Genomic DNA, 227,545 nt, shown 5'->3' with positions numbered 1-227,545 from the left:
CATCTATCGCAAGGCCGGAGATGCGCCGAAAGCGCTGGTGCTCTATTTCCATGGCGGCGGCTTCATCCTTGGCGGATTGGATAGTCATGACGACGTCTGCGCCGAACTGTGCGGCCGGACCGGCTATGAGGTCGTCTCGGTCGATTATCGTCTGGCGCCGGAACATCGCCATCCGGCCGCCTTCGACGACGCGACCGCCGCTTTCCACTGGGCAGCCTCGCGCTACACGCTGCCGATCCTGCTGGTCGGTGACAGCGCCGGCGGCAACCTCGCCGCTGCAGTCGCGCACGCAACGCGCACGCATCCACGCCGGGCTGTCGGTCAGCTGTTGATCTATCCCGGTCTCGGCGGCGATCAGTCGAAGGGCTCTTATGTCACGCATGCCGAAGCGCCCATGCTGACGATGCGCGACCTGATCTTCTACAAGAATGTCCGCACCGGCGGGGAGGGGCGGATCGGTGACCCGACCATCGCGCCGCTGCTCGACCGCGATTTCGCGAACCTGCCACCCACCGTCATCATCACCGCCGAATGCGACCCGCTGTCCTCCGACGGCGAGGCCTATCGCGACCGCATCCTGGCCGCCGGGGGCAAAGCCGTCTGGCGGGAGGAAGAGGGCCTTGTGCACGGCTATCTGCGCGCCCGTCACACCGTGAAGCGTGCGCGTGAAAGCTTTGCGCGCATCGCAGAGGCCGTCGGGCAACTGGGCAGGAGTGAATGGGCTTATTGAACAGCGGCTATTCCGTGACGGCCTGTAGCATAATGTTAGAAATTTAGCGGGTCGTCATATGGGGAGGTGGATGCTAGCGTAAACAAGGGTGGCTTTTAACGAGGATAGGAGATCTCCATGGCCACCGTGCGCAACGCCAAGGGCGTGCTGCTCCCCTATAGTGAGCCCCCCGTCAGCCATTTTTCGGCGACCAATTCTGGTCCTGATCTCTACGGCAGCGTCCGGAATGATTCGCTGTGGGGCGACAGCAAGGTGAATGTCACCATGCATGGCGGGCTGGGTGACGATACCTACCATCTCTATTCGGCCATCAACCGCGCAGCGGAAGAACCGGGCGGCGGCATCGACACCGTCGACACCTGGATGAGCTACACTCTGCCCGACAACATCGAGAACCTGACCGTTACCGGCAATGGGCGCCATGCCATCGGCAATGATCTCGACAACATCATCAGCGGCGGTTCAGGCAAGCAGACGATCGATGGCGGTTTGGGCGACGACGTGTTGACGGGTGGCGGCGGCGCTGATGTCTTCCTGTTCGAGAAGGGCAATGGCAGCGACCTGATCACGGATTTCGGCAGCGACGACAATGTTCGCCTGACTGGCTACGACTTCAGCTCGTTCGCCGAGGTGAAGACCAATATGGTCCAGTCGGGCAGCGATGTGCAGCTGAATCTCGGATCGGACGAGATCCTGGTCTTTGCCAACACGACCGTCGATCAATTGAAGGCGAACCAGTTTGAGTTGAGTCTCGACCGGTCTCAGTTGAATCTGTCCTTCTCGGATGATTTCGATACGCTGAGCCTGCGCAACGGCACCAGTGGCACTTGGGACACCAACTTCTGGTGGGGCGGCGAAAACGGCAGCACGCTGACTTCGAATGGCGAAAAGCAGTGGTATATCGACCACGACTATGCGCCGACGGGCTCGGTCAATCCGTTCGATGTGGAGAACGGCGTGCTGACCATCACAGCTGCCAAGGCAGAGGATTCGATCAAGCCTTACATCAACGACTATGACTACACGTCGGGGCTGCTCAATACCTACGGGTCATTCACCCAGACTTACGGTTATTTTGAAGTCCGCGCCGATATGCCCGACAACCAGGGTGTCTGGCCGGCCTTCTGGCTGCTGCCGGCGGACGGGTCCTGGCCGCCGGAACTCGATGTGGTGGAAATGCGTGGGCAGGATCCGAATACGGTCAACGTCGCCGCGCATTCGAATGAAACCGGTAGCCGCACGACAGTTGGGTCGGCGGTGAGCGTGCCCGACACCGAAGGCTTCCACAATTATGGCCTGCTTTGGACCGAGGACGAACTGGTCTGGTATTTCGACGATACTGAAATCTTTCGCGCTGAGACCCCGTCGGACATGCACAAGCCAATGTATATGCTGGTCAATCTGGCCGTGGGTGGTGCCGCCGGAACACCGGCCGACGGGCTGGCGACGCCAGCAGAGATGCAGGTCGACTATATCCGCGCCTATGAGCTGAACGACGCCAACGCGCAGGTGGATGTCGGCCAGACCGCCACCTCGCCGGCTCACGTGGATGACTGGTGGCACTAAGCCACCGTCTTCAGCGCCATGCGGCTATCCCTTCCTGCCGCATGGCGCTGTATTCCTGATTTTCAGGCCTTCAGCCAGCAGGCGCCCAAGGCATAACCATCCATCATCTCGCCTTGCGGATTGGCGACCCAGCCGTCGACCTTGCTGGTCGCGGCGGCGTCGATGAACTGGTTGAAGAATGGCACCGCCGTGCCGCCCTCGTCGCGCACCAGCATCGCCATATCCTGAAACAGCGTCTTACGCTTGTCCTGGTCGAGTTCGCCACGCGCCTTCATCAGCAACTGGTCGAACTCAGGCCGCTTGAAGCGTGTGTCGTTCCAGTCCGCGGTGGAGGCGAGCGCCGTCGCATACATCTGGGCCTGTGTGGCCCGGCCGCCCCAATAGGAAAGCGAGAATGGCTTCTTGTTCCAGACTTCCGACCAGTAGCCGTCGCCGGGCTCGCGCTTGATCTCGATCTTGATGCCTGCCTTGGCGCAGCTCTGCTGGTAAAGCTGGGCGGCATCGACTGCGCCGGGGAAGGCGACATCTGAGGTACGCAGCAGGATCGAACCCGAATGGCCGGACTTCTTGTAGAGTTCGGCTGCCTTTTCAGGATCGAACTTGCGTTGTTCGATGCCCTCCGGAAACAACGGATAGGCAGCATTGATCGGGAAGTCGTTGCCGAGCGAGCCGTAGCCGAACAAGATCTTGGACAGCAGCTCCTCGCGGTCCATCGCGAGCTTGAGTGCCATGCGCAGGTCGGCATTGTCGAAAGGTGCGGTGTCGCAGAACATGTTGAAGGGATAGAAGCCTCGGCCGGAGGTCGACTCCACCGAAACGCCCGGCACGCGCTTGACGAGATTCACCACCTTGGGCTCGACCCGGTTGATGAAGTGCACCTGACCGCCCTGCAGCGCTGCGAGCCGCGCGGTCGCGTCGTTGATCACGACGATCTCGACCTGGTCGGCATGGCCAAGCTTGTCGCCACCCCAGTAGTTGGCGAAGCGTTCGCCGCCATGGCGCACGCCCGGCTCGTTGACCTCGACCTTGTAAGGGCCTGCGCTGATGCCGGCATTTGGATCATCCTTGCCGCCATTCGGCTGGATGACGAGGTGATAGTCGGCCATCAGATAGGGGAAGTCGGCGTCGGGCTCGGCCAGCGAGACGATCACGTCCTTGCCCTCGGCCTTCATCGCCTTGATGTTCTTCAACACACCAAGCGCGCCCGACTTGGACTTCTCGTCAGCATGGCGCTCCAGTGTAGCGAGCACGTCCTCCGCCTTGACGGTCTTGCCGTTGTGGAACTCGATGCCGTCGCGGACCTTGATCGTCCAGGTCCTGGCGTCGTCGGACGAACCGATCTCTTCCGCGATCATGTTCTCCAGGCTGCCGTCCGGCTTCAGCCGGTTGAGGAACTCGCCCCACTGTTTGCAGAAATTGAAGGTGACCTGGCTGAGGTTCGTGGCTGGATCGAGGCTGTTGGTGGACTCGCCTCCTTGCAGGCCGGCCTTGAGCACGCCGCCTCTGGCCGGGGTCTGGGCAAAGGCGCGATCGGCAAGCGTTCCGGCCATGGCCGCGGTGACACCAAGCGCGGCAGCCCGACCGAGAAAATCGCGGCGGGTGATGCCGCCTGTGCCGGCGAGTTTTGCGAGATGATCGAGTTCTGTTGTCATGGTCTGCTCCCTCCCTGTTTCGGGCCCATCCGTCCCCAAGATGGTCACAGTGACGGCCGCTCGTTGCGGCCGGATGACAACCTACCCTTAATTTCCAGCGCTCTCCATGCGCCGGCCCTGGATAGCAGTTTCCAGCCAGCCCTGTTCCATCTCCGGCACGGACGAGAGCAGCAGATCGGTGTAGGCATCGAAGGGAGGTTCCAGCACCTGGCTCTTCGGCCCATAGCGCACCACCTCGCCGCGGTACATGACCGCGATCGCGTCTGCGATCGATTTCACCGTGGCAAGGTCATGCGTGATGAAGAGGTAAGCCACCTTTTCTTCCTGCTGCAGGTCGAGCAGCAGTTTCAGGATGCCGTTGGCCACCAGCGGGTCGAGCGCGGACGTGACTTCGTCGCAGATGATCAGCTTCGGTTTCGCCGCCAACGAACGGGCAATGCAGACGCGCTGCTTCTGGCCGCCGGAAAGTTCGGCCGGATAGCGATCGGCGAAGCCAGTGCCCATCTCGATCTTGTCGAGCAGTTCGGCAACACGCTGATCGCGCTCCTTGCCGCGCATGCCGAAATAGAACTCGAGCGGCCGGCCGATGATGGTGCGCACGGTCTGGCGCGGGTTCATGGCCACGTCGGCCATCTGGTAGATCATCTGCAATTGGCGCAGATCTTCCTTTGGCCTGTCGGCAAGCCGGTTGGAAAGAGTGCGGCCATCGAAGCTGATCGACCCTTGCTCCGGCGGCAGAAGACCGGTGATGGCGCGGGCCAGCGTCGACTTGCCGGAACCGGATTCGCCGACCACTGCCAGTGTCTGGCCGGGATGCAGATCGACCGAGACATTCTTCAGCACTTTGACGACGCCGCCGCCATAGGCGGCGGTCACGTTCTTCACCGACAGCATCGGTGAAGGGCTCGGCTGTTTTTCGGTGTGGTCGATCTCGTGTACCGCGACCAGCGCACGGGTGTAGTCCTGCTGCGGCAGCTTGATGATCTGATGCGTGTCGCCGCGCTCGACCAGCCGGCCGTTACGCAGCACTACGATTTCGTCGGCCACCTGTGCAACCACGGCAAGGTCATGGCTGATGTAGAGCGCCGCGACATGGGTATCGCGGATGGCGTCCTTGATTGCAGCCAGAACGTCGATCTGGGTGGTCACGTCCAGCGCCGTCGTCGGCTCATCGAAGACGATCAGGTCGGGCTCCGAGCACAATGCCGTCGCCGTCATCACACGTTGCAGCTGGCCACCCGAGACCTGATGCGGATAGCGGTTGCCGATGGTTTCGGGATTGGGCAGGCTGAGCTTCTTGAACAGTGCGACGGCGCGTTTTTCCGCCTCGGCGCGCGTGGCAATGCCATGCAGCAAGGCAGCTTCCACCACCTGATCCATCAGCTTGTGTGCGGGATTGAAGGCCGCAGCGGCCGACTGCGCCACATAGCACACCTCGCGACCGCGCACCTTGCGCACGCCCGCCGGACCAAGTGTCAGGATATCACGGCCGTTGAGCAGAACCTGGCCGCCGCTGATCTTCACGCCGCCGCGGCCAAAGGCCATCGAGGACAGGCCGATGGTCGACTTGCCGGCACCGGATTCGCCGATGAGACCCAGCACCTTGCCGCGTTTCAGCGTCAACGAGACATCATGCACAAGCGTTATCGTCTTGGGCGCCTCATCGGGCGGATACACCCGCGCCTCGATCCTGAGGTCGCGGATATCGAGCAGCATTTCCGGCTTGTGCGTTGCCGCCTGTGCCTTAGCCATTGCCGCGTCCTCCCTTCAGGTCCGAGGTGCGGTTCAGCACCCAGTCGGCAACGAGGTTGACCGAAATAGCGAGCAAGGCGATCGCCCCCGCCGGGATGAGGGCTGCCGGGATGCCGAAGACGATGCCGTCCTTGTTTTCTTTCACCATGCCGCCCCAATCGGCGTCCGGCGGTTGTACGCCGAGACCGAGGAAGGACAGCGCCGACAGGAACAGCACCGCATAGATGAAGCGCAGGCCGAGTTCCGAAACCAGCGGCGAGAGTGCGTTGGGCAGGATTTCGCGGAAGATGATCCAGCCCATGCCTTCGCCGCGCAGTTTGGCGGCTTCGACGAAATCCATGACGTTGATATCGACCGCGACCGCGCGCGACAGGCGATAGACGCGGGTGGCATCGAGAATGCCCATCACCAGGATCAGCGTCACCACCGTGGTGGGCAGCACCGACAAAACCACCAATGCGAAGATCAGCGTCGGGATCGCCATCAAAAGATCGACGAAGCGCGACAGCAGCATGTCGAATTTGCCTCCGACCGTTGCCGCCGTGAAACCGAGGATGGAGCCTAGGCAGAAGGCGAGTGCGGTCGCCAGCACCGCGATGAAGATGGTGATGCGGGCCCCGTAGATCATGCGCGAAAGCAGATCACGGCCGAGATTGTCGGTGCCCAGCACATTGGCCGAAGACATCGGTGCCCAGACGTCGCCGACGATCTCGCCATTGCCGTAGGGCGCGATCCAGGGCGCGAAGATCGCGCAGATCAGGAACAGTCCGGTGAGGATCAGGCCGATCCAGGCAGTGAAGGGAATCTGTCTCATGCCGCCCTCACTTCGGATGCCGCAGACGCGGATTGGCGAGGATCGCGGCAATGTCCGCGATTATGTTCAAGGTGATGTAGACGGCGGCGAAGATCAGGCCGACAGCTTGCACCACAGGTACGTCGCGCTTGGCGACATGGTCGACCAGATATTGTCCCATGCCCGGATAGACGAAGATGACTTCGACCACGACGACGCCCACGATCAGATAGGCGAGGTTCAGCATCACCACATTGACCACCGGCGCGATCGCATTGGGGAAAGCGTGCTTGCGGATGATCTCGAAGGGCGACAAGCCCTTGAGCTCGGCCGTCTCGATGTAGGCCGACTGCATAACGTTGAGGATCGCCGCGCGCGTCATGCGCATCATGTGCGCCAGCACGACCAGCGTCAGCGCGGTGGCCGGCAACGCGATCGCCTTCATGCGTTCCAGGAACGGCATGCCGTCATAGACCGTCGAGATGCCCGGGAAGATCTGCCACTGAACGGCGAAGAAATAGACGAGCAGATAGCCGATGAAGAATTCCGGCAGCGACGTGGAAGCCAGCGCCAGCCCCGAGATCAGCTTGTCGACGAAGCCGTTGCGATAACGTACGGCGAGCAGGCCGAGGCCGATCGCCAGCGGCACCGAGACGACGGCAGCCCAGAAGGCGAGGAAAAGCGTGTTCCACAACCGGCCGCCGATGGCGGAGGCGATGTCCTGGCCCGACGACAGCGCCGTGCCGAGATTGCCGGTCAAAATGCCGCCCAGCCACTTGAAGTAGCGGATATAGGCGGGATCGTTGAGGCCAAGTGCCTCGCGCAGATTGGCGAGCGACTCTGCCGTCGCCGACTGGCCGAGAATGGACTGGGCAACGTCCCCAGGAAGGATCTGCGTGCCGACGAAGATCAGCACGGAGACGGCGAACAGGAGCAGAAGGCCCAACGCGATGCGTTGGGCGATCAGTTTCAGGATGGGCGAGCTCACCGGGCGGCCTGGATCAGGCCGCCAGCCAGCAGATCGACAGGGCGTAGCCGCCGCACATCTCCTGCGCCGGGTTGCTTACCCAACCCTCCACGCCCTTGCCGGATGCGTCGATGTACTGGTTGAAGAACGGAACGATCAGGCCGCCCTCGTCGCGCATCACCATGGCGATGTCGCCGTACATCTTCTTGCGCTTGTCCTGTTCGAGCTCGCCACGTGCGGCCAGCACCATCTTGTCGAATTCCGGCCGCTTGAAGCGCGTGTCATTCCAGTCCGCGCTGGAAATGTAGGCGGTGGAGTACATCTGGTCCTGTGTCGGCCGCCCGCCCCAGTAGGAGAGCGAGAATGGCTGCTTGTTCCATACTTCCGACCAGTAGCCGTCGCCCGGCTCGCGCTTGATCTCGATCTTGATGCCGGCCTTGGCGCAGCTCTGCTGGTAGAGCTGGGCAGCGTCCACTGCGCCGGGGAAGGCGACGTCCGAGGTTCTCAGCAGGATGGAGCCGGAATGGCCTGACTTCTTGTAGAATTCGGCCGCCTTCTCAGGATCGAACTTGCGCTGCTCGAGGTCGGTGGGAAACAGCGGATAGGCTTCGTTGACCGGGATGTCGTTGCCGACCTTGCCGTAGCCGCGAAGGATCTTCTCCAGCATCTCGTCGCGGTCCATGGCGAGCTTGAGCGCCATCCTGAGGTCGTTGCTGTCAAAGGGGGCGGTATCGCAGAACATGTTGAACGGGTAGAAGCCCTTGCCCGAGACCGCCTGGATGGTGACGCCTGGGACGCGCTTGACGAGGTCTACGATCTTCGGCTCGACGCGGTTGATCATGTTGACCTGGCCACCCTGGAGTGCGGCGGTGCGCGCTGTCGCATCGTTGATGACGATGATCTCGACCTGGGCGGCATGGCCGATCTTGTCGCCCTGCCAGTAATTGGCGAATTTTTCGCCGCCGTACCGCACGCCCGGTTCGTTGACCGTCACCTTGTAGGGGCCGGCGCTGATGCCGGCATTCGGATCATCCTTGCCGCCGTTCGGCTGGATGACGAGATGATAGTCGGCCATCAGATAGGGGAAATCGGCATTCGGATCCTTGAGGGTGATGACGACCTCGTCGCCGTTCACCGCCATCTTGTCGATGCCCTGCAGGATGCCGAGCGCGGCCGATTTCGACTTTGCGTCGCTGTGGCGTTCGAGCGTGGCGACAACGTCCTGAGGCGAAACGGTCTTGCCGTTGTGGAACTCGATGCCCTTGCGAATCTTCATCGTCCAGGTCTTGGCGTCATCGGATGACCCGACCGACTCGGCGATGCGGTTCTCGAGGGTGCCGTCGGGGTTCAGTTCGACCAGCATCTCGCCCCAGCACTTGCCGAAGTTGAAGTTCACCTGGCTGAGGTTCAGCGCCGGGTCGAGCACGTTGGAGGATTCGCCGCCTTGCAGGCCGGCTTTCAGCACGCCGCCTTTGACTGGGCCTTCCGCCTTCGCTGCGCCCGCAAGCAGCGTGTTGGCGAAGGCCGCGCTAACGCCGAGAGCTGCCGCACGGCCGAGAAAATCGCGGCGGTTCAGCTTGCCGGCGGCAACGCGACGGCTGAGGTATTCGAGTTCGTTCGACATTCTTGTTCCTCACTCTTTTGGCTCGGCCATTTTGGCCGATTTCTTGTTTTTGTCAGGAGAATAATGAACGTAAGGGAAACTTTAGCCAAGACCGGATGCGACATCGACTGCCGCATATGGCATGTCGCTTTTGAGCTGTCCGTGCGTGTACGGTTTTGGGTGCTTTTGAAAACAGCGACCAGATTACCCCGGAAACCCGCCTTCTCCCGGTAAAAATGTGGTTTCCTGGAAGCGCAACACGGTTTGCAGGCCTGCGGGCGGCCAAGTTTTGAGTGGCCACCGTTAGGCTATTCTGTTTGCGACACCGTGTCGCGCAGGCATGCCGAGCGCTTCGCAACCCATGGATGCAATCGACACGCCCCGCGTCGGCCTGAAGCTTCTCCCGTTCTCCAGCGCCCCCTTCACGCTCGGCCGAGCATGATCATGCCAGCAGCCAGCACTTGGTCAGCGCATGGCCGTTCATCAATTCGCTGTTCACGTCGTCCACCCAGCCTCCGACATTGGCGCTGGTTGCGTCGATATAGTCGTTGAACATCGGTACGATGACACCGCCCTCGTCACGCTGCATGACGCCGGCCTGCCGATAGAGCGTCTTGCGCTTGGCCGAATCCAGTTCCGAACGCGCCTGCAGGATAAGCTTGTCGAAATCGTCGCGGAAGAAGCGGGTGTCATTCCATTCCGCATTCTTGAGATAGGCGATGGAATAGACCTGGTCCTGCGTTGGGCGACCTGTCCAGTACGACATGGAGAAGGGCTGCTTGTTCCAGACTTCGGACCAGTAGCCGTCGCCGGGCTCGCGTTTGACCTCGATCTGGATGCCGGCCTTGGCGGCGCTCTGCTGGTAGAGCTGGGCGGCATCGACCGCGCCGGGGAAGGCGACGTCCGAGGTACGCAGCAGCACCGGTCCGGAATGGCCTGACTTCTTGAAGTGGAATTGTGCCTTGTCGGGATCGTATTTGCGCTGCTCGATATCGTCGGAGAACAGCGCATAGGCCTTGCTCACGGGCATGTCGTTGCCGACGGTGCCATAGCCGCCGAGAATCTTCTGCACCATCTCCTCGCGGTCGATCGCGTATTTCAGCGCCAGCCTGAGATCATTGTTGTCGAAGGGCGCCGTGTTGCAGTGGGCGATGAAGACGTAATGGCCCTTGCCGGCGACGTTGCGGATGGTGACACCCGGCACGCGTTTGACGAGCGAAACGATCTTCGGCTCGACACGGTTGATCATATGCACCTGGCCACCCTGCAGCGCGGAGGTGCGTGCCGTGGCATCGTTGATGACGATGATCTCGACCTGGTCGGCATGGCCACGCCGGGCCTTGTCCCAATGGCCTTCGTGGCGGGCGCCGACATGACGTACGCCCGGTTCATTGGTCACCATCTTGTAGGGGCCGGTGCCGATGCCGGCGGTCGGATTGTCCTTGCCGCCATTGGGCTGGATCATCAGGTGATAGTCGGCCACCACATAGGGCAGGTCGGCATTGGGTTCCTTCAGCTTGATGACGACGTTGCCGCCATCGGCCTTGACGCTGTCGAACTCGGAGATGAAGGCGAGGGCAGCGGATTTCGAGTTCTTGTCACCATGGCGTTCCAGGGTCGCCACGATATCCTCGGGCGTCATCTCCTTGCCGTTGTGGAAGGTGACGCCCTTTCGGATCTTGAAGGTCCAGGTCTTGGCATCGTCGGATGCCTCGTAGGATTCGGCGAGCTTGGGTTCGATGCCGCCCGTGGGTGTCACCTCCAGCATCTGTTCGCCCCAGCAGCGGCCGAATGTGTAGGGGACCTGGCTGGCCCACAAGGCAGGGTCGAGACTGTCGGTGGCGGCACCCCCTTGCATGCCGGCTTTCAGCACGCCGCCCTTGACCGGGCCTTCAGCCTTCGCGGCATCTGCGAGCAGCGTGTTGGCGAAGGCTGCGCCGACGCCAAGGGCTGCCGCGCGACCGAGAAAATCGCGACGATTCAGCCTGCCGGCGGCGATGCAACGGCTGAGGTATTCGAGTTCATTCGACATTGGTTCCCTCACTCCTTGGGTCGACCACTCTGGTCGATTTCTTGTTCTTGTCGGGAGGAGAATGGACGTAAGGGAAACTTTGGCGCAAGGCCGGATGCGACATTGATTGCCGCATATGGCATGTCGGCCCTGGGCTCTGGTGGGGGCTTTTGAAAAAGAGTGCCCCGTTGCAAACCGCAGTGTGCCTGTGGAAATGCGGTTTGCAACGGTCGGAATAGACGTGCAGTCCCGAAGAGCGGACCCGGGGTTAATTCAGAGGGATGTCGTTGTCGGCCTTGCCATCCTGATAGTCGGCGGAAAGCGCGTCGTATTTGTCGGCGATGGTCTTGATGCGGGATTCCAGCCGATTGCGCTCCGTCTCGGGCAAGTCGCGCACAAGGCGGCGCAGTGAATAGCTTTTCCAGTAGGCGTTCTCGGCATTGTAGCCGCCGGGCTCGAGCGTGAAGACCTCCTTGAGGATCTTCAGATCGTGCGGGATGGCGAAGCTGTCACGAGAATCCTCATGGCTGAACAGGTAGTAGAAATTGTCGAAGCCGGTCCAGGTGATCGCCGACAGGCAAAGCGAACATGGTTCGTGCGTGGCGAGAAAGATGGCATCCTTGGTATCGACACGCTCGGCCTTGGGCATCTCGTAGAAGCGCTTCAGGCAATGCACTTCGCCGTGCCAGAGCGGGTTCTCGGTTTCGTTGTTGGTTTCGGCCAGAACCAGCGAGCGGTCGCTCTTGCGCAGGATGGCGGCGCCGAACAGCTTGTTGCCTTCATCCACGCCGCTTTCGGTCTTCGGCACGATGTCGTGCTCGATGACGTCGAGCAGTCGGTCGATCAGCGAAACGTCGGTCATGGCTGGAACCCTTCGGGCAAACGGATTTCGTATGGGTGCGAGAAGTGGAATTCCTCGACGTTGGAACCGTCGCCGCCGCGGTCGACGACGACGAAGTCCTGTGGTTCGCCGATCGGGGTAAGCACGCCGTGCCACAGATTGCGCGGGTAGTTCACGCCCTGACCAGGCTTGGTGATGAAGGCATGCGGTTTGGCGGGGCCATCCGGCCCATCGTGGCAAACCACGACCACGAAGGGGCGAGGCGACAGCGGCACGAAAGCCTGGCTGCCGAACGGATGCCGCTCCACCATCGATAGCTTCAGGGGGAACTCGTAAGGCGTGCCCTTGAAGAGGTTGATCAGCACGTGGCCGTTCGGATCGATCGCTTCCGCGCGTGCCAGCGCATGATAGCGCTCGCACTTGCCGCCATTGATCGGGTAGTGGCCATCGGTCTCGGTGTCGATGACCTCGCCGAATTCGGCGAAATTGGCGCGCGTCAGAGGCTTGGCGGTGATGATTCTGCCGGTCATCGAGTTCCCTCCAACCTGCTATCGCTATCGTCCGAAACCGCCGAGTTTGGCGTGGCGGTTGACGTCCTTGTAGAGCAGGTAGCGGAACTTGCCCGGTCCGCCTGCGTAGCAGGCCTGTGGGCAGAAAGCGCGCAGCCACATATAGTCGCCGGCTTGCACCTCCACCCAATCCTGGTTGAGGCGGTAAACCGCCTTGCCTTCCAGCACGTAGAGCCCGTGCTCCATCACATGCGTCTCGGGAAAGGGGATGATGCCGCCCGGCTCGAAAGTCACGATGGTGACATGCATATCGTGGCGCAGGTCCAGGGGATCGACGAAACGGGTCGTCGCCCAGCGCCCTTCGGTATCGGGCATCGGGTTGGGAGCGACGTCGTTTTCGTTGGTGAAGATCGGCTCGGGCATATCGACGCCGTCGGCTTTTTCGTAGGCCTTGCGGATCCAGTGGAAACGCGCGGTCGCCTTGCCGTCGTTGCGCAATGTCCAACCACTCGACGGCGGCAGGAAGGCGTAGCCGCCCGGCTTCATCACATGGTTCTTGCCGGCGAGCGTGACGGTGATCTCGCCTTCGACCACGAAAAGCACGCCTTCCGCGTCGGCATCTGGCTCAGGTTTGTCGCTGCCGCCACCAGGCTGCACTTCCATGATGTATTGCGAGAAGGTCTCGGCGAAACCCGACAGCGGGCGGGCGATGATCCACAATCGCGTCTTGTCCCAGCCCGGCAGGTAGGAGGTGACGATATCGCTGAACTCGCGTTTGGGGATGACCGCGTAGGCTTCCGTGAACACCGCGCGATCGGTGATCAGATCGGTCTGTGGCGGCAGTCCGCCTTTTGGCGCGTAGTAGGTGCGATCGGCCATCTTCATCATATCCATCAGTAGACCTATGCGGGCAAAATATCCTTGAGGCGCAGCAGCGCGATGCGTTCGACCTGCTTGCAGGCCGTCTCGAACTCCTCGCCGCGGCTGTTGCCGATGCGGGTCTCGAACGCCGCCAGGATTTCTTCCTTGGTCTTGCCCTTCACGGCGATGATGAACGGGAAGCCGAAGGTGGTGACGTAGGCGGCGTTGAGCTTGGAAAACAGTTCGCGCTCCTTGTCGGTCAGCGCGTCGAGCCCGGCCGAGGCCTGTTCCTTCGTCGAATCTTCGGTCAGCCGCCTGGCCTGCGCCAGCTTGCCGGCGAGATCCGGGTGCGCGGTGAGCACGCCGAGACGTTCGGTCTCGGAAGCCGAGCGGAAAGCACGGCAGAGTGCGTTGTGCAGGCCGCCGGCGCTGTCATGCGCGGGACCGAGCTCCAGTTCGAAAGCGCGCTCGGCAATCCAGGGCGAGTGTTCGAAGATGCCACCGAAGCGCTGCACGAATTCCTGGCTGTCCATGCGGGATGGGCGGAGCGCCGCCGGCTCGTAAGGATGATGTTCGCGCCAGTGGTTGGCGATATCGATGCGTCGCGGCAGCCAGACCTTGTCGTGGCTCTTCACGTAGTCGATGAAGCGCTTCAGCGCCGCCGCGCGGCCCGGCCGGCCGATCAGGCGGCAATGCAGGCCGATGCTCATCATGCCGCTGCGTCCGGCCTTGCCCTCGGCATAGAGCGTGTCGAACGCGTCCTTGAGATAGGCGAAGAACTGATCGCCCGAATTGAAGCCCTGCGGGGTGGCGAAACGCATGTCGTTGGCGTCGAGGGTGTAAGGAATGACGAGTTGCGGCGGAATGGCCTTGCCGTGGCCGTCATGGTCGAGCCAGTAGGGCAGGTCGTCATCATAGGTGTCGGAAATCCAGGCAAAGCCGCCTTCGGCAGCAGCCAGTTTCACCGAATTCACTGAGGTGCGGCCAAGATAGAGCCCAGCCGGGCGTTCGCCGACCACTTCCTTGTGCAGGCGGATCGCTTCGTCCAGGTCGCGCTTTTCGTCGGCCTCGTCGTGATCGCGATAGTCGATCCACTTCAGCCCGTGGGAGGCGATCTCCCAGCCCGCGGCGGCCATGGCCGCGACATGATCGGGTGAACGCGCGAGCGCCGAAGCAACGCCGTAGACAGTCACCGGCACGCCAGCCTCGGTGAACATGCGGTGCAGCCGCCAGAAACCGGCCCGGGCGCCATATTCGTAGATGGATTCCATGTTCCAGTGGCGCTTGCCCGGCCAGGGGGCTGCGCCCACCACTTCCGACAGGAACGCTTCCGAGGCCGCATCGCCATGCAGGACGCAGTTCTCACCGCCTTCTTCGTAGTTGACCACGAATTGCACGGCGACATGAGCGCCACCCGGCCATTTCGGGTCTGGCGGATTGGCTCCGTAGCCACGCATGTCCCGTACGTAACGCATCATTCCTCCCTGCCGGTTGTTCCGGAAGTGGCCCCAGGATATCCAAAGGTTTGGGCCGCCATTACCACGAAATTTTTGAAAGTGCTTTTTGGTGCCGTCCGCTCGACCAGGGCTTATGCATCGCCTTTAATTGGCGCACAATTCATCACTATGTTCGATTGTACCGGAATGGGAGGCGGCAATTGGCGGAAACGTCGCACAACAATGGCGGGCGTCTGACGACGCATGTGCTTGATACGGCGACCGGCAAGCCGGCAGCCGGTCTGCTCGTCGATCTGTTCCGTCTCGACGACGGCAAGCGCACGCATCTGAAGAGTGTGGCCACCAACAGCGACGGCCGTTGCGATGCGCCGCTTCTGGCTGGTGACGAGTTCAAGCTTGGCGAATACGAGCTGGTCTTCTCTGCTGGCGATTATCTGCGCCGCTCCGGCGCCAAGCTGGCCGAACCGCCTTTCCTCGACATCGTGCCGATCCGTTTCGGTATGGCCGAGGCCAAGCATTATCACGTGCCGCTGTTGATCTCGCCCTACAGCTATTCGACGTATCGGGGAAGCTGAGCAATGGCCAAACTCAAGATCCGCTCCGAGCTGCGCTTCATCCTCAACGGCCGCGATGTCGCGTTGAGCGATGTCGCGCCCGACCAGACGCTGCTCGACTGGCTCCGCCTTTCCCGTTCGCTCAAGGGCTCAAAGGAAGGCTGCGCCGAGGGTGATTGCGGCGCCTGCACGGTTCTGGTCGGCAAGCTGGTCGCCGGCAAGCTGGTCTATGAGAGTGTCAACGCGTGCATCCGCTTCATGGGTTCGCTCGACGCCACCCATGTCGTGACGATCGAACATCTCGCCGGAGCGAGCGACACGCTGCATCCCGTGCAGCAGGCGATGGTCGATTTCCACGGCTCGCAATGCGGCTTCTGCACGCCTGGCTTCGTCATGTCGCTCTATGCGCTTTGGATGAAGTCGCCCGAGCCATCCGACGCCGAGATCGAAAAGGCGCTGCAGGGCAATCTTTGCCGCTGCACGGGCTATGAAGCGATCATGCGCGCCGCACGGGCCATCTCCAGCTATGGCAAGGCCGCGAAGGATCCGCTGCAGGCGGAGCGCAAGGCTGTGATCGCGCGCCTGACCGAGCTTCAGGACGGCACCCGCGTCGAGGTTGGTGCCGGCAAGGATCGTTTCATTGTGCCTGCCGATGTCGACGACTTCGCCAAGGTGCTGGAAGCCGAGCCGCAGGCCACCATCGTGGCGGGGTCGACCGATGTCGGCCTGTGGGTGACCAAGCATATGCGCGACATCTCGCCGGTGGTCTTCATCGCGGGGATCGAGGGCTTGCGCACGATCTCCGAGGACAAGGGAGTCATCTCGATCGGCGCGGGCGTCACCTACACCGAAGCATTCTCCTTGCTCGCCAAGCGCATTCCGGCGCTCGGGCCGCTCATTGACCGCATCGGCGGCGAGCAGGTGCGCAACATGGGCACGATCGGCGGCAACATCGCCAATGGCTCGCCGATCGGTGACACGCCGCCGCCGTTGATCGCGCTCGACGCCAAGCTCACCTTGCGCAAGGGCAAGAAGCGCCGCACCATCTCGCTCGAGAAATTCTTCATCGCCTATGGCAAGCAGGATCGCCAGCCAGGCGAGTTCGTCGAGGCCGTGCATGTGCCGATCCCGGAAAAGGGCGAAAAGTTCGCGGTCTACAAGATCACCAAGCGCCGCGACGAGGACATCACCGCGACGCTCGGCGCCTTCAGCCTGAAGCTCGCCAAGGACGGCACGGTGGCATCGATCCGCATCGCCTATGGCGGCATGGCGGCGACGCCGAAGCGGGCGACCGCAGTGGAAAAGGCGCTGCTCGGCAAGCCATGGACCGAGGCGACGGTGGAGGCGGCCATGGCGAAATACGCCGAAGACTTCGCGCCGCTCACCGACATGCGCGCGACAGCCGAATATCGGGCGCTGGCGGCAAGGAACCTTCTGCTGCGTTTCCATACCGAGACCACCGGCACCAGGGCGCCATTCCAGGTGTCACGTTACGAGGCGGCGTGAGATGACCAAGCACACCCCAAATCTCAAGGCGCAGAAGATCGTCGGCGGCGTCCATACCGACCAGCGCCACGATTCCGCCCACAAGCACGTCGCCGGCACCGCGGTCTATATCGACGACCTGCCGGAACCGGCGGGCACGCTGCATGTCGGCCTCGGTCTGTCGACTGTCACCCATGCCAAGCTGAAAACAGTCGACCTGACGGCCGTGCGTACCGCACCGGGAGTGGTCGATGTGCTGACCTACAAGGATGTGCCCGGCGAAAACGACGTGTCGCCCAGCGGCATGCATGACGATCCGGTCTTTGCCGAAGGCAAGGTGGAGTTTCACGGCCAGCCGATCTTCGCGGTCATCGCCGAGACACGCGAAGCGGCACGCAGCGCCGCGCGCCTGGCCAGGATCGAATATGAAGAACTGCCGGCGATCCTCAACATCTGGGACCTTGATCCGCTGAAGGACAGGCAGGTGGTGACGCCGCTGACCCTGAAGCGTGGCGATCCCGACGCGGCGATCGCGGCAGCACCGCGCCGCATCAAGAACCGCATGAAGCTGGGCGGGCAGGACCATTTCTATCTGGAGGGCCAGGTTTCCCTCGCGGTGCCTGGGGAGGATGACGAGGTCATCGTCCATTGTTCCACGCAGGGGCCGAGCGAAACGCAGCACCTTGTCGCGCATGCGCTCGGCGTGCCGAGCCATGCCGTCACCGTGGAAGTGCGCCGCATGGGCGGCGGTTTCGGCGGCAAGGAGACGCAGGCCAACCAGTGTGCGGCCATTGCCGCCATCGCCGCCAAGAAACACAAGCGTGCGGTGAAGGTGCGCCTCGACCGCGACGAGGACATGACGGCCACCGGCAAGCGGCACGACTTCGTTATCGACTACGATGTCGGCTTCGACGACGAGGGCAACATCCTCGGTGTCGATTTTATGTTCGCGCTCAATGCCGGCTTCTCGGCCGACCTGTCCGGCCCGGTCGGCGATCGCGCGCTGTTCCACTGCGACAACGCCTATTTCTATCCGAACGTGCACGCCAAATCGGCGCCGCTCTACACCAACACCGTGTCCAACACCGCCTTCCGTGGCTTCGGTGGCCCGCAGGGCATGGTCGGCGCCGAGCGTGTCATCGAAGAGGTGGCGTTTGCCGTTGGCAAGGATCCGCTCGAGATCCGCAAACTGAATTTCTACGACGCCATGGGCACGACGGGCGAACGCAACGTCACGCCCTATCACCAGAAGGTCGAGGACAACATCATCCACCGCGTCGTGGCGGAACTGGAAGCAAGCGCCGACTATGCCGGCCGCCGTCGCGAGATCGCGGCGTTCAATGCCAACAGCCGCTTCATCAAGCGCGGCATTGCGCTCACCCCGGTCAAATTCGGCATTTCCTTCACCAAGACCGAGTCCAACCAAGCCGGCGCGCTGGTGCACATCTACAATGACGGTTCGGTGCACATGAACCACGGCGGCACCGAGATGGGGCAGGGCTTGCATCTCAAAGTGGCGCAGGTGGTGGCCGAAGAGTTCCAGATCGATCTTGAGCGGGTGAAGATCACCGCGACCACCACCGCCAAGGTGCCCAACACCGCGCCGACGGCTGCCTCCTCCGGCGCCGATCTCAATGGCATGGCTGCCCAGAACGCGGCACGCCAGATCAAGGAGCGGCTGATCGACTTCGCTGCGGAAAAATACTCGGTGCCGGCCGATCAGGTGGTGTTCCTGCCCAACCGGGTCCGCATCGGCAATCAGGAGATTTCCTTCAACGACCTCGTCAAGCAGGCCTATCTCAACCGGATCCAGCTTTCGGCGGCAGGGCACTACAAGACGCCGAAGATCCATTGGGATCGCGCCAAGGGCCGAGGGCACGCCTTCTATTATTACGCCTATGGCGCCGCCTGTTCGGAAGTCTCGATCGACACCTTGACCGGCGAATACGTTGTCGAGCGCACCGACATCCTGCATGACACCGGCCGCTCGCTGAACCGGGCGATCGATATCGGCCAGGTCGAGGGTGGCTTCGTCCAGGGCATGGGCTGGCTGACCACCGAGGAATTGTGGTGGGACGGCAAGGGCCGGCTGCGCACGCACGCGCCATCGACCTACAAGATCCCGCTGGCGTCCGACCGGCCGAAGATCTTCAACGTCGCCTTGACCGACTGGTCGCAGGCCTATGAGCCGACGATCCACCGCTCCAAGGCTGTCGGTGAGCCGCCATTGCCACTCGGCATTTCGGTGCTGCAGGCGCTCTCGGACGCGGTCGCCAGCGTGGCCGATCACAAGATCAGCCCGCGCCTCGATGCACCGGCAACGCCTGAGCGTGTGCTGATGGCAGTCGAGCGGCTCAAGAAGGAAGTGCGCGGCAAGGCGTGAGCCTGCCATACGGGCAATCCGACGCGACAAGTGTTATATTCCCAGGACGGGAATGCGATGATGACCTCGAAAGTGCAGGACCTGAAAGAATTCCTTGCCGGCACCGGTCCGGTCGCGCTGGTTGAAGTGGCCGGCACGAGAGGGTCGACGCCGCGCGAGAAGGGCGCCTACATGCTGGTGTCGCCCATAGCGACCTACGGCACGATCGGTGGCGGCCAGCTCGAATATATGGCGATCGACAAGGCCAGGCAGATGTCGGGGGTGCTGCCGTCGCGCAAGGGCATGGAGCCTGCTACGGTTCATCGCATCGATGTCCAGGAAGCCTGCGCGACGCTCGATGTGCCGCTGGGGCCGGAGATCGGCCAATGCTGCGGCGGTCGCGTCGAGGTGCTCATCAGGTTGGTGGATGGCGTCATGGCCGCGGAATTGATCGCGACGGCACAAGCCGAAGAAGAGCATTTGCCGCATCTCTATATTTTCGGCGGCGGCCATGTCGGCAAGGCGCTTGCTGCCTCCGTGTCGCTGCTGCCCCTCCATGTGGTCGTCGTGGAAACACGCGCCGAGGAACTGGAGGGCATCACCGAGGCGGTCGAGACAAGGCTGACCGCGATGCCTGAGGAAATGGTGCGGCAAGCGCCGGCGGGTTCTGCGTTCGCTGTGCTCACCCACGACCATGCGCTGGATTTCCTGATCGCCGCCGAAGCCTTGAAGCGCAACGACACCGCCTATGTCGGCATGATCGGCTCCAAGACCAAGAAGGCGACCTTCAGGAACTGGTTCCTGAAGACTGCCAACGGCTCGGAAGCCGAATTCGAACGGCTGGTCTCACCGATCGGCGGCGATGCCGTGAAGGACAAGCGTCCGCCGGTGATCGCGGCCCTTGCCGCTTCCGAGATGATGACGGCGCTGGTCCGGCACCAGGTCAAGGCCGGTGCGGAAGCTGCCTGAGGCGTTACGCCCCTTATTCTTTTTCCTGCGTGTGGGCTTCCAGGAACCACAGCGACTTGTCGAGCGCACGTGAATAGGCAGTGAAGATGTCGGCCGTGTCGGCATCGCCCGCCTCGTCTGATTCATCTATCGCGGCACGGGCGGACTTCGCCACGGCAGCGTAGCGTTCGATCAGCGCGGCCAGATGATCCTTGGTCTTGTGGATGTCGGTCGGATAGGGCTTCAGCGTGGTCGTCTTGGTGACATCCTGCGACGTGCCATGGGCTGTGCCGCCAAGCTGCACGGCGCGTTCGGCGATGGTGTCGACATGGTCGTCCAGCTCGGTGCGGAAACCGTCGAGCATCTCGTGAATGGCGATGAACTGCGGACCTTTGACATTCCAGTGCGCCTGTTTGGTGATGAGCGCGAGATCGATCGCCTCGGCAAGGCGTGCGTTCAAGATGGCGATCGCAGTCGTTCTTGTGTTGGATTTCAGGTCGTTCTTGGTCTGGAAGTCGGCCATAGGAGATCTCCTGTTTTCGTGGGAGCTTGCAGGATTGGCTGGCGAAACGGAAGCGAGAGTGTCGCTTTCACGTCACCCGCGCAAGCCGCAACGAACAGCGTGGCCCTATGGTTCCGCCTATTTCCCGGCCAGGATGTCGCGGATCAGTTTCTGGCAACGGTCGGCCATGAAATCGAGCAGGAGCCGTACTTTCGGATCCTGCAATTTCTTGTGCGGATAGACGGCGGCAAACTGCACGGGTGTCGGTGGCGTCTTGGTCAGGATCACCTGCAGGCGCTTGTCACGGATATACGGCTCGACCTCGAAGCGCGGCTTGTTGATGATACCGCGACCTGCCAGCGCCCATTCCGTCAATACGTCGCCGTCGTCGCTGTCGAAGGGTCCGTGGACCTCGAATTTCACCACGCCTTCGGGCATCTGCAGCATCCAGAAGAACTCCCGGCTGCCGGGGTACCGCAGCATCAGGCAGTCATGTTTCCTGCCGATGAGCTCGCTGGGATCGGAGGGCTCGCCGCGCGCTTCGAGATATTTCGGGGAGGCGACCAGCACGCGCTCGCATTCCATGATGCCGCGCATCCTCAAGGATGAATCCTCGATCACGCCGAGTCGGAAAGCAACGTCGATGCCTTCCTTAAGGATATCGACATTGTGGTCGGACAGGCGCAGGCGTACCTCGATATCAGGATATGTGTCGTGGAAATCCGGAATGCCGGAGGCGATCAGCCTGCGTCCGAGCCCGAGCGGGGCGGTAACGCGAATAGTGCCGCGTGGCTGGCCCGACAATGCGGCGACGGCAGCCTCGGCTTCGACGATGGCATCCAGAACCTGCTTGGCACCGGTGTAGAACACGGTTCCGTGCTCGGTTGGCATCAGTTGCCGCGTCGTGCGGTTGAACAGGCGCACGCCGAGATGTTTTTCGAGTTCCTTGATACGGTTCGATGCGACAGCCGGCGAAATGCGCATGTCGCGCCCGGCGGCAGACAGGTTGCCAAGTTCGACGACGCGAACGAACACGGCGATGTTGTCGAGATAAGCCATTGTCCAGGGCGTTCCCTCTGCGCCTGATTTTGATACCAAGCTACTATTTTCCATTTTTTTTTGAAAGTCATCGTGTCGCTCGCCTCTTTCGATTTGTGCGCCAGTCCGTAATGTCGCCTGATCGGCACGAAGGGGTGGAGCATGCTCGACTATGTGATTTTCTGGGATTGGGTGGCATTCGCGGTGCGCTGGCTGCACGTGATCACCGGTATCGCCTGGATCGGCTCGTCCTTCTATTTCGTCGCGCTTGACCTCGGTCTGCGGCAGCGGCCCGGCCTGCCGGCTGGCGCCCATGGCGAGGAGTGGCAGGTCCACGGTGGCGGCTTCTACCACATCCAGAAATACCTCGTGGCGCCGGCCGAGATGCCGGAGCACCTGACCTGGTTCAAATGGGAATCCTATGCCACCTGGTTGTCCGGCTTCGCCATGCTGGCGATCGTCTACTATGCCGGCGCGGATCTGTTCCTGATCGACCGCAACGTGCTGGACGTATCAGCACCGGTCGCTATCCTGATTTCGCTCGCCTGCCTGGCTTCCGGCTGGATCGTCTACGATCTCCTGTGCCGTTCGCCGCTCCGCAACCACGACACGCTGCTGATGCTGGTGCTCTATGTGATCCTGGTGTTCATGGCCTGGGGCCTGACGCACCTCTTCACCGGACGCGCCGCCTTCCTGCATCTCGGCGCCATCACCGCTACGATCATGTCGGCCAACGTCTTCATGGTCATCATTCCGAACCAGAAGATCGTGGTCGCCGACCTCATCGCCGGCCGCAAGCCCGATCCCAAATACGGCAAGATCGCCAAGACCCGCTCGACGCACAACAACTACCTGACACTGCCGGTATTGTTCCTCATGCTGTCGAACCACTATCCGCTGGCGTTCGGCACGCAATTCAACTGGATCATCGCTTCGCTGGTGTTCCTGATCGGTGTGCTGATCCGCCACTTCTTCAACACGCAGCATGCCCGCAAGGGCAATCCGACCTGGACCTGGCTGGCTGCCGCGATCCTGTTCATCATCATCATGTGGCTGTCGACGGTGCCAAAGGTGCTGACCGGGGAACAGAAAGTCTCGTCGACGGCAGAGGTCTACACCGCCTCCACGCATTTTCCGGCAGCGCGCGATGCTGTTCTCGGCCGCTGCTCCATGTGCCACACGCAGGAGCCGGTCTATGAGGGCATCTATCACGCACCCAAGGGCGTGATATTGGACAGCGACGCGACGATTGCGGAACACGCGCGCGAGATCTATCTGCAGGCCGGCCGCAGCCACGCGATGCCGCCAGGCAACGTCACCCAGATCACCGACCAGGAACGCGCGCTGCTAGTGACGTGGTTCGAAGAGGCCGGGAAGAAGCAGTAGGCGTCACCGGCAACCCGAACGGGTGGCGTCAATCCGTTTCGCTGACACCTCTGTCCCGGATAACCGGTGGGTGAGGCTCGGGCAGCAAGTATCATCTCCTCGTTCGCGATGGAGGTGTCTGCAAAGCGGATGGCGAAGTGAAATTTGATACGGAAGCAAGAGCGAAATGACCACAACACTCCTGCGCGGCCGCACCCTGTCCTTCTTGCGCTGGCCGGAATCGATCGATGATCGCGCCGCCTATGTCTATGAGGAGGACGGTGCTGTTCTCGTTGCTAACGGCAAGATCGTCGCTTCCGGCTCCTACACCGAGGTTTCAGCGCGCGCCGGTTCCGGCGCACGGGTGATCGATCATCGTCCGCATCTGCTGTTGCCCGGCTTCATCGACGCGCACGTGCACATGCCGCAGATGCAGATCATCGCCAGTTATGGCGCCGAATTGCTCGACTGGCTGAACACCTACACATTCCCGGAAGAGTCGAAATTCGAGAATGCGCAACATGGCCGCCGTATTTCCCGGCTGTTCCTGGATGAGATGATCCGCAATGGCACCACGACGGTCGCCGCCTATTGCTCGGTGCACAAGCAGTCGGCGGAAGCCTTTTTCGCCGAGGCCTATGACCGCGACATGCTGGTGATCGCCGGCAAGGTGATGATGGATCGCAATGCGTTGGAGTCCGTGCACGACACCCCGCAGTCGAGCTACGACGATACAAAGGCGCTGATCGCGGCCTGGCACGGCAAGGGCCGCGGCCTCTATGCCATCACGCCACGCTTTGCCATCACTTCGACGCCAGAACAGATGGAAATGGCGCAGGCGCTTGCTCGCGAGCATCCGGACCTGCATATCCAGACACACCTGTCGGAAAACCATGCCGAGATCGCCTTCACTCAGGAACTCTACCCCTGGTCGAAGGACTACACCCATATCTACGAACATTATGGCCTGATGGGCTCGAAGACCCTGCTCGGCCATTGCATCCATCTCTCCGAACGCGAGGCAGATGCCCTGTCCGACACCGGCGCGGTGGCTGTCTTCTGCCCGACCTCGAACCTTTTCCTCGGTTCCGGCCTGTTCGACTACCAGCGCTATCGCAGCCGCGAGAAGCCGTTGCGCATTTCGACGGCGACCGATGTCGGCGGCGGCACCAACTATTCGATGCTGCGCACCATGGACGAAGCCTACAAGGTGATCGCGCTGCAGGGCGAAAAGCTCAATCCGTTCCAGTCCTTCTGGCAACTCACCCGCGGAAATGCCGAGGCACTGTCGGTGGTCGACCGTGTCGGCACGCTGGAAGCAGGAACCGACGCCGATATCGTCGTGCTCGACAGCCAGGCGACGCCGCTGCTGCAGGTGCGTTCGGAACGTATCAACTCGTTGGCCGAGGAGCTGTTCCTGCTGCAGACGGTCGGCGACGACCGCGTTGTGCGCGAAGTTTATGTCGCGGGAAAGCCGGCCAAGAGCGATCTGATGGTGGCGAATTCCTGATCTGCCCTTGACCCAAGGGCAGTTTGCCGTAAACGCGGATGGACATTTCGTGTCTTCTGGGAGGAAGCATGGCCGCGAGCGAAGATATCGAGACGATCAGGCGTCAGGAGGCGGCGCTCGTCCTTGAAAGGTTCGATGAGGCCGTCGCCTTCGAGATCGGCAGTGCGATCCGCGCGCGGGCGCTGAAGGAACAGCTGCCGATCATCGTTGACATCCGCACCTTTGACCGACCGCTGTTTTACGCCGCCATGCCAGGCTCCAACGCGTCCAATCCCGATTGGGCGCGGCGCAAGATCAATGTCGTGAAGCGCTATCTGCGCAGTACGTACCGCATGGTGTTGGAACAACAACGCCCGGACCGCACCTTCAAGGTGGGCGAGGGGCTGGATATCGCCGAATATGTACTTGCCGGCGGCGGCTTTCCCGTCACCGTCAAGGGCGCCGGTGTGATCGGTGTGATCGCTGTTTCCGGGCTCCCGGAACGCGAAGACCACAACGTCGTGGTGGACGCGTTGTGTGCATACCTTGGGGTCGATCGCGCCAAGCTCGCTTTGCCGCCCTCCGTTGATTGACGTCTTTTCCCGCCGTAAATAACAAGGTTCCGCCATGACCCTCGATCCGAAGGCCTTCCTCACCTCGATCTTTGAGGCTGCCGTGGCCGCTGCGGACCCTGAGCTCACAATCCGCAGGCATCTCCCGGCGAAGCCCAAGGGGCGCACGATCGTCATCGGCGCGGGCAAGGGTTCGGCTCAGATGGCCGCGGCCTTCGAAAAGGTGTGGGACGGGCCGATCGAGGGGCTGATCGTTACGCGTTACGGTTATGGCGCACAGACCAAACACCTGGAAGTGGTGGAAGCCGCGCATCCCGTTCCCGACGCTGCCGGTCTTGCTGCAGCCAAACGCCTGCAGGAAATCGTCTCAGGTCTTAGCGCGGACGATCTGGTCGTTGCGTTGGTCTGTGGCGGTGGTTCCGCGCTGCTGCCGGCGCCGGCAGGCAATCTGACGCTTGCTGACGAAATCGCCGTCAACGAGGCGCTGCTTGCCTCAGGCGCACCGATCTCGGCAATGAATACCATCCGCAAGCATGTCTCCACCATCAAGGGCGGGCGCCTGGCCGCCGCCGCATGGCCGGCCAGGGTGGTGTCGCTGATCGTTTCCGACATCCCCGGTGACAATCCGGCGCTTGTTGCTTCCGGGCCAACCGTTCCAGACGCGGCCAGCCGCGCCGATGCGCTCGCCGCCATCGCCGCCTACGGCATGAAGCTGCCGGATGCGGTGATGGCGCACATCAATTCGCCGGCCTCTGAAGCGCCGCGTCCGGATGATCCGAAATTTGCCCGCAACGAGGTGCATGTCATCGCTTCGGCCGCGGTCTCGCTCGAAGCGGCCGCGAAAGAGGCCAGGCGCCAGGGTGTCGAGGCCGTCATCCTCTCCGATGCGCTGGAGGGCGAGGCGCGTGAAGTCGGTTCGGTGCATGCTGCGATCGCCCGCGAAGTTGCCACGCGCGACCGGCCTTTCAAGAAACCGGTACTGATCCTGTCTGGCGGTGAAACCACGGTGACGCTGCGCACCAAGGGCAAGGGCGGGCGCAATTCGGAATTCCTGCTGGCCTTTGCGATCGGCATCGATAGTGTCGAGGGCATCGATGCCCTCGCCGCCGACACCGATGGTATCGACGGCTCGGAAGACAATGCCGGCGCATTCTGCAATGCCTCCACCGTGACGCGCATGCGGGCAGCCGACGTTGATGCCAAGGCGATGCTGGCCGGCAACAATGCCTGGACGGCCTTCAACGCGGTGAGCGATCTGTTCGTGCCGGGTCCGACCGGCACGAATGTCAACGACCTCAGGGCAATCCTGGTGCGCTAGCTTAGCCCGATCCGGGGCAGGCGGGCTACACCTCATGCAAATAGAGGTGGTAATCCAGCTCGCTGATCGTGCGGGCGACGCGCAGATATTCGGCCCATTTGATCTCGACGAAGGTCTTGTGCAGGTCCGGTCCAAGCGCGGTCTTCAGGAACGATGAGCTACGGGCGGCCTCGATCGCTGCACGCCAGTCGATCGGCATTTTGGTCTTCGTCTCGCCGGCCGCCTCATAACCATTGCCGGTGACTTCGGGGCCTGGGTCGATCTTTTCCTCAAGTCCTTTGGCAACGCCCGCCAGAATGGTCGCAGCCACGAGGTAGGGGTTCGCGTCGACACCGGAGGGACGGTGCTCGATACGACGGTTCTTGGCGTCGCCGGCCGGCACGCGTAGGGCCACCGAACGGTTGTTGACCCCCCAGGTCGGGGCAACCGGTGCATAGGATTGCGAAACGAACCGGCGCCAGGAATTGGCGTGTGGGGCAAACACCAGCATGGATTCAGCCATCGTCTCAGCAAGCCCGCCGAGCGCATTGAGCAGCAGGGGCGACCAGGTACCGGGTGTTGTCTCGGTAAAGACGTTCTTGCCGGCACCATCCAGCAGCGACACATGGAAATGCATGCCGGAACCCGCATATTTTTCGATCGGCTTGGCCATGAAACAGGCCGTCACGCCGTGGCGCCGGGCCTGCATGCGCACCACCCGCTTCAGCATGATGAGGTCATCAGCGGCACGCATCACATCCTTGCGGTAGTTCAGCGTCAGCTCGTATTGGCCGGGCGCATATTCCGAGATCACCGTTTCGGCCGGAATGCCTTGCGCCTTGGCGGCCGCATAGATGTCGGAAAACAGCGGCTCCATGCCATGCAGATGATCGACGGAATAGACTTCCGTCTTGCCGCTGCGGCGTCCATCCAGCACTGCATTGGCTGGCTGCACCTTGCCATCGGCATCACGCTCGTTGCCGAGCAGGAAGAATTCCAGCTCGAAGGCGCCGGCCGGATGAAGCCCCTTGGCGGCCAGTGCCTCGACCTGGCGGGCCAAGGCATGGCGCGGGTCCGACGTCATCGGCTCGCCGTCGAGATGATACATCGCCATCAAGACCTGGCCACGCGGCGGGTTGGTGCCGTGCAGCGGCACCAGCGTGCCGGGGATCGGCCAGGCGCGCAGGTCGCCGTCGCCGGAGTCCCAGATCAGGCCGGTTTCGTGGACGTCCTCGCCGGTGATGTCGAGCCCGAGGATCGAGATCGGCATATGGCGGCCGTTTTCATAGACGCCAGCGAGTTCGTGGCGCCGCAGGATCTTGCCGCGGCCGACGCCGTTGGCGTCCGTCAGCACGATGTCGAAGGCTTCGATTTCAGGATGGGCTTCCAGGAATGCCGAGGCTTCGGCGGGCGTCGAGCCGGAAGGTGAGGTCATGATTTTACTCTGAAGGATGATTGTCTGGCTTCTCTCATGCCGCGAGCTTGGCGGCAACTTCGGTAAAGGCGGCAACCAGTCGTTTCACCTGTGCCGCCGTGGTGACCGGCGAGATAAGCATCATGTTGTGGAATGGCGCGATCAGCACGCCGCGATTGACCAGGGCGACGTGGACGGCCGCTTCCAGTTCCGGTGCATGCGCGCCTTCGGCCTCGGCGCCATTGCCAAGCGGGCCGGGCGCGCAAATGAACTCGACGCGGGCACCGACGCGCATCACATGCCAGGGCAGGCGATGGCGTTTTATCGCGGCCGCCAGGCCGGCTGCGAGCACGCCCGCCAGCCTTTCCATATGGGCGTAGTTTTTCGCCGTCATCACCTCTTCCAGCGTGGCGCGCATGGTGGCGAACTGCAGCGGATTGCCTGACAACGTCGTGCCCATGCCGGAATAGCCGGGCTCCTTGCTACGGTTGTAGGCGGTATAGCGCGAGGCAGTCTCTTCACTCATGCCCCATACGCTGGCCGGCACGCCGCCGGCGACCGGCTTGCCCAGGACGAAAAGGTCCGGCTCGAGGCTATGGGTTTTCGTATAGCCGCCACGACCGGTCGAAATCGTGTGCGTTTCATCGATCAGAAGCAGCGTGCCTGTTTCGCGGGTAAGGCGTCTGAGTGCATCGTGGAAGCCAGGTTCCGGCAGGACCATGCAGGAATTGGTCAGCACCGGCTCGGTGATGACGCAAGCCACGTCCCTTGCTCTCAGTGACGCCTCCAGTGCGGGCAGATCGTTGAACTCGACGATCTTGGTGCGTTCGGTCAAATCCCGGAACTCGCCGGCCAGTCCTTGCCGGTTGATCGGCTTGCCATCCTTCATGCGCACCATCGTCTCGTCGACCGAGCCGTGGTAGGCGCCATTGAAGACAAGGATCTTGTCGCGGCCGGTCACCGCGCGTGCAACGCGCAACGCGAAACGGTTGGCGTCCGTGGCGGTGGTGGCGATCTGCCAGTAAGGCAGGCCGAAAACCTCCTGCAGCAGCGTGCCGACGGCAAGCGCATCATCGGACGGCAGCATATAGGTGAGCCCACGGCTGGCCTGCCTGCGGATAGCGCGCGCGACCGGCGCCGGCGAATGGCCGAACATCGAGCCGGTGTCGCCGAGGCAGAAATCGTCAAGCTGGTTGCCGTCGACATCGGTGATGGTGGCGCGTCTGGCGCTTTCGACCAGGATCGGGAAGGGCGTCGGCCAGTCGGTCATCCAGTGCATCGGCACACCGTCGAAATAGCCGGCGATGCCGTTGCCCGTGCGGGCGTGCGATTTCGGACGGGCTTCTCGGAAAATCTCCGCCTCTGCTGCCCGCAACTGCGCGATGCGCTTGGCGTCAATGCCACCGATGGTGCCGTTGGAACCCCTGCTTACGCTCATTCACTCCCCCTGTTGGCGCGGATGTACTCTAATCAAATGCGATCGACGACCGCAATTGGCTGAGCGGTAAACGTGTGTTGATTCAGCGCTTTTGTTGCAAATTCGGCCAGAAAAACTGTGATGATGCCGGCTGCCTATTCATCGTGCATGGCTGCGATGGCGCGGCGCATCAATGCCAGGAACATCTCTTTCTCCTGATCGTTGAAATCAGCCAGAGCGGCTGCGTTCTGCGCACGGGCAGCATCGGTGGCAGGGGCGCAGAGACCTTTTGCTTTCTGCGTCATGTAAATGGATTGCGAGCGACCATCGGTGGGGTTGGAGCGTCGTTCGATCAGTCCGTCGCGCTCCATGCGAGTCAACGTGTTGGCCATCGTCGCTTGTTCGACATCGAGACGGCGCACCAATTCGCTTTGGGTCAGCCCGTCCTCATCCCATAATGCCAACAGGGTCATGAATTGTGCGGGTGCCAGACCCAGCGAACGGATTCTTTGCTGCAGTCCCTTGGCGAACAGGCGCGCCATCTGGTTGGCGAGGAAACCGGCGGAGCGTTCTTTCTGAAATGCCATCGCTCAGCAATAGCTATTGAATAGCATGCTATGCAATGATATATAGCATGCTATTCAAATTGTGGGAGGTCGCGATGAAAGCGAAGGTCCACGCGGCGGCCGGTGCCGTCGCGCTGCTCGCTGTTGTCTGCTTCTGGCTGTCAACAGCCGCGGCTGAATTGTCGGGCAATGTGGAAACGATCGCGGCGGTGAAATCAGCCATCCTCACCGGCATGGTTGTGCTCATTCCGGCCATGGCTGTCGCCGGGGCTTCCGGTTTTTCCCTCGGCAAAGGCTGGAAGAGTTCGATCGTTCAGCGCAAGAAACGGCGCATGCGGTTCATCGCCATCAATGGTCTGCTCATACTGCTGCCCTCGGCTTATATGCTGGCGGGCTGGGCGGGGCAGGGTCGTTTCGATGCAGCCTTCGTCGTTGTGCAGGCGCTCGAGCTCGCGGCAGGGGCGGCAAACATCATCCTGCTGTCACTCAACATGCGCGACGGGCTGGCGCTGCGGCGCAAGCCGTCAGCACAAAGTGTCGGATGAGGATCAGGCGGTGATGTCGATGATGCCGCAATCGCCTGTGGCGCTGCCGAAGGCGAGGCGACGTTCGGCCTTGTCCCAGGTCAAGGCCGTGATGGCACCCTTGCCGGGACGGCGCAGCATGACTTCCTTGGCGTCATGGAAGCGCGCTGCAATGACCATGCCGTCTTCGTAGCCGATCGCGACGACCTCTTCGCTGGGATGGCAGGCGACGGCAGTGACCATCGTGTTGCCGCGCGTGCCGAGTTCCAGCGGCGCCTTGCCCATCGGACCATCCTTGGCCTGGAAAGGCCAGACGATCGCCGCAGGTGCGCCTGAACTGGCCAGCCATTTGCCGCGTGCGCTCCAGGAGAGGCTCTTCACCTTGGCCGGATAGCCAGACATCCGCATATGCTTGCCATCGGCCAGCTTCCAGCCATGCAGCGCGTTCTCCTGCATGGTGGTGACCAGGAAGTGGCCGTCCGGCGAGAAGGTGACGCCGGTATGCGCACCGGCCCACTCCAGCTCTGCCGGTTTGCCGTCGGTGGCCGGGAAATGCAGCGTGGCGCCATTGTAGCGGGCAACGGCGATGCGCATGCCGCGCGGTGCGAAGGCCACACCCTCCACCGTGCGGGGATGCTGGAATTCCTTGATCTTGCCATCCTTGAAGCGGACGAAAGCGCTCTTACCTGCACCACAGGCGACCGCTTCCTGCGGGCCGGCGGCAACGCTGCTGATCCATTTGCGGCCCGCTGCGGCCAGTTCCTCGACAACGCCTTCCGGCTTGACGGAAAACACCTTGCCGTCCTCGCCGCCGGTGATCAGCCGACCATTGGCCTCGTCGTAGGCGGCGGCAAGCAACCCGTCATTGGCCTGCACCGTCTTGTGGCCATTATCCAACCGGTGCACCGCGCCGTCGGCAAATGCGAAATGCGGCACGTCGTTGAGGAAAACGGCAGCTATACAATGGCCGTCGATATCAAGCGGGGCGACTGTGGGCATAGGGCAGAAATTCCATGCGATATTTTGGATGGGCCATCAAAAAGCAGCCCCTCATCAGCTGAAAGCCGGTGAGGGGCTTACTCGACCTTGCCGGTCCAGGCAAGAAAAGTGCGACGGCGAAGAGCTTACGCCGCCTGGCAGGCGTCGAAGCTGGACTTCAGCCGCTCGGCATCGAGCTTGCGGCCGATGAACACCAGCCGGCTTTCGTGTTTCTCGCCGTCCTTCCAGGCGCGCTGGTGGTCGCCTTCGATGATCATGTGCACACCCTGCAGCACATAGCGGTCCGGATCGTCCTTCAGCGCGATGATGCCTTTCAGGCGCAGGATGTTCGGTCCTTCCATCTGGGTGATCTTCTCGATCCAGGGGAAGAATTTCTTCGGATCCATCTCGCCGCCACGCAGCGACACCGACTGCACCGTCACGTCGTGGATCGGTGAGGCATGGTGATGATGGTCATGATCGTGATCATGGTGGTGATGATCATGGTCGTGGTGATGATGGTGGTGATCGTGATCGCAATCCGGACCGCATTCATGATCGTGGTCGTGATCATGCGCTTCCAGGAAGTGCGGATCGTTTTCCAGCGCGCGATTGAGGTCGAAGGCGCCGCGGTCGAGCACTTCGGTCAGCGCCACACCCGAACGCTGAGTGCGATGAATGCGAGCGGACGGGTTGATGGCGCGGATGGTCGCTTCGACCGTTGCGAGTTCTTCCGGCGTCACCAGATCGGTCTTGTTCAGTACCACCACGTCGGCGAAGGCGATTTGATCCTCGGCCTCTTTGGAGTCTTTCAGGCGCAGCGGCAGGTGCTTGGCGTCGACCAGCGCCACCACCGCGTCCAGCTTGGTCTTGGAGCGCACGTCGTCGTCCATGAAGAAGGTCTGGGCAACCGGTGCCGGGTCGGCAAGGCCGGTGGTCTCGACCAGGATGGCGTCGAAGCGGCCGGGGCGGCGCATCAGGCCTTCCACCGTACGGATCAGGTCGCCGCGCACCGTGCAGCAGACGCAGCCATTGTTCATCTCGTAGATTTCCTCGTCGGATTCCACGATCAGATCATTGTCGATGCCGATCTCGCCGAATTCGTTGACGATTACGGCATAACGCTTGCCATGATTCTCGGAGAGGATGCGGTTGAGCAGCGTCGTCTTGCCCGCGCCGAGATAGCCGGTCAGCACGGTTACGGGGATCTGCGTCTGTGTCTCGCTCATATCGGGCCTCGAAAGGGAAATTTCCCTCCATATAGGACGTCACTTCGGCTTTTGCACCTGTCAAACCGCTGATCCAGACGGGTCTGCTGTCATTGGAGCGTTTCCGTTTTTCACGGAAACGCGGAAATGCTCCAACGCTCTATTTTTACGCAATTCCGGAGGCAAAACCGCTGCGCACTTTTGCTGGAGTTGCTCTAGCCGCTGCAAGCATCTTGCGCTGCAATAATGCTTTGTCATCTAACTGAAATAATCATCTGTCATTAGCCACGGCGAATGTTGCGTGTCTTGCCGGCAAAGCGGTTCATTCGCCGGCCTCTTTGAACACTCATTGCCAATCCAGGCGCCGCGGCTATTGTGCCGATTTAGGCGCGGTCCAGGAGACTGACCATGGCCAAGGCTGACAAAAGTGCAACGATGAGCCGGCTGCATTCCGCAGCCAGATTGGCAAGAACGGCACTCGCCGCCCGATTGCTGGCTCATGGCTTTTATGCCGGGCAGGACCAGATCATGCTGGCGTTGAGCCGGGAGGACGGCCAGACACCGGGTACGCTGGCCGACCGGCTGGGCGTTCGCCCGCCTACCATCACCAAGACCATCAACAGGCTGCAGGCACAGGGTTTCCTGGAGAAGCGCGCTTCCAACGCAGATGCCCGCCAGGCGCATATCTTCCTGACCGATTCGGGCCGCGAGACCATCCACGCCATCGAGAAGTCGGTGAAGAAGACCGAAAAGCAGGCATTGCGCGGTCTGGACAAGAAGGATCAGAAGACGCTGTTCAAGCTCCTGGCTCGCGTCGAGGCGAACCTGTCGGACGAAGAGATCGTGCTCGCCGATGAGGACGAGGACGAACAGGAGATCCGTCCCGCGGTTGCGGTTTAAGCGGCTGTCAGGATTTCGACCGGCCCTTCGCCGCGGATGAGCGCCGACCAGCGCCCCGGTGTCAGGCCGAACGCCTTCTTGAACTGACGATTGAAATGGCTCTGGTCGCTGAAGCCGGCATCGGCGGCGATTTCAGCCAGCGGGGTGCCGAGCGACATCATCCTCTTTGCCTGTTCCAGCCGTCGCATCACCAGGAAGCGATGTGGACTGGTGGAAAAGGCTGCGCGGAAATGACGTGACAGCGCATAGCGGTCGAGACCGGTGATGGCTTCCAGCTCTGCCGATCGCACCAGATCCAACGCGTTGTCCTTCAGGTAATCGCGGGCAAGGTTCGCCGCGCGCCAGGCTGTCTTGCCCAGGGGCTTGGCCGGGCGGCTCGCATGGCGCAGCATGAAGCCTGCGAGCTCAGCGACGAAATCATCGACGAACAGCTCATCCAGTCGCTGGTCCAGCTCACCGAGCGCACTGGCAAGCATGGCGCGGAAGCCGGCGTCGTTGACGATCCCTTCCGGCACGAAGGGTAGTGGCGCGCCGCCCATGGCGCCCGCAAGCAGGGCCGGTTCCAGATAGAGCATCCGGTAGCGCAGACCGTTCTCCGTGCCGGCGCCTCCGTCATGCACCTCGTCGGGATGCAGCACGATCAACTGGCCGGGAAGGCTATGCCGCACCGCGCCGCGATAGCGAAAGCTCTGCACGCCCGAAAGCGTGACGCCGATCGCATAGGTGTCATGGCGATGCGGATCGAAAACCGGACCATGGAACCAGGCTTCGATGCGTTCCAGGCCCGTTGTGCCCGGCGCCTGCACGATGCGGTCGCCGCTGTCGTTTGCGCACAAACGTCCAAGACCCTGGAAGGCCTCGGCAGCTAGATCGGTGGACATCATCTCATTCATCGGAACCCAATATAGGAAGCTGGCATGTTCGATACGAAATTTACAGTGGTGCTGAGGGAAGACCTCGCCGTCTGGCAAAAGCTCAACGTCACCGCATTTTTGAGCACCGGCGTCGCCGCGCAGTTCCCGGACATGATCGGCGAGCCTTATCGTGATCGCAGCGGCAATCTCTACAATGCGCTGTCCATCCAGCCGGTCATCGTCCTGTCAGCCGATCAGGCAACCCTGTCCACGATCCATCGCCGCTCCCTGGAGCGGGACGTGAAGGTCTCGCTTTATGTCGAGGAGATGTTCTCGACCGGCTTCGATGCGCTTAATCGCGAAACCTTCGCCAAATTCGCGCCGGACGATGCCAAGGTGGTTGGTCTCGCCTTGAGGGCGGACAAGAAGATCGTCGACAAGATCACCAAGGGTGCGCGCATGCACGCCTGAGGGAGGCGGGCGGCGGAGACCGTCCGAGCGTAAAATTCCAGGACTGACGGCATCTTTTGTGTTGCCGCTAGGCGCCACTTCCCGCACAAGCGGGTAAGATTATTTTCGTGACGCCTTGCCGCAGTGAGCCAGCCAGACAGACAGGATGAAAGTGCGACGCCTCCGGCGGCGATCGCCTACATGCTGTCCGTCTATGTGGTTTTCTCCTTCCTCGACACCTCGATCAAATATCTGGTCCTTGCCGGCCTGGCGCCGCTGTTCATTGCCTGGGTGCGCTTCAGCGTCCATGTCGTGCTGGTGATCGGCCTGTTTCGGGGCTGGCAAGGCATCGGGCGTTTCCGGACTGGGAATCTCAAGGCTCACATCCTGCGCGGTATGCTCCTGGCGGGATCGACGCTCTGCAACATCGTCGCGTTGCGTACGCTGCAACTGGCCGAGACGACGTCGATCTATTTCTTCGGTCCGATGGTGATTACAGCGCTTGCGGGCCCGCTGCTTGGCGAATGGGCCGGCTGGCGGCGCTGGCTGGCAATCCTGGCCGGTTTCATCGGCGTGCTGGTGATTACGCGACCGGGTGTCGGCGTGTTCGGCATCGGCCATCTGTTCGCGCTCGGCTCGATGCTCTCCAACTCGCTTTACGTGATCATGACGCGGCGTATGGCTGCGGCCGAGACACCGGAAAGCCTGATCTTCTATTCGGCACTGGCACCGGCGGTCATCCTCTCGCCGACATTGTTCTTTTCCGCCACTTTGCCGGCGGATGCCTGGCATTGGCTGATCCTGCTTCTGCTTGGCGTGTTCGGAGGAGGTGGTCATTGGCTGCTGATCCGTGCCTATAAGCTGGCGACCGCCACCGCATTGGCGCCCTATCCCTATTCGCAAATGATCTGGATGATCGGTTTCGGCTACTTCATCTTCGGCCAGTTTCCCGATGGCTGGACGCTCGCCGGTGCAGCCATCATCGTCGCCAGCGGGCTCTACATCCTGCACCGTGAACACCGGCTGCGCGTGCGCAACAAGGCGGCTCTGGACGCCGAAACCGGCGAGCTGGCAAAAAAGCTTTGATTTGCCGTCGTTCGATGGCATAAGCCGCTTTTAAACAGTTTAAATCGTGAGCGGGAGCCCAGAGCGCTGGCACAGAAGATCAAGCTTTCGACCATTGCCGATGCGCTCGGCGTTTCCACGGCCACTGTTTCCCTGGCGCTGCGCGACAGCCCGCTGGTCGCGGGCTCGACCCGCGAGAAGATCAAGGAACATGCCCGCGAGATCGGGTATATCTACAACCGCCGTGCGGCCTCGCTGCGCACCTCCCGTTCCGGCATCGTCGGGGTCGTCGTGCACGACATCATGAACCCGTTCTACGCTGAGATCCTGCGTTCCATCGAGCACGAACTGGACCGCAGCCGGCAGACCTTCCTGCTCTCCAATCATTACGACCAGCTCGACAAGCAGCGCACCTTCATCGATACGCTGCTGCAGCTTGGTGCCGATGGCGTGATCATGTCGCCGGCAATCGACACGCCGGCTTCGGATATCATCATGGCCGAAGAAAACGGCCTGCCGGCGGTGCTGATCGCGCGCGATGTCGAAGATGCGCATGTGCCGGTGTTCCGCGGGGATGACGCCTATGGCACTGCCCTTGCCACCAATCATCTCATCTCGCTCGGCCACAAGCGCATCGCCATGGTCGGCGGCACCGATCAGACTTCCACCGGCCGCGACCGCTATCAGGGTTACGTCAACGCCATGGAAGCGGCCGGGCTCGAAGTGATGCCGTCCTGGCGTGTTCCCGGACCGCGCACCAAGCAGGGTGGCTTCGAAGCGGCGGCGCAATTCCTGGCGCTGAAGGACAAACCGACCGCGGCCTGCTGCTGGAACGATCTCGTCGCCATCGGTCTGATGAACGGCATCGCTCGCGCCGGCCTGGTGCCGGGCGTCGATATTTCCGTGACGGGCTACGACGACCTCGAGGAAGCTCAGATCGCCACGCCGGCACTGACCACCGTTTGGAACGGCCAGCGCGAGGTCGGTCGCCGAGCGGCCAGCGCCCTGCTGGACAAGCTGAACGGCCAGACGGTGCGCCCCTCGCAGGAGCTCATCAAGCCAGAGCTTCACGTCCGCCAGTCGACCGGGCGTCCGGTGGAGCGCAGCTGACCGGCCCGATCGCCGGAAGGCATTCTCCAAACACAGAGCTTGGTGTGGCTTTTGTTGAGGCCACGCGACGGCGATGGCTGCCGGCATCAACCAGACGAAATTCCTCGCTGCATGCCACATTATGTGGCACTGCAACATCATCCTGCAAAAACTTGACTGTTTTTGTAATCTTCAAACTTGACTCGTTTGGTTAAGTTATTTAGGCGCCCTTCAGGGAGCCGCGAGAGGGCATTGCTGGCTCCGCAATTTTGTGAGGGGCATAAATGCAGAAGCTTGTCGTGGTGTCGTTGCTGTCTTCCTCGATCCTGGCCGGGCCGGCCCTTGCGCAGAATGCGCAGAAACCGGTGCTTGCGCAGGACGCGCAAAAACCTGCGGACAACAACGCGACGATGCTCGACAAGATCATCATTACCGGGCGCGACGATCGCTCGATTTCCAGCGTTGCGCAGTCGGTGCAGGTGATCGACCAGAATGCCATCGGCACGGCGGTCGGGCAGGGCGAAAATGCCTCCGACCTGATCGCACGTCTGGTTCCGGGCTACGCGCCGCGCAACGAGACGATTTCGGGGGCTTCCGAGACCTTCCGCGGCCGCAGCGTCCTGATCATGGTCGACGGCGTGCCGCGCAACACGCCACTGCGCGACGTGTCGCGTATCCTCGCCACCATCGACCTCGACACGGTCGAGCGTGTTGAGATCATCAATGGCGCCTCCAGCCTTTACGGCGCCGGCGCCACGGGCGGCACGATCAACTTCATCACCAAGCGCGGCACCAGCGACACGCCGAAAGTCACGGTGCGCACCGGTGTCACCACCTTCACCGAAAACTTTGGCAAGTCGGCGGCACCCAGCGGCAATGTCCAGGTCGAGGGCCGCAGCGGTGACGTCGATTATTTTGCTTCCGCCTCGGGCAATTTCAGCCGTCGCACTTATGACGGCCATGGCAACGAGATGGCCTCCGACGCCATGCTTGGGCAGGGCGGCGGCGATCGCACAGGCTGGGGCGATCTGTCTGGCGTGATCGGCTATGAAAACGGTTCCAAGCGCATCGAACTCAGCGCCGACTGGACCTATGCGCGCCAGAAGGCCGACTGGTTCACGGACTACCTGAGCAATCCGGTCAAGCCGAATTTCTCCGATGCCTACACCGGCGAGCCGCTCATCGAGGATTCCAAATATCTGACGGCCAAATACACCGACAGCGATTTCGCGCTCGGCAAGCTCGAACTGAAGGCGTTCTACAACGACATCTTCAAGCAGTCGCCCTTCACCAAGTTCTCCAGGGTGAACTCCCAGGTCTATCTTCCGACCAACCCGGCGCGGCCGACGCTGCTGCCGATCAATCGGGACCCGACCGCTTCTTTCAATCAGACGGCGCTGGAGGTGCAGCGCTCGGGCATCAACGCCACCGTCAATACGCCGGTCGACTTCATCACCCAAGGCAGCACGCTGACCTGGGGTTTCGATTTTACCCACGATCAGACCGGGCAGACACTTTTGAACGGCCAGGACGCCATTTCACCATCGGCGCAGAATTCCATAGCCGCCTTCGCGCAGGCCGAGGTGCCTGTCACTGAACGTTTCCGCCTGCAGGGCGGGGTGCGCTTCGACCAGTTCTATCTCGATGTCGACAACTTCAAGCGTCCAGCCGCCGCGGTGCTGGTCGGGTCGAATCTCGTCGGACTGCCGGCGATCGACGTCGTCGGCGGATCCTTTGACTACAACGCCACCACCTTCAACGCCGGCGCGGTCTTCGACATCACTCCGGAGTTGCAGGCGTTCGGCAACTTCTCGCAGGGTTTCAGTCTTACCGACATCGGCGGTTTCACCCGCCGTGCCGGTCTCAACACCAACGCCGAAACCTGTGACGCCTACGGCACCAGCATCCGGCCGCTTCTGCCCTGCACCAATGCGCCCGACTACCGCATCAGCTATGCCGACATCGCGCCCGAGCCGCAGGTGGTCAACACTTGGGAGGGTGGCCTGCGCGGCGACTGGGGCAATGTACGTGGCGGTGCCAGTGCCTACCTGTCGACCTCCGACAATGGCGTCAATTACGACATCGCCGCCAACCGGGTGTCGCAGCAGAAGGAGCGCATCTGGGGCTTCGAGGCCAACGCCGAATACGACATCAACGAGATGTTCACTCTGGGCGGCTCGGTCGGCTACGTCGAAGGCAAGTACGACGCCAACCGGGACGGCAAGATCGGCTCGAACGAATATCTGCCCAACAACCGCATCCCCACCACCTACAAGGGGCTGGCTTATGTCGTCACGCATTTCGAGAACAACCTGACGCTGCGCACCGAACTGGAGATGTTCTCCGGCCGCGATCGCATCGCCAGCCAGGAGCTGGATGGTGCGATCCTCGCCAATATCGGTGTGACGAAGAAATTCGCCGGCGGTCAGGAGCTCAATTTCGCCGTCCGCAATCTCTTCGACACCTACTATGTCAACCCGACCGCATCCGCGACCCGTGGGGCTGACGTGCCAGGGCTTGGCCGCACCATTGCGGCATCCTTCAAGGTCACTTTCTGAGGGGCGACGGCATGAGCGCGGCGGAATTCCCAAAAATCCAGGAAAACCGCCCGCGGCTCAGGCTCTTCGCCGTGCTCGGCGGCCTCTATCTGGCGCAGGGCATCCCATCCTACCTGTTCGCGGCGGCGATTCCGCCGATCCTGCGCGAACAGGGTGTTTCCCGCACCGCCATCGGCATGCTGTCGCTGCTGATGCTGCCGCTGGTGCTCAAATTCCTGTGGGCGCCGCTGATCGACAGGTATCGTCCCTTCGCACGCGCTCACCGAGCCGGCTGGGTCATCATCACCCAGCTCGGCATCATCGCTGCGTTGTTCGGCATGCTTGCCGTCGAACCGACCGATGTCCGGGCGATCTTTGCGATCGGCTTCTTCGTCGCCATGCTTCTGTCGACACAGGACATCGCGACCGACGGCTATGCCGCGAAATATCTCGATCCTGCCGACCGGCCGATCGGCAACGCCATCCAGGGCGGTTCAGTGGCGCTCGGCGTCGTCATCGGCGGCACGCTGGGGCTTATTCTTTATCATCGCTACGGCTGGGACATTACGATCGTCACGATCGCCGTGCTTTCTTTCATTCCGCTGGTGGCCGCGCTCGCTATGCGCGAGACCGACCCTGCCGCTGACAGCCAAGCGGCTCTGACCAGGCCTTCGATCCGCAGCTTCCTGGCAAGGCCAGAGGCGCGGCGGATCCTGTGGATCGCCTTGGTCTACCGCGCCAGCGAAGGCCTGGTGAAATCCATGGAAGGCGCCTATCTCGTCGATGCCGGCGTGCCGCTCGACTGGATCGGTTATCTTTCCGGCGGTGCGGCCGTCACCGTTGGCCTCGGCGGTTCCTTCATCGCGGCGCTGCTCCTGCGCAGATATGGCTCGGCGTCTGTCCTGGCGCTGCTCGGCGGCCTGCGCACCATCTGCTTCGCCATTTTCATGCTGCACGCCTTCGCGCTGTTCACCGGCGCCGCGCCGATCTTCGGCGCGTCCTTCCTGCAGACGATGGTGCGCTACATGGAAATCGTTGCGCTCTACAGCCTGTTCATGTCGGTGACCTCATCGGAGCAGCCGGGCACCGATTTCACCATTCTCTCCTGCGCCCAGCTCATCGTCTATCTGGTCGGTTCCATGCTTGCTGGCCGGCTGGCTGACATGTTGGGCTACGGCCCGCTATTCGCGTTGGCGACCGCGATTTCCGGTATCGCCGTGATCATGACCTACGGCATGCTGCGCAGCGCTGCTGCGGCTGAACGCCCGGCGGAGGCCGTCTCATGATGGCGCGCGGGTCGATGGCTTCATCGCTGCATACCGCCACGCCTGTCGAGCATCGCGGCAATTGCGGCGGCAGCAAAAGCCAGGCCCGCGCAGCCCAACAGCGGCAGCTCCGGTGCCAACTGGAAGGCAAAACCGCCCATCAGGGCACCGGCCGTCTGGCCGACGATATGGGCGCTCGACAGCCAGCCGGCGGCGGCGCCTTGTTCGTGGTTGTCCACGCGCCGTGCAAGCCAGGCCGTGTAGGCCGGCGTTGCCAGCGCGGTGCCGAAGCCCGTTGCCACCAGCGCCAGGGCGCCTGCGCCATAATTGTTGGCGATCGTGAGGCCGGCCATTCCGGCTGCGACCAGACCAGTGCCGGCGAGGATGCCGTTGCGCTCGCTCCAGTGCAACCTGGGCAGCACAAGCGCCTGCACCGCGATCATCGTTACAGCCACCAGCGCGAGCGCGGCGCCGGTCATGGCCGTCGCCTGCGCGGCGTCGAGACCGAGCTTCCACTGCAGCAATGGCCCGAGCATGATCTGCACCTGTCCAAAGCCGGCGGTCATGCAGGTGCCGATCAGCAGGAAAGGCAGGATCCGCCTGTCGAATGGCGAGAGCTTAGGCGAACCGACCTTCGCATCAGCCTGAGGTGCTGTACCCTTCGGGGCCAGCCACAGCAGGAGCGGAGCCAGCGCAAACAGGGCGACGGTAAGCTGCGTGGTGATCGCGGCAGCGGCGCCGGCTACCGAACCCGCGAGCCTGCCGAAATTGAGGCCGGCACTCAGCAGTCCGAAGGCTGCCTGCCGGCGACTGGCATCGACGGTGCCCGCGAGCCAGCCCTGAGCAGTGGGCGTCACACCTGCAGCGGCAAAGCCATAGAGCAGGCGCGAAACGATCAGTCCGGCGACAGCGATACCGTAGGCAGTTGGTCCGGCCAGCAGCTGGATCACCAGCAGTGCCTGTGCGGCCAGCATCGCCAGCCCAAGCAGACGGATCATGCGGCCATGGCCGATACGGCCGCCTACGCTGCCCCACAAGGGTGCGCCGATCAGGAAGGCGAATGTGCCCGCGGCCACAGCCAAGCCGAGGTCGAAGGTCGTCAGCCCCAGTTGAGCCATCACCAGGGGCACCAAGACGACAAAGGCCGATTGGCCGAAGCCGATCGACATGGCGCCGAGCGCCAGGCGCCGCGTCAGGTTTGTTTCTTCGAGAGAGGAAATGGAGGTCATCACAAGTGGAGGAAGGGTTTTTTAGAGTTGCCTGTGTTCAATTCCACAATAAATATATAATTGCAACTGCTGTGAGTTAAAACAAATGGACGCCATTACTTACCTAGAAGATAGAAGTAATATTGCTCCATCTGTCGATAGATTATTGAATTCTCTTGTCCGGGAATGGAAAGGATGCCGTTTCGATCGCGCCGAATGCTACGGTATCTCCGCTGGAGCCAAAGAGGTTCTTGTTCTTGATCTGCCAGCCACCGGCGCGGTCGTTGTCGCGCCACTGCGTCATCGGTCATGCGTCGGCTATCACGGTTTCGACGGCCGGATCTGGCTTCTGACCGACGGCAAGCCGGATCCCGTTGAAATCGAACTCTTCGATGTTCTCGCCATGCTGTTGCGCGAGGAAGACATCCGCGGCCGTTCCAGCAGCGCCGGCAGGCTGAACTTGCAGAGGCGGGCGGCTGCCAGTGTCGCCGCGATCGCGCAGACCGCCGCAATACGAGGTTCTGCACGACCGTTTGCTGGCGGCGTGTCGGACTTCATCGAGGCGGAAAGCGCGCTGCGCTTCGGTCATGCCGTCCATCCCACACCGATGAGCCGCGATGAGTTTTCCGAAGAAGACTCGCGCCGCTTCGGCCATGAATATGGCAGCGCTTTCCAGCTGCGCTGGTGGGCCGTGCATCCGGATGTTTTTGCCTGTGGCAGTGTCGAAGCGCACGACGTCAGGGAGATGGTGCAGGGACTCACGGGAGAGGACGCTGTCTCGCTCGTTCGGAAAGCCGAAGGCTCACAGCTCTTCCCGATGCATCCCTGGCAGGCTTCGCGGCTGATGCTGGTGCCGGCCATGCAGGGGCTCTTCGCGGCGGGTCTGGTGCGCGATCTAGGGCTCGGCGGACCTTCATGGCGCGCGACGACGTCGCTGCGCACGATCCATTCTGCCGACAGCGCCTGGATGCTGAAATTCTCGCTCGACCTCAAGCTCACCAATTCGCGCCGGGTCATCGAACGGCGCGAATGCGACCGGGGGCTTTCTGTGCACCGCCTGGTCAAGGGCACGTTGAGCGGGAAACTGAGAGACGTCTGCCCGACATTGACGGTACTCGGCGAGCCGGCGTGGATGGCATTGCGCGATGGACCCGGCGGCGCGGTGCTCACCAGCACCATCGTGTCCTTCCGCGAGAACCCGTTTGTGCGCGATAGCCCGCCCAAGGCAGCTGTGTTGGGTGCCTTATGCGAGCGTCACCCGGGCAAGGCGGAAAGCCATCTTTCCGACCTCGTCCGGTTTGTTGCGAAGCAGGAAGGTCTGGAACTGTCCGTGGTCGCGGAGTGCTGGTTCGAACGTTTCCTCGATACGGTGATCGAACCTTTCTTTCTTGCCTTCTCGGAGTTCGGACTGCTGTTTGGTGCGCATCAGCAGAACGTCGTCGTCGGGCTGAATGACGGCTGGCCCAGCCATCTCTATTTCCGCGACTGCCAGGGCACCGGCTATGTCCGGGAGTTCCTGCCGATGCTGCGTGAGCACCTGCCTTCCGCAGGTGGCAAGGGCGATCACGTCTTCGATGCGGACGCCGCTGCCCGTTTGTTCGGCTACTACCTCGTCATCAACGGGGTCTTTGCCGTCATTTCGGCACTCGCCGATGCCGGATTGTCCAGCGAGGAGGCATTGCTTGCCCGCTTCCGCTTGCTGCTGGAACGGCTCGCCGCGCGGACACCCGCTAACCCGGCCTGCCTCGACTATCTGCTCAATTCGCCCACGCTCGGCAGCAAGGGCAATTTCCTGTTTTCGTTGAAGAACACCAATGAGAACACCGAGGTGACCGATCCGCTTGCCGGTTACGTCCCGATGTCAAATCCGCTTTTCACGAGGAAGCCCGCATGAACATCCAACTGAGAGAAAAGCCCGACCAAACCGATGGTATTCTTGCCGTGACCAAACACTACCTAGGCTCGGACGACGGCGCGTTCGAAGTCCGGTTCGACGGTAGCAAATTGAGCCTGGTGTCTCCTGCCGGTATCCGCATCGCGCAGGCGGTACTGATCCGGCACCAAGCCAATCTGCTCCTCGATGACGTTGTCTTCGAGGTAGGCCGTCACGACCAGCCGCAGATGCTGGCCGCACTTGCCGATGCGGTCTTCTGCCGCTTTCCCGACGCTGGGCAGCTGCTGTTGCCGCCGGTCGAGGAGGCCTGGCCGGTCATCGCGCTGGCGACAGCACGCACTGCAGACCCTGTCGCCGACAAGTTGCGCACGGTTCTCAAGCGTTCCGTGCTGCGGCAGCTGCCTCTGCTCTGGCGCAAGCAGGCTTCGCACCTGACCTATCCTGCCGTCGAAACATCGATCGGCCCGGCCGATCGGCTGCCGCCGCTGCGTTCACCACGCCCTAATGGCGTCATGTATGAGCGGTGGCTGCCCGAGATCGACCTCACCTTGTCGTTCCGGCCGATCGATCGGCGTCATGACCTCGACCTGTTCCACGAATGGATGAATGACGGCCGCGTCTCCTTCTTCTGGGAGCTGGCGCAGAGTCGTGAGGACCTCGACGGCTATCTCGCCGCGCAGGAACAGGACCCGCATATCTTCGGTGTCATCGCCAGCTTGGACGGCGAGCCGAGCGGCTATCTCGAATTCTACTGGGGCAAGGAAGATCGCCTCGGGCCTTACTATGAGCCGACCGATTACGATCGCGGCTGGCACGGTCTGATCGGCAACAAGCGGCATCTCGGCAGGCCGAAGACGATGGCGCTGTTCCGTTCGGTGACCCACTATCTGTTTCTTGACGACCCGCGCACGCAGCTCATCGTCGGCGAACCGCGCGCAACGAACCATAAGATGCTGAGCTACTGCGCGCATGCTGCCTACGACAAGGTCAAGGAATTCGACTTCCCGCACAAGCGGGCCATGTTCGTCTGCTGCCAGCGCGAGCGCTTCTTCAGCGAGGTGCCCCTGTGAGCGGGCACTTCATATCACTCGGTCCTTTGCCCAAAGGGCGGGCCGTCACCGGCGAGCTCTGGAGTCGCGCCAACCAGGCCATTCTGGCGCGCGCCATCCCGGAATTGATCTACGAGGAAGTGTTGCCCGTTCGGTCGATGAACGCGGCCGGCAGACATTGGGAAGTGCCGCTCGGCGTAGTTGCCTATCGCTTCGAAGCCGAGCGTCGCATCTGGGGTCAGTTGTCAATCAATCCGGAAACGCTGGTACGGGTCGCAAATGGCGATGAGACGCTAGTGGATGATGCCGTTGCTTTCTTCGTCGATGCGCGTGCCGTGCTCGAGATTTCGGCGCCCACCCTCAGCACCTACGCCAAGGAACTCTACAGCACGCTGATGGCGGATGTGCGCATCCTTGCCGAGCGTCAGGCCTTCACCGCCTTCGACCTCGCCAGATTGCCGGACCTCGACCTGCAGCGTCTGCTCGACGGCCATCCGAAGGCGCCGGCGAACAAAGGCCGCATCGGCTGGGGGCTCGAGGCTTTCGAGGCCTATTCGCCCGAATTCGTGTCCGAGTTCCAGCTGTTCTGGATTGCCGCGCAACGCACGCATCTGCGCTTTTCGGTCGATCCCGACATCACCGAAGACGCTTTGCTCGACGCAGCCCTCAATCGGACCGAACGGGTGCGGCTTGAGGCTGCCCGCGACGCAGCAGGCGCGTCTGCCGACACGCATCTGCTGGTGCCTGTCCATCCCTGGCAATGGCAGGCCATGCTTGCCGCAAGCTATGCCGGTGAGGTCGCTGCCGGGCGCATCGTGCCGCTCGGACAGTTCGGCGACTATTTTGCCGCCCAGCAATCGCTGCGCACGCTGGCCAACGTCTCGCGGCCGGAGGCGTTGCACGTGAAGCTGCCGCTCACCGTGCTCAACACCTCGGCATGGCGTGGCGTGCCCGGCAAATACATGGACATAGGCCCGCTCCTGTCACGCTGGCTGGCCGATGTGGCGGCCGCCGATCCCGTGCTGGAACCGGCTCATGTCCTCGGCGAAGTGGCGGGCGCCTTTTATCCGCACCCTCAGTTCGAACGCATCGAGGCCGCGCCTTACCAGCACCTGGAAATGCTGGGCGCGATCTGGCGCGAGAGCCCGCTCCAGAACCTGCCGAAAGGCAGGCGACCGATGATGATGGGCGCACTTGCGCAAACCGATGCGCAAGGCCGCCCCGTCATCAGCGCCTTGATCGAGCTTTCGGGGCTTGGCCACGAGGTCTGGCTGGAGCGTCTGTTCTCCAGCGTCTTCGTGCCGCTCTATCATTTCCTGTGCCGCTACGGTGTCGGTTTCATCGCCCATGGCCAGAACATCACCATCCTCCTCGAGGGGGATGTGCCGGTCGGCGTTGCGGTCAAGGATTTCCAGGGCGATCTGGACCTGGTCGATGCCGATTTCCCGGAACTTGCGACACTCGACCCGGCGGTTCGCGCCACGTTGAAGCGACGCCCGCCGGCGCATCTGCTGCAGCATCTGCAGACTGGCCATATTGCCAGCGTGCTGCGCTTCGTCTCGGCTGCGCTAGCCGATTTCGACGGGCTGGATGAGGCGGTCTTCTATCGTGTGCTCGCCGACTGCGTCGTCTCCTATCAGGCAAAGCACCCCGAACTTGCGGAGCGTTTCCGTCTGTTCGATCTGCTCCAACCGAAAATGCCGCGCATCGCCATCAACAAGGTGCGCTTTGCCATCGGCTATGGTGACGCCGGCGAGCGACCTGTCCCCGCCCTCGGCACCGAACTCGACAACCCATTGTACCTCGGCCTGACCATCGGCCGGGGCAAAGCGGCCTGATCAACAACGGAGCTGTCCATGACATCCCCAGTCCTAGACCTCGCAGGTATCGGCATCGGTCCCTTCCACCTGAGCCTCGCGGCGCATCTCGATGCAATCCCTTCCGCCGATGTGTGTTTCTTCGACGACAAACCGGCCTTCGACTGGCATCCGGGCATGATGCTGGAAGGCGTTGAACTGCAGACATCCTTCATGAAGGATCTGGTGACGGCTACGCTGCCGACCAGCCCCTGGAGTTTCGCCAGCTACCTGGTTTCGCAGAAGCGGTTCTACGAATTCCTCAACGCCGATTTTGACGCGATCCCACGTCGTGAATTCGCACGCTATCTTTCCTGGGTCGCCTCCGGTCTCGATAATCTCCGCTTCGGGCGATCCGTGCGCGAGGTCCGTTTCGAAGAAGGAGTTTTCCATGTTCGCTTCGATGCCGAAACGCGCCTGGCGCGCAATCTGTCGCTCGGCGTCGGGCTGAAGCCGAACATTCCCGATTGGGGGCAGGCAGCGCTGGGTAGCACCTGTTTCCACACCAGCCAGGCGGCCTACCGGCTGGGTGGCTTGAAAGGGCGGCGTATCGTTGTCATCGGCGGCGGCCAAAGCGGTGCCGAAATCATGCAGCATCTGCTGTCGCAACCGGAGGCGGCGGACCAGTCCATTGCCTGGATCAGCCGTCGGCAGAATTTCCAGACTTTGGACGATTCTCCCTTCACCGACGAGTTTTTCACCCCGCAATATGTCGAACGGTTCCATGCGTTGCCGCGCTCGCGCAAGCAACCAACCGTTGCCCAGCAGAAACTGGCCGGCGACGGCATTTCGGCTTCGACGCTACGGGCGATCTACCAGAAGAGCTATGCGCTGCGTCACCTCTCCGGCAAGGAACACGATCTCGCCTTCCTGCCGCATCGCGAGGTTCTCGACCTGCGCCATGAGGGCGGTGAGTTCCGCCTCGTCATGCGCAATGGTTTCGACGGCAGTGTGGAGATGGTGAGCGCCGATGCCGTCGTACTCGCCACCGGTTATGTTTTCACAGTGCCGGAATTCCTGGCGCCGCTGGGCGAGCGGCTGGATCTCGACGAACGTGGCCTTTATCAGCTGCGTGAGGATTTTTCGGTGGAATGGGACGGACCTGAGGCCGCGCGCATCTTTGCGCTCAATGCCGGCCGTCACAGCCACGGCATCGCCGAACCACAGCTCAGTCTGATGGCATGGCGCAGCGCCGTCATCGTCAATGCCTTGCTGGGGCACGAGCATTTCGATCTCGATCTTCGGCCATCGGCAGTGAAATGGGTAAACGATTCTGCGGAAGCGCTGTCGCAGATGGCGCAGGGGGCCACCCTCTAGAACATGGCAACTGCTGAAGGGTCGCCGCATTAGGCGATATGTGACGATTGAACAAGCGCTTGCCTCGCAAGCGCTTGTTTTGTTTTGATTTTATCGACGGGCGCCCAGGGCGGAAAGGCGCGGACCTTCCGCTAGTGCATGTGTGCTAATGGCCGCCACAACCCTCAAAAGGCTAGATCGCGCCGTTGCGGTTTCAAGTGTGGTCGTCGGGCGGGCGGGCTTCGACGGTCATGTTTCATTGTTCGGCGACGAACGCTTTGCACTTAATGAGGGACGTGTATTGATCGGAAATACGATCGGAAAATCAGGCGCAGCGCGCTGGACCAAAATTCTCCTGGCTTCCACGGTATTGGGCAGCGGCGGAGTAGGTATTGCCTCAATTGCTCTGTCTGCCGCATTGGGAGTGGGGCTGACCACAACCTTGGCCTTTGCCGCAGATTTTACCCTCGACGATGGTGCGTCTCATTCCTGGAACCTGGATCAGGCTTTCGATGAAGACTTGATCATCGGCTTGAACAACAAAGGGACAACCGTCACGATTGGCGATGGTGCGGAGACCCTTGTTGCAGGTCGTGCGATCATCGCTGGCATTGGCGGCTCTCAAGCCACCGTTACCGTGAGTGGCCTTGGATCCCGACTGGATGTCGCGCGTACCAACAACATCCTGGGCAACACACTTACGGTTGGCGGTGGTTGTAACGGCTATTCTGCTATGTGTGTCACGGGTGGCGATGGCACCCTCATCGTCGAAGCTGGGGGCGGTGTAGACGCCAAGTATACCTATGTCGGGGATGGGCAGGAATCCAAGGGGACACTGACGGTCACGGGCCCGGGATCGCTGCTGAACACTGACAAGCTCACTCTCATCACAGGTCTCAGCAGCACGAGCAGTTCTACGGTTACCATCAAGGACGGAGGTTCCATTACCTCCATCGATGTAGAGACCGCGGGTGATTTCAGCGATACCCCCGGTACGAAGGTGCTTGTCACCGGCGAGGGCTCGAAATGGGTCAATGCCGGCAACTTCAAGCTGGGCGGCGACATGACCATCGAGAGTGGTGGCGTTGTTACAACCTCGACCGCAGAAATTGGTAATTCAATCGTCGCGGAGAACATGCTTTTTCTTACCGGCGAAAAATCGTCGTTCAACGTCACCGACAAATTGACCATTGAAGACGGCAATCTTTCAGTTGCGAACGGCGCCAAGCTGAACGTCGCCAACGGCATTAAGCTGACCGGCGAAAATGGTTACCTGACCATTGGCGGCAAGATCGACATGTCGGACGTCTTCGATGAGCCGAAGGCGCTTGCCGCCGAGGCGGCAGGCAGCATCAACAAGGAAGCTGTCATAACGTTCGGGTCGACGCAGAATGAGGGGCATTTGAGCTTCAACCATACGGGTTCTGGCAGCACCGCCTATACGCTTGAGAATGCCCTGGTCGGTGACGGCATCATCACCGCATTGGCTGGCGAGACCATCCTGTCGGGTGACCTGACGAAGTTCTATTCCACCGCCGGCAGCTTGGGTGGCGGTGTTGTGGTCGATGGCGATGGCGCAAAGCTGGTCTTGAAGGGCGACCTGGGCACGGCCGCGTCCGATCCGGACACGCTCTCTCCAACCCGAACGAGCTTCAGGGTCAACAACGGTACGCTGGTTCTTGGCGGTGCGACCGGCCAGCTCGTTGCGAACAACAGCTATTATTCCAGCGTGGTTGATGTGAACGCCAAGGGCCGGCTTGAAGGCTGGGGTACAGTCGGCTCGACCGATATCAATGGTGGCGTGATCACGCCCGGAACATCCGATAATCGCATCGGCACCATTACGGTCAAGGGCGACCTGACCTTCTATCCCGGTTCGATCTACAACGTGGACATCGCAGGCAACGGCGCGAGCGACAAGATTGTCGTCGAAGCCGTGAACCAAAACGGGATTGTCGGAATCGGGGACAACGTCAACGTCAACGTGACCGCGTTGGACGCTGCAGCGAACTATCAGACCGGGCAGGCCTACACGATCCTGACGGCGGCGGGCGGCATCACTGGTCAGTTTGCGCAGGCGATTTCGCAGTCGGCATTCCTCGATGTTTCTTTGGACCAGCAGACCAATCAGGTCGACCTGAAGATCAAGGTAAAGGACACCGGCAATCCGGGCGAACCAGGAAATCCGGGTGAGCCGGGTAACCCCGGTGAACCGGGCAACCCTGGAAATCCGGGTAACCCAGGTAATCCCGGCACGCCTTCGCGCCCTGGCCCGAATGTGAGTGGTCCGTTCGACGACGTGACTGAGACACATAATCAGTACGAAACCGCGGTCGCGTTGAACTCGCTGCCGCAGGACGGTGGCGCGGGGCATGCACTCTACAATGCGCTGCTGCCGCTCAATGCTGCTGACGGGCGTGCGGCCTTCGAACAACTGTCGGGCGAGGTGCATGCTTCCGGTTCGACTGCACTGATCAACTCATCGCAATACGTGCGCAATCTTGCCAACGATCGCGTTCGTGCGGCCTTCGGTGATGTCGCGGCAGCGCCCCTGCCGGTGATGGCTTATGGCCCTGACGGCAAGGACATCGAAGCCGCCACCACCGCCAAAACTGCGGCCTGGGGACAGGTGTTCGGTGCCTGGAGCAGCCTCGACGGTGACGGCAACGCGTCTCGAATGAAGCAGTCAACCGGCGGCTTCGTTACCGGTATCGATACCGAGTTCGCGGAAGCCTGGCGCGTTGGTGTGCTGGCCGGCTACAGCCGCACCTCCTTCGATGCCAAGGACCGCTCGTCGTCCGGCGACAGCGATAACTATCACCTTGGTCTCTACGGCGGTACACGCTGGGGTGCCCTGGCGCTGCGCACCGGGCTGTCCTACACCTGGAGCAACATCGAGACCGGCCGCACCGTCTCCTTCCGCGGCTTTAACGACGGCCTGTCGGCTGACTACGATGCCGGCGCCTTTCAGGCCTTCGGTGAACTGGGCTATCGCCTCGATGCGGCAGGTGCCGCCTTCGAGCCTTTCGTGAACCTCGCCCATGTCAGCCTGCACACGGACGGCTTCACCGAAAAGGGCGGTGCTGCGGCGCTCAGCGCCGAGGCGCAGACGACCAACACCACCTTCACCACGCTCGGTCTTCGTGCCTCGACCGACTTCATGCTGGGCTCGGTCGCTGCATCGGCCAACGGCACGGTCGGCTGGAAGCATGCCTTCGGCGACACCACGCCGTTCACCAAGGTCGGCTTTGCCGGCTCCAGCCTGTTCACGGTGGCCGGTGTGCCGATCGCCAAGAACACCTTTGTGCTGCAGACCGGTCTCGACATGAAGGTGACCGACAACGCCACGATCGGTATCTCCTATAATGGCGAGTTCGGCTCGGGGTCGTCGACCAATGGCGTCGACGCAAGGCTTGGCATTCGCTTCTGATGCCAGCAATGAGACTGCTTTTCGGCGCGGCGGCCTTACTGGCTGCCGCGTCTGGTGCTTCTGCACAGGAACAGCAATCAGCCGCCGGCGCTGCCGGCGGTCCGTCGTCGCTGTCGGAAACCTATGACGACTGGCGGGTCGCCTGCGTGGCGGCGGCCGAAAACAAGAAGCAGTGCGCCTTCTCGCAGGGACAGGTCAGCCAGAACGGCCAGCGTGTGCTCACCGTCGAGCTTTCGCCGGCCGACGACGGCGGCCTGAAGGGCGTCCTTGTGATGCCGTTCGGACTCAATCTCGACAAGGGCGTGACGTTCTCGGTCGACGACACACCACCTGGCAAGCCGTCGCGTTTCCGCACCTGCCTGCCGGGCGGCTGCATCGTCAGGCTCACCTTCACGCCAGCGACCACCGCCGCGCTGAAGACCGGCACCGCGCTCAGGCTTGGTGCCTTTGCTTCCGACACGGAAAAGGACGTCGCCTTCTCGATCTCGCTCAAGGGCTTCAACCAGGCCCTCGAAAGAACAATGCAATTGGGGAAATAACCAAGGGAGGCTGGCGCGACTCCAGGAAAAGCGTGTAACGATTTTTTTCGTCTGGAATTGCGTAAAAACAAAGAGTTAGGGCAATGCCGCGTTCCGCGAAGAACGCAAATGCCCTGACCCTGCCTTTCGCATACAGGAATGTCGCTGGTTCAGTGGCGGCATTCGAAATGCCCTGATTGTCGAGCCCCAGGCGATCAGCTTCTGCTCCTGATCGGGAAGCACATCATGCCTGGTGGCTTGCGCACAAAATTCGCTGACCTTTTCGTTACTCGGAACGATAGGCCGACTGATGCTGAACGGGCGCAGGCGACCTTTCGTCTCGGTGCCGCGACGCTGTTCACGGTCGGTATGCTGAGTGTCTTCTCGTCGAGAGGCGATACGGCGTTCAGCACGACCCAGACGATCCTGTCATTCTCGTCCTACATCCTTGTCTCGGCGTCGATCCTGTTCTGGATCGTGAAGCGGCCTGGGGAGAACCTGCTTCGGCGGGCGATTTCGATGGTCAGCGACTACATCGCTGTCGGCGGCATCATGACCTTTGGCGGGGCTGCGCTGCTGCCCGCTTACGCTCCCTTGTTGTGGGTGACCGTGGGCTACGGCCTGCGCTTCGGCTCGCGTTACCTGATCGCTTCCACCTGCATGGCGCTCCTGAGCATTCTGGTAACCGCCTATCTCAACCCGTTCTGGCGCGAGAACCCTTATGTGACGATCACCCTTCTCCTCACCACGCTTCTCGTTCCTGCCTATGCCTACAACCTGCTCGAGCGTGTCTACGCAGCTTTCAATACCGCGCGTGAGGCCAATGTCGCGAAGTCGCGTTTCCTGGCGCAGGCAAGCCACGATCTACGCCAGCCGATCCACGCCATCAGCCTGTTCACGGCCTGCCTCAAGGATACCAGGCTCGACCGCGAGCAACGCCAGATGGTCGAGAATGTCGATCGCTCGCTGCAGAGCGTATCGCGCCTGTTCCGTTCCCTGCTCGACATCTCCACTCTGGACAGCGGCAAGGTGACGCCGGTTTTCGAGCCGGTTGCGGTGAAGGATCTTTTCGAGGACATCGTCCGGCAGAATTCCGAAGCTGCGCAATGGGCTGGTGTCGAATTGCGGGCGGTTCCGACGCGAGCCCATGTCATCATCGATGCCACGTTGATGACGACCATCCTGCAGAACGTCATCTCCAATGTCCTGAAATATGCACCGGGTCACCCCGTTCTGATCGGTTGTCGTCGTCGCCAGGGACAGCTGGCCATTGAGGTCTATGATCGCGGCAACGGCATTGCCGCGCATCACCTGCCGAAAGTGTTCGACGAGTTCTACCAGGTTCGCGAGCGAGGCGACCGCGACGTCGATGGGGTCGGTCTCGGACTGCCGATCGTCAAGCGGCTGACGCGGCTGATGGGCCTGTCGGCCTATCTACGCTCCGTGCCGGGCCGGGGTACGGCAGTCATCATCGAGGGTCTGCAGGTCGCATCGCAGGCGACTACGGTGAAATCGAAAAAGGAGGGACCGAGACCGGCGATCGAAGGCCTTCGTGTCCTGCTGGTCGAGGACGACGAGGATGTTTTGCAGGCCACCGCCACCTTGTTACGGCGGTGGGGCTGCGTTGTCGAGATTCAGCTGACGATCCCCGACCAAGTGGCCGAGTGTGACCTGATCGTGACCGACTTCGATCTTGGCGCGAAAGCAACGGGCGTCGATTGTATAGCTCGCGTCCGGAGCCTGTTGAAACGCAAGGTGCCGGCGATCGTCATGACCGGTCACGACGAGAACAGGGTGAAAGATGATCTCGGCGATCCCGAGATCGCGATCCTGGCGAAACCGATCCGCCCAGCCGAGCTTCGTTCGATGATGACGGCGGAGAAACTAAAGATCGATCGACTGGTCAGGCAGGCCGGTGCGAGTTTGCACTGACTGCGGATGTCGGCGAGTTCACAGGAGGACGGCGTCGGTGTAGGGGGAATGCCGATGCCACACACGGCCCATGGAGGGGGCGATGTTCAAGCGACGCGATCGTCCTAGGTTTTTTCCCGTTAAGATGGCAGGCACTTTCGAAGCCAGGGAACACGAGAATTACGAGGCCGAGCGCTCCCAGGCGATCGTGCGGATAGTGCTTGTTCCGATCCTGGCGATCTACATCTGGATTGTCGCCTGGCTCGACAATGCGGCAACATCCTATGCCAATGGCTTCGCCGCCTATTATTTCGCCTATGTTCCGTTTTCGTGGCTGTTGCTGTGGTGGGTGGTTGCCAAGTCGGTGGTCTATAAGCCACGGCGACTGGTTTCGATGGCTTGTGACTACCTCGCATTCTGCTCGGCGATGTCGATCGGCGGCGCAGCCTTGCTTCCGCTCTACGCGGCATTGCTTTGGGTTACGGTCGGAAACGGGCTCCGTTTCGGACCGCGCTACCTGCTCCTTGCCACGGCGATGGCGTTGGTGACGATCGCTCTGTCGTGCTATCTCAACGTCTACTGGCGCGAGAACCCATATGTCGCGCTGACGCTGGTAATGACCACCATCCTGGTGCCGGCCTATATCTACGCACTGCTGCAGAGGGTCTACGAGGCCTACGACGCCGCGCATGAGGCGAACCTCGCCAAGTCGCGTTTCCTGGCGCAGGCCAGCCATGATCTGCGCCAGCCGATCCACGCCATCAGCCTGTTCACAGCCTGCCTGCGTGATACCGGGCTCGATCGCGAGCAGAAGCAGATGGTCGAAAACATCGACCGCTCCCTGCATTCGGTGTCAGGCCTGTTCCGCTCGCTGCTCGACATTTCGACGCTGGACAGCGGCAAGGTGACGCCGCATTTCGAAGTGGTTTCGGTGCAGGATGTCATCGACGAAGTGCTGACCCAGAACGCCAGCCGGGCACAGTGGTCGCAGACGACCTTCAAAGTGGTGCGCACCAAACATCATGTGCGCATCGATGCCGCCCTTCTCACCACCATCCTGCAGAACATCGTGTCCAATGCGCTGAAATACGCGCCGGGCAGCGAGGTGCTGATCGGCTGTCGCCGCCATCGCTACGGCCTGTCGATCGAGATCCACGATCGCGGCGAAGGCATCGCCGAGGAGCATCTGCCGAAGCTGTTCGACGAATTCTACCAGGTGCGCGAGCGCGGCGACAGGGATGTCGAAGGTGTCGGCCTCGGTCTCTCGATCGTCAAGCGGCTGGCCCATCTGATGTCGCTGCGGGTTTCGATCCGTTCTGTCCGGGGCCGCGGCACCAGCGTGCGCATCGCCGGCCTGCCTGCGGTATCGGCACCGGGGCGGACAAAAAAGATCGCGCCGGAGCGTTTCTCCTCGCCGCTCGAAGGCCTGCGGGTGCTGCTGGTCGAGGACGACGAGGACGTGCTACTGGCGACCGCCTCGCTTCTGGAGAAATGGGGCTGCATGGTGCAGGCCGAAGCGGGTACGGAACTGTCGGTCGCGCCATGCGATCTCGTCGTCACTGACTTCGATCTCGGCGGCGGCATCGTCGGTGCGGATTTCATCGCGGAGGTCCGCCGGCAGGCTGGCCGCGACATCCCAGCCATCGTCATGACCGGCCATGACGAGAACCGAGTGCGCGAGGAACTGGGACAGCAGGATATTCCGATCCTGTCCAAGCCTGTCCGCCCCTCGGAACTGCGCTCGACGATGATCGCGCTCGCATTGGGACGTACCACGCAACGAACCATGGCTCCGCAGCAACGCGCCTGAGCGGCTGCTCAGATCCGGTCGACCCAGCCTGCGTTGAGCGCCTTGACCGCTGCCGCCGAGCGCGAGCCGACATTGAGCACACGCAACAGCGCCGAGACATGGATGCGCACGGTGTAGTGCGAAATGTCGAGCGTACGCCCGATTTCCTTGTTGGATTTGCCGTCGGCGAGCAGTCGCAGCACTTCACGCTGGCGCGTCGTCAGGCTGTTCAGGATGTCGGCGTCTTCGGTGGGGTAGGATACCCGGTCTGATGATTTGAGCTTGATCACATAGTCGCCGTCGCGCACGGCCACGATTGCTTCCATCAACTCGCTCGGCGGAACGGATTTGGAGACGAAACCGTCGACCCCGCCGGCCATCACCATGTCGACAGTGCGGCGATCATCGACCATCGATACCACCATGATCGATGAACGCTGGAACTCCTGGCGCAGCTCGGCAAGCGAGCGTTCTGCGACGAGACCGGGAAACAGCAAATCCATGATGAAGAGTTTGGGCTGGCGTCCCGAGCGTGCGGCGGCCAGAACCTCTTCCATCGTCTCCGCTTCGACGATGTCCGCATCTGTCTCGACCGTCTGCACCACACGGCGCAGGCCTTCCCGGAAAACGGGATGGTCGTCGGCAACGATGATCAGGTCTTTTTGCATGCTTCCCCCTTGTTGCAGGTCGGCTTTCGGGGGCAAATCAAGCTCGGTTTTGCATCGGCGCTATTTAGCATTGACCAAATGGTCAAACAACATGGGTTACCCCTAGGATACCCCCTCTTGGGCTAGTGCATTTGCACTAGGGTGATGCCAGACGGTTCGATTGGAACATGTCGAGAGCTGATTATCGCAGGCCTCTCTGGACAGAATCTCAACGCAACCTTGGCGAAGCAGTCGTCTCCCTCACCACGAGCGGCCCGTCGATCTTGACCGTCATCGGACGGAATTGCTTTCTGTGCAGCACCATATCGATAAGCATCTCGGTTGCTCGTTGTCCCATCTCGTAGTTAGCCAGGACAAGCGTCGAAAGGCGCGGATGGGTGTAGCGGGCGAGTTCCTGGTCGTCATAACCCATGATGCTGAGTTCGTCGGGAACCTTGATCCCCATCTCGTTGGCGGCCTCCAAGGCGCCCAACGCCATCAGGTCGTTGCCACAGAAGATGGCCGTCGGCGGATTGTCGATCGACAGCAGGTCGCGCGTATGATGGTAGCCGGTCAGCGGCAGCCAGTCGCCGCTGCGAACCAATGTTTCGTCGAACGCAACATCGGCGGTGGCGAGCGCCTGCCGGTATCCTTTGAGGCGATCGATGGAAGCATCCATCCACGGTTCGCCATTGATGAAGCCGATGCGGCGATGCCCGAGACCGGTTAAGTGGGCGGTGGCGGCAAAACCGCCGGCGACTTCCCCCGGCAGGATCGAGATGTGGCGCCGCGCTTCGCCGTAGCAGTTCAGCAAGACGGTGGGAATTCCGTGAAGGGCAGGGGGCACAGTGACACGCCTGGTGAAGATCGAGGAGTAGATGACGCCGACAATCGACTTGTCGCGCTTGATCGCCTCGATGGTCGCTGCCTCCAGTTGAGGGTTGGAGCGCGTTACATAGGCGGCAACGAGAAAGTCCTGCTCGAAGGCGAAGTCACGCGCGCCGTCGAAACTGACCACGGGGTGCGGGCTGGTTGAAATCTCGTCGACGATGTAGGCAATCGTCCTTCCTTCGACATCGGGCGAAATCTCCCCTCGGATGCCAGGCAACTGGTAGCTTACCTGCCTCGCCGCCTCGAGAACACGTTGTCTCGTCTCCGGGGAGATGCGCGCGCCCGTCATCTGATTGAGCACGAGCGACACGCTCGACTGCGACACGCCCGCAATGCGGGCGACGTCTGTCATCGTCGGCCGTCCCTGGCGTTTCTCGCCGCCGTTGCTTTGGCTCACAGCGCTGGTCCTCGCCTCGAATTCACGATTGTCCCCGCATATGCCGGCCCGATCCGCCGGGTCATCATAGTCATTTGATCATAAAATTATCAAGCGATCCTCAAAATTTCGGATAGCGATTTCTGGTATGGCTGACCTTGCACAAGTTTTCCATCGAGAATCGAGCATAACTCACTGATATTTGTATGAAATGATGGGATTTTACCGGGGTGGAGGTATTTTGTTCCGCTCGTTTGATGCGCAATCCCCATGACGTCATTCTGCTAATATCGCGCATTGACTGCTAATAAAATTATCGTAGGATCGATTGGTGATCAGCAGACGCATGTCTGCCCGGCTGGAGGAGCCGGTTGTCCACGTGGAGGAACCCCGATGTCACTGACCCGCCGTACCTTATTGATGACCGCAAGCGCCTTCGGCGTGCTGAGCCTGGTGTCCAGTGTGGCCATGGCCGCAGATCTCCCGCCGCTGGCCAAGAAGGACACCTACAAGGTTGGCTTCGCCCAGACCGAGTCCAACAACCCATGGCGCATCGCCCAGACCGAAAGCATGAAGGCCGAGGCCGCCAAGCTCGGCTATCAGTTCGTCTACACGGATGCGGCCGGCTCCGCGGCCAAGCAGGTCGCCGACGTCAATTCCATGATCGCGCAGGGCGTCGACCTGATCTTCCTGGCGCCGCGCGAGGAAAAGCCGCTGATCCCGGCAGTCATGGCTGCGAAGAAGGCTGGCATTCCGGTCATCCTTCTGGACCGCAGCGTCGACCCGAAATTGGCCGTAGCCGGCAAGGACTACGTGACCTTCATAGGGTCGGACTTCGTCGAGGAAGGCAAACGTGTCGCCGAATGGCTGGTGAAGAACGCCAACGGCAAGACCAAGATCATCGAACTTGAAGGCACCACCGGCTCCTCGCCGGCAAACGACCGTAAGAAGGGCTTCGACGAGGCCATCAAGGCAGCCGGCGGCTTTGAGATCGTTGCCTCGCAATCGGGCGATTTCGCGCGCGACAAGGGGCGGCAGGTTGCGGAAGCGCTGCTTCAGGCCCATCCCGACGCCAATGTCATCTATGCCCACAACGACGAGATGGCGCTCGGCGCGATTGCCGCGCTTGAGGCCGCCGGCAAGAAGCCGGGCACCGATGTGCTGGTCCTGTCGATCGACGGTGGCAAGGAAGCCGTCCAGGCGATCGCCGACGGCAAGATCGGCGCGGTGGTCGAATGCAACCCGCGTTTCGGACCGATCGCCTATGAAACGCTGAAGCGCTACGCCGGCGGCGAAAAGATCGACGCCTGGGTGAAGAACAAGGACAAGTTCTACGATACGTCCAACGCCGCGGCGGAGGTTTCCGGCGCCTATTGATTGTCTTCCCCACCTGCGGTCGGAGCGTCGCGAGGAACGTTTCGGCCGCTTTCTTTTGCGGCCTCCCGGGGTGTAGAAATCATCGCCGATAGGGCGCTGCGCGTCGGGGGCATGCGCCAGGAGGATCTGCGATGCTGTTGTCGATGACGGGCATCAACAAAAGCTTTGGCGATGTCCGGGTTCTCACCGACGCTTCGCTTCAGGTGGGGCCAGGCGAGGTCATGGCGCTGATCGGCCAGAACGGCGCCGGCAAATCCACACTGATCAAGATCCTGACCGGTGCCTATTCGCATGATGCTGGTAGCATAGAATTTCAGGGCGCAGATGTCCGGTTCGGCTCGACCGCCGCAAGCCAAGCGGCCGGCATCGCCACGATCTATCAGGAGATCAACCTCGCTCCCAATAGGACTGTGGCGGAAAACATCTTTCTCGGCCGCGAACCGCGCCGTTTCGGCCTGGTGGATCGCGCAAGAATGCAGGCCGATGCCAGAACAGTGTTGCGACGTTTCAAGCTCGACATCGACGTGAACCGGCCGTTGCAGGATTTCGAAGCCGCGACCCGGCAGATGGTCGCGATTGCGCGCGGCGTCACCCAGAATGCCAGGCTGCTCATTCTCGATGAGCCGACATCCTCGCTCGACGAGCGCGAAGTCGCCGTGCTGTTCGAAACCATCCGTACGCTGAAAGCCGACGGGGTCGCGGCGATCTTCATCAGCCATCGGCTCGACGAGCTGTTCGCCATTTGCGACCGGGTCACGATCATGCGTGACGGCCGCACCGTGGCGGTCAGCCCGATGAAGGACATTTCCAAGGTCGAATTGGTCAGGACCATGCTCGGCAAGGAACTGGCTGCGTTCACGGCCAAGAAGCGCGCGCATGGCGACGGCGAGGGGGCCGCGCTCGTCGGTGTCGAGAACCTGGGTGCCGGCGTAAGGGTGCGGGATGTCTCGCTCACCATCGGCAAGGGCGAGATCGCCGGCCTCGCCGGATTGCTCGGCGCCGGCCGCACGGAAACGGCGCGATTGATCTACGCTGCCGACCGCAAGGAGCGCGGTGCCATAACCGTCGATGGACGTGAGACGAACTATGTCGCTCCCGCCGATGCCATCGCCGATGGGATGGGTTTCGTTTCAGAAGACCGCAAGATCGAAGGCATCGTGCCGGAGATGAGCGTGCGCGAAAACATGACGCTCGCCATCCTGCCCAAGCTGCAGAAGGCCGGCATCGTCGACAAGGCCGCCCAGCGCGCGATCGTCGAGAAATACATCGCCGCGCTCGGCATCAAATGTTCCTCGCCGGAGCAGCCGATCCGCGAACTTTCGGGCGGCAACCAGCAGAAGGTCCTGCTGGCGCGCTGGCTCTGCATGAATCCGCGTCTGCTGATCGTCGACGAACCGACGCGGGGCATCGATGTCGGCGCCAAGGCCGAGATACTGAAACTGCTGCGCAGCCTGGCCGATGAGGGCTTGAGCGTGCTGATGATCTCCTCCGAACTCGAGGAACTGATCGCCGCGGCCGATCACGTCACGGTTCTGAGCGACGGCCTCTCGGTTCGCCGGCTGGCTTCCGAGGACATCACCGAGGCCAATCTCCTGTCCGCCATGGCCTATCAGGAGGTGCCGGCATGACCGCTGCAGAAGACACCGCCGGCCCAACCCCGCGCTTCAACTTCGCAGCATGGCTGAGCCGCTACGGCACCTTGCTGGCGTTTCTGCTGTTGATCGCCTTCAACGTCATCGCGACGCCGAACTTCCTGTCGCTGCAGACCTTGAATGTGAACCTGACCCAGGTGGCCACCATCGTCATCGTCGCGGTCGGCATGACACTGGTGATCGCGACCGGTGGCATCGATCTATCGGTCGGCTCGCTGATGGCGATTGCCGGCGCGATCGCGCCGATGATCCTGCTGGGGGCGATCGCGCCCACCACCGATCCGCTCGTGGTCCTGCCGCTGGCATTCATCGTGCCGCTCGTCGTCGCCGGCCTGCTTGGCTGGTTCAACGGTTTCCTTGTCACCCACTATTCGATCCAGCCGATCGTGGCGACCTTGGTTTTGTTCACCGCGGGACGCGGCATCGCCCAGGTGATGACCAACGGCAATCTGCAGGTGTTCAAGAACCCGCCTTTCCAGTTCGTGGCGCTCGGTCATGTGTTCGGCATTCCGACGCAGGTGCTGATCATGATCGTGGTGGTGGCCGCGGCTGCCTTTCTGATCAAAGGAACAGCACTGGGGCGGCAGATCCTGGCTGTCGGCGGCAATGAAAAGGCAGCGCGCCTTTCGGGCATCCCGGCCAAGCGCGTGAAGCGTTTTGTCTATGTCATCAGCGGTGTCCTGGCAGGCCTTGCCGGGCTCATCGTCGTGGCCAGGAATTCGGCCAGCGACGCCAACCTGGTCGGGCTCGGAATGGAGCTCGATGCCATCGCAGCGGTTGCTGTCGGCGGCACGCTGCTGACCGGCGGCAGGGCAAACATCATCGGCACGCTGCTTGGCGCCTGCGTCATTCAGCTCGTCCGCTATACGCTTCTCGCCAATGGCGTTCCGGATGCCGCCGCTCTCGTCGTCAAGGCCGCGCTGATCGTGGTCGCTGTCTACATCCAGCAAAGCGCGGACCGGACATGATGCAGGAAAATTCGCGCTCGAATGTCGTTGCGGCCTTGATACCGCGCTCCAATCTTCAGCTCGCGCGGCTTTGCGTGATCACGGTCGTGTTCGGCTTGCTGATCTTCGGCGCGTTGCGCTACGACAACTTCCTGTCGAGCTACAACATCCTCTCGTTCCTGCGCTACAATTCCATGTTCATGCTGATCGCGCTCGGCATGGCGCTGGTGATCATGACAGGCGGCATCGACCTGTCGGTCGGGGGCACCGCGGCGATGACCAGCGTGGTCGCGGCAACATTGTCGCCCTATGGCTGGGTAGCCGGACTGGCGGGTGGAATGGCCGCGGGTCTCATCGTCGGCATCGTCAACGGGCTGGTCGTCACACGGCTGCGTATCCAGCCCTTCATCGCCACCCTCGCAGCCATGCTTGCCACTTACGGCACCGCCCTGCTGCTTTCAGGCAACCAGTCGGTCTCGGTGTCCTACGACACCGCTTTCATCTCTATTGGCCAGGACGATTTCCTCGGCTTTCCAATCCCTGCCTGGATCGCGATCGTTTGCTATATCGTCGGCTGGATCGCGCTGGAGCGGCATCCGGTCGGCAGGCGCATCCTGGCCGTTGGTGACGGCGAGGCGACAGCGAAACTGATGGGGCTGAAGGTCGGGCGCACCTTGCTTGGCGTCTATGCGACCTCGGGCCTGCTTGCCGGACTGGCCGGCGTCATCCTCGCTGCACAGTTCGGAGCAGGCCAGCCGACTGAAGGTGTGGGTTGGGAGCTGTTTGCGATCTCGTCCGTCGTTGTCGGCGGCACGCTGCTGTCCGGTGGGGTCGGCTCCATCGGCGCGACCCTGGCGGGGGCCATCCTGCTTGCCATGGTCTTCAACATTCTCAACTTTGAGAATGGCCTTGGCGTCATTTCACTGTCCGCCTACTGGCAGTCGGTCATCCGCGGCGCCTTCCTGCTGGTCGTCGTCATCCTGCAGGCAAAGCTGATGAACGGGCGGTCGCAGCGTTAAGGTAGCTCAGCGCCAGCCGAGCGCAGGCGCGACATGCTTGACGATCGACTCGATGACGTGGGCGTTGTAGTCGACGCCGAGCTGATTGGGCACGGTCAGCAGCAGCGTGTCGGCTTCCGTAATGGCGTCGTCCTGCTTCAGCTGCTCGATGAGGACATCCGGTTCTGCGGCATAGGTCCGGCCGAAGACGGCGCGTGTATCCGCTTCGATATAGCCGAAATGATCCTGGCTGTCGCTGCCGCCGAAATAGGCGCGGTCACGGTCGTCGACCAGGGCGAAGATGCTGCGGCTGACCGAGACGCGCGGCTCGCGCGTATGGCCGGCCTCCTTCCACGCGGCGCGGTAGGCACGGATCTGTTCGGCCTGCTGGATGTGCAGCGGTTTTCCACTCTCGTCGAATTTCAGCGTCGAGCTCTGCAGGTTCATGCCGAGCTTGGCCGCCCATTCCGCGGTGGCGTTGGTGGCTGCGCCCCACCAGATCCTGTCCCGCAGCCCCTCGGAGAACGGCTCCAGGCGCAACATGCCGGGCGGATTGGGGAACATCGGTCGTGGATTGGGCTGCGCGAAACCCTGGCCCTTGATCACGTCCAGGAATACTTCCGCGTGGTGCCTCGCCATGTCGGCATCGCTCTGGCCCTCAGGCGGTGCGTAGCCGAAATAGCGCCATCCATCGATCACCTGCTCCGGCGAGCCGCGGCTGATGCCGAGCTGCAGGCGACCGCCAGCTATGAGGTCAGCCGCGCCGGCGTCCTCGGCCATGTAGAGCGGGTTCTCGTAGCGCATGTCGATGACGGCCGTGCCGATCTCGATACGGCTCGTCCTGGCCCCGGCCGCTGCGAGCAACGGAAACGGCGAGCCCAGCTGCCGGGCGAAATGATGCACGCGGAAATAGGCACCGTCCGCGCCGAGTTCCTCGGCGGCGACAGCAAGGTCGATCGATTGCAGGAGTGCATCCGACGCCGAGCGTGTCTGCGACTGCGGCGAGGGCGACCAATGGCCGAAAGAGAGAAAGCCGATGTTTTTCATGATCAAGGATGTAGCACATCGACTTCAGGCTTCAATGCAAGGCAACGCAACGGACTGTCGCTACCGCGGAGACGATCGAACCACTTCCTGCAAAGTGGAGCTTGCGGACAGCGAGGCCGATCGGTTCCTTCGCGCTGCCAACATGCAGGAGGAAAACCTTGGCTGAAGACCACAAGATCGTTGTCGCGAACAACAAGGGCGAGTTCTGGACCGACGAGCGCTGCTACATCACCGAGCTGCACAACACGGAAGCATCACCGGAAGCCTCGTTGGCTGTGGCACGTGTCGAAGTTGGCGTGACGACGCAACTGCACAGCCTTACCGGCGTGATCGAGCGCTATATCGTTCGCCAGGGCGAGGGGATACTCGAAGTCAACGGCGTCAAACGCAAGCTGATGGTGGGCGATCAGGCGGTCATTCCGGCGCAGGCACCGCAGCGCATCGAGAATACCGGTTCGGTGGACTTGGAATTCTATTGCCTGTGCACGCCACGCTTCTTTCCTGAGTCCTACGTCAATCTTGAACAATAGGTGACGCGCATCAGGCTGCCGTCCTTCTCTCCGCCAGTTCGGAGATCGTTTCGATCGCGAATTGCATCGTCTCGGCGGGGCGCACGAATGGCAGGCGGATGAAGTCTCCGAAGTTCTCCTGCGCGGAATAGCCCGGACCCGCTGACAGCAGAAGCCGGTGTCGTTGTGCCTCCTGGCACAGCGACACCGTGTCGACGCCGGGCATATGAATCCACATGGCGGTGCCGCCGGCTGGTTGCGACCAATGCCAACGCCCCGCAGCGCGTTCGGAAATGAGGTCTTCGGCGATCTTGAGGTGGCGGGTGATTTCCCCATGCCGATACGCCCGTGCCTCCTGGATGTTTTCGAGCAGGCCGACGGCAAGGTGCTGGTCGAACATCGAACAGCCGAGGTCGTTGACCGCCTTGAAGCTTGCCAGCCGTTTTATCGTCGGCGGGCCTGCCCGAATCCACCCGATCCGGATGCCGCCCCAGAACAGCTTGGAGAGCGTGCCGATGGTGGCAACGCGGTCGGGCTGTGTCTGGCCGGCAATCGGCCGGGGTGTCGCTCCGGCGATCGTGGAAAGTTCATTCTGCGCGCCATCCTCGACGAGGAACGTCGGATAGCGGTCGAGCAGCTCGACCAGATCGCGCCGACTTGCGTCGTCCAGCGATCGTCCTGTCGGGTTGTGCACCTCCGGGAAAAGGTAGAGCAGTTTCGGCCGGTTCCTGAGGGCTCTTTCAAGCTGGTCCATGTCCAGGCCGTGGGCGCTGATGCCGACCGGAACGATCCTGGCGTTGCGCCGGCGGAAGACCTCGAGCGAGCCGCGATAGGCAGGGTCTTCCACGACCACCGCATCGGATGCATCGACAAGAGCGTTCGCCAGCAGCCAGACGGCCTGTTGCGCACCGCTGGTGATGAGGATGTTGTCGGAATGCGTGGGAAGACCGAGATCCGTGTAATAGCGGGCGACGGCCCAGCGCAGCGCCGGCAAGCCGGAGGCATCGTAACCCAGACCTGCCGCCATGCTCGCGAAATCGGCACCCCGCAATGCTGCCAGCGCCTCGGTGAGGATGGGCGAGGGCGGCAGCGCGCCGCTGGTCATGTCGATGTCTTCCGGCAGCGCCTGCATCTCACCGGCAAGGCGCGTGTGCGCAACGCCGGGCGCATTCGCCGACGCGATGATGCGGTGACCACTGCCGTGGCGGCTGTCGAGCACGCCGGCATCGCGCAGTGACGCGTAGGCCGCAACGACGGACCCGCGACTGACCGCGAGCGCCGTTGCAAGCGTCCGCTCCGATGGCATCAAGGCGCCTGCCGGCAACTCCCTCGCCGTGATCAACCTGCCGATCGCCAGGCTGAGCTGCTGGGTGACTTTGCCATCCGTCGTTTGCCAGCCACCGATGAGCCGGCTGATGCGTGCGGGTGAAATCCTGTTCATACGTGGTCCACTTCTCGACAAGTGGACTTTGCCAGATGCAGCTCAGTAGAGCAATTTCACTTTCGGGAAAACGGATAAGAGACCTCCACACTTGGAGGTCCAAGGGGAGGAGATATGGGTTCTTTTGCCACCAGGGGCGAACATCGCCCGCTGGCCGTGCGGCAGGTTCCGCCGACACGGTCGCATGCCAACAAACGCTATCTTGTCCTCGGTGGTGCGGGTGGTGCCGGCAAGGCGTCAGCTGCATTGCTGGTGGCGGAGGGCGCCTCGGTCATCATCGGCGACGTGCGAGAACAGGCGCTGAACGAAGCGATTGCGGATCTCAATAAGGGTGGCGGCAAAACAAGCGCCGTCGTGGTCGATCTCGGCAATGCCGCTTCGATCGCAGCAGCAGTCGAACAGGCCGAGCAGCGCCTTGGCGGTATCGACGGTCTGGTCAACTGCGCGGCCATCGTCCGGCACGTCGATCCTCTTGAAACGCCCTGGACCGACTGGGAGCGTGTCTTTGCGATCAACGTTTTCGGCGCGTTCGAAGCATCGCGCATCGTTGCCAAGAGGATGATCGCCGGCGGCATCAAGGGCGCGATCGTCAATGTCGCTTCCGAAGCCGGCAAGAAGGGCCATACCCAGTCGCTCGCCTATAGCGCGAGCAAGGCGGCGATGATCAATTTTACCCGCGTGCTATCGGAAGTGCTCGCCCCCAACGACATCAATGTGAACTGTGTCTGCCCCGGCGGAATGGCGACCGACATGCTTCGCGAAGTTGCCGTTGCTTATGGCGACTTGGTCAAGCAGGCACCAGACGATGTCTTCGAGCAGCTCGTCAGCTCGCAGCTGCGCCGGCATATCGATCCGGTCGAGGTGGCCCGGACGATTTCGTTCCTGCTGAGCGACGATGCCATGATCATCCGTGGCCAATCCATCAACACCGATGGCGGCGATACGCCGTATTGAGGCTATCTCCCTCGCTGAGTACGCGGCGCCATCCGCGTAGTCGGTTGCAACCAATCATGCTTGCCTGTGGGGTTCAACAATGACGACTGCCAGCAAATTCCTGCATCTCTGCCTGGGTTCGGTTCTCGCCCTTTCCGCAGCTTCCGTTCCGGTCCGCGCCGAAGACAACACGTTTGTCCTGGTCACGCCCAGCCGCATCGGTGTGAACAAGTTCCTCGGTCTCGGGAAGACCGGCATTGAAAAGGCCGCGGCCGATCAAGGCGCCACGGCCAAGGTGTTCGAGGGCACCGATCCGTCCACGCGCCGGCAGCATGTACAGGCGGCGATCGACCTGAAGGCTTCGATCGTAGCGGTCATGGGCTTTGAATTCGGCGACATCATCGCCGACCTGGCGCCGGAAAACCCGGACACCAATTTCGTCATCGTCGACACCTGCATCCCCGAAGCGCCGAAGAACGTCTATTGCGCCGTTTTCCGTGAACAGGAGGCTGCCTATCTCGCCGGAGCGGAAGCCGCGTTGACCTCGACCAGCAAGACGGTCGGTGTGATCGGTGCGCTCGATATCCCGTTCCTGCACCGCTACACGGATTCCTTCGCGCTCGGTGCCAAGACCACCCGTCCTGATATCAATGTGCTGCCCACCTCGTGGATCGGCGGCGACAATCCGTTCCAGGATCCGGTGCGGGCGCAGACCCAGGCAAGCCTGCAATTGTCGAACGGCGCCGACCGCATCTATGCGGTTGCCGCCGGCAGCAATGGCGGCGTCTTCAAGGCCGTGGCCGACAAATCAGGCGCGATGGCGATTGGGCTGGATGTCAATCAATGCGGTGATGCGCCGGGTGCGATACTCGACAGCACCTTGAAGAAGGTGGACGTCATTCTGCCCGCCACAATCGACAGCATCCTGAAGGGGGCGGCCAAGCCCGTGGTGAGCTTCGGTCTTGCCGAAGGCGGCCTGGAACTCGTCGCCACCACGGACGCGGTCGCCTCGTCCGGATGCAAGATCGCGGATAAGCCGGACGTCATCGGCCAGCTCAAGGACATCCAGGCGAAGATCGTTTCGGGCGCGATCACCGTGCCTGATCCGATGGTGCAATAACACGACCTCGGTGCGCGACGATGACCTTGCTCCAGATGAAGGGCATCACCAAGCGCTTTGACGGCGTCGTCGCCAATGACGGGATCAGCCTTTCCGTCAACAGCGGCGAGATCCACGCGCTGATGGGGGAGAACGGGGCAGGCAAATCCACCCTGATGAACATCCTCTACGGTCTGCTGAAACCCGACGCCGGCGAAATCCTTGTCGACGGCAAGGCGATGGATTTCGCCAGCCCGCTTGGGGCGATCGCCGCAGGCATCGGTATGGTCCACCAGACCTTCAGGCAGTTTCCCGACTTGACGGTCTGGGAGAACCTGGTGTTCCAGAACGAGCCCAGGCAAGGACCGTTCGTTTCAGCTGACGCCGCGCGCGATTTCGTCCGGCGTCTCGGTTCCAGGCACGGCCTGGAGATCGACCCGGACAGCCGGGTTCGCGACTTGGCGGTGGGCATACGCCAGCGCCTGGAAATCCTGAAGGCGCTGTCGCGAGAGGCCAGGATCCTTATCTTGGATGAGCCGACGGCCGTTCTCACGCCGCAGGAGCGCGATGGCCTGTTCGCCGCCATGCGCGAACTGGCCAGTAAGGGCATGGCCCTCATCCTCGTCACCCACAAGATCCCGGAAGTGATTGCCATCACGGACCAGATCACCGTCATGCGTGACGGTCGCGTTTCCGGTACTCTGGTGACCCGTGAAACGAACGAGGCCGAGATCATCCGGGCAATGGTCGGCCGCAACGTGCCGCCCACGGTCGCTTCCAAGGTGACATCCGATGCCAGGCCGATGCTTTCGGTCAAGGATCTGTCGGTCCGCAAGGGCGCTGTCACGGTCGTGGACAACGTCTCCTTCGATGTCCGTCCGGGCGAGATCGTCGGTATTGCCGGCGTCTCGGGAAACGGGCAGCCGCAGCTGATCTCGGCGGTCATGGGCCTTGAGTCGGCGACGGGTGTCGTGAGCCTCGATGGTCATGACGTTTCCAGCTTTTCGATCGCGCGTCGGCGTGCGGCGGGCGTCTCCTACGTGCCGGAAGATCGCCATTTGACAGGAACGGCTCCCGCTGCCTCGATCGCCGAAAACATCGTTTTCGGCACGCATCGCAATGCCGTGGCCTCCAACAAAGGGTTTCTGCGCAAGGACGCCATCCGCGCCCAGGCGCGCAAGTTGATCGAACGTTTCAGGGTCAAGGCTGCTTCCGAGCAATTGCCGATCGGCTCGTTGTCGGGCGGCAACATGCAGAAGGTCGTTATCGCGCGCGAGGTGGAACATGGCTCGCCGCTGATCATCGTCGAGGAGCCGACCCGCGGCGTCGACGTCGGCGCCATCGAATTCATCCACCAGACCTTGATTGCCGAGCGCGACAAGGGCCGAGCGATCCTGGTCGTGTCGTCCGACCTGACCGAACTGCTCGCGCTTTCCGACCGGATTCTCGTGATGTTCGAAGGGCGCATCAACGCCAGTCTCACCGGAAGCGACATGAATGAGGACACCGTCGGCCGCTGGATGATGGGGGGAGCGGAAACCAGATGATTGCAGCGGCTCTCGATACGAAATCCCGCCTGGCGGCGATCCTGTTCTCCATCGTGGCCGCGGTCGTGCTCGGAGGACTTGTCGTCGGCCTGACCGGCGCCAATCCCATTTCGGTCTACCTGGAGATCGCCAAGGGCGCGGTTCTGGGACGCGGGCTGGATGAGACGCTGGCCCGCTCCGTGCCGCTGGTCGGCATGGCGCTGGCGGCTGCGATCGCCTTGCGGGCAGGGCTGGTCAATCTGGGTGGTGACGGGCAGATGCTGATCGGTGGTCTCGCCGCGGCATTGGTCGCGCTTTATTTGCCTGTTCCGGGTGTTGCCCGGGCGGTTCTCGCATTGGCCGCCGCAATCTGTGCCGGTGGGCTCTACGCCTGGCTTGCCGCCATCCTGCAGCTCAGCCTCGGCATCCCGTTCCTGATCGCAAGCCTGCTGTTCAGCTACATTGCGCGCGGCCTGACGTCCTATCTCGTGCGCTATCCGCTGCGCGATCCGTCCACCGGCATGCCGGAGACCTATCGTGTCGCGTCGGGCGCCCGACTTCCCGCCCACATACTCGATCTCCCGGTCAGCATGGCCATGGTCATCATGGCTGTCGTCGCTGTCGTCATCGTGGTCAACGACAGGAGCGGCGTGAACGGCTTCGAGTGGCGCATGACCGGCCTCAACGCCCGCTTCGCTCAGTACTCGGGCGTGGACCTGTCGCGGCAGACGCAGCGGGTGGCATTCCTCAGCGGCGCGCTGGCAGGCCTGGTCGGCGCCCTGCTGATCCTGGGACAGCAGTATCGTTTCACCGACGGTGCCTTGCTCGCTCCCGGCTACACATGGTCCGGGCTGATGGCGGCCGTTCTGGCCATGGCCAGCCCGATCGCGACGATCGTCACGTCGGTGTTCTTCGCCGCGCTCCAGGTCGGCGGCTTTTCCATGGAGCGAGCGCTCGGGCTGCCGGCGGTCCTGACTTGGGTGCTGCAGGCGCTGATCATCCTCTGCCTCGCCGCGCGGCCGATCTTCTTCAGGAAGCGATAGGCCATGCTCAACATGCTGCTTTCGCAAGTGCTCGACCTGATGACGCCGGTGCTGCTGGCCGCGATGGCCGGCGCATTGTGCGGGCGCGCCGGCGTGTTCAACATCGCGCTCGAAGGCAAGATGCTGGTCGGCGCCTTTGTCGCCGTCGCGACCAGCATCGCCTTCGGGTCTCCGGTTCTGGCGGTTGTTTCAGCCGTCCTCTGCACGGCGATCTTTGCTTCGCCGCTGGCGCTCGGCGGCGCGCGTCTCGGCGGCGATCCGATCGTCATCGGCATCGGGCTGAACCTACTCGCGTCCGGCCTGACCACCTATCTGCTGGGCGCGATATTCGGTGTGACCGGCACGCTGGTTGACCCGGCGGTCACTGCGCTGCCGAAGCTGGTCGTTCCCGTATTGGCGGACGTGCCGGTGCTTGGAGCGATCCTCGGGCACAACGCACTCGTCTATCTGTCCTGGCTGCTGATATTCGTCTTCAACATCTACCTGTTCCGGACGCCCTGGGGGCTGCGCCTGCGCGGCATCGGCGAAGTGCCGTCGGCAGCGGCAGCGATGGGCGCGAATGTCAGCCGCTACCAGACGGCGGTCGTGATCGTGGCCGGTGGCCTGTGCGGCCTGGCCGGAGCGCAACTGGCACTGGGTTCCGTCGCGCTCTTCGCCGAAAACATGACCGCCGGACGTGGCTGGATCGCCGTGGTCGCGGTCATGCTGGGCCGTGCTCATCCCCTGGGGATCGCCCTGGCCTGTCTCGGTTTCGGGCTCGCCGACGCCGTTGGGTTGCGGCTGCAGGGGCAGGGACTGCCCAATCAGATCACCGACATTGCGCCTTATGCCATCACGCTGCTTGCGATGATCGGTCTTGGCCTGCGTAGCATGAAGAAAAGAAGTGTTTGAGGAGGAAGAGATGACCGTTCCGAAAACCGTCTATGTGGCGGGATCATGCGACACCAAGGGGGACGAACTCCGCTATGTGACCGGGATCATCCAGGCACAGGGCGTCTCGGCTGTCCTCGTCGATCTTTCCACCGACAAGCCCGCGGCCAATGCCGATATCGATGCCAGGACGGTCGCGGGTTTCCATCCCGGCGGCGTCGCGGCGGTCTTCACGGGAGATCGCGGTTCGGCGGTTTCGGCGATGGGCCTTGCCTTCGAACACTTCATCCTGTCGCGGGATGATGTCGGCGGCGTCATCGGCCTCGGTGGCTCCGGTGGCACGGCCATGGTGACACAGGCCATGCGTGTTCTTCCCGTCGGCACTCCCAGGGTGATGGTTTCGACGGTGGCTGCCGGCAATGTGAGCGCTTATGTCGGCCCGAACGACATCGCCATGGTCAACTCGATCACTGACATCGCCGGCCTCAACCGCATATCGAGAACCGTCCTGTCCAATGCCGCCAATTCGATTGCCGGCATGGTGCGCAATCGCCAGGAACTGGAGCAGGAAGACAAGCCGGCGCTCGGCCTGACCATGTTTGGCGTCACCACGCCTTGCGTCACCCAGGTGGTGGAGCGGTTGCACGATCGCTTCGAATGCCTGGTTTTCCACGCCACCGGCATCGGCGGCCAGTCCATGGAAAAGCTGGCTTCTTCCGGCTTCCTCGCCGGCGTTCTCGACATCACCACCACGGAAGTTTGCGACCTGCTGTTCGGCGGCATCCTGCCGGCCACGGAAGACAGGTTCTCTTTCCTGGCGCAGTCGCCCTTGCCTTATGTGGGCTCGTGCGGCGCGCTCGACATGGTCAATTTCGCTGGCATCGACACGGTTCCGGAGAAGTATCGCAACCGCAATCTCTACATCCATAACCCCCAGATCACGCTGATGCGCACGACGCTGGAGGAAAACGTGGCGATGGGCAAATGGATCGGCGAACGCCTGAACCGCAGCATCGGTCCGGTGCGTTTCCTGCTGCCGCTGGGCGGGGTGTCGCTCCTCGACGCTCCTGGCCAGCCATTCTACGATCCGGAAGCCGACGAAGCCTTGTTCGCGGCGATCGAAAGCACAGTCCAGCAGACCGCCGAGCGCCAGGTACTCAGGGTTCCGTATGCGATCAACGCGCCGGAATTCAGTTCCGAAGTCGTTCGCCACTTCAATGAAATCAGCAAAGGTCGGTAGCATGAGATTTGAACGAAGCCAGTTGCTGGGCAAGTTTCGCGAGCAGATCAAGGCGAAGATCCCCATCATAGGCGGTGGCGCCGGCACCGGTCTTTCGGCCAAGTGCGAGGAAGCCGGCGGCATCGACCTGATCGTGATCTATAATTCCGGCCGTTACCGCATGGCCGGCCGCGGTTCGCTGGCGGGCCTGCTCGCCTATGGCAATGCCAACGAGATCGTCGTCGACATGGCGCGCGAGGTGCTGCCCGTGGTCAAGCACACGCCCGTGCTTGCCGGCGTGAACGGCACCGACCCATTCTGCCAATTCGATCCATTCCTGGATCAGCTGAAAGAGCTCGGCTTTGCCGGCATCCAGAACTTTCCGACCGTCGGCCTGATCGACGGCAAGTTCCGGGCGAACCTGGAAGAAACCGGCATGGGCTATGCGATGGAGGTCGACCTTGTTCGCCTGGCGCGCAGCAAGGACATGCTCACCACGCCCTATGTCTTCTCGGTCGACGATGCAAAGGCGATGACGGAGGCCGGCGCCGACATCATCGTGGCGCATATGGGCCTGACGACCGGCGGCACGATCGGCGCCGATACGGCACTGACGCTGCAGGACTGCGTCGGCGAAATCAACGCCATCGCCGCAGCCGCCCGTGCGATCAATCCCGACATCATCATCCTGTGCCATGGCGGCCCAATCGCCGAGCCCGAGGATGCCCGCTACATCCTGCAGCAATGCCCCGGCTGCCACGGCTTCTATGGCGCGTCGAGCATGGAGCGCCTGCCGGTGGAAAAGGCCCTCGTTGCACAGACGCAGGCTTTCAAGAACCTAGTCGTCCAACAATAGGAGAGGAATGTGGCCAAGGCTTATGCAAGCGCGGTGATCGACGCGCCGATCGAAACCGTGTGGAAGACCGTGCGCGACTTCAACGGGTTGCCGACCTGGCATCCCGCGATCGCCAAAAGCGAGATCGAGGGCGGAGCGAGTAGCGATTCCGTCGGCTCCATCCGTTCGTTCTATCTCCAGGACGGCGCGCATGTGCGGGAGCAACTGCTCGCCCTCAGCGACAGCGAGCATTCGCTGTCCTACAGCTTCGTGAAGCCGGCATTCCCGGTGAAGAACTATGTCGCCTCCATCCGGCTGCTTCCGATCACGGACGGCAACCGCACCTTCGCGGAATGGGTGGCGACTTTTGACGAGGAACCGGAAGACGCGGGAAAATACGTGGAGATCGTTTCCGACCATGTGTTCGCGGCTGGCTGGAAAGCGCTGCAGGAACATCTGGCCAAATAGCCAAATGTGTCCCTGACGCGCGCTCCCGAGCGGTACGTTGGTCGCTCGGGAGCGATCCCCTGACTAGGATTGAAGGATCATATCCGCCGCGCGCTGGCCGATCATCATGGTCGGCGCGTTGGTGTTGCCGGCGATCAACTTCGGCATGATGGAAGCGTCGGCGACCCGAAGCCCTTCCAGGCCACGCACTTTCAGCGTTCGTGGATCAGCCACAGCCATGGCGTCGTCGCCCATCTTGCAGGTGCCGACTGGGTGATAGACGGTGAGCGCCTCGGCGCGCAGATAGGCAAGGATCTCGTCGTCGGAGCGAACGTCCTTTCCTGGCAGCATCTCGACACCGCGCACCGTATCGAAGACTGACGATGCAAAGATCGCACGCGCGACCTTGATGCCTTCGACAAGAACCTGGGCGTCCCGTTCATCCGAAAAGAAACGATGATCGATCCGAGTGGTTGTCGATGAGCCGTCGCGCGAAAGCGTGATCTCGCCGACGCTTTTCGGCCGCAGCACGCAAGTGTGGATGGCGTAGCCGTGGCCATATTCGACCAATCTGCCGCGATGGCTGCGATAGCCCGGCACGAAGTGGAACTGGATGTCGGGCTCTGCGCCCGCGTAACGGGTTCGTGCGAAGCCTCCGGCCTCGACATAGTTGGTCGTCAGCATCCCTTTGCGATGCGCGAAATACCGGTAGGGCGCGGCGAGGATCCGGGGGAGGTTGGCAACCGAAAGGCCAAGCGTGCGCACACTCGACGAGCGCACCGTGATCATGCCATCGACATGGTCCTGCAGGTTCTTGCCGACACCGGGCAGTTCATGGACCGGCGTGACGCCGACACGCCGAAGCTCCTCGACCGGGCCGATCCCGGATTCGAGCAAGATCTGCGGCGAGTTGATGGCTCCTGCCGAAAGCACCACTTCGCGTGTCGCCGTCAGCTTTGTGTCTACGCCTTTGTGCCGGACCTGCACGCCCGTCGCCCGCTTGCCCGAGACGACAACGCTTTTGACCGAGCATTCGCTCAATACGGTTAGGTTCGGACGGTCGAGCACCGGGCGGACGAAAGCGGTGAAAGCGCTGAAGCGTTGCCCCCGGTCCTGCGTCACGTTGTAGATGCCGACACCGAATTGCGACCCGGCATTGAAATCGGTGTTCTCTGGCAAGCCGGCGTCCTTGCCTGCCTGAACGAACATGCGTGAGAGCTCGTTGGGATCGCGCGGGTTGTCGACCAAAAGGTCGCCGTCCGTGCCGTGATAGCGCCTGTCCTGATCGAGCAGATTGCGCTCCAGCCTTTTGAAAACAGGCAGCACGTCGTCGTAGGCCCAGCCGGCACAGCCAAGGCTTGCCCACTCGTCGTAGTCTGCAGCCGCGCCGCGGATGTAGACCATGGAATTGATCGAGGTCGAGCCACCCAGCGCCTTGCCGCGGTTGACCGGAATCCGGCGGCCGTTCAGCTGCGGTTGCGGCACACCGACATAGCAATAGTCGTAGTTCGGGTTGCCATAGAGCGACAGGATTCCGGCTGGAACTTTCACCCGCAGGTTTTGGTCGCTACCACCGGCTTCGATCAGGCAGACCTTCATTGCCGGGTTGTCACTGAGACGGTTCGCCAGCACGCAACCGGCGGAGCCGGAGCCGACGACGATGTAGTCGTATGTGTCATTCATGATTTATGCCGGGATAGCGGGGGAGCTTCCCGCCCACGGATTGGGGCGGGAGCGACATGCGGATGGGAGCTACGCTGCTACTGCAGAAGCTGCGTCCAGACCTTGGTGACCAGTTCCTGCGCGGCCGGCGAGCAGGCCTGGCTCATCTTTACGGGCGCGGTCGGGAAAAGCTCCGGCGCGTTCTCCTTGTTATAGAGCGCCTTGCTCGCGTCCACCTTCACTGGCGAGGAATGGCCGTAGTAGTTGTACTCGATGGTGGCGTTTTCCTGCTCCGCCATGAAGTTGATGAACTTCTTGGCATTCTCGAGATTGGCCGCGCCCTTGGGCACCACGTAGGAATCCAGCCAACCGACGAGGCCTTCCTTCGGCATCGCATATTCGACATTGGCCTTGTCGTTGCGACGCACCCGCATGGTGTTGCCATCCCACCAGAAATGCATGGCCACTTCGCCACCGCCGATACGGTTTTCGATGTTGTCGCTCGAATAAGCCGCGACGAACGGCTTCTGCGCCTGCAGGAGGTCGAGCACGCGCTTCATTTCCTTCGGATCCTCGCTGCAATAGGGGATGCCGAGATAGTTCTGCGCGGCTGGGATGACTTCGTCCGGCTGGGCGAGGCTGGCGATCTTGCCCTTCAGTTCCTCGGAAGGTTCGAAGTAGACTTTCCAGCTGTCGACCGGGCCCTTGTAGAGGTTGCGGTTGACCGTAAAGCCCGCATTGCCATAGGCGAGCGGCACCGAGTAATCGCCGGTTGGATCCCACCATTGCTTCTGCCATTCGGGCAGGATCTGCTGGAAGGCCGGCATCGAGCTTGCGCCGATATCCTCGAGCAGGCCGCTGTCGATCATGATCTTCACGAAGTGCTGGGACGGTGTGACGATGTCGTAGCCTGATGAACCGGCCTGCAGTTTGGTCAGCAGGTCTTCATTCGAGGAGAAGGCGTCGACAGTGACCTTGATCCCGGTCTCCTTCTCGAATTTCGCCACCGCGTCGGGAGCGATCGAGTCAGCCCAGGCGTAGATTGAAAGCGAGCCTTCCGCCCATGCGGAAGCACTGGCGAGAAGGCTGAATGCGCCGGCCGCGGCCAGCGTCGAGAAACGTGTTTTTACAGACATGGAGCTCCCCTTATCATTGTGTTTCGGGGGACGATAACAAACGGGCTCCAGTGATAAATTTCATTTGCCCGACGTGGTGCTTAGGAAAAAGCTCGCTCTGCGTACAGGCATGATCCCGAACCGAAGCCGGACAAGATCATGAGCCGAAACAAGGGGATAGAGCAGGATGCTGATTCATCTTGTTCACGCTCCGCTCTACTGCCGGCGCTGCAGCAGGAACGCGACGGTAGCGAGCACCACGGAAACGATCATGATCAAGGTGGAGATCGCGTTGAGCTGCGGCGAGACACCCTGCTTGATCAGCGAAAAGATGTAGACCGGCAGGGTCGTGGCGCCGCCCGAATTCAGCAGATTGCTGGTGATGAAATCGTCCATGGAGATGACGAAGGCGAGCATCGCACCCGCGAACACACCGGGCAGGATCAGCGGCAACGTCACACGGCGAAAGGCAACCCAGGCCGAAGCGTAGAGATCGCGCGCGGCTTCCTCCAGGTCGGCGTCCATGCCTTGCAGTCTCGCCCGTATCGGCAGGAAGGCGAAGGGGATGCAGAATGTCGTGTGCGCGATGGTGAGCTTGAGCAGGCCGTTGGTCAGGCCCACTTCGGAAAACAGGATGAGCACAGCCACCGCAACGACGATCTCGGGCAGCAGCAGCGGCAGATTGACAACCGTCTCGGAGACGCGCCGGAAACGTACGTTTCTTCCGCGCACCAGCACGAGCGCTGCCATCAGCGCGACGATGGTGGAAAGCACCGTGGCGATGGTGGCGACGAACAGGGACGTCTTCACCGCCCCTACAAGCGCGGCATTCGACAGCGCCGTCGTATACCAGTGCAGCGAGAACCCGCCCCAATTGGAGACGATGCGGTTGGCGTTGAAGGAATAGAAAACCACAACGGCAATCGGCAGATAGAGGTAGACGAAGAAGATCAGGCTGAACAGGCCGAAGCCGGGATAGCGCCGAACGTTACTGGTCATGCGCTGGCCTCCCTGCCTTCCTTGCGCATCGCCTGGACGCCGCGCCACAGCAGGAAGACCATCACGGCGCACATCAGCACGATGGAAATGGCTGCCCCCAGCGGCCAGTTGCGGGCGGCGCCGAACTGCAGCTGGATCAGGTTACCCATCATCATCGTCTTGCCTCCGCCGAGCAGGACGGGTTCCAGAACGGCGCCAAGACAAGGAACGAAAACCAGGATGGCGCCCGCGGCCATGCCTGGACGGCAGAGCGGCAGGATCACGCGGCGAAGCGTCGTCAGGCGGCTGCCGTAGAGATCGTGCGAGGCTTCCACCAGGGCCGGGTCGAGCTTTTCGATCGAGGCAAAGACCGGCAGGATCATCAGCGGGATGTAGCTGTAGACGAGACCGATCAGCATTGCCGTATCGGTGAAGAGCAGGCTGCCCATGTTTTCGTTGATCCCGAGCGCACGCAGCGCCTTGGCGATTACCCCGTCATTGCCGAGGATGATGATCCACGAATAGACGCGCACGATCATTGAGACCCAGAACGGCAGCGTCACCAGATAGATCAGCAGCATCTTGGCCGACGTCTTCTGCAGCGAGATGAAATACGCGACCGGGAAGCTCAGAGCCAGGCAGATGATCGTGGTGGCCAGCGACAGGATGACGGTCCTGGCGACGACGATCAGATATTGCGGATTGAATTCGAGTTCTCCGCTCCAGCCTTCGTTGAACAGGATCTGCTTGTAGGGTGCGGTGGTGAACACATAGTCGAAGCCGCCATAGGGGCCTCGGGTCGAAAACGACACCAGGGCGATGATGCCGACCGGAATGATCAGCGTCATCAGCATGATCAGGTGCGCCGGCAGGAGCCCCAGCACATTCCAGTCAGACAATTTTGGCCAACCGGGTAATTTGGGGCGCTGGTTCATGCGCCCAGGATCCGCGCCGATTCCGCTGCGAAGCTCAGTTTTACGGATTGGCCCACTTCGAGCGTGCGGTCGCGGCTTTGGCTGTTGCGTTTGGAAACGCGCAGCAAGGTGCCGTTGGCGTCCACCACATAGTGTGTGTAACCGCCGAGATAGTTCGCGCCGATGATCGTGCCTTCGGTGGCGATCTGGCCATCCTGCGAGGGCAGGCTGATCTTTTCCGGGCGTATGGACATGACAGCCCTGTCGCCCACTGCTGCCTGTTTCTGTGGTGCGTTCAGCGTGACGCCGAGGGGGATCGAAACCGTCGCGCGATCGCCGTCGAGGGAGATCACCTCGGCGTCGAGGAAATTGGTCTCGCCGATGAAGTCGGCGACGAAGCGGTTGGACGGCTCTTCATAGATGTCGGCGGGCGTTCCGAGCTGCTGGATCTCGCCGTCGCCGAGCACGCAGATGCGATCCGACATGTCGAGAGCTTCTTCCTGGTCGTGGGTGACAAAGACGAAGGTGATGCCGGTCTGACGCTGCAGTGTGCGCAATTCGTCGCGCATAGCCTGTCTGAGCTTGAGGTCGAGCGCCGAAAGCGGCTCGTCGAGCAACAGCACCTCGGGCTCCGGCGCGAGCGCTCGGGCGAGCGCGATACGCTGCCGCTGACCGCCCGAAAGCTGCTGCGGTTTGCGGGTGGCGAACTTCTCCATGTGCACGAGACGCAGCATGTCGGCCACGCGCGCCATACGGCGCTCCTTCGGCCAACCCAGGTTTTCGAGGCCGAAGGCGATGTTCTGCTCCAGCGTCATGTGCGGGAACAGCGCATAGCTCTGGAACACGGTGTTCACCCGTCGCTTGTGCGGCGGCAGGGCCTGGATGTTGGTACCACGCAGCGCGATCTCACCGGTCGATGGCTGCTCGAAACCAGCGATCATGCGCAGCAAGGTGGTCTTGCCGCAGCCCGAGGGGCCAAGCAGCGTGAAGAACTCGTTTTCGTAGATATCGAAGCTGACCGGCTTCAACGCCTGGAAGTTGCCGAAGGCCTTGGAGACATCCTTGATCTCCACGGCCTTCTTGTGCTGCGCGGGGCGGCTCATATCCATATGGACGATCTCGACAGGAGGGCGTGGCTTATCGCAATGTGATCGATCCGCCGGCATTGCGCTAGACGCGGCAATGCCGGCGGATCGATCACATCTTGACCCACTTGCCGTCGTGCACCATGAAGCGGTCAATCTCGACAGGCATCTGCGTCTGGCCATCCTGGTCGAACGAAACCGTTCCCAGGATTCCCTCGTGCTTGATCGCGCGAATGGCTTGGCTCAGCGCCTCCTTATCCTCGATGCCTTTTTCCTTGATCACCTCGAGCAGGATCTGCGTCGCTTCATAGGCGTATTTCGCATAGGAGCCGGCCGGATCGGGATAGGCCTTGGCTTCGTATGCCTTGTAGAAGGCCTCCAGCTTCGGATTGGTCTGCACGGCGGGTGTACCGACGATCGTGCCTTCGGCCGCCGCACCGGCGATCTCGATGAACTTCGGATCATAGATGCCGGAGATGCCGTACATCGGCAGCGAACCCATGCCGAGGTCGCCCATCTGGCTGCGCACGAGCGCTGCTTCTGTCACCACGCCGCCGAAATAGACCGCATCCGGAGCCGCGGCCTTCGCTGTCGTCAGCATGGCGCGGAAGTCGGTGGTGCCGACCGCCGCCGCATCCGAGAACACGATCTCACCACCGGCCGCCTTGAAGAAATCGCCGAACCATTTGGTGTTGGCTGCGCCATAGTCGGTGGTGTCGGAGATGATGGCGATCTTCTTGACCTTGCCTTCCTTGGCGATGGCCTCGGCAAGCGGCTTGTTCTCATTGACCAGCGTCGGCGTGACGCGCGTGACGTTGGGCAGATTCTGTTCCGTGATCTTCGGGCTGACCGCACCCCAGACGATGAATGGCATCTGCGCGCGGTTGAAGACCGGGATGGTGGCCAGCGCCACCGAGCTGTTCCAGTGGCCGGTGGCGCCGACGACGGCCGGATCGTTGATCAGCTTCTGGGCCGCGGAAACGCCGACAGCAGGATCGGACGCATCATCCAGGACGACGCCCTCCACCTGATGCGGGTAGCCATTGGCATTGGCCTCGTCGATGGCCTGCAGGAAGCCGTTGCGGGCGCCAAGGCCCTGCTGGGCGTTGCCGCCGGAGAGGGGGCCGATGAACCCAAGTTTGATCTGGTCGGCACGGGCTTCGGCCATCCCGAGGGAAAGCGCGAATACGGATCCGGCCAGCAAAGAAGATACGCGCGTAAGCGCACTGCGCCTGTTAAGCATGGTTCCACCTCTTTTATCGTTTTCTGACGCGATGGCCGCGTTCCGTTGGTTCGTGGACCACCATCCGAACGCAACTATATTGCGCTGCCGCCTGCCCGCGAAATTCGGAAATTGCTATCCGCTACATCGGAGATTCATTATGTGCTCATGCGGGAGGCGCTGCTAATCGTTCGCCTCCAATCGAGAGACGGGCGGCATGGCGGAGCTATTTGTCCAGCAACTGGTGAACTGGATAACCCTCGGGTGCATCTACGCTTTGCTGGCTATCGGCTTCAGCCTGATCTTCGGCGTCCTCAACGTCATCCATTTCTCGCATGGTGATGTCGCGATGACGTCACCTTTCATCGCATTGGCCGCGGCTCAGGCATTGGCCATCGCGATCGGCGTATCCGGCCCGGTCTGGCTGATCGTTGCCGCCTGCTTCGCCGTGTTCGCCGTCGGCCTCATCGGCGTCGTCCTGGACAAGGTGGTGATCCGGCGCTTCAGGGACGCGCCGGCGATGATGGCGCTGGTGGCCACTGTCGCGCTCGGTATCGTCATTCGCGAACTGATCCGTCATCTCTATCCGCAAGGCTCCAATCCCCATGCGTTCCCGCGCCTTGCCTCCGGCGTTGCGCTGGAAATCGCCGGTGTTCAGGTCGGCTGGTTCACGCTGCTGGTGGTGGCGCTGACGCTTGTGCTGGTGGTTCTGCTCTTTGCCTTCCTGCGCCTGACACCGTTGGGCCTGCGGATACGGGCGGCGTCCGAAGATCGCATCGTGGCGCGCATGATGGGCATTCGTGATACACGCGTTTTTCGCGCAACGTTCTTCGTCGCCTCGGCCATCGGCGCCATCGCCGGACTGCTCTTCGCGAGCTACGCTGGCGTGACGCGCTTCGACTTCGGCGTCATGGCCGGACTGCTCGGGTTTTCCGCGGCGGTCATCGGTGGCCTGGGTTCGATGCCTGGCGCCATTCTTGGTGGGCTCATCATCGCCGGCATCGAGGTGTTGGCCCAGACCTTCGTGCCGGACGGAGCCTCCTACCGGCTCGTCTTCGTCTTCCTGCTGGTCATCGGCGTTCTGCTTTTCCGCCCGGAAGGGCTGCTCGGCCGCCCCGTCATGGTGAAGGTGTAGCATGAGCACGCGTGCATCTTCCGAAATGCCGGGCCTTGGCCAGGCCGCTGCCGTAGTCGTTGGCATCCAGCTGCTGGGTGCCGCCTTCCTCTATCTGATCCTGAAGGCCGAAGGCGGCCTGGAGGTCGTGGGTCTGCTCGCGCTGCTGGCTGCCGGCTTCTATCTTCTCGAAAAGCGTCCGCAGATCACCGACTTCGTCATGGCAAGCTTTTCGCGCACGCCTGTCGTCGCTTTAGTGACGGCCGTTGTCGTCGTGGTGCTGTTTCCGTTCGCTGTCGGCAACAACACCTATGTGCTGCATCTGCTCATCGTCGCGCAGCTCTATGCGGTGCTGGCGCTGGCGCTCAACTTCCAGCTCGGCAGTGCCAACATCCCCAATTTCGCAACCGGTGCTTCATACGGTATCGGCGCCTATGTCTCGGCGCTGCTGGCCATCAATTTCGGCCTGAGCTTCTGGCTGACCCTGCCGGCCGCCGCCATCGCAGCCACGCTGTTCGGCTTCCTCATCGGCATTCCGTCGATGCGCACACGCGATACCTATCTCGCGCTGGTCACCATCGCCTTCGGCGTGGTCGTGCAGCAGCTCCTGAACAATTTCGACTGGACCGGCGGTCCGAACGGATTGGTCGGCATTCCGGCGCCGTCATTGTTCGGCCATTCTTTCGCCAGCCCGCTGGTCGTGTTCGGCTGGAAGCTGCCGAGCCAGGCCAATTTCTACTATCTCTCCGCCTTGCTTGTGGTGGTGGCCATCGTCACGGCGCATCGCCTGCATTCCTCCCGCATCGGCCTCGCCTGGAACGCACTGCGCGCCGACGAGATCGCGGCGCGGGCGCAAGGCATCAACGTTGCCTGGTTCAAGGTTCTGGCCTTCGCGGTTGATGCATTCCTCGCCGCTTTCGCCGGCACCATCTATGCCTTCTACGTTTCCTATATCTCGCCCGACAATTTCACCTTCCTGGTCTCTGTCACCATCATGACGATGGTGATCGTCGGTGGCATGGACAACATCTTCGGCGTCATCGTCGGTGCGTTCTTGCTGACCATCCTGCCCGAAAAGCTCCGCGCTTTTTCCGACTACCGGCTGCTCTTCTTCGGCATCGTCATCATCGGCTTCCTGATGATCCGCCCGCAGGGTCTCTTCCCGCAGCGCATTCGCAGCTACGGAGAGAGCCGGTGAACGCACTGCTGGAAGTCAATGACGCGACGATGCGTTTCGGCGGGCTGGTCGCGCTGAATGCCGTCAGCTTCTCCATCGGCCGCGGTGAAGTGCTGGCCGTGATAGGGCCGAACGGTGCAGGCAAGTCCACGCTGTTCAACGTCGTCACCGGCGTCTATCGGCCAACCGCGGGTCACGTGCGCTTCGACGGCGTCGACATCACCGGCCACCCGTCGCACGAGGTGGTGGCGCGCGGCATCGGCCGCACGTTCCAGACGTCGCGGCTGTTTTCCGACCTGAGCGTTCTCGACAATGTCATCATCGGCATGCACACGCGCACCAAAACGGGGGTGCTGGGCGCGCTGTTCCTGCCTGGCGCGTCGCGGCGCGAAATGGCGGCCTGCGTGGAAAAGGCCGAAGTGCTGTTGAAGGCCAGTTCCGGCGATCTCTTCGAACAGCGCCATCGGCCAGCCGGCACGCTGGCGCAGGCCGACCGGCGCCGGCTTGAAATCGCCCGCGCGCTCGCCTCCGAGCCGAAACTGCTGCTGCTCGACGAACCATCCGTCGGCATGGACGAGGTGGAGACGGATGCGCTGATAGCCGATATCAGTCGCTTGCGGACGGAGAGGCCTGAGCTTTCGGTGATCCTGATCGAGCACGACATGCGCGTGGTCGAGGCGTTTCCGGACCATGTCATGTGCGTGGATTACGGCAGCAGGATCGCAGAGGGGGATTTTGCGAAAGTGAAATCCGATCCGCGTGTGCAGGAAGCCTATCTCGGAAAGGCCGCCGTCCATGCTTGAGCTGAAGGATGTCGACACCGCCTACGGCCCGGTGCCGATGCTGCGCGGTTTGAGCATCAAGGTGCAGTCCGGCGAACTGGTATGCCTGCTCGGCCCGAATGGCGCCGGCAAGACAACCACCTTCATGACAGTCTGTGGTGTCGTGCGCGCCCTGCGCGGCAAAGTCGATGTCATGGGCTGCGACATGGCTTCGCTCGGTACCGAGAATCTGGCCGCGCTCGGTGTTGGGCTGGTGCCGGAGGGCAGGCGGCTTTTCCCGAGCCTGACCGTGCAGGAGAACTTGCGCCTCGGCTATGACGCCGTTTCCGGGCGCGGGCCGAATTTCCAGCCGCAGCTCGACAAAATGTGTGACCTGTTTCCACGCATCCGCGAAAGACTGCGCCAGGCGGCCGGCACCTTGTCGGGCGGAGAGCAGGCGATGGTGGCGCTGGCGCGTGCCCTTATCGGCGAGCCGAAGCTGGTCATCATGGACGAGCCGTCGCTTGGGTTGTCGCCGAAGCTGATCGACGAATATTTCGAGATCACCAGCGAAGTGCACCGGCGCGGCACGACCATCTTGCTCATCGAGCAGAATGCCGAGATGGGTCTCGGCATCGCCGATCGCGGTTATGTGCTGGTCAAAGGCCGCGTTGCACAGGAAGGTCCCGCTCGCGAGCTGCTGTCGTCGAAAGCAGCCAAGAGCCTCTATCTCTGATTCCAGGCCGAGGGTTTCAAGGTTTGCCTGTCCTTTCAGGCCGCGGTCGCTCGCTTCGATCCGGTATTTAGGGACAGGCTAACCACTGCCACGTGAAATCGTAATTTTCGTGATCCGACCCCTCCAGTAAACCGGCAATCAGACCTCCGCTGCGGTTGCAGGAATCCCGGGGGGCCAGAGAAGGGCGCTGAAATGTCGGTCGAAAAAATAGACACGCTTGTCGTCGGCGCTGGCCAGGCAGGGGTGGCCATGAGCGAAAACCTGAGCAAATGCGGCGTGCCCCATCTCGTTCTCGAGCGGCATCGTATCGCCGAACGTTGGCGCTCCGAACGCTGGGATTCGCTGGTCGCCAACGGACCGGCATGGCATGACCGTTTCCCAGGCATGGAGTTCCCGGATATCGACCCGGACGGCTTTGTCGGCAAGGAGCAGGTCGCAGACTATTTCGTCGCCTATGCCAAGATGATCGGTGCGCCGATCCGCTGCGGCGTCGAGGTCAAGGAGGTGCGGCGGCTGATCGGGCGCCCCGGTTTTCGCGTCGAGACCTCGGCCGGCGTCATCGAGGCCAACAGCGTGGTTGCCGCCACCGGGGCTTTCCAGCATCCGATCATCCCGAAGATCGTTCCGGACAATGCCGGTTTGATGCAGATGCATTCCAATACTTACCACAACCCGGAACAGCTGCCCGAGGGCGCTGTGCTGGTGGTTGGCGCCGGCTCATCGGGCGTGCAGATCGCCGATGAACTGGTGCGCACGGGAAAGCAGGTCTATCTTTCGGTCGGGCCGCATGACCGCCCGTTCCGCAGCTACCGCGGCTACGACTTCTGCTGGTGGCTGGGGGTTCTCAACAAATGGGACGCTGAAACCCCGGGCCCAGGAACCGAGCATGTCACGATCGCGGTGAGCGGTGCCCGTGGCGGCGAGACGATCGATTTCCGGCGTCTCGCTGCACGGGGGATGACGCTGGTCGGCCGCACCGAAAGCTATGCGGACGGTGTCATGCGTTTCGCTCCCGACCTCACTGAGAACATCGCTCGCGGCGACGCCAATCATCACGCACTGATGGACGAGGCTGACGCCTATGCCCTTGCCAACGGTCTGGATCTTCCGGAAGAGCCCGAAGCGCGCAGGCTCGACCCCGATCCGGCTTGCATGACCGATCCCATTCTCCAACTGAATCTGGCAGAGGCCGGTATCACCTCGATCATCTGGGCTACGGGCTATTCCGTCGACTACAACTGGTTGAAAGTGGATGCGTTCGACGAGAAGGGCAGGCCGAAGCATCAGCGCGGTGTGTCGAGCGAACCCGGCATCTATTTCCTCGGCTTGCCGTGGCAATCGCGCAGGGGGTCCAGCTTTATCTGGGGCGTCTGGCACGACGCCAAGCATCTGGCCGACCGCATTTCCACGCTGCGCAAATATATGGCCTATCACGCTGCCGCCAAACGCCAGACCGAAGACGCCTAGCCGCCAGCGATCGCTTTCACGACCGACTGTTCTCATTGCCGACTGGGGGGCTGATTAGGCGGGTCCTTATCAGCAATGAGAAAGACTGTTCTTTCGGCGTTCAACGCGCCTGACGAATATCCGAATGACAAATACGGGCACGGACCGACTGTCGCATGACGCGGGCCTTTAGTCCGATCCGATGGAGACCAGCATGGCGCATACCCGGGTTCGCAAGTTCAACACCAAGGATACCTATCCCGAGCAGAAGCTCGACAATGACCTGTGCCAGGCGGTGGTGGCGCGTGGCACCATGATCTTCCTGCGCGGACAATGCCCGCAGGACCTGGATACGGCCAAGAATCTCGACAGTCACGACCCGGTCGAGCAGACCCATAAGGTCATGCAGAACATCAAGCAGCTCATCGAAGAGTGCGGCGGCAAGATGGAACATCTGGTGAAGGTGGTGGTCTACATCACCGACGTCCGCCACCGCGAAGCGGTCTACCGGACCATGGGCGAATACATCAAGGGCGTGCATCCGGTTTCGACCGGCCTGGTGGTGACGGCGCTGGCTCGCCCCGAATGGCTGGTCGAGATCGACGGCACCGCCGTCATTCCGGACTGAGGGGCAGGCCATGACCTTCTCCATCGTCGCGCGCTGCAGCCGCACCGGCATGTTCGGCGTCGCTGTCTCGTCGTCCTCGCCGGCGGTCGCCGCACGCTGCGCCTACGCGCAGGCGGGTGTCGGCGCTATCGCCAGCCAGAACGTGACCGACCCGACGCTGGGGACCCGGGCGCTCGATCTGATGGCGCAGGGCGCGTCGGCCGCAGAAGCCGTCGCCATTCTCAAGCGCACCGGCGCGCATATGGAATACAGGCAATTGCTGACGGTGGACGGTGCCGGCATCAGCGCCATTCATTCGGGCCCCAAAGCCCTCGGCATCTGGGCCGAGGCACGCGACGAGAACGTCGCCTGTGGCGGCAATCTGCTTGCCAATGAAGGGGTGCCGCAGGCGATGGTCGACGCTTTCCTGGCTTCCAAAGGCCACCTCGGCGACCGCATCATCGCCACGATGCGGGCAGCATTGAAAGCAGGCGGCGAGGCCGGTCCCGTTCACTCCGCCGGCATGAGGCTCGTCCGGGAAGTGGCCTGGCCGGTGGCGGACCTGCGCTGCGACTGGACGGAAGAATGTCCGATCGAGGAACTGGCGAAGCTCTGGGACATCTACAAGCCTCAGCTCGACGCCTATGTGACCCGCGCTATAAATCCCTCCGATGCGCCGAGCTACGGCGTGCCGGGCGACGAGTAACAGCGCTGACGTAAGCAAGCAGGAGCCGGTATGAGCGAACTTGGCCACAGGGGCTGGATCGACAAGGCGGCCGCCATCCGCTTTCGCGACAAGGCGTTCATCGACGGCAAGTTCGTTGCTGCGCGCTCCGGCCGTACTTTCGCGAGCATCAACCCGGCGACGGGAGAAACGCTGGCCGAGGTGGCGTCGTGTGGCGAGGAAGATGTCGACCGCGCCGTCGCATCGGCTCGTCGCGCTTTCCTTTCAGGCAGCTGGTCCCGTGCAGCTCCCGCGCACCGCAAGGAAGTGCTGCTGCGTCTGGCGCAGTTGTTGCGTGAGAACCTGCACGAGCTCGCTCTGCTGGAATCGCTCGATATGGGCAAGCTGGTTGCCGATGCCGCCGCCATCGACGTGCCGGGTTCAGCCGGCATCTTCCAGTGGTACGCTGAGGCGATCGACAAGCTCTATGACGAAGTCGCCCCGACCGGCTCCGGTGACCTGGTTCTGGTCCGGCGCGAGCCGCTCGGCGTGGTCGGCGCCGTGGTGCCTTGGAACTTCCCGCTCGACATGGCGACCTGGAAATGCGCGCCGGCACTGGCTGCCGGAAACTCGGTCGTGCTGAAGCCCGCCGAACAGTCGCCGTTTTCTGCATTGCGGCTTGCCGAGCTTGCCATGGAAGCCGGCCTGCCGGCCGGCGTCCTGAATGTCGTTCCAGGTCTGGGCGAGACTGCTGGCCAGGCCCTCGGCCGCCACATGGACGTCGACTGTCTCGCCTTCACCGGTTCAACGGCCGTCGGCAAGATGTTCCTGCAGTATTCCGGCCAGTCCAACATGAAACAGGTTTGGCTGGAAACCGGTGGCAAGAGCCCGAATCTGGTCTTCGCCGACTGCGGCAATCTGGATGCAGCGGCCGATATGGCGGCCTTCGGCATCTTCTTCAATCAGGGCGAGGTCTGCTCGGCCAATTCGCGCCTGCTGGTGCAGCGCGGCATCAAGGATGCCATGGTCGAGAAGCTGGCCGAGCGTGCCGCGGCGACCCAGCCCGGCGACCCGCTCGACCCGGCCTCTAAGATGGGGGCATTGGTCGATGCACGCCACGCGGCCAATGTCATGAGGTTCGTCGAGGCCGGCAAGAAGACGGCACGCCTGGTGACCGGTGGCGAGCAGGTGACCGTCAACGGCCGCGGCAGCTTCGTTCAGCCGACGATCTTCGACAACGTATCGCCACAGGATACCATTGCGCGTGAGGAGATCTTCGGGCCGGTGCTGTCGGTCATCGCCTTCGATGACGAAGATGAAGCGCTCCGGATTGCCAACGACAGCGTCTATGGCCTGGCAGCTTCACTGTGGACGGACAGCCTTTCGCGTGCGCACAGGATCGCCGAGCGTCTGCATGCGGGGACGGTTTCGGTCAACACGGTCGATGCCTTGAGCCCGATGACGCCCTTCGGCGGTTTCAAGCAGTCGGGCTTCGGCCGCGACCTGTCGCTGCACGCGCTGGACAAATACACCGCGCTCAAGACAACCTGGATCAAATATTGAGAAACACGGACGCCTTGATCAGCGCTCCGAAACTGGCAACATAGCCGGCCATGCCACTCCGCTTTACCCTCAGACAGCTGGAATATTTCGTTGCCGTGGGCGAGGCGGGATCTATCGCCAAGGCGGCGGAGCAGGTGAACGTCTCGCCGCCGTCCATTTCAGCGTCGATCGCGCAGCTGGAAACGGAATTCGGCGTCCAGCTTTTTGTCCGCAAACACTCCCACGGCCTGTCGCTGACAGCAGGTGGCCGCGTCTTCCTGAAGGAAGCGGCGCGTCTCCTTGCCGATGCCGATGCCTTGCACGACGTGGCGGGTGACATCGCCGAAAAGGTGAGGGGGCCGCTGGCGATCGGCTGCCTGCTGACCTTCGCACAGATCATCCTGCCCGCCCTGCGGCGCAGGTTCGAAGAGAGCTACCCCGACGTTCGCGTCCGGCAGTTCGAGCGCAACCAGGGGCAACTGCTGGAGATGCTGCAGCGAGGCGAAATCGATGCGGCGCTCACCTACGATCTCGAATTGTCCCAGGACATGGCCTTCGAGCCTGTGATGCAACTGCCGGCCTATGTCATGCTGCCGCCCGGACATGCGCTCGCCGGCAGGGAGTCGATATCGCCGGAAGAGCTGGTCGATCAACCGATGGTGCTGCTGGACCTGCCGTTCAGCCGCGAATATTTCCTGTCCGCTTTCCAGCAAAAGGGACTGCGCCCCTACATAGCCGAGCGCACCGGCGACATCGCCGTCATGCGCTCGATGGTGGCCAATGGTTTTGGCTATGGCATTGCCAACATGCGGCCGCTCAACACGTTGTCTCCCGACGGCAAGCCGCTGGTGTTCGTGCCCCTGGGTGGCGACATCCGTCCGCTGACCATGGGCATCGCCATGCCCAATGCAGAGCATCGCACACAGACCGTGCAGGCGTTCATCCTGCATTGCCGTCGCTTTGTGGTCGAACAGGGTGTGTTCGGGACCGAGCGGGTCGTGGGATAGCTGCTCAGCCGCCGGTCGACACCGCCCCTTCGACAAGCCGGTCCAGAAGCTTCTCCAGCATGTCATCGCAGCGCTGCATCTGCTCGACCGTGACGAATTCGTCCGGCTTGTGTCCCTGTGCCATCGAGCCGGGGCCGCAGACCACCGTCGGCGTGCCGACATCGCGGCTGAACAAGCCGCCTTCCGTGCCGAAGGCCACCTTGATCGTGCCGTTGGCTCCGGTCAGCGATTTCACGAAGGCCACGGCTTCCGAATTCGCCGGCGTGTCGAGGCCTGGATAGGTGTTGGTGATTTCGATGTCGATTGCCGCTTCGGGTGCGATATCCGCAGCCGTGGCAGCGATGCGGGCAGCCTCGCCCCGCAGACGCTCGAGGATGACGTCCGGATTGTCGGCGGCGATGTTGCGGATCTCGAAATCGACCTGGCAGAGGTTCGGCACGATGTTCAGCGCCACACCGCCATTGATCTTGCCGGCGTGTACGGTGGTGTAGGGAATGTCGTAGTCGCCGTCGCGGGCACCATCTCGCGCCAGCCGGTCCTGTTCGCTGCGCAGAACGCCAATGAAGTCGCAGCCGAGGTGAATGGCGTTGAGCGCCAGTGGTGCCAACGCCGAATGGCCTTCGCGTCCCCTGCAGAGAGCACTTGCGGCGACCTTGCCCTTGTGACCGGTAGCGACCTGCATGGATGTCGGCTCGCCGACGATGCAGAGCAGCGGTTTGTGAGGGGCGGCGCCGAGCATCTCCACCAGGCTGCGAACACCGAGGCAGCCGATCTCCTCGTCATAGGACAGGGCCAGATGCAGCGGCGTATGCAATGGTCGCTCCGTTGCGTTCAGCGCCGCGGCAACGGCACAGGCGACGAAGCCTTTCATGTCGGCGGCACCGCGTCCGAACAGCTTGCCGTCCCGGCTCGACATTTCGAAAGTTGGCAAGGTCCAGTCCTGGCCATCGACGGGCACGACGTCGGTATGGCCGGAGAGCATGACACCTGGCCGTTCACCCGGGCCGATCGTGGCGAAAAGATTGGCCTTGTGCCCGTCGTGATTATGGATGAGCTGGCATTGGATGCCCTTGGCGTCCAGCAAATCAGCGACATAGCGGATCAGAGCCAGATTGGAATCACGGCTTACGGTCGGGAAGGCGATCAGTCTTTCCAGGATATCAATGCTGTTCATGGTCACGTCTCACATTCGTGGCGACTTTCTAGCATCGGCGCGCCGGATCGTTGAATTCGCATTTGCTTCTGCCCTGCATCGGCTTTGCCGTTCCTGCAATGATCCGTGGTTCCGGGCCGTTAGGCGGCTCCTAAGCGGCACGGAAGAAAACTCTAGTTTTGTGTCGCCGCCGTCCTCCTATGAATAGACGGCAACATTGCCAGCGCCCGATGCCAGCCACCGGAGGAGAGTTCATGCGCGATCCCCGCTACGACATTCTGTTCGAGCCGATGAAGATCGGTCCGGTCACCGCCAAGAACCGATTCTATCAGGTTCCGCATTGCAATGGCGGTGGCTATCGCGATCCGTCGGCGGCGGCCGAGATGCGGCGCACGAAATCGGAAGGCGGCTGGGGCGTCATCTTCACCGAACAGACCGAGATGCACCATACCTCGGAAATCACGCCTTTCATCGAATTGAGACTGTGGGAAGACCAGGATATCCCGGCATTGGCGAAGATGGCGGCCGCGATGCGCTCGCACGGCGCGCTGGCCGGCATCCAGCTTGCTTATTCCGGTATCAACGGACCGAACCTCTACACGCGCGAGGTGCCGCGCGGGCCGACGGCGCTACCGATCCGCACTTTCACGAACGATCCGGTGCAGGCCCGCGCCATGGACAAGCAGGACATACGCGACCTGCGGCGCTGGCACCGCAATGCCTTCAAGCGCGCCAAGCTGGCGGGCTTCGATCTTGTCTGTCTCTACGGAGCCCACGGCTTCGGCATCATCCAGCATTTCCTCTCCACCGCCACCAACCAGCGCACTGACGAATATGGCGGCTCCCTGGAGAACCGTTCGCGCCTCATGCGCGAACTGATCGAGGAAGGGCGCGACGCCATTGGTGACACCTGCGGGCTGACGTTGCGCCTTTCGCTGGACGAGATGATCGGCGAACTCGGCTTCGCCAATTCCGAAGTCCGCGACATGATCGAGATGCACGCCGCCCTGCCCGATCTCTGGGATCTTGCCCACGGCGCCTGGGAGGATTGTTCAGGCCCATCGCGCTTCAAGGACGAAGCCGCGCAGGAAACCCTGGTGGCCGGCATCAAGAAACTCACCTCCAGGCCGGTCGTTGGGGTAGGACGCTTCACCTCGCCCGATGTGATGGTGAAGATGATCAAGTCCGGCACGCTCGACTTCATCGGTTGTGCCCGGCCTTCGATTGCCGATCCCTTCCTGCCGAAGAAGGTGGAGGAGGGGCGTATCGAGGACATTCGCGAATGCATCGGCTGCAACATCTGCATCACCGGCGACATGACCATGTCGATCTCGCGCTGCACGCAGAACCCCACCTTCATGGAGGAATGGCGCAAGGGCTGGCATCCGGAGCGCATGCAGGCGAAGGGCGCCAGCGAAACGGTGTTGGTCGTCGGTGCCGGTCCCGCCGGGCTGGAAGCGGCGCGTGCGCTTGGTGCCCGTGGCTATCAGGTGGTCCTCGCCGAGGCCGGCAAGGAACTCGGCGGCCGTGTGGCGCGCGAATGCCGCCTGCCGGGTCTCTCGGCCTGGGGCCGCGTGCGTGATTATCGCCAGTACCAACTAAGCCAGATGTCGAATGTCGATGTCTATTTCGACAGCCAACTCTCCGCGGACGACATCCTTGCCTTCGGCTTCCAGAATGTCGCCATCGCCACCGGCGCCGCCTGGCGGCACGACGGCGTGGCGCGTGCGCATGTCGTGCCGATGCCGATGGATGCGGCCATGCCCGTCTATACGCCGGATGACCTGATGGATGGAAAAGTGCCTTGCGGCAACGTCGTGCTGTTCGACGACGACCATTACTACATGGGTGGCGTGCTCGCGGAGCTGATGGCAAGGCAAGGCGCGAGGGTCACGCTGGTCACGCCCTCGGCCTATGTCTCCGACTGGACCCGCAACACGCTGGAGCAGGGCGCGATCCACCGGCGCCTGGCCGAACTCGGTGTCGAGATCGTTCTCAATCGCGTCGTGACACGGGTGATGGCGGGCGGTGTCGCCACGGCATGCGCCTACACCGGCGCCGAGCGGGATTTCGCTGCCGACGCCGTGGTGCTGGTGACGTCGCGCTCGCAGAACGACGCTCTCTGGAGCGAACTCAAGGAGCGTCGGGGAGAATGGCCCGACAACGGCATTCTTTCGATCAAGGTCATCGGTGACGCGGAGGCGCCTGGGCCGATCGCCTGGGCGACCTATGCAGGCCACCGCTTCGCCCGCGAACTGGACGAGCCGGATATCGGCGATGCGCTGCCGTTCCGGCGAGAGGTCACGGCGCTGGCGGCTGAATAGAAGATCGGCGCGCCAGGAATTTGCTAGGGTCAGGCCGTTGCAGCCGTTTCGCCTACAACATAGCCAAAGGTCAGGGCTGGTCCGAGGGTGATGCCTGGGCCTGGATAGGAGCCCGCCATGATCGAATTGATGTCGTTGCCGCAAGCGTAGAGACCCGGAATCACGCGGCCGTCCCGATTTTTCACCTGGCCCTTGGCCGTGATGTCCAGCCCCATCGTCGTGCCGATGTCGCCGGGAAATATTTCGATGGCGTAAAATGGACCTTCGAGTGGTCTGACACACGGGTTCGGCTTGTTCTCTGCATCTCCGAGATAGCGCTGATAGCTGGTTGTGCCTTTGCCGAATTCGGGATCGTCACCGCGCAATGCTTTGTGGTTGAAGGCAGCAACGGTTCGCTCTAGTTGTGTGGCATCGATACCGCATTGCCGCGCAAGCTCGCCGAGCGATGTATCTCGCTTCAGATAGCCGCTCTTCAAATGCCTGCCGATCTTTGCCGGGAACGCATGGGCCGCCCCCAGACCATAGCGGCGAAGCGCTGCATGATCAGCAATCAGCCATGCCGAGCGCCGGCCTTCCTCCAGGAGCTTGGCAATGAGGCCCTGAACAAAATCATGATAGCTGACGGCTTCGTTGACGAAACGGCGCCCGTCATGTCCGACTGCGATAACGCCAGGCTTGGCGCGATCAAGGAACAGATGCGGGAATGGTCGCCGCGAACCGTCTTCATTGGGCAGCAGTGAAACCGGCGTCCAAAACCCGCCATTGGCATTTGTCTCGACGAAGGCCGCGCCGATGGCCTCTGCCGCCACGATCGCTCCGCCTGTGCTTGCTGCCGGCGACATCGAATAATGTGGCAGACCTTTACGAACATGGTCGAATTGGCGGGCGCGTCGCACCGTGTCGTGCGGAAATCCGCCAGTCGCGAGCACGACGCCGTGCTTGGCGGCGATACGTGTCGTCCCGTTCGGACCGGTGAGTTCCGCACCTGTGACACGGCCATCACCATCCTGGACGAGCTTGATCAATTCATGACTCGTGTGGAGCGCAATGCCGCGCTCAAAAACGGTTTCGGCAAGCCGCCCTGCCACTGCTGCCCCCATGACAAGCCGCGTGTTTCGTTTCCAGACAATTCGGTCACGAAGATAACGGAGCACGGTTTTGGTAGCGTAGACTGCCGATTTCGCGGAACGTGTCAGCCGCAGGAAGTGGTAGATATCCGGTCGACCAAGAGGCATCCCGCCCAGAATGGTGAAGTCGGCGATCGGCGAACGCAGTCGATAAAGATCTTGGCCAAGGCGCCGCCCATCATAGTCGAGCGCATCAAGGGATCGGCCACCCTCGGTCGCGCCTTCGCCGTCAGGGTGATAGTCCGGGGAAAAGGCGCGATGTGACAGTTTGAGTGCTGTCTTGTCATGGAAGAAAGCAATTGCCTCCGGCCCCTTTTCCAGGAAAGCGTCGACAAGCTCGGCGTTGAAACGGTTACCGCTTTCATCACGGATATAGGTTCTTGCAGCTTCGCGGCTGTCGGCCATTCCAGCTGCCTGCATCAGCGGGTTGCAGGGAACCCAGATGGCCCCGCCCGACACTGCCGTTGAGCCGCCGAAGACATCCGCTTTTTCGACAATGACAGGGTTCAAGCCGTGATGGCTCGCGGAAATAGCTGCTGCCATGCCGGCAGCGCCTGATCCGATGACCAGGAGATCGCAGCTTTCAGGAAGTTCAGACGTCGGCATGGATCGGCTCTTCGCGTGGATAGCGCCCCATGGCCCAGCCGCCATCAACGGCCAATACCTGCCCGGTGATGAAGCTTGCCTCGTCCGACGCCAGAAAGCGCACGGCGCGCGCCACATCCTCGGGCTTCCCCACCCGGCGAAGTGGTGCACCATCGATCATCTGGTGCCGTCGCCATGCCTCCGTGCGGATGCGCTCTGCCGTAAGCGGCGTTTCGATCAAGCCAGGCGCCACCGCATTGACGCGTATTCCGTTGGGCCCGAAATCGGTCGCCATCTGGCGCGTCAGCCCGATCACCGCCGCCTTGGATGCGGAATAGCCGCAGGAGTTGAATGCGCCGATCTCTCCGAAGATCGAGGCCGTGTTGACGATGGCCCCGCCGCCCAGGCGCATCATCTCACCGACCGCCCATCGCGAGAGCCGAAACAGCCCAAGCACATTGACCTGGAAATAACGGTCGAAATCCTCGTCGGTCGTTTGCAGCGCATGCGCTCCACGGGCGATGCCCGCATTGTTGACGAGGATGTTAGGGGCCAGGCCGGCAGCGGCCATTGCCGCATCGATTGCTTCCGGTAATGCGGGATCTGTGACATCGCCGACGACTGCCGTCACGCGAGGACGGGCCACGGTCAATGCCTGAAGCCCCGGCGCCTCGCGGTCGACTGCCACAACATGCGCTCCGGCCGCAAGCAGCGCCTCGGCAATTGCCAGGCCGATCCCCTGCGCCGCGCCGGTAACGATCGCGGTGCGGCCATTCAAGGCCGAGGGCTCCAATGATGAAGACAAAGATGTCAACGCGTCCTCCTTAAAATGCCGCTGTGCCACCGACGGATCGGCCGCCGTCGACGATGAGAACCTGCCCGGTGACGTATTCCGCGAATGGGCTGGCAAAGAAGGCTGCGGCATGGGCGATGTGTTCCGGCTTGCCGAGCTTGCCTGTCGGCTGTTCTGCCGCCAGTTCCGCGATCCCGTCCGGCCGCTCCAACAGCATGTCCGTCATGATCACGCCTGGCGCGATCGCATTGACGGTGATCTGTTTGGCAGCCAGTTCGAGTGCGAGTGCCTTGGTGAGGCCTGCCACGCCCGCCTTCGAGGCGGCATAGTGGGCGTAATTGCGTGCACCGAAAGCCGCACGCGAAGCCAGATTGATGATGCGCCCCCCTTCGGGAAGAACCCGAGCCGCCTGCTGGCAGAGCGTGAACATCGCGATCAGGTTCACCTCATACATGCGGCGGAAATCGTCCGCGGTCAGTTGATCGAATTTCTTCACGTCGAAAATGCCGGCATTGTTGACCAGCACCCGCAAATTCGGAGCGGTGTCGATGAGACGCTGCGTAGCGGCTGCATCCGTGATGTCGAGAACTTCCGCACGCGCCTCATGTCCTTCGGCCCGCAACTGGCGCGCTGTTTCGTCAGCCGGATCTGCCGCCCGGTCGACGACAATGACGGCAAAGCCTTCATTCGCCAGGCGACGGGCGATGGCGCGTCCTATGCCGGAGCCTGCACCGGTGACGATTGCTTCTGGAAGAACCTGTTTTGGCATTCTGATCTCTGAAGGACATGCATCCGGCGCGACGGCAGACGCGCCGGATGCATGTCGGCTCGCTAGTCGGCACCGAAGGTGCTGGGATCGATCTTGTCGTAGAGATTGGTCTTCAGGATCGCGGCGACGGCGTCCGGATTGGTGCGATCGACGTCGGCGACGAGCTTGCGCCACTTCTCCTCGAGCGTGACGAATTCGTTGAGCACGTCCGTCGGGTCTTCGATGCCGCGCGTCGCGACCGCCTTTGCCGGCAGGGCCTTGGCCACGGAGGCCTGGAATGCGCTCAACGCATCTTTCATTTCCTGCGTTGGCTCCGAGACCTTGAGACCGCGCTCGGCAGAACCTTTCAACGCCGCTTCAACGCCAACGTGATAGGCAACCTGTGACCGGGCAAGTCCAACGGCGACCTCATCAAGCAGGATGCGGCGCTGCTCCGGTGTCCGTCCGATCCAGAAGTCCTTGTTGAAGACATATGTGGCCCCGACGACAACGCCCATCGGCAAGGTGTTCACCGTCTTAGCCACCTCCCAGAATTTGTTGCCCTTGTCGAGGTTGGTGGCATCGGACATGGTGCAATCGATGGAGCCGCGCTCCAGCCCGGAATAGACATCCGCGATCGGCACGGAGACCGGAACGCCCTTCAACGATTGGATCCATTCCGTCTGGGCGGTGCCGGCGACGCGCACCTTCTTTCCCGCAACATCCTTGGGCGAGACGATCTCGTTCATGCAGATGAAATTGTAGAATGGCGTCGAATAGCCGCCGACGAAGACGCCGCCGTTCTTCGACCATTCGGCACGAAGCTTGGGATTTGTCAGGCCGAGCTCTGTCCAGGCGAAGGCAGCCGCCAGATCGTCCTTCGCGACAAAGGCCAGGTCGTTGACTGTGTTGCTGAGCGGAAGCTCGGAAGGCGTGTAAGGCGGATAGACGATGCCGAGCTGGGCCACGCCGTCCGAGATCGCCTGCATGGTGGTCGGCGCCGGTACCAGAGCTCCGGACGAATAGACCTCGAACTGCAGCGCGCCGTCCGTTGCCTTGGCGACATCCTTGGAGAACTGCTGGTACGGAAACTCGTTGAGAATATGGGCAGGTGCCATCCAGTTCGTGGCCTGGAAGGTGTCCGACCATGCGGCCGAGGTCAGCAGCGACAGGGCGGCTGTTCCCAAAAGCAGTTTTCTCATCTCTCACTCCCTTTTTTGTTTGATTGTTGACGCGTTGGCTCTTGCTGTGCCTGGGCGCAGGCTTCGTCCGCTATCGGCTCATCATCAGATTTGGCAGCCACAGGCTGATCTGCGGGAAAGCGATCAGCGCGGCCAGCACGAACAGATCGACAACAATGAACCAGGTGACGCCGCCGAAAATCTGGTTGAGCGTGACGCGATCGCCGAGCGCGGATTTGATGACGAAGACGTTCATGCCGACCGGTGGGCTGATCAGCCCGATCGTCATCAACTTGATCACCAGGATGCCGAACCAGGTGAGGTCGATACCGTGGCTGCTGAGCACCGGCACCAGAACCGGCATGGTGAGCAGCATGATGGAGATTTCCTCCATGAAAGTGCCCATCAACACCAGGATGATGCAGATGCAGATGACGATGGTCATCGTCTCGTAGCCTTCAAAGAAACCCATCACCCAGGTCGGGATCGTGGCAAGCGCAACGAAACGGGCAAACAGGGCTGCACCAAGCACGATCATGAAGATGGCCGAGGTGCCGGAGGCGGTGTCGATAAGCGCACGTCGCAACATCGGATAGTTGAGCCGGCCGCGGATCGCCGCGATGATGCAGGCCAGGAAGGCGCCGACCGCCCCGGATTCGGTTGCCGTGAAAGCGCCGGTGAAGATGCCGCCCATGACGACGAAGGTGATCACCGGCAGCGGCCAAGCATCACGGATAAGCGCCCATTTTTCAGCACCCGTCGTCGTGTCAACATAGCGTGGCGCGAGATCGGGATTGAGCACGCAACGCAGCGTGATCATGATTATGAAGGCTGCGGCGGTCAGGATGCCCGGTACCACGCCCGCCATGAAGAGCGTGTTGATGGAACTGTCGACCAGTAGGCAATAGACGATCATCAATACCGAAGGCGGTATGAGCGCCGCGAGCGTGCCGGATGCGGCAACCGAGCCAGTCGCAAGGCCGGGATTGTATTTTCCATCCAGCATTTCTGGGATGGCGATGCGCGAGAAGGCTGCCGATGTGGCAACACTTGAGCCGCTCGCGGCTCCGAACAGGGCCGACGCAAAGACGGTAGACGAAGCAAGCCCACCTGGAATACGGGCCAGAAAGATACGCGCAGCGCCGAACAGGCCGCGTGTCAGCCCGGCTTCGACCGCAACGAAACCCATGAACAGGAACATCGGGATAGCCGAGAGATTCCAGTCACCGATGAGGTTGAAAGGGATTGCCTTCGAGATGCCGATGGCAGGACCCAGGCCCATCATGGCCCAGATTCCGAAGAAGGCAGTCGTGCCCATGGCAACACCGATCGGCACACGAATGCCGATCAGCGCGAGAATGGCAAAAATGCCGATGAAGCCGATTTCCAGCCGTTCCATCTTGGTCCTCTCAGATCTCGACGGCGGAATGAGCCGCTTTCATGCGCCCGCGCTCACCCATGGCAATGCGCATCAAAAGCACGACAACGACGAGGCCGAAGCCGAAAGGCAGCAGGAACTTCGCGGGCCAGGTGGTGACGCGCCAGATTCCGTCGACCGTTTCGTTGATCCTCCAGGCGTGAACGGCGACGCCCCAGGAGAACCAAGCCAATACGCTGTAGTAGATCGCTGAAACGACGTCGGCCAAGATCAACATGACCTTCTGCGCGCGCTCCGGAACCTTTTCGTAGATCACCTCGACGACGATGGAGCCGCCTGAGACCTCGACCCACGCCAGCGGCAGGAATACAGCGCCGATCATGTAGTAGGCGGCGACAACTTCGGCCGTGCCGGGCAGCGGCGCATTGAAAAGATACTTGCCCAGCACATCGATCATGACGTGAAACATCATCAGCAGAACGGCCAGCCCTGCGACCCAAGCCAGCAGCCGGGTCAGCGTTTCGGCGATTTTCACCATGATTTCCTCCCTCCCATGGCGCGCATCACTGCATCCGGTAGCCGCCATTGATGTCGATCACCGCGCCGGTGATGTAGGCGGCGTCCGGACCGATCAGGAACGACACGGCGCCGGCGACGTCCTCTGGCGTTCCAAGCCGCTGGAGCGGGATGTTGCTCGCCGCCGCGCCATCGTTTTCCGGAGGCAGGGACTGCCGAAGCATCGGCGCATCGATCAGGCCGGGCGCCACGGCATTGACCGTCACGCCCAGTGCCGCCGCTTCGCGCGCGCCGGCCTTGATCAGCCCCAGGATCGCGGTCTTGGACGCGATATAGGCTGCACTGGAACGGTACCCGCCAAGTTGTGCGGCGACTGAACTGAAGCCAATGAAACGGCCATTGGCTATTTGACGGCGGGAGGCAGCGCGCAGGAACTCGCGCAACAGCAGGAATGTGCCGGTGGAGTTCACGGACTGGGTGCGTTGCCAGTCGGCAAGAGTGATGTCGATGATCGGTGGCCGCTCGCCATTATCTGCGAAGAGCAGGATGCCAGCAGCAGCGACGACTTGGTCGATTGGAGTTCCTCGTTCGGCGGCGTCAGAGAAAACGGAGGCCACTTCGGCTTCATTGGCGACATCGAGCGCGATCGCGCGGTGACCGCTGCCTGGAATGCCCGCAATCGTCGCCTGCGCTTTCTGCTCCGAAAGATCGGCAGCGAGCACGGAGTAACCGTCCTGCGCCAGGCGCGAGACAATAGCTTTCCCGATGCCACCGGCAGCGCCGGTGACCAGACAGATATTCGACATGCAGAGAGGCTCCTCCCTCTTGGGTGGGCGACAATGAACACATTATTGGCATTTCCGCAAACAAAAATCGTGCAAAATGACAATTTTGGATACATTATGTGCGCCACTGCACGGAGGAGCCGCCTTTGACAGATGCCCACACGAGCCCTGAATTCGTCACCGAACGCATCCGCGAGGCGATCCTCAGCGGGGATCTGCGCCCGGGCGAAAAACTGCATCAGGACAAACTCGCCGACATGCTGGGGATCTCCCGCACGCCATTGCGGACGGCACTGACGGCGCTGACCCAGAGCGGTCTCGTCTCCTACGAAAACAATCGCGGCTTCTATGTCCGCGAGTTCTCATTTTCCGATGTTGCTGGCGCGTTTCAGGTCAGGGCAGAGTTGGAGGCGACAGCCTGCCGCCTGGCTGCCTCCAACATGTCGGAAGCAGCCGAGCAACTTCTGTTCGAGCTCGTCGAAGAAGGAGACCGGCTACTGTCGCCAGGTTCGCTTTCGCCTGAGAATCTCGTGCCCTACCGGCGCATGAATGTCGGCTTCCACACCGCAATCATGGAGCTTGCCGCCAATCCCTGGATAAAGACTTTCGTGGAAAGCTTGCACAATGTGCCGCTCGCTTCGGACCGGGTGATCATGTGGCGTGATTTCTACGTCATCCGCCGCTCGCACGACGATCATCACCGCATTGCCCGCGCCTTGGCCAAAGGGCAGGGCGAGCGCGCCGCCGCCATCATGCGCGAGCACATCACCTTCGCGCTCGAGCACCTGCATACGCAGTTGGAGGAGTATCCGGAGGATTTTCTCCGTGTCCCGACCGCCGATGCGCTCTCAAGCAAAACCCGTACCCGCAGACGACACCGGAGGCCTGCAGCATGACGATCAGACTTTTTTTCTCTCCCGCTTCTCCTTTCGTACGCAAGGTCATGGTTTGCGCCCATGAGCGGGGCCTTGCCTCCGAAATCGAGAAATTGCCATCGGCCGCCTGGCCGGTGAAGCGGGACGAAAGCATCGTTCGCCACAACGCCTCCGGCAAGGTCCCGTGCGCGCTGCTGGAAGATGACACTCCGGTGTTCGACAGCCGTGTCATTTGCGCCTATGTGGACTCGCTCGCATCAAGCTCGGGCTCACTCTATCCGCAAGGCGCGCGTCGCTTCCCTGTGCTTACCTTGGAAGCGTTGGCTGATTCCGTTCTCGATGCAGCGCTTCTGTGCCGTTACGAATCGGTTCTGCGCCCAAAGGAATTCTTCTGGGTCGACTGGTATCGCGGTCAAATGGAAAAGATCGACTCAGGTCTCGATGCTCTGGAGAGCAAATGGTTCTCTGAGATATCCGTCGATTTCCATGCTGGCGCGATCGCTGCTGCCTGCGCGCTGGGTTATCTCGACTTCCGTTTTGCCGACAAGGACTGGAGAAGTGCACGCCCGCAGCTCGCCCAGTGGTTCAGCAAGGTTTCGGAGCGCCCGTCGATGATGGCGACGTTACCTCATACCTAAACGCATTCGGGGCACGAAGGACCTGCAAGTTAAAGCGGCGCGGCTTGAGCCGCGCCGCTTGCATCGCAGTCGTCAGGCCTGGTCCGATTTCAGGAACGCCAGGACCTCTTCGACGAATTCTTTCGGAAATTCGATGTTGGTAAGGTGAACGGCGGGAAAGCCTTTGAGCCGCGCTCCGGGGATGCCGGCCGCGATGGCCTCGCTCATGGCATAGGACGTCACCGTGTCGAACTCGCCGCCGATGACCAGGGTAGGGCTCTGAATGAGGGCGATGGTCCGGCGCAGGTCGGCATCGCGTACCGCCGCGAAAAGGCCGGCCAATCCTTGACGCGGTGTGTCGAGCAGATCCTGCCGGAACCTGTGGACGATCGGTCCGTTCGCCTCGACCATCGCCAAGGGAAACCAGTTATGCAGGAAGCCTTCAGCGGTATCCTTCATGTCTTCGGCCGCGAGAACTTCGCGGATGGCGGTGTCGAAATAGTCGGCAGGCCCAAGGTGTGGGGCGGTGTTGGCAAGCACCAGCCGGTCGATGCGCTCCGGCGCATGGATGGCCAGCCATTGACCAATGAAACCGCCGAGAGACAAGCCCAGAAAATGCGCGTGCTCGATACCGAGATGGTCCATCAGCTCCAGCACGTCGCGGCCAAGCCGGCCGACCGAATAAGCGCCGGCCGGTACGTCAGAGCCGCCATGGCCGCGATAGTCATAGCGGATGACCCGGAAGTATTTTGACAGTTCAGGGATCTGGCCGTCCCACATATGCAAAGTGGTGGCGATGGAATTGGCCAGGATCAGCGCCGGCGCGCCGACCGTCCCGTCTGCCCTGTAGGCGATCCTCACGCCGTCACCGGTGGTGAAGGTCGATAGGCTGGCGGGCTCTTCATGGTTGATATCGGCTCGTAGAGCGGAAGTGTTGGTCATTGAGGCACCATCTCTTTCTTGTGTTTCCAGCGTTGCGGCTGGGGATCGTGCGAAGCTAGCGCCACTCAATTTCTATAAATATTGAAAAGATTCGAATGTCTTTGTAATTAAAATCAACAATGAGTCCGTTTACGCTTCAGGAAATACAGTGCTTCGATGCCGTGGTCCGCGAAGGCGGTTTCCAGGGAGCAGCCTTATTGCTGAACCGCTCTCATGCCGCGGTCTTCGCCGCTGTCGCCAAGCTGGAGGACAGCCTCGCGGTCGCCTTGCTCGATCGCAGCGGCTATCGCGTCACGCTCACCGATGCCGGTCGTTCGTTTCATCGCAAGGCGCAGTCGCTGCTTTCCGAGATGGAGACGCTCAGGCTGCATGCACGACAGCTGGCGATGGGTGAAGAGACGCATCTGCGCGTCGTCATCGGCGATACCTGTCCGCTGAATGAAGGTCTCGGGCTGCTGAGCGGCTTTTTCGCAACCTGTCCGAACACACGCCTGGACCTGCATTTCGAAACGATTGGCGGCCCATGGGAACGGCTTTTCGAGGATGAGGCGGATCTCATCCTGCACTGGGTTGAAAAAACCGATCCGCGGCTGGAATGGATCGATCTTGGTACCGTATCGTTCGTGCCGGTGGTCGCCCTGGATTTCCTGCCGTTTCCGCTTTCGGGTCCGGTCACGCCGCAACAGATGCGTGGGCTCACCCAATGCATCATCCGTGACACGGCTCGAACCGCGCAGAAGGCGAACTTCTATGTCGTGGAGGGCGCTCCGCAGTGCACGGTGGGCGACCATCTGATGAAGAAGGAGATCATCCTACGCGGCATGGCCTGGGGGCATCTGCCGCGTTTCATGATCGAAGAGGAACTGCGAAGCGGACGCCTCTTGTCGATCGCCGGAGATCATTTTCCAGGCGTCGAAGTTGAGTTGGTCGCGGCGCGTCGACGCGACCGCCCGCATGGCCCTGTGGCTACCCGTCTTTGGGAGCACATCAGGCTCTGCTCCTCCGATCTTCGCGGCGTGTGACGGTGGAGTTCCTCTACTTCCAGTTTGCCTTTCTTCCACTCAGTTCCATGACCGCATTCGATAACAGCTCATCGAGGCGAAGCAGCATGATGTGCTCATTCGCTGGAGATGTTCGAAGGAGATGGCCGATCCTGCCGTGCAGCCTGTCCGCCTCGGACATGAACGCTTCGGTTGGTTGACGGCATGCCGGCGGCGGTATGCTGTTTCCTGTCGTAACGACGATTTGTTGCATTGGATGTCTCGATTGTATGCGGTAGCGGCTTTGGGTTGTCTTTTCAGGACCGCCCTATTTTCGGGAAGTGTCCCAACCGATGATGAGATCTTCGATGCGGATCGGGAATCGCCGTACGCGAACGCCCGTGGCATGCCACACAGCGTTGGCAACCGCGCCTACGGTGCCGGTGATGCCGATCTCGCCGACGCCTTTGATGCCGAGCGGATTGACGTACGGGTCATTCTCCTCGATCAGGATCGCATCCAGCGAAGGCACGTCCGCATTGACCGGTATATGATACTCGGCAAGGTCGGCATTCATGATCCTGCCGGTCCTGTGGTCGGTTATTGCTTCCTCGTGCAGGGCGAAGGATGCCCCCCAGATCATGCCGCCGAAATACTGGCTGCGCACGAGCCGGGGATTGATCACGCGGCCTGCCGCGAAAGCGCCGACCAGGCGCGTCGCACGGATCTGTCCGAGATCGGGGTCGACCTTCACCTCGGCGAAGACGGCGCCATGGGAGAACATCGCATGCGCCGCCGCAGCTTCCTGATCGCGTGCCGCCTTGGCTGTCCCAATCACCTCGGCCTGACCGGCGCGGGCAAGGATCTCGACGTAGCTTTCGCTGCGACCGTCATCGTCAAGCCTGTGAAGCCGGCCGGACCGGGCCACCACACCGATATTGCCGGCGCCGAAAAGCGGAGATGCGGGATCGGCAGTGGCGAGTGCCGCGAGCTTGGCGATCGCATCCTCGCCCGCATTGTTCAGCGCCAGGCCCGCACTCGCTGTGTGGCCGGAGCCGCCGGCGATACCGCCGTCGGGCAGGCTCGATACACCGGAATGGAACTCGACCTGATCGGGATCGAGACCGAGCGCCTCCGCCGCGATCTGCGCGAGTGCCGTCCAGGCCCCTTGTCCCATGTCGGCGCCGGCCGTTTCCACCAGTGCCGTGCCGTCGGCGCGCAGGGTAGCACGCGCTTCAGCAGGGAAATGCGGGCAATGGAAAACGGCTGTGCCCATGCCCCAGCCGACGAGGAAACCGTTCTCGTCGCGCATTTGCCGCGGTTCGATCGGCCGGCCGGCCCAGCCGAAGCGTTTGGCGCCTTCCGAGTAGCATTCCCGAAGTGCCTTGGATGAAAAAGGCCTGCCCGTACCGGGTTCGGTTTCGGCATAGTTGGCCAGCCTGAACTCAAGCGGATCCATGCCGCAGGCGACCGCGGCCTCGTCCATCGCGACTTCGAGCGTCGCCGACCCGGAGGCTTCGCCGGGCGCACGCATCGGCCCCGGTGTGCCGGTGTCGAGCCTCAGTCCTTCATGCTCCACAAGGATGGCGGGGCTTTCGTAGAGCGGCAGCGAGGCATTTGCCGCCGCCTCGAGGAACTCGTCGAAGCTGGAAGTGGCGCAAAGGGCATGGTGGTGCAGGGCGGTAAGGCGCCCGTTACTGTCCGTGCCGATGCGCAGCTTTTGCCAGGTGTGGCCGCGATGCCCGACCGGGCCGTACATCTGTGCCCGGGTGAGTGCCAGCTTCACCGGTCGCTTGAGCAGGCGTGCGGCAAGAATAGCCAATATCTGCGGCCCGTTGAGGATGGCTTTCGAGCCGAAACCGCCGCCCAGGAAGGGCGAGCGGATCAGCACGTTCTCGGCCGGGATCCCGAAATAAGCGGCATAGGATGCGCAGCTCAGCGCCATGGCCTGGTTTGGCATGTCGAGCGTAACCCGGTCGCCGTCCCATTCAGCCACCACTGCATGGGGTTCCATCGCATTGTGATATTGCGCGGGCGTCACATAATCCGCCTCGATCACGTGAGTGGCGGCAGCCAGCCCCACCGCGATATCGCCATGGGCCGTGCGCGCCGGCATGCCGATGCCGACGGAAGCGGTGTCGAAACGGTCGCCATTCGAGAGATTTGTGCGGGCATCGGCGACTTCATATTGCGGGTTGAGCAGGGCTGCTCCTTCTGTTGCCGCCTCCAGCGTCTCGGCGATGACCAGCGCGATCGGCTGGCCGACATAGCGCACGCCGTCGTTCTGCAGCACCTCCACACGGAAGCCGAAAGGCAGCATCTTCTCCTCCGGATCATGCGACAGCGGTGGCCGATTGGCTGGAGTGAGGATTTCGACGACGCCGGGATGCGCCTTGGCAGCGGTAACGTCGAGTGCCGTGACGCGTCCGCGTGCGATGCGGCTGATGGCGGTCACAGCATAAAGCATGCCTTCCGGATGGTTGTCGGCGGCATAGGTTGCGCGGCCGGTCACCTTGAGCACGCCATCGCGGCGCGTCAGCGGCTGGCCGGAATTCGATCCGTGGCGGCGGGGTTGGGTGGTTCGGGAAGCGATCTCAGGCGACATGGGTTGCTCCAGCTGTTGTGGAGAAGGGCGAGGCCGGCAGTGCGGGCATGACCTCGGGCGTTCCCTCCAGTGCGAGGTTCAAGGCGCGCACGACGATGCGGCGCGCCAGCTCGATTTTGAAGGCATTGTCGCCGGACGGAAGCGCATCGGCGAGCGCCAGTTCGGCCGCCTTTGTGAAGGCTTCGGTCGATGCAGGCATATCCACCAAAGCCGCTTCCGCTTCGCGCGCTCGCCAGGGTTTGGCGGCAACGCCGCCGAGTGCGATGCGTGCCTTGCGGATCAGGCCACCTTCGATCTCCAATGCTGCCGCGGCCGAAACCACGGCAAAGGCGTAGGAGGTGCGTTCACGCAGTTTCAGATAACGGGCATTACCCGAAAAGCTCGCGGCTTCCGACGGCAGCCTGAGCGCAACGATGAGTTCGCCTGGCGCCAGCGCGGTTTCCCGTTCCGGCGTCGCGCCGGGCAGGGCGTGCAGCAGGTCGACCGGAATATCGCGGGCGCCGTGCGGACCTTCGACTTCGGCCACCGCATCCAGCGCCACCAGCGGCACGCAGAAGTCGGAAGGATGAGTGGCAATGCAATGCTCGCTCCAGCCAAGCACGGCGTGGAGGCGGTTTTCACCGTCGCGCGCATCGCAGCCCGATCCAGCCATCCGCCGGTTGCAGGCGCTGGCCAGGTCATGGAAATAGGCGCAGCGCGTGCGCTGCATCAGGTTGCCACCGACAGTCGCGGCATTGCGCAATTGCGCCGAAGCGCCCGAAAGCAGGGCTTCCGCCACGGCCGGGAAGGTCCGCGCGAAGCGTGCGTCATAGGCAAGATCGGAATTGCGGACCATGGCGCCAATCCGTACGCTGCCATCCGCCAGCCATTCGATATGATCGAGGCCTGGCAGTCGCGTGATGTCGATGACACGCTCGGGCCGCATGGTGCCCACTTTCATCAGGTCGAGCAGGTTGGTGCCGGCGGCGAGATAGGTCGACCCTGGAACGGCTGCGGCAGCGACCGCCTCGGGCACGCTGGCCGGGCGTATATAGTCGAAACGGTTCATGCTGCGTCCCTCCGATTGCCTTCGGTCACCACCTTCTGAGCTTCCAGGATCGCTTCGGTGATGCCCTGATATGCGCCACAGCGGCAGATGTTGCCGCTCATCAGTTCGCGGATGCGTTCCGGATCGCCTTCCGCATGGCCTTCCTTGATGAGGCCGACCGCGCTCATGATCTGCCCGGGCGTGCAGTAGCCGCATTGGAAGCCGTCATGCTCTATGAAGGCTGCCTGGACCGGATGCAGTGTTTCGCCCTCGGCGAGCCCTTCGATTGTGGTGACCTCGGCTCCGTCGAGGCTTGCAGCCAATGCCAGGCACGAATTGATGCGCCGCCCATCGACAAGCACGGTGCAGGCCCCGCATTGGCCGCGGTCGCAACCTTTCTTGGTGCCTGGCAATCCGAGCCTCTCGCGCAAAAGGTCGAGCAGCGTCACACGCGGGTCGTCGAGCACAACCGTGCGCGCTTGACCATTTATGGTGAGGCTGATGGAGAGTGACATCGCGGTACTCCATTCAGTGATCGTGATATATGGAAGCCGCTGTCCAGCGGCGAAGGATGCGGGCGCGCGGAAAGATCTGGTGCGAAACGGTCCGTTGACCCTGACCGAGATTGCCTTTGTGCAATGTCCCGATCTGCATTACTATATACGGAGGGTGCCTCCGTTTATCAAGGGGGAATATGTCCCGTTGGAGAAAATGGAACCGAAGATCGAAAAGGCAAGGAGAAAACCGCGCGCGGATTCAGTTCGCAACCGGGAGCTTTTGCTCGAAACGGCGACGCAGATATTCAGCGCGGGTGGCCCGCAAGCCAGCCTGGAAGCGGTGGCAAGGCAGGCTGGCGTTGGCATCGGCACGCTCTATCGTCATTTCCCGACGCGCGAAGCCTTGTTCGAGGCGGTCTACCGGCATGAGGTTGATCAGCTTGGAGATCTCGCCGAACGGCTGGTGAGGGACGCTGAGCCGGTCGAAGCGCTGCGCACATGGCTGCACGCCAATGTCCGTCTCGTCGCTACCAAGAAAGGAATGATCGAAGGGCTTCAGCTCGTGGCGCACGGCTCCTCCGAACTCAAGGCCTATTCCTTCGATCGGTTGACGAATTCTATTGGCCTCTTGCTTGATCGTGGGGTTGCGGCTGGCGAACTTCGGTCCGACATTTCGCCGGAAGATCTGTTGCGGACCCTGGTTGGCATCTTCTATTCGCAAGGCACTGCGGGATGGCAGCCCACTGCGCTTCGTCTTGTCGATGTCTTTGTCGACGGGTTGCGCAAGCGCTGAGGCAGGTGTCGGTCCGGTGTCGCAAGATGCTTGCTGGGTCATGAACCGAGGAGGAGCACCTCACAAGGCACGATAGGGCAGGGGGCCGAACTCAAATCGAGAGAGGCGCGAATGAAAATCCTGGTCGTGGGTGGTGGCATCGGTGGGCTGGCAACGGCACTTCGCCTGCATGCGGCGGGTATCGATGCAGAAGTGTTCGAACAGGCCCCGTCAGTGCGCGAACTCGGTGTCGGCATCAACATGTTGCCGCATGCCGTCAAGGAACTGGCCGCACTTGGCCTTCTTCCTGCTCTGGATGAGACAGGCATAAGGACCCGCGAACTGATTTATGCCAACCGCTTTGGCCAGACCGTCTGGCAGGAATTGCGGGGTTTGGACGCAGGTTACGATACGCCGCAGCTGAGCATCCATCGCGGCAAGCTGCTTCAGGTGCTGTTCCAGGCGACGATGGAGCGATTGGGGCCTGCGCGTGTCCATCTCGATCACAAGCTGGTTGGTTTCCGGGAGCAAGGGGATCGAGTGGTGGCGCGGTTCGATCAAACCGACGGCTCAGGGTCGATTGAAGCGGACGGTGATGCGCTGATTGGCGCGGACGGCATCCACTCCAGAGTGCGCTCCACCCTCTATCCCGATCAAGGACAACCGATCTGGAGCGGCATCATGATATGGAGAGGCGCGATCGATTGGCCTGTCTACCAGGACGGCCGCACGATGGTCATTGCGGGCAGCAACATATCCAAATTCGTATTCTATCCGATCCATGCCGATCCCGCGAAACCCGACAGGCGTCTGACCAACTGGGCCGTCATGGCGCGTACGAACACGGATAAGACGCCGCCGGGACGGGGAGACTGGAACCGACCTGGAAACCTCGAAGAAACACTGACCTTCGTGCGTGATAAATTCCGGCTTGGCTTCATCGATCCGGTCAGTCTGATCGAGGCGACCGGGAGCTTCTATGAATATCCCAACTGCGACCGTGACCCGGTGCCGCGCTGGTCATTCGGCCGAGTGAGCTTGCTCGGCGACGCCGCTCACCCGATGTATCCGGTGGGCTCAAATGGTGCCAGCCAGGCAATTCTCGATGCGAGTTGCCTGGCCAGGCACTTGAGCACGGCCGCATCGATCCAGGAGGCGTTGAGCGCCTATGACGGGGAACGCCGTGCCGCGACCAGCGAGATTGTGCTGGCAAACCGCAAGGGTGGCCCCGAGGGGGTCATCGACATGGTGGAAATGCGTGCACCGGATGGCTTCGACGATATAGAGCGGGTGGCGAGCCACAAGGAGCGCGAAGCCATCGTGCGCGGCTATGCGACGATGGCTGGCTTTGCCAGGGAACAGGTCAATCGCAACGGAAGCGGCTAGCGACTATTCCTTGCTAGTCGATCGCCATGACTCTTTTATGTTCGGCGACCTCCTCCAGCAGCCAGGTGTGGAACAGGGCGGCGCCCTGTTTGTTGCCTATGCTGCGCCGCTGATACAGGTAGATACCCGCCGGATAGGTATGACGAGCGCTGAAGGGGGCGATGAGCTTGCCTTGCTGTAACAGGTCCTGGGCCATCATCGTGTCGGCAAGCGCTATCCCGCCGCCATTCATGGCCTCGCGCATGATGAGTGCGCAGTCGTCCAGGACGGTGCTGGATTTCGGCATCGTTTCAAACACCCCCTCCTGCTCGAGCCAACGCTTCCACCTGTTGGTCTCGCACTCATGGATCAGGTGATGGTTGATCAGGTCCGCCGGTGAACGCAGGGGGATAGGACCTTCGAGCAGCGAGGGGGCACAGACTGGTGTCAGCAACAGCGGGATGAGCAGTGTCAGCGCCGGGCCGGCCTTGTAGTCGAACTCGTCGACGATGGCCAAATCGAAATTGGTGCGCTTGCCCGACGTCAGGATCTCCAGGTCAACCGATGGATGCTCCCGCCGAAACCCTGGCAGGCGATCCGCCAACCAGAGATTCAACACGGGAGGTACGCACAAGACCCGCAGACGATGAGCCTTGTCGCGGCGGGTGCCGTCAATAAAGCTGACATCCTCCGTGGCGCGCCATATGGCCTCGAAGGCCTCAGAGAGATTGCGGGCGTAATAGGAGCCCCTGGTCGTCAGCGTCACCTGACGAAAGCCACGCTCGAACAGATCCTGGCCAAGATTTTTCTCAAGCGTGCGGATATGGCGGCTGACCGCCGATGCCGTCAGATGCAATTCTTCCGCGGCATCCTTGATGCTGCCGAGGCGTGCGGCTGCCTCGAAAGCGCGCATGCCATTGAGTGAGGGCAGGGCCATTGCCCGATCATGAGTTCTCAGCTGAGTTTTTGTCAATCGACAAGGACAAAATTGACGTTTGAACGCCTGCGTTGTCAGCGATACCGAAGGATCAAGAACAACTAAGTCGTCATGAGAACACGACTATTCGGGGCTTTGGCAGCATTCCGTCATCATCGACGGACGCAACTTCGCAAATGAAGAGTTCGCATCGTGCACAGTAGCACGTTTCGGGCATTTCACGGCGATTGCGCTCTCTCCAGGCCACGACGATTTGGAGGAGATGCCCGCCTGATGCCGCAGTCGCCAGTGCCGGTCTTTGAAACGACGGACAAACTCCCCGCGGATGCCCCTGTCATTGTGGTCCTGCAGGTTGCCGAAGGTGACCTGGGCACTGGAGCCGCGACATTGGATGCCGAGATGGGAGGGATGATATCCCGGGCCTGTTCGGGCTTCAATGCCTTGACCGAAAACGGCACCTGCTTCGATCTTGTCCCGCCTCAAGGGATGAACGCACGGCGTGTAATTGTGCTGGCGTCGGGCAAGGCGGATGGGATGACCGCACTGTCTCTGACACGCGCCGGCGGCGCGCTGGCAGCTCATCTGGAAGGCAAGGGCGAGAACGAGGCCACGCTCGTTTTCGATGCCGTCGCCGGCCTTCATCTGACCGAGGCCGAGGTCCTGGCGCGCGTCGCGCTCGGCATGCGGCTCCGACGGTATCGGTTCGACCTGCGCAACAAGCGTCCCAAAGCTGCCGCTGATCAAGCCTGGCGCGTTCGCCTGGTGACAGCCAACAAGGTAGAGCTGAACGCCGAACTCATCCGCACGGTCGCCATTGCCGACGGCGTGGAATATGCGCGGACCCTCGTCAACCTGCCGCCGAACCATCTCCACCCCGAGAGTTTCGCCGATCATCTCGAGCCATTGCGCCAGGCCGGTATCGAGGTCGAAGTCCTGGACGCGGCACAACTCAAGAAACTCGGCATGAACGCGCTTCTGGCCGTCGGGGCAGGCTCTGTTCGCGCACCCAAGGTGGCGGTTCTGCAGTATCGCGGCAAGAACGCGGATGCACATCCGCTCGCCTTCGTCGGTAAGGGCGTCTGTTTCGATTCCGGCGGCCTTTGCATCAAGGGCGGCGCGCAGATGTTTGATATGAAGGCCGATATGGCCGGCGCCGCAGCCGTATGCGGCCTGATGCTGGCACTCGCGCGGCAGGGCAGCCCGGTGCATGCGGTCGGAGTGCTGGGCATTGCCGAGAACCTGCCTTCGGGCACCGCGCTCAAGCCGCGTGAGATCATCACGACGGCTTCCGGACAAACCGTTGAAGTGTTCGATACCGATGCCGAAGGGCGCCTGCTTCTGGCGGACTGCCTCTACTACACGGCGACACGCTTCAAGCCTGCGGCAATGGTCGACCTGGCAACCCTGACCTACTCGGTGATGCGCGGTCTCGGCTCCATCTTCGCCGGCCTGTTCAGCACCGACGATGCCATCGCTGCGCAGATGATCGCGGCTGGCGAAACGGTTGGCGAGCGCTTCTGGCGTCTGCCGCTCGACCGTGCCTATGACGAAGGACTGCAGTCGCCTTTTGCCGATCTGAGGCATCACGCCAAGGACATGGAAGATGGCGACGCGCCCTATGCGGCGGCGTTCCTGCGCCATTTCACCGAGGATTGCGCCTGGGTTCACCTCGATATCGCCGGCAAGGAACTGGCCGAAACCGACGGCCCGCTCGGTCGTCAGGGTGCTACGGCTTTCGGTGTCCAGATGCTGGAGGAATGGGTTCGCGCCGGAAGGGCTTGATGGTCCGCATCAGGCGCTCGGGCTGGTTCAACAAGGGTAGGAAAACGGAATGTCGTCTGGGATCGTCGGTAAAGAAGGGCGTGCAGGTTTCAAGGGTTATGAGACCTGGTACCGGATAAGCGGCGAACTTGACGGCAAGAAACCTCCGGTGGTGATCCTGCATGGCGGTCCAGGCGTCGCGCATAACTATGTCGATGCCTACAAACTGCTTGCGCGCGATGGGCGCGCCGTCATCCACTACGACCAGTTGGGCTGCGGCAACTCGACATTGCTGCCCGAGAAAGGCGCCGATTTCTGGACGCCGCAACTCTTCATCGACGAGCTCGAGAACCTTGTCGACCATCTCGGCATCCGGGCAGGCTTCCACGTGCTTGGCCAGAGCTGGGGCGGCATGCTGGGCGCCGAATATGCGGTGCTGCAGCCGAAAGGTCTGAAAACGCTGACGATCGCCAATTCACCGGCATCGATGAAGCTGTGGGTCGAGGAAGCCAATCGCCTGCGCGCCGACCTTCCCAAGGATGTTCAGGAAACGCTGACCCGGCACGAAAATGCCGGCACGACCGACGATCCTGAATACCAGCAGGCGACCATGGTCTTCTATGAACGGCATGTCTGCCGCGTGGTGCCTTTCCCACCGGAAGTGGTTGAAACCTTCGACCAGGTGGCGCGCAATCCCACCGTCTACAACGTGATGAACGGTCCGAACGAATTCCACGTCATCGGCACGCTGAAAAACTGGAGCGTGATCGATCGCCTGCCTCTCGTGGAGGTTCCGACGCTGATCATCTCCGGGCGTCACGACGAGGCCACGCCCGCGACCGTGCAGCCCTACAAGGACGGCATCAAGGGATCGCGTTGGCAGATATTCGAACATTCCAGCCACATGCCGCATGTGGAAGAGCAAGAAGAATGCATGCGGGTGGTTGGTGCATTCCTGGATCAAAACGACAACTGAAAAAAGGGGAACAAGAATGAAGAAATTGCTTTTGGCGGCAGCTGCCGCGGCCTTGTTGACCTGCACATGGCAGGCGCCGGCAAATGCGGAATATCTGAAGGAACATCGGGGCGGCACCATGCGGCTGCTGGCGCGCTCGGCCGCCGGCACGCTCGACCCGCATATCAATTACACGCTGCAATACTGGCAGATCTTCCAGCCGCTCTATGACGGTCTCGTCGCCTTCCGCAAGGCGGATGGCAAGGACGGTTTCAAGATCGTCGCGGACCTCGCCGAGGATATGCCGACGGTGAGCAATGACGGCAAGACCTTCACCTTCAAGCTGCGCAAGGGCATCAAGTTCTCCAACGGCCAGGACGTCACGGTCAAGGACGTGGTGGCGTCGTACCAGCGCATCTTCAAGGTGTCCGGCCCAACCTCCGGTACCTTCTATGCCGGCATTGTCGGGGCCGACAAATGCCTCGCAGACACCAAGAGCTGCACGCTGGAGGGCGGCGTTAGCGCCGACGAAGCCACCAACACGATAACGATCAACATTGCCAAGCCGGACGCCGAGTTCATCGACAAGCTGGCCATGCCGCATGCGGTGATCCTGCCGGCCGACACGCCGACGGAAGATGTCGGTTCCAACCCCATTCCGGGTACCGGAGCCTACACGATCTCGGCCTACGATCCGAACAAGGGCATGACGATGGTGCGCAATCCGCATTTCCAGCAGTGGAGCGAGGAAGCCCAGCCCGACGGCTATCCGGACGTGGTGCAATATGACTTCGGCCTGACCGAGGAGGCCGCCGTGACGGCGATCCAGAAGGGCGAGGCCGACTGGATGTTCGATCAGCCGCCGACCGACCGGCTGGTGGAACTGGGCACCAAATACATGGATCAGGTTCACATCTCGCCGCTGACGGCGTGGTGGTATGCACCGCTGAACACGCGGCTGGCGCCGTTCGACAACGAAAAGGCGCGCCAAGCCGTCGCCTACGCGGTCGATCGCAACACGCTAGTCAACCTTTTTGGCGGCAAGGTGCTGGCCACGCCGGTATGTCAGGTGCTTCCGCCGGACTTCCCCGGCCATGAGGACTATTGCCCCTTCACCAAGAACCCGGGTGCGAAGTGGTCGGCCGTTGATCTCGACAAGGCCAAGCAACTGGTCGAGGAATCCGGAACCAAGGGCCAGAAGGTCACCGTCATCGTCGAAGATACCGCCGTGTCCCGGTCGATCGGCGTCTACCTGCAGAGCGTGCTGACCAGCATTGGTTATGTCGCCGACGTCAAGCCGATCTCCAGCAACATCCAGTTCACCTACATCCAGAACACCAACAACAAGGTGCAGATGTCGGTCAGCCAATGGTATCAGGACTATCCGGCCGCATCGAACTTCCTGAACATTCTGTTCAGCTGCGCGTCCTTCCGCGAAGGTTCGGATGCCTCGATCAACATCTCCGGCTTCTGCGACAAGGACATCGACGCCAAGATGCAGAAGGCATTGGAACAGGGCGTGACGGACCAGCAGGCCGCCGACAAGATGTGGGCGGAAATCGACAAGGCGGTCACCGACAAGGCTGCTGCGGTGCCGCTGTTCACGCCCAAGCATGTCGACTTCGTCAGCAAGCGTCTCGGCAACTTCAAGTTCAACGCCCAGTTCTACTGGATCGTGACCCAGGCCTGGGTACAGTGACGTTGCACTGACGGGTTACCTTCATGTCGAGCGACGTCGTAGCCGTGCCGCGCAAGACGCGGGGGCCCTGGGCCCTCGCTTTTGCGAAACTGACGGGAAACAAGGCCGCCATGGCGGCCTTGACCGTCTTCGTCCTCATCGTGATCGCCTGCCTCAGCGCGCCGCTCTATGCGCGCTGGGCCGGCGTCGACCCTTTCGTGTCGACACTCGATGCGATCATCACCATCGACGGGCAGGACGTTCCCGTGATGGAGCAGTCCACGGAAGGGCTGGGGTTGGGCTACACCCCTCTCGGCCCGACGTGGCGGCTCGGCAATTATTTCCTCGGCGCGGACAATCAGGGCCGCGACGTCATGGCCCGCATGCTTTACGGAGGGCTCAACTCGCTCCTGATCTCCGCAGTGGCGACCGTGCTGACGCTGCTTCTCGGGACGACGACCGGTCTGGTCGCCGGTTACTTCGGAGGCGTCACCGACACCGTGCTGTCGCGGCTCCTCGACATATTGTGGGCCTTTCCGATCTATCTTCTGGCGATCTCGCTTTCGATCGTCATGATCGCGCAAGGGATCACGATCGGGCCGATCATCATCGAATCCGGAAGTCTCTGGCTGCCGATCATCATCATCGGCATCGTCTACGTGCCCTATGTGGCACGCCCTATTCGCGGCCAGGTTCTCTCACTTCGCAACAGCGAATTCGTGCTGGCTGCCATCAACCTGGGCGTTCCCGGTTCGCGCATCCTGTGGCGTGACATCCTGCCCAACATCACAACGACCCTGATCGTCTTCGTACCGCTGATGATGGCGCTCAACATGCTGACGGAATCGGCGCTGTCCTTCCTGTCGATCGGCGTGCAGCCGCCGGCTGCAAGCTGGGGCACCATCATCCAAGACGGGCAGGCCTTGCTCTACACGCGCCCGATCGTAGCCCTGGCGCCTGGCATCGCGATCGCCATTTCCGTCATGGCGCTCAATGTCTTCGGTGACGGCCTGCGCGACGCGCTCGACCCCCGATCCAAAGTTCGGCTGGGACGCGACTGATGATCTACGCAATCCTGCGCCGCTTCGGTCAGATGTTGTTCGTGATGTTCGGCATCTCGGTCATCGTGTTCCTGATCTTCTTCGCAACGCCGGGTTCCGATCCGGCAGCCCGCATCGCCGGCCGCAACGCATCGCCTGAAGTGCTTGAAGCGGTGCGGCACAATTTCGGTTTCGACCGTCCGCTCTATGTGCAGTACGGGCTGATGATGAAGAAGATCTTCGTCACAGGCGACCTGACCTCCTTCGTCAATCGCGGGTGGAAAGTCGTGCCGGCCGTGCTGGATTCGATCCCCGTGACGCTGTCGCTTGTCTTTGGGGCGGCGGTGCTGTGGGTGGTGGTCTCGATCATCATCGGCATTGTTGCCGCCGCCACGCGCGATAGCTGGGTGGACAAGCTGCTGATGGCGCTGGGGCTGCTTGGCATCTCCATGCCAGTCTACTGGCTGGGCGAGGTCATGAACCTCATCACCCAGAGCCGCTATCACGACACCTGGCTGTTCTCCTGGGTGCCGCCGCTTGGCTACAAGAATTTCTCCGACGACCCGAAGGGCTGGTTTCTTGCGCTGGTGATCCCGTGGGTGACGCTCGCCATCCTCTACATCGGCATTTACGGTCGTGTGCTACGGGCAGCAATCATCGAGTCGATGCAGGAAGACTATATCCGCACCGCGCGTGCCAAAGGCCTGTCCGAAACGCGCATCCTGCTGCGCCATGCGTTGCGCACTTCGCTTATCGCCTTCGTCACCTTGTTCGGCCTGGATTTCGGCGCGCTGGTCGGCGGGTCGGCCCTGCTGACAGAAGTGGTTTTCGGCCTGCAAGGCATCGGCAAGCTCACTTATGATGCGCTGCAGAGCCTGGATCTGCCGATGATCATGGCAACCGTCATGTATGCCTCGATGTTCGTTGTCGTAGCCAATGCGATAGTGGATTTCGTCTACATCCTTCTCGATCCGCGCGTGAGGACATCATGATGCTGTCGGTGCGCGATCTCAGGGTGTCATTCCGTACACACGAAGGTCTTGTGCGGGCGATCGACGGGGTTTCCTTCGACCTCAAGGAAGGCGAAATCCTGGGTGTCGTCGGCGAATCCGGCTCCGGCAAGACTGTATCGCTGCTGGCAGTCATGGGGCTGATCACCGATCCCAATGCCGTCATCGAAGGTTCGATCCGCTACAGGGAACGTGAGCTGGTGGGACTGCCTGCCCGGGAACTCCGGCGCCTGCGCGGCAGCGAGATCGCCATGATCTTCCAGGATCCGATGACGGCGTTGACGCCGGTCTACACGATCGGCTGGCAGATAGCCGAACAGATCCGCGCCCACAAGCGCATCAGCAAGTCACAAGCGCTGGAGCGTGTGGAGGAATTGCTGGCGGAGGTAAATTTCCCCAATCCGCGCGAAGCGATGTCACGCTATCCACACCAGCTTTCGGGAGGCATGCGGCAGAGGGCGGTGATTGCAATGGCGCTGTCGTGCAACCCGGCACTGCTGGTGGCGGACGAACCAACAACCGCTCTCGACGTGACGGTGCAAGCAGGTATTCTCGACCTCGTGCGCAAGCTGCGCGCCACGCATAATTCAGCTGTCGTCTTCATCACCCACGACATGGGCGTTGTTTCGGAACTCGCTGACAGGGTGATGGTCATGTATGCGGGGCGCGTCGTGGAGCGCGGCAGCCGTACCGAACTCTTTTCCGACCCACAACACCCCTACACGCGCGCTCTGCTGGGCTCGATCCCGCCGCTCACCGGCGAGAAGCCACATCGCTTGCCGGCCATCCCGGGCTCGCCGCCCTCGCTGCTGCGCCTGCCCGAAGGGTGCGCGTTCGGTCCGCGTTGTCCGGTCAATTACGAACCTTGCCGGGCCGGCAAGCCTGTTCTTGGCGACGGCAACCATGCCGCGGCGTGTTTCCGGGTTCAGGCATGAGCGGGCAGATGATCGAAAAAGACCGGCCAATTCTCGAAACGCGTGAACTCAGCAAGCGGTTCTCCATCGGCACGCGCTTTTCGTCGCAAGGCAGGCGAACAGTCCATGCCGTCGACAACGTTTCGCTGACCGTCCAGCATGGCGAAACCGTTGGACTGGTCGGGGAGTCGGGATGCGGCAAGTCAACATTGGCGCGCTGTCTTGTCAGGCTCTACGACATTACCGACGGCCAGTTGCTTTTCGAGGGTGATGACATCACCGCGAAATCGCTGGCGGAACTCAGGCCTTTCCGGCGGCGCCTGCAGATGGTTTTCCAGGATCCGTCGGCCTCGCTCAATCCGCGACGCAGGGTAGGTGATCTCGTCGCAGAGCCGCTGCGCATCCACACGAAACTGTCTTCTCGAGAAATCACCAAGCGGGTCGCCGAGCTCTTCGACCTCGTCGGGCTGCTGCCGGATCACGTGATGCGCTATCCGCACGAATTCTCCGGCGGTCAGCGGCAGCGTGTCGGCATCGCCCGCGCCATCGCGCTCAACCCCGACCTGGTCGTGCTGGACGAACCCGTCTCGGCGCTCGACGTGTCTGTGCAGGCCCAGATCGTCAACCTGCTGGCCGATCTCCAGGAGAAGCTCAAGCTCACCTACATCTTCATCGCTCACGATCTGTCAGTGGTCCGCCAGGTTTCGACCCGCATTGCGGTCATGTATCTCGGTTCGATCGTCGAAGAAGGTCCGGCGGAAGAGCTGTTTGCAACGCCTGCCCATCCCTACAGCCAGGCACTGATCTCGGCTGTTCCGGTGGTGGAAACGACGCCGAGCGGGCAGCGCAGGCGCATCATCCTGACAGGCGATGTGCCGAGCCCGCTCAACCCACCATCCGGATGCCGGTTCCATCCAAGATGTCCGATTGCAGTGGACAAATGCCGTGTCGAACGACCTGCGCTCACCGAACATCGCTCCGGTCGCAGGATCGCATGTCATTTCCCAACGCTTAAATGAGGCCGGTCTCTGTTCGGGTTTATGAGCGAAGGGCATCGTGAACGGCCGTAACGACCACCGCGCCTTTGTTCAAATTAGGATGCGTGCCCCAGGGTCGTTTTGTGATCCGCGATACCAAGTCCACCTGGATTGAAAATATTCTATTGATTTTATTGAAGTTTTGACTTCTCGGGCAGGTGGAAAGGCGCGTGAGAAACCCGATTGACGTCTCCCTTTTGGCATAATAAGTTCGGTAACAGAACGAATTAATGAGGCCTTTGTGAGCGATAGCCTGCGCATTTCCCGACGGTTCTCACAGCGCTCGGTCATGGAGGCGGTCGTGCAGGGCGGGCCGATCTCGCGCGCTTCCATTGCCAAGCAGACCGGACTTTCCAAGCAGACGATCTCGGAGATCGTGCGCACCCTGGAGCAGGATGGCTGGGTACAGGAGACGGGGCGCACGAGCGGCCACGTCGGGCGCACGGCTGTCACCTATGAACTGGTCTACGATGCCGCCTACATCGTTGCCGTCGATCTTGGTGGCACCAAGGTGCGGGTGGCGATCACCGACCTTGCCTGCCAGATATTCGCGGAGGACACCGTGCCGACCGATCCGCGTGGCGGTCAGCACATCGTCGACCAGATCGTCGCGCTGGCGTTCCAGGCGGCGTCGCGCCGCGGAATTCCTCGCAAGAAGATCCGCCTGGCGGTGATCGGTGTCCCAGGTGCGCCGGACAATGCGACCGGCCGTGTGCTCATGGCGCCTAACATCGCCGGCTTCGACACGATGGACGTGGTCGCGGCATTCGAGCTCGGCTTCGGCTTCGACACGATGCTCGAGAATGACGTGAACCTGGCCGTTCTCGGCGAGAATTGGCTGGGCCAGGGACAAGGCATCGACAATCTCGCTTATATCGCGCTGGGCACCGGCGTCGGCTCCGGGCTGATGGTCGGAGGCCATCTGGTGCGCGGCGCCATCAACGCCGCCGGCGAGCTGGGTTTCCTGCCCATGGGCGCCGACCCTTTCGAAGCGGAATCTCTGCGCACCGGTGCCTTCGAGCGCGTTGTCGCTTCACACGGCATCGTCGAGCGCTATGCAGCTCTTTCCGGCGAGCGGCTTGGCGTGCCGGGCATCTTCGAGAAGGCTGACGCCGGGGACGAGACCGCGCTGAGCGTTCTGGACGAAACCGCGCGCTATCTGACCCGCGGCATCGCCGCCATTGCCGCCATCGCCAACCCGGAAAAGGTCATTCTCGGCGGGTCGATCGGCCTGCGTCCGGAAATGCTGGCGCGGGTGAGAGCCTTGCTGCCGCTCTGTTTCCCCTATCCGGTCAATGTCGAGACCGGCGAGCTCGGATCGCGCGCGGCGATCGTGGGCGCGGCGGCGATTGGTCTTGGTCAGCTCCACAACTCGCTCTTCGGGGTCAATGCGCCCGACGGCCGGATTTCACTGCCGCCCGCCAATATGAGCGCGGCACTTCGGGAGGCGGTGTGATGACGATCGCGGATGATCTGACCGGGCGTCTGCGCGCCGCGCTCGATCGCGATGAGGCCCTGGCACTTTTCCGGGGCGCCGTGCAGCGGGAAAGCATCACCGGCAACGAGGCAAATTTCGTCACCTATCTTCAGGCCAAGATGTATGCGCTCGGCCTGACGGGTTTGAAGACGGCCGAATTCCTGCCTGGCCGCCCGAACATCTGGGCGGAGCGCAAGGGAGCGGGGCAGGGCAAGCGCCTGCTGTTCATCGGTCATACCGATACGGTCCATGTCGATGGCTGGCGCGAACATTGGTCCGGTACGGAACGCGAAGACCCATTCGGCGCACCCGTGATTGACGATGCGGTCTGGGGGCGAGGTAGCGGCGACTTGAAGGCCGGCATTTCGGCATCTCTTGCGGCACTTGCATTGCTGGACAGGGCAGGGATCAAGCTGGCCGGCGACGTCGCCTTTGCCTTCATCGGCGACGAGGAAAGCGGCCAGCCAGGCACAGGCGTGTCCGCCGGCATCAAGCATTTCGTCTCGCGCATCGAAGCGGGCGAAGTGGAGCGTCCGGACTTCACCGTCTATGTCGAACCCACCCGCCTTTCGGTCTATCCGGCGCAGATCGGCTTCTTCATCACCGACATCGCGATCACCGGCAAATCCGCCTATTTCGGCGTGCCGGAACTGGGCAAGGACGCGCTGCGCGCCAGCCACGCTGCGATGACCGCGCTTTGGAAACACTCCGATGAGGTCGCCGCGCGTGCCGAACACAAGCTGGTCGGACGCAGCTTCCTGCTGATCACCGGTCTGACCGGTGGTGGCTACATCGCCGTGCCGGAGCGCTGCTCGTTGTCGCTGATCCGCAAATTGCTGCCGGGTGAATCCCTCGACGTGGCGGCCGCCGATATCAAGAAGGCCGTGCGCGACGCCATCACCGATCCGGAAATCCAGGTGGAGTTCTCCTATCCGGCCGGTCGAGATCATGCGCTCGGCGGCACCGCAGCCGAGATCGATGAAACGGCTCGGGAGGTGCGCATGCTGTCGGCTGAGATGGCCGCCGCCATGGCCGGGCGTGGGATTGTCGAAGGTGCTCCGTTCTGGTCGGAACAGCCGTTTTTCGTGAATCGGCTCGGTATTCCCGCCGTCTATTGCGCGCCGGGCGACATCCGCAACTGCCATACCTACGAGGAGCATGTGGACGTCGAGGAATATCTGGCCGGCGTGGTCGGCTTTGCCGCCTTCATGGCCCGCTACTGCGGCGTCTTCGAATGATCCTGAAATTCTAACGAACAACAAAGGGAGGAAGAAATGATCTTGAAGAAACTATTGGCTACTGCGCTGGCAGGCGGCCTGACGCTGGTGACGGGCGCCACCTTCGCGCAAACGGTCGGGCCTGCCGGTGAAGCCGCTACCCCGAGCGCCGAAGTCAAGCTCAGCGACGCCGATATCGGCGCGCTGAAAGGCAAGGGCTACAAGGCAGCCCTGCTTTGGCATACCTCTTCGGATTTCACCAATGCAGTCTCGGCAGGTGCCAAGGACGAATTCGCGCGTGCCGGCGTCGATATTGCGGTGACCACGGATGCGGGTTTTGACGCGGCTCGCCAGCGCAGTGACATCGAAACGGCGCTGGCTGCCAAGCCGAATGTCATCCTGGCGCTGCCACTCGATCCGGTCACCTCCGCCGAAGCATTCCGTCAGGCGGTGAAGGACGGCACCAGGCTGGTGTTCCTTTCCAATGTGCCCAGCGGCTACAAGCAGGGCGGCGACTACGCTTCGATCGTCACCGATGACTTGTTCCAGATGGGCAAGCAGGCGGCCGATGCGCTGGCCAAGGCGATCGGCAGCAAAGGCAAGGTCGGCTACATTTTCCACGATGCCACCTATTACGTGACCAACCAGCGTGACCAGGCGTTCAAGACCACCATCGAGAAGAGCTATCCCGACATCAAGATCGTCGCCGAAAAGGGTATTTCAGATCCGGCACGTGCCGAAGAGATTGCCAATGCGATGCTGCTTCAGAACCCGGATCTCGACGGCATCTACGTGACCTGGGCCGAACCCGCAGACGGCGTTCTTTCGGCGCTGCGCTCGGCCGGCAATGCAAAGACCAAGATCGTTACGCTTGATCTTGCCGAGCCGGTCGCGCTCGACATGGTCAAGGGTGGCAATGTCACAGCACTTGTCGCCGACAAGGCCTACGAGCTTGGCCGGGCCATGGCCGCAGCCGGCATGAAATCGCTGCTGGGTCAGCAGACGCCGGCTTTCGTGGTTGCGCCTGCGCTGACCGTGACGAAGGAAAACGTCGCCGACGGCTGGAAGGAATCGCTCAATCGCGACGCGCCGAAAACGGTGCTCGACGCCGCGAAGTAGCGCGGTCGCCTTGCGGCTTACGCCGCGGGGTCCTTCAACTCGCCTCACAAGGGATGAAACGATGTCGATGAAATTCAAGAGTTTCGCGCTGTTTGCGGGTCTGGTGGCGGCGACATCCGCTTTTGCCGCCGACGGCGTGACCACCGGTCCGCACGGTGAAAAGCCGACGCCGGCAGCCAGCATGACGCTGAGCCAGGAACAGGAACAGAAGATCAGGGACGGCAAGTTCACCGCCGCGCTGGTCTGGCACGAAATGAGCGAATACACCAACGCGGTGAACCGCGGTGCGCAGGACGAGTTCAAGCGCCTCGGCATCGAAGTCGTTGCCCAGACGGACGCCAGCTTCGACGGTGCCCGCCAGAAGGCCGACGTGGAGACGGTGCTGGCCAAGAAGCCTTCGATCATCGTCTCGTTGCCGGTCGATCCGGCAAGTGCGGCAAGCGTCTACGACCCGGCACGCGCTGCCGGCGTCAAACTGGCTTTCGTCGACAATTCGCCGGCCGGCTACGAACATGGCAAGGACTACGTCACCATCGTTTCGGACGACCTGTTCCAGATGGGCAACAAGGCTGGCATCGCCATGGCCGAGGCGCTGGGTAAGAAGGGCAAGGTCGGCTACATCTTCCACGACGCGGATTTCTACGTCACCAACCAGCGTGACGGCGCCTTCAAGTCGACGATCGAGAAAGACTATCCTGATATGAAGATCGTCGCGGAAGCCGGCATGGCCGACCCGGCGCGCGCCGAGGAAATCGCCCAGGCGATGGTCACCCAGAACCCGGATCTCGACGGCATCTATGTGACCTGGGCGGAGCCTGCGCTCAGCGTGCTTTCGACGCTGCGCAACGCTGGCAACACCCACACCAGGATCGTTACGCTGGACCTCAACGAACCAGCTGCGCTCGATATGGTCAAGGGCGGCAACATCGCAGCGCTGGTGGCCGACGAAGCCTACGACATCGGCGTCACCGTCGCGCGTGCTGCGGCCGGCTCCCTGGTTGGTAGGGGGGCAGAGCCCTTCCTGGTGGTCGACTCGCTTGCCGTCACCAAGGAGACCGTCGCCGAAGGCTGGAAGAAGTCGCTTCACAAGGCCATGCCCGAAAGCATCGCGGAAGCCACGAAGTAACAAGGATGCAGGGGCTGGCTGCCCCTGCCTTTCCGGAGGAAGAATGATGTCCAGTGCCAATACGAGTGCTGTCGGCCAAGGCTTGGCCAATCGCTTCAACCTGCAGCAATATGTCGTCTATCTTGGCTTCCTGGCCATTTTCCTGTTCTTCGCCGTGGTGCTGAAGGACAGCGGGTTCCTGACGGTCCGGAACCTCTCCAACATCGTGCTGCAGACCGCGCCGGCCACGATCATGGCGATCGGCCTCGTCTTCGTCATGTCGGCAGGGGAGATCGACCTTTCGATCGGTTCGACAGTCGCGGTGGCTGCCTTGGCCGCAGCGGTGACACTTGGCCAGTATGGTCTTGTCGCAGGCGTCCTGGCCGGTCTCGGTGCCGGCCTGCTGATCGGCCTGATCAATGGCGCGCTGGTTGCCTATGTCAAGCTGCCGTCCTTCCTGGTCACCCTGGCGACGCTGGGGTTGTTTGCGGGTGTATCGCGATCGATGACGGACCTGCGTTCCATCCCGGTCACCGACAGTGTCTTCACCGGCTTCTTCGGCTCGGGTGTCTTCCTTGGCATCCCATCGCTGATCTGGTGGACGGCAATCGCCGTCGCCATTGGCCACATCATCTATCGTGAGACCCGTTTCGGCGCCCATGTTCTGGCGACCGGCGACAATGCTCGCGCTGCCAGCGTATCCGGCATCAGCGTGCCGCGCATCAGGTTGGCTGTCATGGCCATCAGTGGCACTCTCGCGGGCCTTGCCGGCCTGCTCTATGCCGGCCGCCTGCAGGCCGCCAAATATACGCTCGGCGAAACCGATCTGATGACCGTCATTGCCGCCGTCATCGTGGGCGGCACGCTGCTGAACGGCGGCAGAGGCTCGATCATCGGCGCGCTGGTCGGCTCGCTGATGATGGGCATGCTCAACAACGGCCTCATCCTCATGGGCCTGTCGGTCTCCGACCAGATGATCGTCAGAGGCCTCATCATCCTGGCAGCCGTCGCCGTATCACTGCGCGAAAAGTCCCGCTGAAGGAGCCACCATGTTTCTCGACGTTCTGCGCCGCCGCAATCCGGCTTTCATCGAAGCCGCGATGGCCTTGCATCAGCAGGGGAAGATCCCGGTGAACGCCTATGTACTCGACCTGGATACGGTCGAACGCAATGCCCGCGTGCTCTCCGACGAGGCGGCGCGGCTCGGGCTGAAGACCTTCGCGATGACCAAGCAGGTCGGCCGCTCGAGCTCATTTTGCCAGGCAGTCAAGCGCGGTGGCATCGATCGTGCAGTCGCCGTCGACATGGCTTGCGCACGCGCCACTCACAAGGCCGGCCTGAAGCTCGGCCATCTCGGACACCTGCAGCAGGTCGCACGCCACGAGGCTGCGGCCGCGGCAAAGGCGTTCGCGCCCGACTATTGGACGGTCTTCAACGACAGCAAGGCCGGTGAGGCCGCTGCCGGCGCGAAAGCTGCTGGATACACCCAAGATCTGCTGGCGCGCATCCGCGCCGAGGGAGACACGTTCTATCGCGGTCATGAGGGCGGCTATGACGCAGCAGATATCACTGCGGTGGCCAACCGCCTGGACGCGCTGGACGGAGGACGTTTCGCCGGCATCACCACATTCCCGGCCCTGCTGTTCGACCAGGCAACGCGCAAGGTCCTCCCGACGCACAATCTCTCGACACTGTCGAAGGCCGCCGAGACGTTGGCGAAATCCGGCTGCAAGGATATCGAGATCAATGCGCCCGGCACCACCTCCGCGGTGATGCTGCAGGCGCTTGCCGACGCAGGGGCTACCCAGTGCGAACCCGGCAACGGCCTACACGGCACGACTGCACTGCATGTGATGGAGGATCTGCCGGAGCTGCCGGCGGTGCTTTACCTCACCGAGGTGTCGCATCTTGCGGGCGGCAAGGCCTATTGCCTGGGTGGTGGTTTCTACATCGATCCGATCTTCCCGGACTATGACGTGAAAGCACTGGTTGGCGCCGAGCCTACTGTGGCGGCAACGGCCTTGCGCAGTGTCGAGGTGCCGCCGCCCTCGGCGATCGACTATTACGCGATGATCGACGCCACCGGTCCATCGGCGCCCAAACCGGGCGATACCGCAGTGTTCGGCTTCCGTGGGCAGGCTTTCGTCACCCGCGCCTTTGTCGTCGGCGTTTCCGGTATTTCGAAAGGCCAGCCGAAGGTCGAGACCATCGAAACCGGTTTTGGCGAGACGGCCGCCTGGCCTGTCTAGGAGACTTGTTATGACCCCCACTGAGGCAAATGCACCGGTGCTCAAGCTGCAGGACATCCACAAGATGTTCAGCGGCATCACCGCGATCGAGAACTTCTCGCTCGAAGTCCATCCGGGCGAGATCGTCGCCCTGGTCGGCGACAACGGTGCAGGCAAGTCGACGCTGATCAAGATCATCTCGGGCGTCCATTCACCGACCTCGGGTACGATCAGCATCGAGGGCGAGACGGTGACGATGTCCAATGCCACCATGGCGCGGTCGCACGGCATCGAGGTGGTCTATCAGGATCTCGCTCTTGCCGATCAGCAAAGTGTCTACATGAACATGTTCCTGGGCAGGGAACCGGTGAACGGTTTCGGCCTGCTGGACAGGCGCCGCATGATCGCGGAGACCGACAAACTGGTGAAAGAGCTCGACGTGCGCATCCCTTCCGCGCATGCCACCATTCGCGACCTGTCAGGTGGCCAGCGGCAGGGCGTAGCGATCGCGCGCGCCACGCATTGGGCAAGCAAGCTGATCCTGCTCGACGAACCGACGGCCGCGCTGGGTGTCGCCGAAACCGCCAAGGTCGAGGAAATCGTCCTGTCGCTGAAACGGCGCAACATCGGTGTCCTGATCATCAGCCACAGTCTCGATCAGGTCTTCCGGCTCTCCGATCGCATCTGCGTGCTGCGTCGCGGCAAGCAGATTGGCGTGCGCGAAACGGCGAAAACTGACAAGAACGAGATCATCGCCATGATCACCGGCCTGCAACAGCAGTAGCGCGCGACTGGTCGGCATGGGTTCTGGCTGTGGCCGGGCATGATTGCCACCGCCAGAGAGGTCTTCGTTATGCGATGCTTTCGCCGCCGTCGATCACCAGTGCTTGTCCGGTCATGAAGGAGGACCTGTCGGACGCGAGGAAGAGGATCGCCTCAGCGATCTCTTCGGCCGTTGCCCAGCGCTGCATGGGGATCTTTGTCCGCACATAGGTTTCGATCGCTTCCCGACCGCCCATCTGAGCGATGAACGGATCGTTGAACGGCGTATCCACCCAGCCCGGGCACAACGCATTCACGCGCACATTGTATTTGGCATAGTCGATCGACATCTGCCGCGTCATCGCCACTGCTGCGTGCTTGGAGGTGGCATAGGCGATCATTTCACGGTCGTAGAAGACGCCGGAATTCGAAGCTGTATTGACGATCACGCCGCTGCCCTGCGTGATCATGGCCGGCACAACAAGTTTCGCGGTGAGAAACTGCGCCCGCACATTGATGCGCCAGGAAGCGTCCATGCCTTCGGCCGCGACTTCCGTCAACGGCCCGCCGATTTGTATGCCGGCGTGGTTGTGCAGGATGTCGATGCGGCCGTGACGGTCGAGTGTGGTCGCGACGAGCCGCTCGATCTGGGTGTCATCTGCGACATCGGTGGCGATGGCCTCCGCGCGCCCTCCCGCAGAGCGGATTGCCTCGGCCGCGGCATTGCCGGCCGCCGCATCCCGGTCGGCGATGACGACCACAGCTCCCTCCTTGCTCATCAGCGCAGCGCCCGCGCGGCCGATGCCTGAGCCCGCGCCGGTCACCACGGCAATGCGATCTTTGAGCAGCATGATGGGCCTTTCAGTGGGAGGGCGTGCGCTTGCGCAGCAGCAGTTGCGCCAGCAGGACCATGAACACCGAAGCGCACAGCACGATGGTGGCGATGGCATTGATTTCCGGTGTGACGCCGCGGCGGATCGAGGCGAAGACATAGATCGGCAGCGTGGTCTGCGATCCGGCGACGAAGAAGGCGATGATGAAATCGTCGAAGGAGAAGGTGAAGGCGAGCAGGAAGCCGGCAAGGACGGCCGGCATGATCTGCGGCAGCACGATCGAGCGGAAGGTCGTGAACGGCGTCGCGTAGAGATCGCTCGAGGCTTCGACGAGGCTGCGGTCGAGACTGCCGAGCCGGGTGCGCACGATCATCGACACCAGAGCCATCGAAAACAGGCCGTGCGCCGCGATGATCGATCCATAGCCCAGCGCCAGTCGAGGCGGAGCGTCGCCCGGCCAGATCGAGGCGAGCATCGGGTTGACCGCATCGAACAACTGAACCAGCGCCACCAGTGTCGAGATGCCGATGACGACGCCCGGCACCACGATGGCCGCGCCCAGCAGCGCGTCGAAGGCTGCGCGGATGCGCGGGCTCACGCGGGCGAGACCGAGGGCTGCCGCAGTGCCGATCACGGCCGCCAGGAAGGCACTCGTGGTTGCGATGAACAGGCTGTTCTTCAAGGCCTCGACCAGGAAAGGATTGGACAGCGCCTTGCCATACCATTGCGTTGAAAGGCCTGTGAGTTCGCTGGCGTGCCGGCCGGCATTGAATGAGAACAGCACGACCAGCGCGATCGGCAGGTAGAGGAAGGCAAAGACCGCAGCGATGAAGGCGCGCATCAGATCAGGTCCACCTGGCGCGCACCGGAGAAGCGGCTCGAAACACGGTTCGCGATGATGAGGACTACGACCGAGACAAGCACCAGCGTCACCGCGATGGCGGAACCGAATGGCCAGTTGCGCGACTGCAGGAACAGGTCGACCAGTGCGTTGCCGAGGAAGAAGACCTTGCCGCCGCCGAGCATTGTCGGGATCAGATATTCGCCGAGCAGCAGGATCATCACCAGCGAAAAGCCGGTCGTCACGCCAGGCAGCGAAAGCCTGAATGTTATTCCAAAAAAGGTCGAGACCGGCTTGGCGCCGAGATCGGCGGAGGCCTCCAGAAGGCGGCGGTCGAGCCGTTCGAGACTGACATAGATCGGCAGGATCATCAGCGGCAGATAGCCGTAGACAATGCCGAGCAGTACGGCGCCCGGCGTGTTGATGAGCCGCAAATCCTCGATGCCGACATAGGCGAGCAGGGTCGGGATGCCGCGGCCGCCCAGGATATACATCCAGGCATAGGTGCGCATCAGAAGGCTGGTCCAGAATGGAATGACGATCAGCGCGAGCAGGATCAGTCGCCAGCGCTGCGACGCCTTCAGTGCGAGATAATAAGCGACGGGATAGGCCACCAGCAGGCAAGCGAAAGCACCGACGGGAGCAAGGATCAGCGTGTTCCAGAAGGCGGCTGCACGGGCGGGAAGATTGGCATACTGCGTCAGCGTCAGCGCTGCCTGATAGCCTCCCTCCGGTGCCCGTTCGCCGACGCTGAAGATGATGATGGCGATGAAGGGCAGCACGAGGAAGACGATCAGCCATGCGCCGGCCGGGGCCAGCAGCAGGGTGGTCAGCAGTTTTCGACGAAGGGGACTACCAGGCATCCGGCTAGATCCAGGTCACCGACGGGCGCGGTTGCCTCGCGCTCGCCGGCAAGGTTTGTGACAGGAACGGACCGGCTCAGGCCGACTTGAAGCGTGCCATCAGTTCGGCGCGCGAAGGGTCGGTCAGTGTTGCGGCGGCACCGAATTCGAGCGGCGTGAGCAACTCGGCTGCCGGATAGAGTATCGGGTTTTCCAACACTTCCTTCGGCAAGAGCGCGTTGACCCGCGCGTCGGTACAGGGCGCGCCGTTGGCGATATGCTCCTTCACCGCCACCTGCGGGTTCATGAGGTGATTGAGCAAGGCGTAGCCCGCCGGCTTGTTCGGCGCATCCTTGGGGATTGCATAGAAATCAGTCCAGATCTCGCCGCCCTCCTTGCCGAGCACATAGGCGATCTCGGGAATGTCGCGGTGAAGCTGGGCGCCGTCATTGGTCCAGCACATGGTCATCCACGCGTCGCCTGCCCGCATTGCCGGCTGGTAGTCGCTGGAAACCGCGAAGAGGTGCGGCTTGACCTTGATCAGCAGCTCCTCCGCCTTGGCCAGCTCGTCGGGCTTCAGCGAGTTGAAGGAGAAACCGAAATATTTCAGGGCATTGCCGATGGTGGTGAGCTGATAGTCGTGCACCATCGTGCGGCCGTCGCCCTCAGCCATGGCCGTATCCCAGAATTCCTTCCAACTGGTCATCGGTTTGGTGAGTTTCTTGGTGTTCACGGCAAAGCCGGTGGTACCCCAGTTCTTCGGCACCGCGTAGACGACACCCTCGATCGTCCCTTCGGCGGTAAAGCGCGCATCCTCCGACTTGGCGTCGAAATTGGTCAGCTTGGCCATGTCGAGCTGGTCGATCAGATCAAGTTTCCTGTAGGTCGAGATGGTGTAGTTGGTCGGCACGAACAGGCTCCAGCCCGAACCGCCGGCCTGCAGCTTGGCAAGCATTTCCTCGTTCGAGCCGAACACATTGACCTCGACGGCCACGCCCGTGTCCTTGGTGAAATTCTCGAAGGTCGCGGGATCATGGTAGTTGGGCCATGTGGCGATCGACATACGGTCGCCAAGGTTCTCGGCGGCGCGGGCCGGTGTCGGGGCGAGGCCGAGTTCGCGGCCGAGGACAGCGGTGGCGATGCCGAGGCCAGTCAAGCCCAGGAAGTCGCGACGGCCGATGGAGCCGCGTCTGAGACGCATGAGTTGGTGGACGAATTCCTCCGATGTGACGGGCAGACCGTCACGATATGATTTCGACATTTCTGGTTTCCCTCTGTTTTGTCCCGTTTTCCTTGATGCCCGGGAACGCCAGCGGCGTTCCTGGAGCAAAGCCGATGGCGACGGGCTCACCCGGCTCGAAGAGATTCCCCTGGAAGAACTGATGGTCGGCGGTGGCCATGAGCGTTCCCAGGACCGGCACCTCGATGGCATATTCCACAGTCGCCCCCAGGAAGATGCGATTGCGCACGACACCTTGCAGCGTGCCTCGCCCTGGCGCTTCCAGCCTCAGTGCTTCCGGCCTCAGGCTGACCGTAGTGTCGTCGCCCTTGGCGAGGTTGCCGCGGCTGCGCGCCGAGATCGTGGATCCATTGGCGAGCCGCAGCTCGACCAGGCCATCCGCGCGGCCGGAGACCTTACCGGGTAGAAGGTTGGTCTTGCCGACGAAATCGGCGACGAACAGATCAGCCGGTTCGTGATAGACTTCGTTAGGCTGGCCGATCTGGACGATGCTGCCGCGATTCATCACGCAGACGAAGTCGCTCATCGACAAGGCTTCCTCTTGGTCGTGCGTGACCAGCACAAACGTTATGCCCAGTTCACGCTGCAGATTCTGCAGTTCGATCTGCATGTCCGTGCGCAGCTTCTTGTCGAGTGCGGCCAGCGGCTCGTCGAGGAGCAGCACTGCCGGCTTGTTGACCAGGGCACGGGCGAGCGCGACACGCTGCTGCTGACCGCCCGAAAGCTCGTGGACCTTGCGGTGGCCATAGCCGGCGAGCTGAACCATTGCCAGGGCTTCGCCTGCCCTTAGACGGATCTCGCGGGTGGAAAGCCTGGGCCGCTGCTGGCGCAGGCCGTAGGCTACGTTGTTCTCCACGTCGAGGTGCGGAAACAGCGCATATTGCTGGAACACCATGTTGACGGGCCGCCGATAAGGCGGCGTTCCGGCCATGTCCTGGCCGCGGATGAGCACCTGGCCTTCGCTTGGCTGCTCGAAACCGGCGATCATGCGCAGGCAGGTGGTCTTGCCGCAGCCCGATGGTCCGAGCAGCGCGACGAAGGCGGCCGGAGGAATGGAGAGATTGATGCCGCTGACGGCGGTGACCGCGCCATAGCGCTTGGCGACCTCGCGGAACTCGATGTCGGGGTTAAGCGCTGCGGTCAAACGAATGTCTCCAAGCGCGGACGCGTCCCCGCAACGCTAGCAGAAAATTTCAACTCGTATATACCTCACAGGTGGTATATGAGTATGATTTGACTGATATGAGTGGTATTTCCTTGCGAAGGCAAACCTCCCGCGGCGGCGATTTCGATGACCTTGCGGCGGTGATTGCCGCCACCCGGGAGACGGAGGGCCGCGGTTTTGGGGAGGCGCTGGTCGGTTGGTTGCGCCGGCACGTTTTCTTCGATCATTCGGTGGTGTTTGGCTATCGCGGCGCGGCGCGGCCGCCGATGCTGTTTGAAACGTTTTCGCCGGCTGAAAGTCACGTATTTGTCGCGCTTTACCAGGAAGGGCCTTACCTGCTCGATCCTTTCCATCATGCTGCGGTGGAGCGTCGGGAAGGCTTCTGGCGCATGCGTGAACTGGCGCCGGATCGCTTTTATGCCAGCGAATATTTCCGTTCCTACTACAGCCAGACACGCCTGGCCGAAGAGGTCGGCTTCTTCGTGCCGCTCGCTGGAAAGCAGGCTCTGGTTTTGTCTTTGATGCGGCTCAAGACAACAGGGCCATTCGGCACCGCCGACGCGCGGCTGCTGCGCGATATGGCACCGACGGTCATCGAACTTTGCCGTCTGCGCTGGGCTGAACTGCCCGAAATGTCCGAAATGGAACATCCTGCGTCAATGGCCAAAGGCATGCAGGCGCGTGCAAACGAATTCGACCGCGCTCACATATGGGAGAGCCTGTCACTGACTTCGCGCGAGATGCACGTCGTCGATATGGTACTCCAGGGTCATTCGACCGAATCCATCGCGCGGTCGCTGGGTGTTGCTCCTGGAACCATCAAGGTCCATCGCCGCAATATCCACCGCAAGCTCGGCATCAAATCCCAGGCCGAGCTTTTTGCCCGATTCATCCAGATCATCGAAAAACGACAATGACGATCTGTCTTGCCGCTCATCATGAGACCTGCGAACTCAGACGCAGGTCGCGTCGCTAGGCTTCAGAAAGGCTTGGGTACCTATGCGTCAGTGCACAACCTTAAATATCCAGGTTTGCCACGCTGAGCGCATTCTCCTGGATGAATTCACGGCGCGGTTCGACTTCGTCGCCCATCAGCCTTGCAAACAATGAGTCGGCGTCGGTGGCGTCGTTGACCTTGACCTGCAGCAGCGAGCGCACGTTCGGGTCGAGCGTGGTTTCCCAAAGCTGCTCGGCATTCATCTCGCCCAGACCTTTGTAGCGCTGCATGGTCAGCCCCTTCCTGCCGGCGGCGAAAATCGCGTCGAGCAGGGCGAGTGGGCCGGATATCATCTCAGAGGTCTCGCGGCGGCGCAGATGCGGTGGCTCCGAATAGACTTCGGCAAGGCGGGAAGCGTAACGATCAAGCTGGCGCGCATCGGCCGAATTGATCAGGCCCATGTCGAGCTGCACCACCTCGCGCACGCCACGTACGGTGCGTTCGAACACATAGCCGCCCGTGCCGTCGTTGGAAGTCGATGTACGTCCCTGCCAGCCGCGCTCGATATCTTCGGCAATGGCGTCAAGCCGCTTGGCGATCGTTTCGGCCATGGCGTTGGCGCGGCCGAGATCGTTGAAGACAACAGGGTTGAGGCCGCCGGCGATCGCAGCCTGTTCGACCACGGCGCGGTTGTAGCGTGTGTGCAGGCCGTTGATCAGCTGACGCACACCCAACGCGTCCGTCACGGCGGAAGCAAGATCCTGGCCGGTGCGGACTTCACCCGACGAGAGCGTGAGAGAGGCTTCTTCGAGCCCGGAGGAGATCAGGAATTCCTCGAAGGCACCTTCGTTCTTGATGTATTGCGAGCTCTTGCCGCGGCTCACCTTATAAAGCGGTGGCTGCGCGATATAGAGATGACCGCGCTCGATTAGCTCCGGCATTTGCCGGAAGAAGAAGGTGAGCAGAAGCGTCCGGATGTGGGCACCGTCGACGTCGGCGTCCGACATGATGATGATCTTGTGGTAGCGCAGTTTGTCGGCGTTGAATTCGTCCTTGCCGATCGAGGTGCCGAGCGCGGTGATCAGCGTGCCGATCATATCGGACGACAGCATGCGGTCGAAACGCGCGCGCTCGACATTGAGGATCTTGCCGCGCAGCGGCAGGATCGCCTGGTTCTGGCGCGAGCGACCGCTTTTGGCCGAGCCGCCTGCCGAGTCACCCTCGACGATGAAGATTTCGGATTTGGCCGGATCGCGCTCCTGGCAGTCGGCAAGTTTGCCGGGCAGGGAGGTGATGTCGAGCACGCCCTTGCGGCGGGTGAGCTCGCGCGCCTTGCGCGCCGCTTCTCGAGCGGCGGCGGCTTCCACCACCTTGCCGATCAGCGTCCTGGCCTCGGAAGGGTGTTCCTCCAGCCAGGTGCCGAGCGCCTCGTTCACGAGACTTTCCACAACCGGCCGCACTTCCGAGGACACCAGCTTGTCCTTGGTCTGGGAGGAGAATTTCGGGTCCGGCACCTTTACCGAAAGTACGGCGGTCAGGCCTTCGCGGCAATCGTCACCGGTCAGCGTCACCTTTTCCTTCTTGGTCAGCCCCGAAGTATCGGCATAGCCGGTCACCTGGCGCGTCAGCGCGCCGCGGAATCCGGCCAGATGCGTGCCGCCGTCGCGCTGCGGGATGTTGTTGGTGAAGGCCAGCACATTCTCGTGGTAGCTGTCGTTCCACCACATGGCGACTTCCACGGTGATGCCGTCGCGTTCGCTTTTGATGGCGATCGGCTTCTCGATCAGCGACTTCTTGGAACGGTCGAGATATTTGACGAACTCTTCCAGCCCGCCTTCATAGTGCAGTTCCTGCGTCTTGACGTCGGCATGACGCTTGTCGGTCAGCACGATGCGCACGCCCGAGTTCAGAAAGGCAAGTTCGCGCAGCCGGTGCTCCAGCGTGCCGTAATCGAACTCGGTCACGCCCTTGAACGTGTCGGATGACGGCAGGAAGGTGATTTCCGAGCCGCTGCGGCCTTCATAGGTGCCGGGGAGCTTTTCCTGGTGATAGGTGCCGGTCACCTTCAGTGGCGCGTCGGCGTCGCCATGGGTGAAGCTCATTTCGTGGATATTGCCATCGCGGCGAACCTTGATGCGTAGCCACACCGACAGCGCGTTGACCACCGAAACGCCGACGCCGTGCAGGCCGCCGGAGACCTTGTAGGAGTTCTGGTCGAACTTACCGCCGGCGTGCAACTGGGTCATGATGACCTCGGCCGCGGAGACGCCTTCGCTCGGGTGCAGATCGGTCGGGATGCCGCGACCATTGTCGATCACCGTGCACGAACCGTCTGGATTAAGCGTCACCGTCACCAGGTCGGCATGGCCGGCCAGCGCCTCGTCGATGGCGTTGTCGACCACCTCATAGACCATGTGATGCAGGCCCGAACCGTCATCGGTGTCGCCGATATACATGCCAGGGCGCTTGCGCACTGCATCCAGGCCCTTGAGAACCTTGATGGAATCGGCGCCATACTCGACGCTGCCGCCGTTGGCGTTTTCGCTCTGATCGCTCATGGAAACCTGTCTGTTCGATACCGTTCTAAAAGGCGCAGGAAGCGCCCGAATCGTGCTCGTCCCGAGAAGTCAGATATAGGGGTAAAAGGCGGTTTTTCCAAGGTTTACGGGGTACTGCAGCGGGGATAATGGCTCGTAGAGGCGGGGGCAATCACACACGCGAGTGGTGCTTGGCTTCCCTGCGCCTCATTCCGCCCCGTTCCGAACGCGTCGAGGCGCCAGCGCCCAGGGGCAACCCCCACAAAATGACGAGCACGTAACCTCCACAGCCGCCTGGTCGGATCGATGCCGGCAGATAGCGGCTAAGAGCGCCGCTTGGTTATGCGGGAAATGATGACGTTGCTGGCGGAGCGCGCAAAGCAGGCTGCTTCACTCTGCGATTTGGACATTTCGATCAACAGTCGTATGCTTGTTCATCGGCGATAGATGGGTCAGGGCATCGCCGGCTGTAAGCGAAGACGCGCTTCCGCCCCAAGTGCAAGGGAAGGGAGTTATGGTGATTCGCCATTCCTCGACGAGCGGGGCTGCGTATCCCGACGATCTCAAACTTCTGAAAGTCATCTATGATGACATCTGCACCCAGCGCGGCCTCAGGCGTGGGAGCACTGCCGCGGAGAATTTGGCCCGGGAGGCAATGGACCTGTTCTCGCAGGGTGTCTTTGATGAAGCCGACATCCGCGAAAGCCTGAAGCTTTACCTTGAGCGGAAGGAACCAAGGAACTGAATTTATCCTGCGGCGAAGTGTCCAGCCCGGGTCCTGTCCGTTGTTTGCGCAGTGCGGATCAGCCCAGCGCGCGGATCTTGTCTTCGACCTGCTGCGGGTAGTGGAACCCGGCACGTGCCGCGACCTCGCGACCAAGTCGGCCATAAAGCTTCACAGTTTCCTCAAAGGCCCGCTTCTGATCGTCGGCGTCGAAACGGCCGAACGTTTCCTGTAAATCGCGCCAGGTTTCGGTATCGGTCCATTCCCTGAGATGGGTGCCAATGTGCCAGATGTCCACCGGCTTCGAATTCGTTGCGATTGCATGCCATTCGATCATTTCCAGCAGCAGTTCCTTCATGGTCCAGTCGCGTTGTTTGACAAGGAAAAGCTCGCCACGAGCCAGATATTTGGGCACATGGAATGCCTCGAACCAGAATTCCTCGACCCTCTCACGAAATTTTTCTGATGAGGGCAGTGGAGCCGCCGGAAACTGATGGGATGGTGGCGGCAAATCTTTCGTAAGCCCCGTCTTGTCGAGCAAGATCCGATAGCCACGTTCATAGAGCGGATCGAGGCCGGATCTGATCATGTCGGCAACACGTCGAAGGCCTGCGATCGTGAAGTCGACCTTCACGCCGCCTTCGAAAATCGCCAGCCGGGTCGGCCAGTCCTGGTCCTCGTCGAGGCGCAGGACGGTTATGAGTTCACCGATCTCCGTCAGCCATTTGTCGTTCGACGAGAGATTGTCCGGTCTTGCCGCGATGATCTCGATATCAAGATCGGAGAATTCGTCGGCGCGGTTGTCGGTGCGGACAAGCGATCCGGTATGGATCAATGCCTCCACACCCTCATGCCCGGTTGCCCACGCGACAACGGCATTCAGAACGTCGGTACGTGTCATGGCCGGGAACTCCTGGATTGCGGTCTTTTCCTAGGTAGGAAAGGCAAGGGCCCGTGCAAGCTGGAATTGCCAGGACGCTATCGCGCCTTGCTGTTGCGCCGCATGGACGCCGCTATTGGCGCTCACTACATTGGAGCCAGCCACGGAAGACGTCATGGACACAAAGCCAGCCCCCTTCGTTCCGCCGGCGCCGAAGCCGCGCACCGTGCCGCCCTCGACGCTGGAGATGATGCGTATCGTCTACCGCAATCCGCTCGAGTTGTGGGGTGAGCCTTCCTACAACGAACCTTGGATTTCGGTGACCGGTATCGGTGGGCCGTTGGTCGTCGCCAACGATCCGGCGCTCATCCGTCATGTGCTCGTCGACAACGCCAAAAACTACAAGATGGCGACGGTGCGCCAGAAAATACTGCGCCCCATCCTGCGCGACGGCCTCCTCACCGCGGAGGGCGACGTTTGGAAGCGTTCACGCAAGGCGATGGCTCCGGTGTTCACGCCGCGTCACATATTCGGCTTTGCCGCTCCGATGCTGAAACGCACGGTCGAGTTCGTCGAGCGCTATCAGGACGGCGCGGTCAGCGATGTCGCTCATGACATGACCATGCTGACCTATGACATCTTGGCCGAGACGCTGTTTTCCGGTGAGATTGCGGGCGAGCCGGGCAGTTTTGCCAGCCAGATCGACCGCCTGTTCGAGACCATGGGCCGGGTCGATCCGCTCGATCTGCTGCGTGCGCCGGACTGGTTGCCGAGGCTGACCCGCATCCGCGGTCGCAAGTCGTTGGCGTATTTCCGCAACATCGTCACCAACACCGTGTTGATGCGCGAGGAGCGATTGAAGCGCGATCCCAACAGCGTGCCGCAGGATTTTCTCACCCTGCTGCTCAAGGCCGAAGGGCCTGATGGGCTGACCCGCGCCGAGGTGGAAGACAACATCATCACCTTCATCGGTGCCGGCCACGAAACGACGGCCCGCGCGCTCGGCTGGACGCTGTATTGCCTGGCCGAGGCACCGTGGGAGCGCGAGCCGGTGGAAGCCGAGATCGATGCCGTTCTGGCACGCGAGCCGGATCCGACCAAATGGCTGGACGCCATGCCGCTCACACGCGCGGTTTTCGAAGAGGCGCTACGGCTCTATCCGCCGGCCCCGTCGATCAATCGCGAGCCGGTCGAGCCGGAGACCTTCAACGGGCTCTATATTCCGCCGCGTGCTGCCGTGCTGGTGATGCCCTGGGTGGTGCACCGCCATCGCAAGCTGTGGGATCGCCCCGATGCCTTCCTGCCGGAGCGCTTCCATCCTGGAAGCCGGGAAAAGATGGACCGGTTCCAGTATCTGCCTTTCGGCGCCGGTCCGCGCGTATGCATCGGGGCAAGTTTCGCCATGCAGGAAGCGATCATCGCGCTCGCCATCCTGCTTTCGCGCTTCCGTTTCGACACGGTCGCCGAGACGAAACCTTGGCCGGTGCAGAAGCTGACAACACAACCTGAAGGTGGTCTGCCGATGCGGGTGACGAAGCGGTGAGCGGCAGCAGCAAAGCGGTGCACGTACACGTCACCGGCCGCGTTCAGGGTGTCGGCTTTCGTGTGTGGACGCAACGCGAGGCGTCACGGCTTGGCCTGCGCGGCTGGGTGCGCAACGAACCGGACGGTTCAGTCAGCGTCTTGATCGCAGGTTCGAACGAAGCCGTGGCCAAGATGCTGAAAGCCTTTTGGCAAGGGCCATCCGGCGCCGGCGTCAGACGTGTCGAGCCAAAACCCGCCGACCCCTCCGATGCGCCGATGGATTTCGACATCACCGGCTGACCCGCGCCCACTTGTCAGAGCAGCGTTACGGCTTAGGGAACGGTTCGACCGTGCCTTTAAGCTTGATGGTGATCGGCTGGCCGAAGCGGTCTTTCGACTTGCCGGCGGGCGCACGGATCCAGCCTTCGCTGACGCAATACTCGCTGACGTCGTCGCGCTCGCGCCCATTGAACAGGATGCCGACGCCGCGCTCGAGCACCTCTGCATCGAAATAGGGGCTGCGCGGGTCGTTGCTCAACCGGTCGGGAAGGGTCATCGATTGCTCCAATAGCACGAGGCGACTGCGGCAGGGCGCAGAAGCACGAATTTTAAGGTCGGGAGCGCTGTTAAGGGCATTTACCATCACGGTAAAGCCCTGTGGCTCGGTTCCGACGTTTGTGTCCGGCTGGACGGGCGCTAGTCATGTCCTTGAAAGATGTTCTCGACATGCACGGGCCAGCGCCAGGGCAGGACCGCCACCATATCGAAGCGCACTGAAAGCCTGCCGAAATCCGGCTGGCGTGACAGCCATAGGTCCGCGGCGCGCTCGATGCGGTGCTCGGACTCGTATTCGATTGCGTCCATCGCTTCCACCAATGTCCGCCGCGCCTTCACTTCGACGATCAGTATGAGGTCGCCACGCCGGGCAATCAGGTCGATCTCACCGAGCTTGGTCCGGTAGCGGCGGGCGAGGATGCGATAGCCTTTGAAAGTCAGGGCGATGGCAGCCAGCCATTCGCTGCGGTGACCGCGCCGATAGGACTTCCGTTTTCGGATGACGGAGGCATCAGCCACCGCTTGCTTCCTTCAGTTCCAGCAGCCTGCGGTAGAGCGCCTGCTTCTGGCCGCCGGTCATCTTGGCGGCCTCGGCTGCTGCCTTGGAGGCTGGCATCTCCGAAGCAAGCGACAGAAGCAGCCGGTCTATGTCCGCCGGACCTTCGGTTTTTGCGACGGGCGGACCGACACAAATGACGATCTCACCTTTCGGCGTATCGGCTTCTGCGTAGTGCGCGGCGAGCTCGGTCAGCGTACCGGGCCGCATTTCTTCGAAGGTCTTGGTCAGTTCACGCCCGATCGCTGCCTGGCGTGTCCCGCCCAGAACCTCGGCCATCGCCCCCAGCGTCTCGGCCAGCCGTCGCGGAGACTCGAAGAAGATCAGTGTCGCCGGAACGCCTTTAAGCTCTTCCAGTCGTGTCTGGCGCTGGCCGGTTTTGGCCGGCAGGAAGCCTGCGAACAGGAAGGTGTCGGAGGGCAGACCGGAGGCGGTCAGCGCAGCGAGTGCCGCCGAAGGACCGGGTATCGGCACCACGCGGATGCCGCGCTCGATCGCTTCGCCGACCAGCCGGTAGCCAGGATCGGAAACCAGCGGGGTGCCGGCATCCGAGATCAGCGCGACGCTTTGTCCCTGTTCGAGAGCCGCGATCAGTCTCGGACCAGCCTCGGCGGCATTGTGCTCGTGATAGGCGGTGGTGCGGCGGCGGATACCGTAGCGCTCCAGAAGCACGCGCGAAACGCGTGTGTCCTCGCAGGCGACGAGATCGGCCGAAGCCAGCGTTTCCAAGGCGCGCAGGGTGATGTCGGCCAGGTTGCCGATCGGCGTTGCTACCAGATAGAGCGCAGCTTCAAGCGGTCGGGCAGCAAGCTCCGTCTGCCCGATCACATAGGTCTTCCTGGTCGTTTCGCCGTTCATGTGCCCTCCGGTCTGCGCTTGTTTGGCACGGGCGGCGAAGACTTGCAAAAGTCGCGCGCCGCCACACCTTTGCCACAGGGCCGCAGCACACAAAGCGCAGCGGAATTCATGGGTGATTCTGGAAGCACGCGATGCCCAATCATTTCGACGCCTGCATGTCCCAGTTGGAAGCGCGCAGCGCCCGGGAGACAGGGCCTTCCCACATCTCTGGTGACGAAAACGGCGATCACCAGCATGGCAAGGACGAAGTAAAGTCAGGCCGCGGCGGTGAGTTCTTTGCCGAAAAAGACCGTGTCAAAAACGGTCATAAGCGGCACGCGTGAGCCGCCGGTTGTGAGCCTGGCTAGCTAACGCGCCAGGTCAGCCACGACCGCATCCAGCACAATCATACCGGCAGCCGTAGCGCGCAGGCGTGAATTGCCGATCGATGTGACCAGCCCTTCTTCCTGCAGGATCGAAAGCCGAGCCGAGGGCAGGGCACGACCCGAATATTGCTCGTAACGGGCAAGGTCGATTCCTTCTGCGAGTCGCAACCCCATCAGCAGGAATTCGTCGGCTTCTTCCGAACGGGTAAGGATCTCGCCTCCGGTGACGCCGTGGCCCTTGGCTTCGACGAGATCCAGCCAGGTTTCCGGCATCTTCTCCGCCACCGTCACCACGCGCGTGCCCTTCTCGACAAAGCGGCCATGCGCGCCGGGGCCGACACCGACATATTCGCCATAACGCCAATAGGTCAGGTTGTGCCGGCTCTCGGCGCCTGGTTTTGCATGGTTGGAAATCTCATAGGCCGGCAGGCCGCGAGCCGCGGTGATTTCCTGCGTCAGCTGATAGAGGTCGGCTGCATGATCACCATCCGGGATTTCGAACTTCCTTGCTGCATGCAGCATGTGGAAGGGTGTGCCTTCCTCGATCGTGAGTTGATAGAGCGACAGATGATCGGCGGCATGGCCGATCGCTTCCTCGAGCTCCGCTTCCCAGGCTTCCGGCGTCTGGCCGGGGCGAGCGTAGATCAGGTCGAAGGAAAGGCGCGGGAAGATCTCGCGGGCGAGCCCGATGGCGTGCAGCGCTTCCTCGACATTGTGCAGCCGGCCGAGAAATTTGAGGTCGCGGTCGTTCAGCGCCTGCACGCCGAGCGAAACACGGTTGACGCCCGCGCTGCGGTAGCCGCGGAAACGTTCGGCCTCGACGGAAGACGGGTTGGCCTCCAGCGTCACTTCGATGCCGGCCGGTACCGTCCAGTTTTTGGCGACCGCATCCAGCACGGCACCGACGGTTTCCGGCTTCATCAGCGATGGCGTGCCGCCGCCAAGGAAGATACTGGTCACTTGGCGCGGGCCGGTGCGTTCGCGCATCGTGGCAAGCTCGGCCTCGAAGGCACGCGTGTATCGTTCTTGGTCCACCGGCTGGTGGCGGACGTGGCTGTTGAAGTCGCAATAAGGGCATTTGGCCGCGCAGAACGGCCAATGAATGTAGACGCCGAAGCCGGGCGACCGATCCAGCAGCATCAGGCCGAACCCAGCCTTGCACGGGCGAACTTCTGGAAGGCGCGGGCGCGGTGCGACAGCGCCTCGGCCTGGCCGGGTTTCCAGCCATGTTTCTGCTCGGCGGTCATCTCGCCGAAGGTCTTGTCGTGCCCGTCGGGGCGGAACACCGGATCATAGCCGAAGCCGAGGTCACCGCGCGGTGGCCAGACCAATGTGCCTTCCGCTTCGCCGCGGTAATATTCGGCCTGGCCGTCCGGGAAGGCGAGGCAGATAACAGCCACGAAGCGTCCCGTACGCTGCGCTGCTTCGGTCGCCTTCACTTCCTGCAGCGCATCTTCGGTCTTCTGCATCGCCATGCCGAAATCGCGGCTGCCGTCGGGCTTTTCGGCCCAGTTGGCGGTGTAGACACCTGGTGCGCCGTCAAGCGCGTCGACGCAAAGCCCGGAATCGTCCGAAAGCGCAGGCAGACCGGTCGTCTGCGCAGCGGCGAAAGCCTTGATATAGGCGTTTTCCTCGAAGGTCGTACCAGTCTCGTCCGGCTCCGGCAGGCCATATTCCTTGGCCGATTTCGCCTCGAAACCGAAAGGTGCCATCAGGTCGGCGAATTCCTTCAGCTTGCCGGCGTTGTGGCTGGCGACGACGATCTTCTTTCCATCGAGCGAATGCATTTACAGCTTCCAGATCTTGGGTTCGGCGAATTCCAGCGAGTTTCCGGAAGGATCGCGCAGATAGATGGAGCGACCGCCTTGCGGCCATTCGAATTCGGCCTCGATGGCGACGCCATGCGCACTCAGATGCGCCTTCCAGCGATCCTGCTCCTCGGCACTTGCCGAAAAGCAGAGATGGCCGTGACCCATCGCGCCATGCGGGGGCACTGGCAGGCGGGCATCGGCTGCGGGCGGGTGCCGCGTTGCCTCCGCGTTGAACAGCAGCAGCACGCCCTGGCCGCAGCGAAAGAACACATGCCGGCCTTCAACCTTGCCGATGCGCTCCAGGCCGATGATATCGGCATAGAACGCTTCCGCTGTCTCCAGATCGGTGACGTAGAGCGCGGATTCAAGGATGGCGGCAGGCTGCATCACGCTTCAGGCCACCGCCATCTGCTGCAGGGACACCAGGCGGGAAATGCCCTTCTTGGCCAGGCCCATCAGCGCCGTGAACTGCTCTTCCGAGAAAGGTTCACCTTCGGCCGTGCCCTGGATTTCGACGATGCCGCCCTTGCCGGTCATGACGAAATTGGCGTCGGTACCGGCGGAGGAATCCTCAAGATAGTCGAGATCGATGACCGGTTGGCCGTCATGGATGCCGCATGAAATGGCGGCGACATGGTCTTTCAGCACCTTGTCCAGCTTTACCATCTGGCGCGCTTCCATCCAGCGCAGGCAGTCGTAGAGCGCCACCCAGCCGCCGGTGATGGAAGCCGTGCGGGTACCGCCATCGGCTTGGATGACGTCGCAGTCGACGGTGATCTGGACCTCGCCCAGCGCCTGCATATCGACCACGGCGCGCAGCGAGCGACCGATCAAGCGCTGGATTTCCAGCGTGCGCCCACCCTGCTTGCCTGCGGAAGCCTCGCGGCGCATGCGATCGCCGGTCGAGCGTGGCAGCATGCCGTATTCGGCTGTCACCCAGCCCTTGCCGGTGTTGCGCATCCAGCCGGGCACTTTTTCCTCCAGGCTTGCCGTGCACAGCACGTGCGTGTCGCCGAATTTGACCAGGCAGGAGCCTTCGGCGTGCTTGGAAACGCCGCGCTCGAAGGAGATCGCACGCATTTCGTCTGACTGGCGTTTGGAGGGGCGCATCAAAGGTCTTTCTTCTTGGTTTTGGAGTCGTGGCCGGCTTGTAGCTCCATGGAAGACCGGGCGCAAAGGAAAACGGGTCGCTTGCGTCGCACCGGCTGCAATCTATATCCTTGTCTCCGGAGATTTAGCGCCCGATGACCAAGCCCATCGTTGATCCGATCATGCAATCGCCGGCCTTTCAGCCGCTCGATATCCGTTCGCGCGATATCTTCCGGCGCATCGTCGAGTCCTATCTACGGGACGGCGAGCCGGTCGGCTCACGCTCCTTGTCGCGTATCCTGCCCTCGTCGCTGTCGCCGGCGACGATCCGCAACGTGATGAGCGACCTCGAGCATCTTGGGTTGATCTACGCACCGCACATTTCCGCAGGCCGGCTGCCGACCCAGCAGGGATTGCGTTTCTTTGTCGATGCTTTCATGGAGTTCGGCGATCTCACCGACGAGGAACGCCGTTCCATCGAGACGCAGGTGAAGGCTTCGGGCGAGGGCATGTCGCTCGAACACATGCTGACCGAAGCCAGCCAGATGCTGTCCGGAATGTCGCGTGGTGCAGGGCTCGTCCTGGCCGCCAAGGCTGAAGTGGCGCTGAAGCATATCGAATTCATCCAGCTGGAGCCGGGCAAGGCTTTGGCGGTGCTGGTCTCACAGGGTGGCGATGTCGAAAACCGCGTCATCGACCTGCCGGCCGGCATCACGCTTTCGCAACTGCACGAGGCTTCGAACTTCCTCAACGCCCATATCCGTGGCCGCACGCTCGCCGAGGCACGCGGTGAGATTTCAAGGTTGAAGGAAGAAACCCGCACTGCGCTCGATACGCTGTCGCAGGATCTGGTCGAAAAGGGCCTTGCCGTCTGGGCAGGCACTGAAAGCGGCCTGCCGGCGCGCCTTATCGTGCGCGGTCGTGCAAATCTGCTCGAAAACGTCACCGCTCAGGCCGACATCGAGCTCCTGAAGCGTTTGTTCGAGGACATGGAGGCTCAGGATGGGTTGATCCAGTTGCTCGACCTCGCCGAACAGGGCTCGGGCGTGCGCATCTTCATCGGTTCGGAAAACAAGCTGTTTTCGCTGTCAGGCTCGTCGCTGGTCGTCGCGCCCTATCGCGACAAGGATGCGCGCGTGGTCGGCGCCCTCGGCGTGATCGGCCCGACGCGGCTCAACTATGCGCGCATCGTGCCGATGGTGGACTATACGGCACAGCTGATTTCGCGCATGCTGCGGTAGTTAGCTGAGACTGCCGGCCAGGAGGGAACGCCATGGCGCTGGAAGAGATCAAAGCCCGTATCGGCCTGCTTCTGCAGGAGATGGTCAACCAGCCGGAAGACGAGCACGAGATCCAGGAGCAGTTGCGCGAGAAGTTCTCCGAACTGCGTGCGCTCGGCTTGCCGCTGCCGGCCGATCTTGTCGAACTGGAAAAGCGGCTGGAAGCTGGCTTCGGCGCCGAGGCCTGAAGGGCGGTCGTTCTCACAGCCAGTTGTGATGCGCTGGCGCGCATCCCATCCTATCGTCGTCGTGGTGGGTGAAGGAGGATGATGTGAAACGTGCTGTCGCAGCCTTGCTGGTTCCGTTCTTCGTAGCGCCGGTTTCTTCGGCTCTCGCCCAGCAATCCGAAGTTCTGAAAGGGGAGGCCGCCTTCGGTGGCTGGCGTGCCGACCAGCCCGGCATCCGGCGTCTGCTAACGCCACAGGATCTGCCGAAACCCTATGTCTCCGACTCCGCCTCGAACAGCCCGAGCGAGGTCCGGCGTCCGAAGAATGCGGAGCCGAAACTGCCCGCCGGCTTTTCGGCCGAACTGATCGCTTCAGGCATCAGCAATCCGCGCGCGGTGCGCGTTGCGCCGAATGGCGACATCTTCGTCGCCGACAGCCGCGCTGACCAGGTTCGGCTCTACAGGCCTGGCGCCGCCGGCGCCAAGCCTGCCGAAGAATCCATCTACGCCAAAGGGCTGAGTTCACCTTACGGCATCGCTTTCTATCCGCCGGCCAAGCCGCAATGGGTCTATGTCGCCAACACCGACAGCATTGTGCGCTTCCCTTACGAGGAGGGCGACCTGAAGGCGTCCGGAAAACCCGAAACGGTTGTCACGGACATTCCTGACGGCGGCCATTGGACCCGCGACATCGCTTTTTCGCCGGATGGCAACACGCTTTATCTGTCGGTGGGTTCGGCTTCCAATGCAGCCGAAGACCTCGGAGATCCCCCCGGAGGTCCCAAGGCATGGGCCGCCAGCGAGGCGCTCGGAGCTGCATGGAGCTACGAACGCGGCCGCGCCGCAGTCTTTGCTTTCGACGCCGACGGCAAGAACAGCCGCACCGTGGCCACCGGCCTGCGCAACTGCTCGGGGCTCACCGTCCAGCCGGCCACCGGCGAACCCTGGTGCGTGGTCAACGAACGCGACGCGTTGGGCGACAATCTTCCGTTCGAATACGCAACGTCGGTAAAGCAGGGCGCCTTCTACGGTTGGCCCTGGTATTACATCGGCGACAATGAGGACCCGCGCCATGCCGGTACTCGCCCTGACCTCGCGGGGAAGGTGACAGTACCGGACGTTCTGATGCAGGCGCATTCGGCGCCGCTGGGCATCACCTTCTACGAGGGCAATCAGTTCCCAGCCGAATATAAAGGCGATGCCTTCGTCGCCTTGCACGGTTCGTGGAATCGCGGCGCGCCGACCGGATACAAGGTGGTGCGGCTGTTCTTCAAGGATGGCAAGCCGACCGGAGAGTACGAAGACTTCATGACGGGTTTCGTCGTCTCCAACGATGCTGTGTGGGGCCGACCGGTGGGCGTGGCGGTCGCCAGGGACGGTTCGCTGATCGTCACCGAGGACGGCAACGGTACCGTCTGGCGTATCTCCTACAAAGGTAAGGGCTAGGCAAATTTGCGGCGTGCGTCGAGCGCAAGGCCGAGGCCGACCGAACCGAACGCATCGCCCTGCACCACCTTGGCGTCGGGCACCAATCCCAGGATGCTGCGCCGCGCCATGGGGATGGCGGTCGAGCCGCCTGTCAGGAATACGGCAGTGATGTCCGCAGGCTTCACGCCGGCATCGGCCAGAGTATCGGCAACCGTTTGCGTGACGCGACCGACCTCGTTGTGGATGGTGCCCTCCAGGCCTTGTTTGGTCAATTCCGCCGAGAAGTTCGCGCCGGGCAGAACCACCTCCACTGTTGCCTCGTCCTGGTCGGTCAGCGCGATCTTCGCCCTTTCCACCTTCGTGGCGAGCGCATGCCCGAAACGGTGTTCGACCACTTCGATCAACCTGTCGACCAGATCGGCCCGCGCGGCCTCGTAGCGGATCTGGCGCAGATCCAGCATGGCCTTCGGCGTGTAGAGCAGATTGATGCGCTGCCAGGTGGCGAGATCGACGAAATAACCCGCCGGCAGGTTGCGCTTGCCGTCCTTCGTCGGTGTCAGATAGCCGAGTTCGGGCATGACACTGGCTATGCTGAGCAACCGGTCGAAATCGGTGCCGCCGATGTGGATACCGCGATTGGCCAGGATGTCGCCCTTGCGGTCGCTGGCGGCGGAACGCTCCGGTGACACCCGCACGATGGAGAAGTCAGACGTGCCACCGCCCATGTCGACGATCAGGGCGAGTTCTTCGCGGTTGAGCGTATGTTCGTAGTCAAGGGCTGCGGCGATCGGCTCAAATTGGAAGTCGATATGCTTGAATCCTTGTTTGCGGGCTGCCTTTTCCAACTGGCTCTGCGCGTCGGCATCTGCGGCGTCACTCTCATCGACGAAACGCACGGGTCGGCCAAGCACCACATTTTCCACCGGTTGCCCGGCATGGCTGTCCAGCCGCGCCTTCAGGTGGGCGACAAAGAGGCCGATGATATCGGTGAAGGCCAGCGTGCGTGCCTGAATGCGCGTCTTTTCATGTGCCAGCGAAGAACCCAGCACGCTCTTCAGCGCGCGCATCAGCCGGCCTTCGACGCTATCCGTATAATCGCTGATGGCGCGGCGGCCGAACAGGGTGTTGCCGTCTTCGAAATTGAAGAAGATCGCTGAGGGCAGCGTCGCATTGCCGTCCTCCAGCGCCACCAGGCGTGGCCGGCCGTTTTCGATCACGCCAACGGTGGAATTGGAGGTGCCGAAGTCTATGCCGCCGAAAGCCGGTCGCATCGTCTCGTCCTGGATGTTTGCGTAAAAGGGCGCGACCTGTCGGTGCGGGTCGCGGCGGGACCGTGCGCGTACAGGAGCCGGGTCGAAATGTCGATGCCTTTTCAGGAAATTGTGAGTGGCTGGACCAAACACTGTGCCATTTCCAGGGGGCTGGCTTCCATGCGATAAAGCGCCGGTGTTCCCGAGGTTTTTGCGATGACCCTTGCCGGATTTCTTGCCTATTCCGCCGCCCTTGCGGTCGCCGCCGCCATCCCCGGTCCCGGCGTGACGGCGCTGGTGGCGAGAGCGCTCGGTTCCGGCTTCCGCTCATCTCTGGCAATGTCATTGGGGCTCGTGCTTGGCGATCTGACCTATCTCACCGCGGTCGTGCTCGGCCTTGCGCTGGTGGCGCAGAGTTTCGGCATGGTGTTCCTGGTCATCAAATGGCTGGGTGTGCTCTACCTTGCCTATCTCGCCTGGAGTTTCTGGACGGCCGGCATCACGCCGGAAACGGTCGAAGCCCGCAAGGGCAGGGATGGTTTCGTTCCCTCGGTGCTGGCTGGCCTTGCCGTCACGCTCGGCAATCCGAAGACGATGATCTTCTATCTGGCGATCACGCCGACCATCGTCGATCTCAAATCGCTGACCTTGGCTGACTACGGCATCCTGGCCGCCATCACCGCCGTCGTGCTGCTCATCGTCCTGGTGCCGTATCTGGCGCTCGCGGCGAAGGCGCGCTGGTTCCTGCGTTCGCCGCGAGCATTGAAAGCGTTGAACCGTACGGCAGCCGGCTTCATGGTTGGTGCCGCGGCAGCGATTGCCGCCCGGTCCTGAGGGTGTTTGCGCAAAGCTGAACCTGAATCCGGGATAATCAGGAAAACTGTTCCAGCCACCTGTTGTTTTCAGCACGCTGCCCACTCGGATATAGTCGGGTGGCGGCCTATCTTCCGTTGGTGAAAAGCCGCATAAGGCAGCCTCGTTTCAGGGAGCGAAATCAATGAACAAGCCTGTAACCTCCGCACGTGTTCCCGGCCGCGGCCGCATCTACAATTCGATTACCGAGACGATCGGCGATACCCCGCTGGTCAGGCTGGACAAATTCGCGAAGGAAAAGGGCATCGTCGCCAATCTTCTCGCCAAGCTCGAGTTTTTCAACCCGATCGCTTCGGTGAAGGACCGCATCGGCGTCGCCATGATCGAGACGCTGGAGCGTGACGGCAAGATCACCCCCGGCAAGACGGTGTTGATCGAGCCGACCTCCGGCAATACCGGTATCGCGCTGGCATTCGCCGCCGCCGCCAAGGGTTACAAGCTGATCCTCACCATGCCCGAAACCATGTCGGTCGAGCGTCGCAAGATGCTGGCGCTGCTCGGCGCCGAACTTGTGCTGACCGAAGGCCCGAAGGGCATGAAGGGCGCGATCGCCAAGGCCGACGAACTGGCCGCTTCGCTGCCGGATGCCATCATTCCGCAGCAGTTCGAGAATCCGGCCAATCCCGAGATTCATCGCGAAACCACCGCTGAAGAGATTTGGAACGACACCAAGGGCGAAGTCGACATCTTCGTCTCCGGCATCGGCACCGGCGGCACCATCACCGGCGTCGGCCAGGTTATTAAGAAACGCAAGCCTTCGTTGCATGTCGTGGCCGTTGAGCCGGAAGCATCAGCGGTGTTGTCGGGCGGCCAGCCGGGCCCACACAAGATCCAGGGTCTCGGCGCGGGCTTTGCGCCGAAGATCCTCGACACCACCATCTATGACGAGATCGTCAAGGTCTCCAACGAGGACGCCGTCGCCAATGCCCGCCTCGTTGCCCGCCTGGAAGGCGTGCCGGTTGGTATTTCGTCTGGCGCCGCGCTGCAGGCCGCGATCATTGTCGGCTCGCGGCCGGAGAACAAGGGCAAGAACCTTGTCGTTGTCATTCCGTCCTTTGCCGAACGCTACCTTTCGACTGTGCTTTTCGAAGGGCTTGGCACGTAAGTCTTTTCTCTCGGGGGCCGCGAGGCGGGAAGGCATTTCCCTTCCCTGGCCCCTGTGAAAAACCTGTTGGCCCTGCTGTTGCCAGCTTGAGTGCTGGCCTCGGCCAGGTCAAATCCACTCTGGTCCGAACGCCGGACCAGGGAGGAACAGCAAAAAATGTATAAGCTTTATACGCGTCCGGGCTCGGGCGGGTTCGTGATCGAGGCAGCACTCAAGCTGGCTGGCGTGGCATTCGAACAGATCGACGTGCCCAAGATGCCGCAACCCGACCCGGAATTTCTCAGGATCAGCCCGATGAACCAGGTGCCGGTGCTGGTCCTGCCGGGTGGTCATGCCGTCCCCGAAACGGTGGCGATCTCGCTTTTGCTCGCTGAGTTGCACCCGGGAAAGGGGCTTGGTCCGGTTGCCGGCGAGCCGGGCAGGGCGGATTTCCTGCGTTGGATGGCGTTCATGGCGACCGCCATCTACATGGCCAATCTGCGCTACTATTATCCACACCGTTCGACCACCGACGCTGCCGGCATCGCTGCGGTCAAGCAGGCGGCGGTTGTCGAGATGGATAAGGAAATCAGTATTTTGGACAGTGCGCTGACCGGCCGTGATTGGCTGGTGAGTGACAGCGGTACCATTGCAGACATCTATATGCTGATGCTGGTTTGCTGGTATCCGGACATGGATAAGGCGCGTCGAGCCTGGCCGAATGTCGAGCGGGTCTGCGCCAGACTGCGCGTTGATCCGATGCTTACCGTGCTCAATGGGCGCCATGAGATGTGGCCCTCCCGATCAGCCTGAAGGGTAATTTGTTCAGTTCAGGAGCGTCGCCTTCTTTGCGGCCAGGAACCGCCGCACTGCTTCATCGCGCTCCAGTCCGATCGCCCTTTCGTAGGCCAGCCGCGCCTCATCCCACCGGCCGAGTTCGGTTAGCAGCCCAGCTCGCGCTGCCCAATAAGGCTGGTAGTCGTCGATGCGGCGGTCGTCGGCGACAGTGTCGAGTTCGGCCAGCCCGGCGGTAGGCCCATCGGTCTCGCCGACGGCAACCGCGCGGTTGATGGTCACGACTGGCGAGCCGGCAACCAGGGCAAGCGCATCGTAGAATTGTCTGAGTGCCGCCCAGTCGGTCCTGCCGGTCAGGCGGCGAGCGATATGCACGGACTGGATTGCCGCTTCGATCTGGTAGCGGCCGAGACTGGAGGAACGGCCCGCGCGCTGCAGCAGCGCGTCCGCTTCCTCAATCAGCTTGGTATTCCATAAGGTCATGTCCTGCTCGCTGAGTGGCACGAAGTCGCCTTGCGCGCCTCGGCGCGCTTCACGTCGCGCTTCAGCATAGAGCATCAGCGCGAGCAGTGAGAGAGCTTCCGGCTCTTCCGGCATCAGTTCGGTCACCAGCCGGCAAAGCCAGATTGCCTCGGTCGCCAGGTTGCGGCGGCGCGTTTCGGTCCCGGCAGGATCGGTCCAGCCTTCGGCGAAGGCAGCGTAGACAGCCTCGAGTACTGCCGACAGCCGCTCAGGTAGTTCCGGCAGTTCAGGAATGCGGAAAGGGATACCCGCTTCCCGGATACGGGCTTTGGCGCGTACGAGCCGCTGCCCCATGGTGGCGGGTGAGATCAGAAATGCGGACGCGATGGTGGCGGCGTCAAAGCCGAGCACCGTCTGCAGGATCAGCGGCGCGCGCACGCCTGAATCGATCGCCGGATGAGCGCAGGCAAAGATCAGGCCGAGGCGATCGTCCGGCAGCTTCTCGCGCATTGCCTCTTCCTCCATTTCATCTTCGATGAGCTTGAGATGGGGTAGTGCCGCCTCGCGTGTCTGGCGTCGGCGATGCTGGTCGGTGGCGCGGCGGCGCGCCACCGCGAGAAGCCAGGCTTCGGGATGTTGGGGGACACCCGTTTCGGGCCATCTTGCCAGCGCCATCGCGAAGGCGTCTGCGAGCGCGTCCTCGGCGCCGGCAACGTCGCGCGAACGCGCGGCGAGGAAAGCGACGAGCTTGCCGTAGCTTTGGCGGGCGGCCGCTTCAGCCGCCGCCCGGGCCGTCTCCGTGGCCGAGGCCATCGCGCCCTGCCTTGCTGCTCAGTGGGTCGGCCAGATCGGGCGCACCTCGACTGTGCCATGGCTGGCGGCAGGGCATCGCGCAGCCCAGGAAAGTGCCGCGTCGAGATCGGGAGCCTCGATAAGGTAGAAGCCGCCGAGCTGTTCCTTGGTGGTGGCGAACGGGCCGTCGAGCACCTCTGTCTTGCCCTCGCGGACCTTGACCGTGGTGGAGACGTTGGATGGCTGCAGCCGCTGGCCGACCACCATGGCTCCGGCCTTCTCGAGTGCAGCATTGTAGGCCATGTAGGGTTCCGACATTACCCCTTGCATTTCGGGGGTCATCCTGGCGAAGGCCGTTTCGTCGACATGGATCAGAAGCATATATTGCACGACAATCTCCCGAGTTTCGAAGGCCGCGTCCTTGCTGGCCGCACGAATGTCGCGCGAGCTTGCCCGATTTCGACAGGCGATGCCGAAAAATCTTTCAGCCCCTGTTGGAAAAACGAAAACCGCCGGCGTGGGAGAACACCGGCGGTTTGAAGATCGGGAAGTTGTTTCGGTTGCAGCGTCTCAGGGGCATGCAGCAATCCCTGGCCGCAGCGGCCGATAGGTGGTCGTGCGTTGTTCGCCAGCGGGACGGGCGACCCGGCTGTCGTGACGGCTTTCCAGTGTCATCAGTGGGCGCTCACGCCGAGCGTGTGGGTGCGGCGAGCACAAGCCGGACCGGGACCGCGCATGTAATGGCGCTCGGGCCGATAGGTTGGCGCGATGAATTCGCGGATGGCGGCGGCGTAGCCTTTGAACTGGCTGAAGATGGTCATTCGTCTATTCCCTGTCCCGATTTTCGGATGTCCCGTCCGATTGGGTGCATCCTAGCGAGAAGGCGTGAATAGTCGGTGAACGGGATGTTAATCTTCGGGCGAAACCTCTACGAATCATGGCCGCAAAGTGGCGGATTCACGGTGTTTTGGCGCCATTTGACGCCTTTGCCGGCGCTGTGACTTTCGCGCCACAGAAGCTTTCGTTTGAGACTCGGAAAAACGCGGTTCGGTTTCGGCCTTTCGGCTGCGAAATACGGAAATGCTCACCTCGCTGCGGGAGTTGCCGAAAGGGCTGCTTCCTCACTACGCTGCAGGCATGAATCGCGATCTGTGGGAACGTGCGAATGGAGCTTTGGCGCTTTATCGACGCCGTCAACCAGGCAGGGGAGAGTCCCGCGGTGCCACGCGACCTGCAGCGGTTCGAGGAAACGACGGGAATCTTCCTTCCTGACGACTATTGCGCATTTCTGCTGGCCTGTGCCGGCGGCAGATGCCTCCAAAAAGTTTCGTTTGATTTTCCGAACGGGGTGTGGGCCGGATATGTGCAGGACGTTGGCGGCCTGCAGAAGGATCCGGTTTATTCGCTGGTCCACAACCGGAGATTTCCGCCATGGCCTCTGCACAACGACCTGCTGTGGATCATGAGTGACCATGGCGGAAATCCCATCTGCCTCCGGCTCGATGAGGGCAACGAGGGGAAGCTCTGCTTCATCGACCACGAACTTGCGCCCGAGGATGACGATTGGACCCTGGAGGAAGCCAGTTCCAGGGACTGGGGTTACGTGTTGCCCCTGGCGTCGTCGTTCACGGAGTTCGTCAGGAAGCTCCGGCGCAAATAGTCGACTTGGCTAAACCTCCAAGAATGCCTTCTCGAATGCCTGGCGACCTTTCTGTGAAAAGGTGACGACGCGACTGTCTTTTTCTCGGCGCGCCCATTTCTCGGCGAGGATCTTGTCGAGGATCGCAGCACCCAGCTGCCCAGCCAGATGCGAGCGGCGCACGCTCCAGTCGAGACAGTCGCGGCAGACCGGCCGGCGCGAGGGACCTAGCCTCTCCATGTCGATTCCGATTGCGATGAAATGCGAGGCACCGTTCGGCCCGAGCCGAATCTCCTGACCGTCGCGTACCAGGATGTCGCGGGCGAGAAACGTGTCCATCATCTTCACGGCGTGTTCGCCGGCAAGATGGTCGTAGCAGACACGCGCTTCGCGCATTGCCGGTTCGCGCGGGCCGGGGCGGGCGCGCTTGGGTCCGACACCGGCTGCTACGCCCATGATGGCCTCCAGCATGGAGGCTACCTGCGGCCCAGCCAGGCCATAATAGCGATGACGACCCTGGGCGGTGACGGTAAGCAACCCGCCTTCGATGAGCTTGGCCAGGTGCGATGATGCCGTCGGCAGGGTGACGCCACCCTCCAGCGCCAGTTCGCTCGCCGTCAGCGCGGCGCCTGCCATCAACGCCGTCAGCATGTTGGCGCGGGCAGGGTCGCCGATCAGGCTGGCGATACGGGCGATATCCGGTCCGTCTTTCATAGTTCGATCTCCATCAAAGCATTGACGCAAGAAAAGCACTAATTTGCGAGCAGTTCAAGGAGACGACGATGACCAGCCTGTCTCATCCTGTCAGTGCCGATGTCGGCTACGCCCGGTTCCGCTTTCGCTGGGTCGCACGCGGGCTGTGGTCGCTGCTGATGCGCCGTTATGACCGTTATCTGCAGCGGCTGGAGCTTGTCGAACTCGACGCATGGCAACTCGAAGACCTTGGCCTGGCGCCCGAAGATATACGGCGCGAATGCGCAAAGTCCTTCTGGCTGCCGCGATCATATCCCGCGTCTAATCCCATTTCCCAGCCGATGTTTCGATCGTGATCGAAGTGTCGATGCCCCTGCCGAAGGAGATCACCATGACCATCACCTGCTTCATCCGATACGAGATCGATCCGTTCAAGAAGGCGGCGTTCGAGGAATATGCCCGTAACTGGGGGCAGGCGATCCCTCGCTGCGGCGCGGACCTGATCGGCTATTTCGCACCGCATGAAGGCTCCGCCACGACAGCCTATGCGCTCTACAACATCGACAGTCTGGCGGCCTACGAAGCCTACCGCGCCCGCCTTGCCGCCGATCCCGCAGGCAAGGCCAATTTCGAGTTCGCCCGGCGCGAAAACTTCATCCTCAAGGAAGACCGGATTTTTCTGAAGCTGGCATCAGCGCCGCATGCAGCGTTGGTTAAGCCGTGACACCGGGCGAGGCCACCATACTCGACGGACATGCCGGTGAACCTCGATTGCTGGTCAGGCGCGTCGCTTCGTCGGGACCAAGCGTCATCTACGTCCATGGTGCGACATTCCCGTCGGCACTGTCAGTCGCGTACCGGTTTGACGGCCATTCCTGGATGGACGATCTGCACCGGCGTGGTTTTGATGTATGGGCCTTCGATTTTGCCGGCTATGGCGGGTCCGACCGTCCGGCCTACTTTTCGCGCTCGCCTGCTGGCGGGCAGCCAGGAGGCCGTGCGCCATGGGCCCGCCGGCAGCTTAGCCGGGTCGTCGCGCATGTCCTGGCTGCTACGGGTGGGGCGCGGGTTTCGTTGATTGCCCATTCGTGGGGTACTCTTGTCGCGGGACTCTATGCGGCGACACGGCCTGAGAACGTGGATCGCCTGGTCCTGTTCGGGCCGATCGCCCGGCGCGACGTCGCAGGCGATAGGGAAGCCCATGTGCCAGCCTGGCGGCTGGTGTCCATCGCCGATCAATTGTCGCGTTTTGTCGAAGACGTGCCTTCGGGGCATCCGCCTGTCCTGATCGAGCCGGAACTCGCGTCGTGGGGGCCGGCCTACCTTGCCACCGATCCTGGCAATGCGGCGCGCACGCCACCCGCTGTGCAGGTGCCCGGTGGTCCCGTGGCCGACATCGCCGATGCCTGGGCCGGCCGGATGGTCTATGATCCCGCGCGGATCCAGGCGCCGACACTGGTAGTTCGCGGTGCCTGGGATCGCGTTTCGGACGACCTGGACGCCGCTTGGCTGATGGGCCGGTTGGGAGGCCGGATCAAGCTCGATCGCAAACTCCCGAAGGGCACCCACCTGATGCACCTCGAAACTGGCCGCGTGGCGTTGTTTGAAACGGCTGGCCGCTTCCTCGCAGGAGAAACAAACCCATGATCGCTGTTATCTTCGAAGTCACCCCGGCCGAGGGCAAGCGCGACGCTTATCTCGGCATTGCCGCCAATCTGCGCCCGTTGCTCGACGGCATCGACGGTTTCATCTCCATCGAGCGGTTCCAGAGTTTGACCGACCCCGCACGCGTCCTGTCTCTGTCATTCTGGCGCGACGAAGAGGCGGTGCGAGAATGGCGCAACAGCGAGGATCATCGTCAGGCTCAGAAAGCCGGTCGCGCCGGCATCTTTTCGGATTACCGCCTGCGCATTGCCCATGTGATGCGTGACTATGGCATGTTCGACCGCGCCGAAGTGCCGGCCGACAGCCAAAAAGCTCATGGCTGATCGGCACTTCTCTCTCCACTCTTGCGGGAGAGGCCACTCTTGCGGGAGAGGGAAGTGCCGGATCGTCAGGCGTTTCCGATGAGCACCCCCGCGGCGAACACCAGCGCACCGCCGAGCACCACCTGGAAAGCTGCGCGCAGGAAAGGCGTTTCCATGTAGCGGTTCTGGATGAAGGCGATCGCCCACAATTCGAAGAACACGACGACTGCAGCCACGGAAGTCGCGGTCCAGAAATTCGTGATGAGATAAGGCAAGGCGTGGCCGAGGCCGCCGAGCGAAGTCATGATGCCATTGGCCAGCCCGCGCTTCAGCGGCGAACCGCGTCCCGAGAGCTTGCCGTCATCATGCGCGGCCTCGGTGAAACCCATCGAGATGCCAGCGCCGATCGAGGCCGACAGGCCGACGAGGAAGGTCTGCCAGGTGTCGTGTGTGGCAAAAGCCGCTGCGAAGATCGGCGCCAGCGTCGATACAGAGCCGTCCATCAGCCCGGCCAGCCCTGGCTGCACATAGGTGAGAATGAACTGCCGCCGCTCCGTCGCGGCTTCCTCATCGCGCACGTCGCCCGGCACATATTTCTGCTCAAGCTTGTGAGCGAGGTTTTCGTGGTTCTGTTCTGCCGCGGCGAGGTCGCCGAGCAGTTTGCGGGTGGAGGCATCGGACGTGCGCTTGGCCGCTTCGGTGTAGAAGAGCTGGGCCTGCCGCTCCATTTCTTCGGCCTGGTGGCGGACCTTGTCGATGCCCAGGGGGCGCACCAGCCAATCGGGCTTGCGTTCGTAGTAGTCCTTTACATGTTCGCGGCGGATGAGCGGGATGAGTTCACCAAAACGCTTGCGGTGCAGTTCGATCAGCAGGCCGCGATGCTTGTCTTCTTCTGCTGCCATTTCCTCGAACATCCTGGCCGAATGCGGATAGCTCTCTTGCAGACCCTCCGCATAGGAGCGGTAGATGCGGGCATCGTCCTCCTCGGAGGAGATGGCCAGCGCCAGGATTTCCTGTTCGGAGAGCGAGGAAAAGGAACGGCGGCCGAAGCCGAAAACACGGGAAAGCATGATGGATATCTCTAGTTTAGAATTATTCTAAACTATGCCGCTACCACCGGCCGGTCAAGCGTGACGGCTGGCTATCCGACAGTCGTCATGGTTTTGCGATGGTCCTTTTTATCGGCGAATGTTCACCTATATGTCGAGAGAAGCCAACCGGAGACCTTTGCATGACGGCTGCCAAGCGCACGAAATCCTTTGATCCGAAACCGGTTCTCGATCTCATCGCCTCGATCGAGGCCGACCTTGCCCGTCTCAAGACCATGATGTCGGTAGAGATCGAACCGTTCGACCCAGCCAATCCGCACAACAAAACGCCGGATGGCAAGCTGACCGGGGAAGGCGTCGAGTGTTGCTATCGGCTCTTCGACAAGGGTGAATCGCGCTATTCCGTCTCGCAGAAGATGAAGATCTCCTTCGCGGCCGCCACGCATCGTTTCAATTCCTGGCGCAAGGCTGGCGGAAACAAACGCAAGCCGACCTTGCTGGGGTAAGAAACCGCGTCAGCCAAAGCAAAACGGGCGCTGTTGGGCGCCCGTTCGCATTTTGCATTGTCGAAAGATGTCAGCTCATCAACGGGCATCGCGGGTCGCGGCGGCCGAAGATGAGGCGTACGCGTTCGCCGCTGCGGGCAATGCCGCGCACCTCGATGGTGCGGCGGCCGACGCCGACGACGCGGGCGCGGCGCACGCCCATGCGCTCGGCCTTGTCGAGTGCGCGATCCGGACTGCATTCGCGGCGGCGATAACCGTCGTCATCCTCACGGTCTCTACGCCACTCGTCGGAACGGCGGCGCCCGTAGTCGTCCTCGCTGCGCCATTCGTCGGAGCGGCGGCGCTCACCGCAATATTCGCGGTCGGGATCGCAGCGCCGGTCACGCATCATGACCTTGGGACCATCCGGGCCGATCTGGATGTTGAGGTCTTCGGCCGAGGCCGTGGTCAGTGGCAGGCTCGTCAGTGCCAGCGTCATGGCGAGGGTGGAAAGGGTAAGGATCTTGCGCATTTGAAGGCCTCCTCTCATCGCCGCACAAGGTCAGGCGGCGCTGTCCTGTTCAAGTCAGATTTCGCTTGGTTCAGAAACAATCGGTGAGCACCGCCGACGTCCCTGACGAACCGATGACACTAGAGCGTTTGCGTTTTTCACGGAAACGCGGAAACGCTCTAACTCTTTGTTTTGCGCAATTCCGGACGGAAAACCGCTACACACTTTTCCTGGAATTGCGCTAGGCGAATGAACATTGTCACGGTTACATCTTTTCGTTGGCGCTCGCCTATGCTTCGCGCACATGATGACGGCGAATGTGTGATTGAGCAGGTTTCCATGACAGCTTCGCTTCCCGCCATTGCCGATGTCCGCAACGCCGCCGAGCGTCTTTCGGGCCTGATCGTGACGACGCCGTTGATCGAGTCCCCCATGCTCAACGAACGTTTCGGTGGCCGCATCCTGTTCAAACCGGAGACGCTGCAGCGCACCGGTTCGTTCAAGTTCCGCGGCGCCTACAACAAGATCTCCTCCCTGTCGGAGGAGGAACGCCGCGGCGGCGTTGTCGCCTTTTCCTCCGGCAATCATGCGCAGGGCGTGGCGGCGGCCGCCGCCATGTTCGGCTTGAAAAGCGTGATCGCCATGCCTTCGGATGCGCCGGAAACCAAGGTCGCCAACGTAAAGCGCATGGGCGCGGAAGTGGTGCGCTTCGACCGGTTCCGTGATGACCGCATGACTGTGGTACGGCCATGGGTGGAACAAGGCATGGCGCTGGTGCCGCCCTTCGACGATCCTGCCATCATCGCCGGCCAGGGCACGATCGGGCTGGAACTGGTTGCACAGGCAAGCGCCCTCGGCATGACGCTCGACGCGGTGGTGATGCCGTGTGGTGGGGGCGGGCTGTCGAGCGGTATTTCAATCGCGGTCAAGGATGCCTCGCCGCGGACTGCCGTCTGGGTGGCCGAGCCGGAGCATTTCGACGATACCCGCCGCTCTCTCGCTGCCGGCCAGCGCCTCGCCAACGATCCCGGCCACGACTCGATCTGCGACGCAATCCTCACGCACGAACCCGGCGCCATCACCTTCGAGATCAACCGCAAAAACCTTGCCGGTTCCGTCGCGGTGTCGGACGAGGCGACGGCGGCCGCCATGCGCGACGCGATGGCTTATCTCAAGCTGGTGGTGGAGCCTGGCGGCTGCGTCGGGCTTGCCGCGCTGTCCTCCGGCGAGATCGACCTTGCCGGCAAATGCGTGGCTGTGGTGCTTTCCGGTGGCAATGTCGATTTCGGCACCTATGCCAAAATCCTGGCCGCTGCCTGAACCGGGCTAGTCGAGCGTGCGGCGGAAGCGCATCAGCGCCAGCCCTGCAAACAGCGCCACGAAGAAGATCAGCCAGCCGATCTCGCTGGCAACGGCAGGAAACTCGGCACCTTTCAGCATCACCGCACGCACGATGCGCAGGAAATGGGTGAGCGGGAAAATCTCGCCGAAGGTCTGTGCCCAGCCCGGCATGCCACGATAGGGGAACATGAAGCCGGACAGAAGGATCGACGGCAGGAAGAAGAAAAAAGTGAGCTGCATGGCCTGCATCTGTGTCCGCGACACGGTCGAGATCGTGTAGCCGAGCAAAACCAGCCCAAGCACGAAGACGAGGATCGAGGACAGAAGCAGTCCGAGCCCGCCGACGAATGGCACATGGAACAACAGCTTCGCCGCGATCAGCACCACCACCACCTGCACCGCGCCTACGCCGGCATAGGGCAACACCTTGCCCAGCATAATCTCCAGCGGGTTGGCCGGCATGGCAAGCAGGTTCTCCATCGTGCCGCGCTCGGTCTCGCGCGTCAGCGCGATCGAGGTCATCATCACCATGGTCATCTGCAGGATGACGCCGAGCAGGCCGGGCACGATGTTGTATTGCGAGATGCCTTCGGGATTGTAGAGGCGGTGGGTGATGACATCGAGCTGGCTTGCCGCATCCTCGGCGGCAGCTGCTTCCATGCCACGAGCGCGCAGCAGGGCCTGGGATGCGACGGTGCCGAGGGTGGAGATGGCACCGCTCGCGGATGACGGGTCGGTCGCGTCGGCCTCGATCAGAATCTGTGGCCGGTCGCCGCGCTCGACGCGCTTGCCGAAATCGGCCGGAATGGTGACCACGAAGGAGACATCGCCGCGCGCCAGCAGGAAGTCCGCCTCGGCTTCCGTGCGGGCGATGTAGTCGAAGCGGTAGTAGTTGGTGTTTTCCAGCGCCGATACCATGGCACGCGTATATGGGTCGCTGCTCATCGCCAGCAGCGCCGCCGGCAGCCGCTTCGGGTCGCTGTTGATGGCGAAGCCGAACAGGATGAGCAGCATCAGCGGAACGCCCAGCATCATGGCGAATGTGACGCGGTCGCGCCGCATCTGGATGAATTCCTTGGTCAGCAGCGCGCCGAGCCTGGCGGGGGAGAACAGCTTGCTCACGCCATATTGTCCTTCGAACCGGCCATGAACTGGATGAAGACGTCTTCCAGGCTGGTTTCGCCAGGCCTCACCTTGACGCCGGGATGCGTCTTCTCGACATCGGCCAGCGCGTGTTTGAGCGCGGCAGCATCCGAACCCACGACATGCAGCGTCGCGCCGAATGGCGCTACTTGGTCGACACCGGGTCTGCCTTCGAGAGCGGACGTCACGGTGTCGAGGCGCGGCCCTTCGACGATGAAGGTGGTGAGCCCCGCATTCTCCACCACCTCCGCCACGGTGCCGGTGGCCAGCAGCTTGCCATAGGAGATGTAGGAGATGCGGTGGCAGCGCTCGGCTTCGTCCATGTAGTGGGTGGAGACCAGGACGGTCAGCCCGCCATGGGCGAGGTGATGGATCTCATCCCAGAATTCGCGTCGGGCCTTTGGATCGACACCGGCGGTCGGCTCGTCGAGCAGAAGCAGCCGCGGCTTGTGCATGATACAGGCGGCGAGTGCCAGTCGCTGCTTCCAGCCGCCCGAAAGCGTACCCGCGAGCTGGTTGCGCCGGCTGGTCAGGCCAAGTTCCTCCAGCGTCTTGTCGACATGATCCTCAATCGGCTTCAGATGATAAAGACGGGCGACGAATTCGAGGTTTTCGGCGATCGTCAGGTCCTCGTAGAACGAGAACTTCTGCGTCATGTAGCCAACTTCGTTCTTGATCTTCAGGCTCTCCGTCCTGAGGTCGTAGCCGAGCACGGTGCCTTCGCCTTCGTCCGGCGTCAAAAGCCCGCACATCATGCGGATGGTCGTGGTCTTGCCGGAGCCGTTGGGGCCGAGGAAGCCAACGATCTCGCCTTCCGCCACGCTCATCGTGACATGGTCGACGACGGTCTTGTCGCCGAAGCGTTTCACCAGGTTCTTGACGTCGATGGCGTTCATAGGACGCTGCCTCCGGCAGCGAGCGAGTAGGGAGTAGCGAATGGTGAGTAGCGAATGGTGAGGTGCGAGCAGCAAAGCCGGTCGTGCCTTGATGAGATCGATTCAACCATCTCGCTACTCACTATTCGCTAGATCCACATCCACGATCTGCCCCGGCTGCAGCGGTCCGGCATCGCCCATGGGCCGCGCCTCGACGAGGTAGACCAGCTTCTGCCGGTTCTCGAGCGAGTAGATGACGGGTGGCGTGAATTCCGGATCGGGCGAGACGTAGCTGATGCGGGCCTTGAGGTCTTGCGGGCAGCCATCGCAGCGCACAGCCAGTTCGCCGCCGACCTTGACCGAGGAGAGGCTGGCTTCGGGCACGTAGACGGTGAGCTTCACCGCACCATCCGGCAGCACCGAAAGCACCGGCGCGCTGGGGCCGGCCGTGTCGCCGGCATGGCGGATGATGTCGTCGACGCGGCCGGCGGCAGGCGCGACAAGCGTGCGTTTGGAAAGCTGCCATTGCGCCTGATCCAGTGCGGTTTTCGCCTGTTTCACCTGGTTTTCGGCAGCCTTGATCGTCTCGGGCCGTGCCGGCAGATTGCCGACGGCCAGATTGGCCGTGGCCTGGCCGATGGCTGCTTCTGCGACCTCTGCCTGAGTTGCCGCATCGTCGTACTGAGCCTGGGTGGCGACGCCGCGTTTCAACAGATCGCGCGTGCGGACAAGGGTGCGCGCGGCATCCGCCGCCTGCGCCTTGGCCGAGCGCAAGGTGGCTTCCAGCACGGCGATCTCTTCCGGTCGCTTGCCGACCTGAAGGTCGGCCAGTTGCGCCTGCGCCTGGGCCAGCGCTGCCTTGGCCTGTGCCACGGCGATCTCGGCATCGGCGCTCTCCAGCGTCGCCACCGGTTGGCCGGGGCTGACACGGTCGCCGCGCCGTGCCGAAACTGTCTTCACTTCGGCCACTTCGATGGGGGCCAGCAGTACGAAGTCGCCTTCGACATAACCGACGGCGAGCGGCGCGGCGGCGCTGCAGGCGGAAAATAGGTGTGCTGCCAGAGGGAGCGAACACAGCAAGCTCATTTCACATCACCCCTCGATAACCGGGCCGATTGCCAGCCTTGGCCGAGGCAAGAGCTGGGCGACCTCAACGTGTGCGAAATCTCCAGCTTCATGGCTTGTTCCCCCTGGCGTTCAGCATCGCATCGAGATTGGCGTGCAGCGTGGCGACGATCTTGCCGGCTTCGTCTTCGCCGATCGCTGTCCAGCCCATGCGGCGCATCACCGGTTCGCGGCCGATGCGGAAATAGACCGTCTGTCCGATCAGCGAGAAGATGGTCAGCCGCGTCGCCTCGCTTTCGGCCGGCTCGCCGGTGGCGCGCTCCCAGATGAGACAAAGTCTTCTGTGCGTCGGCTCAAACAGGCCGGCATAGATGCGGTCGAGCGTCGGGGTCGGGTCGGAGAGCTCCCTCAGCATGAACTGCACGATCTCGCCCGCTTCGGGGCGCGCGACGATGAAGGTAACCATGCCCTGCAGCGTGGCCTTCAATTGATCGCGAGCGACCTCCGCTGTCAGCGCAGCGGGATCAGGACCGGAAAGGCCGCCCAACGCCTGGTTGGCGATCGAATGGATTGTCTCGACGATATGATCGGCGACGGCCGCCCGCAGGCCCTCCTTGCCGCCAAAATGATAGGCGATCGAGCCGATATTGGCCTTGGCGGCGGCAGCAATTTCCCGCGTGGAGGTGCCGTCATAGCCTTGGCGGCCGAACAGCTTGAGTGCTGCGCGCACCAATGCCGCCTTTGTCATGTCGGCGGGTGAAGGCGGATTTTGGCGCGACGAAGAAGAATTTACCATGCTGGTTTTTAATCAATCGATTGATTAATGTCAATTGTATTGCATGTGACTATCGCCTCTGGAACTCTTCCTCACGCCCATTCGATATCCCCCGTCCCCGGAATGGGCACAGGGAAGAAGGAAATGAGCCATGTCTTCATTGCCTACTGTCGTACTCGTCCATGGTTTCTGGGGCGGTGCCGCCCACTGGAGCAAAGCGATCATCGAGCTCTCGAAACTGGGGCACAGTGATCTGCATGCAGTGGAAATGCCGCTGACCTCCCTTGCCGATGATGCTGAACGTACACGCAAGATGGTCAAGCAGATCGAAGGTCCCGTGCTTCTTGTCGGCCATTCCTATGGCGGTGCCGTCATCACCGAATGCGGCGATCTGCCCAACGTGATTGGGCTGGTCTACATCGCAGCTTTCGCGCCGGATGCCGGCGAAAGCCCTGGTGCCATCAGTCAAGGCAAGCCGCCCGCGGCCTTCCCCAACATCGCTCCCGACAGCGACGGTTATCTCTGGATCAAGTCCGAGAAATTCCAGGAGAGCTTCTGTCAGGATCTGACTGCGGACGAGGCTCTGGTGATGGCGGTGACGCAAAAGGCGCCCATTGGTTCGACTTTCGGCGATGCAATCACCGCACCGGCCTGGAAGAAGAAGCCGGTCTGGTATCAGCTGTCGACGGAAGATCGCATGATCCATCCGGAAAACCAGAAGATGATGTCGGAAAGGATGCAACCCAGGAAGATCGTCGAATTGGAGGCAAGTCACGCTTCGCTGGCGTCCAGGGCAGGCGAAGTGGCTGCGCTCATCGACGAGGCGGCACGAACCGGAGCATGATCTGAGCCGCAAGGCGGGGTGAAGCACCCTGTCTTGCGGCACCTCTACGATGTGAAAGGGGCAGGGCTCTTCAGTCCGTCGAGCAGCGCATCCCGAAACACCGCAATGGGGCGGGCGAGGCGACCTGCAGGCGGGCGATGCAGCATCCATGCACGCACCAGGGGGCGAAAATCCCGAACCTCGATGACTTTGACGCGATCCTGCCACGGGCCTCCGGCCAAAGCGGCGGGCGTCACCATGCCGATGCCGTGGCCGCGCGCCACCAGCGACAGGCGCAGATCCGCGCTCAACGCCTCCACGCCGACATTGAAGGGCAGGCGCGCCGCCTCGAACTGGCGGCGGATGAAGGCACGAAAACCGCACCCGGTCTCGTTCATCACCCACGGGAATTTGGACAGGTCTTCCAGGCTCGCAGGCTTTGGCAATGGAAGATCGGCTGCCGCGACGAGCAGCACCGACTGCGTTCCAAGGTCCTCGCTGACAAGTTCGTCGGGTGGCTGAAGGCCGTCGGCCAGGCAAAGTGCTGCCGCGTCGAGTTCGCTGCGCAGAACCTGTTCCATGAGGCGTGGCGACCAACCGGATGTGATGCGCAGCGTCAGTTTCGGGAAATCGGTTCGCAGCCGCTCGATCGGAACCGCAAGTGCGGCATCGGAAAGATAAGGCATGATGCCGAGCCTGAATTCCCCCTCGATGTCCCCGGTTGGTGAGACGCCGGCCTTCAGATCGTCCAGCGAGCGCAGCACGCGGCGGCCATGTTCATAAGCCTCCCGGCCGGCGGCGGTCGGTTTGAACGGCTTCGACTGGCGATCGAGAAGCGCCGTCTTCAGCCTGTCTTCCAGGTTCTGGATGCGCCGCGTCACGCCCGGCTGGGTCAGGTTCAGCCGCGCCGAGGCTCCGATGATCGAGCCTGTCTCGACAACGGCGACAAAAGCTTCGACGTCATGAATATTCATGCGAAACTCGCATAATCATTATCGACTATTTCAATTTGTATCATGATGCTGTTTGTGAATAAAGCTCCTCATCGATATGCGAGTCATACGAAGGAGCCCTTCCATGTCCACGAACGTCACCGATGCAGCCTGCGGGGTGGCGCGTCCTGGCTCCATCACGGGCTGGCAGGTGTTTCTGTTCGCGGTAGCCGTCGGCGTGATCGTGACGAATCTCTTTGCTCCGCAGACCCTTGTCGGCTTGATCGGCCCCGCCTTCGGTTTCGGGACGGGGACGGGAGGGCTGGTGGCAATGGCAACCTTGCTTGGCTATGCGGCCGGACTGTTCTTCCTGGTTCCCTTGGCCGACCTGTTGGAGAACCGTGCGCTTGTGCTGCGGATGCTGGGCTGCGCTGTGCTGGCGGCAATTGCCGCGACGCTTGCGCCCAATGCGGGTCTGCTGATGGCTGTTCTTTTCGTCCTCGGCGCGGCCTGTTCGGCGATCCAGATCCTGGTGCCCATCGCCGCGTCCATGGCGGAACCCGAGCGGCGCGGCCGTATCATCGGCGATGTGATGAGCGGTCTGATGATCGGCATCCTTCTGGCGCGTCCTGCTGCCAGCCTGATTGCCGACACCTTTGGATGGCGAGCCTTCTATGGCACCAGTGCCACGGCGATGCTGCTGCTCGGCGCGGTCTTGGCGATGCGGCTGCCGCGGCGACGGCCCGCGGGCGATGCCGGATATCCGGCACTGGTTGCCTCGCTCTGGAAACTGCTGCGTTCCGAGCCTGAATTGCGGCGCCATTCCCTCACGGCCAGCCTCTCGATGGCGGCATTCAGCCTGTTCTGGACATCCGTGGCGCTTCGGCTGGCGGAACCACCCTTCGATCTCGGTCAGCGCGGCATAGCTCTTTTTGCGCTTGCCGGCGCAGGCGGTGCGGTCGTGACGCCGCTGTTCGGGCGCGCCGGCGATCATGGCTGGACGCGGCAGGGTACAGTCCTTTCGCACTGTCTCATGCTTGCCGCCTTCGCCCTGTCGGCATGGGCGGGGCTGGCCCGATCCGGTTCTTGGCTTTTGCCTCTCTTGCTGTTGGGGGCCGGCGCCGTTCTGCTCGACGTCGGTGTCACGGGCGACCAGACGCTAGGTCGGCGCGTTATCAACCTTCTGCAGCCGGAAGCGCGGGGCCGTCTCAACGGCTTGTTTGTCGGCCTGTTCTTCCTTGGCGGCGCTGCTGGCTCGGCAATAGCCGGTCTTGCCTGGGCATGGGGTGGCTGGCCGGCGGTTTGCACCATCGGCATTGCGATAGCTCTGGCGGCGCTTGCTGTCGATTGTCTTTTCCCGGCGCAGTGACGATGCCTGCAGCGTGCATGCCACGTCATCCCGCAATTGCGGTTGATTTGCCGCCGCCGCCGCGCTTTATTCCCTGTGATGGCCAAGGAAGTCGAACGCAAGTTTCTGATAAGGGACGAGGGTTGGCGCAAGGCGGTGGAGCGCAGCGTCGCCATCACCCAGTTTTATCTGGCCATTTCCTCGGAACGCTCGATCCGCATGCGCATCAGCGACGGCAAGACCGCCAAGCTGACGCTGAAGTTCGGATCGGACTTGAGGGTCCGCGACGAGTTCGAATATTCGGTGCCGCTCGCCGAGGCGCGCGAGATGATGGCCTTCGCCATCGGCAACATCATCCGCAAAACCCGTCATCATGTGCGCCATTGCGGCTATGAGTACGAGGTCGATGTCTTCAACGACGTGCTCGACGGGCTCGAGGTGGCCGAGCTCGAAACGCAGGATAGCGTGCCGGATGCCTTGCTGCCCGCCTGGCTCGGGCGGGAGGTGACGGGGGAATTGCGTTTCTCCAACGCTTCGTTGGCGCTGAACGGTTTTCCGGAACTGGTGCCATGAGCGCGCGGCTTGACCCGAACCTGGCCCTGGCCAATGACGCCATGCGGCTGCTGAGGCAGGATGTCCATCTGGCGCTTGACCATCTGGCGCGGGCGCATGCCGAGCCGGAGGAACATCTGCACAAATGCCGGCGTCGGCTGAAGGCGGTGCGGGCGCTGCTGCGCCTTGTGCGCCCCGGCGACGAGACCTTCTTCAAGGCGGAGAATGCGCGTTATCGCGACGTGGCGGCGAGCCTGGCAGGACCGCGCGAGGCAACCGCGCTGATCGAAACCGTCGACCGGCTTGCAGAGGCGCATCCGCATCACGCCGATCTCTATGCCGGTCTTCGCGCCATCCTGGTCGAGCGCCGCAATGCCGCGATGAGCGACATCGCCACCTTCGCTTCCGTCATCGATGCGGCCACGGCCACATGCCGCCAGGGGCTACTGAGGGTCGGTGCGCTGTCCCTGCCGGCCGATCCAAATGCTTCGGCTGCTATCGTTGCGCGAGGCGTTCAAACAGCCATCGACCGCGCGAAGAAGGCGCTCACCAAGGCCCGTTCGCACGGCAAGGAAGAGGATTTCCACGACCTGCGCAAGGCCGTCAAGGTTCATGCCGCCCAGCTCGATCTCGTAGGCAAGCTGTGGCCGGGTGGGGACAAGGCGCGCCGGAAGGCACTGGACAAGCTCGGCGGCAAGCTCGGGGATTTGAACGACCTCGCTGTCTTCGGCGCGTTATTGAGCAAGGACGCCGAAGCATTCAAGCTCGCACCCGAAGCGCTGAGGACGATCGAAAAGGATTTGAAGCGCGAGGCGAAACGCCTGCGCAAGGAAAGCCTGGCTGGCACGGCCGCCCTTTTCGAACATGACTGGAAGCGCAAGACTGCGAAACTGACCGAGCGGCTGCGGCTTCAATTCGCCGCCGTTTCGACGACGACGCTCTGGGCAGCTTGAGATCGATCGAATCCGGTGCCCGCAAGGCCGGGATACCGGTCCGACGCTCACATCTTCACATCCACCAGCTTGTCAGGGTTGCGCACCACGTAGACGCCCGAGATCGTACCTCGGGCATTGACCTCGAAACTCATCGTCTGTTCGATCTTGCCGGCAATCGTGACGACAAGCCCCGGCGCGCCGTTGATGGCGGCGGGCGCCACGACGGTGTGCGCCGGATCCGGGTTCTTGCGCGCCACGCCGATCATGAATTTCGCCACGGCATCGCTGCCCAGCAGCACGTTGGTCGCCGCCAGGACCTTGCCGCCGCCGTCCGAGACATATTCGACATCCGCGGCCAGCAATGCCTTCAGGGGCTCGATGTCGCCACCGCGCATCGCTTTCTCGAACACGGCAACGAAGCGGGCCACGTCCTCGTTCGAGGCCGGGAAACGGCTCTGGTCCTGCCGGAGCATCTTGCGCGCACGCGATGCCATCTGCCGGCAGGCGGCTGGCGTGCGTTTCAGCGTCTCGGCGATCTCCTCGAACGGTACGTCATAGAGGTCGTGTAAAAAGAGCGCCGCCCGCTCCAGCGGCGACAGCCGCTCCAGCGCCCGCATCACCGAAAAGGAGATGTCGAGGGCCGCATCGTTGGTGTTGGGTTCGACCGCACCAGCCCGTTCCACGATCGGCTCCGGCAGCCACGGCCCGACATAAGTTTCGCGCCGCATTTGCGCCGAGCGCAGCCGGTCGAGGCACAGATTGGTGACGATGCGCGAGAGCAGCCTGGGCGCATCCTCCGGCTCGTCGACACCCGCGAAGCGCAGCCAGGCGTCCTGCACGATGTCCTCTGCTTCGCTTGCCGAGCCGAGGTAGCGGTAGGCAAGCCGGGTCAGTCGGTGGCGTTCGCCGAGATAGGCGGCGAGCCGCGGATCCTCAGCCATCGATCGTCTCCAGCACTGCCTCCTCTTTCGCCTCGCCGGCCAGCCAGGCCATTACCGGCTCGCAGCTGTTGCCGTGGCCGAGCCCTCGCTTGAGCAGCGGGTAGAAGGAGCCTGAAACCGTCGCCGCTGCAAGCCCGGCCACGCCTCTCTTGCCCCAGCGTGCCTCGCAGGCTGCGAGGATATTCAACAATGCCGGGTCGTTGGCCAGCACGGCTTCGGCATAGTGGCGGGCAAGCGCCATGTTGCGCGGCGCGCTTTCCGCGCCGTCCAGGAGCATGGCGCGGATATCGCGCATGGGCACGCCGGCCTCGCGGGCCATGGCGATGGTGAGCCTCAGGCACGAGCCGCAATCGGTCTGTCGCGCCGCGGTGATTTTCGCTGCAAAATAAGGTGCGGCCTCCAGTCCGAAGCGGTGGTCGGTGAAGAACGAAACCAGTGCAACCTTGAGCGCGCCGGTGGCGTCTGTATCAGCGAGTTCTGCAAGGTAGCCGGTGTCATAGCCGTAGCGTCCGCCGAATTTGCGGAACGCACGTTTGAGCAGGAGGGCAAGCATCAGGCGATCCTCCTTTCGGGAGCGGTGAGCGCGGCCAGAGGCAGGAGCCCAGGCACTGCGATCAGCGCGATGTCACGCAGCGCGTCCATCGGCGTCGTGCCGTGCAGCAGCTCGGCGAGATGCAGCAGCGCATGACCACCGAGAAAGATGGAGGCGACGAGGACTGTCCGTCGATCGGACTTGAAGGCGCCAAGGAACAGTCCGACGCCCGCCGCGATGAAGGCAAGCCCGATGTCGCGGATGAAATGCGGATTGGAAGGGCCGGTTTCGGTGACACCGGGAATGGTGGCATACCAAAGCGCGGGTGCGCCCAGCATGAAGACGCCGTTGGCGCTCTGGTAGAGGCCGATGAGGATAAGCAAGGTTCGCATGTCGTTTCTCCTTGGGCCTTTGACGGGATAGGCCGGGGAGGTGTGACATCGAGCGAGACGTTTTTTGCGGCCACCGTTAGGGAAAACGGGTCAAGCGTCGGCTCTCAACTGCGCTTTTGCATCTTTCACTGAAGCTGCGAACGTCACCAGCGGGCGCTTGACGCCGTGGGTGATCAGCATGCGCCGGGTTTGCGGCGAGGCGCCGGCAATGACGAAACGTACGCCGGCCTTCCTGGCTTTGTGCGCCGTGCTTTCGATGACATTGGCGGCGGTGGAATCGAACAGCGGCACCTGGGAACAGTCGAGGATGAAGTTCTTGCGCTGGTCGGCGATGCGGTCGAGTACGGCCGCCACCGTCGAGGCGGCGCCGAAGAAGAAGGCGCCGGAAATGCGATACACGACCGTGTCGGGGTCGCTGGCCTCGCTTGCGTCGTAGGCGCGGCGGTCGCCATTGGTGGTGTCGGCGACATCCTCCGCAATCAATGGTGGCTCGCTTTCGGCGATTGCCACGGCCTTGGCCATGCGGTCGATGAATAGCACCGATCCCAGTGCGAAGCCGACGACGATACCTTCGGTGAGGTCGCGGAAGACAACGATCAGGAACGTTGCCGCAAGCACCAGCGCATCCGCGCTGGAGGAGCGCAGCAAGACTGCGATCGCCTGCTTCTCGACCATGTTCCAGCAAACGACGGCAAGCACACCGGCAAGCGCAGCCAGCGGGATGTAGCTGGCAAGCGGTGCTGCCACCAGCATGAACAGAAGCAGGAAGGCTGAGTGCAGCATGCCCGAGACCGGTCCGTATGCGCCGGCGCGCACATTGGTGGCGGTGCGCGCGATGGTGCCGGTGACGCAGATGCCGCCGAACAATGCCGAGCCGATATTGGCAAAGCCTTGCGCCACCAGTTCGCAGTTGGAGCGGTGGCGGCGCCCGGTCATGCCGTCGGCCACCACCGCCGACAGCAGGGATTCGATGGCGCCGAGCAGGGCGAACGCAATTGCATCCGGCAGCACGGCAATCGCCTTGTCGAGGCTCATGGCCGGCAGAGCGGGCAAGGGCAAGCTGCGCGGAATGCCGCCGTAGCGCGAGCCGATCGTGTCGGCGGGCAGGGCAAAAAGCGCCACCACAAGGGAAGCCAAGGCGACCGCCACCAGCATGCCGGGCCAATGCGGGCGCCATTTCTTCAGAGCCATCACGGTGACGATGGACAGAAGGGCGATACCGGCCGCGGATGGGTTCAGCGTGCCGCCGGCCTCCCACAACGCCATCAGTTTCGGGACGAAAGGACCGGGTTCCTTGCCGGGCAGTTTGAGACCCAGCAACTCGACGATCTGGCCGGAAAAGATGATGACAGCGATGCCGGCGGTGAAACCGACCGTCACCGGATAGGGGATATATTTAATATAGGTGCCGAGCCTCAGATAGCCGATGGCGAGCAGGAATATGCCGGCCATCATCGTGGCGAGCAGGAGCCCGTCCAGACCCTGCCGATCGGCGGTGGAGGCCACAAGCACGATGAAGGCACCGGCAGGCCCGCCGATCTGGAAACGGCTGCCGCCGAGCGCCGAGACGATGAAACCGCCGACGATCGCCGTGAACAGACCGCGCTCCGGAGTCACGCCGGAGGCAATCGCGATCGCCATGGAAAGCGGCAGCGCCACGATGGCGACGGTCAGCCCCGACAGTGCATCGGCGCGCAGTTGAGGCAAACGGTAGCCCTCGCGCAATACCGTCATCAGTTTCGGCGTGAACAGTTCGGAAAATGTCGGCCTGGCCTTGTGTGCCTGCCGGCGACGGAGCTGATCCATGGCATGCCTTCCGCAAAAGCGGCGGCATCGTCGGCATCGCAATGATCTTGCGGAAAGTCGGCGGTCGCCGTCGCGAACCCTAGAGCGTTTCCGTTTTTCGCGGAAACGCACTAACCCTTTGTTTTTACGCAATTCTGGACGGAAAACCGTTGCACGCTTTTCCTGGAACTGCTCAAAGCCGACCCGGACCGGGAAATCCTATACGGAGTTCTTCAGCCGCACGCCCCTGCCGCCGCGATCGCTGGCCTGGTTGTCGCCGATCAATTCCACCCCGGCCTCGTTAAGTGCCTGGATGACCTTCATCAGCGTGTCGACCACGCCCCGTACCACGCCGTCGCTGGCTTCCATGCGCTGGATGGTCGGCAGCGAAACGCCGGCGCGCTCGGCGAGCGTCTTCTGGTCGATGCCGGCCAGTGCCCGCGCCGCACGCATCTGTGCAGCGGTAATCACCGGTCAGAACTCCCGTCTGAGTCTGCAGTACGAATGTATGATACTTTCATAATGATGTGTCAAACATGAATATGGATTGAAAATACCTTAACTCAACTCGTTTCGCCGTTGTGGCCGCGCGGCATGAAGCGCGCCGCCAGCCAGCACAGCATGGCCCAGGCGAAACCCGCGCACCAGCCCGCCAGCACGTCGGACGGCCAATGGACGCCGAGATAGAGGCGCGACACGCCCACCATCAGCGTCAACAGAACCGCGAGCACGAAGACATAGATCTTGGTGACATGGCCGGGCAGGAAACGCGCCGCCAGCGTGCCGAGCGTCAGGTAGGTGACCGCCGAGAGCATGGCGTGGCCGGATGGGAAGGAAAGCGAGGTTTCGACGGCGAGTTTCGATACGAGGTCGGGCCGTGGCCGATCGATGCCGAATTTGAGCAGTGTGGCCAGGATCTGGCCGCCGCCGACCGCCGCCAGCACGAACAGCGCGGTCGTCCAGCGCTTGATGAGCAGGAAATAGACAATGGTGGCTGCGGTGATCAACGTCAGCACGACAGCACTGCCGAGCGCGGTGATGTCGCGCACCGCACCTTCGAAGCGCGGTGAACCGATCGGATTGCCGGGGTCGCCCGCCTCGCGGAAAGCAAGCAGGATTTGCGTGTCGAACGTGTGCGGGGCGGTATCGCGTGCGACTTCCATCAGTTCGACGAAACCCCAAAGCCCGCCGGCCACGATGATGCCTGCCAGGAGCACCGGAAACTCGATCCGGTCGTAAAGCGTCGAAATGGTTTTGCGCATCAATCCTGCCGTAATGCCGGTTGTCGAAGGAGGCCGGCATTATCCAATCCCGGCATCGCTGTCATCGGCCTTGCAAATAAGGCCCCAGCGTGACGAGCGCGACGGCGACGATTGCCAGTGCCACGCCAACAGCCTGGATGGTGGTGAGTCGCTCGCCGAAGAATGCCAGCGCCACGGCGTTCACGGCCACCAGTTGGATGACAGCCGACAGGCTCAGGGAAATCGACATGCCGAAGTCGCGGATCAGCTTCAGCATGATCAGATTGCCGAGCGTGTAGAGCGCCAGCGTGACGGCGATCTTGCCGAGGCTCGGCGCCAGCGCCCATTGCTTGGCCGCCGTCGCGGCAGCCAGGAAGATCACGGTGGAGACACCGAGTTGCGCCATGCCGAACACGTTCACCGATAGCCTCCGCCAAGCCCGAATACCCACTGCGCAAGCTTGTTTCCCAACGGCGGGCGCTGGTCAAGTGCGCAGCATCTGGCACGGCGGGTTAGCGCAGCTGAACCGTCTTCGGAAACTCGATCACCTGGCCTTTCGGTTTGGTGTGCTGGGCCGTGACGATGGCTTCGATCAGAATGTCCAGCGCCTCGCAGGCTTTCTTGCTGGTCTGGTCGTTCCCGCGCAGGTAGTGGCTTGCCCGTTCGAGATGCAGGCGCGCGGCGGCAAAATCACTGTTCATCGGTGCTCCGTTCTTTACCCACCGCCGTTGAAAGCATGGAACGATTCGGTTGCGGGAACGGAAATTCCGGAGGCGGTATTTGATTCAAAATTGCGCTTCCTGCACCCTGCCAGCGAGTCTTCGAACCCTGCAGGATGGCGCTATGTCGTGGAAACTTGATGAGATCGTGCCGACGTCGGCGGGACGAGTGGCAGCCGGTCGGGCCGGCATCGGCCCGGATCTTGTGCTGGCGCATGGCTGGCCGTGGTCGTCCTTTTCCTGGCATCGGATCATTCCCGCGCTGGCCGGACACTATCGTGTCCACTGGTACGATATGCCGGGCTATGGTCGATCGGAGAAGAGCGCCACGCAGCGCACCTCGCTCGATGTGCAGGGACAGGTGTTCGCCGAGATGCTGGCGCATTGGCGCCTCGAAAGCCCTGTCGTTATCGCCCATGATTTCGGCGGCGCGACAACGCTGCGTGCCCATCTGCTGCACGGCTGCGACTATGGGCGCTATGTGTTGATGAATGTCGTCGCCATGCGGCCATGGGGTTCGGAATTCTTCGATCACGTCGGCCGCCACGTGGATGCATTTCTTGGCCTGCCGCCGCACATCCATCGGGCGGTGGTAGAGGCCTATATCAAGGGGGCAATCGCCAATGGCATCGAACCGGGAGATTTCAAGACGCTGGTCGAACCCTGGCTTGGAGAGGCGGGGCGGCAGAGTTTCTATCGGCAATTCGCACAGGCCGATGAGCGATACACGGCCGAGGTCGAGCCGATGTTCGGTGATATCCGCTGTTCGGTTGCGATCATCTGGGGCGAGGACGATCCCTGGATTCCTCTGGAAAGGGGCCGGGCGCTTCACCGCCTCATCCCACAGGCGTCGTTCGACACGCTCGCGGGTGTCGGCCATCTGCCTCAACTGGAGGCACCTGACCGTGTTCTGGCTCGGTTGAACGCATTTCTGTCAGACAAGGGCTGATGACGGGCGGGGCTGGACGCGTCCTGCGTCATGAAACTGTTAAGCCCGGCCGCTACGCAGGTTTCGGACACGCAGCCCAGCCAACCCGAACAGCCAGAGGTCAGCCATGTCGGACCAGCCGCAAGACGAGATTCGTTTTCGCACCAGCCTGCTCGAAGAAAATGAAGGTCCGGCGATCAATCCGACCGACAACCGCACCATGGGCGAGATCATTGCCGCGCGTTTCTCGCGCCGCGGTTTCCTGAAGGGCTCGCTCGCCGTTTCGGCCATTGCCGTCACCGTCAGTCCGCTTGCCCTGATGAGCGCCGACGAGGCGCGGGCGGCTGAGGGCGGGTCGGCCTTTACCTTCGACGAGGTCGAGGCAGGCATCGACGACAAGCACCATGTCGCCGCCGGCTACGACGCCGACGTGCTCCTGCGCTGGGGCGATCCGCTGTTTGCCGACGCTCCAGCCTTCGATCCGACCAAGCAAACGGCCGAGGCCCAGGCCAGGCAGTTCGGCTACAACAACGATTTCGTCGGTTATATCCCGCTGGAAGGCTCGCCTGAGCATGGGCTGCTGGTGGTCAATCACGAATATACCAACCCGCATTTGATGTTCCCGGGCATCGTCAAGGTGGTGGAAAAGGATGGCAAGAAGGCGCTGGAACTTGCGCCACTTACCAAGGATCAGGTCGATGTCGAGATGGCCGCGCATGGCGGCACCATCGTCGAGATCCGCAAGGAAGGCGGCAAATGGCAGGTCGTGCGTGACGGCAAGCTGAATCGCCGCGTCACCGCGAACACCGAAATGGCGCTCTCCGGCCCGGTCGCCGGTCATGACCGCGTCAAGACCAATGCCGATCCATCGGGTACCAAGGTGCTGGGCACCGTCAACAATTGCGCCGGCGGTGTCACGCCCTGGGGCACCTACGTGATGGCTGAGGAGAATATCCACGGCTATTTCTCCGGCGCATTGCCGGAGGGCCACAAGGAAACCGAGAACTACAAGCGGCTCGGCATACCGGAGGGGGCCTACGAGTGGGGTGCCCACTACGACCGTTTCGACCTTGCCAAGGAACCGAACGAGGCGAACCGCTTCGGCTGGATCGTCGAGGTCGATGTTACCGATCCGAACTCGATGCCGAAGAAGCGCACCGCGCTTGGCCGTTTCAAGCATGAAGGCGCGGAATCGATCGTGGCCAAGGATGGCCGCGTCGTCTTCTATCTCGGCGACGACGAGCGTTTCGACTATGTCTACAAATTCGTCACCGCGGGCAAGTTCGATCCGGCCAATCCGGCCGCCAACAAGGATCTGCTCGACGAAGGCACGCTCCATGTCGCCAAGTTCGCCGAGGACGGCGGTGTCGAGTGGCTGCCCATCGTTTTTGGCCAAGGGCCGCTGACCGCCGAGAACGGCTTCAACAGCCAGGCCGACGTGCTGATCGAAACGCGCCGTGCCGCCGACCTGCTTGGTGCCACCAAGATGGATCGTCCCGAGGACATCCAGCCCAATGCCGTCAACGGCAAGGTCTATGTGATGCTGACCAACAACACCAAGCGCAAGGACGACCAGGTCGATGCCGCCAATCCGCGCGCCAAGAACGCCTTCGGCCATATGATCGAGATCGCCGAGGACGGCGGTGACTTCGCCGCGACCAAGGGCAAGTGGGAAGTCCTGCTGAAATGCGGCGATCCCTCGGTGGCCGATGTCGGCGCCTCCTTCTCCACCGCCACGACCGCCAACGGCTGGTTCGGCATGCCGGACAATTGCGCCGTCGATTCAGCCGGCCGGCTGTGGGTGGCCACCGACGGCAACAATGCCAAGGAAACCGGCCGCACCGACGGTCTTTGGGCGGTCGACACCGAGGGGCCGGCGCGGGCCACCTCCAAGCTGTTCTTCCGCGTGCCGGTCGGGGCGGAAATGTGCGGCCCGCAGTTTGCGCCGGACGACAAGACCGCTTTCGTCGCCGTACAGCATCCGGGCGACGGCGGTACCGACTGGGAGCCGTTCGGCCGGCCGTCCTACTATGAGGACCTGTCCACCCGCTGGCCGGACTTCAAGCCGGATATGCCTGTACGACCTTCGGTCGTTGCCATCACCAAGCAGGATGGCGGCAAGATCGGAGTTTAGCGAATTCCACCACCGACACCGCGCAGGGGTGGCAAAGGCTTCCCCCGCGGCTATTTCCGGCCGGCGATCTTCGCCGCGATGGCCTTCGCTTCCTGGCCTGCGGCGTAGAAGTGGCCGACGATGCTCGGCTGCATCGAAATGAACCACAGGCCCGGCTGGCCACCCGGTTCAGCCCCATTGACCTTCGGCTTGCCCTTGTCGTCCACCACGCCGAGGCCGTCCAGCATCTTGTCCAGCCCGGTGCGGTAACCGGTGGCGGCGATGACGATATCGGCCTTGACCTTCGTTCCGTCGGCCAGCACGACATGCTCCGGCTTGAAGCCGGTTACGGGAGCCACGACCTTGATACGGCCGGCCTTGATGGCGGCGATCGCGCCGTCGTCGGCGGCGATCGCGACGTGATCTTCCTTCAGCCGGCTGATGCCACCTTTCTTTACCGGCGCGAAGCCAAGCTTGCGAAGGTCTCCGAACAACAGGCGCTGCACCAGCGCCACCACGAAATTGCCGAGCGGGATCGGCAGCGCGTTGGTGATCCTCGAAAAGCGTTGCACGGCGATCTTGCCGATCCGTTTGGGCAGGATGGATGGGCCTGCACGGGCAGCGAGATGGATCATGGCCGTTTTGGCGCCGATCAGATAGTTCAGCGCGTCGAAACCGGAATTGCCGGCGCCGATCACCAGCACGCTTTTGCCTTCGTAATCCTTGGGACTGCCGAACTGCGCGGCATGGATCAGGCGCCCTCTGTACTCCGAGGCCCCTGGCCAGTCCGGCATCCACGGTACTTTGTCGTGGCCGGTGGCGACCACGACGTTCCTGGCGCGGCGGGTGCCTTTATTGGTGCGAACCGCCCAGTGGTCGCCTTCGCGGGCGACACGCTCGACTTCGGTGCCGAATTCGACCGCGATGTTGCGTTCTTCGGCATAGCGTTCGAGATAGGCAATGACGGCAGCCTTGGGCGGAAAGGCCGGCACACCCTTGGGATAGGGCATGCCCGGAAGATAGGACATGTCGCGATGCGTGTTGAGCGCCAGCCGCTCGTGGCGCTGCCGCCACGGTTCGGCGATATGGGCTTCCTTTTCGAGCACGCTGGCCTTGATGCCATGCCGGGCCAGCGCGTCGGCCGTCGCCAGTCCGGCGGCACCGGCGCCGATCACGATCACCTCTTCGATCGTTTCGGTCATATTTCCACCAAATCCTTTCGCGACATCCCAGCCGCAACTTGATTGCGCTATGTGGCACCGACGGCGATATGGCAAGAGAGGGTTGAGGGGTGGCAGCGGCTTGTTGATTCGGAAGACGGATCGATGGGCCGTCTTCGGGTATCATCTGGGCGTAATTCATGGGCTCGCTCCGCAAGAGCATAGACCGCTTCCTCGACGACCGCGCTGCCGCTGTGCCGCGCGCCAGCCTGTCGCTTGCCAAGCGGCTGGAAATGCTCGCACAGCACGGCGATTTCTCGCTTGCCTATTCGACGGCCACGCAGCCGCTGCTGTCTTATTTCGGCGATGAAAACGGCTACGTCGCATTTCAGACGATGATGGGCCGCCATTATGCGCTGGCCGATCCGGTCGTCGGCGATGCCGATCGCGCCGCGCTGATTTGCCGCTTCGTCGAGATAGCCAGTTCGCCCTGGTTCGTGCAGATCGGCGAGGCGACGGCGAAAATCCTGTCCGGCCTCGGTTATCAGGTCAGCCGCATCGGCTACGACACGCGGTTGCCGCTGCCGGCGCATGATTTCTCCGGCAAACCCAATGAAACCGTGCGTTACTCCGAACGCTGGCTGGTCAAGAAGGGTTATACGCTGACCGAGGACGAGGGTGGGCTGGTCGATGCCGACGAGGTGCGCCGCCTTTCCGATGAATGGCGATCCGGCCGCATCGTCGCGCGGCGTGAGATGGCTTTCCTCAACCGGCCGTTCCCAATCCTGCCCGGTCCCGGCATGCGCCGTTTCGTGCTGCTGGACCCGGACAACAAACTGACCGCCTTGCTCGATTTCGATCCGATCTCCAGAGATGGCAAGGTCACGGGCTACACCACCGCTTTCAAGCGCAAGCTGGCCGGCGCCACCCCACATGCCGAGATCGGCCTTACCAAATTCGCGGTCGACCGGTTCCGTGAGGAGGGCATTTCGTCGGTGACGCTGGGCCTGTCGCCGCTGGCGGATATGGCGCCGAGCGGCTTTCCCGAAAGCACGTTCTGGCGCGGCGCCTTCAGTCGGGCGTTCGATTCCAGGCTGGTCAACCGCCATCGCTTCAACCTGCAGGGGCAGGCTGCCTTCAAGCGCCGTTTTCACGGCGTGGAGGAACCGGCCTATATCGCGTTCAAGCGCGGTACCGCCAGTGGCATGCTGGCTCTGCTGAGATTGCTGAAGGCGATTTGAGGAGCGCTGCTGTTACGTTCTCAGCCGGTATCCGGTCTTGAAGATCCAGCCGACGACGCCGATGCACAGCACCAGGAACGCCAGCGTGATGCCGAGACTGATCTCCACCGCCACGTCGGAATGGCCGAAGAAGGCCCAGCGGAAGCCGCTGACCAGATAGACGACCGGATTGAACAGCGAGATCGTGCGCCAGACGCCCGGCAGCATGTCGATGGAATAGAACGAACCTCCGAGGAAGGTGAGCGGCGTCACCACCAGCAGCGGAATCAGCTGCAACTGTTCGAAACCATTGGCCCAGATGCCGATGATGAAGCCGAACAGGCTGAAAGTCACAGCCGTCAGCACCAGGAAGCCCAGCATCCAGAACGGATGCTCGATGTTGAGATCGACGAAGAGCGAGGCTGTGGCCAGGATGATCAAGCCGATGCCGATCGACTTTGTGGCCGCCGCCCCGACATAGGCGACGACGACCTCCAGATAGGAGACCGGCGCCGACAGGAGCTCGAAGATCGTGCCGACGAATTTCGGGAAGTAGATGCCGAAGGAAGCGTTGGAGATCGACTGGGTGAGCAGCGTCAACATGATCAACCCTGGCACGATGAAGGCGCCGTAGCTCACACCGTTGACCTCGGTGATGCGCGAGCCGATCGCGGCGCCGAACACCACGAAATAGAGCGAGGTCGAAATGACCGGCGAGATCACGCTCTGCATGATGGTGCGCAGCGTGCGCGCCATCTCCACCTTGTAGATCGCCCAGACGGCGCGATGGTTCATGACTGCCTCCTCACCAGGGAGACGAAGATCTCCTCCAGCGAACTGTTTTCGGTGTCGAGATCGCGGAACTGGATGCCGGCCTGGTCGAGGTCGCGGATCAGCGAGGCGACACCTGGCCGTTCCGCCTGGTTGTCATAGGTATAGGTAAGCCTGCTGCCGTCGGGCGAAAGCTCGAGATTGTAGGTTTCGAAGCCGGCCGGCACGGCGGTGAGGGGATTGCGCAATTCGAGCTTCAGCAGCTTGCGGCCGAGCTTGCGCATCAGCTCCGCCTTTTCCTCCACCAGGATGATCTCGCCCTTGTTGATGACGCCGACCCGGTCGGCCATCTCCTCGGCTTCCTCGATATAGTGCGTAGTGAGGATGATGGTGACGCCGGATTCCCGCAAGGTGCGCACCAGCGCCCACATGTCCTTGCGCAGTTCCACGTCGACGCCGGCGGTCGGCTCGTCGAGAAACAGGATCTTCGGCTCATGCGACAACGCCTTGCCGATCATCACGCGGCGCTTCATGCCGCCGGAGAGGGTGATGATCTTGGAATCGCGCTTTTCCCACAGCGACAGGTCCTTGAGGACCTTTTCGATGAAGGCAGGGTCGGCCGGCTTGCCGAACAGGCCGCGGCTGAACGCCATCACCGAGCGCACCGTTTCGAAGGATTCCACCGTGAGTTCCTGCGGCACCAGCCCGATCAGGCTGCGCGCGGCGCGATAGTCGCTCGAGATGTCGTGACCGTCCACGGTGACCGTGCCGCCCGAGCGGTTGACGATGCCGCAGATGATCGAGATCAGCGTCGTCTTGCCGGCGCCGTTGGGGCCGAGAAGAGCGAAGATTTCGCCACGCCTGATGTCGAGATTGATGTTCTTCAGCGCGCTGAAGCCGGTGGCATAGGTTTTCGAGACACCGGAAACGGAGATGACGGATTGCATGATGAAAAAGGTCTGATTGGAAAGGATTTGCCTTGTGCGCCTGAATGTCGGTTCCCGCAACCCGAAATCAAGGCACCTGCTGACATATCTCGCCATCACTGGCCATGCGGCTAGGACGGGAGCCAATTGCCTCGGGGACGTTCATGCGCTGGCGGCTTGCGGAACGATCGTCAATGCGATGAGTTATGCAAAGGGCAGTCGGGCAAACGCGCATCGCGCGCCAGATTTCGGAGGGAATACATGCGTGCCATCACTGTTTTCGCGGCCATTGCCATGATCGCCGCAGCAGCGCCGGCGGGCGCGCAGGCCAGGGACGTGCCGCCGCCCAACGCCAAGAAACTGTCGGAGATTATCGCCAAGGTCGAGCAGCGGCCGGACTTCGCCTTCATCGACGAGGTCGACTGGGACAACAAGGGTTACGAAGTCACCTATTTCACCAAGGACGCCGCCAAGGTCGAAATCAAATACGATCCGGTCACGGCTACGCCGATGAACCTGCAATAAGGGGCTCGTTCCGATAGCTCAAAAGAAAACCGTGCCGGAGAAAAGCGGCGCGGTTTTCTTTGGCTGGGCCGGCGGTCAGCTCTTCGGGCTCGCCATGACCAGGACAGGCTTGTCCGCATAGAGGTCCGGAAACATCGTCTTCAAATTCTCGATCTTCGGCAGGTCGTTGTAGACGATGTAGGGATAGGTCGGGTTCCGCTCGAGGAAGTCCTGATGATAGTCCTCGGCGGGATAGAACGCCTTGCCGGTCTCCAGCGTCGTCACGATCTTCTCGGGAAACGCCTTCGTCGTGTCGAGCTGGGTGATGTAATCCTCGGCGATCTTCTTCTGCCCGGCATCGGCGGCGAACACCGTGGATCGGTACTGCGTGCCGTAATCCGGCCCCTGGTAGTTGAGCTGGGTGGGATTGTGCGCCACCGAGAAATAGACCTGCAGCAGCTTTCCGTAGCTCACCTTTGACGGGTCGTAGGTGATCTCGACGGATTCGGCATGGCCGGTGTTACCCGAGCCGACGCGCTCGTACTCGGCCGTGTCGGCCGCCCCGCCGGCATAGCCGGAAACGGCTTTCGTCACGCCTTTGACGTGCTGGAACACGCCTTGCACGCCCCAGAAGCAACCGCCGGCAAACACGGCTTTCTGCAAGCCTGATGCCGGCTTTTCGTCGACGGTGGGCGGCGGGATCTTCACGGCTTCCTCGGCAGCGCGTGTGGGCGCCTGCAGGAAGGTCAGTGCCGTGGCAGTCAGCGCGAGGCCTGCCAGCGCGGACAGGCCGAAAGCCTTCCATGGCTTTGCCGCTTTGGATTTGCGTCGGATCATGCGTAAGGCTCCTCTATCCAAGGGCCGGGCAACGGTTCGCACTATACGATGGCCCGGGCGAAATGGCTTTCACGATGCTGTGTGAAGGGTCCCTCTCCGTGGAGGAGAGGGTCGGGTCACAGTCACTGCTTCTTCGGTTTCATCGCGTCCGCAGGTTTCATCGCATCCGCGGGCTTCATGGCGTTGTCGGACTTCATGGCTCCGTCCGTCTTCATCGCCCCCATGTCGTCGCAGGCCTTCATGGCCTCGTCCTTCTTCATGGTGTCCTTTTCCATGGCCGCCTTCTCCTTGCAGTCCGCAGCCATCTTTTCGGTGGCCATCTTGTCGGCAGGTTTCATGGCATCTTCGGCGCGTGCGCTGCCGGCGACAAAAGCGGTTGCGGCGAAAGCCAGGGCAAGGGCGGGAAGGCTGATCTGGGCAAGACGGGTCATGGTGTTCTCCTTCGAGGTTGGTGGCGCATCTGACGGCGCCGGTTATGCGCAGCCGCTGAAGCGCCTTCGCAATGCTTCGGGCCGGGACCGGCCGAATGAGGGTTGGCGCGGTCGCCTATTCGACGGCCGCGGCCAGGATCGGTCCGCCATGCGGCGTCTGCACCAGGACGGCAGTGGCAAGGCCGTCGCCGGCCTTCGGAAGGGATAGCGTCGCCGCTTCGCCGGACCATGTGCCGAGACGGGTCAGCGCATGCACGACATTGGCGTGCGGCAATGTGTGGCCGCTGTTTTCGCCGCGACCCACCGGTACGTCGACCACGCCTGGCCGGTAATGCACCAGCCAGATGTCGGCGCCGTTGGCCGGTGCCGTGCCGGCGCCGATGGTGGCCTTGCCATCGGCCAGCGACAGGCTCGGCCCGGCAGGCGGCGTGTCCTTGCCGATCAGCGTTTCGATGTCGGAAAGCTGGTTGCCGACCGTGTCCGCGCGCCCGTTGACCACCATCTGTGGCGTGAACGGACCGCTGCGGCCGAGCGCCGGCTCATAAGTCACCTGGCGTTCGGTGAATTCCTGCCGGCCGAACGTATCCTTCCAGCCGAGATAGTCCCAGTAGGTGACGGCGAAGGACAGCGCCAGCACGCCGGGCCTGTCTCTCAGCTTGATCAGATTGGCATTGGCCGGCGGACAGGACGAGCAGCCCTGGCTGGTGAAGAGTTCGACCACCGTGAGCGGCTGGGCCGCTGCCGCGAATGTGCCGGCCATGAGCAAGGCGCCCGCCACCATGCCTTTCGCCGCCCCAACCAGATTGCCGCGTTTCTCGCGCATCGCCTGCTCCGTTTCGCTGCCGCCCGCCGGCTTCATTCGGACATTCGCGGCGATGCGGCCTCTCGTTACGCCGATCACCGCTTCGTGATCTCGCGCGCAAAAAAGAACCCGCCGCGGACAGGTCCGGGCGGGTCGAGCAGACGAGAGTAAACTTGAGGTCGGGCAGGAATTATTGGGTCAAGACCGTTTCCGATGGCCGCTGTGAAAAGGCGCATTGTCCGGTGACTGTGTAGAAGAAGTCCGCATTGGAAACGGGCGCCGGCACCGCGTTGCCGCCGTCTTCCCACGCTTGCGAGCTGCTCTGCCCGCAGGGCACCACGCGGAAGATGTCGATCGTCTTGCCGGTCGCGACCTCGACGCCATCGATATAGAGACGGTTGGAGGTTGCCGGGTCGTTGGACTTCAGCACCTTGGGGCTTCCCGATGGCACGTCCATCTGCAGGTAGAGGACGTCCATCTTGGTTACATCGATGGCCGCGCCCTTGCCTCCGGTCGTATCCAGCGTGATGGAGCAGGTCGTCACCTTCTCGCCGTTGATGATGGCGTCGGCGGGAATCGGATTCTTGCGACCGTAGTCGGATTTGTTCTTGGTGACGCAGGTTTGCGTCTGCACATCCTGGTAGACGCCATTGATATTGGGTACCGACACGGTCGTGGTGCCGTAGCCTTTGGAGTCACCGCCCTTGTTGTAGGTATAGGTGATCCGCATCAATTCCTGCGTGGTCTTGGATTCGAACGGTATGCCGAACAACGTCATCTTCTTGTCCCACCAGCCCGAGGCCTTGTCGACCTTGAACGTCGCCTTGATCAGCGCCGGCGTCTTGGTCACGGCGGAGGTCGCGGTAATCGACACGTTGGTGATGGTGGCGAGCCGCAGGAAGTCGGTCGGCATGCTGTAGCTTGCCGCGGACTTGGCATGTGCCGTGCCGTCGGTATCGACCGTGAAACTGGTCAGCGTCGCCGTGCCGTCGCCCTTGTTGGCCGTATAGAAGGCCTGCAGCGCTTCCTGCCGCTTGGCCAGGGTGGTGTCGGTCGGCAGCGTGGTGATGGCAAGGGTTGCCGCATCCAGTGCGTTCTGCATCTCGTTCTTCGAGTTGATGCCGGATGTGTAATCCACCGAGATGCCGAGCACGGCAAGCAGCGGCAGCGCCGACAGCGCGAAAGCCGGCACGAGCGAGGCTTCCTTGGAGGTCAGGAACTTCAGGCAGAGCTTTCGCATGGGGGTATCCCGGGTGACGATGCGCCGCTGATAACATGCGCCTTTCCAACGCCCGGCTAACACAACCGCTAAAGATTTAACGGCTGTGCGCAACCCCAGCGATCCCGCCGCTTGCCGGAGCATTCCGCCCCTGATAAAGGCCGCGCCATGAGCACGCCCATTTCCAACATCCGCAATTTTTCGATCGTGGCCCATATCGACCACGGCAAGTCGACATTGGCCGACCGCCTCATCCAGATGACCGGCGCGCTGGAGGCGCGCGAGATGACCGAGCAGGTGCTCGACAACATGGACATCGAGCGCGAGCGCGGCATCACCATCAAGGCGCAGACCGTGCGCCTGAACTACAAGGCCAAGGACGGCCAGGACTATGTGCTGAACCTCATCGACACGCCGGGCCATGTCGACTTCGCCTATGAAGTGTCGCGTTCGCTGCGCGCCTGCGAGGGTTCGCTGCTGGTGGTCGACGCTTCGCAGGGCGTCGAGGCGCAGACGCTGGCCAATGTCTACCAGGCCATCGACGCCAACCACGAGATCGTCGTGGTGCTGAACAAGATCGACCTGCCTGCGGCCGAGCCGGACCGCATCAAGGAACAGGTCGAGGAGGTGATCGGCCTCGACGCCTCCGAGGCCGTGCTGATTTCGGCCAAGACCGGCATCGGCATCGAGGAGGTGCTGGAAGCGATCGTCACCAAGCTGCCGCCGCCGCGCGAGGGCGATGCCGCCAAGCCGCTGAAGGCCATGCTGGTCGATAGCTGGTACGATGCCTATCTCGGCGTCATCGTGCTGGTGCGCGTCATCGACGGCGTGCTCAAGAGGGGCCAGACCATCCGCATGATGGGCACCGGCGCCAAATACCCAGTCGAGCGCACCGGCTTCTTCACACCCAAGATGATCCAGGCCGACGAGATCGGCCCCGGCGAATTCGGCTTCATCACCGCTTCGATCAAGGAAGTGGCCGACACCCGCGTCGGTGACACCATCACCGAGGACCGCCGCCCGACCGCGGAAGCGCTGCCGGGCTTCAAGCCGGCGCAGCCGGTGGTGTTCTGCGGCCTGTTCCCGGTCGATGCGGCCGATTTCGAGGATCTGCGCGCCGCCGTCGGCAAGCTGCGCCTCAACGACGCGTCCTTCTCCTATGAAATGGAAACCTCGGCGGCGCTCGGCTTCGGTTTCCGCTGCGGCTTCCTCGGCCTTCTGCATCTGGAGATCATCCAGGAGCGGCTGGAGCGCGAGTTCGACCTCGATCTCATCGCCACTGCCCCTTCCGTCGTCTACCGCCTGGCGCTGACCGACGGTACGGTGAAGGAACTGCACAACCCGGCCGACATGCCCGACGTGGTCAAGATCGACCACATCGAGGAGCCCTGGATCCGCGCTACCATCCTGACGCCGGACGATTATCTCGGCGGCATCCTGAAGCTGTGCCAGGACCGGCGCGGCATCCAGATCGACCTGTCCTATGTCGGCAAGCGCGCCATGCTGGTCTACGAACTGCCGCTCAATGAAGTGGTGTTCGACTTCTACGACCGGCTGAAGTCGATCTCCAAGGGTTATGCCTCCTTCGACTATCACCTGACCGACTACAAGGAAGGCGACCTCGTCAAGATGTCGATCCTGGTTAATGAAGAGCCGGTCGACGCGCTCTCCATGCTGGTGCACCGCACGGCGGCCGAAAAGCGCGGCCGCGCCATGTGCGAGAAGCTGAAGGAGCTGATCCCGCAGCACATGTTCAAGATCCCGATCCAGGCTGCCATCGGCGGCAAGGTGATCGCGCGCGAGACGATTTCCGCCCTGCGCAAGGACGTGACCGCCAAGTGCTACGGCGGCGACGTCACCCGCAAGCGCAAGCTGCTGGACAAGCAGAAGGAAGGCAAGAAGCGCATGCGCCAGTTCGGCAAGGTCGACATCCCGCAGGCGGCGTTCATCGAGGCGCTGAAGATGGGTGACAACTAGCGTCGCGTCGGCGAAACAGAAAGTGCAAAAATGCGCCAGGCGAGGCTCGCGCTTCATACATTCGCGAGGCAGTTTGCAGCCGATATTCAGCGGTTCGAAGACGGCCCCTCTCAACGTCGCCTTACGATCTGCGAGGATATCCTTTTGGGGCGGTATCCAGCATGGATGTCCGCGACATCTATTGAATACCTAAGGGATTCATCTCAAGAGGAACGCCATTATATAGTTGGAGCGTTGTATGCCCAGCTGATGCCGGCGAAACGCCGACAGCGTCTCTCTGCCTATTTTACACCTCCTGAAATATCGCAGTACATTGTTGAGAAATTGGTGGATCTAGGGCTCGATGTAGGTAAGCAATATGTAATAGATCCAGCTTGTGGTGGAGCTGCGTTCCTGGTCCCTGTAGCAAAAAAGATAGTAGATAAATTCGGGTCTGATAGAGATAGTATTATAAAAAGCTTGAATACACTTGTTGGGTTGGAAATTGAGCCTGGCTTGGCATCTCTTTCTGCAGCCTTGATTGGGGATGCCTTGGGGGTTACGAAGGAAACAGTACTTTCCGGCGTCATAAGGAGAGTGAATTCTCTTACCCAGGTGGATCAACTGGAATCTAAGTTTGATGCGGTTGTCAGTAATCCACCCTATGGTCGGGTGTATAGGTCTAAAGATTCAAGAATAAAATACTGGAGTGACGTTATTACGGACGGTCACGTTAACTCATATTCCCTTTTTGTTTATCTTTCTATTAAGATAGCGAAGCCTGGAGGGTTGGTGTCTCTGTTAATTCCAACCAGTTTTCTCGGAGGTCCGTACTTTAAGAAGCTTCGACAATTTATCAGAGGTGAAGCTGACATAATAAGCGTCGACTTCATTCAAAAGAGATCGGACACCTTTTTGGATGTGGTACAAGACACCTGCATCTTGTTTCTTAGGAAGAAAAAAAGAAAAGAAGATAAAAGGGAAATTTTGCCTAGCGTTCATTTAATTGCAGAAAATGGGGAGTCAAATTTGGTGGGAGAAATTGAGATACCTTCTGATTCTGACGGTGTTTGGATTTTACCCTTTGAGAAAAAATCGAGATTTCTGTCGAACACATCTTTTTTTGACAGGCGATTTTATACTCTATCAGACTATGGGTATATTGTACGGACTGGGTATTTCGTTTGGAACAGAAACAAAGAAAAGCTTGTAAGCGGAAAAATTCCTGAGGAAGGTGAATTTCCACTTATTTGGGCAGAGAATATCAAGGCTGATGTCGATATCAGTCTTGCAAAACGCAAAAAAACATCCGGAGCTGAAGGAGATTTTCACTTCGTAAAAATATCTCCGACGAGCCCAGGCGTTGTTCGTAGAGCGGCGCTGATGATTCAGCGCACAACGAATAAGCATCAATTGCGAAGGCTCATAGTCGGGCGCGTTTCTAATGAAATTATTGATAAATATGGCGGATTTGTTGGCGAGAATCATACAATTATTATCGAAGAGTCGGTTCCGGGGACATCATCTCTCTCGTTGGGCATCTTGATGAGTCTGTTGAACAGTGATGCCGTCGATAGAATGTATAGAAGGATCTCTGGAACGGCGACTGTCAGTACAAAGTTGCTGAGGTTTCTTCCGTTGCCGAATCCCAAAATACTTATCGAGGCTATTGCTTCGGTTGACGACTTGAATTCTGCAATTGAGATTGCCTATGAGAAAACCATTGCGGCTACGCTAACTTAATTAGCTTTCTTGCGGCCTTTGGGCTAGGAAAGCCTGGAGGGAGCGCGATCTCCGGAGTAATAAAAACTGTAAAATTTTCGGGTCCAGCCGAGAGGCTGGCATCAAAGTAAGTCGCGTCTGAATGGAGTATAGCGGAAATTATCGCGCTGTAAGGTGATAAGTTCAAAGGCATTCCTTTGGAGTGAGTTTTAAAGGCGGATATTATATCGTCTAGTTTTCTTATATCATACTTTAGAATCGAGTTTATCTCTGTAATTGTTCTTGCGGTGCTTTTTAGATTTTCTGGCAAATCAGAGCGGTCCCAATATTTTTTCAAAACATCGATCGTCTCAGACAGTGCGGTAGATTCTCTATTCGTGAGCGCAACAATTGAGCTTGCTGATAGCGTAGCGGCTTCGTGAAGGGACAATTCAACGTGTTCGATCGCAGCTTTTAGGTGAGCGACGATACGATCTTTTCCCCAAGAAACTTTGTCGGTTTTGTATGTAAAATCGTGAGTTGCTATGCCCCAAGCGTGTTGCAAGAATGTTTTAATTTGTATCTCAAAGATGATGTTGTCAAACGCCCTGGGTGGTGCTGTTTTGTCTGCTTTTGCGATGCAATAGAGGCGTACATCATCAAACGGGAAAGCATCAGCAGATTTGTGTGTCTGTCCGTCTTTTGGGGGCCTGCGATATCTGATGGTAAATTTAGAGCGCACTGCGGAAATCGCTTTGTCAATGTCAGCCTTTGTTGGCACAACCAGTGTGCACGCTAAGAAATCTTCGAGTGATCGAGGATCGCGTACGCGACCGCTTTCCAATTTGACGGCAAAGCTCTCAATTGCTTTAACGCGGCTTTCATAGTGCCAGCGTGTGTTCTTAATGCCGAGCATCATCTGGTCCACGTATGTGGACAAAGGCGTGTTGAGGGCTAGTTGCTCGTCGTATAAGTGCCGGACTGATGCTTGGACTTTCATTGTTGTAATAGAGCAATCCTGAGAGCTTCATGGCGAGCGGTCCTTTGTGGGCCCTCGGTGCTCGCACCCCTGGAGGCTTCCCGATACTTTGCGGCGATTTGATAGGCGTTGCCTTCGGGGATTTTTGCTCCTGGCTGTAGCTTCCCGAGCTCGTCGACTCGTTTCATAAATTCGTCAAATCGAACTGACAAAGTGTCTATATCTGGAAGGTTCTGTATTAGGGATACCGCGCCCCAAATACTGTATAGATTTCCAAACCCTTTGGCCCAATTGCTTATCGATTTATTTTTAGCTTCAATCTTGGCGATTGTGTCCTTTACTCGATTGAATTCCGTAAGGAAATCTTCTTCGGAGAATGCCGCATTGTCATCGATGTCATCATAGTCTGCATAAAGATTTTCAATATACTCGTGATCGAAACCATGGATCTCTTTTCGGAGAATGATACCAAAGAGTTCTGACATGAATTGTACATCAGTCATTCTCTTCGATCGAGCACGGCTCGTTAATCCGATGTTTCTCCAGAGATCGGCCTCAGTCTCTGTCTCGACTGCCGTTATAAACCATCCATCATACTTCGCATGACGAAGCTCTTGAGGCATCAGCTTTCTTGAGTTTCTATTTAGGCGATCGAAGACCGCATTGACCAGCTCTCCGCCTCTGATGTCAATAACCTCGACGGTTATCTGGTAATTCCAAAAGCTGTGCTTTAAATCATTTTGTTTCTCAAGGTCTTTCCATCGTTTATTATTAAGTCGCTCGTCACCAAAATTCTGCGCGATCCGAATTTTATTATTAACGAACAATAGTATTGTTTGAAGTCTCTGCTTTCCATCTACGACATGATACGTTGTCGCGCCATTCTCTGCTATGTCTTTGTGCAAAAAAATTGCCGGGGATGGGTAGTTTCTAAAGATTGTGTCTAAGAAGAAGCGTCGATCGTTGGGTGTCCATACGCTTCTTCGTTGATACGGAGGGTCAAGATTGAGCTGTTCTATGCGGTTTAAGTCCAAGAACCACGTTAGGTCTTGAGTGGATACTCTGCGTTCCAATTTTTAACCTCATCCTCTTTCAAGTACTTATTGCTCGCCGCTGGGTGGTTGTCTAGCGTTTGATATTGGTGGGGAGCTCAATGGGTTCAATTTTGTTAAAAGAGGCCTGAGCTTCAAGCTCTCTGAACCTCACGATACAGGTGATTAGATTGCTCTTTTCTGCTCAGGCTATAATGGCACGCCATGGTTCGACTTTTCACCCTGATTCCGCTCCTTCTGTTATGTGCCTGCGCGTCCGGTCGGCCAGTGCCGCCGGCTCCGATCAGGACTGCCGCGCCCGAGACTGCTGCCGAACCACTCGATCCTTCCATCAAGCCGCTCAGCCAGGAACTTGAGGAAGCCGCTCAGCAGAAACGCGGTCCAGCCTAGGCGCCTGCGGGTCTCAAGCCAGTCTCTGGCCCAGCCCATCCGTCTTTCGCGACAGGCTGTCATGGTCTAAAGCCCGGGCAACGACTGTCTTGCTTGGGTCTCGCCGTGACTGTTTCCTCCTCCGCTCCGCTTTTCCTTGGTATCGATACCGGCGGCACCTATACCGATGCGGTCCTATGGTCGGACACGGGTGACAAAGGCACCGTAGTCGCCAAGGCGAAGTCGCTGACCACGCGGCATGACCTTGCCGTCGGCATTTCCGGAGCAGTCGGGCAGGTGCTGGAACAGACCGGCGCCAATCCCGCCTCGATCAAGCTTGTCTCGATGTCGACGACGCTCGCCACCAATGCTCTGGTGGAAGGGCAGGGCGGGCGCGTGGCCCTGATCATGATCGGCTTCGGCCAGGCCGATCTCGAGCGCGATGGTTTGAAGACGGCGCTCGGCACCGATCCGGTGTTTTTCTGCCCCGGCGGGCATGACGTGCACGGCAATGCGGCGGCCCTCGACCTTTCCGAGCTGGAAGCGGCGCTGCCGGAGCTTGGCCGTTCCGTTTCGGGCTTCGCGGTCTGCGCCTATTTCGCCACCCGCAATCCCGCCCATGAGCTCGCCGCGCGCGAGCTGATCCGCGAAGTAACCGGCCTGCCGGTCACCTCCAGCCATGAATTGTCGTCGAAGCTCGGCGGGCCGCGCCGAGCGCTGACCACTTTGCTCAATGCGCGGCTGATCGCCATGATCGACCGGCTGGTCGCGGCGACGGAAGGGTTTCTGATCGAGCGCGGCATCGCTGCCCCCTTGATGGTGGTGCGCGGCGACGGCGCACTCGTGTCGGCCGCTTTCGCGCGTCAGCGGCCGATCGAGACCATTCTTTCCGGGCCTGCCGCTTCGCTGGTCGGCGCCCGCCATATGACCGGACTGGACGACGCCGTCGTCTCCGACATCGGCGGCACCACGACGGATGTGGCCGTGCTCGACAAGGGCCGCCCGCGCCTCGACCCGGAAGGCGCAACCGTCGGCGGCTTCCGCACCATGGTTGAAGCCGTCGCCATGCGCACTTTTGGCCTCGGTGGCGATTCGGAAGTGACGCTGGAAGAGGGCGGGCTTTCGCCGAAGATCCTGCTTGGCCCCCGCCGCGTCGTGCCGTTGGCGCTGGCCGGCCTTGCCCATGGCGAGGCGGTGATGGCTGAACTGGAGCGGCAGTTGCGCGCGCCGAACCCCGGCCGCATGGACGGACGCTTTGCCGTGCGCACCGGCGTACCGGAGCGGCTGGCGGCGGGGCTGACCGCGCCCGAGGCGAAACTCTACGAGGCGATCGGCGGCGTGCCGTTGCCGATCGACCGATTGCTCACCTCCAATGCACAGAATGCGACGCTGAACCGGCTCGTGGCGCGCGGACTGGTGCATGTCGTCGGCTTCACGCCCTCGGATGCGGCGCACACGCTGGGCAAGCAGGCCAATTGGGATGCTCGTGCCGCCCGCCTCGGCGCCGAGCTCTTGGCTCGCCGCAAGGACGGGCGCGGCCAGGCGATCGCCGCCTCGCCCGAGGAGATCTCGGAGCGGGTGCTGGTGGCGCTGACCAGGGTTTCGGCGGAAGTCATCCTGGAGACCGCCTTCGCGGAGGACGGGCTGGATGGTGCCGCCACCGTGGCGCATGCACTGGTGCAGCGCGCGGTCGACGCGCATCCCGGCATCGCAAGGCTGACTGTGGCGCTTGATCGCCCGGTGATCGGCCTCGGCGCCTCGGCCCCGCTGCATTATGCGGCACTTGCCCCGCTGGTCGGCAATGAGTGCGTGGTGCCGGTCGATACCGATGTCGCCAATGCGCTCGGCGCCGTGGTCGGCCAGGTGCGCGTGACGGCAGAAGCGCGCGTCAGCCAGCCGAAGGAGGGCCTGTTCCGTGTCTCGTCCGGAGAAGGCGTGCGCGACTTCATCAATGAGGAAGACGCGATGGCCAAGGCGGAAGCCGATGTGCGCAAGCTCGTCGCCCTGCGCGCCGGCGAGGCGGGAACCGATGCCGCCGAGATCGACGTCGCGCGGGATATCCGCGCTTCCGTGGTCGAGGGCCAGCGCATGTTCATCGAGGCGCATGTCGTGGCCACCGCCGCCGGCCGGCCGCGTATCGCTGCTTAGGGGCGCCACCGGGCCGGCAATCGCGTAAGACTGACTAGAACGGTCTGTAGAAGCTCGTTCTGCGATGTTCCGGAGAGTGTCGGGGATCCATTCCGGAACGCTGGCGATACAAACGCACCGGGTCTGCGGGCGGGGCGGCCGAACATGCCGAGCCGTCCTGCCGTGGCACTAAATCGATTGTTCTGCTGCGACACCCGGTTTGCGACTGACGACGAATTGACCGGGCGGCGCTGACATGCCAAAGCCCGCCCCATCCTGACGATGCGTGGTCACGCAGCGTTGGTTAGGCTTGTTATTCGTCGCAGGTTCCCGCCGCAAAACCGTGGAACATTTTGCGGAACCTGCTTTGCCGCCTCGCTCCCAGGCGGCATTTCTGGAGACTGTATATATGACCGATCGGATCGAGATCGCCGGATTGCAGATCGCTCGCGAACTGCATGACTTCGTTGCCAATGAGGCAGTTGCCGGTACCGGCGTGAACGCCGCCGACTTCTGGGCCGGCTTTTCCAAACTGGTGCACGATCTCGCGCCGAAAAACCGCGCGCTGCTGAAGAAACGCGACGACTTCCAGGAAAAGATCGACCGCTGGTATCGCGACAATGGCGCGCCGGTCGATATCGCTGCCTACAAGGACTTCCTGAAGGAGATCGGCTATCTGCTGCCCGAAGGCCCGGCCTTCAGCGTCTCCACCGACAATGTCGACCCCGAGATCGCCGTCGTCGCCGGCCCGCAGCTCGTCGTGCCGGTGATGAATGCGCGTTATGCGCTGAACGCCGCCAACGCGCGCTGGGGTTCGCTCTATGATGCGCTCTACGGCACCGACGCCATTCCCGAGACCGACGGCGCCGAGAAAGGCAAACACTACAACCCGAAGCGCGGCGAGAAGGTGATCGCCTGGGCGCGCGATTTCCTGAACGAGGCCGCACCGCTGGATGGTGCTGCCTGGCAGGATGCGCGTTCCTTCACCGTCAATGCCGGCGCGCTGCGTGTGTCGCTCAATGGCGGCCGTACCACCGGCCTGAAGCGGCCGGAGCAGTTCGTGGGCTATCTCGGCGAGGCTGCCAGCCCCGGCCAGTTCCTGCTCGCCAACAACGGCCTGCACATAGAGATCCTGATCGATCCCAGCTCGACCATCGGCAAGAACGATGCGGCCCATATTTCCGACGTCTGGCTGGAATCGGCACTCACCACCATCATGGATTGCGAGGATTCGGTCGCGGCGGTCGATGCCGAGGACAAGGTCGTCGTCTACCGCAATTGGCTCGGCCTGATGAAGGGCGACCTTGCCGAGGAGGTGACCAAGGGCGGCAAGACCTTCACCCGCAAGCTCAATCCCGACCTTGACTACACCGCGCCGGATGGCTCGACTTTCCTGGCAAAATGCCGCTCGCTGATGCTGGTGCGCAATGTCGGCCACCTGATGACCAATCCGGCCATCCTGCTCTCCGATGGCGCGGAAGTGCCGGAAGGCATCATGGATGCCGCGATCACCGCATTGATCGCGCTGCACGACGTCGGTGAGAACGGTCGTCGCGCCAATTCGCGCGAAGGTTCGGTCTATGTCGTCAAGCCGAAGATGCACGGGCCGGAGGAGGTCGCCTTCGCCGTCGAGATCTTCGACCGCGTCGAGAAACTGATCGGCATGAAGCCCAACACCATCAAGATGGGCATCATGGACGAGGAGCGGCGTACCACGGTCAACCTCAAGGAATGTATCCGTGCAGCCAAAGAGCGTGTGGTGTTCATCAACACCGGCTTCCTGGATCGCACCGGCGACGAGATCCACACCTCCATGGAAGCCGGCGCCATGCTGCGCAAGGGCGACATGAAGCAGGCCGCCTGGATCTCGGCTTATGAGAACTGGAACGTCGACACCGGTCTGGAGTGCGGTCTCGCCGGCCATGCCCAGATCGGCAAGGGCATGTGGGCGATGCCCGACCTGATGGCGGCGATGCTGGAACAGAAGATCGCTCACCCCAAGGCCGGCGCCAACACCGCCTGGGTGCCGTCGCCGACGGCGGCGACGCTGCATGCCACGCACTACCACAAGGTCGACGTGCACGCCGTGCAGGAAGGCCTGAAGAGCCGGCCGAAGGCCAGGCTCGACGACATCCTGACCGTGCCGGTGGTCAAGCGCCCGAACTGGACGCCGGACGAGATCCAGCGCGAGATCGACAACAACGCGCAAGGCATCCTCGGCTATGTCGTGCGCTGGATCGACCAGGGCGTCGGCTGCTCCAAGGTGCCCGACATCAACGATGTCGGCCTGATGGAAGACCGCGCCACGCTGCGCATCTCCTCGCAGCACATCGCCAACTGGCTGCATCACGACATCTGCTCGCACATTCAGGTGCTGGATTCGCTGCAGCGCATGGCGGTCATCGTCGACACGCAGAACGTGGGCGATCCGAGCTATCGCCCGATGGCTCCGGATTTCGACCAGTCGATCGCCTTCCGCGCCGCCTGCGACCTGGTGTTCAAGGGCCGCGACCAACCGAACGGCTACACCGAGCCGGTGCTGCACAAGCGCCGCCTCGAACTGAAGGCCAAGCAGGGCGCCGCCTAGGCCTGTCCGGCTAAGCATCATGCTTGTCGATGGCGCGGCGATCGGTTAGGCGAAGCTGACATGAAACTGCTCGCCATAGATTGCTCCGCCAGCCTGTGTGCCGCCTGTGTCTATGACGCTGCGGCGGATAGGCTCTTGGGCCGGCATGTGCTCGATCTCGGCAAGGGCCATGCCGAGCATCTGCTGGCGGTTATCGACAAGGCTCTGGCCGATGCCGGCGTTACCTACGCCGATCTCGGCGCTATCGCCGTCTCGACCGGTCCCGGCTCCTTCACTGGCATCCGCGTCGGCGTCTCGGCGGCGCGCGGTTTGGCGCTGGCGCTGAAAATTCCGGCGATCGGCGTCACCACGCTGGAAGCGCTGGCAGCGGAAGCGGCGACAATCTTCCCAGGGCGCGTTGTGCTGGCAGTGCTCGATGGCGGACGGAGCGAAATCCATGCCGCTCTCTTCGGCGCCGATGGGCTGGCACGTCATGGTCCCGCCATCGTCACCCTTTCCGATGCGGCCCTGATGGCCACGGAGAATGCGGCGGTGCTTGCCGGCACGGCCGCCGAGACGGTCGCGGATGCTGCCGGCGGCGTGTTCGACTTCGGGCCGCTTGCCGCCACCGCCGACATTGCGACTTACGCGCGGCTGGCCGCGCGGAAGGGGCCGGGCGAAAAACCCAAACCGGTCTATCTGCGCGATGCCGATGCCAAGCCGCAGGCCGGCTTTGTCTTGCCGAGGGCCGGCTGATGCGCATTCCGTTCCTGTCGCCGCGCCGCCGCGAATACGCGCTCGAACCGTTGACCGTGGCAGACGCCGCCGCCGTCTCGTCGCTGCATCACGAGGATTTCGTGCGGCCGTGGACCGATGGCGAGTTCGCGACACTGCTCGAACAGGACACGGTTTTCGGTTTTGCCGCCCGCGAAGTCGGCCACGGCGCTGAAGCGCCGGTCGGTTTCGTGCTGGCCAGGTTTGCCGCGGGCGAGGGCGAGATCCTCACCGTTGCGGTCGCCCGCGCTCACCGCAGGCAAGGTCTCGGCTGGCAATTGATGGATGCGGTGCTGCGCAACCTGCACGGCGAGCGCGCCGAGGCGTTGTTCCTCGAAGTGGATGAAACCAATGTCGCGGCGCTGACCCTCTATCGCCGGCTCGGCTTCCGCGAAGTAGGCAAGCGGCCGAATTATTACCGTTCGCCCGAACATGGCCCGACCGGTGCGCTTGTCATGCGCCGCGATCTCCGCTAGCGCCTTCATGCCGCAATCGGGGACGTGATGGTCGGAAAAATCAGGACAGTTCTGGCCTTCGCCTATGTCGTGCTGGCAACCGCGGTGCTGGTGCCGCTGCAGCTTATTTCAATGAAGACGGGATGGTGGCCGGAAACGGTCATCCTGAAGATATGGCACCGCGCCATGGCCCGCGCGCTCGGCATTCGCGTCCACACCCACGGCACGTTGTCCAACCAGCGGCCGTTGCTGGTTGCTTCCAACCATATTTCCTGGACCGATATCATGGTTCTCGGCTCGCTGGTCGACGTGAAATTCATCGCCCGCGCCGACATGGAGAACTGGCCGGCGATCGGAAAGCTGTCGAAACTGCAGCGCACCGTCTTCATCGAGCGGGAGCGCAAGCGCACGTCCGGCGACCAGGCCAATGAGATCGCGGCCCGGCTGGCCAAGGGCGATGCCATGGTGCTGTTTGCCGAAGGCACCACCGGCGACGGCAATATGGTGCTGCCGTTCAAGACCACGCTGTTTGGCGCTGCTTCCATGGCGATCGCCGAAGGAACGGCGGAGGAAGTCTTCATCCAGCCGGTGGCGATCGCCTACACCCGCCTGCACGGCGTGCCGCTTGGTCGCCGTTGGCGTCCGGTCGCCTCATGGATCGGCGATCAGGATCTTGGTCCCCACCTCAAGGCGCTGCTCGCCGAGGGTGGGCTCGATGTCGAGGTGCATTTCGGCGAACCGGTTGCCTTCTCCAGGCGCTCCAACCGCAAGGAGACGGCGCGCGTGGTGGAAGCGCGCGTGCGTGAGATGATGCAGGCCGCGCTCAGCGAACCGGCGAAGTAGAGCGGTTCCACACTTGCCTGCCGTTTGCGGGAAGAAGCGCCAGGCAGGCTAATAAGGGGCAGCGTCACACTCATCCCCCAGAGCGTGGCTAACCTCTGTCATTCAGACCAGAAAAGCGCTAGAAGCCGCCGCATGGAATTGGAAACGCTTTTGCCGAACACCGAAAAGGGTGCCGATGCGCCCCAGCCGAAGAAGGTCTTCGTCAAGACCTACGGCTGCCAGATGAATGTCTATGACTCGCAGCGCATGACCGATGCGCTGGCGGCTGACGGTTATGCCGAAACCAGTGTCATCGAAGATGCCGATCTGGTGCTGCTCAACACCTGCCATATCCGCGAGAGGGCCGCGGAGAAGGTCTATTCGGAGCTCGGCCGCATCCGCGAGTTGAAGAACGAGAAGGCGGCGGCGGGCCGTGAGATGCTGATCGGCGTCACCGGCTGCGTAGCGCAGGCCGAGGGCCGCGAGATCATCCGCCGCGCGCCGGCGGTCGATCTGGTCATCGGCCCGCAGACTTACCACCGCCTGCCGGACGTGCTGGCGCGCGTGCGCGGTGGCGGCCGCGTGGTCGAGACCGAATACGCCGTCGAGGACAAGTTCGAGCACCTGCCGCAGCCCAAGCGCGCCGTGGTCGCCAAGCGCGGCGTTGCCGCCTTCCTCACCGTGCAGGAAGGCTGTGACAAGTTCTGCACCTTCTGTGTGGTTCCTTATACGCGTGGCTCGGAAGTGTCGCGGCCGGTCGCCCAGATAGTCGCCGAGGCCGAGCGCCTTGCGGAAGCCGGCGTGCGCGAAGTGACGCTGCTTGGCCAGAATGTGAATGCCTGGCACGGCGAAGGGCCGGATGGCTCCGACTGGGGGCTGGGCCGGCTGCTCTATCGCCTGGCCGAAATTCCCGGCATTGCCCGGCTGCGCTACACCACCAGCCACCCGCGCGACATGGATGACGAGCTGATCGCCGCGCACCGCGATCTGCCCACCCTGATGCCTTATCTGCATCTGCCGGTGCAGTCGGGCTCGGACCGGATACTCAAGGCCATGAACCGGCGCCATAAGGCGCAGGACTATCTGCGTCTGATCGACCGCGTCCGCGCCGCACGCTCCGACATCGCCATGTCGGGCGATTTCATCGTCGGTTTTCCCGGCGAGACGGATGCCGATTTCGAGGACACGATGCGGCTGGTACGGGAAGTGGGCTATGCATCCGCCTTCTCGTTCAAATATTCGCCGCGCCCCGGCACGCCGGGTGCCGAAATGGACGATCATGTGCCCGAAAAGCTGAAGGACGAGCGCCTGCACACGCTGCAGGCGCTGCTGGTCGAACAGCAGCAGGCTTTCACCGCTTCCATGGTCGGCCGCACCATCACGACGCTGATCGAGAAGCCCGGCCGGCAGGCCGGCCAGAAGGTCGGTCGCTCGCCTTGGCTGCAGCCGGTGATTGTTGATGAAAAGGCCGGCGAAATCGGTGACATTATTGAGGTGCGAATCACGCGGCCGGGCTTCAACAGCCTGTACGCCGAACCTATCTGAGTTACGGATCGGTCTGAGTTACGGGTCGGAATGACGGATCAGATGAGGAGAGACGTTTGAGCGCCACTGAATTGAAGGACGTGCCCCCAAGCACTGCATCCGGGGCCTCGGATATGGCGCATATCGTTCTGACCTTCGACAACAACAAGCTGGCCAGCGCGCTGTATGGCCAGTTCGATGAGAACCTGGCGCGGCTTGAGCAGAAGCTCGGCGTCGACATTCGCTCGCGCGGCAACCAGCTTACCATCAAGGGCTCGTCGACCGCCGCCGAACAGGCGCGCCGCGCCTTGGACAGTCTCTACGATATCCTGCAGAAGGGCGCCGATATCGCCCAGTCGGATGTGGATGGCGCCGTGCGCATGGCGGTTGCCGCCGACGACCAACTGGTACTGCCGACAATGGAACGCAAGGGCAAAGTGTCCGCCGCACAGATTTCGACCCGCAAGAAGACCATCTACGCCCGTTCGTTGAACCAGGACGCCTATATGCGCGCGCTGGAACGGTCGGAACTGGTGTTCGGCATCGGCCCCGCCGGTACCGGCAAGACCTATCTGGCGGTCGCGCATGCAGCCATGCTGCTCGAGCGCGGCATGGTCGAACGCATCATCCTGTCGCGGCCGGCGGTCGAGGCTGGTGAGCGGCTCGGCTTCCTGCCGGGCGACATGAAGGAAAAGGTCGACCCTTATCTGCGCCCGCTCTACGACGCTCTTTACGACATGATGCCGGGCGACAAGGTGGAGCGCGCCATCGGCGCCGGTGTCATCGAGATCGCGCCGCTGGCCTTCATGCGCGGACGCACGCTCGCGCATGCCGCGGTCATCCTCGACGAGGCGCAGAACACCACCCAGATGCAGATGAAGATGTTCCTGACGCGTCTGGGCGAGAATTCACGCATGATCGTCACCGGCGATCCGACCCAGATCGACCTGCCGCCCAACACCAAGTCGGGCCTGGTCGAGGCGTTGCGCGTGCTGGACGGGGTTCCCGGCATCGTCACCGTGCGTTTCGCCGATGGCGATGTCGTGCGTCACCCGCTGGTGGGTGAGATCGTCAGGGCCTACGACCGTGACGGCAAGGTTTCCCGCGGCCTGGGGGCGGACAACTGATCCTGCCGGTATGCCCGATAGCGCATGACCCCGAAAATCGGAATCGATTTTCGGAAAGGATCATGCGCCAAATCAAAGTGTTAGAGCGACCTTTGCGCGTCCAAAAGGACGCGCGGCGCTCTAGCCAGGACAAGGCTCGATGACGTCGCCTGATCTGCCACTCGATATCGATCTCGCGGTCGAAGCCGGTGTCTGGCCATCGGAGACGGAGTTGCTTGGCCTTGTCGAACGCGCCGTCGGCGCTGCCTTTGCCGAACTTCGCCTGACCCGGAACGACCCGTCCGAGCTCAGCGTTGTCTTCACCGACGATGCCGCCATCCGGGCGCTGAACGCGGAGTGGCGCGGCAAGGACAAAGCCACCAACGTGCTGTCTTTCCCGGCATTTCCGCCGGCCAAGGGCGGTCCGCTTCCGCCGATGCTCGGCGATATCGTCTTGGCCGCCGAGACGGTTGCGCGCGAGGCGGCCGAAGAGAAGAAGCTGATCGAAAACCACGTCAGCCATCTGGTGATCCATGGCCTGCTGCATCTGCTGGGCTATGATCACGAGACCGACGACGAAGCCGAGGAGATGGAGGCGGTGGAGCGCGCGGCGCTGGCAAGACTTGCCATTCCCGATCCGTATGCGTAACTAAACATTCAATTGACCGGACGACGATGAACGAGAAATCAGAGACTGCCGCCCCCACGGACGCCGGCAGTGCCTTAAAGGCTTCCGGAAAGACGGAAGAAACGCCCAGTCCGAGTACCAACTCCGGCAGCATAGCGAGCGAGCCTTCTTCTGCCGGCCCCTCACTGTTCGAGCGCATTCTGGGTCTTTTCCGTCAACGCAACGGAACCTCGTTGCGCGAGGAAATCGCCGACGCGCTCGCCGAAACCGAGACGGGCGCCGAGTCCTTCTCGCCTGGCGAACGGGCGATGCTCAACAACATCCTGCGCCTGCGCGAGGTTCGCGTCGAGGACGTCATGGTGCCGCGCGCCGACATCCAGGCAGTGGAGATCGGGACGACCCTGGGCGACATGCTGGTGTTGTTCGAACAGTCCGGCCATTCCCGCATGCCGGTCTATTCCGAGACGCTGGACGATCCGCGCGGCATGGTCCACATCCGCGACGTGCTCGCCCACATCACACGCCTTGCCCGGGTCAGGAAACCGGGCCGCGCCAGCCGCAAGACGCCGGCCAATGCGCTGCTCGACCTTACCCAGGTCGATCTCGCCCGCACCATCGGCGACCTCAGCCTTATCCGGCCGGTGCTGTTCGTGCCGCCTTCGATGCTGGCCTCCGACCTGATGGGCCGGATGCAGGCCGCGCGCACGCAGATGGCGCTGGTCATCGATGAATATGGCGGTACCGATGGCCTGGCCTCGCTGGAGGACATCGTCGAGATGGTGGTCGGCGACATCGAGGACGAGCACGACGACGACGAGCCGATGATCACGCAGGCCGGCGACGGCATCTATGTGGTCGATGGCAAGGCGGAGATCGATGACGTTGCCAAGATGCTCGGCGAGCATTTCGCAGCCGGCGAACACGGCGAGTCGGTCGACACGATCGGCGGCATGATCTTCAATACGCTGGGGCGCGTACCGGCGCGGGGCGAGGTGGTGCAGGCCATTCCGGGCTTCGAGTTCCACATCCTCGATGCCGATCCTCGCCGTGTGAAGCGCGTGCGCATCGTCGAGAGCCAGAAGGCGATCGAGCGCCGCCGCCGCGCGCGGGCCGAACAAGCGTAGGCTTATCCGGGATTTTTATAGTTAGCTCTTGCGCTAAGTGTCTTGGGGTGATACTTAGCCTTATGGATCAGTATTCGACGCGATTGGACGGAATTTTCCAGGCACTTGCCGACCCAACGCGGCGCGCGGTGCTGATGGAGCTCGGCAAGGGACCATCCAGCATCAGCGACCTCGCCAAGCCGTTCGACATGGCGCTGCCGTCTTTCATGAAGCACATCCACTTTCTCGAAGGCAGCGGCCTGATCCGGACGCAAAAACAGGGGCGCGTGCGCACCTGCGCCATCGAAACCAAGCAGTTTGCGATGATCGAAAGCTGGCTGTCGGCGCAGCGCGCGGTCTGGGAAGGCCGCAATGATCGCCTGGAGCGTTTCGTTCTCGCCGAGCATGATCCCGAAAAGTTGTAGACTTTTCGGACAACGATCATGCGGTAAACAAAAAGGCAGAGCGAAATGCCGCGGCATTTCGTTCTGAGCAGAACAAGGAGAAACCGGAATGAGCGAGACCGTGAATCCCGAGACCGATCTGATCCTGTCGCGCATCATCAGGGCGCCGCGCTCCGCCGTCTGGAACGCATGGGTCGATCCGGCGAGCTTCGCACGCTGGTGGGTCCCGGCGCCGGCCAGATGCAAGGTCGAGAAAATGGAGCTCCGTCCAGGCGGCGCTCTCGTCACGCGCATCAGCGAGGACGGCGGTGCCTTCCAGCCGCATCTCGATGCCTGTTTCCTGGCCATCGACGAGCAGGAACGTATCGTCTTCACCAATGCGCTCACCGGTGGCTGGCGTCCGGCCGACCAGCCCTTCATGACGGCGATCATCACGCTGCGCGAGCATCCGCAAGGCACGAATTACGCTGCCCATGTCATGCATAAGAGCAAGGCCGAGCGTGACATGCATGAAGAGATGGGGTTCCACGACGGTTGGGGCACGGTTGCCAGGCAACTCGCCGAACTGGTCGAGCCGGCTGAGCGGCTTGCTTTGAAATCGGCCTGAAACAGGTGCGTACCGGCATGGGTGCGGCCATGCCGGTATCTGGGGTCGGCATTTGGAGTGCGCGGCGTGGCCTGATACATCTTCCGCCATGATTCTCGTGACTCGGAAGAATGCATGGAGCGCCTCGCCGGCCGGATAATTCTGCTCTGGGGTTGGCGACGCGCGCTTGCGGCCTTTCTGGCCGGCGCGCTGGCGGTTTTTGGGCAGGCCCCTTACGATTTCTTCGCCGTCTGCTTCATTTCCTTTCCGGTTCTGGTCTGGTTGCTCGATGGCACGACGGGTGAGGCGTCCGGTGGCTTTCTGAAGCGACTGCGACCGGCATTCGCCGTCGGCTGGTGGTTCGGTTTCGGTTATTTCCTGGCTGGCCTGTGGTGGATCGGGCAGGCGCTGCTTGTGGAAGCCGACGATTACGCGTGGGCCCTGCCTTTCGCCGTGGTCGGTATCCCGCTCCTGCTGGCCTTCTTCTATGGGGTCGCCACGGCTGTTGCCCGGCTTTTGTGGAGCAGCGGGCTGGGCCGTATCGCGGCGCTCGCTGTTGGTTTTGCCCTGGCGGAGTGGCTGCGTGGCTTCGTCCTGACCGGCTTTCCCTGGAATGCGGTCGGCTATGCGGCAATGCCGGTTCCCCTATTGATGCAGAGTGTGTCGGCAATCGGCATGAACGGCATGAACGCGCTTGCCGTCTTCGTCTTCGCCATGCCCGCGCTGCTGGTCGGGCGGCGCAATCTTGCCGTGGGCGCGATTTTGGCGCTCGTCCTGGTCTGCGCGCATCTCGGCTTTGGTTATCTGCGGCTTACCACGCCGGTGCCGGCCGACAGAACGCTCGACATACGCATTGTCCAGCCGTCGGTGGACATGCGCGAGAAGTGGGACGCTTCTGTACGCGACCGTATCTTCGCGACATTGCTTGGCATGTCGTCGAAGACGCCGGATCCTGGCAAGAAAAAACCGCAGCTGATCCTGTGGCCGGAAACCTCCGTGCCTTTTCTGTTCACCGAGCGGCCCGATGCCCTGACCGCGCTTGGCGATACGCTGGCCGACGGCCAGATGCTGGTCGCCGGGGCGGTGCGGGAGGAGGGGGCGTCGGCCAATACCGGCGCGCGCTATTACAACTCGGTGGTCGCCATCAACGACAAGGGCGAGATCGCCGACGCCTTCGACAAGGTCCATCTCGTGCCGTTCGGTGAATATCTGCCTTTCGCCGAGCTATTGCGGCGCATCGGCATAGAACAGCTGGTCGCCGGGCCGACAATGTTTTCCGCTGGAAACGACCGGCATCCCATTGTGTTGCCCGGCGCGATCCGCGGCCTTCCGTTCATCTGTTATGAAGTCATTTTTCCTGACGAAGTGGCAGTTGACGCTGCGTCAAGTCAGCTTATTGTGAACCTTACCAACGATGCGTGGTTTGGGGACACGCCCGGCCCTTACCAGCATTTCCGTCAGGCCCAGATACGCGCGGTGGAAAACGGAATGCCTCTGTTACGTGCGGCTAACAATGGCATCTCCGCGGCCGTGGATGCACGCGGCCGAATCCTTGATGCCCTGGCCATCAATGCCCGCGACACCATTGATTTGAGCATCCCGGTTGCATCGTCATCCGATGTGATCTCAGCCGGCCAACGGCGCGTTAACGGATATCTGATTATGCTCGCCCTTGCCCTGATTGCTTTCGTTTTTTCCGTAAGGCACAAGCTACCGGCGAATTGACAGCCAGTATTTTAGAAACCCATTATGGAGCGGTTGGCATCTCTCGCACGCTGTCGCTTTTTTCGAACGAGATGGGAGCTCAGGTCAGAGGTTAGGCGTCAAAAACACAAGAAGCCGGAAGAATTCGGCGAGGATAAAATGGTAGAAGAAAACAAGAAAAAACCAAACCCAATTGACACTCATGTTGGCAGTCGCATCAGATTACGGCGTAACATGCTTGGAATGAGCCAGGAAAAGCTTGGCGAGAACCTTGGAATAACTTTCCAGCAAATTCAGAAATACGAGAAGGGTACGAACCGCGTCGGCGCCAGCCGCCTCCAGGCGATAGCTTCCATCATGAGCGTGCCGGTTTCCTTCTTCTTCGAAGATGCTCCAGGACAGGATGGCATTCCGCGCGGCGGTTTTGCCGAGGACAACGCCATGGCTCTGGCGGCGGAATTCTGCTCGACGCCCGAAGGCCTGCAACTCAATCGCGCTTTCGTGAAGGTCGCCGATCCGAAGGTTCGCCGGCGGATCATCGACCTCATCAAGTCGCTCGCCGGCGACGAAGCAAGCTGAATCGGGACGCGATTATCCGGTCGTCATCACATGGCGGCCGGCTTTACCTGGAACATCGCAATCCAGGGAATTTTGTTCCACTGCCGCATCAGGCTTTGATATCCGATACTGCGCAATCGTCTTGACGAGGCTGGCGCAGCCCCGCTAACACGTGGCCCGCTAGATCGGCGATCTGCCGATTGCTTTCCAGAGGGGACACCCGTGTCGCGCCAGAACTATCTCTTCACATCCGAATCCGTTTCCGAAGGTCACCCCGACAAGGTGTGCGACCGTATCTCCGATGAGATCGTCGATCTCGTTTACCGCGAAGCCAGGAAGACAGGCATGGATCCGTGGAAGGTCCGCGTCGCCTGCGAAACGCTTGCCACCACCAATCGCGTTGTGATCGCGGGTGAAGTGCGTGTGCCTGAGACGCTGCTGAAGAAAGACAAGGCCGGCAACATCGTCAAGGATTCCGCCGGGCACCCGACCGTCAATCCTTCCAAATTCAAGTCGGTCGCGCGCAAGGCGATCCGGGAGATCGGTTACGAACAGTCCGGTTTCCATTGGAAGACCGCAAAGATCGACGTGCTGCTGCACGGCCAGTCGCCCGATATCGGCCAGGGTGTCGACAACGCCGCCGACCGCCAGGGCGAAGAAGGTGCCGGCGACCAGGGCATCATGTTTGGCTATGCCTGCCGTGAGACGCCGGACCTGATGCCGGCGCCGATCTATTACAGCCACAAGATTCTCGAACTGCTGGCCGACGCCCGCCATAAGAACAACGGCGATGCCGGCAGGCTTGGTCCGGACGCCAAGAGCCAGGTCACCGTGAAGTATGTCGACGGCAAGGCCGCCGAGGTCACGCAGATCGTGCTTTCCACCCAGCATCTCGAAGAAAGCTGGGATTCCAAGAAGGTCCGCAAGGTCGTCGAACCCTATATCCGCGAAGCATTGGGCGACCTGAAGATCGCCGGCGACTGCAACTGGTACATCAATCCGACCGGCAAGTTCGTGATCGGCGGGCCCGACGGCGACGCAGGCCTCACCGGCCGCAAGATCATCGTCGACACCTACGGTGGTGCCGCACCGCATGGCGGCGGCGCCTTCTCCGGCAAGGATACCACCAAGGTTGACCGTTCGGCTGCCTATGCCGCGCGCTACCTCGCCAAGAACGTCGTGGCGGCGAAGCTTGCCGACCGCTGCACCATCCAGCTTTCCTACGCTATCGGCGTTGCCCAGCCGCTTTCGGTCTATGTCGACCTTCATGGCACCGGCGCCGTCGATGAGGCCAAGCTGGAAGCGGCGCTGCGCGAGGTCATGGACCTGTCGCCGTCCGGCATCCGTCGCCACCTCGATCTCAACAAGCCGATCTATGCCAAGACTTCGTCCTACGGCCATTTCGGCCGCAAGGCCGGCCGGGACGGCTCTTTCTCTTGGGAGAAGACCGATCTGGTGAAGGCGCTCAAGGACGCCGTCGCCAACAAGGTCGCGGCCGCCGCCTGAGGCGACCGTTTCTGACATGGAAGACGAACCGCGCCGCAGCCGAACGAGTGAAGCCTTTTTCGGACGGCGGCGCGGCAAAACCATACGTCCCGCGCAGGCAACTGCTCTGGAGGTCGGCCTCCAGCGCTACCGGCTCGATCTGGCGCAGCAGGCGCCGAAAGAACTGCAAGGCCTTTTTGGGGCCTCCGTTTCTTCGATCCGGCTCGAAATCGGTTTCGGCGGTGGCGAGCATCTGCGTCAGGAAACGCTGACGTATCCTGACACCGGTTTCATCGGCGCCGAACCCTTCGTCAATGGCATGGCCAAGATGATGGTCGCGCTGGCGAAAGAGCCCGCGGACAACCTGCGCGTCTTCGACGACGATGCAGCCCTGTTGCTCGACTGGCTGCCGCAGGCCTCCCTCGACTGGATCGATCTTCTCTATCCCGACCCGTGGCCCAAGAAGCGGCACTGGAAGCGGCGTTTCGTCAGCCCCGTGAATCTCGACCGTTTCGCGCGCGTTTTGAAGCCGGGCGGCAAGTTCTGCTTTGCTTCCGACATCGACACCTATGTGAACTGGACGCTCCAGCATTGCCGTGCGCACCCGGCGTTCGCGTGGCAGGCGAACGAAGCGGCCGACTGGCATACGCCTTACCCCGGATGGGAAAGCACGCGCTATGAAGCCAAGGCCATCCGCGAGGGGCGCCGTACCGCCTATCTGACGTTTATCCGACGATAGCGTCGTCTATCCGACGACGGTGTCGTCACTCGCTTTGTCTGCGGGTGAAGAAGCCGGCGGAAACGTGACGCGTGCGCGCAATCCCTTGCCGGATGCGGGCGTTTCGAGCGTGAGCCTGCCGCCGAACAATTCGGCGATCTCTTCCACGATCGGCAGTCCAAGCCCGCTGCCGGGCTTGTCGGCACCGGCCCCGCGCGAAAAGCGCGTGCGAACCGCGGCCAGCTTGTCCGGCGGAATACCGGGGCCGTTGTCTTCGACCTCCAGAACCGCTTCGTCCCCGCCGGACACGCGCACCGTGATTTCGGCTCCGCTGCCGGCATAGGCGATGGCGTTGTCGACCAGATTGCCGACCAACTCGCCGATAAGCAGCGGTTCGCCCCTGATCGCGACCGGTTCGCTGCCTTCGAAGCCGAGATCGGCACCGGCAGCATTTGCCTCCATGACGCGGTCGGCGACGCCTTCCATGGTGACGGTGGTGAGATCGACCGATGTCGTCTCGATCATGTCCGATGCCGCGGCGTCGATGCGCGCCAGGAGAAGCAATTGGGCAAGGACGTGCTCGGCGCGCACGATTGCAGTATCGGCGGTCTGGGCTGCGGCTTTCGCTTCGGCGAGTGATTTCGCGCGGCCGGCGAGCGCGAGCTGTGTGCGCACGATGGTCATCGGCGTGCGCAATTGATGGCTGGCATTGCCGGTGAAGTTGCGCAGCCCGGACAAGGCGGCACCCAGCCGCACCATGAAGGAATTCACCGTTTCGACCAGACCGCGCACCTCCCCCGGTACGCGGTCGTCGATCGGGTGCAGGTCGTCGGGGCTGCGTTCGGCAATGGCGGAACGCAGCCGGTAAAGCGGTTGCAGCGAAGCATTGACGGCAAACCAGGTGATAAGGGCCGCACCGCCGATCAGCACCGCCAGCCGAAGGGCGGAATGCAACAGGATGGTCTGGGCCAACTGGGTGCGCGCGATGGTGGTTTCGGCAACCGTCACCACGAAGGGGATGGAATCGACACCGGTCGAGGCCGAGCGGGCAAGGGCAGCCAGCCGGATCGGCTCGCCACGGAAGGTCGCATCGGAAAACTGTGCTCTCTCCGGCGGCGGTGCCGGCATGAGGGGCAAGGTGTCATAGCCGGTGATGAAGGTGCCCGGTGGGCCGTCGACCCTGTAGAATACCCGATCCTGAGCAGCCGAAGTCAGCATTTCCAGGGCCACATACGGAATGTCGACTTCGAGGGTACCTTCCTCGGAAACGACCACGCGCTCGGCAATCGCCAGGGCCGAACCGGCCAGCACGCGGTCCGACGCGGCGTTTGCCGTCCCGATTGCCTCCCGCCAGGTATCGAGCAGGGCGATCACCCCGATCGCGATCAGCGGCACGAGCAGCCAGAACAGCAGTCGGCGGCGCAGCGAATAGGGCGCGGCGACTGCCATCAGCAAATGTCCCCCATGCTTCCGCTACACTTTCTCGAGATAGTAGCCGATGCCGCGCGCGGTGCGTACGGTTACGCCATAGGGGGCAAGCCGCCGCCGCAGCCGGCTGACATATTGCTCGATAGCGTTGAAGGACAGCTCCTCGTCGAAGCCGGCCAGCGATTCCAAGATCGACTGTTTCGGCACCACTTTTCCGGTGCGCAGGAACAGGGTTTCGAGCAGGCTCACTTCGCGCGCCGGCAAATCGAGTGGCGTGCCGCCGCCTGAGAAGCTGCGCGAGGTAAGATCGAAGGTCACATCGCCGAACGAGACGATTGACGATTTCAACCCTGCATGGCGCCTCAGCAGCATACGCACGCGCGCTTCCAGTTCATCGACGTCGAAGGGTTTGGTCATATAGTCGTCGGCGCCGAGGTCCAGCCCCTTGATCTTGTCATGCAGGTCGGCGCGTGCGCTGAGGATGAGCACACCTGGCCCGTCCTGACGCGCGCGGATGCTGCGCAGCACCTGCAACCCGTCCATGCCGGGCAGGTTGAGGTCGAGGATGACAAGGTCGACCCGCTCGGCGGCGAGCACGGCCAGCGCCGACTGCCCATCAACAACATGGTCGACTGCGTAGCCACTGCCTTTCAGCACGGCCACAAGCCCATCGGCCAGGGTCTGCGTGTCCTCCACCACCAGAATGCGCAACCGGAACTCCTTGCCGGAAATCGTTTTCCCGAACCTAGAGCATGATCCCGAAAAGTTGCAGACTTTTCGGATGAAGATCATGCGCAAGGTAAAGAGCATGATCCCGAAAAGTTGCAGACTTTTCGGGAAAGATCATGCGCAAGACAAAGAGACAGGGCGGAGTACCGATCCACGCTGATCGCATTCCGCTCTGGCAGACTTTCGTGCGCACCAAACCGCCGCAACCTGCGGCGCTTGTGGATGATCGCGGGCTCGGGCAAGTTGGCCGCCATGCGCTTTCTAGTCATCGTTCTGCTGGTTTTGGTGTCGAGGCCTGCGCAGGCCGAGACAACGCTTTTCCCGGCGCTCAACGGTGACGCGGGCGCGCGTACGCTCATCGTTTATTCCGCGCTGGACGCGCCTTTGGCCAAGGGCATGATCGAAGGGTTTCGCCGCGCCAATCCCGGCGTCGCGGTGCGCTACGAGGAATTGCTGACCGGCGACATCTATACGCGCATCATCGAAGAGACCAACGCTGGCCAGAACACCGGCGATGTCGCCTTTTCATCCGCCATGGATCTGCAGGTCAAACTCGCCAATGACGGCTATGCGCAGGAAAGCGACCTGCCGATGAGCGCACGCTGGCCACGCTGGGCGAACTGGCGCAACACCGCCTATGCGCTGACCTTCGAACCGGCAGTCTTCGTCTACCACAAGCCGAGTTTCCGCGATGTCTTGCCGCCGGCGACACGTTCCCAGTTCGTCGACTATCTCGAGCGCAACGCCGACGCCGTGAGAGGCAAGATCGCCACCTATGACATCGAGCGCTCCGGCGTCGGCTTCATGTTCATGGCGCGCGACCAGGAACAGTTTCCCGATATCTGGTCGGTCATCCGCAGCATGGGCAAGGCCGGCGTCAAGTTGTACTCGAGAAGCGCTGCAATCCTTGAGCGCATTGCCGATGGCCGGGCAGTCCTGGGCTACAACATCCTCGGTTCCTATGCGACGGATTGGGCGGCACGCAATCCGGATGTCGGCATCGTCATGCCGAGGGATTATACGGTCGTCATGTCGCGCATCGGCCTCGTGCCGAAGGCGGCGGCTTCGCCGGATCTCGGTCGCGCCTTGCTTGCCTATTTCATGTCGGCTGAGGGGCAGACGATCATGGCGCGTGATCTCCACATCGCTGCGGTCAATCCGGATGTGTCGGGTGAAAACACCGCCAATGCCATCCAGGCTACGATGGGCGCACAGCTTCGCCCGGTTCCGGTGAGCCCCGGTCTTCTCGTCTATCTCGATCAGGTCAAGCGCAACCGCCTTGTCGAACGCTGGAACGCTGCCCTGCAAGGCCGCTGACCACGAAGCGGTGGCAAAGGCCCTGTGTTTGGGTCATGATCGCTCTGCCGGGCAGGATGTCAGTCAGATGTCAGCTTGCTCGGTTAGCATTTCTGTCGGTTTGGCTGTTGGAGGCGGCTGGGCCTGCAGGTCTGGGAGGAGAGGGGCCACAACGGCCGGCACCGGGGCGAAGGCAGAAGCCTTCGACGGCAGCTATCCAAAACCACCGTTCTCCCAGGGTTGTCTCGACGCGACGCCAGCCGTGCGACGCGAACCAATGCGAACATGACGCCAGCCGACCCCAATGGGCTGCGTCTCAAGGGAGAGAGACCGTGAAGAAATTCCTTCTGGCGACCATCGTGGCGAGTGTGATGGCCATTCCGGCCTTCGCCGCCGACTACAAGATCATGGCCCCCGCGGCACCGGGCGGCGGCTGGGACCAGACCGCGCGCTCCATGCAGAGCGCGCTGCAAGATGAGAAGATTTCCAGCTCCGTACAGGTAACCAACGTGCCGGGTGCCGCCGGCACCATCGGGCTGGCCCAGTTCGTCAACCAAGCCAATGGCGATGCCTCGCAACTGCTTGTCGGCGGCTATGTGATGGTCGGTGGCATCTTGACCAACAATTCGCCGGTGACGCTCGAGCAGGTAACGCCGATCGCGCGCTTGACCGGCGAATACGAGGTGGTTGTGGTGCCTGTCGCATCCGACATCAAGGACATGGCCGGCCTGGTAGCCAAGCTGAAGGCGGATCCGGGTTCTGTGTCGTGGGGCGGCGGCTCCGCAGGCGGCACCGATCACATCACAGCCGGCCTGATCGCCAAGGCGGTCGGCGTCGATCCGACCAAGGTCAACTACATCGCCTTCTCGGGTGGCGGTGAGGCGCTTGCGGCCTTGCTCGGCAACCAGGTCACCGTCGGCATCTCCGGCTATGGTGAATTCTCCGAACAGGTGAAGGCCGGCACGCTGCGGCTCATCGGCATTTCCAGTGAAAAGCCCATTGCTGGCATTGAAGCGCCGACCTTCAAGGAAGCCGGCGTCGACGTCGCTATCCAGAACTGGCGCATGGTTGCCGCCGCGCCCGGCATCAGCGCCGAGCAGAAGGCTGCGATCGTTGCCGATATCGACAAGATGGTGAAGTCCGCCGCCTGGCAGAAGATCCTCACCGACAAAGGTTGGGAGAACACCTATCTGGCCGGCGACGAATTCACTGCGCAGCTGAAGAAGGACACCGAACTCACCGCCGGCGTTCTCAAGGACATCGGCTTGGTCAAATGAGCGAAACCTCCTCCAAACAGACATCGCGCCGCCCTGATTGGGCGGCGCTTGCCATTGCCATCGCGCTGGCCGTCGTGGCGATCGTCGTTGTCTGGTCGACGGCGCGGCAAACCGGAGCCGCGAGTTATGCCCGCATCGGGCCGACCACTTTTCCGTATGTGATCGCTGCAGTCTTTTTCATCCTGGCGATCTGGACGGCATTCGAAGGCTGGCGCGGCGATTTCCCCGAGCGCGAACAGCAGCAAATCAGCCCGATCCTGTGGATCGTCGGTGGCCTGGCCGCGCAAATGCTGCTTTTGAAGGTCGCCGGGTTCTCGATTGCCACCGGCCTGCTGTTCGCGGCCACGGCGCGCGCCTTCGGCAAGGGGCCCCTGTGGAAGACGATCCCGCTCGGCATCGTGTTTGCCTACGTCATCTGGGTGATCTTCGCGCGCGGCCTGTCGCTTTCGCTGCCTGCCGGGCCGCTTGAACATCTTTTGTTTTGAACGGAATTAGCGGACGAGGCTCATGACAACGTTCGAACTCCTCGCGCACGGGCTTGTGGTCGCCCTGCAGCCGATGAATTTGCTTTATGCGCTGATCGGCGTGACCTTGGGTACCGCCGTGGGTGTTCTACCGGGCATCGGTCCGGCGCTGACGGTCGCTCTTCTCTTGCCGGTGACTTACAAGCTCGACCCGGCCGGCTCACTCATCATGTTCGCCGGCATCTACTACGGCGGCATGTATGGCGGCTCGACAACATCGATCCTGCTCAATACGCCCGGCGAGAGTTCCTCGATCGTGACCGCGCTCGAAGGCAACAAGATGGCGCGCGCCGGCCGCGGCGGCCCAGCGCTTGCCACCGCCGCCATCGGTTCCTTCGTTGCAGGCCTTATCGCCACCGTCGGCCTTGCCTTCATTGCGCCGACGATCGTGAAACTGGCACTTTCTTTCGGTCCCGCGGAATATTTCGCGCTGATGGTACTCGCCTTCATGACCGTATCGGCCGCCTTCGGCGAATCGACGCTGCGCGGCCTGACCTCGCTTTTCATCGGCCTGTTGCTCGGCCTGATCGGCATCGACCTGCAGACGGGTCAGGCGCGGCTTGCCTTCGGCATTCCGGACCTGCTTGACGGTGTCGAGGTGACGACGCTGGCCGTGGCCCTTTTCGCCATTGGCGAGGCGCTTTCAGTGGCTGCGGCCAAGGGCGGCGATTCGACGATCCAGGCGATCAAGGGCTCGGTGTGGATGACGCGCGAGGATTGGCGTAGGTCCTGGAAGCCGTGGCTGCGCGGCACGGCGATCGGTTTCCCGATCGGTGCCATGCCGGCAGGCGGTGCCGAGATTGGTACCTTCCTGTCCTATTCTGTAGAAAAGCAGTTGGCTGAGAAGCCGGAGGAGTTCGGCAAGGGCGCCATCGAAGGCGTCGCGGGACCCGAGGCCGCCAACAATGCCTCGGCGGCAGGCACCCTGGTGCCGTTGCTGACGCTCGGTTTGCCGACGACGGCGACGGCCGCCATCATGCTTGCGGGCTTCCAGCAGTTCGGTCTGCAGCCGGGGCCGCTGCTGTTCGCCACCAATCCGCAACTGGTCTGGGGCCTGATCGCCAGCCTTCTGGTGGCCAACCTCATGCTCCTGGTGCTCAACCTGCCACTGATTGGGTTGTGGGTGAAATTGCTGACCATTCCGACGCCTTGGCTCTACGCCGGCATCCTGATGTTCGCGACGCTCGGCACCATCGGTGCCAACCCGTCGACCTTCGAACTCGGGCTGCTTCTGGCTTTCGGCCTGCTTGGCTATGGCTTGCGGCGTTTCCACTATCCGATCGCACCGGTGGTGGTGGGGCTGATTCTCGGGCCGCTGGCGGAACAGCAATTGCGCCGCGCGGTCGCCATCAGCCAGGGCGATCCCTCCGTGTTGTTCCATTCCTGGATCGCGGTGGGACTGTGGGTGCTTGCGGCCGCGGCGGTGCTGGTGCCGCTCTATCTGCGCTGGCGCGGCAAGGACAAGATCCTGTCGCAACTCGGCGGTGATGAAGACTGAACGGAGCGTTCTGACCGGCAACCACGTCGCCGGTAGCGGTTTTTCGTCCGGAATTGCTTAAAAACAAAGAGTTAGAGCGTTTCCTCGTTTCCGAGAAAACGGAAATGCTCTAGATGCGACGGATCTTGGCGAACTCGACCGGGTCGATGCCGAGGCGGCGAAGGTCTTGGCCCTTGGGGGCGCGGTTGCCTTCCACGGCGCCGGCCGCATTGACCGCGCTGCCGACGATGTCGATCAGGTTGCGAAAAGCGGTTCTGCTGGTGCGCACGGGTTTGCTCCATTTCTCTGGCACAGCGTTTTGCTGCGCTGCACAAAATATAGGAGGCCGATGGTGCGGCTAACAGGTCTTTCACGGCAAGTCTGCCATGCGGTGCGCGCATGGGTGGAAATCGGTCGATGCCAAGTTGCGTCAGGATTCGGCTCGATGGCTTGAGCCCACAACGGAGCCTTGCAATTCGGTGCCGCCATTGTTATATCGGCATCAAATTCTTGGTCGGTATGACGAAGAGTGGGTCCACCCGGTCCCGCTCTTTTTTGTTACCGGCCGTCGCCAAGAGATTCGAGCAGCGGACACCGGATGTCATCAAGCCAGGCCGATAGCGACGACCGTATCATCCGCGAGAGCGGTATCGATGCACGCATCGCCATCATCGTCGAGCCGGTGCTGCGTGGCATGGGCTTCCGTCTCGTGCGTGTACGCCTGTCGGGTCAACATGGTCTGACGCTGCAGATCATGGCCGAGCGCGAAGACGGCACCATGACCGTCGAGGATTGCGAAGAAGTCAGCCGTGCGATCTCGCCGGCGCTCGATGTCGACGATCCCATCGAGAAGGCGTATCATCTGGAAGTGTCTTCGCCCGGGATCGACCGGCCGCTGGTCCGCACGTCGGATTTCGTCACCTGGACCGGCCATCTGGTCAAGCTGGAGACTTCGGTCCTCATCACCGACCGCAAGCGCTTCAAGGGCAAGATCGCGGAAGCCGATGCCGACGGCATCCTGCTGGAGCGTGACAAGGCGGCCTACGGCGAGGAGCCGACGGTGCGCATTCCTTTTGATGCGATTGTCGAAGCTCATCTCGTGCTGACCGATGATTTGATCCGCGAAGCCCTGTCGAGGGACAACCGGGCGCGCAAGGAAGCCAAGAAACACCGCGGCGACGTCGATGCCGCAGAAGAAACAGAAGCTGAGAAGTGAATGAGCGGCCGCCGGCTAGGGCGGCCCTGTTCAGGGAGACTAAGATGGTTGTAAGCGCCAACAGGCTCGAACTCCTGCAGATCGCAGACGCGGTCGCGCGCGAAAAGTCGATCGACAAGTCGATCGTGATTGCCGCCATGGCCGATGCGATCCAGAAGGCGGCGCGCTCGCGTTATGGCCAGGAGACCAACATTCGCGCCGACATCAACCCGAACACCGGTGAGATGAAGCTGCAGCGGCTGATGGAAGTGGTTGAGAACGTCGAGGACTATGCCACGCAGATTGCGCTGGTCTCGGCCCGCGAGCGCAACCCCGATGCGCAGCTTGGCGACTTCATCGCCGAACAGCTGCCGCCGATGGATTTTGGCCGCATCGCCGCACAGTCGGCCAAGCAGGTCATCGTGCAGAAGGTGCGCGAAGCAGAGCGCGATCGTCAGTACGACGAATACAAGGATCGTATCGGCGAGATCGTCAACGGCACGGTCAAGCGCGTCGAATACGGCAACGTCATCGTCGATCTCGGCCGTGGCGAGGCGATCATTCGCCGCGACGAGCTGATCCCGCGCGAAAACTACAAATATGGCGACCGCGTCCGCGCTTATGTCTATGACGTGCGTCGCGAGCAGCGCGGCCCGCAGATCTTCCTGTCGCGTACGCATCCGCAGTTCATGGCGAAGCTCTTCACCATGGAAGTGCCGGAAATCTACGACGGCATCATCGAGATCAAGTCGGTGGCCCGCGATCCGGGCTCGCGCGCCAAGATCGCGGTCATCAGCCGCGATTCCTCGATCGACCCGGTCGGCGCCTGCGTCGGTATGCGTGGTTCACGCGTCCAGGCCGTCGTCGGCGAGCTGCAGGGCGAAAAGATCGACATCATCCCGTGGTCGCCTTCGGCTGCGTCCTTCATCGTCAACGCCTTGCAGCCGGCGGAAGTCGCCAAGGTGGTGTTGGACGAGGATGCGGAGCGCATCGAGGTGGTGGTGCCGGACGACCAGTTGTCGCTGGCCATCGGCCGTCGCGGCCAGAACGTGCGTCTTGCCTCGCAATTGACGGGCTGGGACATCGACATCCTGACCGAGCAGGAAGAAAGCGAACGTCGCCAGAAGGAATTCGTCGAACGCTCCAACCTGTTCATGGAAGCTCTCGACGTCGACGAGATGGTTGGCCAGGTGCTGGCTTCGGAAGGTTTCACCTCGGTTGAGGAAGTAGCCTATGTCGATCCCGATGAAATCTCCTCGATCGACGGTTTTGACGAGGATACCGCGAGCGAGATCCAGAATCGCGCCCGCGAACACCTGGAGAAGGTCGAGGCCGAACACGACGCCGCCCGCCAGAAGCTGGGCGTGCAGGATGAATTGCGCGAAATCCCGGGCGTGACCACCGCCATGATGGTGACGCTGGGCGAGGACGGTGTGAAGACCATCGAGGACTTTGCCGGCTACGCAGCAGACGATCTCGTCGGCTGGAAAGAGCGCAAGGACGGCGAGACCAAGGTTTTCCCGGGCGTGCTTGCCGCGCACGGTATTTCCAAGACAGAAGCCGAGCAGATGGTTCTGGCGGCGCGCCTCAAGGCTGGTTGGATTTCCGAAGAGGAAGCCCAGGTCGAGGTTGCCGAAGCCGAAACCACCGGCGCTTGAGATGAGACCGGCCGGAGTAACCCTTGTCCGAGATGAACGATCGCACCTGCATCGTCACAAGGAAGACCGCCGAAACGGATGAACTGATCCGTTTCGTCGTCGGTCCGGATTCGGCCGTCGTTCCCGATCTAAAGAGATCGTTGCCGGGTCGGGGTTGCTGGGTCAGCGCCGACCGAGCTACCGTCGACAAGGCCTCTGCCAAGGGGCATTTTGCCCGCGCCTTCAAGAAACAGGTCATCGTTCCGCCGGAACTCGGCGCAATGGTCGAAGGCTTGTTCGTACGCTCCGCCCTGGGCGCGCTTGGGCTTGCCCGCAAGGCAGGCGCGGTTGCGCTGGGCGCTGCCAAGGTCGATAGTGTCGTGCGCTCCGGCAAGGCAGCGCTTGTCCTGCACGCTTTCGAAGCCTCCGAGGACGGAGTGCGCAAGATCACCCAGGCACGCCGCGCCACCGCCCATCTCGGTGGCCCCGCCATTCCCGCATACAAACTTTTCGCGGAAGCGGATTTGGGTTTGGCATTGGGGGGGACAAATGTGATACATGCTGCCGTTCTCGCGAGCGACGCGGGTAAGGCGGCCGTGAAGCGCATGGTTGCGCTCGACCGTTACCGGGGCGGTTCCCCGGACGATCTGGCAATGATTGTGGCTGTTGCCGGCGATGATGATGCCGCAGAGGATATCGAATGAGTGATACGAATTCGGGCGACGACAAGACGTTGAGTGTTACGCCCAAGAAGACATTGACGCTGAAGCGCCCGGGTATCGAGCAGAGCACGGTGCGCCAGAACTTCTCGCATGGCCGCACCAAGCAGGTCGTCGTGGAGACGAAGCGCAAGTTCGTGAAGCCTGGCGAGCAACAGCCGGCTCCGGCCCCGCAGACGGTATTCGCACCGAAGCCGGCCGCTCCTCAGCCGCAGCCTCCGGTCCAGCCGCAACCGCGTCCACAGCAGGCCGCTCCTGTGGTGCAGGAGCAGCGTCGCCCGACGCCGCCGCCTCAGCCGGATCGTGGCGGCATGGTGCTGAACGAATTGTCACGCGGTGAAATGGAAGCCCGACGCCGGGCTCTCGAGGGCTCACAGGCGCGCGAGATAGAAGATCGTCAGCGCGCCGCCGAGGATGCCAAGCGCCGTGCCGACGAAGAGGAACGCCGCAAGCGCGAGCGCGAGGATTCCGCGCGCCGCCAGGCCGAGGAAGAAGCACGCATCAAGGCCGAGGCAGAAGCGCGTCGCCGGGCGGAAGAAGAAGCGCGCCGCCGTGCGCCGCAGACCGCCGATCAGGTGGCCGCCGAGGAAGAAGAGGCCAAGCCGCGCGGTCGCGGTGGTGCTGCTTCGGCTTTGCCGCCGCGTCGTCTCGCGACGCCGGAACTCGCCCGTCCGGCCAAGCCGACCAAGGCCGAGGAAGATCGCCGGCGCGGCAAGCTGACGCTCAACACGGCGCTGTCTTCCGAGGATGGTGATGCTCGTGCGCGTTCGCTGTCGGCGATGCGCCGTCGCCAGGAAAAGTTCAAGCGCGCGATGCACAACGAGCCGCGCGAGAAGGTCGTACGCGAAGTGACGCTGCCCGAAACCATCACGATCCAGGAACTTGCGCAGCGTATGTCCGAGCGCGCCGTGGATGTGGTCAAGTATTTCATGAAGCAGGGCCAGATCCTGAAGCCGGGCGACGTCATCGACGCTGACACGGCTGAACTGGTGGCTTCGGAATTCGGGCACACCGTCAAGCGTGTTGCCGAGTCGGACATTGAGGAAGGCTTGTTCAACATCGCCGACCGCGACGAGGATCTCGTCTCGCGTCCACCGGTGGTGACCATCATGGGGCACGTCGACCACGGCAAGACCTCGCTGCTCGATGCCATCCGCCACGCCAATGTGGTGTCCGGCGAAGCCGGCGGCATTACCCAGCATATCGGTGCCTACCAGGTCGAGAAGGACGGTCAGAAGATCACCTTCATCGACACGCCCGGTCACGCCGCCTTCACGGCGATGCGTGCCCGCGGCGCACAGGCCACCGACATCGCTATCCTGGTGGTTGCCGCCGATGACAGCGTGATGCCGCAGACGATCGAATCGATCAGCCATGCCAAGGCCGCGGGGGTTCCGATCATCGTGGCCATCAACAAGATCGACAAGCCGGCCGCGGATGCGCAGAAGGTGCGTACGCAGCTCTTGCAGCATGAAGTGTTCGTCGAATCGATGGGCGGTGAAGTGCTCGACGTCGAAGTGTCGGCCAAGACCGGCACAGGCATCGACAAGCTGCTGGAAGCCATTCTGCTGCAGTCCGAAATCCTGGACCTCAAGGCCAATCCGGACCGCACGGCGGAAGGTGTGGTCATCGAAGCGCGCCTCGACAAGGGCCGCGGTCCGGTCGCTACCGTGCTGGTGCAGACCGGCACGCTGATGCCGGGTGAAATCCTGGTCGCCGGCAACGAATGGGGCCGTGTGCGCGCGCTGGTCAACGACCGTGGCGAACACGTGAAGGAAGCGCCGCCGGCCATGCCGGTGGAGATCCTCGGCCTCCAGGGAACGCCCCAGGCTGGCGACCGTTTCGCGGTCGTCAACAATGAGGCGCGTGCCCGTGAGATCACCGAGTACCGCCAGCGTCTAGCCCGCGACAAGGCGGTCGCCAAGCACGCTACGCAGCGCGGCTCGCTGGAACAGATGATGTCGCAGCTGCAGGCGAGCGGGTTGAAGGAATTCCCGCTCATCATCAAGGGCGACGTGCAGGGTTCCATCGAAGCGATCGTGGCCGCGCTGGACAAGCTCGGGACCGACGAGGTGAGGGCACGTATCGTCCACGCCGGCGCCGGTGCCATCACCGAAAGCGATGTCACACTGGCCGAAACCTCGGGCGCTGCGATCATCGGCTTCAACGTCCGCGCCAACGCGCAGGCAAGGACTGCCGCCGAGCAGGCGGGTATCGAGATCCGTTACTACAACATCATCTACAACCTGGTGGATGACGTTAAGGATGCGATGTCGGGCCTGCTTTCGCCGGAACGTCGCGAAACCTTCCTTGGCAATGCGGAGATCCTCGAGGTCTTCCATATCACCAAGGTCGGCAAGGTCGCCGGTTGCCGCGTTACGGAAGGCCGTGTCGAACGCGGTGCGGGCGTGCGCCTGATCCGCGACAACGTGGTCATCCACGAAGGCACGCTGAAGACGCTGAAGCGGTTCAAGGACGAAGTTCCGGAAGTGCCGGTCGGCCAGGAATGCGGAATGGCCTTCCAGAACTACGAGAACATCCTGGCTGGCGACATCATCGAATGCTTCCGCGTCGAAATGGTGACCAGGAAGCTTTAAGGAACCTGGCAAAAACGGGAGGGCGGCTTCGGCCGCTCTCCTTGATGATAACCGTGGCTGCGGTCCCACTCCGCAAACGGGTTAGGTTGGCTTATGTTCGGGGTTACCCGCAGGGACCTGCCTAAGAACCGGCCATCGGCTGGACGGCTTCATGTGATTGGATTTCTCCACAAATGGCCGATGCGCCATCGCGGTCACGTGTCCGGTCAGCTTCCCCATCCGAGAGATTGAAATGAATAGACAGCAATCCAGCGGCCCATCCCAGCGCATGCTTCGCGTCGGCGAGCAGGTGCGCCATGCTCTTTCCGATATCCTTCAGCGCGGTGAAGTGCGTGACGACCTCATTGAGATGACGGTCATCTCGGTATCGGAAGTGCGTATGTCACCCGACTTGAAGATCGCCACCGCCTTCGTCGCGCCGCTCGGCGCCAAGGACGACAAGGCGGTCGTCGAGGCGCTGAACCGCAATGCCCGCTTCATTCGCGGGCGCATGTCGCCGGCGCTGCGGCAGATGAAATACATGCCGGAATTCCGTTTCCGGCTCGACACCAGCTACGACAATTTCTCGAAGATCAATGAGTTGCTGCATTCGCCGGAAGTGGCACGCGACCTCGGCCATCATGAGAGCGACAAGGATGAGGGGAACGAGGAGTAATGGCGCGTCGAGGCAAGAAGAAGGGCCGTCCGGTTTCCGGCTGGCTGATCCTGGACAAACCGGTCGGCATGGGTTCGACCGACGCGGTGTCGAAGGTTAAATGGCTGTTCCAGGCCGAGAAGGCGGGACATGCCGGCACGCTCGACCCGTTGGCGTCCGGCATGCTGCCGATCGCACTGGGCGATGCGACCAAGACCGTGCCCTATGTGCAGGATGGCGCCAAGATCTACCGCTTCACGGTTGCCTGGGGCGAGGAGCGTACCACCGACGACCTTGAAGGTCGGGTGACGAAGACGTCGGACAAGCGTCCGAGCGAGGCGGATGTCCGCGCGCTGCTGCCCAACTACACCGGTGTCATCATGCAGACGCCGCCGCAGTTTTCAGCCATCAAGATCGCAGGCGAGCGCGCCTACGATCTTGCCCGCGAGGGCGAGACGGTCGAAATACCTGCGCGAGAGGTCGAGATCGGCCGCCTCGACATTGTCGAACATGGCGCTGACCGGACTATCTTCGAGGTCGAATGCGGCAAAGGCACCTATGTGCGCTCGCTGGCGCGTGACATGGGACGTGACCTCGGCTGTTTTGGCCACATCGCGGACCTTCGCCGCACCGAGGTCGATCCGTTCACGTCCGAGGATTTCGTCACCATCGCAGAACTGGAAGCGGCCTTGCCGCCGGCGGCTGAGGATGACGAGGCGCCACTTTCCGGTGTCGACCGTCATGCCGCGCTGGACGGCTTCCTGATTGATACGGTCGCAGCCTTGGAATGTCTGCCGCAGGTTGTCATCAGCGACGACGCGGCGTCCAAGATCAGGCTCGGCAATCCTGTCATCATCCGCGGCCGCGATGCTCCGGTCGAGGCGGAAGAGGCTTGCGCCACAGCGCGCGGCAAGTTGGTCGCGATCGGCGCGATTGAACAAGGCATGTTCAAACCCAAGCGTGTCTTTGCCGGCTGAGACCTGGTTCGCCGGAGCAGTTTCAGCAAAAGTGCGCAGCGGTTTTGCGTCCGGAATTGCGCAGAAACAAAGAGTTAGAGCGTTTCCGCGATTCGGAGAAAAGCGGAAATGCTCTAATATCCGCGCAGAGATTCGCGCGAGGCTCGCATGGCAAAAGCGGAAACGGTTCAGAAGCGAGAGCCGAGAATGGCGAGGCGTTCGCCCGTCGGCGCTTCGCCGGGCACGTTGATTGCCGACCCCAGGGCGCGGCGCAGCGAGCTCAATCTGACGCTGATCGACCGCGACCGCTGCGAGAAGATCGATAATGCCAGTATCGATGACCTGCACACGCATTGCGAAAAATGGCCGCTCGTCTGGCTGGATTGCGTCGGCCTGGCCAATGTCGAGCTGATCGAGCAGATCGGCAAGATCTTCGGTTTGCATCCGCTGGCACTGGAAGATGTCGTCAACACCGGCCAGAGACCCAAGGCGGAGTTCTTCGACGACCACGCCTTCGTCGTTGTCAACATGATCGACGATCCCGCCACCTATCGCTACGAGCAGATTTCCCTGTTTTTCGGCAAGGGTTTCGTCATCACCTTCCAGCAGCGTGAGGGCGATCCGTTCGATCCCGTGCGCAAGCGTATCGTCGCTTCGACGCCCAACCGTTTGCGTTCGCGCGGTGCCGACTATCTCGCCTATGCGCTGATCGACGCTATCGTCGACTCGTTCTTCCCCTTGATCGAAAGCGCCAGTGCCCGCACCGACGAGATCGAGGATTCGATGCTGCGTCATCCGCATAAACATCAGGTTCTCGTCTTGCACGAACAGCGACGGCATGCCGGCCAATTGCACCGGACCATGCTGTCGTTGCGCGACGCGCTGGCAGGGTTGGTTCGTTCTGACGCTGCCTACATCAAGCCGGAAACCAAGATTTTCCTGAACGACACGTTGGATCATGCCTATCGGCTGGTGGAACTGGCCGATACACAACGCGACATGACGACCGGCTTGATAGAGATGCACCTCTCGCTCAGCCAGGCCCGGACCAATGAGGTGATCAGCCTGCTCACCATCGTCTCGGCGATCTTCATTCCGCTCACTTTCCTGGTTGGCGTATGGGGCATGAATTTCGATCCCGCGACGTCGCCGTGGAACATGCCAGAACTGCGCGGCTATTACGGCTATCCGGCAGCTCTCGTTTTCATGGCGCTGGTAGCGGTGGGGTTGGTCATATTCTTCAAATGGAAGAAGTGGCTTTAGGAGCGCAAAGTCCTGGCACGCGCGTCGCTCAGGCCAGCCATGTGAATATGCGCTGGCTTTTTGCGTTCTTTTGCACTATACGCGCCGCAACATCGCGCCGGATTGCGTGATGATCACTGACCCTTGCTGGACGACATCCCGGCTGTGGGCGCCTCGTTTCCTCCATTGAGAAAGGAAAAATACGATGTCGATTACTGCTGAACGCAAGAAGGAACTGCTGGTTCAATTCGCCACCGTCACGGGCGACACCGGTTCGCCGGAAGTGCAGGTTGCTATTCTTTCCGAGCGTATCAAGAATCTCACCGAGCACTTCAAGGACCACAAGAAGGACAACCATTCCCGTCGTGGCCTGCTCGCACTCGTTTCCCAGCGTCGCAGCCTGCTTGACTATCTCAAGCGCAAGGATGAGGCGCGCTACCAGACGCTGATCGAGAAGCTCGAACTGCGTCGCTGACGAATTGGCCGGCGGGTTCTCATCGAGAACTCGCCGGTCGCGCATTCGGGCTCGATAGCCCGACCCGGTTTCTGTTGGCAGAGGGCCGCATGAAACCGCCCGTGGACGGTCATGGGGCAGGATTGCAGGATGCTTGGCACGGGCGCCGACCCGACCTCTTTCAAGCCTCCCGTTGTCTTGCCCGTGGCTGCCCGACAAAGGAGCCAGGAAGGGGGCGTCGCGCATGATTGGATGGCGCGGCCCCTTCCGCATATGAAGGACAAGATATGTTCAATCAACACAAAGTCGAAATCGAATGGGGCGGCCGTCCGCTCATTCTCGAGACCGGCAAGATCGCGCGCCAGGCTGACGGCGCTGTGCTGGCGACCTATGGCGAGACCGTGGTTCTGGCCACCGTCGTTTCGGCCAAGGAGCCCAAGCCCGGCTTCGACTTCTTTCCGCTGACCGTCAACTACCAGGAAAAGACCTACGCGGCCGGCAAGATCCCGGGTGGCTACTTCAAGCGTGAAGGCCGCCCGAGCGAGAAGGAAACGCTGGTTTCCCGCCTGATCGACCGCCCGATCCGTCCGCTGTTCGCAGATGGCTACAAGAACGATACCCAGATCGTTGTCACCGTTGTCCAGCATGATCTCGAGAACGATCCGGACATCCTGTCGATCGTTGCCACCTCCGCGGCGCTGACCCTTTCCGGCGTGCCCTTCATGGGTCCGATCGGTGGCGCCCGAGTCGGCTACATCAATGGCGAGTATGTGCTGAACCCGCACATCGACGAGATGCAGGAATCCAAACTCGACCTCGTGGTCGCCGGTACGGGCGACGCGGTGCTGATGGTCGAGTCGGAAGCCAAGGAACTGGGCGAAGAGCTGATGCTCGGCGCTGTCATGTTCGGCCACAAGGCTTTCCAGCCGGTGATCGAAGCCATCATCAAGCTGGCCGAGGTTGCCGCAAAGGACCCGCGCGATTTCACGCCGCCGTCCTTCGGCGATCTGGAAAAGGAAATGCTCGGTGTTGCCGAAGCCGACCTGCGCGCCGCTTACAAGATCACCGACAAGCAGGCCCGCTACGCCGCCGTTGATGCCGCCAAAGCCAAGGTCAAGGCTGCTTTCACCCCGGCCGAAGGCGAGGAAGCGAAGTATTCGTCCGAGCAGGTCGCGACCGTGTTCAAGGAACTCCAGGCCAAGATCGTGCGCTGGAACATCCTCGACACCGGCTCGCGCATCGACGGCCGTGACCTCAAGACCGTCCGTTCGATCGTTTCGGAAGTCGGCATCCTGCCGCGCACCCACGGCTCGGCATTGTTCACCCGCGGCGAGACCCAGGCGATCGTGGTTGCCACGCTGGGCACCGGCGAAGACGAGCAGTATGTCGACTCGCTGACCGGCATGTACAAGGAGACCTTCCTCCTTCACTACAACTTCCCGCCCTATTCGGTCGGCGAGACCGGCCGCATGGGTTCGCCCGGCCGCCGCGAAATCGGTCACGGCAAGCTCGCCTGGCGCGCCATTCATCCGATGCTGCCTTCGGCCGAGCAGTTCCCGTATACGCTGCGTGTCGTCTCCGAGATCACCGAGTCCAACGGCTCGTCCTCGATGGCTACCGTCTGCGGCACCTCGCTGGCGCTCATGGATGCCGGCGTGCCGCTGGCCAAGCCGGTTGCCGGTATCGCCATGGGCCTCATCAAGGAAGACGAGCGTTTCGCCGTTCTTTCCGACATCCTGGGTGACGAGGATCACCTCGGCGACATGGACTTCAAGGTGGCCGGCACCGCCAACGGCATCACCTCGCTGCAGATGGACATCAAGATCGATGGCATCACCGAGGAGATCATGAAGGTGGCGCTGGGCCAGGCCAAGGACGGCCGCCTGCACATCCTCGGCGAAATGGCCAAGGCCATCTCCGAGGGCCGCAAGGAACTCGGCGAATTCGCTCCGCGCATCGAGGTCATGCATATCCCGACCGACAAGATCCGGGATGTCATCGGCTCGGGTGGCAAGGTGATCCGCGAGATCGTCGAGAAGACCGGCGCCAAGATCAACATCGAGGACGACGGCACGGTGAAGATCGCTTCGTCGAATGCCAAGGAGATCGAGGCTGCGAAGAAGTGGATCCACACCATCGTGGCCGAGCCGGAAGTCGGCGAGATCTACGAGGGTACGGTCGTCAAGACCGCCGACTTCGGCGCCTTCGTGAATTTCTTCGGTCCGCGTGACGGCCTCGTCCACATCTCGCAGCTGTCCGACCAGCGCGTTGCCAAGACCACCGACGTGGTCAAGGAAGGCGACAAGGTCTGGGTCAAGCTGATGGGCTTCGACGAGCGTGGCAAGGTTCGCCTTTCCATGAAGGTCGTCGACCAGGAGACCGGCAAGGAAATCGCCCGCGAGAAGAAGGCGGAAGGTGAAGAAACCGCCGCCTGATCGCACCGATCACGTAGAATGAAGAAGGGCGCGGCCAATGCCGCGCCCTTCTTCATTTATTGTGGTCCGCCTGTTGATGTTACCAAGGTAACTTGGTAACAATCCAGTATGATCGAAAGAACGCAGACGGGCGTGCGCCTGGCCACGCCGCTCCTCAAGGTGTTGAAAGGCCTCGCAGCCGAAAAGGGCATCAGCCTCGGCGATCTTCTCGAAGGCGTCGTGCTGCACGCCTTCGAGGGCAAATCCGCCTTTTCCGACGAGACGTTGGCGACGATCGTCAAGCTGAAGGATGTCTATGACTGTCGGCTGACCAGTGCCGACAGTCATCTGCATCCCGATCGGGAGGGCTGACCATGCGTCGGGATTTTACGCACGAGATCCGCGTGGCTTTGCCCGTCGAGGAGGCATTCCTTCTGTTCACGCCCAAGGGCGAGGAGGCGTGGGTGCCTGGCTGGTCGCCCGACTATGTTTTTCCCGAAACGGGTGAAACGACCAAGGATATGATCTTCCGCACGGGTAACGGTGAAGAGGTCACGATCTGGACCTGCCTGGACTGGCAGCCCGATCGACACCATGTCCGCTACCTCAGGACGACGCCGGCGCTACGGGTCGCCTTTGTCGAGGTGACCTGCCACGCAGAAGGAAGCGACACCAAGGCAGTGGTTTCCTATGGCTACGTCCCGCTGACCACGAAAGGGCAGGATATGGTCGCCTCCATGACGCAGCAGGCCTTCGCCGCCAACATCGACGAATGGTCCGTTCTGATTGCCGATTATCTGCGCATCGACGCACATTCCCAACTGAAATGCGACAATCGACCCTCATGAGCGCCGATACGCTGAAAACACTGTTCCATCCCTTCGAAGCCGATGCGCTGCCCTTGCCAGGGCCGGGCAAGCGCGCATTGTTTCTCGGTGCCGAGCCGGGCTTGCGACTGCCCACCGACTTTGGCGCTGACCTGCATCTTGTCCAAGGTTTTCGTCCCGACTTCCGGTTGTTGCAAACATCCGGCCATACAGTCTCGCCGCAGGTCGAGGGCGAGAACTACGATCTTGCTTTTGTTCTCGCAGGCAAGCATCGAGGCCTGAACGAGCTACACATTGCGGAGGCCATCGAACGCACCTGCGAAGGTGGCGTGATCGTCGTTGCCGGCGGTAAGGAGGATGGCATTGCCAGTCTGCGCAAGCGGACAGGTGAACTCGTTGCCATGGAAGGTCATCTTTCAAAGCATCATGGTCAGGTTTTCTGGTTTGCCCGGCCCGACAGCGATATCGCGGCCAAATTGCGCGCCGCCAATCCTTCGGTTCTGGTCGAGGATCGCTACGAGACCGCACCCGGCATGTTCTCCTTCGACCGTGTCGACGCAGGATCGCGCTTTCTTGCCGAGCACCTCCCTGCCGATATCAAGGGTCATGCCGCCGATTTCTGTGCCGGTTGGGGCTATCTGTCCGTTGCACTTGCCGAGCGGACGGCTGGTCTGACCGGTCTCGATCTTTACGAAGCCGACCACGCTGCGCTCCAGGCGGCAGGTCGCACGCTCGCCCGGCTGATGCCGGACCTGCCGGTGAGGCGGTTCTGGCATGATCTTGCCGGCGAACCCGTCGATGCGCGTTATGACGTCATCGTCATGAACCCGCCCTTTCACCGTGGCCGTGCGGCCGAACCGGAACTCGGGGCCGCAATAATCCGCGCGGCGGCGAAGGCGCTGAAGCCCGGTGGGCGTCTGTTCATCGTGGCGAACCGGCAATTGCCTTACGAACGCGTCCTCGCCGAGGCCTTCTCAAGTCACACGGAAATCGTCCGCAACGACGCTTTCAA

The 227,545-nt window shown here is 62.0% G+C and carries 214 protein-coding genes (2 of these 214 cut by a window edge); 126 read left to right on the top strand and 88 right to left on the bottom strand.

What is annotated here, in order from left to right; genetic code table 11:
* Together AO692_RS07030 and AO692_RS07025 are read left to right on the top strand one after the other, a co-directional pair.
* Positions 1-730, top strand: the 3' portion of a protein-coding gene (locus AO692_RS07030; protein ID WP_054309299.1) for an alpha/beta hydrolase. 212 nt of this gene lie to the left of the window's left edge; the window shows 730 of its 942 coding nt (coding positions 213-942); its start codon lies off the left edge, out of view; it ends in the stop codon at positions 728-730.
* A 117-nt stretch (positions 731-847) separates the two neighbouring features.
* A complete protein-coding gene (locus AO692_RS07025) occupies positions 848-2,296 on the top strand; it encodes a family 16 glycosylhydrolase (protein ID WP_054309298.1) in 1,449 nt (482 codons plus the stop codon).
* A gap of 62 nt (positions 2,297-2,358) precedes the next feature.
* On the opposite strand, the gene AO692_RS07020 is transcribed toward AO692_RS07025, so the two are convergent.
* The 10 genes from AO692_RS07020 to puuE form a co-directional block, all read right to left on the bottom strand.
* Positions 2,359-3,948, bottom strand: a complete 1,590-nt coding sequence (locus AO692_RS07020) for an ABC transporter substrate-binding protein (RefSeq protein ID WP_054309297.1) — start codon at positions 3,946-3,948, stop codon at positions 2,359-2,361.
* An 87-nt stretch (positions 3,949-4,035) separates the two neighbouring features.
* Entirely contained in the window at positions 4,036-5,700 is a 1,665-nt protein-coding gene (locus AO692_RS07015) for an ABC transporter ATP-binding protein (RefSeq protein ID WP_054309296.1), read from the bottom strand.
* The gene (locus tag AO692_RS07010; protein ID WP_054309295.1) at positions 5,693-6,514 is read right to left on the bottom strand and encodes an ABC transporter permease; all 822 of its coding nucleotides are present in this window, start codon (positions 6,512-6,514) and stop codon (positions 5,693-5,695) included. Before AO692_RS07010 ends, AO692_RS07015 begins: the two co-directional genes overlap by 8 nt.
* Before the next feature lie 7 nt (positions 6,515-6,521).
* Positions 6,522-7,481 carry an ABC transporter permease gene (locus tag AO692_RS07005; protein WP_054309294.1) on the bottom strand — a complete coding sequence of 320 codons (960 nt, stop codon included), beginning with the start codon at positions 7,479-7,481 and terminating at the stop codon, positions 6,522-6,524.
* Positions 7,482-7,494: 13 nt separating this feature from the next.
* Positions 7,495-9,084, bottom strand: a complete 1,590-nt coding sequence (locus AO692_RS07000; protein ID WP_054309293.1) for an ABC transporter substrate-binding protein — start codon at positions 9,082-9,084, stop codon at positions 7,495-7,497.
* Positions 9,085-9,505: 421 nt separating this feature from the next.
* The gene (locus tag AO692_RS06995; protein WP_054309292.1) at positions 9,506-11,095 is read right to left on the bottom strand and encodes an ABC transporter substrate-binding protein; all 1,590 of its coding nucleotides are present in this window, start codon (positions 11,093-11,095) and stop codon (positions 9,506-9,508) included.
* A 247-nt stretch (positions 11,096-11,342) separates the two neighbouring features.
* Complete coding sequence (locus AO692_RS06990) at positions 11,343-11,936, bottom strand: nucleoside deaminase (RefSeq protein WP_054309291.1); 594 nt, start codon at positions 11,934-11,936, stop codon at positions 11,343-11,345.
* Entirely contained in the window at positions 11,933-12,445 is a 513-nt protein-coding gene (locus AO692_RS06985) for an ureidoglycolate lyase (RefSeq protein WP_054309290.1), read from the bottom strand. Before AO692_RS06985 ends, AO692_RS06990 begins: the two co-directional genes overlap by 4 nt.
* Positions 12,446-12,469: 24 nt before the next feature.
* Complete coding sequence (locus AO692_RS06980; RefSeq protein WP_161808048.1) at positions 12,470-13,303, bottom strand: bifunctional allantoicase/(S)-ureidoglycine aminohydrolase; 834 nt, start codon at positions 13,301-13,303, stop codon at positions 12,470-12,472.
* Between the two features lie 23 nt (positions 13,304-13,326).
* A complete protein-coding gene (puuE, locus tag AO692_RS06975; protein WP_054309480.1) occupies positions 13,327-14,760 on the bottom strand; it encodes an allantoinase PuuE in 1,434 nt (477 codons plus the stop codon).
* A gap of 182 nt (positions 14,761-14,942) precedes the next feature.
* Here puuE and uraH point away from each other — a divergent pair, with 182 nt between their 5' ends.
* From uraH to xdhC, 4 genes are read left to right on the top strand one after another with little or no spacing between them, the layout of a single operon-like run.
* Complete coding sequence (gene uraH, locus AO692_RS06970) at positions 14,943-15,317, top strand: hydroxyisourate hydrolase (protein WP_054309288.1); 375 nt, start codon at positions 14,943-14,945, stop codon at positions 15,315-15,317.
* Positions 15,318-15,320: 3 nt separating this feature from the next.
* Positions 15,321-16,802 carry a xanthine dehydrogenase small subunit gene (gene xdhA / locus AO692_RS06965; RefSeq protein ID WP_054309287.1) on the top strand — a complete coding sequence of 494 codons (1,482 nt, stop codon included), beginning with the start codon at positions 15,321-15,323 and terminating at the stop codon, positions 16,800-16,802.
* Position 16,803: 1 nt separating this feature from the next.
* The gene (gene xdhB, locus AO692_RS06960; protein WP_054309286.1) at positions 16,804-19,164 is read left to right on the top strand and encodes a xanthine dehydrogenase molybdopterin binding subunit; all 2,361 of its coding nucleotides are present in this window, start codon (positions 16,804-16,806) and stop codon (positions 19,162-19,164) included.
* Between the two features lie 60 nt (positions 19,165-19,224).
* Positions 19,225-20,112, top strand: a complete 888-nt coding sequence (gene xdhC / locus AO692_RS06955) for a xanthine dehydrogenase accessory protein XdhC (RefSeq protein WP_054309285.1) — start codon at positions 19,225-19,227, stop codon at positions 20,110-20,112.
* 13 nt (positions 20,113-20,125) lie between these two features.
* Here xdhC and dps read toward each other — a convergent pair whose 3' ends face one another.
* Both dps and AO692_RS06945 read right to left on the bottom strand, forming a co-directional pair.
* Positions 20,126-20,614 carry a DNA starvation/stationary phase protection protein Dps gene (dps, locus tag AO692_RS06950; RefSeq protein ID WP_054309284.1) on the bottom strand — a complete coding sequence of 163 codons (489 nt, stop codon included), beginning with the start codon at positions 20,612-20,614 and terminating at the stop codon, positions 20,126-20,128.
* A 117-nt stretch (positions 20,615-20,731) separates the two neighbouring features.
* Positions 20,732-21,652 carry a LysR family transcriptional regulator gene (locus AO692_RS06945; RefSeq protein ID WP_054309283.1) on the bottom strand — a complete coding sequence of 307 codons (921 nt, stop codon included), beginning with the start codon at positions 21,650-21,652 and terminating at the stop codon, positions 20,732-20,734.
* Between the two features lie 141 nt (positions 21,653-21,793).
* On the opposite strand from AO692_RS06945, the gene AO692_RS06940 reads away from it, so the two are divergent.
* The 4 genes from AO692_RS06940 to AO692_RS06925 all read left to right on the top strand — a co-directional run bounded on the left by AO692_RS06940 (position 21,794) and on the right by AO692_RS06925 (position 26,375).
* Positions 21,794-23,017, top strand: coding sequence for a urate hydroxylase PuuD (locus AO692_RS06940; protein ID WP_054309282.1), 1,224 nt, complete (start codon positions 21,794-21,796; stop codon positions 23,015-23,017).
* A gap of 166 nt (positions 23,018-23,183) precedes the next feature.
* Complete coding sequence (guaD, locus tag AO692_RS06935) at positions 23,184-24,506, top strand: guanine deaminase (RefSeq protein ID WP_054309281.1); 1,323 nt, start codon at positions 23,184-23,186, stop codon at positions 24,504-24,506.
* Between the two features lie 68 nt (positions 24,507-24,574).
* Positions 24,575-25,078, top strand: a complete 504-nt coding sequence (locus AO692_RS06930) for a heme-degrading domain-containing protein (RefSeq protein WP_054309280.1) — start codon at positions 24,575-24,577, stop codon at positions 25,076-25,078.
* A gap of 34 nt (positions 25,079-25,112) precedes the next feature.
* Positions 25,113-26,375 carry a glycerate kinase gene (locus AO692_RS06925; RefSeq protein WP_054309279.1) on the top strand — a complete coding sequence of 421 codons (1,263 nt, stop codon included), beginning with the start codon at positions 25,113-25,115 and terminating at the stop codon, positions 26,373-26,375.
* Between the two features lie 25 nt (positions 26,376-26,400).
* Here the strand turns inward: AO692_RS06925 and AO692_RS06920 are convergent, their stop codons facing one another.
* The 3 genes from AO692_RS06920 to AO692_RS06910 form a co-directional block, all read right to left on the bottom strand.
* Positions 26,401-27,789: a glutamine synthetase family protein gene (locus AO692_RS06920; RefSeq protein WP_054309278.1), complete on the bottom strand. Its 1,389-nt coding sequence runs from the start codon at positions 27,787-27,789 to the stop codon at positions 26,401-26,403.
* 34 nt (positions 27,790-27,823) lie between these two features.
* Entirely contained in the window at positions 27,824-29,206 is a 1,383-nt protein-coding gene (locus tag AO692_RS06915; RefSeq protein WP_054309277.1) for an aspartate aminotransferase family protein, read from the bottom strand.
* Between the two features lie 134 nt (positions 29,207-29,340).
* Positions 29,341-29,772, bottom strand: a complete 432-nt coding sequence (locus AO692_RS06910; RefSeq protein ID WP_054309276.1) for a MarR family transcriptional regulator — start codon at positions 29,770-29,772, stop codon at positions 29,341-29,343.
* A gap of 74 nt (positions 29,773-29,846) precedes the next feature.
* Between AO692_RS06910 and AO692_RS06905 the strand changes: the two genes are divergently transcribed.
* A complete protein-coding gene (locus AO692_RS06905) occupies positions 29,847-30,296 on the top strand; it encodes a hypothetical protein (protein ID WP_054309479.1) in 450 nt (149 codons plus the stop codon).
* Between the two features lie 3 nt (positions 30,297-30,299).
* On the opposite strand, the gene AO692_RS06900 is transcribed toward AO692_RS06905, so the two are convergent.
* The gene (locus AO692_RS06900; protein WP_054309275.1) at positions 30,300-31,274 is read right to left on the bottom strand and encodes a WD40 repeat domain-containing protein; all 975 of its coding nucleotides are present in this window, start codon (positions 31,272-31,274) and stop codon (positions 30,300-30,302) included.
* A 125-nt stretch (positions 31,275-31,399) separates the two neighbouring features.
* Positions 31,400-32,482: a GTP-binding protein gene (locus AO692_RS06895; protein ID WP_054309274.1), complete on the bottom strand. Its 1,083-nt coding sequence runs from the start codon at positions 32,480-32,482 to the stop codon at positions 31,400-31,402.
* A 387-nt stretch (positions 32,483-32,869) separates the two neighbouring features.
* On the opposite strand from AO692_RS06895, the gene AO692_RS06890 reads away from it, so the two are divergent.
* Positions 32,870-33,361, top strand: a complete 492-nt coding sequence (locus AO692_RS06890; RefSeq protein ID WP_054309273.1) for a MarR family transcriptional regulator — start codon at positions 32,870-32,872, stop codon at positions 33,359-33,361.
* Here the strand turns inward: AO692_RS06890 and AO692_RS06885 are convergent.
* Positions 33,358-34,242, bottom strand: a complete 885-nt coding sequence (locus AO692_RS06885) for an AraC family transcriptional regulator (protein WP_054309478.1) — start codon at positions 34,240-34,242, stop codon at positions 33,358-33,360. The two genes, AO692_RS06890 and AO692_RS06885, sit on opposite strands and share 4 nt — an antisense overlap.
* Before the next feature lie 36 nt (positions 34,243-34,278).
* Here AO692_RS06885 and AO692_RS06880 point away from each other — a divergent pair, with 36 nt between their 5' ends.
* From AO692_RS06880 to AO692_RS06860, 5 genes are all read left to right on the top strand, one after another.
* Positions 34,279-34,686 (top strand): DUF2000 family protein, encoded by a 408-nt coding sequence (locus AO692_RS06880; protein ID WP_054309272.1) that lies wholly within the window; start codon positions 34,279-34,281, stop codon positions 34,684-34,686.
* Between the two features lie 180 nt (positions 34,687-34,866).
* On the top strand, positions 34,867-35,751 hold the full coding sequence (locus AO692_RS06875; RefSeq protein ID WP_054309271.1) for a DMT family transporter: 885 nt from the start codon (positions 34,867-34,869) through the stop codon (positions 35,749-35,751).
* Positions 35,752-35,817: 66 nt separating this feature from the next.
* Complete coding sequence (locus AO692_RS06870; RefSeq protein WP_054309270.1) at positions 35,818-36,840, top strand: LacI family DNA-binding transcriptional regulator; 1,023 nt, start codon at positions 35,818-35,820, stop codon at positions 36,838-36,840.
* Between the two features lie 263 nt (positions 36,841-37,103).
* Positions 37,104-39,377: a TonB-dependent receptor gene (locus AO692_RS06865; RefSeq protein ID WP_082407235.1), complete on the top strand. Its 2,274-nt coding sequence runs from the start codon at positions 37,104-37,106 to the stop codon at positions 39,375-39,377.
* An 11-nt stretch (positions 39,378-39,388) separates the two neighbouring features.
* Positions 39,389-40,642, top strand: a complete 1,254-nt coding sequence (locus AO692_RS06860; protein ID WP_054309269.1) for an MFS transporter — start codon at positions 39,389-39,391, stop codon at positions 40,640-40,642.
* 20 nt (positions 40,643-40,662) lie between these two features.
* Here the strand turns inward: AO692_RS06860 and AO692_RS06855 are convergent, their stop codons facing one another.
* A complete protein-coding gene (locus AO692_RS06855) occupies positions 40,663-41,850 on the bottom strand; it encodes an MFS transporter (protein WP_054309268.1) in 1,188 nt (395 codons plus the stop codon).
* 145 nt (positions 41,851-41,995) lie between these two features.
* Between AO692_RS06855 and AO692_RS06850 the strand changes: the two genes are divergently transcribed.
* The 8 genes from AO692_RS06850 (at position 41,996) to AO692_RS06815 (ending at position 55,593) form a co-directional block, all read left to right on the top strand.
* A complete protein-coding gene (locus AO692_RS06850) occupies positions 41,996-43,723 on the top strand; it encodes an IucA/IucC family protein (RefSeq protein ID WP_161808047.1) in 1,728 nt (575 codons plus the stop codon).
* Positions 43,720-44,793: a GNAT family N-acetyltransferase gene (locus AO692_RS06845; RefSeq protein ID WP_054309267.1), complete on the top strand. Its 1,074-nt coding sequence runs from the start codon at positions 43,720-43,722 to the stop codon at positions 44,791-44,793. Before AO692_RS06850 ends, AO692_RS06845 begins: the two co-directional genes overlap by 4 nt.
* Positions 44,790-46,610 carry an IucA/IucC family siderophore biosynthesis protein gene (locus AO692_RS06840; protein ID WP_054309266.1) on the top strand — a complete coding sequence of 607 codons (1,821 nt, stop codon included), beginning with the start codon at positions 44,790-44,792 and terminating at the stop codon, positions 46,608-46,610. The genes AO692_RS06845 and AO692_RS06840 overlap by 4 nt, the downstream gene beginning before the upstream one ends.
* Before the next feature lie 18 nt (positions 46,611-46,628).
* On the top strand, positions 46,629-47,945 hold the full coding sequence (locus tag AO692_RS06835) for a SidA/IucD/PvdA family monooxygenase (protein WP_054309265.1): 1,317 nt from the start codon (positions 46,629-46,631) through the stop codon (positions 47,943-47,945).
* A 421-nt stretch (positions 47,946-48,366) separates the two neighbouring features.
* Complete coding sequence (locus AO692_RS06830) at positions 48,367-51,354, top strand: autotransporter domain-containing protein (protein WP_210168292.1); 2,988 nt, start codon at positions 48,367-48,369, stop codon at positions 51,352-51,354.
* An 8-nt stretch (positions 51,355-51,362) separates the two neighbouring features.
* A complete protein-coding gene (locus AO692_RS06825; RefSeq protein ID WP_152979736.1) occupies positions 51,363-51,893 on the top strand; it encodes an invasion associated locus B family protein in 531 nt (176 codons plus the stop codon).
* Positions 51,894-52,118: 225 nt separating this feature from the next.
* Positions 52,119-53,804 carry a hybrid sensor histidine kinase/response regulator gene (locus AO692_RS06820; RefSeq protein ID WP_054309262.1) on the top strand — a complete coding sequence of 562 codons (1,686 nt, stop codon included), beginning with the start codon at positions 52,119-52,121 and terminating at the stop codon, positions 53,802-53,804.
* An 82-nt stretch (positions 53,805-53,886) separates the two neighbouring features.
* A complete protein-coding gene (locus AO692_RS06815; protein WP_244483268.1) occupies positions 53,887-55,593 on the top strand; it encodes a hybrid sensor histidine kinase/response regulator in 1,707 nt (568 codons plus the stop codon).
* Between the two features lie 8 nt (positions 55,594-55,601).
* Here AO692_RS06815 and AO692_RS06810 read toward each other — a convergent pair whose 3' ends face one another.
* Together AO692_RS06810 and AO692_RS06805 are read right to left on the bottom strand one after the other, a co-directional pair.
* A complete protein-coding gene (locus AO692_RS06810; RefSeq protein WP_054309260.1) occupies positions 55,602-56,240 on the bottom strand; it encodes a response regulator transcription factor in 639 nt (212 codons plus the stop codon).
* Between the two features lie 208 nt (positions 56,241-56,448).
* Complete coding sequence (locus tag AO692_RS06805; RefSeq protein ID WP_152979735.1) at positions 56,449-57,462, bottom strand: LacI family DNA-binding transcriptional regulator; 1,014 nt, start codon at positions 57,460-57,462, stop codon at positions 56,449-56,451.
* 417 nt (positions 57,463-57,879) lie between these two features.
* Here AO692_RS06805 and AO692_RS06800 point away from each other — a divergent pair, with 417 nt between their 5' ends.
* The 4 genes from AO692_RS06800 (at position 57,880) to AO692_RS06785 (ending at position 62,481) form a co-directional block, all read left to right on the top strand.
* Positions 57,880-58,863: an ABC transporter substrate-binding protein gene (locus AO692_RS06800; RefSeq protein WP_054309258.1), complete on the top strand. Its 984-nt coding sequence runs from the start codon at positions 57,880-57,882 to the stop codon at positions 58,861-58,863.
* A 131-nt stretch (positions 58,864-58,994) separates the two neighbouring features.
* Entirely contained in the window at positions 58,995-60,491 is a 1,497-nt protein-coding gene (locus tag AO692_RS06795) for a sugar ABC transporter ATP-binding protein (RefSeq protein WP_054309257.1), read from the top strand.
* A complete protein-coding gene (locus AO692_RS06790) occupies positions 60,488-61,483 on the top strand; it encodes an ABC transporter permease (protein ID WP_054309256.1) in 996 nt (331 codons plus the stop codon). The genes AO692_RS06795 and AO692_RS06790 overlap by 4 nt, the downstream gene beginning before the upstream one ends.
* Positions 61,483-62,481 (top strand): ABC transporter permease, encoded by a 999-nt coding sequence (locus tag AO692_RS06785; RefSeq protein ID WP_054309475.1) that lies wholly within the window; start codon positions 61,483-61,485, stop codon positions 62,479-62,481. Before AO692_RS06790 ends, AO692_RS06785 begins: the two co-directional genes overlap by 1 nt.
* A gap of 6 nt (positions 62,482-62,487) precedes the next feature.
* On the opposite strand, the gene AO692_RS06780 is transcribed toward AO692_RS06785, so the two are convergent.
* Positions 62,488-63,507 carry an LLM class flavin-dependent oxidoreductase gene (locus AO692_RS06780; protein WP_054309255.1) on the bottom strand — a complete coding sequence of 340 codons (1,020 nt, stop codon included), beginning with the start codon at positions 63,505-63,507 and terminating at the stop codon, positions 62,488-62,490.
* A 158-nt stretch (positions 63,508-63,665) separates the two neighbouring features.
* Between AO692_RS06780 and AO692_RS06775 the strand changes: the two genes are divergently transcribed.
* Entirely contained in the window at positions 63,666-64,037 is a 372-nt protein-coding gene (locus AO692_RS06775; RefSeq protein ID WP_054309254.1) for a cupin domain-containing protein, read from the top strand.
* Positions 64,038-64,047: 10 nt separating this feature from the next.
* Here AO692_RS06775 and AO692_RS06770 read toward each other — a convergent pair whose 3' ends face one another.
* Complete coding sequence (locus AO692_RS06770; RefSeq protein ID WP_054309253.1) at positions 64,048-65,457, bottom strand: PLP-dependent aminotransferase family protein; 1,410 nt, start codon at positions 65,455-65,457, stop codon at positions 64,048-64,050.
* Between the two features lie 114 nt (positions 65,458-65,571).
* Here AO692_RS06770 and AO692_RS06765 point away from each other — a divergent pair, with 114 nt between their 5' ends.
* From AO692_RS06765 to AO692_RS06730, 8 genes are all read left to right on the top strand, one after another.
* Entirely contained in the window at positions 65,572-66,411 is an 840-nt protein-coding gene (locus AO692_RS06765; RefSeq protein WP_054309252.1) for an SDR family oxidoreductase, read from the top strand.
* Between the two features lie 79 nt (positions 66,412-66,490).
* Positions 66,491-67,510: a BMP family ABC transporter substrate-binding protein gene (locus AO692_RS06760; protein WP_054309251.1), complete on the top strand. Its 1,020-nt coding sequence runs from the start codon at positions 66,491-66,493 to the stop codon at positions 67,508-67,510.
* Between the two features lie 20 nt (positions 67,511-67,530).
* The gene (locus tag AO692_RS06755; RefSeq protein ID WP_054309250.1) at positions 67,531-69,036 is read left to right on the top strand and encodes an ABC transporter ATP-binding protein; all 1,506 of its coding nucleotides are present in this window, start codon (positions 67,531-67,533) and stop codon (positions 69,034-69,036) included.
* On the top strand, positions 69,033-70,058 hold the full coding sequence (locus AO692_RS06750) for an ABC transporter permease (protein ID WP_054309249.1): 1,026 nt from the start codon (positions 69,033-69,035) through the stop codon (positions 70,056-70,058). The genes AO692_RS06755 and AO692_RS06750 overlap by 4 nt, the downstream gene beginning before the upstream one ends.
* 3 nt (positions 70,059-70,061) lie before the next feature.
* Complete coding sequence (locus AO692_RS06745; RefSeq protein WP_054309248.1) at positions 70,062-70,949, top strand: ABC transporter permease; 888 nt, start codon at positions 70,062-70,064, stop codon at positions 70,947-70,949.
* Between the two features lie 10 nt (positions 70,950-70,959).
* Positions 70,960-72,168 (top strand): Tm-1-like ATP-binding domain-containing protein, encoded by a 1,209-nt coding sequence (locus tag AO692_RS06740; protein WP_054309247.1) that lies wholly within the window; start codon positions 70,960-70,962, stop codon positions 72,166-72,168.
* A gap of 1 nt (position 72,169) precedes the next feature.
* Positions 72,170-73,003 (top strand): phosphoenolpyruvate hydrolase family protein, encoded by an 834-nt coding sequence (locus tag AO692_RS06735; protein WP_054309246.1) that lies wholly within the window; start codon positions 72,170-72,172, stop codon positions 73,001-73,003.
* A gap of 9 nt (positions 73,004-73,012) precedes the next feature.
* Positions 73,013-73,450 carry an SRPBCC family protein gene (locus AO692_RS06730; RefSeq protein WP_054309245.1) on the top strand — a complete coding sequence of 146 codons (438 nt, stop codon included), beginning with the start codon at positions 73,013-73,015 and terminating at the stop codon, positions 73,448-73,450.
* Positions 73,451-73,513: 63 nt separating this feature from the next.
* Here the strand turns inward: AO692_RS06730 and AO692_RS06725 are convergent, their stop codons facing one another.
* The 6 genes from AO692_RS06725 to AO692_RS06700 all read right to left on the bottom strand — a co-directional run bounded on the left by AO692_RS06725 (position 73,514) and on the right by AO692_RS06700 (position 80,426).
* Positions 73,514-75,112, bottom strand: coding sequence for a GMC family oxidoreductase N-terminal domain-containing protein (locus AO692_RS06725; protein ID WP_054309244.1), 1,599 nt, complete (start codon positions 75,110-75,112; stop codon positions 73,514-73,516).
* 77 nt (positions 75,113-75,189) lie between these two features.
* A complete protein-coding gene (locus AO692_RS06720) occupies positions 75,190-76,227 on the bottom strand; it encodes an extracellular solute-binding protein (protein ID WP_054309243.1) in 1,038 nt (345 codons plus the stop codon).
* 195 nt (positions 76,228-76,422) lie between these two features.
* Positions 76,423-77,205, bottom strand: coding sequence for an ABC transporter permease (locus AO692_RS06715; protein ID WP_054309242.1), 783 nt, complete (start codon positions 77,203-77,205; stop codon positions 76,423-76,425).
* On the bottom strand, positions 77,202-78,119 hold the full coding sequence (locus tag AO692_RS06710; RefSeq protein WP_054309241.1) for an ABC transporter permease: 918 nt from the start codon (positions 78,117-78,119) through the stop codon (positions 77,202-77,204). Before AO692_RS06710 ends, AO692_RS06715 begins: the two co-directional genes overlap by 4 nt.
* A complete protein-coding gene (locus tag AO692_RS06705) occupies positions 78,116-79,201 on the bottom strand; it encodes an ABC transporter ATP-binding protein (RefSeq protein WP_054309474.1) in 1,086 nt (361 codons plus the stop codon). Before AO692_RS06705 ends, AO692_RS06710 begins: the two co-directional genes overlap by 4 nt.
* 94 nt (positions 79,202-79,295) lie before the next feature.
* Positions 79,296-80,426, bottom strand: a complete 1,131-nt coding sequence (locus AO692_RS06700; RefSeq protein WP_054309240.1) for a branched-chain amino acid ABC transporter substrate-binding protein — start codon at positions 80,424-80,426, stop codon at positions 79,296-79,298.
* Between the two features lie 196 nt (positions 80,427-80,622).
* Between AO692_RS06700 and AO692_RS06695 the strand changes: the two genes are divergently transcribed.
* From AO692_RS06695 to AO692_RS06655, 9 genes are all read left to right on the top strand, one after another.
* Positions 80,623-81,540: a branched-chain amino acid ABC transporter permease gene (locus tag AO692_RS06695; RefSeq protein ID WP_054309239.1), complete on the top strand. Its 918-nt coding sequence runs from the start codon at positions 80,623-80,625 to the stop codon at positions 81,538-81,540.
* A gap of 1 nt (position 81,541) precedes the next feature.
* Positions 81,542-82,717 (top strand): branched-chain amino acid ABC transporter permease, encoded by a 1,176-nt coding sequence (locus AO692_RS06690; RefSeq protein ID WP_054309238.1) that lies wholly within the window; start codon positions 81,542-81,544, stop codon positions 82,715-82,717.
* Positions 82,714-83,499 (top strand): ABC transporter ATP-binding protein, encoded by a 786-nt coding sequence (locus AO692_RS06685; protein ID WP_244483267.1) that lies wholly within the window; start codon positions 82,714-82,716, stop codon positions 83,497-83,499. Before AO692_RS06690 ends, AO692_RS06685 begins: the two co-directional genes overlap by 4 nt.
* Positions 83,492-84,193 carry an ABC transporter ATP-binding protein gene (locus tag AO692_RS06680; protein ID WP_054309237.1) on the top strand — a complete coding sequence of 234 codons (702 nt, stop codon included), beginning with the start codon at positions 83,492-83,494 and terminating at the stop codon, positions 84,191-84,193. Before AO692_RS06685 ends, AO692_RS06680 begins: the two co-directional genes overlap by 8 nt.
* 192 nt (positions 84,194-84,385) lie before the next feature.
* Positions 84,386-85,660: an NAD(P)/FAD-dependent oxidoreductase gene (locus AO692_RS06675; RefSeq protein ID WP_054309236.1), complete on the top strand. Its 1,275-nt coding sequence runs from the start codon at positions 84,386-84,388 to the stop codon at positions 85,658-85,660.
* A gap of 193 nt (positions 85,661-85,853) precedes the next feature.
* Positions 85,854-86,267 (top strand): RidA family protein, encoded by a 414-nt coding sequence (locus AO692_RS06670; RefSeq protein ID WP_054309235.1) that lies wholly within the window; start codon positions 85,854-85,856, stop codon positions 86,265-86,267.
* Between the two features lie 10 nt (positions 86,268-86,277).
* Entirely contained in the window at positions 86,278-86,952 is a 675-nt protein-coding gene (locus AO692_RS06665) for a DUF1028 domain-containing protein (RefSeq protein WP_054309234.1), read from the top strand.
* Positions 86,953-86,982: 30 nt separating this feature from the next.
* A complete protein-coding gene (locus tag AO692_RS06660; RefSeq protein ID WP_054309233.1) occupies positions 86,983-88,473 on the top strand; it encodes an aldehyde dehydrogenase in 1,491 nt (496 codons plus the stop codon).
* A 50-nt stretch (positions 88,474-88,523) separates the two neighbouring features.
* Positions 88,524-89,459, top strand: a complete 936-nt coding sequence (locus AO692_RS06655; RefSeq protein ID WP_054309232.1) for a LysR family transcriptional regulator — start codon at positions 88,524-88,526, stop codon at positions 89,457-89,459.
* Between the two features lie 4 nt (positions 89,460-89,463).
* Here the strand turns inward: AO692_RS06655 and argE are convergent, their stop codons facing one another.
* Positions 89,464-90,633: an acetylornithine deacetylase gene (gene argE / locus AO692_RS06650; protein ID WP_054309231.1), complete on the bottom strand. Its 1,170-nt coding sequence runs from the start codon at positions 90,631-90,633 to the stop codon at positions 89,464-89,466.
* A gap of 233 nt (positions 90,634-90,866) precedes the next feature.
* Between argE and AO692_RS06645 the strand changes: the two genes are divergently transcribed.
* Positions 90,867-92,936: an NAD(P)-binding protein gene (locus AO692_RS06645; RefSeq protein ID WP_054309230.1), complete on the top strand. Its 2,070-nt coding sequence runs from the start codon at positions 90,867-90,869 to the stop codon at positions 92,934-92,936.
* Positions 92,937-92,965: 29 nt separating this feature from the next.
* On the opposite strand, the gene AO692_RS06640 is transcribed toward AO692_RS06645, so the two are convergent.
* The 7 genes from AO692_RS06640 to AO692_RS06610 form a co-directional block, all read right to left on the bottom strand.
* A complete protein-coding gene (locus AO692_RS06640; RefSeq protein WP_054309229.1) occupies positions 92,966-94,669 on the bottom strand; it encodes an FAD-dependent oxidoreductase in 1,704 nt (567 codons plus the stop codon).
* Positions 94,656-95,426 (bottom strand): SDR family oxidoreductase, encoded by a 771-nt coding sequence (locus AO692_RS06635; RefSeq protein ID WP_244483266.1) that lies wholly within the window; start codon positions 95,424-95,426, stop codon positions 94,656-94,658. The genes AO692_RS06640 and AO692_RS06635 overlap by 14 nt, the downstream gene beginning before the upstream one ends.
* A 46-nt stretch (positions 95,427-95,472) precedes the next feature.
* The gene (locus tag AO692_RS06630) at positions 95,473-96,210 is read right to left on the bottom strand and encodes an SDR family NAD(P)-dependent oxidoreductase (protein WP_054309228.1); all 738 of its coding nucleotides are present in this window, start codon (positions 96,208-96,210) and stop codon (positions 95,473-95,475) included.
* A gap of 62 nt (positions 96,211-96,272) precedes the next feature.
* Positions 96,273-97,391, bottom strand: a complete 1,119-nt coding sequence (locus AO692_RS06625; RefSeq protein WP_054309227.1) for a C4-dicarboxylate TRAP transporter substrate-binding protein — start codon at positions 97,389-97,391, stop codon at positions 96,273-96,275.
* 70 nt (positions 97,392-97,461) lie between these two features.
* Positions 97,462-98,769 carry a TRAP transporter large permease gene (locus AO692_RS06620; RefSeq protein ID WP_054309226.1) on the bottom strand — a complete coding sequence of 436 codons (1,308 nt, stop codon included), beginning with the start codon at positions 98,767-98,769 and terminating at the stop codon, positions 97,462-97,464.
* 10 nt (positions 98,770-98,779) lie between these two features.
* Complete coding sequence (locus tag AO692_RS06615) at positions 98,780-99,286, bottom strand: TRAP transporter small permease (protein WP_054309225.1); 507 nt, start codon at positions 99,284-99,286, stop codon at positions 98,780-98,782.
* Positions 99,287-99,311: 25 nt separating this feature from the next.
* Positions 99,312-100,070 (bottom strand): SDR family NAD(P)-dependent oxidoreductase, encoded by a 759-nt coding sequence (locus AO692_RS06610; RefSeq protein WP_054309224.1) that lies wholly within the window; start codon positions 100,068-100,070, stop codon positions 99,312-99,314.
* A 125-nt stretch (positions 100,071-100,195) separates the two neighbouring features.
* Here AO692_RS06610 and AO692_RS06605 point away from each other — a divergent pair, with 125 nt between their 5' ends.
* The gene (locus AO692_RS06605) at positions 100,196-100,945 is read left to right on the top strand and encodes a GntR family transcriptional regulator (RefSeq protein WP_054309223.1); all 750 of its coding nucleotides are present in this window, start codon (positions 100,196-100,198) and stop codon (positions 100,943-100,945) included.
* The gene (locus AO692_RS06600) at positions 100,942-101,562 is read left to right on the top strand and encodes a glutathione S-transferase family protein (RefSeq protein ID WP_082407231.1); all 621 of its coding nucleotides are present in this window, start codon (positions 100,942-100,944) and stop codon (positions 101,560-101,562) included. Before AO692_RS06605 ends, AO692_RS06600 begins: the two co-directional genes overlap by 4 nt.
* 72 nt (positions 101,563-101,634) lie before the next feature.
* Here AO692_RS06600 and AO692_RS06595 read toward each other — a convergent pair whose 3' ends face one another.
* Entirely contained in the window at positions 101,635-102,483 is an 849-nt protein-coding gene (locus AO692_RS06595; protein WP_054309222.1) for an alpha/beta fold hydrolase, read from the bottom strand.
* A gap of 119 nt (positions 102,484-102,602) precedes the next feature.
* Here AO692_RS06595 and AO692_RS06590 point away from each other — a divergent pair, with 119 nt between their 5' ends.
* Positions 102,603-103,505, top strand: a complete 903-nt coding sequence (locus AO692_RS06590; RefSeq protein ID WP_054309221.1) for a LysR family transcriptional regulator — start codon at positions 102,603-102,605, stop codon at positions 103,503-103,505.
* Between the two features lie 286 nt (positions 103,506-103,791).
* Here the strand turns inward: AO692_RS06590 and AO692_RS06580 are convergent, their stop codons facing one another.
* From AO692_RS06580 to AO692_RS06570, 3 genes are read right to left on the bottom strand one after another with little or no spacing between them, the layout of a single operon-like run.
* Complete coding sequence (locus AO692_RS06580; protein WP_054309219.1) at positions 103,792-106,068, bottom strand: xanthine dehydrogenase family protein molybdopterin-binding subunit; 2,277 nt, start codon at positions 106,066-106,068, stop codon at positions 103,792-103,794.
* A complete protein-coding gene (locus tag AO692_RS06575; RefSeq protein ID WP_054309218.1) occupies positions 106,058-107,116 on the bottom strand; it encodes a xanthine dehydrogenase family protein subunit M in 1,059 nt (352 codons plus the stop codon). The genes AO692_RS06580 and AO692_RS06575 overlap by 11 nt, the downstream gene beginning before the upstream one ends.
* Positions 107,113-107,610, bottom strand: a complete 498-nt coding sequence (locus AO692_RS06570; protein WP_054309217.1) for a (2Fe-2S)-binding protein — start codon at positions 107,608-107,610, stop codon at positions 107,113-107,115. Before AO692_RS06570 ends, AO692_RS06575 begins: the two co-directional genes overlap by 4 nt.
* Before the next feature lie 196 nt (positions 107,611-107,806).
* Between AO692_RS06570 and AO692_RS06565 the strand changes: the two genes are divergently transcribed.
* Positions 107,807-108,385 carry a TetR/AcrR family transcriptional regulator gene (locus tag AO692_RS06565; RefSeq protein WP_054309216.1) on the top strand — a complete coding sequence of 193 codons (579 nt, stop codon included), beginning with the start codon at positions 107,807-107,809 and terminating at the stop codon, positions 108,383-108,385.
* A gap of 111 nt (positions 108,386-108,496) precedes the next feature.
* Positions 108,497-109,750 (top strand): flavin-dependent oxidoreductase, encoded by a 1,254-nt coding sequence (locus AO692_RS06560; protein WP_054309215.1) that lies wholly within the window; start codon positions 108,497-108,499, stop codon positions 109,748-109,750.
* Between the two features lie 13 nt (positions 109,751-109,763).
* Here the strand turns inward: AO692_RS06560 and AO692_RS06555 are convergent, their stop codons facing one another.
* Complete coding sequence (locus AO692_RS06555) at positions 109,764-110,666, bottom strand: LysR family transcriptional regulator (protein ID WP_054309214.1); 903 nt, start codon at positions 110,664-110,666, stop codon at positions 109,764-109,766.
* Positions 110,667-110,939: 273 nt separating this feature from the next.
* Here AO692_RS06555 and AO692_RS06550 point away from each other — a divergent pair, with 273 nt between their 5' ends.
* From AO692_RS06550 to AO692_RS06485, 14 genes are all read left to right on the top strand, one after another.
* A complete protein-coding gene (locus AO692_RS06550) occupies positions 110,940-112,448 on the top strand; it encodes a leucyl aminopeptidase (RefSeq protein WP_054309213.1) in 1,509 nt (502 codons plus the stop codon).
* Positions 112,449-112,497: 49 nt separating this feature from the next.
* A complete protein-coding gene (locus AO692_RS06545) occupies positions 112,498-113,403 on the top strand; it encodes a proline iminopeptidase-family hydrolase (RefSeq protein WP_054309212.1) in 906 nt (301 codons plus the stop codon).
* A 16-nt stretch (positions 113,404-113,419) separates the two neighbouring features.
* A complete protein-coding gene (locus AO692_RS06540) occupies positions 113,420-115,081 on the top strand; it encodes an ABC transporter substrate-binding protein (protein ID WP_054309211.1) in 1,662 nt (553 codons plus the stop codon).
* Positions 115,082-115,104: 23 nt separating this feature from the next.
* Positions 115,105-116,121: an ABC transporter permease gene (locus AO692_RS06535; RefSeq protein WP_054309210.1), complete on the top strand. Its 1,017-nt coding sequence runs from the start codon at positions 115,105-115,107 to the stop codon at positions 116,119-116,121.
* A complete protein-coding gene (locus AO692_RS06530; RefSeq protein WP_054309209.1) occupies positions 116,121-117,092 on the top strand; it encodes an ABC transporter permease in 972 nt (323 codons plus the stop codon). The genes AO692_RS06535 and AO692_RS06530 overlap by 1 nt, the downstream gene beginning before the upstream one ends.
* Entirely contained in the window at positions 117,089-118,045 is a 957-nt protein-coding gene (locus AO692_RS06525) for an ABC transporter ATP-binding protein (protein ID WP_054309208.1), read from the top strand. The genes AO692_RS06530 and AO692_RS06525 overlap by 4 nt, the downstream gene beginning before the upstream one ends.
* 8 nt (positions 118,046-118,053) lie before the next feature.
* Entirely contained in the window at positions 118,054-119,043 is a 990-nt protein-coding gene (locus AO692_RS06520) for a dipeptide ABC transporter ATP-binding protein (protein ID WP_054309207.1), read from the top strand.
* A 259-nt stretch (positions 119,044-119,302) separates the two neighbouring features.
* The gene (locus AO692_RS06515) at positions 119,303-120,517 is read left to right on the top strand and encodes an ROK family transcriptional regulator (RefSeq protein WP_054309206.1); all 1,215 of its coding nucleotides are present in this window, start codon (positions 119,303-119,305) and stop codon (positions 120,515-120,517) included.
* Positions 120,517-121,776, top strand: coding sequence for a M20/M25/M40 family metallo-hydrolase (locus AO692_RS06510; RefSeq protein WP_054309205.1), 1,260 nt, complete (start codon positions 120,517-120,519; stop codon positions 121,774-121,776). The genes AO692_RS06515 and AO692_RS06510 overlap by 1 nt, the downstream gene beginning before the upstream one ends.
* 36 nt (positions 121,777-121,812) lie before the next feature.
* Positions 121,813-122,874: a substrate-binding domain-containing protein gene (locus tag AO692_RS06505; protein WP_054309204.1), complete on the top strand. Its 1,062-nt coding sequence runs from the start codon at positions 121,813-121,815 to the stop codon at positions 122,872-122,874.
* Between the two features lie 61 nt (positions 122,875-122,935).
* Positions 122,936-124,000 carry a substrate-binding domain-containing protein gene (locus AO692_RS06500; protein ID WP_054309203.1) on the top strand — a complete coding sequence of 355 codons (1,065 nt, stop codon included), beginning with the start codon at positions 122,936-122,938 and terminating at the stop codon, positions 123,998-124,000.
* A 46-nt stretch (positions 124,001-124,046) separates the two neighbouring features.
* Positions 124,047-125,018 carry an ABC transporter permease gene (locus AO692_RS06495; RefSeq protein WP_054309202.1) on the top strand — a complete coding sequence of 324 codons (972 nt, stop codon included), beginning with the start codon at positions 124,047-124,049 and terminating at the stop codon, positions 125,016-125,018.
* A 10-nt stretch (positions 125,019-125,028) separates the two neighbouring features.
* Positions 125,029-126,228, top strand: coding sequence for an alanine racemase (locus tag AO692_RS06490; RefSeq protein WP_054309201.1), 1,200 nt, complete (start codon positions 125,029-125,031; stop codon positions 126,226-126,228).
* Between the two features lie 10 nt (positions 126,229-126,238).
* Entirely contained in the window at positions 126,239-126,991 is a 753-nt protein-coding gene (locus AO692_RS06485) for an ATP-binding cassette domain-containing protein (RefSeq protein ID WP_054309200.1), read from the top strand.
* Between the two features lie 67 nt (positions 126,992-127,058).
* On the opposite strand, the gene AO692_RS06480 is transcribed toward AO692_RS06485, so the two are convergent.
* The 5 genes from AO692_RS06480 to AO692_RS06460 form a co-directional block, all read right to left on the bottom strand.
* Complete coding sequence (locus tag AO692_RS06480) at positions 127,059-127,820, bottom strand: glucose 1-dehydrogenase (protein WP_054309199.1); 762 nt, start codon at positions 127,818-127,820, stop codon at positions 127,059-127,061.
* A 10-nt stretch (positions 127,821-127,830) separates the two neighbouring features.
* On the bottom strand, positions 127,831-128,643 hold the full coding sequence (locus AO692_RS06475; protein WP_054309198.1) for an ABC transporter permease: 813 nt from the start codon (positions 128,641-128,643) through the stop codon (positions 127,831-127,833).
* Entirely contained in the window at positions 128,643-129,506 is an 864-nt protein-coding gene (locus AO692_RS06470; protein ID WP_054309197.1) for an ABC transporter permease, read from the bottom strand. The genes AO692_RS06475 and AO692_RS06470 overlap by 1 nt, the downstream gene beginning before the upstream one ends.
* A gap of 76 nt (positions 129,507-129,582) precedes the next feature.
* Positions 129,583-130,746 carry a spermidine/putrescine ABC transporter substrate-binding protein gene (locus tag AO692_RS06465; protein WP_054309196.1) on the bottom strand — a complete coding sequence of 388 codons (1,164 nt, stop codon included), beginning with the start codon at positions 130,744-130,746 and terminating at the stop codon, positions 129,583-129,585.
* A complete protein-coding gene (locus AO692_RS06460; RefSeq protein ID WP_054309195.1) occupies positions 130,727-131,869 on the bottom strand; it encodes an ABC transporter ATP-binding protein in 1,143 nt (380 codons plus the stop codon). The genes AO692_RS06465 and AO692_RS06460 overlap by 20 nt, the downstream gene beginning before the upstream one ends.
* A gap of 98 nt (positions 131,870-131,967) precedes the next feature.
* Here AO692_RS06460 and AO692_RS06455 point away from each other — a divergent pair, with 98 nt between their 5' ends.
* Positions 131,968-132,807: a LuxR C-terminal-related transcriptional regulator gene (locus AO692_RS06455; RefSeq protein WP_082407230.1), complete on the top strand. Its 840-nt coding sequence runs from the start codon at positions 131,968-131,970 to the stop codon at positions 132,805-132,807.
* A gap of 100 nt (positions 132,808-132,907) precedes the next feature.
* On the opposite strand, the gene gyrB is transcribed toward AO692_RS06455, so the two are convergent.
* Positions 132,908-135,385, bottom strand: a complete 2,478-nt coding sequence (gene gyrB, locus AO692_RS06450) for a DNA topoisomerase (ATP-hydrolyzing) subunit B (RefSeq protein ID WP_054309194.1) — start codon at positions 135,383-135,385, stop codon at positions 132,908-132,910.
* Between the two features lie 493 nt (positions 135,386-135,878).
* On the opposite strand from gyrB, the gene AO692_RS06445 reads away from it, so the two are divergent.
* Entirely contained in the window at positions 135,879-136,109 is a 231-nt protein-coding gene (locus AO692_RS06445) for a hypothetical protein (protein WP_054309193.1), read from the top strand.
* A 58-nt stretch (positions 136,110-136,167) separates the two neighbouring features.
* On the opposite strand, the gene AO692_RS06440 is transcribed toward AO692_RS06445, so the two are convergent.
* Positions 136,168-136,989: an aminoglycoside 6-adenylyltransferase gene (locus tag AO692_RS06440; RefSeq protein WP_054309192.1), complete on the bottom strand. Its 822-nt coding sequence runs from the start codon at positions 136,987-136,989 to the stop codon at positions 136,168-136,170.
* Positions 136,990-137,143: 154 nt separating this feature from the next.
* Between AO692_RS06440 and AO692_RS06435 the strand changes: the two genes are divergently transcribed.
* Together AO692_RS06435 and AO692_RS06430 are read left to right on the top strand one after the other, a co-directional pair.
* Positions 137,144-138,511, top strand: a complete 1,368-nt coding sequence (locus AO692_RS06435; RefSeq protein ID WP_054309191.1) for a cytochrome P450 — start codon at positions 137,144-137,146, stop codon at positions 138,509-138,511.
* Positions 138,508-138,792 (top strand): acylphosphatase, encoded by a 285-nt coding sequence (locus AO692_RS06430; protein WP_054309190.1) that lies wholly within the window; start codon positions 138,508-138,510, stop codon positions 138,790-138,792. Before AO692_RS06435 ends, AO692_RS06430 begins: the two co-directional genes overlap by 4 nt.
* A 25-nt stretch (positions 138,793-138,817) precedes the next feature.
* Here the strand turns inward: AO692_RS06430 and AO692_RS06425 are convergent, their stop codons facing one another.
* The 3 genes from AO692_RS06425 to rsmI form a co-directional block, all read right to left on the bottom strand.
* Positions 138,818-139,048 (bottom strand): DUF3297 family protein, encoded by a 231-nt coding sequence (locus AO692_RS06425; protein ID WP_054309189.1) that lies wholly within the window; start codon positions 139,046-139,048, stop codon positions 138,818-138,820.
* Between the two features lie 140 nt (positions 139,049-139,188).
* Positions 139,189-139,566, bottom strand: a complete 378-nt coding sequence (locus AO692_RS06420; RefSeq protein ID WP_054309188.1) for a YraN family protein — start codon at positions 139,564-139,566, stop codon at positions 139,189-139,191.
* Positions 139,559-140,461 (bottom strand): 16S rRNA (cytidine(1402)-2'-O)-methyltransferase, encoded by a 903-nt coding sequence (gene rsmI / locus AO692_RS06415; RefSeq protein WP_054309187.1) that lies wholly within the window; start codon positions 140,459-140,461, stop codon positions 139,559-139,561. Before rsmI ends, AO692_RS06420 begins: the two co-directional genes overlap by 8 nt.
* A gap of 131 nt (positions 140,462-140,592) precedes the next feature.
* On the opposite strand from rsmI, the gene AO692_RS06410 reads away from it, so the two are divergent.
* On the top strand, positions 140,593-140,784 hold the full coding sequence (locus tag AO692_RS06410; RefSeq protein ID WP_054309186.1) for a hypothetical protein: 192 nt from the start codon (positions 140,593-140,595) through the stop codon (positions 140,782-140,784).
* 24 nt (positions 140,785-140,808) lie between these two features.
* Here AO692_RS06410 and hemW read toward each other — a convergent pair whose 3' ends face one another.
* The 4 genes from hemW to rph are packed head-to-tail and all read right to left on the bottom strand — an operon-like array spanning position 140,809 to position 143,747.
* On the bottom strand, positions 140,809-141,966 hold the full coding sequence (hemW, locus tag AO692_RS06405) for a radical SAM family heme chaperone HemW (RefSeq protein WP_054309185.1): 1,158 nt from the start codon (positions 141,964-141,966) through the stop codon (positions 140,809-140,811).
* Positions 141,966-142,613 (bottom strand): RdgB/HAM1 family non-canonical purine NTP pyrophosphatase, encoded by a 648-nt coding sequence (gene rdgB, locus AO692_RS06400; RefSeq protein ID WP_054309184.1) that lies wholly within the window; start codon positions 142,611-142,613, stop codon positions 141,966-141,968. The genes hemW and rdgB overlap by 1 nt, the downstream gene beginning before the upstream one ends.
* Positions 142,614-143,024 carry a VOC family protein gene (locus AO692_RS06395; protein ID WP_054309183.1) on the bottom strand — a complete coding sequence of 137 codons (411 nt, stop codon included), beginning with the start codon at positions 143,022-143,024 and terminating at the stop codon, positions 142,614-142,616. It abuts the gene before it with no gap.
* Positions 143,025-143,030: 6 nt separating this feature from the next.
* Complete coding sequence (gene rph / locus AO692_RS06390; protein WP_054309182.1) at positions 143,031-143,747, bottom strand: ribonuclease PH; 717 nt, start codon at positions 143,745-143,747, stop codon at positions 143,031-143,033.
* Positions 143,748-143,881: 134 nt separating this feature from the next.
* Between rph and hrcA the strand changes: the two genes are divergently transcribed.
* From hrcA to AO692_RS06375, 3 genes are all read left to right on the top strand, one after another.
* Positions 143,882-144,967 carry a heat-inducible transcriptional repressor HrcA gene (gene hrcA / locus AO692_RS06385; RefSeq protein WP_054309181.1) on the top strand — a complete coding sequence of 362 codons (1,086 nt, stop codon included), beginning with the start codon at positions 143,882-143,884 and terminating at the stop codon, positions 144,965-144,967.
* Between the two features lie 32 nt (positions 144,968-144,999).
* Positions 145,000-145,194 carry a hypothetical protein gene (locus tag AO692_RS06380; protein ID WP_054309180.1) on the top strand — a complete coding sequence of 65 codons (195 nt, stop codon included), beginning with the start codon at positions 145,000-145,002 and terminating at the stop codon, positions 145,192-145,194.
* A gap of 107 nt (positions 145,195-145,301) precedes the next feature.
* Positions 145,302-146,618 carry a sorbosone dehydrogenase family protein gene (locus AO692_RS06375; protein ID WP_161808050.1) on the top strand — a complete coding sequence of 439 codons (1,317 nt, stop codon included), beginning with the start codon at positions 145,302-145,304 and terminating at the stop codon, positions 146,616-146,618.
* Here the strand turns inward: AO692_RS06375 and AO692_RS06370 are convergent.
* Positions 146,615-147,871, bottom strand: a complete 1,257-nt coding sequence (locus AO692_RS06370) for an Hsp70 family protein (protein ID WP_054309179.1) — start codon at positions 147,869-147,871, stop codon at positions 146,615-146,617. The genes AO692_RS06375 and AO692_RS06370 overlap by 4 nt on opposite strands.
* A gap of 195 nt (positions 147,872-148,066) precedes the next feature.
* On the opposite strand from AO692_RS06370, the gene AO692_RS06365 reads away from it, so the two are divergent.
* The 3 genes from AO692_RS06365 to AO692_RS06355 all read left to right on the top strand — a co-directional run bounded on the left by AO692_RS06365 (position 148,067) and on the right by AO692_RS06355 (position 150,620).
* Entirely contained in the window at positions 148,067-148,684 is a 618-nt protein-coding gene (locus tag AO692_RS06365) for a LysE family translocator (RefSeq protein WP_054309178.1), read from the top strand.
* A 163-nt stretch (positions 148,685-148,847) separates the two neighbouring features.
* Positions 148,848-149,828, top strand: a complete 981-nt coding sequence (gene cysK / locus AO692_RS06360) for a cysteine synthase A (RefSeq protein ID WP_054309177.1) — start codon at positions 148,848-148,850, stop codon at positions 149,826-149,828.
* Positions 149,829-149,984: 156 nt separating this feature from the next.
* Positions 149,985-150,620 carry a glutathione S-transferase family protein gene (locus tag AO692_RS06355; protein ID WP_054309176.1) on the top strand — a complete coding sequence of 212 codons (636 nt, stop codon included), beginning with the start codon at positions 149,985-149,987 and terminating at the stop codon, positions 150,618-150,620.
* A 12-nt stretch (positions 150,621-150,632) separates the two neighbouring features.
* Here the strand turns inward: AO692_RS06355 and AO692_RS06350 are convergent, their stop codons facing one another.
* The 3 genes from AO692_RS06350 to AO692_RS33375 form a co-directional block, all read right to left on the bottom strand.
* The gene (locus AO692_RS06350) at positions 150,633-151,877 is read right to left on the bottom strand and encodes an RNA polymerase sigma factor (RefSeq protein ID WP_054309175.1); all 1,245 of its coding nucleotides are present in this window, start codon (positions 151,875-151,877) and stop codon (positions 150,633-150,635) included.
* Positions 151,878-151,895: 18 nt separating this feature from the next.
* A complete protein-coding gene (locus tag AO692_RS06345) occupies positions 151,896-152,246 on the bottom strand; it encodes a YciI family protein (RefSeq protein WP_054309174.1) in 351 nt (116 codons plus the stop codon).
* Positions 152,247-152,530: 284 nt separating this feature from the next.
* On the bottom strand, positions 152,531-152,677 hold the full coding sequence (locus tag AO692_RS33375; protein WP_152979733.1) for a hypothetical protein: 147 nt from the start codon (positions 152,675-152,677) through the stop codon (positions 152,531-152,533).
* A gap of 344 nt (positions 152,678-153,021) precedes the next feature.
* On the opposite strand from AO692_RS33375, the gene AO692_RS06340 reads away from it, so the two are divergent.
* Entirely contained in the window at positions 153,022-153,516 is a 495-nt protein-coding gene (locus tag AO692_RS06340; protein ID WP_054309173.1) for an SMI1/KNR4 family protein, read from the top strand.
* A gap of 9 nt (positions 153,517-153,525) precedes the next feature.
* Here AO692_RS06340 and AO692_RS06335 read toward each other — a convergent pair whose 3' ends face one another.
* Positions 153,526-154,209, bottom strand: coding sequence for a winged helix-turn-helix domain-containing protein (locus tag AO692_RS06335; RefSeq protein ID WP_054309172.1), 684 nt, complete (start codon positions 154,207-154,209; stop codon positions 153,526-153,528).
* Positions 154,210-154,277: 68 nt separating this feature from the next.
* Here AO692_RS06335 and AO692_RS06330 point away from each other — a divergent pair, with 68 nt between their 5' ends.
* From AO692_RS06330 to AO692_RS06315, 4 genes are read left to right on the top strand one after another with little or no spacing between them, the layout of a single operon-like run.
* Positions 154,278-154,544 (top strand): DUF1127 domain-containing protein, encoded by a 267-nt coding sequence (locus AO692_RS06330; RefSeq protein WP_054309171.1) that lies wholly within the window; start codon positions 154,278-154,280, stop codon positions 154,542-154,544.
* Positions 154,545-154,579: 35 nt separating this feature from the next.
* Positions 154,580-154,912 (top strand): NIPSNAP family protein, encoded by a 333-nt coding sequence (locus AO692_RS06325; RefSeq protein ID WP_054309468.1) that lies wholly within the window; start codon positions 154,580-154,582, stop codon positions 154,910-154,912.
* Positions 154,909-155,835, top strand: a complete 927-nt coding sequence (locus tag AO692_RS06320; protein ID WP_082407228.1) for an alpha/beta hydrolase — start codon at positions 154,909-154,911, stop codon at positions 155,833-155,835. The genes AO692_RS06325 and AO692_RS06320 overlap by 4 nt, the downstream gene beginning before the upstream one ends.
* A complete protein-coding gene (locus AO692_RS06315; protein ID WP_054309169.1) occupies positions 155,832-156,176 on the top strand; it encodes an antibiotic biosynthesis monooxygenase in 345 nt (114 codons plus the stop codon). Before AO692_RS06320 ends, AO692_RS06315 begins: the two co-directional genes overlap by 4 nt.
* A gap of 65 nt (positions 156,177-156,241) precedes the next feature.
* On the opposite strand, the gene mbfA is transcribed toward AO692_RS06315, so the two are convergent.
* Positions 156,242-157,225 (bottom strand): iron exporter MbfA, encoded by a 984-nt coding sequence (mbfA, locus tag AO692_RS06310; protein ID WP_054309168.1) that lies wholly within the window; start codon positions 157,223-157,225, stop codon positions 156,242-156,244.
* Positions 157,226-157,386: 161 nt separating this feature from the next.
* Between mbfA and AO692_RS06305 the strand changes: the two genes are divergently transcribed.
* Positions 157,387-157,710 carry a hypothetical protein gene (locus AO692_RS06305; RefSeq protein WP_054309167.1) on the top strand — a complete coding sequence of 108 codons (324 nt, stop codon included), beginning with the start codon at positions 157,387-157,389 and terminating at the stop codon, positions 157,708-157,710.
* 70 nt (positions 157,711-157,780) lie between these two features.
* On the opposite strand, the gene AO692_RS06300 is transcribed toward AO692_RS06305, so the two are convergent.
* On the bottom strand, positions 157,781-158,221 hold the full coding sequence (locus AO692_RS06300; protein ID WP_054309166.1) for a hypothetical protein: 441 nt from the start codon (positions 158,219-158,221) through the stop codon (positions 157,781-157,783).
* A gap of 318 nt (positions 158,222-158,539) precedes the next feature.
* Here AO692_RS06300 and AO692_RS06295 point away from each other — a divergent pair, with 318 nt between their 5' ends.
* A complete protein-coding gene (locus AO692_RS06295; protein WP_054309467.1) occupies positions 158,540-159,520 on the top strand; it encodes a threonine/serine dehydratase in 981 nt (326 codons plus the stop codon).
* A gap of 6 nt (positions 159,521-159,526) precedes the next feature.
* On the opposite strand, the gene AO692_RS06290 is transcribed toward AO692_RS06295, so the two are convergent.
* From AO692_RS06290 to AO692_RS06275, 4 genes are all read right to left on the bottom strand, one after another.
* Positions 159,527-160,663: an ABC transporter permease gene (locus AO692_RS06290; RefSeq protein ID WP_054309165.1), complete on the bottom strand. Its 1,137-nt coding sequence runs from the start codon at positions 160,661-160,663 to the stop codon at positions 159,527-159,529.
* Positions 160,660-161,580 carry an ABC transporter ATP-binding protein gene (locus tag AO692_RS06285; RefSeq protein WP_054309164.1) on the bottom strand — a complete coding sequence of 307 codons (921 nt, stop codon included), beginning with the start codon at positions 161,578-161,580 and terminating at the stop codon, positions 160,660-160,662. The genes AO692_RS06290 and AO692_RS06285 overlap by 4 nt, the downstream gene beginning before the upstream one ends.
* Before the next feature lie 114 nt (positions 161,581-161,694).
* Complete coding sequence (locus tag AO692_RS06280) at positions 161,695-162,645, bottom strand: HlyD family efflux transporter periplasmic adaptor subunit (protein ID WP_054309163.1); 951 nt, start codon at positions 162,643-162,645, stop codon at positions 161,695-161,697.
* Between the two features lie 88 nt (positions 162,646-162,733).
* Complete coding sequence (locus AO692_RS06275) at positions 162,734-163,420, bottom strand: CerR family C-terminal domain-containing protein (protein ID WP_054309162.1); 687 nt, start codon at positions 163,418-163,420, stop codon at positions 162,734-162,736.
* Between the two features lie 130 nt (positions 163,421-163,550).
* On the opposite strand from AO692_RS06275, the gene AO692_RS06270 reads away from it, so the two are divergent.
* Positions 163,551-164,243, top strand: coding sequence for an alpha/beta hydrolase (locus AO692_RS06270; protein WP_054309161.1), 693 nt, complete (start codon positions 163,551-163,553; stop codon positions 164,241-164,243).
* A 44-nt stretch (positions 164,244-164,287) separates the two neighbouring features.
* On the opposite strand, the gene AO692_RS06265 is transcribed toward AO692_RS06270, so the two are convergent.
* Positions 164,288-165,196: a LysR family transcriptional regulator gene (locus AO692_RS06265; protein ID WP_054309160.1), complete on the bottom strand. Its 909-nt coding sequence runs from the start codon at positions 165,194-165,196 to the stop codon at positions 164,288-164,290.
* 103 nt (positions 165,197-165,299) lie between these two features.
* Between AO692_RS06265 and AO692_RS06260 the strand changes: the two genes are divergently transcribed.
* The 3 genes from AO692_RS06260 to AO692_RS06250 all read left to right on the top strand — a co-directional run bounded on the left by AO692_RS06260 (position 165,300) and on the right by AO692_RS06250 (position 168,007).
* A complete protein-coding gene (locus AO692_RS06260; RefSeq protein ID WP_054309159.1) occupies positions 165,300-166,523 on the top strand; it encodes an MFS transporter in 1,224 nt (407 codons plus the stop codon).
* Between the two features lie 78 nt (positions 166,524-166,601).
* A complete protein-coding gene (locus tag AO692_RS06255; RefSeq protein ID WP_054309158.1) occupies positions 166,602-167,075 on the top strand; it encodes a CYTH domain-containing protein in 474 nt (157 codons plus the stop codon).
* The gene (locus tag AO692_RS06250) at positions 167,072-168,007 is read left to right on the top strand and encodes a CHAD domain-containing protein (RefSeq protein WP_054309157.1); all 936 of its coding nucleotides are present in this window, start codon (positions 167,072-167,074) and stop codon (positions 168,005-168,007) included. The genes AO692_RS06255 and AO692_RS06250 overlap by 4 nt, the downstream gene beginning before the upstream one ends.
* Before the next feature lie 47 nt (positions 168,008-168,054).
* Here the strand turns inward: AO692_RS06250 and sigJ are convergent, their stop codons facing one another.
* The 8 genes from sigJ to AO692_RS06210 form a co-directional block, all read right to left on the bottom strand.
* Positions 168,055-168,930, bottom strand: coding sequence for an RNA polymerase sigma factor SigJ (gene sigJ, locus AO692_RS06245; protein WP_054309156.1), 876 nt, complete (start codon positions 168,928-168,930; stop codon positions 168,055-168,057).
* Positions 168,923-169,483 (bottom strand): hypothetical protein, encoded by a 561-nt coding sequence (locus AO692_RS06240; protein WP_054309155.1) that lies wholly within the window; start codon positions 169,481-169,483, stop codon positions 168,923-168,925. Before AO692_RS06240 ends, sigJ begins: the two co-directional genes overlap by 8 nt.
* Positions 169,483-169,854: a hypothetical protein gene (locus tag AO692_RS06235; RefSeq protein ID WP_054309154.1), complete on the bottom strand. Its 372-nt coding sequence runs from the start codon at positions 169,852-169,854 to the stop codon at positions 169,483-169,485. Before AO692_RS06235 ends, AO692_RS06240 begins: the two co-directional genes overlap by 1 nt.
* Positions 169,855-169,944: 90 nt before the next feature.
* On the bottom strand, positions 169,945-171,660 hold the full coding sequence (locus AO692_RS06230) for a SulP family inorganic anion transporter (protein ID WP_054309153.1): 1,716 nt from the start codon (positions 171,658-171,660) through the stop codon (positions 169,945-169,947).
* Between the two features lie 198 nt (positions 171,661-171,858).
* Complete coding sequence (locus AO692_RS06225; RefSeq protein ID WP_054309152.1) at positions 171,859-172,110, bottom strand: helix-turn-helix transcriptional regulator; 252 nt, start codon at positions 172,108-172,110, stop codon at positions 171,859-171,861.
* A gap of 92 nt (positions 172,111-172,202) precedes the next feature.
* Positions 172,203-172,901 carry a phosphatase PAP2 family protein gene (locus tag AO692_RS06220; RefSeq protein WP_054309151.1) on the bottom strand — a complete coding sequence of 233 codons (699 nt, stop codon included), beginning with the start codon at positions 172,899-172,901 and terminating at the stop codon, positions 172,203-172,205.
* Between the two features lie 61 nt (positions 172,902-172,962).
* Positions 172,963-173,301, bottom strand: a complete 339-nt coding sequence (locus tag AO692_RS06215) for a hypothetical protein (protein WP_054309150.1) — start codon at positions 173,299-173,301, stop codon at positions 172,963-172,965.
* 91 nt (positions 173,302-173,392) lie between these two features.
* Positions 173,393-173,581, bottom strand: coding sequence for a hypothetical protein (locus AO692_RS06210; RefSeq protein WP_054309149.1), 189 nt, complete (start codon positions 173,579-173,581; stop codon positions 173,393-173,395).
* A gap of 142 nt (positions 173,582-173,723) precedes the next feature.
* Between AO692_RS06210 and AO692_RS06205 the strand changes: the two genes are divergently transcribed.
* Both AO692_RS06205 and AO692_RS06200 read left to right on the top strand, forming a co-directional pair.
* Positions 173,724-174,548 carry an alpha/beta hydrolase gene (locus AO692_RS06205; RefSeq protein ID WP_054309148.1) on the top strand — a complete coding sequence of 275 codons (825 nt, stop codon included), beginning with the start codon at positions 173,724-173,726 and terminating at the stop codon, positions 174,546-174,548.
* 106 nt (positions 174,549-174,654) lie between these two features.
* The gene (locus AO692_RS06200; RefSeq protein ID WP_054309147.1) at positions 174,655-176,661 is read left to right on the top strand and encodes a PhoX family phosphatase; all 2,007 of its coding nucleotides are present in this window, start codon (positions 174,655-174,657) and stop codon (positions 176,659-176,661) included.
* 50 nt (positions 176,662-176,711) lie between these two features.
* Here the strand turns inward: AO692_RS06200 and AO692_RS06195 are convergent, their stop codons facing one another.
* On the bottom strand, positions 176,712-177,842 hold the full coding sequence (locus AO692_RS06195; RefSeq protein ID WP_054309146.1) for an NAD(P)/FAD-dependent oxidoreductase: 1,131 nt from the start codon (positions 177,840-177,842) through the stop codon (positions 176,712-176,714).
* 158 nt (positions 177,843-178,000) lie between these two features.
* Between AO692_RS06195 and AO692_RS06190 the strand changes: the two genes are divergently transcribed.
* Positions 178,001-179,041 carry a phosphatidylglycerol lysyltransferase domain-containing protein gene (locus AO692_RS06190; protein WP_054309145.1) on the top strand — a complete coding sequence of 347 codons (1,041 nt, stop codon included), beginning with the start codon at positions 178,001-178,003 and terminating at the stop codon, positions 179,039-179,041.
* 12 nt (positions 179,042-179,053) lie between these two features.
* On the opposite strand, the gene AO692_RS06185 is transcribed toward AO692_RS06190, so the two are convergent.
* Entirely contained in the window at positions 179,054-179,815 is a 762-nt protein-coding gene (locus AO692_RS06185) for an ABC transporter permease (RefSeq protein ID WP_054309144.1), read from the bottom strand.
* Positions 179,812-180,738 carry an ABC transporter ATP-binding protein gene (locus AO692_RS06180; RefSeq protein ID WP_054309466.1) on the bottom strand — a complete coding sequence of 309 codons (927 nt, stop codon included), beginning with the start codon at positions 180,736-180,738 and terminating at the stop codon, positions 179,812-179,814. The genes AO692_RS06185 and AO692_RS06180 overlap by 4 nt, the downstream gene beginning before the upstream one ends.
* A gap of 240 nt (positions 180,739-180,978) precedes the next feature.
* On the opposite strand from AO692_RS06180, the gene AO692_RS06175 reads away from it, so the two are divergent.
* The gene (locus tag AO692_RS06175) at positions 180,979-181,242 is read left to right on the top strand and encodes a PepSY domain-containing protein (protein WP_054309143.1); all 264 of its coding nucleotides are present in this window, start codon (positions 180,979-180,981) and stop codon (positions 181,240-181,242) included.
* 75 nt (positions 181,243-181,317) lie between these two features.
* On the opposite strand, the gene msrA is transcribed toward AO692_RS06175, so the two are convergent.
* From msrA to AO692_RS06155, 4 genes are all read right to left on the bottom strand, one after another.
* On the bottom strand, positions 181,318-182,058 hold the full coding sequence (gene msrA / locus AO692_RS06170) for a peptide-methionine (S)-S-oxide reductase MsrA (protein ID WP_054309142.1): 741 nt from the start codon (positions 182,056-182,058) through the stop codon (positions 181,318-181,320).
* Between the two features lie 122 nt (positions 182,059-182,180).
* Positions 182,181-182,489, bottom strand: a complete 309-nt coding sequence (locus tag AO692_RS06165) for a hypothetical protein (protein ID WP_054309141.1) — start codon at positions 182,487-182,489, stop codon at positions 182,181-182,183.
* Positions 182,490-182,604: 115 nt separating this feature from the next.
* On the bottom strand, positions 182,605-183,312 hold the full coding sequence (locus AO692_RS06160; protein ID WP_054309465.1) for a DUF1223 domain-containing protein: 708 nt from the start codon (positions 183,310-183,312) through the stop codon (positions 182,605-182,607).
* Between the two features lie 169 nt (positions 183,313-183,481).
* On the bottom strand, positions 183,482-184,531 hold the full coding sequence (locus AO692_RS06155) for a TadE/TadG family type IV pilus assembly protein (protein WP_054309140.1): 1,050 nt from the start codon (positions 184,529-184,531) through the stop codon (positions 183,482-183,484).
* Between the two features lie 147 nt (positions 184,532-184,678).
* Here AO692_RS06155 and lepA point away from each other — a divergent pair, with 147 nt between their 5' ends.
* Together lepA and AO692_RS06145 are read left to right on the top strand one after the other, a co-directional pair.
* Positions 184,679-186,487: a translation elongation factor 4 gene (gene lepA, locus AO692_RS06150; RefSeq protein ID WP_054309139.1), complete on the top strand. Its 1,809-nt coding sequence runs from the start codon at positions 184,679-184,681 to the stop codon at positions 186,485-186,487.
* 30 nt (positions 186,488-186,517) lie between these two features.
* Positions 186,518-188,209, top strand: a complete 1,692-nt coding sequence (locus AO692_RS06145; RefSeq protein ID WP_054309138.1) for an N-6 DNA methylase — start codon at positions 186,518-186,520, stop codon at positions 188,207-188,209.
* Here AO692_RS06145 and AO692_RS32175 read toward each other — a convergent pair.
* A complete protein-coding gene (locus tag AO692_RS32175) occupies positions 188,196-189,086 on the bottom strand; it encodes a hypothetical protein (RefSeq protein ID WP_161808045.1) in 891 nt (296 codons plus the stop codon). The genes AO692_RS06145 and AO692_RS32175 overlap by 14 nt on opposite strands.
* 77 nt (positions 189,087-189,163) lie before the next feature.
* On the bottom strand, positions 189,164-190,219 hold the full coding sequence (locus tag AO692_RS06140) for a DUF262 domain-containing protein (protein WP_054309137.1): 1,056 nt from the start codon (positions 190,217-190,219) through the stop codon (positions 189,164-189,166).
* A gap of 474 nt (positions 190,220-190,693) precedes the next feature.
* On the opposite strand from AO692_RS06140, the gene AO692_RS06130 reads away from it, so the two are divergent.
* The 15 genes from AO692_RS06130 (at position 190,694) to AO692_RS06060 (ending at position 207,148) form a co-directional block, all read left to right on the top strand.
* Positions 190,694-192,715, top strand: a complete 2,022-nt coding sequence (locus AO692_RS06130) for a hydantoinase/oxoprolinase family protein (protein WP_054309464.1) — start codon at positions 190,694-190,696, stop codon at positions 192,713-192,715.
* Between the two features lie 388 nt (positions 192,716-193,103).
* Positions 193,104-195,281 (top strand): malate synthase G, encoded by a 2,178-nt coding sequence (locus AO692_RS06125; protein WP_054309135.1) that lies wholly within the window; start codon positions 193,104-193,106, stop codon positions 195,279-195,281.
* A gap of 60 nt (positions 195,282-195,341) precedes the next feature.
* Positions 195,342-196,016 (top strand): tRNA (adenosine(37)-N6)-threonylcarbamoyltransferase complex dimerization subunit type 1 TsaB, encoded by a 675-nt coding sequence (gene tsaB, locus AO692_RS06120; RefSeq protein ID WP_054309134.1) that lies wholly within the window; start codon positions 195,342-195,344, stop codon positions 196,014-196,016.
* On the top strand, positions 196,016-196,510 hold the full coding sequence (rimI, locus tag AO692_RS06115; protein ID WP_054309133.1) for a ribosomal protein S18-alanine N-acetyltransferase: 495 nt from the start codon (positions 196,016-196,018) through the stop codon (positions 196,508-196,510). Before tsaB ends, rimI begins: the two co-directional genes overlap by 1 nt.
* A gap of 27 nt (positions 196,511-196,537) precedes the next feature.
* Positions 196,538-197,332 carry a 1-acyl-sn-glycerol-3-phosphate acyltransferase gene (locus AO692_RS06110; protein WP_054309132.1) on the top strand — a complete coding sequence of 265 codons (795 nt, stop codon included), beginning with the start codon at positions 196,538-196,540 and terminating at the stop codon, positions 197,330-197,332.
* Positions 197,333-197,464: 132 nt separating this feature from the next.
* Positions 197,465-198,856 carry a tRNA (N6-isopentenyl adenosine(37)-C2)-methylthiotransferase MiaB gene (miaB, locus tag AO692_RS06105; RefSeq protein WP_054309131.1) on the top strand — a complete coding sequence of 464 codons (1,392 nt, stop codon included), beginning with the start codon at positions 197,465-197,467 and terminating at the stop codon, positions 198,854-198,856.
* 113 nt (positions 198,857-198,969) lie between these two features.
* Positions 198,970-199,962: a PhoH family protein gene (locus AO692_RS06100; protein ID WP_244483282.1), complete on the top strand. Its 993-nt coding sequence runs from the start codon at positions 198,970-198,972 to the stop codon at positions 199,960-199,962.
* 139 nt (positions 199,963-200,101) lie between these two features.
* Positions 200,102-200,590, top strand: a complete 489-nt coding sequence (ybeY, locus tag AO692_RS06095) for an rRNA maturation RNase YbeY (RefSeq protein WP_054309129.1) — start codon at positions 200,102-200,104, stop codon at positions 200,588-200,590.
* Between the two features lie 26 nt (positions 200,591-200,616).
* Entirely contained in the window at positions 200,617-201,693 is a 1,077-nt protein-coding gene (locus AO692_RS06090; protein ID WP_054309128.1) for a hemolysin family protein, read from the top strand.
* Between the two features lie 62 nt (positions 201,694-201,755).
* Positions 201,756-202,097, top strand: coding sequence for a metalloregulator ArsR/SmtB family transcription factor (locus AO692_RS06085; protein ID WP_054309127.1), 342 nt, complete (start codon positions 201,756-201,758; stop codon positions 202,095-202,097).
* Between the two features lie 88 nt (positions 202,098-202,185).
* Positions 202,186-202,683 (top strand): SRPBCC family protein, encoded by a 498-nt coding sequence (locus AO692_RS06080; RefSeq protein WP_054309126.1) that lies wholly within the window; start codon positions 202,186-202,188, stop codon positions 202,681-202,683.
* Between the two features lie 114 nt (positions 202,684-202,797).
* Complete coding sequence (gene lnt / locus AO692_RS06075) at positions 202,798-204,387, top strand: apolipoprotein N-acyltransferase (protein ID WP_054309125.1); 1,590 nt, start codon at positions 202,798-202,800, stop codon at positions 204,385-204,387.
* Between the two features lie 138 nt (positions 204,388-204,525).
* Positions 204,526-204,945: a helix-turn-helix transcriptional regulator gene (locus AO692_RS06070; RefSeq protein WP_054309124.1), complete on the top strand. Its 420-nt coding sequence runs from the start codon at positions 204,526-204,528 to the stop codon at positions 204,943-204,945.
* A 201-nt stretch (positions 204,946-205,146) separates the two neighbouring features.
* Positions 205,147-206,430: a methionine adenosyltransferase gene (gene metK / locus AO692_RS06065; protein ID WP_054309123.1), complete on the top strand. Its 1,284-nt coding sequence runs from the start codon at positions 205,147-205,149 to the stop codon at positions 206,428-206,430.
* Between the two features lie 16 nt (positions 206,431-206,446).
* Entirely contained in the window at positions 206,447-207,148 is a 702-nt protein-coding gene (locus AO692_RS06060; protein WP_054309122.1) for a tRNA (guanosine(46)-N(7))-methyltransferase TrmB, read from the top strand.
* A 6-nt stretch (positions 207,149-207,154) separates the two neighbouring features.
* On the opposite strand, the gene AO692_RS06055 is transcribed toward AO692_RS06060, so the two are convergent.
* Together AO692_RS06055 and AO692_RS06050 are read right to left on the bottom strand one after the other, a co-directional pair.
* Entirely contained in the window at positions 207,155-208,576 is a 1,422-nt protein-coding gene (locus AO692_RS06055) for a sensor histidine kinase (protein WP_054309121.1), read from the bottom strand.
* A 24-nt stretch (positions 208,577-208,600) separates the two neighbouring features.
* Entirely contained in the window at positions 208,601-209,266 is a 666-nt protein-coding gene (locus AO692_RS06050; RefSeq protein WP_054309120.1) for a response regulator transcription factor, read from the bottom strand.
* 270 nt (positions 209,267-209,536) lie between these two features.
* Between AO692_RS06050 and AO692_RS06045 the strand changes: the two genes are divergently transcribed.
* The 4 genes from AO692_RS06045 (at position 209,537) to AO692_RS06030 (ending at position 213,879) form a co-directional block, all read left to right on the top strand.
* Complete coding sequence (locus AO692_RS06045; protein ID WP_054309463.1) at positions 209,537-210,601, top strand: ABC transporter substrate-binding protein; 1,065 nt, start codon at positions 209,537-209,539, stop codon at positions 210,599-210,601.
* A gap of 311 nt (positions 210,602-210,912) precedes the next feature.
* Positions 210,913-211,857 carry a tripartite tricarboxylate transporter substrate binding protein gene (locus AO692_RS06040; protein ID WP_054309119.1) on the top strand — a complete coding sequence of 315 codons (945 nt, stop codon included), beginning with the start codon at positions 210,913-210,915 and terminating at the stop codon, positions 211,855-211,857.
* On the top strand, positions 211,854-212,342 hold the full coding sequence (locus AO692_RS06035; protein ID WP_054309118.1) for a tripartite tricarboxylate transporter TctB family protein: 489 nt from the start codon (positions 211,854-211,856) through the stop codon (positions 212,340-212,342). The genes AO692_RS06040 and AO692_RS06035 overlap by 4 nt, the downstream gene beginning before the upstream one ends.
* A gap of 22 nt (positions 212,343-212,364) precedes the next feature.
* Positions 212,365-213,879 (top strand): tripartite tricarboxylate transporter permease, encoded by a 1,515-nt coding sequence (locus AO692_RS06030; RefSeq protein ID WP_054309117.1) that lies wholly within the window; start codon positions 212,365-212,367, stop codon positions 213,877-213,879.
* 109 nt (positions 213,880-213,988) lie between these two features.
* Here the strand turns inward: AO692_RS06030 and AO692_RS33370 are convergent, their stop codons facing one another.
* Positions 213,989-214,147 carry a hypothetical protein gene (locus AO692_RS33370; RefSeq protein ID WP_162839656.1) on the bottom strand — a complete coding sequence of 53 codons (159 nt, stop codon included), beginning with the start codon at positions 214,145-214,147 and terminating at the stop codon, positions 213,989-213,991.
* A 309-nt stretch (positions 214,148-214,456) separates the two neighbouring features.
* Between AO692_RS33370 and rimP the strand changes: the two genes are divergently transcribed.
* The 12 genes from rimP to AO692_RS05970 all read left to right on the top strand — a co-directional run.
* Positions 214,457-215,074: a ribosome maturation factor RimP gene (gene rimP / locus AO692_RS06025; protein ID WP_054309116.1), complete on the top strand. Its 618-nt coding sequence runs from the start codon at positions 214,457-214,459 to the stop codon at positions 215,072-215,074.
* A gap of 44 nt (positions 215,075-215,118) precedes the next feature.
* Entirely contained in the window at positions 215,119-216,711 is a 1,593-nt protein-coding gene (gene nusA, locus AO692_RS06020; protein WP_054309115.1) for a transcription termination factor NusA, read from the top strand.
* A 32-nt stretch (positions 216,712-216,743) separates the two neighbouring features.
* Entirely contained in the window at positions 216,744-217,394 is a 651-nt protein-coding gene (locus AO692_RS06015) for an RNA-binding protein (protein ID WP_054309114.1), read from the top strand.
* On the top strand, positions 217,391-220,006 hold the full coding sequence (infB, locus tag AO692_RS06010; protein WP_054309113.1) for a translation initiation factor IF-2: 2,616 nt from the start codon (positions 217,391-217,393) through the stop codon (positions 220,004-220,006). Before AO692_RS06015 ends, infB begins: the two co-directional genes overlap by 4 nt.
* Before the next feature lie 232 nt (positions 220,007-220,238).
* Positions 220,239-220,661 (top strand): 30S ribosome-binding factor RbfA, encoded by a 423-nt coding sequence (gene rbfA, locus AO692_RS06005; protein WP_054309112.1) that lies wholly within the window; start codon positions 220,239-220,241, stop codon positions 220,659-220,661.
* Positions 220,661-221,617, top strand: coding sequence for a tRNA pseudouridine(55) synthase TruB (gene truB / locus AO692_RS06000; RefSeq protein ID WP_054309111.1), 957 nt, complete (start codon positions 220,661-220,663; stop codon positions 221,615-221,617). The genes rbfA and truB overlap by 1 nt, the downstream gene beginning before the upstream one ends.
* A 147-nt stretch (positions 221,618-221,764) precedes the next feature.
* Positions 221,765-222,859 (top strand): magnesium/cobalt transporter CorA, encoded by a 1,095-nt coding sequence (corA, locus tag AO692_RS05995; protein WP_054309110.1) that lies wholly within the window; start codon positions 221,765-221,767, stop codon positions 222,857-222,859.
* Positions 222,860-223,043: 184 nt separating this feature from the next.
* Positions 223,044-223,313, top strand: coding sequence for a 30S ribosomal protein S15 (gene rpsO / locus AO692_RS05990; RefSeq protein WP_054309109.1), 270 nt, complete (start codon positions 223,044-223,046; stop codon positions 223,311-223,313).
* Between the two features lie 266 nt (positions 223,314-223,579).
* A complete protein-coding gene (gene pnp, locus AO692_RS05985) occupies positions 223,580-225,727 on the top strand; it encodes a polyribonucleotide nucleotidyltransferase (RefSeq protein ID WP_054309108.1) in 2,148 nt (715 codons plus the stop codon).
* A 108-nt stretch (positions 225,728-225,835) separates the two neighbouring features.
* Positions 225,836-226,078 carry a hypothetical protein gene (locus tag AO692_RS05980; RefSeq protein ID WP_054309107.1) on the top strand — a complete coding sequence of 81 codons (243 nt, stop codon included), beginning with the start codon at positions 225,836-225,838 and terminating at the stop codon, positions 226,076-226,078.
* Positions 226,079-226,080: 2 nt separating this feature from the next.
* The gene (locus AO692_RS05975) at positions 226,081-226,554 is read left to right on the top strand and encodes a hypothetical protein (RefSeq protein WP_054309106.1); all 474 of its coding nucleotides are present in this window, start codon (positions 226,081-226,083) and stop codon (positions 226,552-226,554) included.
* Positions 226,551-227,545, top strand: partial view of a class I SAM-dependent methyltransferase gene (locus tag AO692_RS05970; protein ID WP_054309105.1) — the 5' portion only. It continues 22 nt past the right edge of the window; only the first 995 of its 1,017 coding nucleotides appear in the window; it begins with the start codon at positions 226,551-226,553; the stop codon falls past the right edge of the window. The genes AO692_RS05975 and AO692_RS05970 overlap by 4 nt, the downstream gene beginning before the upstream one ends.

Origin of the sequence: Mesorhizobium sp. 1M-11 (assembly GCF_001303895.1) — a bacterium.
Classification (GTDB): domain Bacteria; phylum Pseudomonadota; class Alphaproteobacteria; order Rhizobiales; family Rhizobiaceae; genus Mesorhizobium.
The sequence above is the reverse complement of the archived record's forward strand: the minus strand, read 5'-3'. Positions and strand labels throughout refer to the sequence as shown.

What these genes read in the sequence shown, in the direction of transcription:
- AO692_RS07025 (WP_054309298.1), top strand. Translation starts at nt 848, where the DNA reads ATGGCCACCGTGCGCAACGCCAAGGGCGTGCTGCTCCCCTATAGTGAG.
- AO692_RS07020 (WP_054309297.1), bottom strand. Translation starts at nt 3,948, where the DNA reads ATGACAACAGAACTCGATCATCTCGCAAAACTCGCCGGCACAGGCGGC.
- AO692_RS07015 (WP_054309296.1), bottom strand. Translation starts at nt 5,700, where the DNA reads ATGGCTAAGGCACAGGCGGCAACGCACAAGCCGGAAATGCTGCTCGAT.
- AO692_RS07010 (WP_054309295.1), bottom strand. Translation starts at nt 6,514, where the DNA reads ATGAGACAGATTCCCTTCACTGCCTGGATCGGCCTGATCCTCACCGGA.
- AO692_RS07000 (WP_054309293.1), bottom strand. Translation starts at nt 9,084, where the DNA reads ATGTCGAACGAACTCGAATACCTCAGCCGTCGCGTTGCCGCCGGCAAG.
- AO692_RS06995 (WP_054309292.1), bottom strand. Translation starts at nt 11,095, where the DNA reads ATGTCGAATGAACTCGAATACCTCAGCCGTTGCATCGCCGCCGGCAGG.
- AO692_RS06990 (WP_054309291.1), bottom strand. Translation starts at nt 11,936, where the DNA reads ATGACCGACGTTTCGCTGATCGACCGACTGCTCGACGTCATCGAGCAC.
- AO692_RS06985 (WP_054309290.1), bottom strand. Translation starts at nt 12,445, where the DNA reads ATGACCGGCAGAATCATCACCGCCAAGCCTCTGACGCGCGCCAATTTC.
- AO692_RS06980 (WP_161808048.1), bottom strand. Translation starts at nt 13,303, where the DNA reads ATGGCCGATCGCACCTACTACGCGCCAAAAGGCGGACTGCCGCCACAG.
- puuE (WP_054309480.1), bottom strand. Translation starts at nt 14,760, where the DNA reads ATGCGTTACGTACGGGACATGCGTGGCTACGGAGCCAATCCGCCAGAC.
- xdhA (WP_054309287.1), top strand. Translation starts at nt 15,321, where the DNA reads ATGGCCAAACTCAAGATCCGCTCCGAGCTGCGCTTCATCCTCAACGGC.
- xdhB (WP_054309286.1), top strand. Translation starts at nt 16,804, where the DNA reads ATGACCAAGCACACCCCAAATCTCAAGGCGCAGAAGATCGTCGGCGGC.
- xdhC (WP_054309285.1), top strand. Translation starts at nt 19,225, where the DNA reads ATGACCTCGAAAGTGCAGGACCTGAAAGAATTCCTTGCCGGCACCGGT.
- dps (WP_054309284.1), bottom strand. Translation starts at nt 20,614, where the DNA reads ATGGCCGACTTCCAGACCAAGAACGACCTGAAATCCAACACAAGAACG.
- AO692_RS06945 (WP_054309283.1), bottom strand. Translation starts at nt 21,652, where the DNA reads ATGGCTTATCTCGACAACATCGCCGTGTTCGTTCGCGTCGTCGAACTT.
- AO692_RS06940 (WP_054309282.1), top strand. Translation starts at nt 21,794, where the DNA reads ATGCTCGACTATGTGATTTTCTGGGATTGGGTGGCATTCGCGGTGCGC.
- guaD (WP_054309281.1), top strand. Translation starts at nt 23,184, where the DNA reads ATGACCACAACACTCCTGCGCGGCCGCACCCTGTCCTTCTTGCGCTGG.
- AO692_RS06930 (WP_054309280.1), top strand. Translation starts at nt 24,575, where the DNA reads ATGGCCGCGAGCGAAGATATCGAGACGATCAGGCGTCAGGAGGCGGCG.
- AO692_RS06925 (WP_054309279.1), top strand. Translation starts at nt 25,113, where the DNA reads ATGACCCTCGATCCGAAGGCCTTCCTCACCTCGATCTTTGAGGCTGCC.
- AO692_RS06920 (WP_054309278.1), bottom strand. Translation starts at nt 27,789, where the DNA reads ATGACCTCACCTTCCGGCTCGACGCCCGCCGAAGCCTCGGCATTCCTG.
- AO692_RS06915 (WP_054309277.1), bottom strand. Translation starts at nt 29,206, where the DNA reads ATGAGCGTAAGCAGGGGTTCCAACGGCACCATCGGTGGCATTGACGCC.
- AO692_RS06910 (WP_054309276.1), bottom strand. Translation starts at nt 29,772, where the DNA reads ATGGCATTTCAGAAAGAACGCTCCGCCGGTTTCCTCGCCAACCAGATG.
- AO692_RS06905 (WP_054309479.1), top strand. Translation starts at nt 29,847, where the DNA reads ATGAAAGCGAAGGTCCACGCGGCGGCCGGTGCCGTCGCGCTGCTCGCT.
- AO692_RS06900 (WP_054309275.1), bottom strand. Translation starts at nt 31,274, where the DNA reads ATGCCCACAGTCGCCCCGCTTGATATCGACGGCCATTGTATAGCTGCC.
- AO692_RS06895 (WP_054309274.1), bottom strand. Translation starts at nt 32,482, where the DNA reads ATGAGCGAGACACAGACGCAGATCCCCGTAACCGTGCTGACCGGCTAT.
- AO692_RS06890 (WP_054309273.1), top strand. Translation starts at nt 32,870, where the DNA reads ATGGCCAAGGCTGACAAAAGTGCAACGATGAGCCGGCTGCATTCCGCA.
- AO692_RS06885 (WP_054309478.1), bottom strand. Translation starts at nt 34,242, where the DNA reads ATGTCCACCGATCTAGCTGCCGAGGCCTTCCAGGGTCTTGGACGTTTG.
- AO692_RS06880 (WP_054309272.1), top strand. Translation starts at nt 34,279, where the DNA reads ATGTTCGATACGAAATTTACAGTGGTGCTGAGGGAAGACCTCGCCGTC.
- AO692_RS06875 (WP_054309271.1), top strand. Translation starts at nt 34,867, where the DNA reads ATGCTGTCCGTCTATGTGGTTTTCTCCTTCCTCGACACCTCGATCAAA.
- AO692_RS06865 (WP_082407235.1), top strand. Translation starts at nt 37,104, where the DNA reads ATGCAGAAGCTTGTCGTGGTGTCGTTGCTGTCTTCCTCGATCCTGGCC.
- AO692_RS06860 (WP_054309269.1), top strand. Translation starts at nt 39,389, where the DNA reads ATGAGCGCGGCGGAATTCCCAAAAATCCAGGAAAACCGCCCGCGGCTC.
- AO692_RS06855 (WP_054309268.1), bottom strand. Translation starts at nt 41,850, where the DNA reads ATGACCTCCATTTCCTCTCTCGAAGAAACAAACCTGACGCGGCGCCTG.
- AO692_RS06845 (WP_054309267.1), top strand. Translation starts at nt 43,720, where the DNA reads ATGAACATCCAACTGAGAGAAAAGCCCGACCAAACCGATGGTATTCTT.
- AO692_RS06835 (WP_054309265.1), top strand. Translation starts at nt 46,629, where the DNA reads ATGACATCCCCAGTCCTAGACCTCGCAGGTATCGGCATCGGTCCCTTC.
- AO692_RS06825 (WP_152979736.1), top strand. Translation starts at nt 51,363, where the DNA reads ATGAGACTGCTTTTCGGCGCGGCGGCCTTACTGGCTGCCGCGTCTGGT.
- AO692_RS06820 (WP_054309262.1), top strand. Translation starts at nt 52,119, where the DNA reads ATGCCTGGTGGCTTGCGCACAAAATTCGCTGACCTTTTCGTTACTCGG.
- AO692_RS06815 (WP_244483268.1), top strand. Translation starts at nt 53,887, where the DNA reads ATGTTCAAGCGACGCGATCGTCCTAGGTTTTTTCCCGTTAAGATGGCA.
- AO692_RS06810 (WP_054309260.1), bottom strand. Translation starts at nt 56,240, where the DNA reads ATGCAAAAAGACCTGATCATCGTTGCCGACGACCATCCCGTTTTCCGG.
- AO692_RS06805 (WP_152979735.1), bottom strand. Translation starts at nt 57,462, where the DNA reads ATGACAGACGTCGCCCGCATTGCGGGCGTGTCGCAGTCGAGCGTGTCG.
- AO692_RS06800 (WP_054309258.1), top strand. Translation starts at nt 57,880, where the DNA reads ATGTCACTGACCCGCCGTACCTTATTGATGACCGCAAGCGCCTTCGGC.
- AO692_RS06795 (WP_054309257.1), top strand. Translation starts at nt 58,995, where the DNA reads ATGCTGTTGTCGATGACGGGCATCAACAAAAGCTTTGGCGATGTCCGG.
- AO692_RS06790 (WP_054309256.1), top strand. Translation starts at nt 60,488, where the DNA reads ATGACCGCTGCAGAAGACACCGCCGGCCCAACCCCGCGCTTCAACTTC.
- AO692_RS06785 (WP_054309475.1), top strand. Translation starts at nt 61,483, where the DNA reads ATGCAGGAAAATTCGCGCTCGAATGTCGTTGCGGCCTTGATACCGCGC.
- AO692_RS06780 (WP_054309255.1), bottom strand. Translation starts at nt 63,507, where the DNA reads ATGAAAAACATCGGCTTTCTCTCTTTCGGCCATTGGTCGCCCTCGCCG.
- AO692_RS06770 (WP_054309253.1), bottom strand. Translation starts at nt 65,457, where the DNA reads ATGAACAGGATTTCACCCGCACGCATCAGCCGGCTCATCGGTGGCTGG.
- AO692_RS06765 (WP_054309252.1), top strand. Translation starts at nt 65,572, where the DNA reads ATGGGTTCTTTTGCCACCAGGGGCGAACATCGCCCGCTGGCCGTGCGG.
- AO692_RS06760 (WP_054309251.1), top strand. Translation starts at nt 66,491, where the DNA reads ATGACGACTGCCAGCAAATTCCTGCATCTCTGCCTGGGTTCGGTTCTC.
- AO692_RS06755 (WP_054309250.1), top strand. Translation starts at nt 67,531, where the DNA reads ATGACCTTGCTCCAGATGAAGGGCATCACCAAGCGCTTTGACGGCGTC.
- AO692_RS06750 (WP_054309249.1), top strand. Translation starts at nt 69,033, where the DNA reads ATGATTGCAGCGGCTCTCGATACGAAATCCCGCCTGGCGGCGATCCTG.
- AO692_RS06745 (WP_054309248.1), top strand. Translation starts at nt 70,062, where the DNA reads ATGCTCAACATGCTGCTTTCGCAAGTGCTCGACCTGATGACGCCGGTG.
- AO692_RS06740 (WP_054309247.1), top strand. Translation starts at nt 70,960, where the DNA reads ATGACCGTTCCGAAAACCGTCTATGTGGCGGGATCATGCGACACCAAG.
- AO692_RS06735 (WP_054309246.1), top strand. Translation starts at nt 72,170, where the DNA reads ATGAGATTTGAACGAAGCCAGTTGCTGGGCAAGTTTCGCGAGCAGATC.
- AO692_RS06725 (WP_054309244.1), bottom strand. Translation starts at nt 75,112, where the DNA reads ATGAATGACACATACGACTACATCGTCGTCGGCTCCGGCTCCGCCGGT.
- AO692_RS06720 (WP_054309243.1), bottom strand. Translation starts at nt 76,227, where the DNA reads ATGTCTGTAAAAACACGTTTCTCGACGCTGGCCGCGGCCGGCGCATTC.
- AO692_RS06715 (WP_054309242.1), bottom strand. Translation starts at nt 77,205, where the DNA reads ATGACCAGTAACGTTCGGCGCTATCCCGGCTTCGGCCTGTTCAGCCTG.
- AO692_RS06710 (WP_054309241.1), bottom strand. Translation starts at nt 78,119, where the DNA reads ATGAACCAGCGCCCCAAATTACCCGGTTGGCCAAAATTGTCTGACTGG.
- AO692_RS06705 (WP_054309474.1), bottom strand. Translation starts at nt 79,201, where the DNA reads ATGAGCCGCCCCGCGCAGCACAAGAAGGCCGTGGAGATCAAGGATGTC.
- AO692_RS06700 (WP_054309240.1), bottom strand. Translation starts at nt 80,426, where the DNA reads ATGCTTAACAGGCGCAGTGCGCTTACGCGCGTATCTTCTTTGCTGGCC.
- AO692_RS06695 (WP_054309239.1), top strand. Translation starts at nt 80,623, where the DNA reads ATGGCGGAGCTATTTGTCCAGCAACTGGTGAACTGGATAACCCTCGGG.
- AO692_RS06690 (WP_054309238.1), top strand. Translation starts at nt 81,542, where the DNA reads ATGAGCACGCGTGCATCTTCCGAAATGCCGGGCCTTGGCCAGGCCGCT.
- AO692_RS06680 (WP_054309237.1), top strand. Translation starts at nt 83,492, where the DNA reads ATGCTTGAGCTGAAGGATGTCGACACCGCCTACGGCCCGGTGCCGATG.
- AO692_RS06675 (WP_054309236.1), top strand. Translation starts at nt 84,386, where the DNA reads ATGTCGGTCGAAAAAATAGACACGCTTGTCGTCGGCGCTGGCCAGGCA.
- AO692_RS06670 (WP_054309235.1), top strand. Translation starts at nt 85,854, where the DNA reads ATGGCGCATACCCGGGTTCGCAAGTTCAACACCAAGGATACCTATCCC.
- AO692_RS06665 (WP_054309234.1), top strand. Translation starts at nt 86,278, where the DNA reads ATGACCTTCTCCATCGTCGCGCGCTGCAGCCGCACCGGCATGTTCGGC.
- AO692_RS06660 (WP_054309233.1), top strand. Translation starts at nt 86,983, where the DNA reads ATGAGCGAACTTGGCCACAGGGGCTGGATCGACAAGGCGGCCGCCATC.
- AO692_RS06655 (WP_054309232.1), top strand. Translation starts at nt 88,524, where the DNA reads ATGCCACTCCGCTTTACCCTCAGACAGCTGGAATATTTCGTTGCCGTG.
- argE (WP_054309231.1), bottom strand. Translation starts at nt 90,633, where the DNA reads ATGAACAGCATTGATATCCTGGAAAGACTGATCGCCTTCCCGACCGTA.
- AO692_RS06645 (WP_054309230.1), top strand. Translation starts at nt 90,867, where the DNA reads ATGCGCGATCCCCGCTACGACATTCTGTTCGAGCCGATGAAGATCGGT.
- AO692_RS06640 (WP_054309229.1), bottom strand. Translation starts at nt 94,669, where the DNA reads ATGCCGACGTCTGAACTTCCTGAAAGCTGCGATCTCCTGGTCATCGGA.
- AO692_RS06630 (WP_054309228.1), bottom strand. Translation starts at nt 96,210, where the DNA reads ATGCCAAAACAGGTTCTTCCAGAAGCAATCGTCACCGGTGCAGGCTCC.
- AO692_RS06625 (WP_054309227.1), bottom strand. Translation starts at nt 97,391, where the DNA reads ATGAGAAAACTGCTTTTGGGAACAGCCGCCCTGTCGCTGCTGACCTCG.
- AO692_RS06620 (WP_054309226.1), bottom strand. Translation starts at nt 98,769, where the DNA reads ATGGAACGGCTGGAAATCGGCTTCATCGGCATTTTTGCCATTCTCGCG.
- AO692_RS06615 (WP_054309225.1), bottom strand. Translation starts at nt 99,286, where the DNA reads ATGGTGAAAATCGCCGAAACGCTGACCCGGCTGCTGGCTTGGGTCGCA.
- AO692_RS06610 (WP_054309224.1), bottom strand. Translation starts at nt 100,070, where the DNA reads ATGTCGAATATCTGTCTGGTCACCGGCGCTGCCGGTGGCATCGGGAAA.
- AO692_RS06600 (WP_082407231.1), top strand. Translation starts at nt 100,942, where the DNA reads ATGACGATCAGACTTTTTTTCTCTCCCGCTTCTCCTTTCGTACGCAAG.
- AO692_RS06595 (WP_054309222.1), bottom strand. Translation starts at nt 102,483, where the DNA reads ATGACCAACACTTCCGCTCTACGAGCCGATATCAACCATGAAGAGCCC.
- AO692_RS06590 (WP_054309221.1), top strand. Translation starts at nt 102,603, where the DNA reads ATGAGTCCGTTTACGCTTCAGGAAATACAGTGCTTCGATGCCGTGGTC.
- AO692_RS06580 (WP_054309219.1), bottom strand. Translation starts at nt 106,068, where the DNA reads ATGTCGCCTGAGATCGCTTCCCGAACCACCCAACCCCGCCGCCACGGA.
- AO692_RS06575 (WP_054309218.1), bottom strand. Translation starts at nt 107,116, where the DNA reads ATGAACCGTTTCGACTATATACGCCCGGCCAGCGTGCCCGAGGCGGTC.
- AO692_RS06570 (WP_054309217.1), bottom strand. Translation starts at nt 107,610, where the DNA reads ATGTCACTCTCCATCAGCCTCACCATAAATGGTCAAGCGCGCACGGTT.
- AO692_RS06565 (WP_054309216.1), top strand. Translation starts at nt 107,807, where the DNA reads ATGGAACCGAAGATCGAAAAGGCAAGGAGAAAACCGCGCGCGGATTCA.
- AO692_RS06560 (WP_054309215.1), top strand. Translation starts at nt 108,497, where the DNA reads ATGAAAATCCTGGTCGTGGGTGGTGGCATCGGTGGGCTGGCAACGGCA.
- AO692_RS06555 (WP_054309214.1), bottom strand. Translation starts at nt 110,666, where the DNA reads ATGGCCCTGCCCTCACTCAATGGCATGCGCGCTTTCGAGGCAGCCGCA.
- AO692_RS06550 (WP_054309213.1), top strand. Translation starts at nt 110,940, where the DNA reads ATGCCGCAGTCGCCAGTGCCGGTCTTTGAAACGACGGACAAACTCCCC.
- AO692_RS06545 (WP_054309212.1), top strand. Translation starts at nt 112,498, where the DNA reads ATGTCGTCTGGGATCGTCGGTAAAGAAGGGCGTGCAGGTTTCAAGGGT.
- AO692_RS06540 (WP_054309211.1), top strand. Translation starts at nt 113,420, where the DNA reads ATGAAGAAATTGCTTTTGGCGGCAGCTGCCGCGGCCTTGTTGACCTGC.
- AO692_RS06535 (WP_054309210.1), top strand. Translation starts at nt 115,105, where the DNA reads ATGTCGAGCGACGTCGTAGCCGTGCCGCGCAAGACGCGGGGGCCCTGG.
- AO692_RS06530 (WP_054309209.1), top strand. Translation starts at nt 116,121, where the DNA reads ATGATCTACGCAATCCTGCGCCGCTTCGGTCAGATGTTGTTCGTGATG.
- AO692_RS06525 (WP_054309208.1), top strand. Translation starts at nt 117,089, where the DNA reads ATGATGCTGTCGGTGCGCGATCTCAGGGTGTCATTCCGTACACACGAA.
- AO692_RS06520 (WP_054309207.1), top strand. Translation starts at nt 118,054, where the DNA reads ATGATCGAAAAAGACCGGCCAATTCTCGAAACGCGTGAACTCAGCAAG.
- AO692_RS06510 (WP_054309205.1), top strand. Translation starts at nt 120,517, where the DNA reads ATGACGATCGCGGATGATCTGACCGGGCGTCTGCGCGCCGCGCTCGAT.
- AO692_RS06505 (WP_054309204.1), top strand. Translation starts at nt 121,813, where the DNA reads ATGATCTTGAAGAAACTATTGGCTACTGCGCTGGCAGGCGGCCTGACG.
- AO692_RS06500 (WP_054309203.1), top strand. Translation starts at nt 122,936, where the DNA reads ATGTCGATGAAATTCAAGAGTTTCGCGCTGTTTGCGGGTCTGGTGGCG.
- AO692_RS06495 (WP_054309202.1), top strand. Translation starts at nt 124,047, where the DNA reads ATGTCCAGTGCCAATACGAGTGCTGTCGGCCAAGGCTTGGCCAATCGC.
- AO692_RS06490 (WP_054309201.1), top strand. Translation starts at nt 125,029, where the DNA reads ATGTTTCTCGACGTTCTGCGCCGCCGCAATCCGGCTTTCATCGAAGCC.
- AO692_RS06485 (WP_054309200.1), top strand. Translation starts at nt 126,239, where the DNA reads ATGACCCCCACTGAGGCAAATGCACCGGTGCTCAAGCTGCAGGACATC.
- AO692_RS06480 (WP_054309199.1), bottom strand. Translation starts at nt 127,820, where the DNA reads ATGCTGCTCAAAGATCGCATTGCCGTGGTGACCGGCGCGGGCTCAGGC.
- AO692_RS06475 (WP_054309198.1), bottom strand. Translation starts at nt 128,643, where the DNA reads ATGCGCGCCTTCATCGCTGCGGTCTTTGCCTTCCTCTACCTGCCGATC.
- AO692_RS06470 (WP_054309197.1), bottom strand. Translation starts at nt 129,506, where the DNA reads ATGCCTGGTAGTCCCCTTCGTCGAAAACTGCTGACCACCCTGCTGCTG.
- AO692_RS06465 (WP_054309196.1), bottom strand. Translation starts at nt 130,746, where the DNA reads ATGTCGAAATCATATCGTGACGGTCTGCCCGTCACATCGGAGGAATTC.
- AO692_RS06455 (WP_082407230.1), top strand. Translation starts at nt 131,968, where the DNA reads ATGAGTGGTATTTCCTTGCGAAGGCAAACCTCCCGCGGCGGCGATTTC.
- gyrB (WP_054309194.1), bottom strand. Translation starts at nt 135,385, where the DNA reads ATGAGCGATCAGAGCGAAAACGCCAACGGCGGCAGCGTCGAGTATGGC.
- AO692_RS06445 (WP_054309193.1), top strand. Translation starts at nt 135,879, where the DNA reads ATGGTGATTCGCCATTCCTCGACGAGCGGGGCTGCGTATCCCGACGAT.
- AO692_RS06440 (WP_054309192.1), bottom strand. Translation starts at nt 136,989, where the DNA reads ATGACACGTACCGACGTTCTGAATGCCGTTGTCGCGTGGGCAACCGGG.
- AO692_RS06435 (WP_054309191.1), top strand. Translation starts at nt 137,144, where the DNA reads ATGGACACAAAGCCAGCCCCCTTCGTTCCGCCGGCGCCGAAGCCGCGC.
- AO692_RS06425 (WP_054309189.1), bottom strand. Translation starts at nt 139,048, where the DNA reads ATGACCCTTCCCGACCGGTTGAGCAACGACCCGCGCAGCCCCTATTTC.
- rsmI (WP_054309187.1), bottom strand. Translation starts at nt 140,461, where the DNA reads ATGAACGGCGAAACGACCAGGAAGACCTATGTGATCGGGCAGACGGAG.
- AO692_RS06410 (WP_054309186.1), top strand. Translation starts at nt 140,593, where the DNA reads ATGCCCAATCATTTCGACGCCTGCATGTCCCAGTTGGAAGCGCGCAGC.
- hemW (WP_054309185.1), bottom strand. Translation starts at nt 141,966, where the DNA reads ATGCTGCTGGATCGGTCGCCCGGCTTCGGCGTCTACATTCATTGGCCG.
- rdgB (WP_054309184.1), bottom strand. Translation starts at nt 142,613, where the DNA reads ATGCATTCGCTCGATGGAAAGAAGATCGTCGTCGCCAGCCACAACGCC.
- AO692_RS06395 (WP_054309183.1), bottom strand. Translation starts at nt 143,024, where the DNA reads ATGCAGCCTGCCGCCATCCTTGAATCCGCGCTCTACGTCACCGATCTG.
- rph (WP_054309182.1), bottom strand. Translation starts at nt 143,747, where the DNA reads ATGCGCCCCTCCAAACGCCAGTCAGACGAAATGCGTGCGATCTCCTTC.
- hrcA (WP_054309181.1), top strand. Translation starts at nt 143,882, where the DNA reads ATGACCAAGCCCATCGTTGATCCGATCATGCAATCGCCGGCCTTTCAG.
- AO692_RS06380 (WP_054309180.1), top strand. Translation starts at nt 145,000, where the DNA reads ATGGCGCTGGAAGAGATCAAAGCCCGTATCGGCCTGCTTCTGCAGGAG.
- AO692_RS06370 (WP_054309179.1), bottom strand. Translation starts at nt 147,871, where the DNA reads ATGCGACCGGCTTTCGGCGGCATAGACTTCGGCACCTCCAATTCCACC.
- AO692_RS06365 (WP_054309178.1), top strand. Translation starts at nt 148,067, where the DNA reads ATGACCCTTGCCGGATTTCTTGCCTATTCCGCCGCCCTTGCGGTCGCC.
- cysK (WP_054309177.1), top strand. Translation starts at nt 148,848, where the DNA reads ATGAACAAGCCTGTAACCTCCGCACGTGTTCCCGGCCGCGGCCGCATC.
- AO692_RS06355 (WP_054309176.1), top strand. Translation starts at nt 149,985, where the DNA reads ATGTATAAGCTTTATACGCGTCCGGGCTCGGGCGGGTTCGTGATCGAG.
- AO692_RS06350 (WP_054309175.1), bottom strand. Translation starts at nt 151,877, where the DNA reads ATGGCCTCGGCCACGGAGACGGCCCGGGCGGCGGCTGAAGCGGCCGCC.
- AO692_RS33375 (WP_152979733.1), bottom strand. Translation starts at nt 152,677, where the DNA reads ATGACCATCTTCAGCCAGTTCAAAGGCTACGCCGCCGCCATCCGCGAA.
- AO692_RS06340 (WP_054309173.1), top strand. Translation starts at nt 153,022, where the DNA reads ATGGAGCTTTGGCGCTTTATCGACGCCGTCAACCAGGCAGGGGAGAGT.
- AO692_RS06335 (WP_054309172.1), bottom strand. Translation starts at nt 154,209, where the DNA reads ATGAAAGACGGACCGGATATCGCCCGTATCGCCAGCCTGATCGGCGAC.
- AO692_RS06330 (WP_054309171.1), top strand. Translation starts at nt 154,278, where the DNA reads ATGACCAGCCTGTCTCATCCTGTCAGTGCCGATGTCGGCTACGCCCGG.
- AO692_RS06325 (WP_054309468.1), top strand. Translation starts at nt 154,580, where the DNA reads ATGACCATCACCTGCTTCATCCGATACGAGATCGATCCGTTCAAGAAG.
- AO692_RS06315 (WP_054309169.1), top strand. Translation starts at nt 155,832, where the DNA reads ATGATCGCTGTTATCTTCGAAGTCACCCCGGCCGAGGGCAAGCGCGAC.
- mbfA (WP_054309168.1), bottom strand. Translation starts at nt 157,225, where the DNA reads ATGCTTTCCCGTGTTTTCGGCTTCGGCCGCCGTTCCTTTTCCTCGCTC.
- AO692_RS06305 (WP_054309167.1), top strand. Translation starts at nt 157,387, where the DNA reads ATGACGGCTGCCAAGCGCACGAAATCCTTTGATCCGAAACCGGTTCTC.
- AO692_RS06300 (WP_054309166.1), bottom strand. Translation starts at nt 158,221, where the DNA reads ATGCGCAAGATCCTTACCCTTTCCACCCTCGCCATGACGCTGGCACTG.
- AO692_RS06295 (WP_054309467.1), top strand. Translation starts at nt 158,540, where the DNA reads ATGACAGCTTCGCTTCCCGCCATTGCCGATGTCCGCAACGCCGCCGAG.
- AO692_RS06285 (WP_054309164.1), bottom strand. Translation starts at nt 161,580, where the DNA reads ATGAACGCCATCGACGTCAAGAACCTGGTGAAACGCTTCGGCGACAAG.
- AO692_RS06280 (WP_054309163.1), bottom strand. Translation starts at nt 162,645, where the DNA reads ATGAGCTTGCTGTGTTCGCTCCCTCTGGCAGCACACCTATTTTCCGCC.
- AO692_RS06275 (WP_054309162.1), bottom strand. Translation starts at nt 163,420, where the DNA reads ATGGTAAATTCTTCTTCGTCGCGCCAAAATCCGCCTTCACCCGCCGAC.
- AO692_RS06270 (WP_054309161.1), top strand. Translation starts at nt 163,551, where the DNA reads ATGTCTTCATTGCCTACTGTCGTACTCGTCCATGGTTTCTGGGGCGGT.
- AO692_RS06265 (WP_054309160.1), bottom strand. Translation starts at nt 165,196, where the DNA reads ATGAATATTCATGACGTCGAAGCTTTTGTCGCCGTTGTCGAGACAGGC.
- AO692_RS06260 (WP_054309159.1), top strand. Translation starts at nt 165,300, where the DNA reads ATGTCCACGAACGTCACCGATGCAGCCTGCGGGGTGGCGCGTCCTGGC.
- AO692_RS06255 (WP_054309158.1), top strand. Translation starts at nt 166,602, where the DNA reads ATGGCCAAGGAAGTCGAACGCAAGTTTCTGATAAGGGACGAGGGTTGG.
- AO692_RS06250 (WP_054309157.1), top strand. Translation starts at nt 167,072, where the DNA reads ATGAGCGCGCGGCTTGACCCGAACCTGGCCCTGGCCAATGACGCCATG.
- sigJ (WP_054309156.1), bottom strand. Translation starts at nt 168,930, where the DNA reads ATGGCTGAGGATCCGCGGCTCGCCGCCTATCTCGGCGAACGCCACCGA.
- AO692_RS06240 (WP_054309155.1), bottom strand. Translation starts at nt 169,483, where the DNA reads ATGCTTGCCCTCCTGCTCAAACGTGCGTTCCGCAAATTCGGCGGACGC.
- AO692_RS06235 (WP_054309154.1), bottom strand. Translation starts at nt 169,854, where the DNA reads ATGCGAACCTTGCTTATCCTCATCGGCCTCTACCAGAGCGCCAACGGC.
- AO692_RS06230 (WP_054309153.1), bottom strand. Translation starts at nt 171,660, where the DNA reads ATGGATCAGCTCCGTCGCCGGCAGGCACACAAGGCCAGGCCGACATTT.
- AO692_RS06220 (WP_054309151.1), bottom strand. Translation starts at nt 172,901, where the DNA reads ATGCGCAAAACCATTTCGACGCTTTACGACCGGATCGAGTTTCCGGTG.
- AO692_RS06210 (WP_054309149.1), bottom strand. Translation starts at nt 173,581, where the DNA reads ATGAACAGTGATTTTGCCGCCGCGCGCCTGCATCTCGAACGGGCAAGC.
- AO692_RS06205 (WP_054309148.1), top strand. Translation starts at nt 173,724, where the DNA reads ATGTCGTGGAAACTTGATGAGATCGTGCCGACGTCGGCGGGACGAGTG.
- AO692_RS06200 (WP_054309147.1), top strand. Translation starts at nt 174,655, where the DNA reads ATGTCGGACCAGCCGCAAGACGAGATTCGTTTTCGCACCAGCCTGCTC.
- AO692_RS06195 (WP_054309146.1), bottom strand. Translation starts at nt 177,842, where the DNA reads ATGACCGAAACGATCGAAGAGGTGATCGTGATCGGCGCCGGTGCCGCC.
- AO692_RS06190 (WP_054309145.1), top strand. Translation starts at nt 178,001, where the DNA reads ATGGGCTCGCTCCGCAAGAGCATAGACCGCTTCCTCGACGACCGCGCT.
- AO692_RS06185 (WP_054309144.1), bottom strand. Translation starts at nt 179,815, where the DNA reads ATGAACCATCGCGCCGTCTGGGCGATCTACAAGGTGGAGATGGCGCGC.
- AO692_RS06180 (WP_054309466.1), bottom strand. Translation starts at nt 180,738, where the DNA reads ATGCAATCCGTCATCTCCGTTTCCGGTGTCTCGAAAACCTATGCCACC.
- AO692_RS06175 (WP_054309143.1), top strand. Translation starts at nt 180,979, where the DNA reads ATGCGTGCCATCACTGTTTTCGCGGCCATTGCCATGATCGCCGCAGCA.
- msrA (WP_054309142.1), bottom strand. Translation starts at nt 182,058, where the DNA reads ATGATCCGACGCAAATCCAAAGCGGCAAAGCCATGGAAGGCTTTCGGC.
- AO692_RS06165 (WP_054309141.1), bottom strand. Translation starts at nt 182,489, where the DNA reads ATGACCCGTCTTGCCCAGATCAGCCTTCCCGCCCTTGCCCTGGCTTTC.
- AO692_RS06160 (WP_054309465.1), bottom strand. Translation starts at nt 183,312, where the DNA reads ATGCGCGAGAAACGCGGCAATCTGGTTGGGGCGGCGAAAGGCATGGTG.
- AO692_RS06155 (WP_054309140.1), bottom strand. Translation starts at nt 184,531, where the DNA reads ATGCGAAAGCTCTGCCTGAAGTTCCTGACCTCCAAGGAAGCCTCGCTC.
- lepA (WP_054309139.1), top strand. Translation starts at nt 184,679, where the DNA reads ATGAGCACGCCCATTTCCAACATCCGCAATTTTTCGATCGTGGCCCAT.
- AO692_RS06145 (WP_054309138.1), top strand. Translation starts at nt 186,518, where the DNA reads ATGCGCCAGGCGAGGCTCGCGCTTCATACATTCGCGAGGCAGTTTGCA.
- AO692_RS32175 (WP_161808045.1), bottom strand. Translation starts at nt 189,086, where the DNA reads ATGATGCTCGGCATTAAGAACACACGCTGGCACTATGAAAGCCGCGTT.
- AO692_RS06125 (WP_054309135.1), top strand. Translation starts at nt 193,104, where the DNA reads ATGACCGATCGGATCGAGATCGCCGGATTGCAGATCGCTCGCGAACTG.
- tsaB (WP_054309134.1), top strand. Translation starts at nt 195,342, where the DNA reads ATGAAACTGCTCGCCATAGATTGCTCCGCCAGCCTGTGTGCCGCCTGT.
- rimI (WP_054309133.1), top strand. Translation starts at nt 196,016, where the DNA reads ATGCGCATTCCGTTCCTGTCGCCGCGCCGCCGCGAATACGCGCTCGAA.
- AO692_RS06110 (WP_054309132.1), top strand. Translation starts at nt 196,538, where the DNA reads ATGGTCGGAAAAATCAGGACAGTTCTGGCCTTCGCCTATGTCGTGCTG.
- miaB (WP_054309131.1), top strand. Translation starts at nt 197,465, where the DNA reads ATGGAATTGGAAACGCTTTTGCCGAACACCGAAAAGGGTGCCGATGCG.
- AO692_RS06100 (WP_244483282.1), top strand. Translation starts at nt 198,970, where the DNA reads ATGGCGCATATCGTTCTGACCTTCGACAACAACAAGCTGGCCAGCGCG.
- ybeY (WP_054309129.1), top strand. Translation starts at nt 200,102, where the DNA reads ATGACGTCGCCTGATCTGCCACTCGATATCGATCTCGCGGTCGAAGCC.
- AO692_RS06090 (WP_054309128.1), top strand. Translation starts at nt 200,617, where the DNA reads ATGAACGAGAAATCAGAGACTGCCGCCCCCACGGACGCCGGCAGTGCC.
- AO692_RS06085 (WP_054309127.1), top strand. Translation starts at nt 201,756, where the DNA reads ATGGATCAGTATTCGACGCGATTGGACGGAATTTTCCAGGCACTTGCC.
- AO692_RS06080 (WP_054309126.1), top strand. Translation starts at nt 202,186, where the DNA reads ATGAGCGAGACCGTGAATCCCGAGACCGATCTGATCCTGTCGCGCATC.
- lnt (WP_054309125.1), top strand. Translation starts at nt 202,798, where the DNA reads ATGGAGCGCCTCGCCGGCCGGATAATTCTGCTCTGGGGTTGGCGACGC.
- AO692_RS06070 (WP_054309124.1), top strand. Translation starts at nt 204,526, where the DNA reads ATGGTAGAAGAAAACAAGAAAAAACCAAACCCAATTGACACTCATGTT.
- AO692_RS06060 (WP_054309122.1), top strand. Translation starts at nt 206,447, where the DNA reads ATGGAAGACGAACCGCGCCGCAGCCGAACGAGTGAAGCCTTTTTCGGA.
- AO692_RS06055 (WP_054309121.1), bottom strand. Translation starts at nt 208,576, where the DNA reads ATGGCAGTCGCCGCGCCCTATTCGCTGCGCCGCCGACTGCTGTTCTGG.
- AO692_RS06045 (WP_054309463.1), top strand. Translation starts at nt 209,537, where the DNA reads ATGCGCTTTCTAGTCATCGTTCTGCTGGTTTTGGTGTCGAGGCCTGCG.
- AO692_RS06035 (WP_054309118.1), top strand. Translation starts at nt 211,854, where the DNA reads ATGAGCGAAACCTCCTCCAAACAGACATCGCGCCGCCCTGATTGGGCG.
- AO692_RS06030 (WP_054309117.1), top strand. Translation starts at nt 212,365, where the DNA reads ATGACAACGTTCGAACTCCTCGCGCACGGGCTTGTGGTCGCCCTGCAG.
- rimP (WP_054309116.1), top strand. Translation starts at nt 214,457, where the DNA reads ATGTCATCAAGCCAGGCCGATAGCGACGACCGTATCATCCGCGAGAGC.
- nusA (WP_054309115.1), top strand. Translation starts at nt 215,119, where the DNA reads ATGGTTGTAAGCGCCAACAGGCTCGAACTCCTGCAGATCGCAGACGCG.
- AO692_RS06015 (WP_054309114.1), top strand. Translation starts at nt 216,744, where the DNA reads ATGAACGATCGCACCTGCATCGTCACAAGGAAGACCGCCGAAACGGAT.
- infB (WP_054309113.1), top strand. Translation starts at nt 217,391, where the DNA reads ATGAGTGATACGAATTCGGGCGACGACAAGACGTTGAGTGTTACGCCC.
- rbfA (WP_054309112.1), top strand. Translation starts at nt 220,239, where the DNA reads ATGAATAGACAGCAATCCAGCGGCCCATCCCAGCGCATGCTTCGCGTC.
- truB (WP_054309111.1), top strand. Translation starts at nt 220,661, where the DNA reads ATGGCGCGTCGAGGCAAGAAGAAGGGCCGTCCGGTTTCCGGCTGGCTG.
- corA (WP_054309110.1), top strand. Translation starts at nt 221,765, where the DNA reads ATGGCAAAAGCGGAAACGGTTCAGAAGCGAGAGCCGAGAATGGCGAGG.
- rpsO (WP_054309109.1), top strand. Translation starts at nt 223,044, where the DNA reads ATGTCGATTACTGCTGAACGCAAGAAGGAACTGCTGGTTCAATTCGCC.
- pnp (WP_054309108.1), top strand. Translation starts at nt 223,580, where the DNA reads ATGTTCAATCAACACAAAGTCGAAATCGAATGGGGCGGCCGTCCGCTC.
- AO692_RS05980 (WP_054309107.1), top strand. Translation starts at nt 225,836, where the DNA reads ATGATCGAAAGAACGCAGACGGGCGTGCGCCTGGCCACGCCGCTCCTC.
- AO692_RS05975 (WP_054309106.1), top strand. Translation starts at nt 226,081, where the DNA reads ATGCGTCGGGATTTTACGCACGAGATCCGCGTGGCTTTGCCCGTCGAG.